This is a genomic window from Nocardia sp. A7, from assembly GCF_046549215.1.
Taxonomy (GTDB): Bacteria; Actinomycetota; Actinomycetes; order Mycobacteriales; family Mycobacteriaceae; genus Nocardia.
Window position 1 is genome coordinate 115,344 of sequence record NZ_JAJPWE010000002.1, and the last position, 230,686, is coordinate 346,029.

General features: G+C 67.9%; 211 protein-coding genes and 3 pseudogenes (2 of these 214 only partly in view). 152 read left to right on the forward strand and 62 right to left on the reverse strand.

Features of this window, described 5'->3' with window-relative positions; all coding sequences use genetic code 11:
• The 3 genes from ACLJPD_RS11970 to ACLJPD_RS11980 all read left to right on the forward strand — a co-directional run.
• On the forward strand, positions 1–635 hold the 3' portion of the coding sequence (locus tag ACLJPD_RS11970; RefSeq protein WP_410872109.1) for an alpha/beta fold hydrolase. 244 nt of this gene lie to the left of the window's left edge; the window shows 635 of its 879 coding nt (coding positions 245–879); its start codon lies beyond the left edge, outside the window; it ends in the stop codon at positions 633–635.
• 133 nt (positions 636–768) lie between these two features.
• Positions 769–2,349 carry a PfaD family polyunsaturated fatty acid/polyketide biosynthesis protein gene (locus ACLJPD_RS11975; RefSeq protein ID WP_410872110.1) on the forward strand — a complete coding sequence of 527 codons (1,581 nt, stop codon included), beginning with the start codon at positions 769–771 and terminating at the stop codon, positions 2,347–2,349.
• The gene (locus ACLJPD_RS11980; protein WP_410872111.1) at positions 2,346–4,148 is read left to right on the forward strand and encodes an AMP-dependent synthetase/ligase; all 1,803 of its coding nucleotides are present in this window, start codon (positions 2,346–2,348) and stop codon (positions 4,146–4,148) included. The genes ACLJPD_RS11975 and ACLJPD_RS11980 overlap by 4 nt, the downstream gene beginning before the upstream one ends.
• On the opposite strand, the gene ACLJPD_RS11985 is transcribed toward ACLJPD_RS11980, so the two are convergent.
• Entirely contained in the window at positions 4,136–4,675 is a 540-nt protein-coding gene (locus tag ACLJPD_RS11985; RefSeq protein WP_410872112.1) for a PaaI family thioesterase, read from the reverse strand. The two genes, ACLJPD_RS11980 and ACLJPD_RS11985, sit on opposite strands and share 13 nt — an antisense overlap.
• A 214-nt stretch (positions 4,676–4,889) precedes the next feature.
• On the opposite strand from ACLJPD_RS11985, the gene ACLJPD_RS11990 reads away from it, so the two are divergent.
• The 25 genes from ACLJPD_RS11990 to pdxS all read left to right on the forward strand — a co-directional run bounded on the left by ACLJPD_RS11990 (position 4,890) and on the right by pdxS (position 40,660).
• Positions 4,890–6,092 carry an NAD(P)/FAD-dependent oxidoreductase gene (locus ACLJPD_RS11990; protein ID WP_410872113.1) on the forward strand — a complete coding sequence of 401 codons (1,203 nt, stop codon included), beginning with the start codon at positions 4,890–4,892 and terminating at the stop codon, positions 6,090–6,092.
• The gene (locus ACLJPD_RS11995; RefSeq protein WP_410872114.1) at positions 6,079–6,690 is read left to right on the forward strand and encodes a GDSL-type esterase/lipase family protein; all 612 of its coding nucleotides are present in this window, start codon (positions 6,079–6,081) and stop codon (positions 6,688–6,690) included. The genes ACLJPD_RS11990 and ACLJPD_RS11995 overlap by 14 nt, the downstream gene beginning before the upstream one ends.
• 23 nt (positions 6,691–6,713) lie before the next feature.
• Positions 6,714–13,724: an SDR family NAD(P)-dependent oxidoreductase gene (locus ACLJPD_RS12000; protein WP_410872115.1), complete on the forward strand. Its 7,011-nt coding sequence runs from the start codon at positions 6,714–6,716 to the stop codon at positions 13,722–13,724.
• A gap of 29 nt (positions 13,725–13,753) precedes the next feature.
• Positions 13,754–16,048: a beta-ketoacyl synthase gene (locus ACLJPD_RS12005; protein WP_410872116.1), complete on the forward strand. Its 2,295-nt coding sequence runs from the start codon at positions 13,754–13,756 to the stop codon at positions 16,046–16,048.
• Positions 16,026–17,279 (forward strand): MFS transporter, encoded by a 1,254-nt coding sequence (locus ACLJPD_RS12010; protein WP_410872117.1) that lies wholly within the window; start codon positions 16,026–16,028, stop codon positions 17,277–17,279. The genes ACLJPD_RS12005 and ACLJPD_RS12010 overlap by 23 nt, the downstream gene beginning before the upstream one ends.
• A 60-nt stretch (positions 17,280–17,339) precedes the next feature.
• A complete protein-coding gene (locus ACLJPD_RS12015) occupies positions 17,340–18,257 on the forward strand; it encodes an acyl-CoA desaturase (RefSeq protein ID WP_410872118.1) in 918 nt (305 codons plus the stop codon).
• A 12-nt stretch (positions 18,258–18,269) separates the two neighbouring features.
• Positions 18,270–18,527 (forward strand): acyl carrier protein, encoded by a 258-nt coding sequence (locus tag ACLJPD_RS12020; protein WP_410872119.1) that lies wholly within the window; start codon positions 18,270–18,272, stop codon positions 18,525–18,527.
• A 2-nt stretch (positions 18,528–18,529) separates the two neighbouring features.
• Entirely contained in the window at positions 18,530–19,423 is an 894-nt protein-coding gene (locus ACLJPD_RS12025) for a class I SAM-dependent methyltransferase (protein WP_410872120.1), read from the forward strand.
• Positions 19,420–20,673, forward strand: coding sequence for a cytochrome P450 (locus ACLJPD_RS12030; RefSeq protein WP_410872121.1), 1,254 nt, complete (start codon positions 19,420–19,422; stop codon positions 20,671–20,673). Before ACLJPD_RS12025 ends, ACLJPD_RS12030 begins: the two co-directional genes overlap by 4 nt.
• A complete protein-coding gene (locus ACLJPD_RS12035) occupies positions 20,670–21,407 on the forward strand; it encodes a thioesterase II family protein (protein WP_410872122.1) in 738 nt (245 codons plus the stop codon). The genes ACLJPD_RS12030 and ACLJPD_RS12035 overlap by 4 nt, the downstream gene beginning before the upstream one ends.
• A gap of 8 nt (positions 21,408–21,415) precedes the next feature.
• Positions 21,416–23,074, forward strand: coding sequence for a fatty acyl-AMP ligase (locus tag ACLJPD_RS12040; protein ID WP_410872123.1), 1,659 nt, complete (start codon positions 21,416–21,418; stop codon positions 23,072–23,074).
• The gene (locus ACLJPD_RS12045; RefSeq protein ID WP_410872124.1) at positions 23,071–24,279 is read left to right on the forward strand and encodes a cytochrome P450; all 1,209 of its coding nucleotides are present in this window, start codon (positions 23,071–23,073) and stop codon (positions 24,277–24,279) included. Before ACLJPD_RS12040 ends, ACLJPD_RS12045 begins: the two co-directional genes overlap by 4 nt.
• Positions 24,280–24,514: 235 nt before the next feature.
• Complete coding sequence (locus tag ACLJPD_RS12050) at positions 24,515–25,288, forward strand: tyrosine-protein phosphatase (protein WP_410872125.1); 774 nt, start codon at positions 24,515–24,517, stop codon at positions 25,286–25,288.
• Between the two features lie 208 nt (positions 25,289–25,496).
• The gene (locus ACLJPD_RS12055) at positions 25,497–27,722 is read left to right on the forward strand and encodes a SulP family inorganic anion transporter (RefSeq protein ID WP_410872126.1); all 2,226 of its coding nucleotides are present in this window, start codon (positions 25,497–25,499) and stop codon (positions 27,720–27,722) included.
• Positions 27,723–27,945: 223 nt separating this feature from the next.
• On the forward strand, positions 27,946–30,168 hold the full coding sequence (locus ACLJPD_RS12060; protein ID WP_410872127.1) for a SulP family inorganic anion transporter: 2,223 nt from the start codon (positions 27,946–27,948) through the stop codon (positions 30,166–30,168).
• Complete coding sequence (locus ACLJPD_RS12065) at positions 30,165–30,656, forward strand: TIGR02611 family protein (protein WP_410872128.1); 492 nt, start codon at positions 30,165–30,167, stop codon at positions 30,654–30,656. The genes ACLJPD_RS12060 and ACLJPD_RS12065 overlap by 4 nt, the downstream gene beginning before the upstream one ends.
• Entirely contained in the window at positions 30,653–31,345 is a 693-nt protein-coding gene (locus ACLJPD_RS12070; RefSeq protein ID WP_410872129.1) for a (2Fe-2S)-binding protein, read from the forward strand. Before ACLJPD_RS12065 ends, ACLJPD_RS12070 begins: the two co-directional genes overlap by 4 nt.
• Positions 31,346–31,529: 184 nt before the next feature.
• Positions 31,530–33,593, forward strand: coding sequence for a threonine--tRNA ligase (gene thrS / locus ACLJPD_RS12075; RefSeq protein WP_410872130.1), 2,064 nt, complete (start codon positions 31,530–31,532; stop codon positions 33,591–33,593).
• Positions 33,594–33,666: 73 nt separating this feature from the next.
• Entirely contained in the window at positions 33,667–34,221 is a 555-nt protein-coding gene (locus ACLJPD_RS12080; RefSeq protein WP_410872131.1) for an HIT family protein, read from the forward strand.
• 80 nt (positions 34,222–34,301) lie between these two features.
• Positions 34,302–34,964 (forward strand): phosphatidylinositol phosphate synthase, encoded by a 663-nt coding sequence (gene pgsA / locus ACLJPD_RS12085; RefSeq protein ID WP_410872132.1) that lies wholly within the window; start codon positions 34,302–34,304, stop codon positions 34,962–34,964.
• The gene (locus tag ACLJPD_RS12090) at positions 34,961–35,884 is read left to right on the forward strand and encodes a phosphatidylinositol mannoside acyltransferase (protein ID WP_410872133.1); all 924 of its coding nucleotides are present in this window, start codon (positions 34,961–34,963) and stop codon (positions 35,882–35,884) included. Before pgsA ends, ACLJPD_RS12090 begins: the two co-directional genes overlap by 4 nt.
• Positions 35,881–37,005 carry a glycosyltransferase family 4 protein gene (locus tag ACLJPD_RS12095; protein ID WP_410872134.1) on the forward strand — a complete coding sequence of 375 codons (1,125 nt, stop codon included), beginning with the start codon at positions 35,881–35,883 and terminating at the stop codon, positions 37,003–37,005. The genes ACLJPD_RS12090 and ACLJPD_RS12095 overlap by 4 nt, the downstream gene beginning before the upstream one ends.
• Positions 37,005–38,105: an NUDIX hydrolase gene (locus ACLJPD_RS12100; RefSeq protein WP_410873389.1), complete on the forward strand. Its 1,101-nt coding sequence runs from the start codon at positions 37,005–37,007 to the stop codon at positions 38,103–38,105. Before ACLJPD_RS12095 ends, ACLJPD_RS12100 begins: the two co-directional genes overlap by 1 nt.
• Positions 38,106–38,400: 295 nt before the next feature.
• Complete coding sequence (locus ACLJPD_RS12105; protein ID WP_410872135.1) at positions 38,401–39,585, forward strand: Cmx/CmrA family chloramphenicol efflux MFS transporter; 1,185 nt, start codon at positions 38,401–38,403, stop codon at positions 39,583–39,585.
• A 154-nt stretch (positions 39,586–39,739) separates the two neighbouring features.
• Positions 39,740–40,660: a pyridoxal 5'-phosphate synthase lyase subunit PdxS gene (gene pdxS, locus ACLJPD_RS12110; protein WP_410872136.1), complete on the forward strand. Its 921-nt coding sequence runs from the start codon at positions 39,740–39,742 to the stop codon at positions 40,658–40,660.
• A gap of 91 nt (positions 40,661–40,751) precedes the next feature.
• On the opposite strand, the gene ACLJPD_RS12115 is transcribed toward pdxS, so the two are convergent.
• The gene (locus tag ACLJPD_RS12115) at positions 40,752–41,579 is read right to left on the reverse strand and encodes an SDR family NAD(P)-dependent oxidoreductase (RefSeq protein ID WP_410872137.1); all 828 of its coding nucleotides are present in this window, start codon (positions 41,577–41,579) and stop codon (positions 40,752–40,754) included.
• Between the two features lie 107 nt (positions 41,580–41,686).
• On the opposite strand from ACLJPD_RS12115, the gene ACLJPD_RS12120 reads away from it, so the two are divergent.
• On the forward strand, positions 41,687–42,259 hold the full coding sequence (locus ACLJPD_RS12120) for a TetR family transcriptional regulator (protein WP_410872138.1): 573 nt from the start codon (positions 41,687–41,689) through the stop codon (positions 42,257–42,259).
• A gap of 23 nt (positions 42,260–42,282) precedes the next feature.
• On the opposite strand, the gene ACLJPD_RS12125 is transcribed toward ACLJPD_RS12120, so the two are convergent.
• Positions 42,283–42,939 (reverse strand): response regulator, encoded by a 657-nt coding sequence (locus tag ACLJPD_RS12125; RefSeq protein WP_410872139.1) that lies wholly within the window; start codon positions 42,937–42,939, stop codon positions 42,283–42,285.
• Entirely contained in the window at positions 42,936–44,099 is a 1,164-nt protein-coding gene (locus tag ACLJPD_RS12130; protein WP_410872140.1) for a sensor histidine kinase, read from the reverse strand. Before ACLJPD_RS12130 ends, ACLJPD_RS12125 begins: the two co-directional genes overlap by 4 nt.
• A gap of 139 nt (positions 44,100–44,238) precedes the next feature.
• On the opposite strand from ACLJPD_RS12130, the gene ACLJPD_RS12135 reads away from it, so the two are divergent.
• Complete coding sequence (locus ACLJPD_RS12135; protein WP_410872141.1) at positions 44,239–44,829, forward strand: hypothetical protein; 591 nt, start codon at positions 44,239–44,241, stop codon at positions 44,827–44,829.
• Between the two features lie 19 nt (positions 44,830–44,848).
• On the opposite strand, the gene ACLJPD_RS12140 is transcribed toward ACLJPD_RS12135, so the two are convergent.
• Positions 44,849–45,643, reverse strand: coding sequence for a hypothetical protein (locus ACLJPD_RS12140; protein WP_410872142.1), 795 nt, complete (start codon positions 45,641–45,643; stop codon positions 44,849–44,851).
• 176 nt (positions 45,644–45,819) lie between these two features.
• On the opposite strand from ACLJPD_RS12140, the gene ACLJPD_RS12145 reads away from it, so the two are divergent.
• From ACLJPD_RS12145 to ACLJPD_RS12155, 3 genes are all read left to right on the forward strand, one after another.
• A complete protein-coding gene (locus ACLJPD_RS12145; RefSeq protein WP_410872143.1) occupies positions 45,820–46,554 on the forward strand; it encodes a TSUP family transporter in 735 nt (244 codons plus the stop codon).
• Between the two features lie 51 nt (positions 46,555–46,605).
• Positions 46,606–47,394: an inositol monophosphatase family protein gene (locus tag ACLJPD_RS12150; protein ID WP_410872144.1), complete on the forward strand. Its 789-nt coding sequence runs from the start codon at positions 46,606–46,608 to the stop codon at positions 47,392–47,394.
• A 176-nt stretch (positions 47,395–47,570) separates the two neighbouring features.
• Complete coding sequence (locus ACLJPD_RS12155) at positions 47,571–48,071, forward strand: hypothetical protein (RefSeq protein WP_410872145.1); 501 nt, start codon at positions 47,571–47,573, stop codon at positions 48,069–48,071.
• Between the two features lie 84 nt (positions 48,072–48,155).
• Here ACLJPD_RS12155 and ACLJPD_RS12160 read toward each other — a convergent pair.
• A pseudogene (locus tag ACLJPD_RS12160) lies at positions 48,156–48,774 on the reverse strand (hypothetical protein).
• Positions 48,775–48,856: 82 nt separating this feature from the next.
• On the opposite strand from ACLJPD_RS12160, the gene ACLJPD_RS12165 reads away from it, so the two are divergent.
• The 3 genes from ACLJPD_RS12165 to ACLJPD_RS12175 all read left to right on the forward strand — a co-directional run bounded on the left by ACLJPD_RS12165 (position 48,857) and on the right by ACLJPD_RS12175 (position 51,192).
• Complete coding sequence (locus ACLJPD_RS12165) at positions 48,857–49,678, forward strand: acyl-CoA thioesterase (RefSeq protein WP_410872146.1); 822 nt, start codon at positions 48,857–48,859, stop codon at positions 49,676–49,678.
• A gap of 44 nt (positions 49,679–49,722) precedes the next feature.
• Complete coding sequence (gene pdxT, locus ACLJPD_RS12170; RefSeq protein WP_410872147.1) at positions 49,723–50,343, forward strand: pyridoxal 5'-phosphate synthase glutaminase subunit PdxT; 621 nt, start codon at positions 49,723–49,725, stop codon at positions 50,341–50,343.
• A 93-nt stretch (positions 50,344–50,436) separates the two neighbouring features.
• On the forward strand, positions 50,437–51,192 hold the full coding sequence (locus ACLJPD_RS12175; RefSeq protein WP_410872148.1) for a YebC/PmpR family DNA-binding transcriptional regulator: 756 nt from the start codon (positions 50,437–50,439) through the stop codon (positions 51,190–51,192).
• A 58-nt stretch (positions 51,193–51,250) separates the two neighbouring features.
• Here the strand turns inward: ACLJPD_RS12175 and ACLJPD_RS12180 are convergent, their stop codons facing one another.
• On the reverse strand, positions 51,251–51,751 hold the full coding sequence (locus ACLJPD_RS12180; protein WP_410872149.1) for an SRPBCC domain-containing protein: 501 nt from the start codon (positions 51,749–51,751) through the stop codon (positions 51,251–51,253).
• A 105-nt stretch (positions 51,752–51,856) separates the two neighbouring features.
• Entirely contained in the window at positions 51,857–52,549 is a 693-nt protein-coding gene (locus ACLJPD_RS12185; RefSeq protein WP_410872150.1) for a FadR/GntR family transcriptional regulator, read from the reverse strand.
• Between the two features lie 198 nt (positions 52,550–52,747).
• Between ACLJPD_RS12185 and ACLJPD_RS12190 the strand changes: the two genes are divergently transcribed.
• The 5 genes from ACLJPD_RS12190 to ACLJPD_RS12210 are packed head-to-tail and all read left to right on the forward strand — an operon-like array spanning position 52,748 to position 57,894.
• On the forward strand, positions 52,748–53,890 hold the full coding sequence (locus tag ACLJPD_RS12190; RefSeq protein WP_410872151.1) for an acetamidase/formamidase family protein: 1,143 nt from the start codon (positions 52,748–52,750) through the stop codon (positions 53,888–53,890).
• Positions 53,887–55,176, forward strand: a complete 1,290-nt coding sequence (locus ACLJPD_RS12195; RefSeq protein WP_410872152.1) for an amidase family protein — start codon at positions 53,887–53,889, stop codon at positions 55,174–55,176. Before ACLJPD_RS12190 ends, ACLJPD_RS12195 begins: the two co-directional genes overlap by 4 nt.
• 56 nt (positions 55,177–55,232) lie before the next feature.
• Entirely contained in the window at positions 55,233–56,204 is a 972-nt protein-coding gene (locus ACLJPD_RS12200; RefSeq protein ID WP_410872153.1) for an ABC transporter substrate-binding protein, read from the forward strand.
• Positions 56,201–57,070 carry an ABC transporter permease gene (locus ACLJPD_RS12205; protein ID WP_410872154.1) on the forward strand — a complete coding sequence of 290 codons (870 nt, stop codon included), beginning with the start codon at positions 56,201–56,203 and terminating at the stop codon, positions 57,068–57,070. Before ACLJPD_RS12200 ends, ACLJPD_RS12205 begins: the two co-directional genes overlap by 4 nt.
• Before the next feature lie 17 nt (positions 57,071–57,087).
• The gene (locus ACLJPD_RS12210; protein ID WP_410872155.1) at positions 57,088–57,894 is read left to right on the forward strand and encodes an ABC transporter ATP-binding protein; all 807 of its coding nucleotides are present in this window, start codon (positions 57,088–57,090) and stop codon (positions 57,892–57,894) included.
• A 142-nt stretch (positions 57,895–58,036) separates the two neighbouring features.
• Here the strand turns inward: ACLJPD_RS12210 and ACLJPD_RS12215 are convergent, their stop codons facing one another.
• Together ACLJPD_RS12215 and ACLJPD_RS12220 are read right to left on the reverse strand one after the other, a co-directional pair.
• Positions 58,037–59,302 carry an amidohydrolase family protein gene (locus tag ACLJPD_RS12215; protein WP_410872156.1) on the reverse strand — a complete coding sequence of 422 codons (1,266 nt, stop codon included), beginning with the start codon at positions 59,300–59,302 and terminating at the stop codon, positions 58,037–58,039.
• Between the two features lie 81 nt (positions 59,303–59,383).
• Positions 59,384–60,019, reverse strand: a complete 636-nt coding sequence (locus ACLJPD_RS12220; RefSeq protein ID WP_410872157.1) for a GntR family transcriptional regulator — start codon at positions 60,017–60,019, stop codon at positions 59,384–59,386.
• A 204-nt stretch (positions 60,020–60,223) separates the two neighbouring features.
• Here ACLJPD_RS12220 and ACLJPD_RS12225 point away from each other — a divergent pair, with 204 nt between their 5' ends.
• The 10 genes from ACLJPD_RS12225 to ACLJPD_RS12270 all read left to right on the forward strand — a co-directional run bounded on the left by ACLJPD_RS12225 (position 60,224) and on the right by ACLJPD_RS12270 (position 68,534).
• Positions 60,224–60,970: a sulfite exporter TauE/SafE family protein gene (locus tag ACLJPD_RS12225; RefSeq protein WP_410872158.1), complete on the forward strand. Its 747-nt coding sequence runs from the start codon at positions 60,224–60,226 to the stop codon at positions 60,968–60,970.
• A 33-nt stretch (positions 60,971–61,003) separates the two neighbouring features.
• Positions 61,004–62,200, forward strand: coding sequence for an amidohydrolase (locus ACLJPD_RS12230; RefSeq protein ID WP_410872159.1), 1,197 nt, complete (start codon positions 61,004–61,006; stop codon positions 62,198–62,200).
• Positions 62,201–62,273: 73 nt separating this feature from the next.
• Positions 62,274–63,086, forward strand: coding sequence for an ABC transporter ATP-binding protein (locus ACLJPD_RS12235; protein WP_410872160.1), 813 nt, complete (start codon positions 62,274–62,276; stop codon positions 63,084–63,086).
• The gene (locus tag ACLJPD_RS12240) at positions 63,083–63,937 is read left to right on the forward strand and encodes an ABC transporter permease (protein ID WP_410872161.1); all 855 of its coding nucleotides are present in this window, start codon (positions 63,083–63,085) and stop codon (positions 63,935–63,937) included. The genes ACLJPD_RS12235 and ACLJPD_RS12240 overlap by 4 nt, the downstream gene beginning before the upstream one ends.
• A gap of 51 nt (positions 63,938–63,988) precedes the next feature.
• On the forward strand, positions 63,989–65,122 hold the full coding sequence (locus ACLJPD_RS12245; protein WP_410872162.1) for an ABC transporter substrate-binding protein: 1,134 nt from the start codon (positions 63,989–63,991) through the stop codon (positions 65,120–65,122).
• Positions 65,123–65,176: 54 nt separating this feature from the next.
• Complete coding sequence (locus ACLJPD_RS12250; RefSeq protein ID WP_410872163.1) at positions 65,177–65,623, forward strand: acyl-CoA thioesterase; 447 nt, start codon at positions 65,177–65,179, stop codon at positions 65,621–65,623.
• Positions 65,624–65,703: 80 nt separating this feature from the next.
• Entirely contained in the window at positions 65,704–66,273 is a 570-nt protein-coding gene (gene ruvC, locus ACLJPD_RS12255; RefSeq protein ID WP_358063405.1) for a crossover junction endodeoxyribonuclease RuvC, read from the forward strand.
• Positions 66,270–66,869 (forward strand): Holliday junction branch migration protein RuvA, encoded by a 600-nt coding sequence (gene ruvA, locus ACLJPD_RS12260; protein WP_410872164.1) that lies wholly within the window; start codon positions 66,270–66,272, stop codon positions 66,867–66,869. Before ruvC ends, ruvA begins: the two co-directional genes overlap by 4 nt.
• A 60-nt stretch (positions 66,870–66,929) precedes the next feature.
• Positions 66,930–67,967 (forward strand): Holliday junction branch migration DNA helicase RuvB, encoded by a 1,038-nt coding sequence (gene ruvB, locus ACLJPD_RS12265; RefSeq protein WP_410873390.1) that lies wholly within the window; start codon positions 66,930–66,932, stop codon positions 67,965–67,967.
• A 54-nt stretch (positions 67,968–68,021) separates the two neighbouring features.
• A complete protein-coding gene (locus ACLJPD_RS12270) occupies positions 68,022–68,534 on the forward strand; it encodes a GtrA family protein (protein WP_410872165.1) in 513 nt (170 codons plus the stop codon).
• Positions 68,535–68,577: 43 nt separating this feature from the next.
• Here ACLJPD_RS12270 and ACLJPD_RS12275 read toward each other — a convergent pair whose 3' ends face one another.
• Complete coding sequence (locus ACLJPD_RS12275; RefSeq protein ID WP_410872166.1) at positions 68,578–69,156, reverse strand: DivIVA domain-containing protein; 579 nt, start codon at positions 69,154–69,156, stop codon at positions 68,578–68,580.
• Positions 69,157–69,192: 36 nt separating this feature from the next.
• Positions 69,193–69,822, reverse strand: coding sequence for a TetR/AcrR family transcriptional regulator (locus ACLJPD_RS12280; protein WP_410872167.1), 630 nt, complete (start codon positions 69,820–69,822; stop codon positions 69,193–69,195).
• A gap of 62 nt (positions 69,823–69,884) precedes the next feature.
• Between ACLJPD_RS12280 and ACLJPD_RS12285 the strand changes: the two genes are divergently transcribed.
• From ACLJPD_RS12285 to ACLJPD_RS12310, 6 genes are all read left to right on the forward strand, one after another.
• The gene (locus tag ACLJPD_RS12285; RefSeq protein ID WP_410872168.1) at positions 69,885–71,375 is read left to right on the forward strand and encodes a flavin-containing monooxygenase; all 1,491 of its coding nucleotides are present in this window, start codon (positions 69,885–69,887) and stop codon (positions 71,373–71,375) included.
• A gap of 108 nt (positions 71,376–71,483) precedes the next feature.
• Complete coding sequence (gene yajC / locus ACLJPD_RS12290; RefSeq protein ID WP_410872169.1) at positions 71,484–71,822, forward strand: preprotein translocase subunit YajC; 339 nt, start codon at positions 71,484–71,486, stop codon at positions 71,820–71,822.
• 97 nt (positions 71,823–71,919) lie between these two features.
• Positions 71,920–73,635 (forward strand): protein translocase subunit SecD, encoded by a 1,716-nt coding sequence (gene secD / locus ACLJPD_RS12295; RefSeq protein WP_410872170.1) that lies wholly within the window; start codon positions 71,920–71,922, stop codon positions 73,633–73,635.
• Positions 73,632–74,807, forward strand: coding sequence for a protein translocase subunit SecF (gene secF / locus ACLJPD_RS12300; RefSeq protein ID WP_410872171.1), 1,176 nt, complete (start codon positions 73,632–73,634; stop codon positions 74,805–74,807). The genes secD and secF overlap by 4 nt, the downstream gene beginning before the upstream one ends.
• Before the next feature lie 22 nt (positions 74,808–74,829).
• Positions 74,830–76,542, forward strand: a complete 1,713-nt coding sequence (locus ACLJPD_RS12305; RefSeq protein WP_410872172.1) for an ABC transporter substrate-binding protein — start codon at positions 74,830–74,832, stop codon at positions 76,540–76,542.
• 23 nt (positions 76,543–76,565) lie between these two features.
• A complete protein-coding gene (locus ACLJPD_RS12310) occupies positions 76,566–77,138 on the forward strand; it encodes an adenine phosphoribosyltransferase (protein WP_410872173.1) in 573 nt (190 codons plus the stop codon).
• Position 77,139: 1 nt separating this feature from the next.
• On the opposite strand, the gene ACLJPD_RS12315 is transcribed toward ACLJPD_RS12310, so the two are convergent.
• Positions 77,140–77,748, reverse strand: a complete 609-nt coding sequence (locus ACLJPD_RS12315; RefSeq protein ID WP_410872174.1) for a GNAT family N-acetyltransferase — start codon at positions 77,746–77,748, stop codon at positions 77,140–77,142.
• Between the two features lie 234 nt (positions 77,749–77,982).
• On the opposite strand from ACLJPD_RS12315, the gene ACLJPD_RS12320 reads away from it, so the two are divergent.
• Complete coding sequence (locus ACLJPD_RS12320) at positions 77,983–79,560, forward strand: ABC-F family ATP-binding cassette domain-containing protein (protein ID WP_410872175.1); 1,578 nt, start codon at positions 77,983–77,985, stop codon at positions 79,558–79,560.
• A 12-nt stretch (positions 79,561–79,572) separates the two neighbouring features.
• On the opposite strand, the gene ACLJPD_RS12325 is transcribed toward ACLJPD_RS12320, so the two are convergent.
• Positions 79,573–80,016, reverse strand: a complete 444-nt coding sequence (locus ACLJPD_RS12325) for a nuclear transport factor 2 family protein (protein ID WP_410872176.1) — start codon at positions 80,014–80,016, stop codon at positions 79,573–79,575.
• Positions 80,017–80,108: 92 nt separating this feature from the next.
• Here ACLJPD_RS12325 and ACLJPD_RS12330 point away from each other — a divergent pair, with 92 nt between their 5' ends.
• The 22 genes from ACLJPD_RS12330 to ACLJPD_RS12435 all read left to right on the forward strand — a co-directional run bounded on the left by ACLJPD_RS12330 (position 80,109) and on the right by ACLJPD_RS12435 (position 104,410).
• Positions 80,109–80,630, forward strand: a complete 522-nt coding sequence (locus ACLJPD_RS12330) for a winged helix-turn-helix transcriptional regulator (RefSeq protein ID WP_410872177.1) — start codon at positions 80,109–80,111, stop codon at positions 80,628–80,630.
• Between the two features lie 84 nt (positions 80,631–80,714).
• The gene (locus tag ACLJPD_RS12335) at positions 80,715–81,662 is read left to right on the forward strand and encodes a hypothetical protein (RefSeq protein WP_410872178.1); all 948 of its coding nucleotides are present in this window, start codon (positions 80,715–80,717) and stop codon (positions 81,660–81,662) included.
• A gap of 25 nt (positions 81,663–81,687) precedes the next feature.
• A complete protein-coding gene (locus tag ACLJPD_RS12340; RefSeq protein ID WP_410872179.1) occupies positions 81,688–83,013 on the forward strand; it encodes an adenylosuccinate synthetase in 1,326 nt (441 codons plus the stop codon).
• A 100-nt stretch (positions 83,014–83,113) separates the two neighbouring features.
• Entirely contained in the window at positions 83,114–83,743 is a 630-nt protein-coding gene (locus ACLJPD_RS12345) for an NUDIX hydrolase (RefSeq protein WP_410872180.1), read from the forward strand.
• A 154-nt stretch (positions 83,744–83,897) separates the two neighbouring features.
• Entirely contained in the window at positions 83,898–84,914 is a 1,017-nt protein-coding gene (locus ACLJPD_RS12350; RefSeq protein WP_410872181.1) for an alkaline phosphatase family protein, read from the forward strand.
• A gap of 171 nt (positions 84,915–85,085) precedes the next feature.
• A complete protein-coding gene (locus ACLJPD_RS12355) occupies positions 85,086–87,458 on the forward strand; it encodes a RelA/SpoT family protein (protein WP_410872182.1) in 2,373 nt (790 codons plus the stop codon).
• A gap of 204 nt (positions 87,459–87,662) precedes the next feature.
• The gene (locus ACLJPD_RS12360) at positions 87,663–89,312 is read left to right on the forward strand and encodes a cutinase family protein (RefSeq protein WP_410872183.1); all 1,650 of its coding nucleotides are present in this window, start codon (positions 87,663–87,665) and stop codon (positions 89,310–89,312) included.
• 55 nt (positions 89,313–89,367) lie between these two features.
• On the forward strand, positions 89,368–90,591 hold the full coding sequence (locus ACLJPD_RS12365) for a hypothetical protein (protein ID WP_410872184.1): 1,224 nt from the start codon (positions 89,368–89,370) through the stop codon (positions 90,589–90,591).
• Positions 90,592–90,600: 9 nt separating this feature from the next.
• Complete coding sequence (locus ACLJPD_RS12370) at positions 90,601–91,455, forward strand: MinD/ParA family protein (RefSeq protein ID WP_410872185.1); 855 nt, start codon at positions 90,601–90,603, stop codon at positions 91,453–91,455.
• Positions 91,452–92,093 (forward strand): hypothetical protein, encoded by a 642-nt coding sequence (locus tag ACLJPD_RS12375; protein ID WP_410872186.1) that lies wholly within the window; start codon positions 91,452–91,454, stop codon positions 92,091–92,093. The genes ACLJPD_RS12370 and ACLJPD_RS12375 overlap by 4 nt, the downstream gene beginning before the upstream one ends.
• Positions 92,094–92,187: 94 nt before the next feature.
• A complete protein-coding gene (locus tag ACLJPD_RS12380; protein WP_056815437.1) occupies positions 92,188–92,481 on the forward strand; it encodes a hypothetical protein in 294 nt (97 codons plus the stop codon).
• A complete protein-coding gene (locus tag ACLJPD_RS12385; RefSeq protein ID WP_410872187.1) occupies positions 92,481–92,735 on the forward strand; it encodes a hypothetical protein in 255 nt (84 codons plus the stop codon). The genes ACLJPD_RS12380 and ACLJPD_RS12385 overlap by 1 nt, the downstream gene beginning before the upstream one ends.
• Positions 92,732–93,337, forward strand: a complete 606-nt coding sequence (locus ACLJPD_RS12390; protein WP_410872188.1) for a hypothetical protein — start codon at positions 92,732–92,734, stop codon at positions 93,335–93,337. The genes ACLJPD_RS12385 and ACLJPD_RS12390 overlap by 4 nt, the downstream gene beginning before the upstream one ends.
• Positions 93,334–94,149: a hypothetical protein gene (locus ACLJPD_RS12395; protein WP_410872189.1), complete on the forward strand. Its 816-nt coding sequence runs from the start codon at positions 93,334–93,336 to the stop codon at positions 94,147–94,149. Before ACLJPD_RS12390 ends, ACLJPD_RS12395 begins: the two co-directional genes overlap by 4 nt.
• A gap of 56 nt (positions 94,150–94,205) precedes the next feature.
• Entirely contained in the window at positions 94,206–95,666 is a 1,461-nt protein-coding gene (locus tag ACLJPD_RS12400) for a hypothetical protein (protein ID WP_410872190.1), read from the forward strand.
• The gene (locus ACLJPD_RS12405) at positions 95,663–97,159 is read left to right on the forward strand and encodes an SCO6880 family protein (RefSeq protein WP_410872191.1); all 1,497 of its coding nucleotides are present in this window, start codon (positions 95,663–95,665) and stop codon (positions 97,157–97,159) included. Before ACLJPD_RS12400 ends, ACLJPD_RS12405 begins: the two co-directional genes overlap by 4 nt.
• A 7-nt stretch (positions 97,160–97,166) precedes the next feature.
• Positions 97,167–99,545 carry a hypothetical protein gene (locus ACLJPD_RS12410; protein WP_410872192.1) on the forward strand — a complete coding sequence of 793 codons (2,379 nt, stop codon included), beginning with the start codon at positions 97,167–97,169 and terminating at the stop codon, positions 99,543–99,545.
• Positions 99,542–99,850 carry a transposase gene (locus ACLJPD_RS12415; RefSeq protein WP_056810706.1) on the forward strand — a complete coding sequence of 103 codons (309 nt, stop codon included), beginning with the start codon at positions 99,542–99,544 and terminating at the stop codon, positions 99,848–99,850. Before ACLJPD_RS12410 ends, ACLJPD_RS12415 begins: the two co-directional genes overlap by 4 nt.
• A gap of 61 nt (positions 99,851–99,911) precedes the next feature.
• On the forward strand, positions 99,912–101,567 hold the full coding sequence (locus ACLJPD_RS12420) for a peptidoglycan DD-metalloendopeptidase family protein (RefSeq protein WP_410872193.1): 1,656 nt from the start codon (positions 99,912–99,914) through the stop codon (positions 101,565–101,567).
• A complete protein-coding gene (locus ACLJPD_RS12425; RefSeq protein WP_410872194.1) occupies positions 101,564–102,130 on the forward strand; it encodes a hypothetical protein in 567 nt (188 codons plus the stop codon). Before ACLJPD_RS12420 ends, ACLJPD_RS12425 begins: the two co-directional genes overlap by 4 nt.
• Positions 102,131–102,161: 31 nt before the next feature.
• Positions 102,162–103,988 carry a TraM recognition domain-containing protein gene (locus ACLJPD_RS12430; RefSeq protein WP_410872195.1) on the forward strand — a complete coding sequence of 609 codons (1,827 nt, stop codon included), beginning with the start codon at positions 102,162–102,164 and terminating at the stop codon, positions 103,986–103,988.
• Positions 103,985–104,410, forward strand: coding sequence for a DUF4913 domain-containing protein (locus ACLJPD_RS12435; RefSeq protein ID WP_410872196.1), 426 nt, complete (start codon positions 103,985–103,987; stop codon positions 104,408–104,410). The genes ACLJPD_RS12430 and ACLJPD_RS12435 overlap by 4 nt, the downstream gene beginning before the upstream one ends.
• A 60-nt stretch (positions 104,411–104,470) precedes the next feature.
• Here ACLJPD_RS12435 and ACLJPD_RS12440 read toward each other — a convergent pair whose 3' ends face one another.
• Both ACLJPD_RS12440 and ACLJPD_RS12445 read right to left on the reverse strand, forming a co-directional pair.
• Positions 104,471–105,055, reverse strand: a complete 585-nt coding sequence (locus ACLJPD_RS12440) for a hypothetical protein (protein ID WP_410872197.1) — start codon at positions 105,053–105,055, stop codon at positions 104,471–104,473.
• A gap of 239 nt (positions 105,056–105,294) precedes the next feature.
• Positions 105,295–106,194 (reverse strand): peptidylprolyl isomerase, encoded by a 900-nt coding sequence (locus ACLJPD_RS12445; protein WP_410872198.1) that lies wholly within the window; start codon positions 106,192–106,194, stop codon positions 105,295–105,297.
• A gap of 85 nt (positions 106,195–106,279) precedes the next feature.
• On the opposite strand from ACLJPD_RS12445, the gene hisS reads away from it, so the two are divergent.
• On the forward strand, positions 106,280–107,554 hold the full coding sequence (gene hisS / locus ACLJPD_RS12450; RefSeq protein ID WP_410872199.1) for a histidine--tRNA ligase: 1,275 nt from the start codon (positions 106,280–106,282) through the stop codon (positions 107,552–107,554).
• 88 nt (positions 107,555–107,642) lie between these two features.
• Entirely contained in the window at positions 107,643–108,287 is a 645-nt protein-coding gene (locus tag ACLJPD_RS12455) for a hypothetical protein (protein ID WP_410872200.1), read from the forward strand.
• Positions 108,288–108,297: 10 nt separating this feature from the next.
• Here the strand turns inward: ACLJPD_RS12455 and ACLJPD_RS12460 are convergent, their stop codons facing one another.
• Together ACLJPD_RS12460 and ACLJPD_RS12465 are read right to left on the reverse strand one after the other, a co-directional pair.
• Positions 108,298–109,311, reverse strand: coding sequence for an Rv2578c family radical SAM protein (locus tag ACLJPD_RS12460; RefSeq protein ID WP_410872201.1), 1,014 nt, complete (start codon positions 109,309–109,311; stop codon positions 108,298–108,300).
• Positions 109,312–109,342: 31 nt separating this feature from the next.
• On the reverse strand, positions 109,343–110,317 hold the full coding sequence (locus ACLJPD_RS12465; RefSeq protein ID WP_410872202.1) for an NAD-dependent epimerase/dehydratase family protein: 975 nt from the start codon (positions 110,315–110,317) through the stop codon (positions 109,343–109,345).
• Between the two features lie 193 nt (positions 110,318–110,510).
• Here ACLJPD_RS12465 and ACLJPD_RS12470 point away from each other — a divergent pair, with 193 nt between their 5' ends.
• Positions 110,511–110,840 (forward strand): type VII secretion target, encoded by a 330-nt coding sequence (locus ACLJPD_RS12470; protein ID WP_410872203.1) that lies wholly within the window; start codon positions 110,511–110,513, stop codon positions 110,838–110,840.
• A complete protein-coding gene (locus ACLJPD_RS12475; protein WP_410872204.1) occupies positions 110,837–112,486 on the forward strand; it encodes a hypothetical protein in 1,650 nt (549 codons plus the stop codon). Before ACLJPD_RS12470 ends, ACLJPD_RS12475 begins: the two co-directional genes overlap by 4 nt.
• A gap of 58 nt (positions 112,487–112,544) precedes the next feature.
• Here the strand turns inward: ACLJPD_RS12475 and ACLJPD_RS12480 are convergent, their stop codons facing one another.
• On the reverse strand, positions 112,545–113,039 hold the full coding sequence (locus tag ACLJPD_RS12480) for a hypothetical protein (protein ID WP_410872205.1): 495 nt from the start codon (positions 113,037–113,039) through the stop codon (positions 112,545–112,547).
• Positions 113,040–113,087: 48 nt separating this feature from the next.
• Positions 113,088–114,011, reverse strand: coding sequence for a neutral zinc metallopeptidase (locus ACLJPD_RS12485; protein ID WP_410872206.1), 924 nt, complete (start codon positions 114,009–114,011; stop codon positions 113,088–113,090).
• Positions 114,012–114,221: 210 nt separating this feature from the next.
• Here ACLJPD_RS12485 and aspS point away from each other — a divergent pair, with 210 nt between their 5' ends.
• A complete protein-coding gene (gene aspS / locus ACLJPD_RS12490; protein ID WP_410872207.1) occupies positions 114,222–116,027 on the forward strand; it encodes an aspartate--tRNA ligase in 1,806 nt (601 codons plus the stop codon).
• Between the two features lie 75 nt (positions 116,028–116,102).
• Entirely contained in the window at positions 116,103–117,071 is a 969-nt protein-coding gene (locus tag ACLJPD_RS12495; RefSeq protein WP_410872208.1) for a DUF389 domain-containing protein, read from the forward strand.
• Positions 117,072–117,074: 3 nt separating this feature from the next.
• Here ACLJPD_RS12495 and ACLJPD_RS12500 read toward each other — a convergent pair whose 3' ends face one another.
• Entirely contained in the window at positions 117,075–118,094 is a 1,020-nt protein-coding gene (locus ACLJPD_RS12500; RefSeq protein ID WP_410872209.1) for a hypothetical protein, read from the reverse strand.
• A gap of 193 nt (positions 118,095–118,287) precedes the next feature.
• Here ACLJPD_RS12500 and ACLJPD_RS12505 point away from each other — a divergent pair, with 193 nt between their 5' ends.
• Together ACLJPD_RS12505 and ACLJPD_RS12510 are read left to right on the forward strand one after the other, a co-directional pair.
• On the forward strand, positions 118,288–119,457 hold the full coding sequence (locus tag ACLJPD_RS12505) for a phosphotransferase family protein (RefSeq protein WP_410872210.1): 1,170 nt from the start codon (positions 118,288–118,290) through the stop codon (positions 119,455–119,457).
• A 66-nt stretch (positions 119,458–119,523) separates the two neighbouring features.
• Positions 119,524–120,345 (forward strand): siderophore-interacting protein, encoded by an 822-nt coding sequence (locus ACLJPD_RS12510; protein ID WP_410872211.1) that lies wholly within the window; start codon positions 119,524–119,526, stop codon positions 120,343–120,345.
• Here ACLJPD_RS12510 and ACLJPD_RS12515 read toward each other — a convergent pair whose 3' ends face one another.
• From ACLJPD_RS12515 to ACLJPD_RS12525, 3 genes are all read right to left on the reverse strand, one after another.
• Positions 120,346–121,593, reverse strand: a complete 1,248-nt coding sequence (locus ACLJPD_RS12515) for an RNA polymerase sigma factor (RefSeq protein WP_410872213.1) — start codon at positions 121,591–121,593, stop codon at positions 120,346–120,348.
• Positions 121,590–121,943 carry a YciI family protein gene (locus ACLJPD_RS12520; RefSeq protein ID WP_410872214.1) on the reverse strand — a complete coding sequence of 118 codons (354 nt, stop codon included), beginning with the start codon at positions 121,941–121,943 and terminating at the stop codon, positions 121,590–121,592. The genes ACLJPD_RS12515 and ACLJPD_RS12520 overlap by 4 nt, the downstream gene beginning before the upstream one ends.
• A 133-nt stretch (positions 121,944–122,076) precedes the next feature.
• The gene (locus ACLJPD_RS12525) at positions 122,077–123,762 is read right to left on the reverse strand and encodes an alkaline phosphatase D family protein (RefSeq protein WP_410872215.1); all 1,686 of its coding nucleotides are present in this window, start codon (positions 123,760–123,762) and stop codon (positions 122,077–122,079) included.
• 111 nt (positions 123,763–123,873) lie between these two features.
• Here ACLJPD_RS12525 and ACLJPD_RS12530 point away from each other — a divergent pair, with 111 nt between their 5' ends.
• From ACLJPD_RS12530 to ACLJPD_RS12555, 6 genes and pseudogenes are all read left to right on the forward strand, one after another.
• A complete protein-coding gene (locus ACLJPD_RS12530; RefSeq protein ID WP_410872217.1) occupies positions 123,874–125,247 on the forward strand; it encodes a replication-associated recombination protein A in 1,374 nt (457 codons plus the stop codon).
• A 74-nt stretch (positions 125,248–125,321) separates the two neighbouring features.
• Positions 125,322–127,985 (forward strand): alanine--tRNA ligase, encoded by a 2,664-nt coding sequence (gene alaS / locus ACLJPD_RS12535; protein ID WP_410872218.1) that lies wholly within the window; start codon positions 125,322–125,324, stop codon positions 127,983–127,985.
• Positions 127,985–128,545, forward strand: coding sequence for a Holliday junction resolvase RuvX (gene ruvX / locus ACLJPD_RS12540; protein WP_410872219.1), 561 nt, complete (start codon positions 127,985–127,987; stop codon positions 128,543–128,545). Before alaS ends, ruvX begins: the two co-directional genes overlap by 1 nt.
• Positions 128,542–130,074 carry an endolytic transglycosylase MltG gene (locus ACLJPD_RS12545; RefSeq protein ID WP_410872220.1) on the forward strand — a complete coding sequence of 511 codons (1,533 nt, stop codon included), beginning with the start codon at positions 128,542–128,544 and terminating at the stop codon, positions 130,072–130,074. The genes ruvX and ACLJPD_RS12545 overlap by 4 nt, the downstream gene beginning before the upstream one ends.
• A 1-nt stretch (position 130,075) precedes the next feature.
• Positions 130,076–130,894 carry a shikimate dehydrogenase gene (locus ACLJPD_RS12550; protein ID WP_410872221.1) on the forward strand — a complete coding sequence of 273 codons (819 nt, stop codon included), beginning with the start codon at positions 130,076–130,078 and terminating at the stop codon, positions 130,892–130,894.
• A gap of 72 nt (positions 130,895–130,966) precedes the next feature.
• Positions 130,967–131,296: pseudogene (locus tag ACLJPD_RS12555) on the forward strand (hypothetical protein); the annotation flags it as partial.
• Here ACLJPD_RS12555 and ACLJPD_RS12560 read toward each other — a convergent pair.
• The 5 genes and pseudogenes from ACLJPD_RS12560 to ACLJPD_RS12580 all read right to left on the reverse strand — a co-directional run bounded on the left by ACLJPD_RS12560 (position 131,289) and on the right by ACLJPD_RS12580 (position 137,797).
• Positions 131,289–132,878, reverse strand: a complete 1,590-nt coding sequence (locus ACLJPD_RS12560) for an amidase (RefSeq protein ID WP_410872222.1) — start codon at positions 132,876–132,878, stop codon at positions 131,289–131,291. The pseudogene ACLJPD_RS12555 and the gene ACLJPD_RS12560 sit on opposite strands and share 8 nt — an antisense overlap.
• Positions 132,879–133,273: 395 nt before the next feature.
• Positions 133,274–134,392 carry a 3-dehydroquinate synthase gene (aroB, locus tag ACLJPD_RS12565; RefSeq protein ID WP_410872223.1) on the reverse strand — a complete coding sequence of 373 codons (1,119 nt, stop codon included), beginning with the start codon at positions 134,390–134,392 and terminating at the stop codon, positions 133,274–133,276.
• A 935-nt stretch (positions 134,393–135,327) separates the two neighbouring features.
• Positions 135,328–135,822: pseudogene (locus tag ACLJPD_RS12570) on the reverse strand (shikimate kinase); the annotation flags it as partial.
• A 119-nt stretch (positions 135,823–135,941) separates the two neighbouring features.
• Positions 135,942–137,150, reverse strand: coding sequence for a chorismate synthase (aroC, locus tag ACLJPD_RS12575; protein ID WP_410873391.1), 1,209 nt, complete (start codon positions 137,148–137,150; stop codon positions 135,942–135,944).
• A gap of 182 nt (positions 137,151–137,332) precedes the next feature.
• Positions 137,333–137,797 carry a prepilin peptidase gene (locus ACLJPD_RS12580; protein ID WP_410872224.1) on the reverse strand — a complete coding sequence of 155 codons (465 nt, stop codon included), beginning with the start codon at positions 137,795–137,797 and terminating at the stop codon, positions 137,333–137,335.
• Positions 137,798–137,957: 160 nt separating this feature from the next.
• Between ACLJPD_RS12580 and ACLJPD_RS12585 the strand changes: the two genes are divergently transcribed.
• From ACLJPD_RS12585 to ACLJPD_RS12605, 5 genes are all read left to right on the forward strand, one after another.
• A complete protein-coding gene (locus ACLJPD_RS12585) occupies positions 137,958–139,079 on the forward strand; it encodes a M24 family metallopeptidase (RefSeq protein WP_410872225.1) in 1,122 nt (373 codons plus the stop codon).
• A gap of 65 nt (positions 139,080–139,144) precedes the next feature.
• Complete coding sequence (gene efp / locus ACLJPD_RS12590; protein WP_056810621.1) at positions 139,145–139,708, forward strand: elongation factor P; 564 nt, start codon at positions 139,145–139,147, stop codon at positions 139,706–139,708.
• Between the two features lie 2 nt (positions 139,709–139,710).
• A complete protein-coding gene (gene nusB / locus ACLJPD_RS12595) occupies positions 139,711–140,229 on the forward strand; it encodes a transcription antitermination factor NusB (RefSeq protein ID WP_410872226.1) in 519 nt (172 codons plus the stop codon).
• A gap of 3 nt (positions 140,230–140,232) precedes the next feature.
• Positions 140,233–140,499: a YciI family protein gene (locus ACLJPD_RS12600; RefSeq protein WP_410872227.1), complete on the forward strand. Its 267-nt coding sequence runs from the start codon at positions 140,233–140,235 to the stop codon at positions 140,497–140,499.
• Between the two features lie 182 nt (positions 140,500–140,681).
• Positions 140,682–141,656 carry a hypothetical protein gene (locus ACLJPD_RS12605; protein ID WP_410872228.1) on the forward strand — a complete coding sequence of 325 codons (975 nt, stop codon included), beginning with the start codon at positions 140,682–140,684 and terminating at the stop codon, positions 141,654–141,656.
• A gap of 152 nt (positions 141,657–141,808) precedes the next feature.
• Here the strand turns inward: ACLJPD_RS12605 and ACLJPD_RS12610 are convergent, their stop codons facing one another.
• From ACLJPD_RS12610 to ACLJPD_RS12620, 3 genes are all read right to left on the reverse strand, one after another.
• Entirely contained in the window at positions 141,809–144,226 is a 2,418-nt protein-coding gene (locus ACLJPD_RS12610; protein ID WP_410872229.1) for an NERD domain-containing protein, read from the reverse strand.
• Positions 144,227–144,597: 371 nt separating this feature from the next.
• The gene (locus ACLJPD_RS12615; RefSeq protein WP_410872230.1) at positions 144,598–145,221 is read right to left on the reverse strand and encodes an alpha-ketoglutarate-dependent dioxygenase AlkB; all 624 of its coding nucleotides are present in this window, start codon (positions 145,219–145,221) and stop codon (positions 144,598–144,600) included.
• Between the two features lie 40 nt (positions 145,222–145,261).
• Positions 145,262–145,933, reverse strand: a complete 672-nt coding sequence (locus ACLJPD_RS12620) for an HD domain-containing protein (RefSeq protein WP_410872231.1) — start codon at positions 145,931–145,933, stop codon at positions 145,262–145,264.
• Positions 145,934–146,282: 349 nt separating this feature from the next.
• Here ACLJPD_RS12620 and ACLJPD_RS12625 point away from each other — a divergent pair, with 349 nt between their 5' ends.
• Both ACLJPD_RS12625 and ACLJPD_RS12630 read left to right on the forward strand, forming a co-directional pair.
• Positions 146,283–146,918, forward strand: a complete 636-nt coding sequence (locus ACLJPD_RS12625) for a LysE family translocator (RefSeq protein ID WP_410872232.1) — start codon at positions 146,283–146,285, stop codon at positions 146,916–146,918.
• A gap of 87 nt (positions 146,919–147,005) precedes the next feature.
• Entirely contained in the window at positions 147,006–147,917 is a 912-nt protein-coding gene (locus ACLJPD_RS12630) for an EamA family transporter (RefSeq protein WP_410872233.1), read from the forward strand.
• A 45-nt stretch (positions 147,918–147,962) separates the two neighbouring features.
• On the opposite strand, the gene ACLJPD_RS12635 is transcribed toward ACLJPD_RS12630, so the two are convergent.
• Positions 147,963–148,253, reverse strand: a complete 291-nt coding sequence (locus tag ACLJPD_RS12635; protein ID WP_194824574.1) for a hypothetical protein — start codon at positions 148,251–148,253, stop codon at positions 147,963–147,965.
• Positions 148,254–148,451: 198 nt separating this feature from the next.
• Positions 148,452–148,796: a GNAT family N-acetyltransferase gene (locus ACLJPD_RS12640; RefSeq protein WP_410873392.1), complete on the reverse strand. Its 345-nt coding sequence runs from the start codon at positions 148,794–148,796 to the stop codon at positions 148,452–148,454.
• A gap of 279 nt (positions 148,797–149,075) precedes the next feature.
• Between ACLJPD_RS12640 and pyrR the strand changes: the two genes are divergently transcribed.
• From pyrR to pyrF, 7 genes are read left to right on the forward strand one after another with little or no spacing between them, the layout of a single operon-like run.
• On the forward strand, positions 149,076–149,708 hold the full coding sequence (pyrR, locus tag ACLJPD_RS12645; RefSeq protein ID WP_410872234.1) for a bifunctional pyr operon transcriptional regulator/uracil phosphoribosyltransferase PyrR: 633 nt from the start codon (positions 149,076–149,078) through the stop codon (positions 149,706–149,708).
• Positions 149,705–150,658 carry an aspartate carbamoyltransferase catalytic subunit gene (locus tag ACLJPD_RS12650; protein ID WP_410872235.1) on the forward strand — a complete coding sequence of 318 codons (954 nt, stop codon included), beginning with the start codon at positions 149,705–149,707 and terminating at the stop codon, positions 150,656–150,658. The genes pyrR and ACLJPD_RS12650 overlap by 4 nt, the downstream gene beginning before the upstream one ends.
• On the forward strand, positions 150,655–151,953 hold the full coding sequence (locus ACLJPD_RS12655; protein ID WP_410872236.1) for a dihydroorotase: 1,299 nt from the start codon (positions 150,655–150,657) through the stop codon (positions 151,951–151,953). The genes ACLJPD_RS12650 and ACLJPD_RS12655 overlap by 4 nt, the downstream gene beginning before the upstream one ends.
• 12 nt (positions 151,954–151,965) lie before the next feature.
• The gene (locus ACLJPD_RS12660) at positions 151,966–152,472 is read left to right on the forward strand and encodes a transporter (protein ID WP_410872237.1); all 507 of its coding nucleotides are present in this window, start codon (positions 151,966–151,968) and stop codon (positions 152,470–152,472) included.
• Positions 152,469–153,584 (forward strand): glutamine-hydrolyzing carbamoyl-phosphate synthase small subunit, encoded by a 1,116-nt coding sequence (carA, locus tag ACLJPD_RS12665; protein ID WP_410872238.1) that lies wholly within the window; start codon positions 152,469–152,471, stop codon positions 153,582–153,584. Before ACLJPD_RS12660 ends, carA begins: the two co-directional genes overlap by 4 nt.
• Positions 153,584–156,946 carry a carbamoyl-phosphate synthase large subunit gene (carB, locus tag ACLJPD_RS12670; RefSeq protein WP_410872239.1) on the forward strand — a complete coding sequence of 1,121 codons (3,363 nt, stop codon included), beginning with the start codon at positions 153,584–153,586 and terminating at the stop codon, positions 156,944–156,946. Before carA ends, carB begins: the two co-directional genes overlap by 1 nt.
• 1 nt (position 156,947) lies before the next feature.
• A complete protein-coding gene (gene pyrF, locus ACLJPD_RS12675; protein ID WP_410872240.1) occupies positions 156,948–157,769 on the forward strand; it encodes an orotidine-5'-phosphate decarboxylase in 822 nt (273 codons plus the stop codon).
• Between the two features lie 50 nt (positions 157,770–157,819).
• Here pyrF and ACLJPD_RS12680 read toward each other — a convergent pair whose 3' ends face one another.
• Together ACLJPD_RS12680 and ACLJPD_RS12685 are read right to left on the reverse strand one after the other, a co-directional pair.
• Entirely contained in the window at positions 157,820–158,518 is a 699-nt protein-coding gene (locus ACLJPD_RS12680) for a class I SAM-dependent DNA methyltransferase (protein ID WP_410872241.1), read from the reverse strand.
• Positions 158,519–158,806: 288 nt separating this feature from the next.
• Positions 158,807–159,151: a DUF6463 family protein gene (locus ACLJPD_RS12685; RefSeq protein ID WP_410872242.1), complete on the reverse strand. Its 345-nt coding sequence runs from the start codon at positions 159,149–159,151 to the stop codon at positions 158,807–158,809.
• A gap of 30 nt (positions 159,152–159,181) precedes the next feature.
• On the opposite strand from ACLJPD_RS12685, the gene ACLJPD_RS12690 reads away from it, so the two are divergent.
• The 8 genes from ACLJPD_RS12690 (at position 159,182) to ACLJPD_RS12725 (ending at position 166,896) form a co-directional block, all read left to right on the forward strand.
• Positions 159,182–159,772: a TetR/AcrR family transcriptional regulator gene (locus tag ACLJPD_RS12690; protein ID WP_410872243.1), complete on the forward strand. Its 591-nt coding sequence runs from the start codon at positions 159,182–159,184 to the stop codon at positions 159,770–159,772.
• A gap of 348 nt (positions 159,773–160,120) precedes the next feature.
• Positions 160,121–160,441, forward strand: a complete 321-nt coding sequence (gene mihF / locus ACLJPD_RS12695; RefSeq protein ID WP_194825168.1) for an integration host factor, actinobacterial type — start codon at positions 160,121–160,123, stop codon at positions 160,439–160,441.
• A 6-nt stretch (positions 160,442–160,447) separates the two neighbouring features.
• A complete protein-coding gene (gmk, locus tag ACLJPD_RS12700; RefSeq protein ID WP_410872244.1) occupies positions 160,448–161,032 on the forward strand; it encodes a guanylate kinase in 585 nt (194 codons plus the stop codon).
• A gap of 27 nt (positions 161,033–161,059) precedes the next feature.
• The gene (gene rpoZ, locus ACLJPD_RS12705; protein WP_056810542.1) at positions 161,060–161,338 is read left to right on the forward strand and encodes a DNA-directed RNA polymerase subunit omega; all 279 of its coding nucleotides are present in this window, start codon (positions 161,060–161,062) and stop codon (positions 161,336–161,338) included.
• 27 nt (positions 161,339–161,365) lie between these two features.
• Positions 161,366–162,583 carry a bifunctional phosphopantothenoylcysteine decarboxylase/phosphopantothenate--cysteine ligase CoaBC gene (gene coaBC, locus ACLJPD_RS12710; RefSeq protein ID WP_410872245.1) on the forward strand — a complete coding sequence of 406 codons (1,218 nt, stop codon included), beginning with the start codon at positions 161,366–161,368 and terminating at the stop codon, positions 162,581–162,583.
• 215 nt (positions 162,584–162,798) lie between these two features.
• Positions 162,799–164,010, forward strand: coding sequence for a methionine adenosyltransferase (gene metK / locus ACLJPD_RS12715; protein ID WP_410872246.1), 1,212 nt, complete (start codon positions 162,799–162,801; stop codon positions 164,008–164,010).
• A gap of 14 nt (positions 164,011–164,024) precedes the next feature.
• The gene (locus ACLJPD_RS12720; RefSeq protein WP_410872247.1) at positions 164,025–166,274 is read left to right on the forward strand and encodes a primosomal protein N'; all 2,250 of its coding nucleotides are present in this window, start codon (positions 164,025–164,027) and stop codon (positions 166,272–166,274) included.
• 34 nt (positions 166,275–166,308) lie between these two features.
• On the forward strand, positions 166,309–166,896 hold the full coding sequence (locus ACLJPD_RS12725; RefSeq protein WP_410872248.1) for a TetR/AcrR family transcriptional regulator: 588 nt from the start codon (positions 166,309–166,311) through the stop codon (positions 166,894–166,896).
• Between the two features lie 18 nt (positions 166,897–166,914).
• On the opposite strand, the gene ACLJPD_RS12730 is transcribed toward ACLJPD_RS12725, so the two are convergent.
• Both ACLJPD_RS12730 and ACLJPD_RS12735 read right to left on the reverse strand, forming a co-directional pair.
• Positions 166,915–167,307, reverse strand: a complete 393-nt coding sequence (locus ACLJPD_RS12730; protein WP_410872249.1) for a nuclear transport factor 2 family protein — start codon at positions 167,305–167,307, stop codon at positions 166,915–166,917.
• 42 nt (positions 167,308–167,349) lie between these two features.
• Complete coding sequence (locus ACLJPD_RS12735; RefSeq protein WP_410872250.1) at positions 167,350–168,924, reverse strand: HD domain-containing phosphohydrolase; 1,575 nt, start codon at positions 168,922–168,924, stop codon at positions 167,350–167,352.
• Positions 168,925–169,010: 86 nt separating this feature from the next.
• On the opposite strand from ACLJPD_RS12735, the gene ACLJPD_RS12740 reads away from it, so the two are divergent.
• The 6 genes from ACLJPD_RS12740 to ACLJPD_RS12765 all read left to right on the forward strand — a co-directional run bounded on the left by ACLJPD_RS12740 (position 169,011) and on the right by ACLJPD_RS12765 (position 174,839).
• Positions 169,011–169,688 (forward strand): PadR family transcriptional regulator, encoded by a 678-nt coding sequence (locus ACLJPD_RS12740; protein WP_410872251.1) that lies wholly within the window; start codon positions 169,011–169,013, stop codon positions 169,686–169,688.
• A 62-nt stretch (positions 169,689–169,750) separates the two neighbouring features.
• Positions 169,751–170,770 carry an esterase/lipase family protein gene (locus tag ACLJPD_RS12745; protein ID WP_410872252.1) on the forward strand — a complete coding sequence of 340 codons (1,020 nt, stop codon included), beginning with the start codon at positions 169,751–169,753 and terminating at the stop codon, positions 170,768–170,770.
• A 75-nt stretch (positions 170,771–170,845) separates the two neighbouring features.
• On the forward strand, positions 170,846–171,385 hold the full coding sequence (gene def / locus ACLJPD_RS12750) for a peptide deformylase (protein ID WP_410872253.1): 540 nt from the start codon (positions 170,846–170,848) through the stop codon (positions 171,383–171,385).
• Entirely contained in the window at positions 171,385–172,308 is a 924-nt protein-coding gene (gene fmt / locus ACLJPD_RS12755; RefSeq protein WP_410872254.1) for a methionyl-tRNA formyltransferase, read from the forward strand. Before def ends, fmt begins: the two co-directional genes overlap by 1 nt.
• A gap of 766 nt (positions 172,309–173,074) precedes the next feature.
• On the forward strand, positions 173,075–174,400 hold the full coding sequence (locus ACLJPD_RS12760; protein WP_410873393.1) for an RsmB/NOP family class I SAM-dependent RNA methyltransferase: 1,326 nt from the start codon (positions 173,075–173,077) through the stop codon (positions 174,398–174,400).
• A gap of 94 nt (positions 174,401–174,494) precedes the next feature.
• The gene (locus tag ACLJPD_RS12765; RefSeq protein WP_410872255.1) at positions 174,495–174,839 is read left to right on the forward strand and encodes an MmcQ/YjbR family DNA-binding protein; all 345 of its coding nucleotides are present in this window, start codon (positions 174,495–174,497) and stop codon (positions 174,837–174,839) included.
• Between the two features lie 23 nt (positions 174,840–174,862).
• Here ACLJPD_RS12765 and ACLJPD_RS12770 read toward each other — a convergent pair whose 3' ends face one another.
• The gene (locus tag ACLJPD_RS12770) at positions 174,863–175,768 is read right to left on the reverse strand and encodes an RNA polymerase sigma factor SigF (protein ID WP_410872256.1); all 906 of its coding nucleotides are present in this window, start codon (positions 175,766–175,768) and stop codon (positions 174,863–174,865) included.
• Positions 175,768–176,190, reverse strand: a complete 423-nt coding sequence (locus ACLJPD_RS12775; protein ID WP_410872257.1) for an ATP-binding protein — start codon at positions 176,188–176,190, stop codon at positions 175,768–175,770. The genes ACLJPD_RS12770 and ACLJPD_RS12775 overlap by 1 nt, the downstream gene beginning before the upstream one ends.
• Before the next feature lie 98 nt (positions 176,191–176,288).
• Here ACLJPD_RS12775 and rpe point away from each other — a divergent pair, with 98 nt between their 5' ends.
• Entirely contained in the window at positions 176,289–176,945 is a 657-nt protein-coding gene (rpe, locus tag ACLJPD_RS12780; RefSeq protein WP_410873394.1) for a ribulose-phosphate 3-epimerase, read from the forward strand.
• A gap of 13 nt (positions 176,946–176,958) precedes the next feature.
• Here the strand turns inward: rpe and ACLJPD_RS12785 are convergent, their stop codons facing one another.
• Positions 176,959–177,429, reverse strand: coding sequence for a hypothetical protein (locus tag ACLJPD_RS12785; protein ID WP_410872258.1), 471 nt, complete (start codon positions 177,427–177,429; stop codon positions 176,959–176,961).
• A 549-nt stretch (positions 177,430–177,978) separates the two neighbouring features.
• On the opposite strand from ACLJPD_RS12785, the gene ACLJPD_RS12790 reads away from it, so the two are divergent.
• The 4 genes from ACLJPD_RS12790 (at position 177,979) to ACLJPD_RS12805 (ending at position 181,042) form a co-directional block, all read left to right on the forward strand.
• Positions 177,979–178,602, forward strand: a complete 624-nt coding sequence (locus ACLJPD_RS12790; RefSeq protein ID WP_410872259.1) for a riboflavin synthase — start codon at positions 177,979–177,981, stop codon at positions 178,600–178,602.
• 205 nt (positions 178,603–178,807) lie between these two features.
• Positions 178,808–180,052 (forward strand): bifunctional 3,4-dihydroxy-2-butanone-4-phosphate synthase/GTP cyclohydrolase II, encoded by a 1,245-nt coding sequence (locus ACLJPD_RS12795; RefSeq protein ID WP_410872260.1) that lies wholly within the window; start codon positions 178,808–178,810, stop codon positions 180,050–180,052.
• Between the two features lie 25 nt (positions 180,053–180,077).
• A complete protein-coding gene (gene ribH, locus ACLJPD_RS12800; RefSeq protein ID WP_410872261.1) occupies positions 180,078–180,554 on the forward strand; it encodes a 6,7-dimethyl-8-ribityllumazine synthase in 477 nt (158 codons plus the stop codon).
• A 2-nt stretch (positions 180,555–180,556) separates the two neighbouring features.
• Positions 180,557–181,042: a PH domain-containing protein gene (locus ACLJPD_RS12805; protein ID WP_410873395.1), complete on the forward strand. Its 486-nt coding sequence runs from the start codon at positions 180,557–180,559 to the stop codon at positions 181,040–181,042.
• Positions 181,043–181,050: 8 nt separating this feature from the next.
• On the opposite strand, the gene ACLJPD_RS12810 is transcribed toward ACLJPD_RS12805, so the two are convergent.
• A complete protein-coding gene (locus ACLJPD_RS12810) occupies positions 181,051–183,003 on the reverse strand; it encodes a gamma-glutamyltransferase family protein (protein ID WP_410872262.1) in 1,953 nt (650 codons plus the stop codon).
• 159 nt (positions 183,004–183,162) lie between these two features.
• Here ACLJPD_RS12810 and ACLJPD_RS12815 point away from each other — a divergent pair, with 159 nt between their 5' ends.
• On the forward strand, positions 183,163–183,855 hold the full coding sequence (locus tag ACLJPD_RS12815; protein ID WP_410872263.1) for an HAD family hydrolase: 693 nt from the start codon (positions 183,163–183,165) through the stop codon (positions 183,853–183,855).
• Positions 183,856–183,881: 26 nt separating this feature from the next.
• On the opposite strand, the gene ACLJPD_RS12820 is transcribed toward ACLJPD_RS12815, so the two are convergent.
• Complete coding sequence (locus tag ACLJPD_RS12820; RefSeq protein WP_410872264.1) at positions 183,882–184,295, reverse strand: hypothetical protein; 414 nt, start codon at positions 184,293–184,295, stop codon at positions 183,882–183,884.
• Between the two features lie 182 nt (positions 184,296–184,477).
• On the opposite strand from ACLJPD_RS12820, the gene uvrC reads away from it, so the two are divergent.
• The 7 genes from uvrC (at position 184,478) to tpiA (ending at position 192,807) form a co-directional block, all read left to right on the forward strand.
• The gene (gene uvrC / locus ACLJPD_RS12825; RefSeq protein ID WP_410872265.1) at positions 184,478–186,463 is read left to right on the forward strand and encodes an excinuclease ABC subunit UvrC; all 1,986 of its coding nucleotides are present in this window, start codon (positions 184,478–184,480) and stop codon (positions 186,461–186,463) included.
• Positions 186,464–186,583: 120 nt separating this feature from the next.
• Complete coding sequence (gene rapZ / locus ACLJPD_RS12830) at positions 186,584–187,540, forward strand: RNase adapter RapZ (protein ID WP_410872266.1); 957 nt, start codon at positions 186,584–186,586, stop codon at positions 187,538–187,540.
• On the forward strand, positions 187,537–188,583 hold the full coding sequence (locus ACLJPD_RS12835; protein WP_410872267.1) for a gluconeogenesis factor YvcK family protein: 1,047 nt from the start codon (positions 187,537–187,539) through the stop codon (positions 188,581–188,583). The genes rapZ and ACLJPD_RS12835 overlap by 4 nt, the downstream gene beginning before the upstream one ends.
• Positions 188,574–189,557: a DNA-binding protein WhiA gene (gene whiA, locus ACLJPD_RS12840; protein ID WP_056810477.1), complete on the forward strand. Its 984-nt coding sequence runs from the start codon at positions 188,574–188,576 to the stop codon at positions 189,555–189,557. The genes ACLJPD_RS12835 and whiA overlap by 10 nt, the downstream gene beginning before the upstream one ends.
• A 220-nt stretch (positions 189,558–189,777) precedes the next feature.
• Positions 189,778–190,794 carry a type I glyceraldehyde-3-phosphate dehydrogenase gene (gene gap / locus ACLJPD_RS12845; protein ID WP_410872268.1) on the forward strand — a complete coding sequence of 339 codons (1,017 nt, stop codon included), beginning with the start codon at positions 189,778–189,780 and terminating at the stop codon, positions 190,792–190,794.
• Positions 190,795–190,800: 6 nt separating this feature from the next.
• Complete coding sequence (locus ACLJPD_RS12850; protein WP_410872269.1) at positions 190,801–192,015, forward strand: phosphoglycerate kinase; 1,215 nt, start codon at positions 190,801–190,803, stop codon at positions 192,013–192,015.
• 3 nt (positions 192,016–192,018) lie between these two features.
• Positions 192,019–192,807, forward strand: coding sequence for a triose-phosphate isomerase (tpiA, locus tag ACLJPD_RS12855; RefSeq protein ID WP_410872270.1), 789 nt, complete (start codon positions 192,019–192,021; stop codon positions 192,805–192,807).
• A 70-nt stretch (positions 192,808–192,877) separates the two neighbouring features.
• Here tpiA and ACLJPD_RS12860 read toward each other — a convergent pair whose 3' ends face one another.
• Positions 192,878–193,660, reverse strand: a complete 783-nt coding sequence (locus ACLJPD_RS12860) for an META domain-containing protein (RefSeq protein ID WP_410872271.1) — start codon at positions 193,658–193,660, stop codon at positions 192,878–192,880.
• 76 nt (positions 193,661–193,736) lie between these two features.
• A complete protein-coding gene (locus tag ACLJPD_RS12865) occupies positions 193,737–194,252 on the reverse strand; it encodes an MmpS family transport accessory protein (RefSeq protein ID WP_410872272.1) in 516 nt (171 codons plus the stop codon).
• Positions 194,253–194,490: 238 nt separating this feature from the next.
• On the opposite strand from ACLJPD_RS12865, the gene ACLJPD_RS12870 reads away from it, so the two are divergent.
• Together ACLJPD_RS12870 and secG are read left to right on the forward strand one after the other, a co-directional pair.
• Complete coding sequence (locus tag ACLJPD_RS12870) at positions 194,491–196,086, forward strand: MFS transporter (RefSeq protein ID WP_410872273.1); 1,596 nt, start codon at positions 194,491–194,493, stop codon at positions 196,084–196,086.
• 34 nt (positions 196,087–196,120) lie between these two features.
• Entirely contained in the window at positions 196,121–196,354 is a 234-nt protein-coding gene (gene secG / locus ACLJPD_RS12875; RefSeq protein WP_101468684.1) for a preprotein translocase subunit SecG, read from the forward strand.
• Between the two features lie 5 nt (positions 196,355–196,359).
• On the opposite strand, the gene ACLJPD_RS12880 is transcribed toward secG, so the two are convergent.
• Positions 196,360–198,486, reverse strand: coding sequence for a thiamine pyrophosphate-dependent enzyme (locus ACLJPD_RS12880; protein ID WP_410873396.1), 2,127 nt, complete (start codon positions 198,484–198,486; stop codon positions 196,360–196,362).
• A 311-nt stretch (positions 198,487–198,797) separates the two neighbouring features.
• Between ACLJPD_RS12880 and ACLJPD_RS12885 the strand changes: the two genes are divergently transcribed.
• From ACLJPD_RS12885 to ACLJPD_RS12895, 3 genes are read left to right on the forward strand one after another with little or no spacing between them, the layout of a single operon-like run.
• Positions 198,798–199,730: an alpha/beta hydrolase gene (locus ACLJPD_RS12885; protein WP_410872274.1), complete on the forward strand. Its 933-nt coding sequence runs from the start codon at positions 198,798–198,800 to the stop codon at positions 199,728–199,730.
• Positions 199,727–201,493 carry an ABC transporter ATP-binding protein gene (locus ACLJPD_RS12890; protein WP_410872275.1) on the forward strand — a complete coding sequence of 589 codons (1,767 nt, stop codon included), beginning with the start codon at positions 199,727–199,729 and terminating at the stop codon, positions 201,491–201,493. Before ACLJPD_RS12885 ends, ACLJPD_RS12890 begins: the two co-directional genes overlap by 4 nt.
• Entirely contained in the window at positions 201,490–203,199 is a 1,710-nt protein-coding gene (locus ACLJPD_RS12895) for an ABC transporter ATP-binding protein (RefSeq protein ID WP_410872276.1), read from the forward strand. The genes ACLJPD_RS12890 and ACLJPD_RS12895 overlap by 4 nt, the downstream gene beginning before the upstream one ends.
• Positions 203,200–203,248: 49 nt before the next feature.
• On the opposite strand, the gene pgl is transcribed toward ACLJPD_RS12895, so the two are convergent.
• From pgl to tkt, 5 genes are read right to left on the reverse strand one after another with little or no spacing between them, the layout of a single operon-like run.
• Positions 203,249–204,031 carry a 6-phosphogluconolactonase gene (gene pgl, locus ACLJPD_RS12900; protein ID WP_410872277.1) on the reverse strand — a complete coding sequence of 261 codons (783 nt, stop codon included), beginning with the start codon at positions 204,029–204,031 and terminating at the stop codon, positions 203,249–203,251.
• Positions 204,024–204,932, reverse strand: a complete 909-nt coding sequence (opcA, locus tag ACLJPD_RS12905; protein ID WP_410873397.1) for a glucose-6-phosphate dehydrogenase assembly protein OpcA — start codon at positions 204,930–204,932, stop codon at positions 204,024–204,026. Before opcA ends, pgl begins: the two co-directional genes overlap by 8 nt.
• The gene (gene zwf, locus ACLJPD_RS12910; protein ID WP_410872278.1) at positions 204,929–206,500 is read right to left on the reverse strand and encodes a glucose-6-phosphate dehydrogenase; all 1,572 of its coding nucleotides are present in this window, start codon (positions 206,498–206,500) and stop codon (positions 204,929–204,931) included. Before zwf ends, opcA begins: the two co-directional genes overlap by 4 nt.
• A 4-nt stretch (positions 206,501–206,504) precedes the next feature.
• Entirely contained in the window at positions 206,505–207,638 is a 1,134-nt protein-coding gene (tal, locus tag ACLJPD_RS12915) for a transaldolase (RefSeq protein WP_410872279.1), read from the reverse strand.
• 4 nt (positions 207,639–207,642) lie between these two features.
• Positions 207,643–209,784 (reverse strand): transketolase, encoded by a 2,142-nt coding sequence (tkt, locus tag ACLJPD_RS12920; protein WP_410872280.1) that lies wholly within the window; start codon positions 209,782–209,784, stop codon positions 207,643–207,645.
• Positions 209,785–210,206: 422 nt separating this feature from the next.
• On the opposite strand from tkt, the gene ACLJPD_RS12925 reads away from it, so the two are divergent.
• Entirely contained in the window at positions 210,207–211,199 is a 993-nt protein-coding gene (locus ACLJPD_RS12925; protein WP_410872281.1) for a heme o synthase, read from the forward strand.
• 80 nt (positions 211,200–211,279) lie between these two features.
• Here ACLJPD_RS12925 and ACLJPD_RS12930 read toward each other — a convergent pair whose 3' ends face one another.
• Positions 211,280–212,245 (reverse strand): quinone oxidoreductase family protein, encoded by a 966-nt coding sequence (locus ACLJPD_RS12930; protein ID WP_410872282.1) that lies wholly within the window; start codon positions 212,243–212,245, stop codon positions 211,280–211,282.
• A gap of 76 nt (positions 212,246–212,321) precedes the next feature.
• Between ACLJPD_RS12930 and ACLJPD_RS12935 the strand changes: the two genes are divergently transcribed.
• A complete protein-coding gene (locus ACLJPD_RS12935; protein WP_410872283.1) occupies positions 212,322–212,687 on the forward strand; it encodes a hypothetical protein in 366 nt (121 codons plus the stop codon).
• A gap of 100 nt (positions 212,688–212,787) precedes the next feature.
• On the opposite strand, the gene ACLJPD_RS12940 is transcribed toward ACLJPD_RS12935, so the two are convergent.
• From ACLJPD_RS12940 to ACLJPD_RS12980, 9 genes are all read right to left on the reverse strand, one after another.
• Positions 212,788–213,759: a COX15/CtaA family protein gene (locus ACLJPD_RS12940; RefSeq protein WP_410872284.1), complete on the reverse strand. Its 972-nt coding sequence runs from the start codon at positions 213,757–213,759 to the stop codon at positions 212,788–212,790.
• Between the two features lie 68 nt (positions 213,760–213,827).
• On the reverse strand, positions 213,828–214,610 hold the full coding sequence (locus tag ACLJPD_RS12945) for an ABC transporter permease (RefSeq protein ID WP_410872285.1): 783 nt from the start codon (positions 214,608–214,610) through the stop codon (positions 213,828–213,830).
• Positions 214,607–215,539: an ABC transporter ATP-binding protein gene (locus ACLJPD_RS12950; RefSeq protein WP_410872286.1), complete on the reverse strand. Its 933-nt coding sequence runs from the start codon at positions 215,537–215,539 to the stop codon at positions 214,607–214,609. The genes ACLJPD_RS12945 and ACLJPD_RS12950 overlap by 4 nt, the downstream gene beginning before the upstream one ends.
• Complete coding sequence (mptB, locus tag ACLJPD_RS12955) at positions 215,536–217,254, reverse strand: polyprenol phosphomannose-dependent alpha 1,6 mannosyltransferase MptB (RefSeq protein ID WP_410872287.1); 1,719 nt, start codon at positions 217,252–217,254, stop codon at positions 215,536–215,538. The genes ACLJPD_RS12950 and mptB overlap by 4 nt, the downstream gene beginning before the upstream one ends.
• A gap of 126 nt (positions 217,255–217,380) precedes the next feature.
• Positions 217,381–217,881 carry a hypothetical protein gene (locus tag ACLJPD_RS12960; protein ID WP_410872288.1) on the reverse strand — a complete coding sequence of 167 codons (501 nt, stop codon included), beginning with the start codon at positions 217,879–217,881 and terminating at the stop codon, positions 217,381–217,383.
• 100 nt (positions 217,882–217,981) lie between these two features.
• Complete coding sequence (locus tag ACLJPD_RS12965) at positions 217,982–218,473, reverse strand: hypothetical protein (protein WP_410872289.1); 492 nt, start codon at positions 218,471–218,473, stop codon at positions 217,982–217,984.
• Positions 218,470–219,726 (reverse strand): hypothetical protein, encoded by a 1,257-nt coding sequence (locus tag ACLJPD_RS12970; protein ID WP_410872290.1) that lies wholly within the window; start codon positions 219,724–219,726, stop codon positions 218,470–218,472. The genes ACLJPD_RS12965 and ACLJPD_RS12970 overlap by 4 nt, the downstream gene beginning before the upstream one ends.
• 130 nt (positions 219,727–219,856) lie before the next feature.
• Entirely contained in the window at positions 219,857–220,471 is a 615-nt protein-coding gene (locus tag ACLJPD_RS12975; protein WP_410872291.1) for a DUF3558 domain-containing protein, read from the reverse strand.
• Between the two features lie 86 nt (positions 220,472–220,557).
• A complete protein-coding gene (locus ACLJPD_RS12980) occupies positions 220,558–221,487 on the reverse strand; it encodes a rhomboid family intramembrane serine protease (protein ID WP_410872292.1) in 930 nt (309 codons plus the stop codon).
• Between the two features lie 322 nt (positions 221,488–221,809).
• On the opposite strand from ACLJPD_RS12980, the gene ACLJPD_RS12985 reads away from it, so the two are divergent.
• From ACLJPD_RS12985 to ACLJPD_RS13025, 9 genes are all read left to right on the forward strand, one after another.
• Positions 221,810–222,604, forward strand: a complete 795-nt coding sequence (locus tag ACLJPD_RS12985) for a helix-turn-helix transcriptional regulator (protein ID WP_410872293.1) — start codon at positions 221,810–221,812, stop codon at positions 222,602–222,604.
• The gene (sufB, locus tag ACLJPD_RS12990) at positions 222,601–224,037 is read left to right on the forward strand and encodes a Fe-S cluster assembly protein SufB (protein ID WP_410872295.1); all 1,437 of its coding nucleotides are present in this window, start codon (positions 222,601–222,603) and stop codon (positions 224,035–224,037) included. Before ACLJPD_RS12985 ends, sufB begins: the two co-directional genes overlap by 4 nt.
• Positions 224,037–225,215: a Fe-S cluster assembly protein SufD gene (gene sufD / locus ACLJPD_RS12995; RefSeq protein ID WP_410872296.1), complete on the forward strand. Its 1,179-nt coding sequence runs from the start codon at positions 224,037–224,039 to the stop codon at positions 225,213–225,215. Before sufB ends, sufD begins: the two co-directional genes overlap by 1 nt.
• A 46-nt stretch (positions 225,216–225,261) precedes the next feature.
• Entirely contained in the window at positions 225,262–226,029 is a 768-nt protein-coding gene (sufC, locus tag ACLJPD_RS13000; protein WP_410872297.1) for a Fe-S cluster assembly ATPase SufC, read from the forward strand.
• Position 226,030: 1 nt separating this feature from the next.
• Positions 226,031–227,284: a cysteine desulfurase gene (locus tag ACLJPD_RS13005; RefSeq protein WP_410872298.1), complete on the forward strand. Its 1,254-nt coding sequence runs from the start codon at positions 226,031–226,033 to the stop codon at positions 227,282–227,284.
• 3 nt (positions 227,285–227,287) lie between these two features.
• Positions 227,288–227,770, forward strand: a complete 483-nt coding sequence (gene sufU, locus ACLJPD_RS13010) for a Fe-S cluster assembly sulfur transfer protein SufU (RefSeq protein WP_410872299.1) — start codon at positions 227,288–227,290, stop codon at positions 227,768–227,770.
• Positions 227,767–228,168 carry a metal-sulfur cluster assembly factor gene (locus ACLJPD_RS13015; RefSeq protein ID WP_410872300.1) on the forward strand — a complete coding sequence of 134 codons (402 nt, stop codon included), beginning with the start codon at positions 227,767–227,769 and terminating at the stop codon, positions 228,166–228,168. Before sufU ends, ACLJPD_RS13015 begins: the two co-directional genes overlap by 4 nt.
• A 141-nt stretch (positions 228,169–228,309) precedes the next feature.
• Positions 228,310–228,738, forward strand: a complete 429-nt coding sequence (locus ACLJPD_RS13020; RefSeq protein ID WP_410872301.1) for a DUF4189 domain-containing protein — start codon at positions 228,310–228,312, stop codon at positions 228,736–228,738.
• A gap of 180 nt (positions 228,739–228,918) precedes the next feature.
• Positions 228,919–229,347: a DUF4189 domain-containing protein gene (locus ACLJPD_RS13025; RefSeq protein WP_410872302.1), complete on the forward strand. Its 429-nt coding sequence runs from the start codon at positions 228,919–228,921 to the stop codon at positions 229,345–229,347.
• Between the two features lie 60 nt (positions 229,348–229,407).
• Here ACLJPD_RS13025 and ACLJPD_RS13030 read toward each other — a convergent pair whose 3' ends face one another.
• Positions 229,408–230,031 (reverse strand): TetR/AcrR family transcriptional regulator, encoded by a 624-nt coding sequence (locus ACLJPD_RS13030; protein WP_410872303.1) that lies wholly within the window; start codon positions 230,029–230,031, stop codon positions 229,408–229,410.
• 157 nt (positions 230,032–230,188) lie between these two features.
• Between ACLJPD_RS13030 and ACLJPD_RS13035 the strand changes: the two genes are divergently transcribed.
• Positions 230,189–230,686: the start of a PucR family transcriptional regulator gene (locus ACLJPD_RS13035; protein WP_410872304.1), read on the forward strand. The gene runs 780 nt beyond the window's last position; only the first 498 of its 1,278 coding nucleotides appear in the window; it begins with the start codon at positions 230,189–230,191; its stop codon lies off the right edge, out of view.

Here is a 230,686-nt window from a genome sequence, read left to right on the forward strand (position 1 = left end):
GGGAGGGGCCCGGGTTCGGCTATCGCGAGCTGATCGAGGTCGATCTGCCCGCCGTGGCGGACGCGCTGCGCGAACGGTTTCCGCAGGCGCCGCTGCACCTGTTCGGGCACAGCCTGGGTGGGCAGCTCGCGCTGCTGTTCGCGGCGGCCGAGCCGGAGCGGGTCGCGAGCATCACGACGATCGGCACCGGCTCGGTGTACTGGTGGTCGTTCGAACCGCGCAGGCGCCTCGAGGTGCTGGCGCGCGGACTGTCGGTCGGGGCGGTGACCCGGCTGCGCGGACGCTGGACCGGCGGTGGCGGGATCGGGCCGATGACCGCGGGTGTCATGATCGACTGGGCGCGGCACCTGCGGACCGGAAACTACCGGCCCAGTGGCAGCCGCCGCGACTACGACCGGTTGCTGCGTGAACTCACGCTGCCGGTGCTGCTCATCTCGCTCGACGGTGACCCGCTGGGTCCCGAGTCCACGGTGCGGTTCCTGAGCAAGCGGATGGGCGCGGCCCAGCAGCACCGCTGGCACATCGACCGGACGTCGGGTTTCACCCACATCGGCCACGCTTCGTGGGTGAAGGACAGCGACCTGGTTGCCCCGACCGTCGCGGCGTGGGTCGCCGAAGGCCGGCCGCCCCGGTAACGAAGGCGACTCCTCGGTAGGACGGCCGACGGCCCCGGTGGCGACGGCAGACAGCTGACTGTGGCGACGGCCGTCGGTCGTGGCACCTCTCGATAACGACCTCTGTATTCGGGCTCACCAAAGGATTGGCACAGTGACGACTTCCCTTGCACCCTCGGCGCTCGCCAGGGATGACAACTCCATCTACCGTGCGCTGTCGGAATTGGACAAGCCGGTCTTCGTGGTCCGTGACGATCGCGGTATGGCGGTGACCACCGATGCCGGTGCCGCCCGTAGCGCGCAGGTGTTGGCAGCCGCACCGGCATTGCGGCCGGAAGCGCTGGGCAACAACGAGTTCCGCAAGACCCATGGTGTGGCCTATGCCTACCACGCCGGTGCGATGGCGAACGGGATCGCCTCGGCGGCGATGGTGGTCGCGATGGCGCGCGCGGGCTTGCTGGCCTCGTTCGGTGCCGCGGGCGTGCTGCCCGCCCGGATCGACGAGGCCCTGGCCACCATCGGCCGCGAAGCTCCGGGAAAACCGTTCGCCTGCAACCTGATCCACAGTCCCAGCGAGAACGCACTGGAGCGGGCGATCGTCGATGCCTGCCTGCGGCACGAGGTGCGCTGTGTCGAGGCGTCGGCCTTCCTCGATCTGACCCCGCAGGTGGTGCGCTACCGGCTGGCCGGACTGCACCGCGACCCGAACGGTCAGGTTGTCGCCCGAAACCGGGTGATAGCCAAGGTATCTCGCGCCGAGGTGGCCGAACTGTTCTTGCGACCGGCACCCGAGCACCTGGTGCGCGGACTGCTCGACGCGGGGGAGATCACTGCCGAGCAGGCGGCGTTGGCGCCGTCGATGCCGATGGCCGACGACATCACCGGCGAGGCGGACTCCGGCGGACACACCGACCGTCGTCCGCTGGTGGTGCTGCTGCCCTCGCTGCTGGCGGTGCGCGAACGGATCCAGCGCGAATACGATTTCGCCCAGCGGGTTCGGGTCGGCGCGGCCGGTGGCATCGGAACGCCGGCGGCCGCCGCGGCCGCCTTCGCGATGGGTGCCTCCTACGTGGTCACCGGGTCGGTCAATCAGGCCACTGTCGAAGCGGCACAGTCGGAGACAGCGAAGCGGCTGCTGGCCGCGGCGGGCGTGGCCGACACCACCATGGCGCCCTCGTCGGACATGTTCGAGCTCGGCGTCGACGTGCAGGTGCTCCAACGCGGCACGATGTTCGCGAGCCGGGCCCGGCGCCTCTACGACACCTATCGACGCTACGACGGCGTCGAGGCGATCCCCGCCGCCGAGCGCGCCGAGATCGAGCAGCGGATCCTGGCCCGTTCGTTCGACGAGGTGTGGAACGACTGCCTCGGCTACTTCCGTGAGCGCGACCCCGAGCAGATCGCGCGCGCCGAGGGGAACCCGAAACGCCGGATGGCACTGATCTTCCGGTGGTATCTGGGCCGTTCGTCGGGGTGGAGCACGGCTGCGACGCCCGAGCGGACCCTCGACTATCAGATCTGGTGTGGACCGGCGATGGGCGCGTTCAACGATTGGGTCGCGGGCACCTACCTGGCGGCACCGGCGCACCGCCACGTCGCCGAGGTCGGGCTCCAGATCATGCAGGGCGCAGCGTTCACCACCCGCGTGAGTCAGTTGCGCGCGGCGGGCGTGCGCCTGCCGGGTCGCTGCGCGACCTACGTTCCGGCGCCGCTCACCACCATCGAGTCGCGATGAGTAGCGCCGTGCAGGGGGACAGCGCCGTGCAGGGGCACCGGGGAGTGCAGGAATACAGTGTCGCGCCGCTGGTCACTATGGCTGATGACGACAACTTGGCCAACGTGGTGTTCCGCAAGGCGGCGGCCGAGCCGTCGGCCGTGGTGTTCAGCCGTAAGACGCCAGAGGGCTGGCTCGACGTCAGCTTCGACGAGTTCGCGCGAGTCGTCCTCGGACTCTCGAAAGGCCTGTTGGCCAACGGGATCGGCGTGGGCGATCGAGTGCTGATTCTCGGTGGGACGAGTTTCGAATGGTCGGCGGCGGACTTCGCCGTGCTGAGCGTTGGCGCGGTGGCCGTGCCGGTGTATCCGACGTCGTCGGCCGAGCAGATCCAGCACATCGTGGCCGACGCTCGCCCGAGCGCGTGTTTCGTGGAGACGGTCGAACAGCGCGAGCTGATCGGTGCGGCCGCGGGAGAGGCGCTGCGTGGGCGGGCTTGGCTGCTCGGCTCGGCGCTGCCCGCGCTGACCGAGCAGGGTGAGGCGGTCACCGATGCCGAGCCCACCGCACGTCGGCTGGCGGTGCGCGCCGATGATGTCGCGACGATCGTCTACACCAGCGGCACGACCGGTGTTCCCAAGGGTTGCCTACTGACTCACCGCAACATCTTCGCCGCCGCGGCCAACGTGGTCGAACTCCTCGACACCGTATTCCGGCGTACCCCAACAGATCCCGCGTCCACCCTGCTGTTCCTTCCACTCGCGCACGTGTACGGGCGGGTGGTGCAGTTCGGCTGTGTGTTGGCCGGGGTCCGCACCGGTCTGGTCGCCACCCCCGCGCAGCTGCCCGCCGAACTGCCCAACTTCCGGCCGACGTTCCTGATCGGCGTCCCGTACGTCCTGGAGAAGATCCGCAAGGCGGCACGTCAAGCGCTGGGCAGCGCCGCGTACGACGCCGCGGAGGCGGCGGCGATCGCTGTCGGCCACGCACGCCGACGCGGTCAGCAACCCCCGTCGGGCGCGGTGATCGACGCGGAGATCGGCAAGCAATGGCGCGGCATGTTCGGCGGACGACTCGAGCACATGGTCGCGGGCGGCGCCTCGCTGGAACCGTCCACGGCGGACTTCTTCACCGGAATCGGCGTGGAGATCATCGGCGCGTACGGACTCACCGAGGCGTCGTCGACGGTGAGTATGAGCGCGCCACATGCCAATCGGGCCGGCGCGGTAGGGCGACCGGTGCCGGGCACGACGGTCGCGATCGCCGACGACGGCGAGATCCTGGTCCGTGGCCCGCAGGTCTTCCCCGGATACTGGCCCGATGGCGGCCACGATCCCGAAAGCTGGCTGGCCACCGGTGATCTCGGCCATCTCGACGAGGACGGGTTCCTGTTCATCACCGGCCGGCGCAAGGAGATCATCGTCACCAGCGGTGGCAAGAACGTGGCACCCGCGCCGCTCGAAGACCGAGTTCGCCTGCACGCCTTGGTGAGCAACTGCATGCTCGTCGGTGAAGGCCGACCGTATGTGACCGCCCTGATCACCGTCGATCCGGTGGTGCTGGCGCGCTGGGCCGCGCAGCACGGCGTCGACCTGTCCGGCGGTGTTCCCACCGACGACCCCCGGTTGCTCGCGGAGATCGACGCCGGCGTCGAGGCGGCGAACCAGCTCGTCTCGCGGGCCGAGTCGATTCGCCGGTTCGCCGTTCTCGCGGAGGACTTCTCGATGGAGAAGGGTCAGCTGACGGCGTCGTTGCGGCTACGCCGCGCGGCGATCGAAGCCGACTACGACGCCGTCATCGCCGAGCTCTACCCCGGCTGACCGGCGGCCAGCCAGCAGAAGTACTCGAGGTCCACCTTCGCGAGCAAGGCGCCACTGTCGTCGTGCAGCAGGGCCTTTCCGGTGATGTCGAACTGCTCCTCGGTCCTGCGCGCGACCACGTCGGCCAGGATCGGGGAGCTCACCGTGCCGCTGGCCCGAATCCGCCCGCGGGCAGGCCGGAAGAAGGTGGACTTGGTGCTGCGGAGCACGAAGGTCCGCACATGCAGGATGCGCGGCGCGATGATGCCGGAAAACGCACCGGCGCAGGCGACTTCGGCGGCGAGGAACAACGCGCCCGCGTGCACAGTGCCCAGATGATTGCTCATCTGCGGTGCCTCGGGAATCTCGGCCACCGCCGATCCGGGGCCCAACTCGGTCATGCGCACTCCCACCAGATTCACGAACGGGACGAGCGTGTCGACGGTCTTGCGGATCTGTTCGTAGTCCGGCGTAGTGGCACCGGTCATATTCGTCAGCCGAGCCTGCGCTGCGGCGATTCCGGGGGCCGGTTCATTTCCAGTTGGCATGCCCCAATTAGCCCATATCGAACCGTTTTTCGTGATGAACGGAAGTTGAATTCAACTATTCCGCCGAGCTGCCGGATCACTAATAGTGAGATCCATTGTTCGAGAACGCCTATTCATGTAATCCGATTGGAAATCGGTCCACGATTCCTGTGGTTCGACTCCGTAAAATCACAACCGGGGCCATAAGCGTTTCATTTACTGAGGAGTCACCCTGATGTATGACGCGATTGTTGTCGGCGCGCGGTGCGCGGGTTCACCGATGGGCATGTTGCTGGCGAGGCAGGGGCATCGAGTCCTGGTGGTCGACCGTGCCACCTTCCCCAGCGACACCATCTCGACGCACTACATTCAGCAGCGCGGGCTGGCCCGGCTGGCCGAGTGGGGTCTGCTCGACAAGCTGATCGCCACCGGTGTGCCGGCGATCAAGCGCATGACGGTGTCCTACCTCGACATCGTCATCGCCGGGTTCGCCGATCCCATCCAGGGCATCGATGCCACCTACGCGCCGCGGCGCACCGAACTCGACGCGATCCTGGTCGAGGGCGCCAAGGAAGCCGGCGCCGAAGTTCGCACCGGTTACACCGTCAGCGAACTGATCATCGAAGACGGCGTGGTCGTCGGTATTCGCGGCTCGGTAGCCGGTGGTGAGATCGCCGAGGAGCGGGCCCGCATCGTGATCGGCGCGGACGGCACCAACTCGTTCGTCGCCAATGCTGTGGGCGCCGAGACCTACACGAAGGTCGCGGCCGAGTGCTTCATCTACTACTCCTACTTCAGTGGCCTGTCGCAGACCGAGTTCCACAGCCGCATCGGCGACAAGCAGCAGATCGGCATCTGGCCGACCCACAACGACCAGACCCTCGTCGCGGTCATGCGCAAGATCGACACGTACGCCGATTTCCGCGCCGATGTCGAGGCCAACTTCGTGAAGGTCGCGCGCGAGATCCTGCCCGAGTTCGCCGAGGAACTGGTCACCAAGGGCAAGCGTGAGGATCGTTTCTACCCGATGCGGTATCCGGACAACTACCGCCGCCAGTCGCACGGCGAAGGCTGGGCACTGGTCGGGGACGCGGGTTACCACAAGGATCCGTTCACCGGGCTCGGGATCTCCGACGCGTTCGACTACGCGGCACTGCTCGCCGAGCGGGTGCACGAGGGTCTGACCGGGCAGCGGCCGATGGCCGAGGCGCTCGCCGATTACCAGCGCGAGCGTGACGAGAAATCGAAGTCGGGTTTCGAATTCACCTGCACAATTTCCACACTCGAGCTGACCCCGCAATTGCTCGCTGTTTTCCGAGCGCTGGAAAACAACGAGGAATATGCCAAGGACTTCTTCGCGATGGTCGGCGGCGGAATGACCGGCGAGGAATTCTTCGCGCCGGAACGCATCGCGAAGTTACTCGGTGCCAACGTATGAGCTGATGGTGCTCGGCGACAGTTTCGCGGAGGGGCGCGGCGGTTCGGTCACCGCCGACGGCTCCTTCGCGGGATTCGTCGCGCACGTCGAGCACCTGCTCGGAATTTCCGGCGCGACACTGAACCTCGGTTCCTACGGGGCCACCACGCAGGATGTTCTCGACCGTCAGTTGCCGGTCGTGCTCGCCGCCGACGCGCCGCTGATCGGCGTGATCGTGGGCGGAAACGACCTGGTCACCGACTACGACCCGGATCGCTTCCGTCGCAACCTGCGTCAGATCTATGCCGGGTTGGCGCGCCCGGATCGGCTGGTGTTCACCACGAACTGGCCGAATATCCCGGACCGCCTGCCCGGCCTGCCCGAATCCGTGCGCACGGTGTTGCGGTCGCGGTTCGCGCAAGCCAACGACTATCTCGACGACCTCGTCCACGAGTTCGATCTCGTGCGACTCGATTTGGTGAACGCACCCATCACCGCGGACCCGGTCATGTGGTCCCCGGACGGCATGCATCCGAGTCCGGCGGGCCATCAGCTCATCGGCACGGCGATGGCCGACCTCATCGACGAGGTCCGGACTGTGCGAGTTACGCAACTCTGAGCAGAAGACAAGGGATAGCAACCATGAACGACCACCTTCGGCACTCCGAAGACCGGGCCATGACGCGGCGACTTGCCGACAACCCGATCGCGATCGTCGGACTGAGCGGACTGTTCCCGATGGCCGCCAATTTCCGTGACTTCTGGCAGAACGTCGTCGACGCCGCGGACTGCATGTCCGACGTCCCGGCCACGCACTGGAACCTCGACGACTATTACGACGCCGACCCGACGGCACCCGACAAGACCTACTGCCGCCGTGGCGGTTTCGTACCCGAGATGCCGTTCAGTGTCACCGAGTTCGGGTTGCCGCCCAATCAGCTCGAGGTCACCACGGTCGTGCAGTTGCTGAGCCTGCTCGTCGCCCGTGACGTGCTCGCCGACGCGGGCGCGGTCGGGTCGGACTGGTACCGGCCCGAGCGCACCGGTGTGGTGCTCGGCGTCGCCGGGCCGACGACGTTGTCACATCCCCTGGCTGCCCGGTTGTCGACGCCGGTGCTGAAGGAGGTCATCCGCAGCTGCGGGCTGACCCAGGCCGACGCCGAACAGATCGCGCAGAAGTACGCGGACGCCTTCCCGTCGTGGGAGGAGAACTCGTTCCCCGGTCTGCTCGGCAATGTGATCGCGGGCCGGGTCGCCAACCGCCTCGACCTCGGCGGCATGAACTGCACCGTCGACGCGGCGTGCGCGAGTTCGCTCTCGGCCGTGCACGTCGCGATCAGCGAACTGGTGTCCGGTCGCGCCGACATGATGATCACCGGTGGCTGCGACACCGAGAACTCGATCTTCGGTTACCTGTGCTTCAGCAAGGTCGGGGCGCTGTCGCGCACCGGTGTCATCAAGCCGCTCGACGACACCGCCGACGGCACCCTGGTCGGCGAGGGCATCGGCATGATCGCGCTCAAGCGCCTCGCCGACGCCGAGCGCGACGGTGACCGGGTGTACGCGGTGATCAAGGGCATCGGATCCTCGAGCGACGGGCGTTTCAAGAGCATCTACGCCCCGCGCGCCGAGGGGCAGCAGGCAGCGCTGCACCGCGCCTACGAGGACGCGGACTGCTCGCCCGCCACGATCGGGCTGTTCGAGGCGCATGCCACCGGCACCCGCGTCGGCGATCAGACCGAACTGGCCGCACTCAACGCGGTGCTGCGCGAGGCGACCGACGAGACCGGCTACGCCGCGATCGGCAGCGTGAAATCCCAGATCGGACACACCAAGGGCGCCGCCGGTGCGGCCAGCCTGATCAAGCTCGCGCTGGCGCTGCATCACAAGGTGCTGCCGCCGACGATCAATGTCACCACGCCGAACAAGGCACTCGACGACTCGTCGCCGCTCTACATCAACACCAGGACCCGGCCGTGGATCCACGACCCGCACCGGCCGCAGCGTCGTGCGGCCGCTTCGGCGATGGGCTTCGGCGGCACCAACTTTCACGCGGTGCTCGAGGAGGCCACCGGCGATCGGGTGCGCACGATGCATCGCACCGCGCGGGTGTGGTTGTGGCACGCCGAGTCCACCGCCGCGCTGGCGAGCCTGCTGAGTTCGGGCGCTGCCCCGAACGGTGACGCCGGGATCCCGGACGAGCACGCCCGCGTCGGATTCGTGGCACGCGACGAGGAAGAAGCGTCGGCGCTGCGCGCGCTTGCGGTGACCGAACTGGCCGGTGACGCCGACGAGTGGGCCCATCCGCGCGGCATCGTCTTCCGCGCGAGCGCCATGCCCGACCTGAAGATCGGCGCGCTGTTCGCCGGTCAGGGCAGCCAGTACGTGGACATGGGGCTGGCCGCGGTGCTGAACAACCCGACCGTCGGCACTGCCTTCGACGAGGCGAACGCGGTGTTCGCCGACGCCGCCCGCCCGCCTGCCGCGGTGGTGTTCCCGGCGCCGGTCTTCGACCCCGAGCTGCGCAACGCCCAGGAGGCGATGCTGCGGCGCACCGAGTTCGCGCAGCCCGCGATCGCGGCGCTGTCGGTGGGCCAGTACCGGTTCCTGTCCGAGCGTGGTCTGACCTGCGAGGGATTCATGGGCCACAGCTTCGGTGAGCTGACCGCGCTGTGGGCGGTGGGTTCGCTCGACACCGCCGACTACTTCACCCTCGCCAGGGCACGCGGTGCGGCGATGGCCATCGACACCGACGCCGATGCGGGCACGATGGCGGCGGTGCAGGCCGATCGCGAGCAGGTCAGCGCGATCCTCGCCGATCATCCCGATGTGAGCGTGTGCAATCACAACGCCCCCGACCAGGTGGTGGTCGGTGGCGGCACCGCGGCCGTCGCGGAGTTCGTGGCGGCGGGCCGGGCGCGCGGGCTGACCGTACGCGAGCTGCCGGTGGCAGGCGCGTTCCACACCCGCTACGTCGCCCACGCGGTCGAACCGTTCAAGGCGGCGGTGAAGAGCGTCGGCATTCGCGCGCCGAAGGCCAAGATCTACGCGAATTCCCGGGACGCCGAATATGGTTCGCGGGTCGCGACCAACCGTCGGGTGCTCACCGATCAGCTGCTCGAAACCGTCGAGTTCGTAGCGGGTCTGGAGGCCATGCGGGCCGACGGGTGCAATGTGTTCGTCGAGTTCGGGCCGAAGGCCACGCTCACCTCGCTCGTGCGCCGAACCCTGGGCGCCGAGGTGATCGCCCTCTCGACCGATCAGGGACCGACCGGCGACAGCGATGTGGCACTCAAGAAGGCAGCGCTGCAGCTGGCCGTGCTCGGTGCGCCGATCGTCGACATCCACCGCCACGACGCCGCGCCGTTCGCCGTCCCCGAAGCGCCCGGCATGGTCGTGCGCCTCAACGGTCGCGACTTCGTGCCGGACTCCCGTAAGGAGCTCTACCGCAAGGGAATCGAGGAGCAGGTCGTGTTGGAAGCTGTTACGCAGGCAGCGGCACAGGCGCGTGCGGCCGCCGAAGCGGAGGCCGCGGCACAGTCCGACGAAGCCGCCGCCGCTCGTCGAGACCACGTATTCGCCGGCGCAGGCGCTGCCGAACAGGTGGCGGTCGACGCGCAGGCCGTACAGGTCCGGCCGCAGGCCCAGATGCGGTCGACTGTCGGCGAAAGCACTGTGGCAGTGGCTGTTCCCGAGATCGCCGCGGTTGCCGCGGGTCCCACTCCGGTGCGGGAGCTTTCCACGGCGGGCACGGACTCCTCGTACGCGGGAACGGGTCTGGACGCCGTCACTCAGCAACACCTCGACATCCACAGCCGATACGCCGAGGGACAACTCGAGGTCGCCGAAGGGCTTGTCTCGGTACTGCGCGACGCGCAGCGGACGGGTGGTGCCGACGATCACCTCCAGGCGACCGTGCACGCCATCAAGGAGCAGAGCCTGGCGATCGGCCGAACCCACATCCGCGTCAACGAAATCCTCGCCTCCCTGTCCGGGCTCGGACACGAATCCCCGGCGCCCATCGCCGAAGCCCCCCGTCGGTCCGGAACGAACGGCTTCCACGCCGAACTCCCCACCGGCAACGGAAACGGCACCCACGCGGCGGCGCTGCTCGACCCCGAGCCTGCCGCTCGGCCCACTGCGCCCGACTTTCACCCGCAAACACCGTCCCCACAACGGAACTCGACCCCCGACTCGGTGACGGCGCAGCCGGCCCGAGAAGCCGGCGGTGTCGCGGCACGTCAAACGCTCGACACCGAGACCCAGGGCACGCTGCCCGGTGCTGTCGCGGCAAGCGACGGCCCGGCGCTCGATGCCGACGCGGTGTGGTCGGTGTTGTCGCAGGTCGTTTCGGAGAAGACCGGTTATCCGCCGGAGATGCTGGCGTTGTCGCTGGATCTGGAAGCGGATCTGGGTGTGGATTCGATCAAGCGGGTTCAGATCATGGGTGCGGTGGGTGAGCGCATCGACGGTGTGCCCGCTGTCGGCCCGGAGCAGGTCGCGGAACTGCGCACCTTGAGCGACATCGTGGATTTCGTTGCCGCATCCGTGGTTTCGGCACCGAGCGCTGCCGCGCCTACCTCGCCGGCGCTCGATGCCGATGCGGTGTGGTCGGTGTTGTCGCAGGTGGTGTCGGAGAAGACCGGTTATCCGCCGGAGATGCTGGCGTTGTCGCTGGATCTGGAAGCAGACCTCGGTGTGGATTCGATCAAGCGGGTTCAGATCATGGGTGCGGTCGGTGAGCGCATCGACGGTGTGCCCGCTGTCGGTCCCGAGCAGGTCGCGGAGTTGCGGACGCTGAGCGACATCGTTGATTTCGTCGCCGCCTCGTCGGCCTCCGCACCGAGCGGGGAGCCGGTGAACGGATCGGTGGTCGATGCCGATGCGGTGTGGTCGGTGTTGTCGCAGGTGGTGTCGGAGAAGACCGGTTATCCGCCGGAGATGCTGGCGTTGTCGCTGGATCTGGAAGCAGACCTCGGTGTGGATTCGATCAAACGGGTCCAGATCATGGGTGCCGTCGGTGAGCGCTTGGAGGGTGTGCCCGCTGTCGGTCCTGAGCAGGTCGCGGAGTTGCGGACGCTGAGTGACATCGTTGATTTCGTGGCAGGCTCCGCAGCCGCCACCGCTACTCCCGACGCGTCGGCCGCCGACACATCGACGGCTGCTGTGGAAGTCGCGCCGACCGCCTCCTCGGGGTCGGACACCCACGGCGCCATCGAGGACGATCCGGTGCTGTTGCGGATCGCGCCGGTCGAACTTCCCGACATCGACCGGGTCGCCGATCCCTACTCGCCCGACCGGACAGCTCTCATCGTCGACCACGGTGACAACACCGCGGCGGCTCTGGCGAGTGGCCTCGAGCAGCACGGATGGACCGTTCACACGGCCTCCGTCGCGGCCCGCGACAACGCCGGAGTAGCCGCCTGGGACGGCGCGACTGTGCAGGAGGCGATCGAGTCCAAGCTGAAAGATGTTGTGCGACTGGATTTGTGCCTGACCGTCCTGCCCGCGGACAGCCAGTGGTTGGTGGGTGGTCATCGGCTCGCCGACACGATCCACACCGCGACGCTGGTCCACGACCGTCTGGTGGCGACCGCCGCGGCCGGTACGCGGGCGGCGTTCGTCACCCTCACCCGCATCGACGGTGTGCTCGGCCACCGAGGTGATCGGGCGGCGGCCGCCGCTGTGGTCGGCGGGGTCAGCGGTCTGGTCAAAACTCTCGCGCAGGAGGCGCCCGGACTGTTCTGCCGGGCACTGGACCTCTCGCCGCGACTGACCGACGAAGTGCTGGTCGAATCCGTCCTCGCCGAACTCGACGACGCCGCGATCGACGCTCGCGAGGTCGGGGTCGACGCCGACCACACCCGCTGGACACTGCGCCCGCAGGCCGTCGAAAATTCGCCCTCGGCAACCGAACTCACCCTCACCACCGACGATGTTCTCGTCGTCACCGGTGGTGCGAGGGGAGTGACCGCGCGGTGTGTCCGTGACCTGGCCGCTCGCAGGCCCTGCGAGTTCATCCTGCTCGGCCGCACCGAACTCGACGACGAACCGGAGTGGGCGGCGGGTGTCGCCGACGACGCCCTCAAGGCCGCCGCCATCGGCGCCGTGCGCGCCGCGGGTGAGCAGCCGACACCCAAACAGATCGACAAGCTCACCCGAAACCTGCTGGCACAGCGTGAGATCCGCGCGACTGTCGAAGCGGTGGCAGCGACCGGTGCTCGGGTGCGCTACCTCGCGGTCGACATCACCGACGCCGAAGCCACCGAGCGGGCACTCGCTCAGGACGCGGGCCGGGTCACCGGCATCGTGCACGGGGCAGGCGCACTCGCCGATTCCCTGCTGCCGGCCAAAACGGCCGACGACATCCGGCTCGTCCTCGCGACCAAGCTGGACGGGCTGTACAACGTGGTCACCGCCCTGCGTGAGGCCACGCTCGGACATCTCATCCTGTTCGGTTCGGTGGCAGGGGTGTACGGCAATCCCGGTCAGGCCGACTACGCGGTCGCCAACGAGGCCCTCAACCGGGCGGCGGTGAGCTGGCGGCGCCAGGGTCTGGCCGGGCATGTCACCACCGTCAACTGGGGTGCGTGGGACGGCGGCATGGTGACCCCGCAACTGCGCGAGGTCTTCCTGGCCCGCGGTGTCGCCCTGCTCGGGATGGACGCCGGTGCCCGGATGTTCGCCGAGCAGTTCGCCCCCGGTCGCGCCGACGACGTGTCGGTGCTGGTCGGTCCGGCGGCTCCGCTGGCCACGGCCGTGACCCTCGCCGCGACGAGCCCTTTCATCAGCTACCGCGATCTCGCACCGCTGGCCGCGGACCCGGTGATCGGCGACCATCGAGTCGGCCAATTCCCGGTGTTCCCGGCAGCGGCCGGACTCGGCTGGGCGATCAATGTCGTCGAGCGCGCCAACCCGGGCCTTCGGGTCGTGGAATGCACCGGCTTCGAGGTGCTTCGCGGCATCGTGTACGACGGGAAGGATGAGCGCTCCTACCGGCTCGAAGTGCAGGCCGGGGAGGTCACCGGCGACCGTCTCGGCGTCACCGTCTGGATTCGCAGCGACGAGCCCGGCAAGGCCCTGGCCCCGTCGCACTTCACCGCGACGTTCGTCCTGGCTGCTGAAACACTGCCTGCACCAGCGCTTTCCGGCTGGTCAGGCTACGCGATCGGCGAAGGGCCGGAGAACGGGCTCGAGGTCTACCGTGCCGCGGATCTGTTCCACGGGCCGCTGCTGCAGGGAGTCCGTCGCATTCTGGAGCGCGCGCAGCGGCGCCTGGTCGTCGAATGCCGACTCGCGGACACGCGGATCGGCACCGGCAATTACGCGGGGGCACTGCACAGTCCGGTGCTGGCCGACGTCGCCATCCAGTCCGGTGCGCTACTCGGCGTGTGGTTCATGAACTCGGCCTGCCTGCCGCTGTCCATCGGCCGCATCGAGTACTTCGCCCCACTGCCCGACGACAGCCCGTTCGTGGTGGTGGTCGACGACCTGCGCGCCAACGCCAACGGCACGGAGGTCACCGTCACGGTCACCGCGTGCGATCCGAACGGCACTGTCCTGCAGCGCTATTGCGATCTCGCGGTGATCGCCACGCCGGAGATGACCGAGAAGTTCGCCGAGGCCGTGCGCTTACGCGAGCAGCGCGCGTGAGCACCATCGATGTCAGGAACGGAGACCCGATGACCACCACACCACTGGACACCCTCGACTTCGACGGTGAACCCTTCGACGTTCTCGCCTGGTCGCTGGCACTGGAGCCGACCACCAGCCCCACCCCAGCACCGGCACCCTCGCCCGGTGGACCGGCATCAACAGCGCACCCGCACACACCGCCGCTGCCGGCGGCGTCCGCGCCGGACTCGCACGGATCGGTGTCCCACCAGCCCACCGCTCAGGTACCTGCGGTGCAGCAGCCCCCCGTGCCGGTCCACGCGCCCCAACAGTTCACCGCGCCGATTCCCGCAGGCGACCCCATTGCCGCTCTGCTGCACGAGGTTCGGTCCGAGCTGGTCGCCGCGCACCTGTCGGCGATGGACGTACAGACCGCATTGCAGCTGCGAGCACTCGACACCCTCGGCCAGCACGAGCAGGACGCCGGGCCCATCCCGGAGTCCGCACCCGCGCCGACCACCTGGTCCGAACAGTCCTTCGCGGTCATGGTGGATTACGCACCCACCACCGGCCTCACCGTCTCCGCCGCACCGGGCCACCCGGTGGTCTTCGAGCTCCCGCCACCGGCAACCACCATGAACGCCTTCAAGTTCCTCGCCCGCACACCGATCACGGCCCTGGACGGCACCGCCCTCGCCGCCCTGGGCCGGGGCGACGTGGCAGCCGTCTTCGGCCCGGCCTACGACCAGGAAGGCGTCAACCCCGACATCCGACTGACCGACGGCGCGCACGGAAACCTCACCGAGGTGCTCGAGATCGCCGGCCGCGCAGGACCATGGGCCAGAGGACAACTGCGGGCGAGCTGCCGACTCGACGGCCCTGACCTGCTCACCGCGGCGACGGAGGTCGCCTGGCAGGCGGCCCAGGTCTTCGCCCTGCGCGCGGGCATGCACCTGTGCCTGGCAGGTGCCCGATTCCAGGCGGGTGAGCCCATGGAAGTGAGCATGTCCGCGCCGCTGACAGGTCACGCGGAACTGATCGCCGACGTGGTCCAGATCGACCTGCTCCCGCGCCCCTGGCTGCGGATCAATGCCGAAATCCGGTGCGCGGGAACAGTCGTGGCACGCGTCCACGGCCTCACCCTGGAGATCAGGGAGGAGCAGGGACTGCCGATCGGCCCCGATGCGGGCGGCGAGATTCCCCGATTCCTCGGCCGTCGCAACGCCTTCGGGCAGCGTGCCCTGCTCGGTGAGTTCCATATGACCCACAGCGCCCGCGGCGATCTGGGCATCGCACTCGGCCCGGAATTCTCGGCCTACGCGGGCCGGCGGGCCACGCGCATGCCCAACCACGGACTGCAGCTCTGTGACCGGGTCATGGCCGTGGACGGACGGCGAGGCCAGCTCGACAAGGCCAGCTCGCGCACCGAGTACGACTCACCCGCCGACTCCTGGTACTACGCCGAGTCGGCCGATGCCTCCATGCCCAACATCGTCTACATGGAGACCTCCCTGCAGTCGGCGCTGCTGCTCGGCTACTTCCTCGGCGCCACCCTCACCTCGCCCCGGGAGGATTTCAGCCTGCGCAATCTCGACGGCTCCGCGACCGTCCTGCGCGAGGTGGATCTGCGGGACAAGACGATTCAGCAGACCAGCACACTGGTCGACACCACCGTTCTGATCGGCGTTGTGCTGCAGGCCTTCACCTACGAACTCTCGGTGGACGGCGAACCGTTCTACCGGGGAGAGTCCCTGTTCGGGTTCTTCAACGCCCCGGCGCTGGCGAACCAGAACGGCCTCGACAACGGTGAATTCGTGCCAACCTGGCTCGACAGCCAGCAGCAACGCCCGGCCGTTCGCGTGATCGACGTGGCCGCGCGACGAGCGTCGGGCACCGGCCTCCCGGCCGCGACCGGGCATCTGGCGATGCTCGACCGCATCGAAACCGTCGACAACGCAGGAGCGTTCGGACTCGGCTACCTGCGCGCCACCCGAGCGGTCAGTGCCGACGACTGGTTCTTCGATTATCACTTCTACCTCGACCCCGTGATGCCGGGATCGCTCGGCGTCGAGGCGGTGATCCAGGCGATGCAGGAGTGGGCGATCGACACCGGCCTCGCCGCCGAGCTGGTCGCGCCGGAGTTCGTGCTCCCGGTCGGGGTGGCACTGGCGTGGCGCTATCGCGGGCAGATCCTGGCCGCCGACGAGCTGATGACACTCGAGGTGCACATCAAGAGCGTCGAACGGCGGCGCGGCCGGATCCGGGTGATCGCCGACGCGAGCGTCTGGAAACCGCACATGCGGATCTACGAACTCACCGATGTCGCCGTGGAGTTGCGCGATGCCGACGCCCAACCCTGGTGACGGGCAGGGGCATCTGGCTACCGCCACGGATGCCACGCCCTCGTCGATCAGGTGGCTGCCGGTCCTGATGCTGGCGCTCGGCGCGTTCTGCGCCGGCACCGACAACTATCTCGTCGCCGGGGTACTCGGCCCGATGGCGGCCGACCTGCACGTGTCGGTCGCGGCCGCCGGGCTCTTCGTCACGGGATACTCCCTGGCCTACGCCCTCGCCGCGCCTGTCGTGGTCACGGTGCTGCGGGTGCGCTCGCCACGGCACCTGCTGCTCGCGGCGATCGGGCTGTTCGTGGCCGTCAATCTGCTTGCCGCAGTGGCGTGGTCGCCCTGGGTGATGGCCGTGGCCCGCATCGCGGCCGGGTGCCTCGCGGGGATCTATGTCCCCCTCGCGGCCGCGGCGGCAGCGGGGATGGCCACGGCGGACCGGCGCGGACGAGCGCTGGCGGTCATCCTCGGTGGCATCTCCATCGCCACCGTGGCCGGTGTGCCGCTCGGGGTGTGGGTCGCGGGGCTGTCGTCGTGGCGGATGGCGTTCGTCGCCGTCGCCGTGGTGGCGCTGATCACGACGGTCGGTGTCGCACTGACTGTTCCGGCCGGTGACAGCACGCCGGTGGTGTCGCTGCGGCAGCGACTCGCGCCCTTGCGCCACCCACCGGTGTGGCTGGGACTCGCCGTGACCATCGCGGGCATGACCGCGGGATTGATGATCTTCACCTACGTCGGCCCGATCTATGCCGAGGTCCCGGCCGTGGGCGCCGACTATGTCGGCGCGCTGATCATGGCGCACGGAGTCGGGGCGATCTTCGGGCTGTGGGGTGGCAGCGTGCTGGTCGACCGATTCGGCGCGCGGCCGGTACTTCTCGGCGCGTTGACGATCTTCACCGCGAACCTGGCCTGGCAGCCGATCGCCGCGCACACCCTGGCGACCACCCTCGTGTTCGTCACGGTGTGGGGTGTGGTCGGCTGGGCCTTCCTGCCTGCCCAGCAGCACAGCATGATCGCCGACTCGTCCCCCGAACAGGCACCGATGCTGTTGTCGCTCAACGGTTCGGCGATGTATCTCGGGGCGGCATTCGGCTCGGCGATCGGCGGAGCCGTCATCACGGTCTTCGGTGCCGATCGAATCTGGATGTTCGCCACCGGCTTCGGCGCGATCAGTGTCGCGCTGTCGCTGGTCCGTCATAAACAATTCCGATCCGTCGATCAGCAAATGTCACACACCGTCGCCGACCGTTGAAAACACGGTTACGGTAATAATGTTCAGCCCGGTTTCTCTACCGCTGAGGTGAATTCAACAATGAATCCCGATCCGCGCAGAAAAACGATCAGCAGTCCCTACATTCACCGACTGCAACGACGTCACTTCCTGCTGTTCGATATTCTTCCGATCATCGGCACGGTCGTCGCTTTTGCCTTCCTTTTGGTCCGGCCCTTCGGTTGGCTGGAATTCGCCCTGCTCTTCACGATGTGGCTGCTCACCGGTCTCGGTGTGACGGTCGGCTACCACCGGTTGTTCACCCACCGCACGTTCAAGGCGGCGCCGTGGGTGTCGGGGGTACTCGCGATCCTCGGTTCGATGGCAGGCCAGGGCCCGGTCATCTCCTGGGTCGCCCTGCACCGGCGCCACCACGAATACAGCGATCGCGAAGGCGACCCGCACTCGCCCAACCTCGCCGGTGGTGGCCTGCGTGGAGCCCTGATCGGCCTGGCCCACTCACATTTCCTGTGGATGCGCCGCCACGAATACCCGAATGTGGTGCACTACGCGCCCGACCTGATCAAGGACCGTGGCCTGGTCCGCATCGCCCGCCTCTACTACTACTGGGTGGCGCTCGGGCTGCTGATCCCGACCGTGATCGGCGGCCTGGTCTCGATGAGCTGGACCGGCGCGGTAGCCGGCCTGCTGTGGGGCGGCCTGGTGCGCATCTTCGTCCTCGAACACATTGTCTGGGCGATCAATTCGTTCCTGCACATGTTCGGCACCCGCAACTACGAATCCCGCGAGAACAGCCACAACGGTGGCGTATTCGCCCTGGCGACGCTGGGGGAGTCGTGGCACAACAATCACCACGCCTTTCCCGAGTCACCCTCGTTCGGGTTGGACTGGTATCGGCTCGACCCCGGTTTCTGGCTCATCCGAACACTGGCATTCTGCGGTCTCGCCTGGGACCTGAAAATGCCGTCCGAGCAACGCATGGCAGCCAAGCGAATCTAAGGAATTCTCACCGTGGATACGAGTAAAGAAGCCATTGTCACCTGGTGCCAGGAATACCTCGCGGGTCTGCTCGAGGTACCGGCCGCCACCATCGACCCGGCCACCGATTTCGACCGCCTCGGCATCGACTCGGCGCTTGCCGTCGCGCTGCTGATCGAGGTCGAGGACCGCTACGGTGTCGACCTGGCGCCCGAGGACCTGTTCGACAACCCGAACCTCAACGCCGTCGCCGCCTACCTGCACGAGCAGAGCCGGCGGAGTGTGGGGTAGCGATGTCGGTCCATACCGAGCGGTCCTCCGCGGCCGCCGCAGCGATCCGTCACCACTACGACGCGGGTAACGACTTCTATCGCCTCTGGCTCGACGAGTCGTTGACCTACTCCTGCGCCTTGCGGGAAAAGCCCGACGACACACTGGAACTCGCCCAGGATCACAAGCTGCGATTCCACCTGGACGCGATCGACGCCGAGCACGCCGCGACCGTCCTCGACATCGGTTGCGGGTGGGGCGCGATCCTCGAGCGGCTGGCCCGCGCCGGGGTGTCCAGGTCGGTCGGGCTGACGCTCAGTCCCGAGCAGGCCGAGTTCGTCCGATCGCGCGCGTACCCCGGCGTCGAAGTGCGAACCGAGAACTGGCTGCACTACGAGCCGGACACCCGCTTCGACGGCATCATCTCGATCGGTGCCTTCGAACACTTCGCCACCCCCTACGATTCACCGGACCAGAAGATCGGGGTGTACCGGGAGTTCTTCACGCGGTGCCGCGACTGGCTCGAGCCCGACGGCACGCTGTCGCTGCAGACCATCGCCTACGCGAACATGTCCCGCGAACAGGCCAGCGCCTTCATGCAGCAGGAGATCTTCCCCGACGCCGACCTGCCGACCCTGGCCGAGATCACCGCCGCGGCCGAGGGCCTGTTCGAGGTGCGCTCGATCAGCAACGGGCGCCTCGACTATGCCTGGACGTGTGAGCAGTGGGCGCGCAGGCTGCGGGCCCACCGTGCCGAAGCCACCGAGATCGTCGGCGCCGACGTGGTCGCCCGCTACGAGCGTTATCTGAAACTGTCGGCGCTCGGCTTCCGGATGGGCAAGATCGGCCTGCTGCGGCTCGTGCTGGTGCCCTACCGCACCGGGTTCTTCACTGACCGCCGTGTGCGGTCGGCATGACCACGCCCGATTCCGCCGCGCCGACCAGGACGCGGGTCCGGTTCAACCCGTTCAGTGCCGAATTCCGGCACGACCCGTATCCGCTCTACCAGCAGTTGCGCGAGGCCGAACCGGTGCACCGGACTCTCGGGATGTGGGTGCTCACCCGGCATGCCGAGGTCCGTGGGGTGCTGCACGACCGCTCGTTCAGCGCAGGCCTGATCCCCAGTCTGGTGACGAGGCAGGCCGAACGGCTCGGCCACTGTAGCGTCGCCCAGATCGAACGCCTCGGACGCAAGTCGTTGGTGTTCACCGACAATCCCGATCACGCCCGGCTGCGCGGACTGGTGAACCGGGTGTTCACCGCCCGGTCGGTGGCGTCGCTGCGACCGCTGGTGACCAGGGTCGCCGGCGACCTGATGGAGCGGGCCTGGCGCGACGGTGGTCTCGATGTCATCGCCGACCTGGCCGCGCCGCTACCGGTGGCCGTGCTGTGCGAGTGGATGGATCTGCCCGAGGAGTTGCGCGCGCGAGTCGGGCCGTGGACCCACGACATCCGCTTCCTGCTCGAACCCGGGATGATGAAGTCCGGGGATTTCGCGCGGGTCTGCGCGGTGGTCGAGGAGTTCGCCGCGGCCATCGATGCCGTGTTGCCCGAGCGGCGAGCCCGGCCCGGCACCGATCTGGTCAGCCAGTTGCTCGCCGCCCGAACCGCGGGCGGCGATGTGCTCACCGACGAGGAAGTGGTCTTCGTCTGCATCATGTGCTTCGTCGCGGGCAACGAGACCACCAAATCGCTGATCGGCAACGGGACGCTCGCCCTGCTGCGCCACCCCGAGCAGGCCGCGCTGCTGCGTCGCGGACCCGAATCGGTCGAGGCGGCGGTCACCGAGGCGCTGCGCTACGACCCGCCCCTGCAGTTGACCAAACGCCTTGCCACCCGCGACATCCGGCTCGACGGTGCCCCGATCTCGGCAGGCGAGCAGATCCTGGTGTGTCTCGGCGCGGCCAACCGCGACCCCGCAGTCTTCGCCAGGCCCGACGAATTCGACCTCACCCGCACCGGCGGCGGACATCTCGGCTTCGGCCACGGCATGCACGGCTGCCTCGGCGGACTGCTCGCCGAACTGCAGGCCCAGGTCGCCTTCGAGTACCTGTTCGTCCGGTCGGAAAGCCTGGAACCACGGCCGACGGAACTCGAGTGGCAGGACCACAGTTTCATCGTGCGCGGCTTGAAAAGCCTTCCCGTCGATGTGCGGCGGGCACGATGACGGGCACCGGACTGGTCAAATCGTGGTTGCGCAGCGACGCCGAACCGGCGGCGGTGCGGCTGGTGTGTATCCCGCACGCGGGCGCCGGGGCATCGTCGTTCAACCGCTGGCCGGACCTGTTCGGACCCGGGATCGGGGTCGTTCGGGTCCAGCTCCCCGGTCGCGAGGACGTCGCCCAACACCCGCCGCTACACCGGGTCGGCGAAGCGGTCGACGAATTGGCCTGCCAGATAACACAATCGGGCGATACGCCGGTAGCGCTCTACGGTCACAGCATGGGCGCGCTGATCGCCTATGAGCTGGCTCGCGCGCTGACCGTAGCGGGCCGGCCACCGGTTCACCTGTTCGCGTCCGGTCGCAGGTCACCACACCTGGCGGCCAGCCGCGCGGTCCTGCATCGCCTGCCCGACAACGACTTCGCCGCCGCACTGGCCGCGATGGATGCCTGGGGTGCGGCGGGCCGCAACGCGAGTTTCCTGCGGTACGCGCTGCCGCTGACCCGGGCGGACCTGGAGTTGTCGGAGGAGTACACCCACCGGCCCCAACCCCGGCTCAGCTGCCCGATCACGACGTTCTACGGCACCGAGGACCCGATCGCCGATCCGGACGAGGTGTGGGCGTGGGGTTCGCTGACCGACGGCCCGTTCGCCACACACGAGTTCAGCGGTGATCACCTGTTCCACCATCGACATCGCGCGGCTGTCGCGGCGATCATGACCGCCGCCCTGACCTGAGGACCGACGTGCAGCTACTTCCCGACATTCTCGCGCGTCGCGCCGTCGACGAGCCCGACCGCATCGCCTACATCTTCCTCGACGACAACGGCGCCGAGCACACCACCACGACCTATCGCGAACTCCACGAACAGGCGATGGCGGTAGCGGGACTGCTGCGCTCGCGATGCGAACCGGGCGACCGTGCGCTGCTGGTCTTTCCACAGTGCGTCGAATTCATCACCGCCTACTTCGGTTGCCTCTACGCGAACATCGTCGCGGTGCCGGTGAATCCGCCGCGGCGTGGCAAGGTTCAGGACGCGACCCGCGCCATCGTCGGCGACTGCTCACCCACGGCCGTGCTGACGATCGAGGGACTGCTCGAGACACTGCGACCGGTGCTCGAGCCGCTCTGCACCGCACGGCAGTGGCTGGCCGTCGACGAGTTGCCCACCGGGGATACCGCTTTCACCCGAACGAATACCGACCCCGACTCCGTGGCGTTCCTGCAGTACACCTCCGGCTCGACCTCCGCGCCCAAGGGTGTCATGGTGACGCATCGAAACCTCGTCGCCAACGAGGAGATGATCCGGCACAGTTTCGGCCACGACCGGGACTCGACCGTCGTCGGCTGGGCGCCCTTCTTCCACGATCAGGGCCTGATCGGCAATGTGCTGCAACCGGTGTACGTCGGCGCGACCTGCATCCAGATGTCGCCGACCACCTTCATTCGGCGGCCGCTGAGGTGGCTCGAGGCCATCTCGCACTATCGCGCGCACACCAGCGGCGGCCCGAACTTCGCCTTCGACGCCTGCGTCGCGCGCGCCGCGGCCGGGGAACTGCCCGACCTCGACCTGAGTTCCTGGAAGGTCGCTTTCAACGGTGCCGAGCCGATCCGGGCCGAGACCTTGGACAGGTTCGCGAAAACCTTTGCCCCACTGGGGTTCAGCGCCCAGACGGTGTTCCCGTGCTACGGCCTCGCGGAGGCGACCCTGTTGGTGTCGGCGAGCGGAAAAGGGCGCGGCCCGCGAGTGCTCGATGCCGATATCGACGCGCTCGCCGATCGACGCTACATCCCGGCCGCGGCGGATCAGGGTCGCACACTAGTCGGCTCGGGGTCGGTACTTCCGGGCGAGGAACTGCGCATCGTCGACCCGGACACCGCAACCCTCTGCCCACCGGATCGGGCAGGTGAGATCTGGGTAGCGGGCGACCATGTCGCCCAAGGCTATTGGCAACTGCCCGCAGCGACGGCCGAAACCTTCCACGCCCGCTGCGCCGACGATCCCGAGCGCACCTACCTGCGCACCGGCGACCTGGGCCTGCTCATCGACGGTGAACTGTATGTGGTGGGCCGTCTCAAGGACATCATCATCCTGCGTGGTCGCAACTACTACCCGCACGACATCGAACACACCGTGCAGCGTGCGCATCCGGCACTGCGCCCCGGCAGCGGCGCGGCCTTCGCGGTGCCGGGACGCGACGGCGAGAAGCTCGTCGTCGTCCAGGAGATCAAGCGCGATGCCGAAGCCGACGCCGACGACATCACCGGCGCCATCCGCGCGGCGGTGTTGCAGGAACACGAACTCGCCGTCGCGGACGTGGTGCTGGCCGCGCCGGACACGGTGCAGAAGACGAGCAGCGGAAAAATCATGCGATCAGCGGCAAGAAAGCGGTACCTGCAATGAGCACCGAGACCTTCGTCTTCGACCCCACCGCACCGGGATTCGCCGACGACCCCTATCCCCACTACGCCCAGCTCCGCGCCGCGGGACCCGCGCAGGAACACCCGCTCGGATTCTGGATCATCTCCCGGCACGCCGACGTGGCCGCCCTGCAGCGCTCGTCGCACTCCGTCGACGAACAGCACCTGCGGCACCTGCCCGCGTGGAAGAGCGGCAGCACCGAGGTCCGCAAAGAGAGCCGGGTGATGGGTGGGCTGTCGATGCTGGATCAGGACCCGCCCGACCACACCCGGCTCCGGCGGCTGGTCTCGAAGGCCTTCACGCCCCGGTCCATCGAATCGCTGCAGCCGCGCGTCGAGGAGCTGGTCGAGCAGGCGCTGGCCCGCATCGCCGAGCGGGGCACCGCGGATGTCATTGCCGAGCTGGCCTTTCCGCTGCCCTTCACCATCATCTCGGAAATGCTCGGCATCCCGGTGGGTGAGCACACCCGGCTGCGCGAACTCACCGAAATCGTCGTGCTGGTGTTCGAGCCCTTCGCGAGCCCCGAGACCCAGGCCCGGATCCGGGAAGCCAACCAGGAACTGTTCGCGATGGTCCGCGAACTGATCCGCTGGAAGCGCGCCACTCCCGGCGACGACCTGCTCACCGCGCTGATCGGTGCCGAGGACAACGGCGACATGCTCGGCGAAGACGAGCTGATCTCGCAGGTGATGTTCCTCTACATCGCGGGCCACGAGACCACGGTGACCCACCTCGGCAGCGGAATCCTGTCGCTGCTGCGCCATCCCGACCAGGCGCGACGCTTGCGGACCGAGCCCGATCTGGCAGCCGGTGCCGTCGACGAGCTGATGCGTTTCGACACCCCCGTGCACCTGATGCGCCGGATCACCATCGCGCCCTTGCGCGTCGGCGAACACGAGATCCCGGCGGGCAGCTGGGTGATCGGCGCACTGGCCGCCGCCAACCGGGATCCGGAATTCTGGGGCGCCGACGCCGACGAACTGCGCCTCGACCGACCGAACGCGCACCAGAACGTCTCGCTGGGCGCGGGCATCCACCACTGCCTCGGCGCCGCCCTCGTCCGGATGGAGGCCCGGATCGTGTTCCCGCGCTTCGTGACCCGCTTTCCCGAGGCCACGGTGGTCGATCAGACCTGGAACGGCCGGATCAACCTGCGCGGCCTCGCGACGCTGACAATCTCGGTGTAGCGCTCAGCGCGGCTCTCGGCGGGCACCAGAACCGTAGGCCGGTGCGAACCTGACCGCGCCGATTCGCATCGCATATTCCGATCTGTCCATCGCATTTCCCGATCGAATCGACCTCATCAGCGCCCTGACCTGCGCAAACAGTCGCAATCATGTTCGGCGAGAACGGATTTCGGGATGGGCGGTGTCCGGCACCGAATACCGTGGAACAACGTTTGCGGGTAGGTGCTGCGAAAAGATGAGAACGGGGATTGTGATGACACACGGTGCGACTTCGTCGATGGGCCGGGAACTGCCGTTGCGCGGTGCGGTGAACGCGCGGGATCTGGGTGGGTTGACAACGGTGGACGGGCGGCAGGTGCGCCGCCTGCGGGTATTCCGGTCGGACATGTTGACCGGGCTGGACGCCGCCGATGTGTCGTTCCTGCTGAGCGAGTGCGGTCTGCGCACCATCGTCGACCTGCGTGCGCCGGGCGAGATCGTCACGGACGGAACAGGTTCGATGGCCGACGCCGTCGCCGATTACCGCAACCTGCACGTCTACGGCGCCGACCGGGTGCGGCTCGACCTCACCGAGGTCTCGCCCGACGGGAGCATGTTCGACCGGTACTGCGAATACCTCGAGCACAGCAGCGAGACCATCGCCGCCGTGCTCAGCCTGCTCGCCACCCCTGGCCAGTTGCCCGCGCTGATCCACTGCGCCGCGGGCAAGGATCGCACCGGGGTGGTGATCGCTCTGCTGCTCGCCGTCGCCGGGGTGCGTGCGGACGACATCATCGCCGACTACGCCGCCACCACCCCGAACATCGCGGCGCTGCGGGCTCGCGGCGGACGGACGACGGACGCGGGCGACCGGCTCCCCGCCTGGGTCTTCGCCGCCGACGCGATCACCATGCGCCACTTCCTGACCCACCTGGACACCGAGCACGGCGGGCCCGCCGCCTGGGCGGCCCGCGCCGGCCTCGACCACGCGACGCAACGACAGCTGACCGACAACCTGCTCTGTGACTGAGGTCACAGAACGACGGCGATTCCGTTCCATTTTTCCCGGAACGTTTTCTAATGCTTGGGAAGTTCTTTACTATTAACCCGACTCTGTGTCTGGGGTCCGATCTCTTCGATCAGTGCTGCAGATCCGCCTGTTCGCTCGCAGCTCAGCATCAATTGCCAGTGCATGTTCGACCGATGAACCGGGAGCTCACCCGCCCCGGCGAAGGAGAATGATGACCGACAATGATCCGGGCACCACTACCACCGCGACAGCACGCCCGCTGTCGTGCGCGCCACTGAAATCGGTTCTCCAGCAAGATCTTCCAGCGTCACTCGTGGTCTTCCTCGTCGCCCTGCCGCTATCGCTCGGCGTAGCGCTCGCCTCCGGCGCGCCGGTCGTCGCCGGGCTCATCGCCGCCGCCGTCGGCGGGGTGGTCGCCGGGTTACTCGGTGGCTCGAAGGTTCAGGTCAGTGGGCCGACCGCGAGTCTCGCCGTCGTCGTGGCCGGGGCCGTCCAGCAATTCGGTTGGGCCGCTATGTGTTTCATCACCGTCGGCGCGGGTGTGCTACAGATCCTGTTCGGGCTCAGTCGCATCGCGCGAGCCGCGCTGGGTATCGCACCGGTCGTTGTGCACGCGATGCTCGCGGGCATCGGCGTGGTGATCGCGCTGCAGCAGGTGCACGTCCTGCTCGGCGGGACGACGGTCAGCTCGCCGTGGGCGAGCATCGTCGAGCTTCCGCGTCAGGTGATGTCGGTGCAGAAGGGCGATCTGTTCATCGGGCTGCTCGTGATCACCGTGCTGATCGGATGGCAGTACCTACCGCGCCGGGTACGGGTGGTGCCCGGGCCGCTGGTCGCGGTGGTGGGGGCGACGGTGGTCTCGCTGGTGCTGCCGGTGACGGTGGAACGGGTGCGCCTGGACGGCTCGCTGCTCGACGGCATCGGGTTGCCCGCGTTGCCGCACGGCGGGTGGCTGCCGCTCGCGCTCACCATGCTCACCGTCGCCCTCATCGCCAGCGTCGAGACGCTGCTCTCCGCTGTCGCGGTCGACAAACTGCGTCCGGACCAGCGCACCGACTTCGATCGGGAACTGCTCGGTCAAGGCGCGGCGAACATGGTCTCGGGTGTGCTGGGCGGCCTGCCGATCGCGGGGGTCATCGTGCGCAGCATCACCAACGCCAACGCGGGCGCACGCAGCAGGGCGGCCACCGTGCTGCACGGTGGCTGGATCCTGCTGTTCGCGATCGCGCTGGTCGGCCTGGTCCGCCAGATTCCGACGGCGGCGCTGGCCGCGCTGCTGGTGCTGATCGGGGTGCAGCTGGTGAAGCTGGCCCACATCAAACGTGCCCGCCGCACCGGCGACCTCTACGTCTACCTGGTCACCGTGGTCGCCGTCGTCGCGCTGAACCTGTTGCAGGGCATGGTGATCGGATTGGTCGCCTCGTTCGCGCTGCTGCTGTGGCGGGTCGTGAAGTTCACCATCGCCGCGGCGCCGCGCGCCGACGGCACCTGGCTGGTGCGCATCGCGGGCACCTGCACCTTCCTGGCCGCGCCCCGGCTCACGACCGAACTGGCGAAGGTACCGGCGGGTGTGGACGTGACCGTCGAACTGAGCGTGGACTTCCTCGACCACGCGGCGTGCGAGTTGCTCTCGGACTGGGCCGACGCCCGTGAATCCGGGGGCGGCACAGTCGACTTCGTCGAACTCGGTAGCGCGCGGATGGCCCGCACCAACGACGGACCGCCCGAGCACGGCCACGCGCGCAAGGCGGCCGACGAAGCGGTCCGGCCGTGGCGGCGCAGCGGCGGCGTCGACCCGATCGCCGCGGGCATCGACGCCTACCACAGCAGGCACGCGCACCTGATGCGCCCGCACCTGGACGGGTTGCGGCACCGGCCCGACGCCGACACCTTCTTCCTGGCCTGCGCCGACGCCCGCATCATGCCCAACGTCATCACCAACAGTGGCCCCGGCGATCTGTTCACGGTGCGCAATGTCGGCAATCTGGTGCCGGTCGGCGGGTCCGACGTCTCGGTGGAAGCGGCGCTGATCTACGCGCTCGACAAGCTCGACGTGCGCTCGGTGGTGGTGTGCGGGCACAGTGGCTGCGGGGCGATGGAAGCGCTGTACCGGCAGGTGCAGGCCGGGCCGGGGCTCGACGACTGGCTGGCCAACGCCCAACCCACGTTGACGGCGTTCCATGCCGGTCACCCCGTCGCCGAGGCCGCCAGGCTGGCGGGCTTCGGTCCGATCGACCAACTCGGCATGGTGAACGTGGCCAGGCAGGTGCAGACCCTGATCGATTATCCGGCGGTGCGCAGTGGCATCAAGGAGCGCGGGGTCGCGGTGTCGGGGTTGTTCTTCGACCTGGCGACCGCGCGGGTCATCGAGATCACCGCCGACGGGATCGTCGAGTTCGACGAGGCCCGTCGCGCCGCCACCGAACCGGTGTAAAGGGGGGTGGTTGTGGGTCACACCACAGACTGCCTGCGGTTATGGCGAGACCCACTGTTTCTGCGGCACACTGGCTTTGCCAATTCTTTACCAAAAGGTTGACCAAACATCGTGATCCGGTTCGCCGTCGCACCGGCACCTCTCATCGCTCCCGCCCTTTGCTTCACCACCGCCTCGTGATGATCGGCCTCGGCCCAGTGCCGGGAGCCGGCGAAGGAGAGTCATGTCTGTCGAAAACGATCTTGCTCCGCCGCCCGCGAACAGCCCGTCGAACGAGCCGTCGCGCCCCGCGTGGCAGCAGACGCTGCTGCGCCACGATCTACCCGCCTCCATCGTGGTTTTCCTGGTGGCACTGCCCCTTTCGCTCGGCATCGCGGTCGCCTCCGGCGCGCCGATCGCCGCCGGTCTCGTCGCCGCCGTGATCGGTGGCGTGGTCGTCGGCCTGCTCGGTGGCTCGGTCCTGCAGGTCAGCGGTCCCGCCGCGGGTCTCACCGTGGTCGTCGCCGAATCCATCGCGCAATTCGGTTGGCGTGTCACGTGTTTCATTGTGGTCGCCGCCGGCGTGCTGCAGATCCTGTTCGGGCTCAGCCGAATCGCGCGTGCCGCGCTCGCCGTCGCCCCCGTGGTGGTGCACGCCATGCTGGCCGGTATCGGCGTCACCATCGCCCTGCAGCAGATCCACGTGCTGCTCGGCGGCTCCTCGCACAGCACCGCGCTGCGCAATCTGATCGAACTCCCCGGACAGCTGCTCTCGCTGCACGGTAGTGACGCGCTCGTCGGCGCCGTGGTGATCGCGGTGATGCTCGGCTGGAAGTACGTCCCACCGAAGCTGCGCGCGGTACCGGGCCCGCTGGTCGCGGTGCTGGTGGGCACCGTACTCTCGCTCGGCCTGCCCGAGGTCGAGCGGATCGCCCTGAGCGGGTCGGTCTTCGACGCGCTCGGCCTGCCGGAGCTGCCGTCGGGCAATTGGTCCGCCGTCGCCATGATGGTGCTGACCATCGCGCTGATCGCCAGCGTGGAGAGCCTGCTCTCGGCCGTCGCGGTCGACAAGATGCACACCGGTCCGCGCACCGGTTTCGATCGGGAACTCATCGGCCAGGGCACGGCCAATGTCGTCTCGGGTCTGGTCGGTGGCCTGCCGATCACCGGCGTGATCGTGCGCAGTGCCACGAATGTGCAGGCGGGCGCGCGCACCAGGGCCTCGACCATCATGCACGGACTCTGGATTCTGTTGTTCTCGGTGGCGCTGGTCGGCCTGGTGGAACAGATCCCCAAGGCCGCGCTGGCGGGGCTGCTCATCGTGATCGGTATGCAGCTGCTGAAACTTGCTCACATCCGGTTGGCCCGGCGCACCGGCGACCTGCTGGTCTATGTGGTGACCGTGCTCGCCGTGGTGTTCACCAACCTGCTCGAAGGTGTGGTCATCGGCCTGGCCCTGGCGTTCGGGCTGCTGCTGTGGCGGGTCGTGCGCGTGCAGGTGGCGGCGTCCCCGCTGCCCGACGGGCGTTGGCAGGTCCACATCGACGGCTCGTGCACCTTCCTCGCCCTGCCGAAGCTGTCGGGGGAGCTGGCGAAGGTACCCGCGGGCGTCGATGTGACGGTCGAGATGATCGTCGACTTCCTCGACCACGCCGCGTTCGATGCGATCGAGGACTGGCAGCGTCAGCACGAAAGTACCGGTGGGAGTGTCGATTTCGTCGAAATCGGGCACGCCCGGATGGCCGACACCCCGGCCGCGCCGCCGACCCGTGGCTTCGGTCGCGCCGCCATCGACGACATGCTCCGCCCGTGGCGGCACCAGAAGTCCGGCGGCGACGCGATGACGGCGGGTATCGCGGCCTTCCATCGCGGCTCCGCGCATGTGGTGCGCCCGCATCTGGACGGAATGCACCAGGACCCTGATTCGTTCTTCCTCACCTGCTCGGACTCGCGGATCGTGCCCAATGTGATCACCAACAGTGGCCCGGGTGACCTGTTCACGGTGCGCAATGTCGGCAACCTGGTCCCGATCAGCGGCGACGATTCGGTCGAAGCGGCGCTGACTTTCGCCTTGGACTCGCTCGCGGTCCGCACGGTGGTGGTGTGCGGACATTCCTCGTGCGGTGCGATGAAGGCGGTCCACTCCGCCGCCGACACCGACGGTGGGCTCGGTTCCTGGCTGCGCCACGCCGAACCGGCGCTGCAGCGGTTCCGCGCCGGTCATCCCGTCGCCGTGGCCGCCGCGGCGGCCGGGTACAGCGAGGTGGATCAGCTGAGCCTGGTCAATGTCGCCGTGCAGCTCGAGACGCTGGGGCGCAATCCCGCGGTGCGACGCGCGGTGACCGAGCGCGGGTTGGTGCTGTCGGGGCTGTTCTTCGACATCGCGGGTGCCCGGGTGCTCGAGGTGACGGTCGACGGCGTCAGCGCGATCGACGATCACGCCGGACTCGTAGTCTGGAGATCATGACCAGCGATTCGACCGCCGCCGAGCGCGTCACCGACGGCCCCGACTCCGCGCACGAGCATGCCGTCGCCGAGCCGGGGCGGTGGGACGGGGTCAAGGAGCGCGGGCGCGCCTTCCGGGAACACATCGCGCAGCGCCCTACCCTCAACCTCGGCTACCGCATCGTCGTCGGCGTGGTCGGTGGTTTGGTACTGATCATCGGGATCATCACGATTCCCTACCCCGGACCCGGCTGGGCGCTGGTGTTCGCGGGATTCGGCATCTTGGCCACCGAGTTCGTCTGGGCCCATCACACCTTGACCTGGGTGCGCGGGAAGTACCGGATCGTCATGGACTGGTACACCTCGCGCGGCTGGTTTCTCAAGGTGCTCGGCGCGGTGGCCACCTTCGCCCTCGTCCTGGTGACGTTGTGGCTGCTCGGTACGTTTTCGATGGTCGCTGGGTGGATCGGAGTCGATTGGCCATGGTTACACAGTCCCCTGATGTCGTGAGCACTGCTCCCGGCCACCTACTCACCGACCCGGCCTGGGTCGCCGCCAAGATCGACGCGATGAGTCACACCTGGGGCACCGATGTGCCCCGGGTCGCGGGCACCCTGTGGTGGTGCATGGTCGCCTCGACGCTGGTCGAGCAGATCGCCGTCGCCTACGCGGCGGGCACACCGGCTCCGGTGGCCGCGCTCGGCGAATTCGACTGTGTGGTCCGCCCGGACGGCGGTGTCGAGCACGCGGAGTTCCGCCGGGTGCCGGTCGATGCAGCCGGTCGCTCCGTGCGCTCGGATGTGGGCGGCGAGACCGGCGCGGCAGCGGCCGACGAGGTCGCGGCCGCCCTACGCGACACATTGACCGCGGTGATCTCCCAGGTCGCGGCCGTTTCCGGCGCCGGGATCCCGTCGCTGTGGGCGGTCGTCGCCGACGCTATCGGCAACCGGGCACTGGACGCGGGCTCCCCGGACGCGGCGACCAGGCTGGCGGCGGACGTGGGCCCACGCCTGCCCACACCGCGGTTCGTCACCGTGGCAGGCCGCACCTTTGTCCGCCGCGCCTCGTGTTGCCTGGTCTACGAGGCGCCCGGCCGACAGATGTGCACGAGCTGCCCGAAACGTTCGCCCGCCGATCGAGCCGAACGGCTGGCCGCTGTCCGCCTCCCCGCGAATCCGAGCCGGACTCAGGCGCGGTGAGACTTCATCACGCGGCCGACGTCAACTCGAGGGTCCGATCAGCCCGTACCCGGTGAGTTACGCATGTGCTCGAGAGATCAGACGGCAGGGTAGGCGCGGATCTCAGGGCGGCGTAACAGCTAGGATCGTGCCTGCAACCGGGTGGGACAGTCCTGCCGGGTACGACGTCGAGGAGAACATTCCCGTGACCACCTCTGCACCCATCAGTCCCGTCGCTCTCGTTCGGGTGCCGGCCGGGACTACCGCGGGCGCAGCGGTGCGGGAAGCGGGCCTGCCCACGAAGGGGCCGGAGACGGTCGTCGTCGTGCGTGATGTCGACGGTGCGCTCAAGGATCTGTCCTGGATCCCGGACGAAGATGCCGACGTCGAGCCGGTTCCCGCGAACAGCGAGGACGGGCGAAGCGTGATCCGGCACTCGGCCGCGCACGTGCTGGCGCAGGCGGTGCAGCAGGAGTTCCCCGACGCGAAACTCGGCATCGGCCCGCCGATCAAGGACGGCTTCTACTACGACTTCCAGGTCGACAAGCCCTTCACCCCCGAGGATCTGGCCAAGCTGGAATCGCGGATGAAGAAGATCGTCAAAGGCGCGCAACGCTTTTCGCGTCGCGTCGTCGAGGTCGATGACGCCCGCGTCGAGCTGGCAGGCGAGCCGTTCAAGCTGGAGCTGATCAGCGACAAGTCCGGTATCGACGATCCCGAGATCATGGAGGTCGGCGGCAACGAGCTGACGATCTATGACAACCTCGACCCGCGCACCGGCGACAAGCTGTGGGGCGACCTGTGCCGCGGCCCGCACATCCCCACCACCAAGTTCATCCCCGCCTTCAAGCTCACCCGCTCCTCGGCCGCCTACTGGCGTGGCGACCAGGACCGCGAGGATCTGCAGCGGGTGTACGGCACCGCGTGGGAATCCACCGAGGCGATGGACGCCTACCTGGAGCTCCTCGCCGAGGCCGAGCGCCGCGACCACCGCAAACTGGGCCTCGAGCTCGACCTGTTCTCCTTCCCCGACGAGCTCGGTTCGGGTCTGCCGGTGTTCCACCCCAAGGGCGGCATCATCCGCAAGGAGATGGAGGAGTACTCGCGTCAGCGCCACGTCGACGCGGGCTACGAGTTCGTCAATACCCCGCACATCACCAAGGGCGCGCTGTTCGAGACCTCCGGCCACCTGGACTGGTACCGCGACGGCATGTTCCCCGCGATGCACCTCGACGCCGAGCTCAACGAAGACGGCAGCGTACGCAAGCCCGGCCAGGACTACTACGTCAAGCCGATGAACTGCCCGATGCACAACCTGATCTTCCGCGCGCGTGGCCGCTCCTACCGTGAGCTGCCGCTGCGGATGTTCGAATTCGGCTCGGTCTACCGCTACGAGAAGTCCGGTGTGGTCCACGGCCTTACCCGGGTCCGCGGCATGACCCAGGACGACGCGCACATCTACTGCACCAAAGAGCAGATGCACGCCGAGCTCACCACGACCCTGAACTTCGTGCTGTCGCTGCTCAAGGACTACGGCCTCGACGACTTCTACCTCGAACTGTCCACCAAGGACCCGAAGAAGTTCGTCGGCTCCGACCAGCTGTGGGAAGAAGCCACCGAGACCCTGTCGAAGGTGGCCTCGGCCTCGGGCCTCGACCTCGTGCCCGATCCGGGCGGCGCCGCGTTCTACGGCCCGAAGATCTCCGTGCAGGCCAAGGACGCGCTCAGCCGCACCTGGCAGATGTCGACCATCCAGCTCGACTTCAACCTGCCCGACCGTTTCGACCTCGAATACACCTCCTCCGACGGCACCAAGCAGCGCCCGGTGATGATCCACCGCGCGCTGTTCGGCTCGATCGAACGCTTTTTCGGCGTGCTCACCGAGCATTACGCCGGCGCGTTCCCCGCCTGGCTCTCGCCGGTGCAGGTCGTCGGCATCCCGGTGGCGGAAAACTTTGCCCCGCACCTGGATTCGGTGATCGAGCGGCTGCGCGACGCAGGCGTGCGGGCCCAGGTGGACCGCAGCGACGACCGGATGCAGAAGAAGATCTTCAACCAGACCGCGCAGAAGGTGCCGTTCATGCTGCTGGCGGGCGCACGCGACGTGGAAGCGGACGCGGTGAGCTTCCGGTTCCGCGACGGCACCCAGGTCAACGGTGTGCCCGTCGCCGACGCGGTCGCGACCATCACCACCTGGGTCGCCAACCGCGAGAACGCCTCACCCACCGCCGAGGGGTTCGAGGTCGTCTCCGCGGCGGGTCGGGCATGAGCGGTCAGCGCCCGGAGGCGGTAGCTCACGTAACCACGCAGGGCGCCCGCGCATGCCGAGAGGATGCAGCATCATGAGCGAGAACCTCGCCCCCGACGCCGGTTCGATCGCCGACGCCGGAGCGGGCCAGCCCGACCGCCTCCAGCGGCTCTGGACGCCCTACCGGATGTCCTACATCACCGGTGAGGTGAAGCCAAAGGACGCGACCGGGCATCCGTTCACCGATATCCCCAAGATGTCGGACGAAGACGGCCTGATCATCGCCCGCGGCGAGAATGTTTACGCCGTGCTCAACTTGTACCCGTACAACCCAGGGCACATGATGGTGGTGCCTTACCGCCGGGTAGCCGACCTGGAGGACCTCACGACCGCCGAGAGCGCGGAACTGATGGCCTTCACGCAGCGGGCCATTCGTGTGATGAAGCAGGTCTCGCGACCCGCCGGATTCAACGTGGGCCTCAACCTCGGCGGCGTGGCCGGTGGTTCGCTCGCCGACCACCTGCACCAGCACATCGTGCCGCGCTGGGGCGGGGACGCGAACTTCATCACCGTGGTCGGCGGGGTGAAAGTGATGCCTCAGTTGTTGCGCGAAACGCGGCAGCTGCTGGCGGAGGCATGGGAGGCGTAGATGTGTGATCATCGCGCAGCCCCACACATCGCAGCCGATCGGGTGCGGGTGTCCCGCAGGTCGCAGGAGGAATAAAGACCGTGCTCAGCTTCTTCGGCCGCCAGACGTTTGCGAAAGCGACTGCGCCGCTGGGCAAAGCGCTCGTCGGGACGGGGCTCACCCCGGACGCGATGACACTGATCGGCACCGCGGCCACGATCGCCGCCGCGGTGACCCTGTACCCCTCCGGGCACCTGTTCTGGGGAACGATCGTCATCTGGCTGTTCGTCATGTTCGACATGCTCGACGGGGCGATGGCGCGCGCCCGCGGCGGCGGCACGAAGTACGGCGCGGTCCTCGACGCCACCTGTGACCGGGTGGCCGACGGCGCGATCTTCGGCGGACTCGCCTGGTGGGCGGTCTATCACGAGCAGAGCAGGGAACTGTTCGCGGTGACGTTGGTCGTGCTGGTCACCTCGCAGGTGATCTCCTACGCCAAGGCGCGGGCCGAGGCGAGTGGCCTGTCCGCCGACGGCGGTCTCATCGAACGCCCGGACCGCCTGGTCATCGCGCTGGCAGGCGCCGGTCTCACCGGCATCGGCGGGCACTGGGGGATCGACTGGTTGACCTGGGCCATCTATGTGGCCATGTGGGTGCTCGCGGTGCTGAGCATCGTGACGGTGTTCCAGCGGGTGCTCGCGGTGCGCAATTCGCCGGGTGCGCGGGTTGTCATTCCGCCCGCACCGCAGCAGGAGGCATCATGAGTCTCAAAGTTCAGCTGAGCGACTGGGGATATGCTGCGGGCTGGCGTCTGGTGCGTTCGGCACCGGAAGGGTTGGTGCGCAAGGTTTTCAACCTCGGCGCCGATCGTGTCGCGAAAGACGGCGGACCGGAACAGTTGCGCCGCAACCTTTCTCGCGTCCTCGGCGTGCCCGCCGATCAGGTACCCGACGAACTGATGCGGGCGAGCATGCGCTCCTATGCCCGGTACTGGCGTGAAGCGTTCCGGCTGCCGTCGATGGACCACACCGAGATCGACTACTACGTCGGCGGTCTGGAGAATGTCGATGCCGCGCTGGAAGCAGGTCGCGGACTCATTCTGGTGCTTCCGCATTCGGGCAACTGGGACATGGCCGGTGTCTGGCTCGTGCAGCACTACGACAACTTCACCACCGTTCAGGAACGGCTGAAACCCGAATCGCTGTTCGAGCGGTTCGTCGCCTATCGCGAGAGCCTCGGTTTCGAGGTCTTCCCGCTGACCGGTGGTGAGGAGCCGCCGTTCGCCGCGCTCACCGACCGCCTGCGACAGAACCGGATCGTGTGCCTGTTGGGCGAACGCGACCTCACCGGAAAAGGTGTCCCCGTCGACTTCCTCGGTGAACGCACGTGGATGCCGGGCGGTCCCGCCAAATTGGCGATCGAGACCGGTGCGGCGCTGGTGCCGGTGCACGGCTGGTTCACCGTCGATGACGACGGCACCGAAGGCTGGGGGCTGAAAGCGGAACCGGCACTGGATGTTTCCGGTGGGGTCGCGGCGGCCACGCAGTTGCTGGCCGACCGTTTCGCCGCCAATATCACCGAGCACCCGGCCGATTGGCACATGCTGCAGCCGATGTGGGAAGGCGACCTGTCGCCCGAACGACTGGCGCGGATCACCGCGCACCGGACGGGCGGCCAACGGTGAAGATCGGCATGATCTGCCCGTATTCGTTCGATGTCCCAGGCGGCGTGCAGGCGCATGTGGTCGAGCTCGCCCGGGTGTTCATCGAACGCGGGCACAAGGTGAGCGTGCTCGCCCCCGCCTCCGACGACACCCCGCTGCCCGATTTCGTCGTCTCGGCCGGTCGCGCGGTCGCGATTCCCTACAACGGGTCCGTGGCGCGGTTGTCGTTCGGCCCCATGGCCTACACCAGGATCCGGCGCTGGATCGACAGCAACGACTTCGACGTGCTGCACATCCACGAACCCAACGCCCCGAGCCTGTCGATGCTGGCGCTCAAGATCGCCGAGGGACCGATCGTGGCGACCTTCCACACCTCGACCACGAAGTCGTTGGTGCTCAGCACTTTTCAGGGTGTGCTCCGCCCGTATCACGAGAAGATCAGCGGGCGGATCGCCGTGTCCGAACTGGCCAGGCGCTGGCAGGTCGAAGCGCTCGGCTCCGACGCGGTGGAGATCCCCAACGGCGTCGATGTGTCGGCGTTCGCGCGCGGTGAGCCACTCGCCGGGTATCCGCGCACAGGCCGCACGGTGCTGTTCCTCGGACGCTACGACGAACCGCGCAAGGGCATGGACGTGCTGCTCGGCGCGCTGCCCGCGCTCATCGAACACCATCCCGACGTGCAGATCCTCATCGTCGGGCGCGGTGACGAGGAACGGCTGCGGCGCGAAGCCGGCGAGCACGCGGGGCATCTGCGCTTCCTCGGACAGGTCTCCGACGAGGAGAAGGCCGCCGCGCTGCGCAGTGCCGATGTGTACGTCGCGCCGAATCTGGGCGGTGAGAGCTTCGGCATCATCCTGATCGAGGCGATGGCGGCCGGGACCCCGGTGGTCGCGAGCGAGCTCGACGCCTTCCGGCGCGTGCTGCGTGACGGGACAGCGGGCATGCTCACCCCGATCGGCGATTCCGCCGCGCTGGCCACCGCGATCGACACGCTGCTGACCGACGACGAGACCCGCGAACGCCTCGTGCGCACCGCGACCCAGGTGGTCGCGGGCTACGACTGGCCGGTCGTGGCCGAACAGATCCTGCGGGTGTACGAGACCGTCACCGTCGGCGACAACCGGGTGCGGGCCGCCGGATGATCACCTTCTCCGCCACCACCGTCCTCGTTCTCGGGCTGATCGCCCTGCTCGTTCTCGCGCTCGGCGTGTGGGCCTATTCCACCGCCAACCGCCTCGACCGGCTGCACGTGCGCTCCGATCAGTCCTGGCAGGCACTCGATGCCGCACTCGCCCGACGCGCTGTAGTGGCGCGCGCGGTCGCGATGGCCCTAGCCGACCACCAACGGCAGCAACAGACCGACCTCGGCGTACACCGTGTCGGGGAGGCCGGTCCAGCGAGCACCGATCCGCGCCGGGCCGAGCGGGCCGCGCAGCTCGCGTCGCTGGCCGACCGGGCCGAACGTGTCGACCGCGGTGACCGGGAGACGGTCGAAAACCAGCTCTCCGCCGCGCTGTCACTGGTCGACATCGAACACCTGCGACCCCAGTTGGTGGCCGAACTCGCCGACGCCGAAGCGCGCGTGCTGATCGCGCGCCGCTTCCACAACGACGCCGTGCGCGACACCCTCGCCCTGCGCACCCGCAGACCCGTGCGGATCCTGCACCTCGGCGGCACCGCACCGCTGCCGCACTATTTCGAGATCACCGAACGCGCGACGCCCGCCGCCGCCACCGGCCTCGTCGTGCACACCACCCGCACCTCGGCCCGGGTGGTCCTGCTCGACGAACAGAACCGCGTGCTGCTGCTGCGTGGCCACGACCCGATGTTCCCCGAGGTCGCCTTCTGGTTCACCGTCGGCGGCGGAGTCGAACCGGGGGAGAACCTGCGTGACGCCGCGGTCCGCGAGGTCTACGAGGAAACCGGCCAGCGCGTGGACCCCGCCTCGCTACGCGGTCCGCTGTGGCGCCGGGTCGCGGTGTTCCCGTTCAACGGCGAACTCATCCGCTCCGAAGAACTGTTCTTCACGCTACGGTCGCCCGGCTTCGAATGGCGCCCCGCCGACCTCACCGCCCTGGAACGCCGCACCATCACCGACCACCGCTGGTGCACGGCCGACGACATCCGCAGCCTCGACGCCGCGGGCGAGGCCGTCTACCCGTATCACCTCGACGAGCTGCTCGCCGAGGCCGTGACCGCGGCCGAAGACGACGCCCAGCACGTTGTCCGCTCCATCCGCTGACGGCGTAGACCCGCACGTCCCCTGTCCCGAAAACCAGTTGACTTTCTCGGTACACCCCCGCATATGGTGAGCGGGTGAATTCTCCGGAGGCGTCAAGAAGGTAGCCGTCCGGCCTGCGGGCCGGGCGGCGTTGTGGTCCACCATCCATCGGTCCGCGGACCGGTGCGAGGTGTTGTTCGCAACGCCGGATGATCGTCGATTCCTCGCGGCCGAGCCATGATTCGCTCGATGCCGCCTCATCTCGGACACCGCGCACGACGCGCGGGTGTCCCGGTATCCGGAGAGTTGATCAATCATGCCCATCGGGGTTTTCGTGCTGGCTGCCGCGGTTTTCGCGCAGGGCACATCGGAATTCATGATGTCGGGGTTGCTGGCGCGGACCGCCGCCGACTTCGGCCTCTCGCTCGGCACAGTGGGGTTGCTGACCTCGGTGTACGCGGTCGGCATGGTGCTGGGGGCGCCGACGATGGCGGCCACCGCGGGCCGGTGGCCGCTACGGCGTTCTGCGACAACGTTTCTCGCGCTCTTCTGCCTCACCCATATGGTCGGCGCGGTCACCACCGATTTCACGGTGCTGGTAGCGACACGGGTGGTGGCGGCGGCCGCCAATGCAGGCTTCCTGTCGATCGTGCTGGCCGCCCTGCCGCGGCTGGTCGGGCCCGCGCTGGTCGGGCGGGCGACCTCGATCATCGTGTCCGGGGTGACGGTGGCCTGCATCGCGGGCGTGCCCGCGGGGACTCTGCTCGGGCAGCTGTGGGGTTGGCGAGCGGCCTTCTGGGCCGTCGCGGTGGTGAGCGCGGTGGTGCTCGTCCCGGTGGCGGTGAAGGTCCCGCGTGACGGCGCGGAGGAGGGGGCATCGGATCGGTCGATGCGGTCGGAGTGGGCGGTGCTCGGGGTGCGCGCGGTGCGGTCGGCCGTGGTCGTCGGGATCCTGGTCAATGCCGCGACGTTCGCCGCGTTCACCTACCTCGGCACCATCGCCGCCGAGATCGCGGGCACAACCGGGGTCTGGGTTCCGCTGGTGCTGGCGTTGTTCGGTCTCGGCTCTTTCGTCGGTGTGACGCTCACCGGTCGGTACAGCGACCGCCATGGTCGCTCCATCATCACCGCGGGGACGGTCGGACTGGTCGGTGTGTGGGCGCTGGCCGCGCTGGCCGCGTACACGATGGCGGGGGTCGCGGTCATGACGTTGCTCACAGGCGCGGCCGCGTTCGGCGTCGGATCCGCGTTGATCGCGACGATCGTGCAGACCGCCGCACCTACCGCACCTCGGCTCGCCGGCGCGTTGGCCACCACCGCGCTCAATCTCGGTGCGGTGCTCGGTCCGGTCGTCGCGGGCGTGGCCGTTGACCGCGCGCAAACCCCGGTCGCGGCGTTGTGGTGCGCTGCCGGTGCGGCGGCCGTCGCGGCGGTGATCGTGCTGTTCGACCGAACGCGACGAGGCCCGGTGGTGGACGCCGTCGGGGCCGGTGCGCGGTGAGTGGCAGGCCATCGGAGCAGGCCAGCGGTGGTCGGAGACCACATCTCCCCAGGTCGCGGCAAGGCCAGTGGTGCTCAACTGGCTATGAAGGCCGAATTCGGGCAGCTCTAGAATCGACGGTGAACCTCAATCCCGAGCGACTTGATTGGCGCCCATGACACAGGAGACATTCGTGACTACGCCTGAGAACACCAACACCGTCGGCACCGCCCGCGTCAAGCGCGGCATGGCCGAGATGCTCAAGGGTGGCGTGATCATGGATGTGGTCAACGCCGAGCAGGCCAAGATCGCCGAAGACGCGGGCGCCGTGGCCGTGATGGCGCTCGAGCGGGTGCCCGCCGACATCCGCGCCCAGGGCGGCGTGTCCCGGATGAGCGACCCGGACATGATCGACGGCATCATCGCCGCGGTCTCCATCCCGGTCATGGCCAAGGCCCGCATCGGCCACTTCGTCGAGGCGCAGATCCTGCAGAGCCTGGGTGTCGACTACATCGACGAGTCCGAGGTCCTCACCCCCGCCGACTACGCCAACCACGTCGACAAGTGGAACTTCACCGTCCCCTTCGTCTGTGGCGCCACCAACCTCGGTGAGGCTCTGCGCCGCATCACCGAAGGCGCGGCCATGATCCGCTCCAAGGGCGAGGCAGGCACCGGCGACGTCTCCAACGCCACCACCCACATGCGCACCATCCGCGGCGAGATCCGCCGCCTGACCTCGCTGTCCGAGGACGAGCTCTTCGTGGCCGCGAAGGAACTGCAGGCCCCGTACGAGCTGGTCCGTGAGGTCGCCCAGACCGGCAAGCTCCCGGTCGTGATGTTCACCGCCGGCGGCATCGCCACCCCCGCCGACGCCGCCATGATGATGCAGCTCGGCGCCGAAGGCGTGTTCGTCGGCTCGGGCATCTTCAAGTCCGGCAACCCCGAACAGCGCGCCGCCGCCATCGTCAAGGCCACCACCTTCTACGACGACCCGGACGTGCTGGCCAAGGTCTCGCGCGGCTTGGGTGAGGCCATGGTCGGCATCAACGTCGAAGAGATCCCGCAGCCGCACCGTCTGGCCGAGCGCGGCTGGTAATCATGGGCCCGATACCGTTCGGGCACTGAGGAATTCGCCTCGGTGGGCGTCGTGATCGCGGCGCCCACCGAGGCTTTTTTGGGGCAAGGACTCAGCGCCGCAGGAGTTCGGTGGTGAGGGTGTCGAGGCGGATCGCGTTGTCCGGGTCGAAGTCCTTGCGCGTCAAGGGGAGTCGGGTCCGGCGCCGGAAGGCGGTCACCGGATCCGCGGGTGGTTCGTCGAGCAGCCGGGCGATCGGCGGTACGGCTTGGTCGACCGATCGGCCGACGACGTATCCGGCGGCCTTGGTCAGGATTCGCTGAGATGTGGGCAGCGGGTCGGCCATCGCGGTGCGCACCATCATCGGGTTGTAGAGCACGTAGCGGGTGCGTGCGTCCGGGTAGCGCTGGGGAAAGGCGATGCCGAGCAGGTCGTTGGCGCGCGAGGCCTGCATGGCGGCGCGGACGCCGGTGTAGCCCCGGCTCAGGGTCAGATCGTCCCAATGGATTCGGCCGGGGAAGCCGCCGGGGCCGCAGATGTTCATGATCACCGGGGCGCTGGTGCGTTCCAGCGCTGCGACCAAGCCGTGTCCGAGGACGAATCGGCTCAGGTAGTGCAGCGCGAAGGTGAACTCGATGCCGTCCTCGGTTTCGGTCCGCCGCGGCTGGAACCGTTGCGCACCGAAGATCAGGCCGTCGACCACCTCGGTGCGCGCGGTGATCCCGTCGAGCGCTGTCCGCATTCCGGCCAGGGTGCTCAGGTCGGCGCACAAGAACACCGCGCGCTCGCCCGCGCCGATCGCGGCGGCCTCCCGAACGAACGCCTCGCCTTTGGTGGTACCGCTGGCGAGCGCGATGACCCGGTCACCGCGTCGCAGAAAATGTAGGCCGAGCCCCTTGCCCATGCCGTCGGTGCCGCCGGTGATGACATATGTGCGCATCGAATTCCGTTCTCCTCGAATCACTCTGGACTGGGTCATCGGCCGATAGTTCGAGGCTAGAAACCGGGACGCCACCAAGTCAACATCTGATGACTTACCATGACTTCATGGCACCGAAGCTCGAACCACGTCGCCGCGATCGTGCGGCCACCCGTGCGGCACTGCTCGACGCCGCGCGAATCCGTTTCGCCGCACAGGGTTTCGACGGCACCGGCCTGCGCGAGATCGCCGCCGAGGTCGGCGTCGACCCTGCTTTGGTGTCGCGCTACTTCGGCTCCAAGAAGGCGCTCTACGCCGAGGCGATGCGCATGGAGATCCCCACCGGAGTGGCCGCCGACCCGCACCGGCCGGTGGTCAGCATCGCCGACGCCCTGCTCCACGACGTCGTGTACCAGGACTGGTCGCAGTACGGCGGCGAACACCCGCTGCTGGCCATGCTCCGCTCGGCAGGCCACGACGACGTGCGCGATCAGTTACGGGCTCAACTCTGCGACGGCTACCTGCAAGAGTTCGCCGACCGGCTCGACGGTCCCGACGCGCAACTACGTGCGGAGCTGATCGGAGCTCTGCTGATCGGCCTCGGCGTTCTGCGTTCGGTGATCGGCACGCCCGCCGTGAGCGCGGCTCCGTTCGACCGAACCCGGGTGCTCGCGGCCCGTATGGTGAACGCCCTGACCTGATCACGACTGATAAGGCAGGTGTCTCAAAGGATTCCCTGTTCGTGCGCGTAGATCGCGGCCTGGGTGCGGTCGCGGACGCCGAGGCGATGGAGGATGCTCGAGACGTGGTTCTTGACGGTGCCCTCGCTGAGATAGAGGGACCGGGCGATTTCGCGGTTGGCGGCGCCGGTGGCGAGCAGGCGAAGGACCTCGGTTTCGCGGCCGCTGAGGTCGATGGTGGGGCGTGGGATACGGGAGCGCACCATGGCGGCGAGGCGGGTGGTGACGGCGGCGGAATACTGGTCGACACCCGCGTGCGCGAGGCGGATCGCCTGGGCGAGTTCGGCGGCGGGAAGGTCTTTGAGCAGGTAGCCGGACGCGCCCGCGTGCAGGGCGGCGACGATGTAGCCGTCGTCGTCGAAGGTGGTGAGCATCAACACGGTGACCCCCCCGCGCAGCCTGGTGGCCGCCTCCACGCCGCCCATTCCGGGCATGCGGACATCCATCAGTACCACGTCCGGCTGCAGCGTGGTCGCGAGTTCGACTGCCTCGGAACCACTTTCGACCGCACCGAGGACCTCGATGCCTGGTTGCAGGGCGAGCAACGCGGCGATCCCTTCGCGAACCAAACGCTCATCATCGGCGATCAGCACGCGGACCTTCGGGGCAGTGCCCGACATCTCGGGATCGCGTCCGGTCATCGCCCCACCGCGGGGACCGTGGCGAGCAGACGAGTTCCGTCGGTACTAGATGTGATTCGCACATCGCCGCCGACCAGGTCCAGGCGTTCACGCATTCCGGACAGCCCTTGGCCTTCTGTCGTGCCGGGCGCGAAACCTGTTCCGTTGTCGGCGATATCGAGGACGCCGGTGCTCGCGGTGAGGTCGACGCGGACCGCGACGGCGGTGGCGCCGGAGTGGCGGCGTGCGTTGGTGAGTGCTTCCTGTGCGGCGAGGTACAGGGCGAGGCGGACGGGTTCGCCGACGGTGTCCTCGGTGCCGGTGAGGTCGAGGGTCACGGCGAATCCGGTGTCGTCGAGCCGGGTCACGAGTGCTCGCAACGCGGTGGCGAGGGTGAACTGCGTGTCATCGGCACGCAGGGTGCCGACCGCGCGCCGCACCTCGTCGAGGGCCAGGCGCGTGGAATGACGCCCTTCGGCGAGTGCCCGGTCGGCGATATCGGTATCCAACGGCCGGTAGGCGGCCGATTTCTCCAGTTGGATCGCGGTGACCACGAGGTGATGGCCGACGCTGTCATGGATATCGCGCGCTACCCGGGTTCGTTCGGCGACGGTGGCGAGGGAGACCGCCTGGTCGGCGTATTCCCGGAGCCGGGCGTGCGCGTCGGCCAGTTCGGTGAGCAGTGTTTCGGCGCGGCGCCGCCCGGTTTCCTCGCGTTCGGCGATCACCGCGATCGCGAGGGCGAAAACGACGCCGATCGTGAGCATCAGCAGATCCGAGAGCGCCTCGGGATTCGCTCGCAGCGCCGGTCGCCCGATGACGAGGATCCCGGCGAGGAGCAGACCGCTACCGGCGAGTGCGTAGGCGACACGATGCCCGACGGTGAAATAGGCAGTGAGCGGAAGCAAGACGAACAGGACCTTCGCATTGCCACTGCTGTCGAGCGCGGTGATCGCCGCGTACAGGACGCCGCGGACGACCAGCCCGGTGATCGCGAGGGTCCTCGACCGGGTGAACCACCCTGCGGCGATCTCCAGCCCTCCCGCGAGCACGAGGGCCCCGGTGAACGCGATCGACCGGGCAGGGTCGACAGGAGCGGTCGAGGCGACAGCGAGCCCGGCTATGAGCACCGAGACATACAGGAAGCACGCGACCCAGGTCAGTGCGCGTGGTCGATGCATTCGCTGAGCGTATGGGTAGATCCGACACCCTGCCACGGTTGCGCGACGAATCTGGCCGAAGGTCATGGGTCGCCCGGCACTGACGGTCGTGACCACCGGATTCCTACCGTCGACCTCGACATCGAGAAGGGATTTCGACATGGACACACGAGCACTACTGCGACTGGGCGGCGTCTCCGGCCTCATCTGCGGCGGAGCTATCGCCGCGGCGGGCGCGATCGAACTGGTCGCCGCGGGCAAGACACCACTCACCCAGGTTCTCAACGGGGCCGCTGTCCCCTTCGGGATCGGCCTGCTGGTGGCGTTGTACGCGCTGCTGCATCAGCGTCTCGGCCGCTTCGGAGCACTCGCCTTCGTTGTGCAGTTCCTCGGCTTCGGCTATTTCGCGGGTATCGCCTTCGCCAGGAATTTCGTGCTGGTGTACTTGGACAAGCCGGTCGTCGACGAATTGCTCACCAGCCCAGCCAAATCCGCGTTCCTCGGCACCGCGGTTCTCGCACTGAGCGGAACACTGCTGTTCGGCACAGCGCTGCTGCGTAGCGCGGCGGTCCCGCGCGGCGCAGTGATCCTCTACACCGCGGGCCTGTCCGTGCTCTGCCTGACCTTCCTGCTCCCGGCACCGCTGGTCCGTGTCGGACACATCGCGGCCGGATTCGGCATGGTGTGGCTGGCCTGGACCGTGTGGTCGAGCGTGCGAGTGGACCCGTCGATACCCGACCCGGCGCGCTAGCGATACCGGAGGCCGCGGCCTACGGCTGGCCCGCCGCGCCTTCGGTATCGGTGGTGAGGGCGTCGGCGAAGTTCTCGGCGTAGCCGAGGATGAGCTGGCGCTGGGTGGGCAGGAGAACGGCCAGCTCGTGCCAGGCGATGGCGGTGGGCGAGCCGTACAGATGGGTCAGGTCGGTGACCAGGGCCGCGGCCTGTTCGGGAGTGGGGGCGGTGGGGCGCGCGAAGGCGAGCAGGGAGGCGCCGATGGCGATGTGGCGGTAGCCGTGGACGGCCATGCGGCGGATGACCGTGTGGTTGTCGTAGGTACTCCAGTCGTCGGCGAAGTACCCGTTGGGAATGCCGGCGATGGCGAGGTCGTCGCGGTCCACCGGGACGCGCTGGATCAGGACGACGTCGTCGACCACGCGGTCGGGGGAGCGGTTGGCGGCGACGAGCGCGGCGAGCTCGTCCTCGGACGCGTTGCGGGTGTCGCGCAAGGATTCCCAGGGGACGCGCGCGGACGGTTTGTCGAGCAGCGCGGCGATCCGGGAGACCGTGGCGTTCTCGGCGTGGTGGGTGGCGGCGGGATCGTCCGGGTCGTCGTGGTCCCCGCCGTCGCCTTCCACGAGCCCGAGGGTGGCGTGCATGCTCGTGTACGCGCACTGGCCGAGATCGTCGAGCGTGCACAGGATCCGCGCGTCGGGATGGTCCATGCGGACGAGCTCCAACGCGTCGAGCAGTTGGGCGAAGGTGGTGACGTCGTCGAGGCGGGCAACGGTGTTGGAGTCCAGCCGGTTACGTCGAACGGGTGGTTCGCCCGGCTCGAAAGTCGTCATCTGCACCCCGTCATCCTGGCACGGCCTTCGGCGCGTCGGAGTGATCCCGGCGCCGGTGGGCGATGTGGGCTTCGTCTGCGCCGTGCGCTGTGCCCTCGCGGGCGCCGTCGTTGCGCGATGCCTGCGTCGGTTGGCCCATGATTTGCTGCCAACTGGGCGTACCGTACAGTCGGTCCGTGACCGCGCTCGACTTCTCCTTGCTGGTCGTCGCGGGATTCTTCACCGGCTTGATCGGTTTCGTCACCGGGATGGCCTCGATCGTCTCCTATCCGGCGCTGCTGGCCGCCGGTCTGCCGCCCGTCGCGGCCAATGTCACCAACACCGTCGCCATGGTCGCTGTCGGCGTCGGGGCGACCGCGAATTCCGGCCGCGAACTCATCGGCCGCGGACCCACGCTGGTGCGCTGGGCGGTGCTGGCGGCCGTGGGCGGACTTCTCGGCGCGCTCGCGCTGCTGGTCGCCCCGGACGGCGCGTTCGAGGTGGTCGTGCCGTTCCTGGTGGCCATGGCGTCGATCGCGCTGCTGGTGCAACCGCTGGTGCGCCGTCATATCGGCGAGCTCAGCGCGCCGTGGATCGTGCCGGTCGGCATCCTGCTCACGTCCGTGTACGGCGGCTACTTCGGCGCGGGCGCCGGCGTGATCTATCTGTCGATGATGATGCTGTTCACCGCCGAATCCGTCTGGAGCGCCTCGATTCTCAAGAGCTTCCTGCTCGGCATCGCGAACCTGGTCGCCGCGATCGGATTCGCGGCCTTCGGTCCGGTGCACTGGGGCGCGGCACTGGCCCTCGGCGCGGGTGCGCTGGCCGGTGGCTGGTGCGGTCCGCCGGTGGTGAAAGTGATCCCGCCGAGCGTGTTGCGCGTGACGGTCGGCATCGGCGGCCTCGGCCTGGCCGTGTACTTGGCTGTCTAGAGCCCCGGATTTCCCCTGCCGGGGTGCTGCGCGGTCCGTAGCCTGGAGACGGTGCACCACTCAGATAGTGAAATCGCAATCCACGCAACAGAAGTCGCTTCGGAAGTGATCCGGTCGGCATTTCACGCACCGCTCACTCGCTACGCCAAACAGGGCGATGATTTCGCCACGCAGGCCGATATCGCCGCCGAAAATGCCATCCTCGATGTCCTCGCGACCGCATGCCCGGGCGACCGGTTCGTCGCCGAGGAATCGGGAGTCACCGGATCCGACCGTAGCGACCGCACGTGGTTCATCGATCCACTGTGTGGCACAAGGAATTTCGCAGTCGACACCGCGTTCGTCGCGGTGAATGTCGCCCTACGCGACGGCGATACCGTGCAGGTGGCGGCAACCGCCGACCCGTTCGCAGGCGAGATCTTCTGGACAGCGGGGCAGGGCGCGTTCCTCCGCGCCGACGGCCGCGACGAGCCACTGCGGCCGCACGCGGGCAGCCACCTCGTCGACGTCGACCTCGACCACCCGTTCCCCTGGTCGACCCCGGCACAACTCTTCGACGCCGAAGGCTTTGCGGGCGCATTCCATCCGCGGGTGTTGTCGACCTCGCTGGCCCTGGTGTGGGTCGCGGCCGGTCGCCGAGCCGCCTACATCACCGGCGGCGACCTGCGCGAGAGCGTGCACTTCAGCAGTGCGATCGCGGTGTGCCAGGCGGCGGGCTGCGTGGTGACCGGCCTCGCCGGACAACCGCTACACACCGCGCCACACGGACTGATCGCCGCGGCGGACGCGCACACCCACGCCCGACTGGTAGCCGCGGTCACCGGCCTGCGCCCCGGGTAGCACTGGGGTACACCACAATCCGACGCGTCTCATAGACCCACGTTGTCTGTGTCTTAGGGTTTCCTCAAATTCACTGGGTAGCGTCCGGGCCGTGGCATCGAGGCCTGCGCTGTGTGGCGCCGATCCTCCGCCGTCGCCCAGTGGGCGAGAGACCGACCCGACGTAAGGACGAGTGGATGAAGTTTCGTAGGACCGGACGAGTAGCGATCGCGGGACTGGCTGTGGTTGCCGCCCTCGGCCTGAGCGCGTGCAGTGACGACAAGGGCGAAGCCGCGCCCAAGACCACTACCAGCGCCAAGGCTTCGGCGGCAGGCACGCCCACCGCGGAACTTCCTGCCGTGCCTACCGTCGAGCAGCTCAACACCCAGCTCACCACCGCACTGGATCCGGCGGTCCCCAACGACCAGAAGCTGGACTTCGTCCAGGGCATCGAGGCCGACCCCGAGCTGCCGAACCGCCTGGCGCAGGCCGTTGAGACCAACAACGTCCAGGTGCAGGTCACCGAGGTGACCTCCTTCGGTGACAGTGTCAACGCCAAGGCCAACTTCACGGTCAACGGGCAGACCAATGTCGTCGACGTGCCGTTCGTGGCCGAAAACGGCAAGTGGAAGGTCCAGAAGTCGTGGGCCTGCACCATGCTGACCAACCTGGGGCAGACCTCGGTCGCCTGCGCCTGATCTCTGCTCGCGCGAGCCCCGTTCGGAAATCCGGACGGGGCTCTCGCGTATGCGGAGTATGCCGGGCCCGCAACGGGTTCCGTGTCAGCCGCGCAGTGCCGCCCGATCGGGATGATCCCAGCGCACGGTCCAGGTCGCGTTCTCGGGATTCTCGGCTGTGTGATCGCGCACAGCGGGCAGTGTCCACTGCTGATCGGCCGGCGTCAGTCGCAGCGCCGCTTGCTCACTCAGCTCCAAGCGGATCGTGAGATCGAAGTCGAGCCCGCGCCCCAGCAGCATCGGTCCCGCGAGCACCAACACCAAGTCGGCCTGCGCGGGGCGAATCGCCGCCCGCGCCGACCGATCTCGCTCCTCGTCCCACAACGCGGGCAACCACCGCCCCCTCGGTGCGCATCGCGTCCAGAATCTCGCGCCGCAGCGCGTCGTAATCGAACCATGCTGTGCGATAAGACCATTCGTCATCACGACCGTATTCCATGCGCAACGACGCGGGTCGCACGAAGTCGTGCGTCGACACCACTGCCGCCGATCGACCTCGGTCAGTGAGCGTCGCCACGATCCGGCGGCCGAGGTCGACGGGCACGGCGGCATCGGCACCGTCGACCGCGAGCACCCGTCGCCCCGGCAGCTCGACGAGCCGGTCGGCGACGAGTCGGGCCAGGGCGGTGGGCGAGGTGGGCGTGAACGTCGGCACACCGACCATCACAGCAAATTCCGGGCCGTCGCGCAGAGCCTGACAAGAGCCGGACAAACCGCCCGGTCGGCGAGGCGATAATCTCGAGCACATGGCGACAATCGAAGAGGCGCTCGCGATCGAGCGGCTGGAGCGCGACATCTTCCGCGGCGCGTCCACGAAGTCTCAGCTACCGCGGACCTTCGGCGGTCAGGTAGCAGGGCAGGCGCTGGTCTCGGCGGTCCGCACCGTCGACCCCGCCTTCCAGGTGCATTCCCTGCACGGCTACTTCCTGCGACCGGGCAACCCGGAGGAACCCACTGTCTTCCAGGTGGAGCGCATCCGCGACGGCCGGTCCTTCTGCACCCGCCGCGTCACCGGCGTGCAGGACGGGCAGGCGATATTCACGATGTCGGCCTCGTTCCATCACGGTGACGAAGGGCCGGAGCACCAGGACGTGATGCCCGCGGTCGAAGCTCCCGACGACATGCCCGACGCCAGCGTGACCATGACTCCCGAACGGCTGTGGGAGATGCGGGAATGGGAGCACTGGGACATCCGCACCGTCCCGCAGGACCAGGTCGTCGCACGCGACGGTGCCGTGTCCCCGCAGCAGGTGTGGTTCCGGTACCGCCATCCACTGCCCGACGACCCGATGTTCCACGTCTGCACGCTGGCCTACATGAGCGATATGACGCTGCTCGGCTCGTCGAAGGTGATCCACCCCGACGAACCGACCCAGAACGCCTCGCTCGACCACGCCATGTGGTTCCTTCGCCCGTTCCGCGCCGACGAATGGCTGCTCTACGACCAGTCCTCGCCCTCGGCCGGCTTCGGTCGCGCGCTGACCGGCGGCAAGATCTGGGACCGCGCGGGCAACCTGGTCGCCGCCGTCGTCCAGGAAGGCCTGACCCGCACGCCGCGCCACCGGTGAGCGTGAGCGGGCACACATCGGACCCGCTCGTAAGCTCAACGGCTGTGAACGCAACCTCGACCGCCACCCGGCCGACCATCGGTGTCCTCGCGCTGCAGGGTGACGTGCGCGAGCACGTTGCCGCGCTGGAACACTGCGGCGCCGATCCGGTGCTGGTGCGGCGCGAGTCGGAACTGGCCTCGGTCGACGGGCTCGTGCTGCCCGGTGGTGAGTCGACCGCGATCTCCAAGCTGCTGCAGGCGTTCGACCTGCTGGAACCGTTGCGGGCTCGGCTGCGCGACGGGCTGCCCGCCTTCGGTTCCTGCGCGGGCATGATCCTGCTCGCCTCGGAGGTCCTCGACACCAGGGCCGACGCCCAGCACCTGTCCGGGATCGATATGACGGTGCGGCGCAACGCGTTCGGCCGTCAGGTCGACTCCTTCGAGACCGATCTGGACTTCACCGGCCTCGACACGCCCGTGCGCGCGGTGTTCATCCGCGCGCCGTGGGTGGAACGCGTCGGTGACGGTGTCGAGGTGCTGGCACGGGTGCCGCACGGGCCCGCCGAGGGGCGCATCGTGGCTGTCAGGCAGGGCAAGGTGGTGGCGACCTCGTTCCACCCCGAGGTGACCGGTGATCTCCGGGTGCACGAACTGTTCGTCGACCTGGTCCGCAGCGCGCGGTAAACCCCGCGTCGGCGGGCGTGGCGGGACAGTGAGTAGGCTGGATCGAGCTTGTCCGCCCGGGCAGACGCGCCACCGACTTGAAGGAAGTAGGGCATGAGCGGCCACTCCAAATGGGCCACCACCAAGCACAAGAAGGCGGGGATCGACGCCAAGCGCGGCAAACTCTTCGCCAAGCTGATCAAGAACATCGAGGTGGCGGCCCGCACTGGTGGTAGTGACCCTGCGGGCAATCCGACGCTGTTCGACGCCATCCAGAAGGCGAAGAAGACTTCGGTCCCCAATGACAACATCGAGCGTGCCCGCAAGCGCGGCGGTGGTGAAGAGGCCGGCGGCGCCGACTGGCAGACGATCATGTACGAGGGCTACGGGCCCAACGGTGTCGCTGTGCTGATCGAATGCCTCACCGACAACCGCAATCGCGCCGCGGGCGAGGTCCGGCTCGCGATGACCCGCAACGGCGGCAACATGGCCGATCCGGGTTCGGTGTCGTACCTGTTCGCCCGCAAGGGCGTGGTGACGCTGGAGAAGAACGGCCTGTCCGAGGACGACGTCCTCGAAACGGTCCTCGACGCGGGTGCCGAAGATGTCAACGACCACGGCGACGTCTTCGAGATCATCTCCGAGCCCGGCGATCTGATCGCGGTGCGTTCGGCACTGCAGGCCGCCGATATCGACTACGACTCCGCCGAGTCCGGTTTCCAGGCGTCGGTGTCGGTCGCGGTCGACGCCGACGGTGCTCGCAAGGTGTTCAAGCTGGTCGACGCGCTCGAAGACAGCGACGATGTGCAGAACGTGTACACCAATGTCGACATCTCCGACGAAGTCGCCGCGGAACTCGACGACGAGTAGTCAGCATCGCGTTCGACCGCCCCAGCTGTGAATTCAGCTGGGGCGGTTCACGTTTCGGCTACGAAGCCCGCTGCTCGTAGTAGCCCGACATCGACGGGTAGTAGTCGGCGAAATCCGGTCGTTCGGTGTGCGTGCACGCGGCGACGAACATGTCCGCGTAGTACTCCCAGCCCGGACCGATCTGCGGGATCTCCGCGAGCTGATACTCCGACGTCAGGTGGTGGACCAGGCGCAGCACGGTGGCCGGGCCGGTGTCGAGCAGGGTCACCTCGAGGCGCCACAGGCCGATCTGATCGGTCGAGGAGATGCCGAGGTGGATCGGTGGGGTGCAGTCGTCGATGTGCATCGCCGTCCACGGCTCACCCTCCTCGAACCGCATCTGCACTTGGATGGTATTGCCGGTACCCGCGTCCCCCTCCCAGGTGCCGTACCAGCCCGAGGTGAGGTGCGGATCGGTCAACCGCGCCCACACCTCCTCGATCGGCAACCCCAACGACCGGGTGATCACCAGATCTCGCCCCTCTGGCGTCGCCACGATGTCACCGGTGGGTATGGCCATGTGCGGGTTCTCCTCGCCTCGGACGGACCGACCACCTCGACCGTACCCGCGGGCGAAGTCCCCGCCCGGCACAATGACGACATGACACGAATCGAGGTGGAGTTGCTAGCGGGTGCTGATTTCGCGGACCTCGCGTAGGTGTTGTTCCATGGCGGATGCGGCGGTGGGGCCGTCTCGGTTGTCGATCGCTTGCAGGATCTGGGTGTGGCCGTGGAGGGAGACTCGGCGGCCGAGGGGGGTGCGGTGGGAGAGGACTCGGGTGTGGCGGGTCCACTCCGTGGTCATCGTGCAGAGGGTGACCAGGAGTGGGTTCTGGGCGGAATGTGCCAGTAGCGTGTGGAATTCGATGTCGAGGGCCATCGATTCGTCCGGGCTGAGGGTTTCGTCGGAGCGGTCGATGACGGCGTGCAGTGACAGCAGATTCGATTCCACGGCGCGCAGGGCGGCGAGCTGGGCGATGCGGGGTTCGACCAGGTCGCGCAGTTCGGTCGCGTAGGCGAGTTCGGTGTCGAGGTCGGCGAGGGTGCCGTGCAGTTCGGCGGCGCCGCGGGGGAGGTCGGTGACGGTGCTGCCGCGACCCTGTCTGCGGTCGACCAGGTTCTTGGATTCCAGCTCGAACATGGCTTCGCGCAGCGAGGAGCGCGAGACATTCAGCTGCGCCGCGAGTTCGCGTTCCGGCGGTAGTCGGTCGCCCGCGCGCAGGGCGCCATCGATGATCAGCCGTTCCAGGTGAGCGGCCACTTCGGCGCTGACGCTGCCGGTGCGGCGGCGCAGCGGGGGGATCGGTGCGACGGTCACCTGGCTCCTCGCGAATCGTGATGATTGGTCCGGCCAATTGTAATCGAGGTCGGACCTCTGACCGATATTGCCGGGGTGTAAAGCCTCGGTTACGCACGTTTCGCCCGGTCGCAAGGCTGCATTTAGTGGAATACCGTTACTGCATGAGATGGTCGGACCAATGTTCGGCTGAACGTCGCGGAGACCGGAGGAACCACTGTGACCTCGTTGGCTGAGGACCAGATCGCCCCCGCATTCCCGGTGCTGCAGCAGGGCAGCGGCATCGCGCCGGGGATCACCTATGTCCCCGCCGATCCCGATCGGGTGCTGTGGGGCAGGCTGCCGCGACGCGGTGACACCCCGGTGACGACCGTCGCGCCGGGTACGAGCGTGGTGATCGACACGATCAGTCACGAGGGCATCCTCGCCGATCAGGGCTCGGACCCGGTCGCCTACTTTCGCGGGCACGGCGTAGCTCGCGATCAGATACTCGACGACACCGTCGAGGTGGTCGCCCGGCGCGTGCGCGAGGACGGGGCGGGACCGCACATCGTGACCGGCCCGATCGCCGTCGACGGCGCAGCGCCCGGCGATCTGCTCGCCGTGCGGATCGAGCACCTCGCGATGCGCGCGCCCTACGGTGTCATCTCGACCAGGCACGGTCGCGGCATGCTGGCCGGCACGCCGCACGACGGCTCGTACGGGCAGTTCTGCACGGTGATCGGGCGAGATGACAAGTGGTTCGGCAGCATGCCGATCGGCCCCGGCAGCCCGCACCGGGCGCGCTTTCCGCTCGATCCGTTCCTCGGCATCATGGGCGTGGCCACCGACACCGAGGACCGTGCGCATTCTGTGCCACCGGGTGCGCACGGCGGCAACATCGACGTCAAACTGCTCACGCCAGGCGCCACCGTGTTCCTGCCGGTGCAGGTGCCCGACGCGTTGTTCTATGTGGGTGACCCGCATTTCGCGCAGGGTGACGGGGAGGTGGCGCTCACCGCACTGGAGGCGCCGCTGCGGGCGAGGGTGACCCTGGACCTGATCCCGGCGGAGCAGGTCGCCGACATCGGTTCGTGCACAGGGCCGTTCGCGGCCGGGCACGGCCTCGTGATCCCGACCGGGCTCGATCCCGATCTGGACACGGCACTGTCGCTGTGTGTGGGCAATGCCGTCGACCTGCTCGGCGCGCTGTTCGACACCGATCCGCACAGTGCCTACCTCTACCTCAGTGCCGCAGCCGATTTCACCATCTCGCAGGCTGTCGATCTGACCCGCGGGGTGCACGGCAAGATCCGGGTTGCCGACTTCGCGCACACCACGGGCACCGATCTGGCCCGCTTCATCCTGGAGCGGGCGCGGTGACCGCGACAGCGCGCGACGTCGAGGTGGACACCACTGTGTGGCGCGAGCGCGGTGACCCGCTGGTGAGGGCGACGTCAACAGGCCCGCTCGCCGGGCACACAGTCGCCGTGAAAGACCTGTTCGCGGTGGCCGGATACCCGATCGGCGCAGGTGTCGAGGATTTTCTCGCCGAGCGCACCCCCGAACCACGCCACGCCGCGGTCGTCGCCGACCTGCTCGCGGCAGGCGCCACCATCACCGGCATCGCGAGGACGGACGAATTCGCCTACAGCATCACCGGTGGCAACGGACGCACCGGCATGCCGGTCAATCCAGCTGCGCCACAATGTGTTCCAGGTGGTTCAACGAGCGGGCCCGCTGTCGCGGTCGCTCGCGGCGAGGCGACGATCGGCCTCGGTACAGACACCGCGGGTTCGATCCGCGTTCCCGGCTCCTACCAGGGACTCTGGGGCATCAGAACCACGCACGCCAGCCTCGACACCACCGGTCTACTACCCTTGGCCCCGTCGTTCGACACCATCGGGTGGCTCACCCGTGATCCCGCCACCCTCTTTGCGGTCGCCGATGTGCTGATCACGAATACCGTTGTGCCGCAGAACAAGAACGCCGTAGCGCGCATCGACATCGGACGCAGCCCGGTGGGAAGAGATCCCGAGGTCGGGCAGGGTGCCGCGGCAACGGATTCCGAGCACACCGGGCTCAGGGCAGGGGAGCTCGTCGTCGACCCGGCACTCTGCGGGGCTGCCGAACCGGGTGTCGCCGAGCGGTCACTGCTGGCCGCCGAAGAACTCGGGGCTCGACCGATCACCCTGCGGGCCGACCTCGATCGCTGGTTCTCCGCGTTTCGCGCCGTGCAGGCGTTCGAAGCGTGGGCCGGGCACGGTGAATGGCTGACCGCGCATCCCGGCGCGCTCGAACCCGAGGTCGGCGAGCGTTTCGCCTGGGCCGCAACGGTGACCGCCGAGCAGGCAACGGCCGCGCGGACAGTCGTTGTCGAGGCTGCTGTGCGGATCCGCGGGACCATCGGCGACCGCGTGCTGGTCCTGCCGACGACGGCCGGACCGCCGCCGTTGCGCGAGGCCGACCAGCGCACCCGCGATGCCGTCCGCGGCGCGACGCTGCGGCTGACCTGCCTGGCGTCGATCGCCGGCCTGCCCGCCGTCACCCTGCCGCTGCCGGACCGCCACGGCCTACCCGTCGGCCTGTGCCTGGTCGGTGCCGCGAACACCGACCGTGCCCTCATCCACCTCGCGACCCGCTGCGCCGCGCGACTGGCGAACCTATGAGAAATGGACCCGCAATGCCTACCTCCGACACGACGTGGACCGCAACCACCCCAGCGATGACTCGCACACTGCGCCGGGTTCTCTCGGCCGTGTTCGCGGCGCTGCTCATCGTCACGGGCCTGACCGCCTGCGTATCGACCCCGGGCGGCACCAGTGACCCGGCATCGGTGCGGATCGGCACGCTGCGTGGGCAGCCGCACCTGTACGCGCCGTACTTCATGCAGCGTTTCGCCCCCGCGGGCACGACCTATGAGATCGTGCTGTTCGAGAACTCACCCGACATCAAGAACGCGATCGCCTCGGGCGCTGTCGATTTCGGGGTGCTCGGTGCGCCGTCGATGCTGGCGGGCAGTGCCGCGGGTCAGGATGTGAAGATCGTCGCCTCCGCCGCCGACGGTGGGTCGGCGTTCGTCGGCAAGCCGGAGATCACCACGGTGAACGACCTGCGCGGCAAGAAGATCGGCTTCCCGCAGGGCTCGTCACAGGAGATCCTGCTGCGGCTCACCCTGACAGCGCACGGTCTCGACCCGGTCACCGACGTGCAATTGGTCAACCTGTCCTACTCGGACATGGCCAACGCCTACAAGTACGGTCAGATCGACGCGTTTCTCAGCGCCGAGACCGCGCCGTCGATCGTCATGCAGGTCGGCGCGCATCCGATCGTCTCGCCGTATGACACCGCGATCGGCGGGGTGAACATCGTCTTCGGTACCAGGGGCGCGCTGATCGACCAGGATCGCGACCGGGTGCAGCAGACCGTGCGCAGCTTCGTTCAGGCCATCGAGTTCATGAAGGGCGATCGCACCGCCTGGGTCGACGGGCTGGTCGACACCTTCGGCCTCGACCGCACGATCGTCGACACCGCGACGAACAACGTCTGGTTGCGGTGGGAACTCGACGACGGGTACCGCGGCCGGGTGGTCGCCCTCGCCGAGCAGATGCGGGCCTTCGACCAGCTGTCCAAGGCGCCGGATATGGCGAAGGTGTTCGACACCGGGTTCCTGACCCCCGCGGGGATCGGGCGATGACAGCCCTCGACGCACCACCGGTCGGCCACACCACCGCCGTGCCGCCCGAGAGTCGACGGCGGCTGCCGAGCCGGGTGCTCACAGTGCTGTGGGCACTGCCGGTCCCGCTACTGCTCGGGCTGCTGTGGGACCGCGGCGTCGAGGGCGCGCGGACGCTGCCATTCGGTATCCAGATGCAGTTCCTGCCGAAACCGTACGAGGTGGCGCGGCGCCTGGCCGACCTCGCGTTCGGCGGCATCATCGGCGATACCTACAGTGGCACCCTGTGGTTGCACCTGTACGCCAGCACGCTGCGGGTGCTGCAGGGGTTCCTGTTCGCGGCCGCCGTCGCGATCCCGCTCGGCATCGTGATGGGTCGCTCCCGGCTCGTCTACCGCATGCTCGAACCGACGATCAACCTGGTCCGCCCGATTCCGGTGACCGCGTGGGCCCCGCTGTCGCTGCTGATCATCGGCTTCGGCGACCGCTCGACGATCTTCCTGGTGTTCCTCGCCGCGGTGTTCTCGATCCTGCTGAACACGATCGCCGGCGTGCGGGCGGTGCCGGAGCGCCTGCTGGAAGCCGCCGCGATGCTGGGCACCCGGCCCGCACACACCCTGTACAAGGTGGTGTTGCCCGCCGCCGTGCCGAGCATCGTCGCCGGTCTGCGGATCGCGCTCGGCCTGTCGTGGGTGATCCTCGTGGTCGGCGAGACGGTGGGCATCCGAATCGGGTTGGGGGCGTTGATCACTCAGGCCAGGGAACAATCGCGCACCGACCTGATCATCGCGGTGATGATCGTGATCGGCCTGGCCGGATTCGTCGCCGATCGGCTGCTGATGCTGCTGGTCGAGCTTGCAGCGGGCCGTCGGCCGCTGCTGCCGTGACCGCAGACAGGACACTCATGAAGATCTACTCCACCCGCCGCCGCCCGCATCGCCCCGCGCGCATCGTTGTCGACGGGCTCGGTAAGCGCTATTCCGGTGCACCCGGGTTCGCCGTCGACGGCGTCGAACTCGACATCGCCGCAGGCGAATTCGTCTGTGTGGTCGGTGCCAGCGGTTGCGGGAAATCCACGCTGCTCCGGATTCTCGCCGGTTTGGAGGCTGCCACCACCGGTACTGTCACCGTCGCCGACGAACCGGTCAGCGGACCTGGCCCCGAGCGCGGTGTCGTCTTCCAGGATTATGGGCTGTTTCCGTGGCTCACCGTCGCCGAGAACATCGCCTACGGACCGAAGCAGGCCAGGATGACCCGGCCCGATATCCGCGAGATCACCGACCGCTGGCTCGACACCGTCGGCCTGACCCGCGTGCGAAAGTCGTTCCCGCACCAGCTGTCCGGTGGTATGCAGCAGCGCGTCGCGATCGCCAGGGTGCTGGCCAACAGCCCCGCTGTCCTGCTGATGGACGAACCGTTCGGTGCCCTCGACGCGCTCACCCGCACCGACATGCAGGCCGAGCTCAAACGCATCCACCGCGAGACCGCCGTGACCGTCGTCTTCGTCACCCACGGTATCGACGAGGCCGTCTATCTGGCCGACCGTGTCGTGGTGATGGCCGGTGGCGCGGCCCACGGCAACGCGGGTCACGTCCGCGAGATCGTCGAGATCGACCTGCCCGGTGAACGGGACTCCACCACACCGGAATTCAACGCCTACAAACGCCGCATCGATGCCTTGGTCCACCGGGGCAACCACAGCGCCGCCTGATCTGTCGCGGTGACCGGGTCGTCGGCGGCTGTAGGACCGTCGAGGTCGGCTCGGCGAATGCGCCATCGAAGGGGGGGGTGTTCGGGGCGCCACCTCGACGGGATCATGCCGATCGCATGCGAGGAATCGGGAGTGTGCCGGATCAGTGCGCGTGGACCGCGGGGGCGAGGATTTCGGTGACTCGTGTGGTGCGCGCGACGATTCGGCCCGCCTTGATGACGTAGCAGCGGTCGGGGCGGTCGAGTAGGGCGTCGGCGAGGCGATGTGTGCCGAGGACGACGAGGTCGGCTCGGGCGCCGACACGCAGGCCGTGGCGGTCGGCGATGCCGAGCACCCTGGCCGCGTCGGTGGTGGCCATCGCGAGGACTCGGCGCAGGTCGGCATCGCCGGAGAGGTGGCCGGTCTGGGCGAGGAACAGGCCGATGTCGAGGAGGTCGGTGTTGCCGTACGGGGTGAAGGCATTGCGAATGTTGTTGGAGGAGTACGCGGTTGTCACCCCGGCGGCCCACAGTTCGCGCACCGGTGCCACGCCGCGGCGTACCGCTGCCCGGTCGCCTCGACCGCCGAGGTGCATGTCGGTGGCTGGCAGCGGAACCACGGCGACGCCGACCTGGGCGAGGCGGGCCATGGTCGCCTGTCGCTCGCGCGGGGGGCGGGCGGCGAGGGAGGTGACGTGGCCGATGGCGACCCGGCCACCCAGTCCGGCGCGCTGGGCGGCATCGGCGATGTAGTCGGCCATGGCGAAGCGTGGGTCGGTGGCGTCGTCGGCGAAATCGGCGTGGATATCGACGGGGACACCGAATTCGGCGGCCAGCTCGAAGACCAGGTCGACGTGGCGTCGGCAGTCGGCGACGTCGGCTTCGTTGTAGGAGCACCCGCCGATCACGTCGGCGCCGAGGTGCAACGCCTCCCGCAACAGTTCCAGAGTGCCCGGTGCACGCAGGATTCCTTCCTGCGGGAACGCCACGATCTGCAGATCGATCAGGTCGCGGTACTCCTCGCGCAGGCCGAGCAGCACCTCGATACCGAGCAGCCCGACGATCGGGTCGACATCGGGATGCGCGCGAAGTGCGGTGGTGCCGTGGGTGATCGCCTGATCGAGGACGCGGCGAGCCCGGTCGCGGACCCCGTCAGCGGTGAACCCGCGCTTGAGTTCGCCGGTCACCTCGATCGCGCCCGCGAGGGTGCCGTCCGCCGCGCTCCGCTGGCGATCGAGCAGCGCCTTGTCCAGGTGCACATGAGATTCGATCAGCCCGGGGATGACGACTCTTGTCGCGCAATCGATCTCGGTCGTTGCGACACCCGGCAGCGCTGGCCCTATCGCGGTGATGACGCCGTCGGTGACAGCGATATCGACCGGATCGGCATCATCGGCGATACACGCGCGACGCAGCAGCAGATCTACCATGACAACCTCCAGTCACAACGGGGACCCCGTTTGTATACGACGCTGAGGTTTCTGGCGATGACGGTGATTGCTGCGTCCGTGTTACGCCTCGGCGGCGGCGCGTGGTCGCAGGCGGTAGGCCGAGGTGGCGTGGGCGATGTGGTCGGTGACCACCGCGATCGCCCGGTCGGCGTCCTGTGCCTCCAGTGCCGCGCAGATCTGCTCGTGTTCGTGCCAGGAATCCTCGGCGCGGCGGGGCAGTTCGACCGCGTAGACCCAGGCGATCTTCCAGCTCAGCTGGGTGATCAGCTGGCGAAGGAGCGCGCTGCCGGAGGCCTCGGCCAGCACCTCGTGGAAGCGGCTGTTGAGCCGGGCGAGTTCACCGAGTCTGCCGTCACGCACCGCTTCCTGACCCAGCGAGGTGAGTTCTTTGAGCCGTCCGAGCTGTTCAGGGGTGCGGCGCACGGCGGCGCGGCCCGCGCACATCGGTTCCAGCAGCGCCCGGATCTCGAGCAGGTCGGCCGCTTCCGCCTCGGTGAGTTCGGCGACGAAGGTTCCCGCATAGGGGCGTGACCAGGCGAAGCCCTCGGCTTCGAGTGTTCGCAGTGCCTCGCGGACCGGGACACGGGAGACGCCGTACCGCTCGGCCAGGGTGTCCTCGGTGAGGCGCTGGCCGGGCCGGAACTCGCCACGGATGATGTCGTCGCGGATCGCGCGGCACACCTGCTGCGGTGTCATGCGTCTGACGGTGCTGCTCACGTCGCCCCCAACGGTCGAATGGCGGAAACCGCGCGCCGGTCGTCTACGAATCGGCGCCCGCTCTCGCGAAGGATTGCTCCAAACCTACGGCATTCGGGCCGGTGCTCGGCCCGGGTATTCACTCGCCGCGACCATTCCTTTACGGTCGTATACGATCTCACGACGCTCTGTCGGAAGGACTTCATGGACCCCGTGCATCTAGCGCTGCTGCTGGCCGCAGGTCTCGGCGCAGGCTTCTGCAACGCCATCGCGGGTGGCGGCAGTCTGCTCTCGTTCCCCGCGCTGCTCGCGCTCGGTCTGCCCCCGGTGACCGCGACGGTCACCAACTCGGTCGCGGTCTGGCCGGGTTATCTCGGCGGCGCCGCGGCGCTGCGCAAGCGCGCCGACGACTATCGCGCGCTGCTGCCACGACTCGTCGTGACCAGCGTTACCGGTGCCGGTCTCGGTGTGCTCGCGCTGCTCGCGGCACCGGCCGAAGTCTTCGCCACGCTGGTGCCGTTTCTCGTCCTCGGGGCGACCGCGGTGTTCGCCGCGCAACCTTGGCTCTCGCGCACTCTCGGTGCCCGCCACCCGGATTCGCGCACGACCCTCTACCTCGGGGTCTTCGCAGGCAGCATTTATGGCGCCTACTTCAACGGCGGCATGGGCATCGTGTTGTTGACCGCCCTCGCGCTCGGTCTCGATGCCTCCGCTCAACTGCTCAACGGCCTGAAAAGCCTTCTCACGCTCACTGTGTCGACTACTGCCGTGGTGGCGGTCGCACTGTTCGGACCGGTCGACTGGCTGGTCGTCGCGATCCTCGCACCGGCCTGTCTGCTCGGCGGCGTCCTGGGCGCGAAGTTCGCGGACCGGTTGCGCCCGGTTGTGTTCCGGGCCGTGGTGATCGTCTTCGGCGTCGGCGCCGGGTCCGCCATGTTGATCACCGGCTGAAATCTGTTCCCCTTCGATCGTAAAGGACCTCTGATGACCGATTTGCTGCTGCGCGGTGGGCGCCCCTGGATACCCGGAGCCACGCCGGAACTCGCCGACATCCATGTCGCTGACGGCCGGATCGCCGCAATCGGCACCGGGCTCACCGCACCGGACGCCGAGATCGTCGACCTCGACGGTGCGCTGGTACTGCCAGGCCTGGTGGAAACCCACTGCCATCTGGACAAAACCCTGTACAGCGCGCCCTGGGTGCCCAACTCCGGTGGGCGCACCCTGGGCGGGCGCATCGCCAACGGTGAGCGTCGCCGCGCCGAACTCGGCATCCCGAACGCCGACTACGCCGCGAACCTGTTGGGTGCCATGGTCGGATACGGCACGTCGTTCGTGCGCAGCCACGTCGACATCGATCCCGACATCGGGTTGAGGGGTGTCGAGCAGGTGCGGGCCGCCGCCGAACGTCACGTGGGGCGGGTCGATGTGGAACTGGTCGCCTTCCCGCAGGGCGGGCTGGTCACGCGCCCCGGCACCGCCGAATTGATGGCGGCGGCGCTGGCCGACGGGGTCGAGGTCGTCGGCGGGCTGGATCCAGCGGGCTATGACAACGATCCGGTCGGGCAGCTCGATGTGATCTTCGATCTCGCCGACAAGTTCGGTGCCAAGGTCGACATCCACCTGCACGACGGCGGTGCCATGGGCGCGTGGGAGTTCGGCCTGATCATCGAGCGCACGAGGGCGACCGGGCTGTCGGGCCGGGTCACCATCAGCCACGCCTATGCGATGGGCCAGCTGTCCGACGACGAACAGCGCCGTGTCGCCGACGCGCTCGCCGAGGCAGGCGTCGCCATGGTGACCTGTGCGGTCGGCGAGGCGGCGGTCGTCCCGGTCCGGGTGATGCACGAGGCGGGCGCCACCCTGGCGCTGGGCAACGACGGCATCCGCGACCTGTGGACGCCCTACGGTGACGGCGACATGCTGCGCCGCATCAACACCGTCGCCTACCGCGACCGCCTCGTCGCCGACACGGAGATCGAACTCGCGCTGGCCGCGGGAACCTACGGCGGCGCGAGCGTTCTCGGGCTCGGCACCTACGGTCTCGCGGTCGGCGCACCGGCTGATCTGTTCGTGGTGGACGCCGAAACACCGGCCGCCGCCGTGGTGCGACTGCCCACCCGGCAACTCGTGATGAAACGCGGCCGGATCGTGGCGCGTGCCGGCGTTCTACAAGAGTGAATTGATCGTATACGAAACAGGGACGTAATCGCGCCGAACGATGGCGGCAATGGTATGCCATTAGAAATAGACCATGAGCGCAACGGTTTCCACCGCCCCCGCAATACCGGGCCTGGACTCGTATACGACTGCTGAACGCGACGAGCCCGCCCCCGCACTGTCCTTCGACAACGTGACGCTGACCTTCGACAACGGCACCACCGCCGTCGCCGACATCGACATCACCGTGCGCAGTGGCGAATTCGTCTCGCTGGTCGGCCCGTCCGGCTGCGGCAAATCGACCCTGCTCCGGCTGGCCGCCGGGTTCGAGAAACCCACCTCGGGCACGGTCGACGTCAGAACCCGCCGCCTCGGTTACGTCTTCCAGGAATCCACGCTGCTGCCGTGGCGATCGGTGCGGCAGAACGTGGAACTGCCCGGCGAACTCGAAGGCGTCGACAAGGCCACCCGCCGCGCCGCCGCCGCGGACGCGATCGAACGCGTCGGCCTGGCCGGCTTCGAGAAGCACAAACCCGCCCAACTGTCCGGCGGCATGCGCATGCGCGCGTCCATCGCCCGCGCCCTCACCCTGCAACCCGAATTGTTCCTGTTCGACGAACCCTTCGGCGCGCTGGACGAGATCACCCGGCAGCGGTTGAACGAGGAAGTCGGCACGCTCTTCCGTCGCGACGGCTTCGCGGGGGTATTCGTCACCCACTCGGTGGGGGAGGCGGTGTTCCTGTCCACCAGGGTGGTGGTGCTCACCGGGCAGCCGGGGCGGGTGGCCGCCGATATTGCGGTCCCGTTCGACTTCCCGCGCACACCAGAGCTGCGCTATACCCCCGAATTCGCCCGCTTCTGCGCCGAGGTGTCGGCCGCGCTGCGTGGACAGGAGGCTGCCGCATGACCGCCATCGCCGTTACCAGGGGAGCGGTCGCCGAGTCCGCGGCGACACCGAAGTACCGCTGGCCGTTTCGGGTCGCCCCGGTGCGCGTCATCGCCCCGATCCTGGTGTTCGTCGCAGTTCTCGGGTTCTGGTCGCTGGTCAGCCACCAACTACTGGCAGAGGAATCCCGATTCCTGCTGCCGGCGCCGGAACAGGTGATCGGCAAGGGGCTGCTCGATCCACTGGCGCGTTCGACGATTCTGACCGCGCTGTGGTCGACGGTGCAGGTGGCACTCGTGGGGCTGGTGATCGCGATCGCGCTCGGCGTCGGTTTCGCGGTGGTCATGAGCCAGGCCCGCTGGGCCGAGTACTCGCTGTATCCGTATGCCGTTGTCCTGCAGACGATCCCGATCCTGGCGGTGGTTCCGCTGTTCGGGTTCTGGTTCGGTTACGAGTTCTCCAGCCGGGTGATCGTCTGCGTGATGGTGGCGCTGTTCCCGGTGATCACCAACACGCTGTTCGGCCTCAAATCGGTGGCGCCCGCCGAGCACGACCTGTTCACCCTGCACGGCGCCTCGCGGTGGCAGCGATTGGTGAAACTGCAACTGCCCACCGCGCTTCCGGCGATGATCTCCGGATTCAAGATCTCCGGCGGCATGGCAATCATCGGCTCCATCGTCGCCGACTTCTTCTTCCGCCAAGGCGAACCCGGCATCGGCCGGATGATCGACGTCTACCGCCAGCAACTCGCGACCGAGGAACTGCTCACCGCACTGCTGATGTCCTCGCTGGTCGGGCTGATCCTGTTCTGGTTCTTCGACTTCCTGGCCGGGCGCGTCGACCGCGCACACGGACTGCGTCGCGGCAAGTAACCCAATTCTTCTGTCCCACCCTCACATTCGCTCGACCCGAAGGACATTCTGGTGCGCAAACCTCTCCTCGCCACGGCCGTGCTGGCCGGCGCCACAGTACTGACCGCCTGCAACAGTGCGACCTCGGTGCCCGGTCCCACCGGTCAGGGCGTCCTCGCGGGCGTCTGCCCGTCGACCGTCGTCATCCAGACGGACTGGTTCGCGACCCCCGAGCGAGCGGCGGCCTTTCAGTTGGTCGGCCCCAACGGCACGGTCGATGTGAAGAAGGGCGCCTACTCCGGTCCGCTCGGTGACACCGGCGTGAATGTCGAAGTGCGCCTCGGTGGTCCGTTCCTGGGCGGTCAACCGGTGCCCGCGCAGATGTATCAGGACAAGAGCATCACCCTCGGTCTCGTGCCGACCGACGATCAGGTACGGGCACAGGCCAAATTCCCGGTGACGGGAGTGTTCGCCTCGCTCGACGTCAACCCGCAGATCGTCCTGTTCGATCCGGCCACCTACCCGCAGATCGCGTCGTGGAAGGACGTCCCCGCTTCCGGCGCCCCGGTGGTCTACAGCGAGGGCAAGCTGTTCATGGACTACCTGATCGCGCACGGAGACGTGAAGCCGGAGCAGGCGGATGCGTCCTTCGACGGCACCCCGAGCCGGTTCGTCGCCGAGCGCGGCCGGGTGATGCAGCAGGGCTACGTCTCCAACGAGCCCTACCGCTGGGAACACGATGTGAAAGGCTGGCTCAAGCCGGTGAAATCGCTGCTCGTGCACGAATCCGGCTACGAGATCTACCCGCACGCCTGGTCGGTGCGCACCGGCGAACTCGACACGCTCAGCCCCTGCCTGACCAAGCTGGTGCCGATGCTGCAGCAGGCCCAGATCGACTACATCACCGACCCCGAGCCGGTGAACGCGGCGCTGCTGCGGATCGCCCAGACGATTCCCGACGGCCCACCGATGACCGAGGGCGGCAATACCGACTCGGTGAAAGTCCAGCTCGCCCAGAAGATCGTCGGCAACGGCCCCGACAGCAGCCTCGGTGATTTCGACACCGCCCGCGTCGACCGGGTGATCGCCGCCGTCACCCCGATCCTGCGCAAACGCGGTGTCGAGGTGCCCGACGGCCTCGCCGCCGCCGCGATCGTGACCAACAAGTTCATCGACCAGACGATCGGGTTGAAGAGCACGCCGTAGTCGTCGGTCCAGCGGCCGACGGAATGTGTCGGACCCCGATGGCACACTGGCGCCATGACGGAAACCAGTGTGCCGTTTCGGGTTCGGATTCCGATTCGGGTGTCCGATCTCGACCCGCAACTGCACGTCACCGGTTCGGCGTATCAGCAGTTCGCCGATCACGCGCGGTTCGCGTGTGTGACCGAGGCGGGGGTCTCGGTGCCGGACTTGCTGGCGGCGGGGGTGGGGCCGGTCAATCTCGAGCTGAACGTCCGCTATCTGCGCGAGTTACGCGCGAACGACACGGTCGAGGTCGACTGCCGCTGGGAGTGGGGGCATGGCAAGACCTATCGGGTGGAGCACACGCTCACCAGGGACGACGGTGAAGTGGCCGCGACGGTGACCTACGTGAGCGGCCTGCTCGACCTGCACGCGCGCAAGTTGATCCCGGATCCCGCGCGGGTCTGGGCTGAGCACGCCAGCGATCCCGCGTTGCTCGGGCTGCCGTCGCGCCCGGCGTGAGGGTCGTGTCGTTGGTCGGCCGGAACCCGGGGATGCTCTAGACTTTCGAACAACTGTTCGTGTCTTCGAAGGGGTGGCCGGTGCGGGTGATGGGCGTCGATCCCGGGCTCACCCGGTGCGGGCTCAGCATGGTCGACAGCGGGCCGGGCCGAAAGGTCGTCGCCCTCGACGTCGGCGTGGTGCGGACACCGCCGGACGCCGAGTTGGCCTTGCGACTGATGGCTGTCGCCGATGCAGCCGAGGAGTGGATGGACACCCATCGGCCCGAAGCCGTCGCGATCGAGCGGGTGTTCGCGCAGCACAATGTGCGAACCGCGATGGGGACGGCGCAGGCCGGTGGGGTGATCGCGCTGGCCGCGGCGCGGCGTGGGATTCGGGTGGCGTTTCATACACCCAGTGAGGTGAAAGCGGCCGTCACCGGAAACGGTGCGGCCGACAAAGCGCAGGTCACCGCCATGGTGACGCGGATTCTCGGTTTGCAGGTCGCGCCGAAACCGGCTGATGCCGCCGACGCGCTCGCGCTGGCGATCTGTCATTGTTGGCGGGCGCCGCTGATGGACCGGATGGCGGCAGCGCAGGCACAGGCGGACGAGGTCCGCCGCCGCTACGAACAACGGCTCGCCGAACAACGGAAGGTGGTGCGCGGGTGATCGCGTCGGTACGCGGTGAGGTACTCGAGATCGCGCTCGATCACGTGGTGATCGAGGCCGCGGGCGTCGGCTACCGACTCAATGCCACCCCGGCCACCCTGGCCGGACTCACCCGTGGCGAGCAGACCCGCCTCTACACCGCGATGATCGTGCGCGAGGACTCGATGACCCTGTTCGGGTTCGCCGACACCGAAGCGCGCGAACTGTTCGGGCTGCTGCAGACCGTGTCGGGCGTCGGCCCGCGCCTGGCGATGGCGGTGCTCGCCGTGCTCGAACCCGAAGCATTGCGAAAAGCGTTGGCCGAGAGCAATGTCGCCGCGCTGACAAGGGTGCCCGGCATCGGTAAGCGGGGCGCCGAGCGAATGGTCGTCGAACTGCGCGACAAGGTGAACCAGTTGGCCGTCCCCACCGGTCCGCCCGGTGCCCAGACGCCGAGTACCCCTGTGCGCGAACAGGTTTCCGAAGCGCTCATCGGTCTCGGGTTCCCCGCGAAGCAGGCCGAACAGGCCGTTGACACCGTCCTCGCCGATCAGCCGACCGCCACCACCTCGGTGGCCCTGCGCGCCGCACTCGGCTTGCTCGGCAAGAACAGGTAGGCCGTGGACTCCGACTTCGACAGCTTCGACGAAACCGACGAATCCGACCTCACCGCCCGGTTGCTGAGCACCGACGGCGAAGCCGAGACCGGCCTGCGTCCGACCTCACTCGACACCTTCATCGGCCAGCCCCGCGTGCGCGAACAACTCGCATTGGTCCTGCGCGGCGCCCGCCAACGCGGCGCCACCCCCGACCACGTCCTGCTGTCCGGTCCGCCCGGCCTCGGCAAGACCAGCATGGCGATGATCATCGCGGGCGAACTCGGCACCGCCTTGCGCATCACCTCGGGTCCGGCACTGGAACGCGCGGGCGACCTCGCCGCCATGCTGTCCAACCTGGTCGAGGGCGATGTCCTGTTCATCGACGAGATCCACCGCATGGCCCGCCCCGCCGAGGAAATGCTCTACCTGGCGATGGAGGACTTCCGCGTCGATGTGGTGGTCGGCAAGGGACCCGGCGCGACCTCGATCCCGCTCGACATCGCCCCGTTCACACTGGTCGGCGCCACCACGCGTTCGGGGGCGCTCACCGGCCCGCTGCGCGACCGCTTCGGCTTCACCGGGCACATGGACTTCTACGACCCCGCCGAGCTACTGCAGATCCTCACCCGCTCGGCCCGCATCCTCGGCGTGCAGATCGACCACGACGCCGCCGCCGAAGTGGCAGGACGCTCGCGCGGCACCCCGCGTATCGCCAACCGCCTGCTGCGCCGCGTCCGCGACTACGCCGAGGTCAGGGCGGACGGCATCATCACCCACCCCATCACGATGGCGGCGCTCGAGGTCTACGACGTCGACGCGCTCGGCCTCGACCGGCTCGACCGTGCGGTTCTCGGCGCGCTCGTGCGTGGATTCGGTGGGGGACCGGTGGGCGTATCGACCCTGGCCGTCGCCGTCGGCGAGGAAGCGGCCACCGTGGAAGAGGTCTGCGAACCGTTCCTGGTGCGCGCCGGACTCGTCGCCCGTACCCCGCGCGGCCGGGTCGCGACCGCGGGCGCCTGGGAACACCTCGGCCTGGTGCCACCGCCCGATCTGGTCATCGGCGCCATCGAAGTGCGTGGGCGCGAACCGCAGCCGAGCGCCGACAGCTACGAGTGAGATAGCCCCGCTCCAGGCGGGCGCGGCACCGAAACGTCGTCTACTGTCGATTCAGTGGCAGTCCTAGAGGTGGTGCAACGACTCCCCGAGCCGTTGCGTTCCCTGCTCCTGAAGCACCGGGAACTTCTGAAATTCGCCGTCGTCGGCGCGATCACCTGGTTCATCGACACCGGCGTGGTGTACGCGGTGAAGCTGACCGTGCTCGGCGACAAGCCGCTCACCGCGCGCCTGCTCGGCGCGCTGATCGCGACCATCGCCTCCTACATCCTCAACCGCGAATGGTCGTTCAACGCCCGCGGCGGCAGGCAGCGCAGCCACGAGGCCGCCCTGTTCTTCGCGGTCAGCGCACTGGGCATCGCGGTCACGATGATCCCGCAGGCGATCTCGCTCTACGCGCTGAATCTGCGTGTGCCGCACGTGGATCCGACGGTGCAGATGGTCGCCAACTTCATCTCGGGACAGATTCTCGGCGTGCTGCTCGCCATGGCGTTCCGCTTCTGGGCCTTCCGCCGCTACGTCTTCCCCGACGACCTCCGCGAAGCCGAACTCCACAGCATTCAGGGCTGAATTATTGGCGGCTGGCGCCGCGGTCAGGTGATCGGCAGCCCCATCAGTGTCGGCGTTCGGCGTTTTCCAATGCCGTGATTACGAGGTCTATGAAGGCGTCTACTTCTTCGCGGGCGTAGCCACGGGTGCCGAGGCGGGTGTCGGTGAAGCGGACGCCGCGCACGTCAGAGGTGGTGAGGCTGCCGGGGCCGTTGTGGGCCAGGGTGGCCGCGACCAGGTCGAGGAAGGCGTCGACCTCTTCCTCGTGGTAGCCGCGCCTGCCGACGGCGGACTGGGTGAAACGCATGCGGTGCACATCGTCGGGGGTGAGCATCTCGGCGACATCGTCGCCCGCCCGCGCAGCCGGAACCGGAGCGCCGCCCTTCTGGCGGTACTCGAGCTCGGTCCGCACCCGGTCGAGGAAGTCGTCGACCTGGTCGGCCTGGTACCCGCGACCGCCGAAACGCGGTGCGCCGAAGTGCACGTGGCGGATGTCGTCGGCGGTGAGAGCGCCCTGCCCGTCGAGGGTGGCGGATACCCGTTCCAGGAAGGCGTCGACCTCGTCCGCGTGGTAACCGCGATGCCCCAGGGTCGGCATGGCGAAGTGGGTGCGGCTCACATCGTCGGGCGTCACAGCGGTCATTGTCTCAGGATTGCCCTTCTATCCCACGGCTTTTCGCTATCGGGCAGCGGCGCGCACGCCATCGATGAACAGCCGCCGCACGGCGTGACTGTACACCGACATCGTTGCCGGATCGGGGGTTCGCATCCCCGCGACCAGCCCGGCGACGATCATGCCGAGCGCCGCCTTGGCGGTATTGGCGGTGTCGATATCGGCGCGCAGGTAGCCGACGCGCACACCGTGGTCGAGATAGCGCGTCATGAGGATCTCGGTGGCGTCGACCAGGCCGTACACGCGTTCGGTGAGTTCGTCGTCGATCCCGGTTGCGTGGAACAGCAACAGGTGCGCCGTGCGCGGATCGTCGAGCAGCACGCGGTTGAGCGAATCGCTGATCCGATCGATCAGCGTCGCGTATTCCTCGATGGTCGAGGCGCTTTCGGGCTCCATGTCATCGGCGAGTGCGCCGAAGATACGGCCGCTCACTTCGTCGATGACGTGGTCGATGATGTCGCGCTTGTTGGCGAAATAGCGGTAGAAGGTGCCGTGCCCGATGCGCAGGCGCGTGGCGATATCGGCGATTCCGGTGGCGTGATAGCCCTTCTCGGCGAAGCAGTCGAACGCGGTATCGATGATCTCCTTGCGCAATTCGGCTTTGCGCTGGTCGATTCGCGAGGGTGGCTTCGTCACATTGACGATGTTACAGTCGATGTAACCAGAATGACATGTCATTCTCACGATGGAGGTTCGGCGTGGTACCTCAGTTCGACGCGATTGTGGTCGGGGCGGGTTTCGGCGGCATCGGCGCGGGTATCGAGCTCGACCGGCTCGGGTTGCGCGATTTCGTCATCCTCGAACGGGAGGACGACCTCGGCGGTACCTGGCATGTGAACCGGTATCCGGGGCTGGCGGTCGACATCGCCTCGGTGACCTATTCCTACTCGTTCGAGCCGAATCCGTTTTGGACCAGGCTGTTCGCACCCGGCGCCGAGCTGAAGAAATACGCCGGGCACGTGGCCGACAAATACGATCTGCGCAGGCGGATGCGGTTCGGCACCGTTGTCGACGGTGCGCGCTGGGACGCGGAGAACCAGCACTGGGTGGTCACGATCGCCGGCGGCGAGACACTGACCGCGCGCTATCTGCTCGCCGCGACAGGGTTCCTGTCCCAGCCCTACACTCCGCCGTTCCCCGGCATCGAGTCCTTCGCGGGCAAGATCATCCACACCACCGACTGGGACGCCGAGTACGACCTCACCGGTCGTAAGGCCGCCGTCATCGGCACCGGCGCCACCGCGGTGCAGCTGGTGCCGGAGGTCGCCAAGAAGGTCGACGAACTGACCGTGTTCCAGCGGACCCCGATCTGGGTGGTCCCCAAGGTCGATACCCCGATTCCTGGCGCCGTGCAGGGCCTGTTCGACAGGATTCCACTCACGCAGAAGGCGGCACGGCTGGTCAACACCGGCATGCTCGAGGCGCTGATGGTCGTGGGCGTGCTGCATTACAAGCAGGCGAAACCGTTGAATCAGGCGGCCGCGCTGCTGGCCAAGGCGCACCTGTTCGCGCAGGTTCGTGATCCCGAGACCAGGGCGAAACTCACCCCGCACTACGACTTCGGCTGCAAGCGCCCGACGTTCTCCAACGACTACTTCAAGACCTTCAACCAACCGCACGTACGGCTGGAAACGAACTCGATCGACCATGTCGAACCCGATGGCATCGTCACCGCCGACGGCCACAAAACCGAGATCGATACCCTGTTGCTCGCCACCGGCTTCAACCTGTGGGACGCGAACTTCCCGGCCATCGAGATCGTCGGCCGCGACGGGGTGAATCTCGGAAAGTTCTGGCGCGACAACCGCTTTCAGGCCTACGAGGGCATCACGGTGCCCAAGTTCCCCAACTTCCTCAGCCTCAACAGTCCCTACTCCTACAGCGGGCTGTCGTACTTCACCACCATCGAAGCCCAGATGAAGCACATGGGCCGGTTGTTCGCGGAGTTGTTCCAGCGCGGCGAGCACACCTTCGAGGTGTCCGAGGCGGCCAACGCGGAGTTCCTCGACCGGATGACCGACAAGTTGGGTTCCTCGGTGTTCTACGGCGGCGATTGCGCCTCCGCGCGCAGTTACTACTTCAACCAGCACGGTGAAGCGGCGCTGCTGCGCCCGACCAGCACCGCCGCCGCGCACCGTGAGGCCGTGTCCTTCCCGCTCGACGACTACACCTACGGTCGCGCCGTCTGAGTCCCATTTCACGCGCGCGTCGGTGTCCGGTGTGTCGCCGCGGCGGGGAACTGGCAGACTGTCAGGCGTACTTGCACGTCCACCACTGACTAGGGACTGACTTCGACGATGGACTTCCTGTTTCCGCTGCTGATCCTGGCCCTGCTCGTGCCGATGTTCTTCGGTATCCGCAAACAGAAGCGGGAGGCCGAGAAGGTCTCGACGATGCAGGAGGCCTTGAAGGTCGGTGACGCTGTCGTCACCACCTCGGGTCTGTACGGCACCATCGTCGACCTCGACGAGAACACCATCGACCTGGAGATCGCCGAGGATGTGGTCACCACGTGGCTGCGTCAGGCGATCCGCGAGGTGCGCGCCGAGGAGCCGACGGTCGAGCAGACCGTGGTCGCCGACGCCCCCGCCGAGGAAGCCGTGGAACAGACCGATATCCGGCTGACCAAGGACTGACCAGTCCCTTTTCCCGCCCGGGCGCGTCTGGCGTTCCGGGCCGGGCACGGTTGTGCCCACCGATCCACCTCGACTTCCGCCTAGGAGATGACCTGCTGTGCCACCTTCCCAAGGATCGGCGCATCCGTTCCGGTTGCTCGGCGTCTACGCCGCGCTACTGGCCGTGATCTACGCGCTGGTGTTCTTCACCGGTGACCATTCCCCGTCAGCCAAGCTCGGCATCGACCTGCAAGGTGGTACCCGCGTCACGTTGACCGCGCGGACCCCCGACGGCAACAAGCCGAGCCAGGACAGCCTGAAGAAGGCGCAGGAGATCATCGAGAGCCGTGTCAACGGTCTCGGCGTCTCCGGCTCCGAGGTGGTCATCGACGGTGACAACCTGGTCATCACGGTGCCCGGCGAGGACAGCCAGCAGGCACGCGCGCTGGCCACCACCGCCAAGCTCTACATCCGCCCGGTGCTCTTCGCCACCGAGCCACAGACAGGTGCGGCGGCCCCGCCCGCGACCGGTACCGCGCCACCGGGTGGTACCGCGCCCTCGGCTACGGGCGCCCCGGTGCCCGCGCCGGGCGAATCGACTCAGCCCACCGGCGAGGCGACCCCACCCGCCGCGGATCCGGTCACCCCGACACCGCAGTCGCGAGTCTTCCCCGCACAGGCACCCCCGACGCCGACGCCCCCGCCCGGTGGTCTCACCACCCAGCAGCAGCAGGCCAAGGAGATCGCCGACGCCAAGGCGCTGCGGCAGAGCACCGACCAGCAGGTGCAGCAGGTCGCCGTCGCGGCCATGGACTGCACCAAGCCCGACCCGCTGACCGGTAACGACGATCCGGCCCTGCCGCTGGTCACCTGCTCGCAGGACGGCACCGAGGTGTATCTGCTCGGTCCGAGCCGCATCGACGGCCAGGAGATCGCCGACGCGACCTCGCAACTGAACTCGGCGCAGGCCCGGCACGAGGTGAACCTCGAGTTCAAGTCCGCGGGCTCCGATGCCTGGTCGACGCTGACCGGTGAGTACGTCAACAAGCGGGTCGCGTTCGTGCTCGACACGAAGGTCGTCAGCGCGCCCCAGGTGCAGGAGGGCCCGCAGCTGGGTGGCCGCACCTCGATCTCGGGTAGCTTCACCGCCGACAGCGCGTCCGAGCTGGCCAACACCCTGAAGTACGGTTCGCTGCCGCTGTCGTTCCAGACCTCGGAAGCGGAGACGGTCTCGGCCACCCTCGGCCTGTCCTCGTTGAAGGCGGGTCTGCTGGCCGGTGCCATCGGCCTGATCGCGGTGCTGCTGTACTGCCTGCTCGTGTACCGGATGCTCGGCCTGCTGGCCGGGTTCTCGCTGATCGCCGCCGGTGTCGCCGTGTACGGCATCATCGTGCTGCTCGGGCGTTGGATCGGCTTCACCCTCGACCTCGCGGGGATCGCCGGTCTGATCATCGGTATCGGTCTGACCGCCGACTCGTTCGTGGTGTTCTTCGAACGCATCAAGGACGAAATGCGTGAAGGCCGTAGCTTCCGCTCGGCGGTGCCGCGCGGTTGGCAGCGCGCGCAGCGCACCAACCTGTCCGGTAAGACGGTCAGCTTGATCGCCTCGGTCGTGCTGTATCTGCTCGCCGCCGGTCAGGTGAAGGGCTTCGCCTTCACCCTCGGTGTCACCACCGTGCTCGACGTGATCGTGCTCTACCTGGTCACCGCCCCGCTGATGATGCTCGCCGCGCGCTCGCCGTTCTGGGCGAAGCCGTCGGTGAACGGTCTCGGCTCGGTTCAGCAGATCGCCAGGGAACGCGGCCAGGCCAGGTCGAAGGAGATGTCACGATGAGCAACGACAACCCCACCGAGGAATCGGTGAACCTGGACAAGTACGAGCCCACACAGGGCCCGGAGCACGGGTTCTTCGAGCGCCTCTACACCGGCACCGGCGGCTTCCCCATTGTCAGCAGGCGCAAGCTCTTCTACACGCTGTCGGCGGTGCTGCTGCTGATCTCGCTGCTCAGCATCGCGGTGCGTGGTTTCACCCTCGGTATCGACTTCGAGGGCGGTTCGCGCATCCAGATCCCCGCCGCCGAGGGCGTCACCACCCAGCAGGTGGAAGACGTCTACGCCGAGGCACTCGGTCACGGACCGGTCGCGGTACAGAAGGTCGGCTCGGGCGCGTCGGCCACCATCCAGGTGCGCTCGGAAACCCTCGACCTGGCTCAGACCGAACAGGTCCAGTCCGCGCTCTTCGACGAATTCCAGCCCAGGGACTCGTCCGGGCAGGTGAGCCGCAACGCCATCAGCATCGCCGAGATCAGCGAGACCTGGGGCGGGCAGATCACGCAGAAGGCGCTGATCGCGCTGGCGGTGTTCGTCCTGCTGACGATGGTGTACATCGCCATTCGCTTCGAGCGGGACATGTCCGTCGCGGCGATCGTGTCGCTGTTCTTCAACCTGTTCGTGACGGCGGGTATCTACTCGCTGGTCGGGTTCGAGGTGACACCGGCCGCGGTGATCGGTCTGCTCACGATCCTGGGTTACGTGCTCTACGACAACGTGGTGGTCTTCGACAAGGTCGAGGAGAACACCCGCGGTGTGCTGCACCTGAACAAACGCACCTATGCCGAACAGGCCAACCTGGCCGCCAACCAGACCCTGATGCGCTCGATCAGCACCACGATCATCGGCATCCTGCCGATCATCGGCATGCTGGTGATCGCGGTGTGGCTGCTCGGTGTCGGCACGCTCAAGGACCTCGCGCTGGTGCAGTTGGTCGGCATGATCGTCGGCGCCTATTCCTCGATCTTCCTCGCCGTGCCGGTGCTGGTCTCGATCAAGGAACGCTGGGGTCCGGTGGCCGCGCACACCAGGAAGGTCCTGGACAAGCGTGCCGGGGTCGGCGCGAGCGCGCGGGTTCCGGTGGGTGCCGGTACGCGTGGTGCGCGTCCGATCGGTACCGGCGCACCCCGACCGGGTTCGCGTCCGACCGGAAAGCGTCAACAGAGAAGGCACTGACGACCGAGGAGGGGGTCCCATCATGCGACGCAGCACGATTCGACTGATCACTGTGCTCGCCACGGCGGCTGTGACCACCTCCGTGGTGGCCGGGTGCTCGACGAAGAATCAGGTGCCTTCCATCGGATTCGCGGTCGACGCCGCGGTGGCCAGCTACAACGGCGCCAGCACGCTCGGCGCCGGTAGCGGTGCCGCCGCGGTGTTCGGCCGCGTGCTGACCGGGTTCTTCTACACCGGACCCGACGGTCAGCAGGTGGCCGACACCGACGTCGGCACGGCCAAGGAGGTACCGGGCGAGACCCAGACGGTGCAGTACCGGCTCCACCCGGACGGGGTGTACTCCGACGGAGTGAAGACCTCCTGCGACGACCTGGTGTTGGCATGGTCGGCGCGTTCGGGCAAGTTCACCCGCCCCGGTGACCGCGGGCCCGTCTCGTTGTTCGACGCGGCGAGCACCGTGGGCTATGACGAGATCGAACGGATCGACTGCCAGCCCGGATCCAAGGACGCCACGGTGGTGTTCCGGCCGGGCAAGCACTACCTGCCGTGGCGGACGCTGTTCACCGCGGCCGAGGTGATGCCCGCGCACGTGGTGGCGCAGGCGGTCGGGGTGCCGAATGTGGTGAACGCCCTGCAAACCGGTGACGGTGCGGTGATCGGCCGGATCGCCGATTTCTGGAACAGCGGCTGGACCGTGCAGGCCGGGGCGCTGGATCTGACGAAGTTCCCGTCGTCGGGGCCGTATCGGATCGAATCCTTCGGTGCGAAGGACGGTTTGGTGCTGGTTGCCAACGAGAAGTGGTGGGGCGACCCGCCCGAGACGAAGCGGATCGTGGTGTGGCCCAAGGGCACCGACTTCGCTGCCAAGGCGAAGGAGAACGCGCTCGGGGTCGTCGATCTCGGGGCCGGGTCGGTCGCGGATCTGAAGCTCGACGGTTTCGACGAACAGACGATTCCGAGTCGCAGTGCCGAACAGCTCGTGCTGGCCACCGGCGGGGTGTTCTCGCGGCTGGAGGTGCGCCGGGCGTTCGCGCAATGCGTGCCGAGGCAGGCGCTGTTCGACACCCTGGGCAAGGCGGGGGAGCCCGCGAAGCACGGGGTCGGTGCGGGTGTGCTGAATGCCCATGTGGTGCAGCAGGATTCGTTGTATTACCCGGCAGTGGTCGGGGGCGCCGATCGGTATCGTGGCGCCGATATCCCCGCGGCCACCGCGACCTTGGCCTCCTCCGGTACCGCGCAGCCGACGGTGCGGATCGGTTATCAGGGCCCCGATGCGCGCCGTGCGCAGACCGTGGCGATGATCGCCGACTCCTGCCGTGGGGCGGGCATCGCTGTGGTCGATGCGGGCGCGCCCGACTTCACGCCGGTGAAGCTCCCGGCAGGCGCGGTCGACGCGGTTCTCGGCGGTACCGGCGCGGTGCCGGGGCCCGCGGGGTCGAGCGCGGGTGTCGTCGCGTTCGCCGCGTTGCGGGCCGGTAGCGGCCTCGATTTCGGTGGCTTTGCTAACGGTCGCTACGATGCGATCACCGATCAGCTTGCGGGCGAGACGAATTCGACCGCGACGCTGAACCTGCTGACCGAGGCCGAGAACCTGCTGTGGGCGCAGCTACCGAGCATTCCGTTGTTCGCGACGCCGCGCACCATCGCTTTCGGCAACGGGATGCAGAACGGGATCGCCGGGCCGACACAGGCCGGTACCGGGTGGAACATGGATCGCTGGGTGTTGCAGCGATGAGTGGACGTGATGAAAGAGGGTTGATGAGCAAGCACGCGGTGGTCGAGTCCGACGATCAGGTCCGGGAGCGGACCGCCGAGGCGGCCGAGGCGGTTGCCCGGCTGACCCGTTGGCACGACGACTTTCCCACGCCGGGTGTGCGTTTCGCCGATCTCACCCCGGTCTTCGCCGACGCCGTCGGGTTCCGGGCGGTCGTCGACTGCTTCGCCGCCATCGCCCCCGACGCCGACCTCGTGGCCGGGGTCGACGCGCGTGGCTTCCTGCTCGGCGCCGGCGTCGCGGCGACGCTGGGCACCGGCGTGCTCGCCATCCGTAAGGGCGGCAAGCTCCCACCGCCGGTCGTCTCACGCGAATACAAGCTCGAATACGGTTCCGCGGCACTGGAAATCCCCGCCGACGGTGTCGACCTCGAGGGCAAGCGGATTCTGCTGCTCGACGATGTCCTCGCCACCGGCGGCACCCTCGCCGCCGCGGCCGCCCTGTTCAAGGAGGTGGGCGCCGAGGTGGTCGCCGCCGCCGTGGTGATGGAACTGGCATTCCTGAAGGGCCGCGAGCACCAGGGTGACTACCCGGTGACCTCTATCGTCAAGCTCTGATTCAGCGCGCCGCCCGCCACATCGGCCACAGTGTCGGTCCGCCCGGGATCTGTAGTTCGCCGGTCACGACGAAGCCGAAGCGTTCGTAGTACCCGATGTTGACCGGGTTGCTGGATTCCAGATAGGCGGCAGCGTGGTCGGCGTCGACGCGGTCGAGTCGGCTGTGGAGCAGGGCGTGCCCGAAGCCTGCACCGCGGACATCGGGGGCGGAGCCGAGCATCGCCAGATACCAGTGCGGTTCGGTCGGATGGTTCTTCTTCAGCAGGTCACCGACCTGTTTGCCGGCCAGGGTGCGCCGGCCGAACGCACGCCAGATACCGGGCAGCGTGCGAAGTTCGGTCAGCGGCGACGGGTCGGGATGGTTCGGTGGGGTCCACAGGGCCGCACCGCCCACCGTGCCGTCCGGGCGCAGTGCGAGGTCGGACACGTCCGCCGGTAAGAAGACGTGGCGCGCCATCGTGGCGAAGAACCGGGGTAGGCCGACGGTTCGCCGATCCGGTTCCGGCAGGATCCAGCTCATCACCGGGTCGTCCTGGAACGCCGCGGCCAGCGTCTCGGCCGCCGCATCGACGTCGTGCCGGGTGGCCTTGCGCACCACGATCGTCGCCATCGCACTCCTTCGATCCGGGATCGCCCGCGAGAGGGCGACTCGTGTCCCAGGCTAGCGTTTTCATGACAGGGGTCACAGGAGGAACAAAGGGGTGGCGCGCCGGGGTGGGTCGGTGTTATCAATGAATGGTCTTGTTCCCGGCGATCGGAGTCACGCGTTGATTTCTTGAGGTAGCGCTCTCGGACGGTCCGCATTCTGCGCACCGTGTATCCGTCGCACCTCGAGGTGATCCGCATGACCTCTCTTTCTTTTTCCGATCTCACCTTTCACTGGCCGGATGGCACCGCTGTCTTCGACGGGCTCGATGCTGTCGTCGGGCCCGGTCAGATCGGTCTCGTCGGCAGCAACGGCGCCGGGAAATCGACGCTGTTGCGGCTGGTCGCCGGTGAACTGAAGCCGGTGCGTGGGTCGATCTCCGTGCCGGGCAGCCTCGGCTACCTGCGCCAGGACCTGGGCTTGCGGGCCGGTCAGCGGGTGGATGCGGTGCTCGGTATCGCCGAGGTACGCAGCGCGCTGCACCGGATCGAAAGCGGCACCGGTGAGCCCGTGGACTTCGACACGGTCGGCATGTCCTGGCAGGTCGAGGACGAAGCGGTCGCGCTGCTCGGCAAGCTCGGGCTCGACTATGTCGCGGGCTCGGTCGACGACCTGGACCGCACGCTGGACACCCTCTCCGGCGGCGAAACCGTGCTGCTCGGTCTGGTCGCCGAACTGCTCCGTGAACCCGATGTGCTGCTGCTCGACGAACCGACCAACAACCTCGACGCCTTCGCTCGCGGACGGCTCTACGAGGTGATCCGGCAGTTCGCCGGCACCGTGATCGTGGTCAGCCACGATCGGGAACTGCTCGACCGGATGGACGGCATCGCCGAACTGCGCGCGGGTGAAATTCGTTCCTTCGGTGGTGGTTTCAGCGATTACGAGCGGATCATCGAGGCGGAGCAGGAGGCGGCGCGTGCCGCGGTGCGTGACGCGCGCAGCGATGTGCGCAAGCAGGCACGCGAACTCGTCGACGCGCGAACGAAACTGGACCGGCGGGCGCGCTTCGCGCAGAAGATGCAGGACAACAAGCGGGTGCCGAAAATCATCGCGGGACTGCGTAAGAACGCCGCCGAGGTGTCGGCGGGCAAACTGCGCAACTCCCATATCGACAAACTCGACTCGGCCCGCGAAACCCTCGACCACGCGGCGGAATCGGTGCGCGCGGACCGGGAGATCCGGGTCGAGCTCCCGGGGACGCGGTTGTATCCGGGCCAGGACGTGATCGACCTACAGCAGGTCGAGCTGGCCAACGGTCCGGTTGTCGACCTGCGGGTGAGTGGACCGGAACGGATCGCGCTGACCGGGCGCAACGGGGCTGGGAAGACGACCCTGCTGCGCCGGATCGTGGCCGAGGAGCCGAAGGTGGCGTGGCGATTGCTGCCCCAGCGCCTCGACGTCTTCGACGAAACACGCACGGTAGCCGAGAACGTCGCCGCCGCCGCACCCCATGCTTCGGCCGAGCAGATCCGAGGACAGTTGGCGCGCTTCCTGTTCCGCGGGACCGACGCCGACATCGCGGCCTCGGCCCTCTCCGGCGGCGAACGCTTGCGAGCCGCCCTCGCCACCCTGCTGCTCGCCGAACCAGCACCGAAACTCCTGCTGCTCGACGAGCCGACCAACAACCTCGACCTCCCCAGCCTCGCCCACCTCACCCAGGCGCTGGCCGGTTTCGAAGGCGCGTTGATCGTGGTGAGCCACGACGACCGCTTTCTGGCCGACATCGGTGTCACACGCAGGCTCGAGCTGACCCCCGATGGGCTGGTCGAGTAGCGCCCTCGGCGGTTACCGCGCAGACGCTGCTGCCCGGCGAATCGCTCCTGGGTAGCGGAGCAGGTTCGGGCCGAGGTATATCGCCACCGCGGTGAGGGCGAGCCAGGGGCGAAGGTGGGGGCTGAGGCGGCGGATTCGGCCGTCGGGGGCGAGATCGAGAACCAGTGCCTCGGTCATGTGGAAGGGGCCGGCTTTGGCTTCGCCCAGCAGGACTCGGGTGTTGCCGGTGCCGAGGGTGTCGGTCCAGCGCAGTTCGCTGCCGGGGCGGTAGATGAGGGTGAGCAGGGGGGTGAGGTCGGTGTGGCCGCGGAACACGAGGCGCCCGGACAGCGGAGAGACGAGTTCGGCGTCCTCGGTCAAGGTGTCGAGGAGGGCGGGGATGTCGTGGTCGGTGGTGGCGCGGCGGAACCGGGCGACAGTGTCGGTGGAGACCGGATCAGCGAGTGTGTCGGACATGAGCCGTACACCTTCCTTCGTGACTAATCGTTCACGGATTTTCCGACCGTAACCAGCTGGCTTGCAAAAAGCAATGGACTACACTCGGCGCTATGGCCAAAACGGACCTCGCGGATATCGCGTGCTCGATCGCTCGTACCGTTGGCATCGTGGGGGAGCGGTGGACGCCGCTGATCCTGCGCGACCTGTTCCTCGGCATCACCCGCTTCGAGGATCTGCGTCGCGACCTCGGCATCGCCTCCAACGTGCTGACGGACCGGCTTCGCGCGCTGCGCGACCACGAGATCGTGGAAACCCGTGTGTACCAGGAGAATCCGACGCGCACCGAGTATGTCCTCACCGAGCGTGGTCGTGATCTGTACCCGGTGCTGACGATGCTGCTGGCCTGGGGTGACCGTTGGCTGGCCGGCGACGACGGGCCGCCGCTGTCGGTGGTTCACCACGACTGCGGTCGGGTGACCGAGGGCGTCGTCGTCTGTGGGGAGTGCGCCGCCCCGGTCACCGCCGACAATGTCACCTGGCACCCCGGCCCGGGCGGCAAGGGGGGTCCTGGTGTCGCGCTCGTCGGCACCCGCCTTGCGCCGCTGCCGGACGGCCTACCTTCCGCTGAGTGACCGTCGGCGAATGAACCGCTGCCTCTTGACGATCATTGTTTTGGTTGAATAGACTAAAACAATGATCGAGAGGGAGTGGTCCAGATGGGATACGGCAATTGGGATGACACCGCCTACCGGGCAGGGAAGACGTATCGGGCCCGGCAGGGGGTCGATGACTTCGGGTACACCGCCGAGATGCGGGCGAAGCCGTACGACACCTGGTGCGCGCATCCGTTGCTCGATCCGTTCGGGGTCGGCAAGCGCGAGTGCCGGGATTCGGCCGAGCACGGGAATTCGCTGCCGGTGGCCGTGCTGTTCGATGTGACCGGGTCGATGGGCCGGGTGCCCCGGATCATGCAGGACAAGCTCGGAAAACTGCACGGGCTGTTGCGGAACAAGGGATACGCGCAGGACCCGCAGATGCTGTTCGGCGCGATCGGCGACGCCGACACCGATCGGGTGCCGTTGCAGGTCGGGCAGTTCGAATCCGACAACCGGATGGACGAACAGCTGCGGGCGATTCTACTCGAAGGCGGCGGTGGTGGGCAGAAGTCCGAAAGTTATGAACTGGCTGCCTATTTCATGGCCGAGCATGTGGCGACGGATGCGTGGGACAAGCGCGGTAAGAAGGGGTACCTGTTCCTGATCGGCGACGAGTTGAACAAGCCTCGCCTGGCCGCTCGGCATATTCGGGCGGTTGTCGGTGATCATGTGCGACGCGATGTGTCCGTCGAGTCGATCTATCGCGAACTAGAGCAGCGGTGGCACGTGTACTACATCCTGCCGAATCAGTCCTCGTACTACCGGGATCCGGAGATCGCCGAACACTGGCGGGGGTTGCTCGGGCAGAACTTCCTGAAACTCGATGACCCCGGTGCGGTCTGCGAACTGATCGCGCTGACCATCGGATTGGGTGAGGAAAGAGTGGACCTCGATACCGGGCTGGCCGATCTGCGCGATGTCGGATCGGCGGACGAGGCCGACGCGGTGGGGCGGGCGCTCGGCTCGAAACCGGGGCGAATCATGCGCGCACTTCCGCCGGGACGTTGAGGCCGAAAGAGGAAGGAGCACCGCGATGTTCGGTGCGGATCACCTCGTCGTCATCGATCTGGGATTCGGTGACGCGGGAAAAGGCGCGACGGTCGACTGGTTGTGCTCGCCCGAGGCGGCTCTCGGGGTGGCGGCCGTCGTGCGGTTCAACGGCGGCGCGCAGGCCGCGCACAACGTGGTGGCCGACGGCCGCCACCACACTTTCGCGCAGTTCGGGTCGGGGACCTTCGCCGGGGTCTCGACCCTGCTGTCGCGGCACATGCTGGTCGAGCCGATCGCGCTCGCCGCCGAATCCGAACAGCTGGCCACGCTCGGTGTTCGGGACCCGCTCGGGCTGCTCGCGGTCGACGAACGCGCCCTGCTGACCACCCCGATCCACATCGCCGCGAACCGTGCCCGCGAGGACGCGAGGGGTTCCTCGCGGCACGGTTCCTGCGGGCGAGGTATCGGCGAAACAGCGTGGTACGCACTGGAACACGACGCCCCCACCGTGGCGGACTGTCTGGCGCCGACCGTGTTGCGCGCCAAGCTGGATCGGCTCGCCGCGCACTACGACGGCCTCGTCGGACCCAGCGCGCACGGCTACGAGTCGATCGACGCCCTGGTGACCATGTACCGCGACTTCGCGCGCGCCGTTCGCATCACCGGTACGGCGGAACTCGCCAGGTCAGCGGGCGAGGGGCGATTGGTCTTCGAAGGCGCGCAGGGTGTGCTGCTCGACGAGTGGCGTGGCCTGCACCCGCACACCACCTGGTCGACGGTCGAGCCGCGCAACGCGCGCGCCATGATCCGCGAAATCGGGGGTACCGCCGCGGTTCTGGGCGTCACCCGCACCTATATGACCCGGCACGGCGCGGGTCCGCTCCCGACCGAGGCGCCACTGCGAGTTCCCGAGCCGCACAACGGCACCGGGCACTACCAAGGCGCATTCCGGCAGGGGCACCTCGATCCGATCCTGTTGCGCTACGCCGTCGACGTGTGTGGCGGGATCGACGGGTTGGTCGTCAACCACCTCGACGTGCCCGGAACCCTCTGTGCCGCAGCGGCATACGACACAGCCGAGGGAAGACTCACCGAACTCGTCCCCGGCCGGTGGCGTGATCTCGATCACCAGCAGCGGCTCACCGACCAACTCACCGACGCCACACCGGTTCTCACGCCGATCGACGGCGACCCGGCATCGTGGCTGGCCCAACGGTTGCGGGTGCCGGTGGTGCTGACCGGCCACGGTCCGGATCGGCGCGATCGCAGACCCGGGCCGAGTCGCGATGCGCCCACTGAGCCTCCCGAACGGACGCGGCGGCCCGATGAACTCTTCGAGAAGGGAACAATCGGGGCGTACGTATCGTGAACCGCGGTATCGGTCAGTGACAGCGCACTGCGCTCGAGCGTTGCGCTCTGAACAGCGCAGTGTGCTCGAGACAGCGGCCCTCGAACCAGGATGGGATGACGTGGAGCAATCCGTTGTGTCGATCGATGTGGTGACGTTGCGGTGCTGGGACGCCGACAGCGGTGTACGCCTCGGCATCGCCGCCCGTGAATTCGAGCCGTTCACCGGCGAACTCGCGCTACCCGGCGTGCTACTCGGCCGCGGCGAACGTCTCGTCGACGCCGCCCGGCGGGCCGTCCACACCAAACTCGGGGTGCCGACCGAGGCGATCGGCGCGGTCGGCCAACTCGTCACCTTCGACGAACCCCATCGTGACCCGCGCGGCCCGACCCTGGCCATCGCGATGTGGGCGGTGGTCGCCGAACACGAAGGACCCGCCGAGTGGGTGGACTTCGACGACGTCCCACCACTGGCTTTCGACCACAACCTCATCGTCGATACGAGCCGTGCGCTGCTCGCCGGACTGCTCTGGAAGGACGCGACCCTCACCCGGGCCCTGGCGGGCACCGAATTTCCCGCCACCCGCGCGGTCGACCTCAGCACCTCCCTCAACGGCGCCCGCCCCGACCCGGCCAACCTCAACCGCACGCTCGCCGCGATTCCGGGCCTGGCGCGCACCGGCGAACGGCGGCGGGTCAAGGCGACGGGGAGGCCGGCGGTCGTGTGGGCCTTCGACGCCGACGACAACTGACCCGGGGCAGCGCACAGCGGTGGCGCGAACACCGGCAAGGTGTGATTCGCGCGGTGTTCAGCGGGGCGTCCGGTGTGTGCGCAGTCGATGAAACGTCGATGAATACCGTGGTGGCGGACTCGCCGAGCGCAACGGCGTCCCTCATCGTGAGGGTATGCGCGAGATGTCGGCTCCGGCGAAAGTGCTCGCTGCGCTGGTGACCGCGTTGGTGACGATTCCGCTGGTGGGATCGGCGGCCGGGTCGGTGGCGGCGTTCGACGATGTGGGGGCGACAGTCGACGCGGCTGCCGCGTTCGGGGCTCCACGACGAGGGGTCGGCGAGGTGGTGCACAAGGTCGTCGTCATCGGGATCGATGGGCTGATGTTCGACAAGGCCGATTCGGCGCAGGCGCCGCGATTGCGGCATCTCGCCGCACAGGGACTGTTGTCGCAGGGGAGCATCGCCGGGCACATCACGATTTCCGGGCCGTCGTGGGCGAGCGCGCTGACCGGGGTGTGGGACACCGAGCACGGGATCACCGACAACGAATTCGACGCGAGCCCGTTCCTGGCACACCCGAGCGTGTTCACCCGGATCGAACGAGCCGACCCCGCCCGGCACACGGTGTCCATCGGGACCTGGCACCAGATCGCGACGATCGCCGCGACCGGTGACCGGCGCGCCGACCTCGCCCTCACCACCGCACCGGTCGCCGACGATCCCGACGAGTCGGCCACCGATGCCGCGACCGCGACCGAAGTGGTGTCGTCGATCGAGCGTTCCGGCCCCGACCTGGTGTTCACCCACCTCGACCAGGTCGACCTCGCGGGCCACCAGCACGGCGGCGCATCCCGCGCCTACCTTTCCGCGATCCGCCGGGTGGACGCACTGGTCGGCCAGATCGTCGCCGCTGTCGACCGCCGCGCGCAAGCCAATCCCCGCGAACAGTGGACGGTCCTGGTCACCACCGACCACGGCCACCTCCCGACCGGCGGCCACGGTGGCCAGACCTCCGCCGAAACCGCCAACTTCGTCATCGCCCGCGGCCCCGACTTCACCCCGGGTACCACCACCAGCGCCCACACCCTGGTCGATGTCACCCCGACCGTCCTCGACCTGCTCGCCGCGCCACCAGGGCGCCTCGACGGCCACAGCATCCGCACCCGCCCCACCCCGGCCGACGAACGCTGATCGGTCTGTCGATCTACCGCGAAAGAGTGCCGCGTTGTTGTCGAGGCACTACCGTCGCAGGCCTGTGACCCCGGTGATTCGAACACCGGGTCGGTCCGGGGACTAAAGTAATGGTCCGGGCGGTTGCAGCACTCGGCCGACAGGCCCGAATGCAGCGTGAGAGGTGGTGGCATGACTCGACATCTGGGCGAGGCGAAGGTCGGGCAGGATTCCACCGGCGCCACGCCGAGCAAAGATGCCACGGAGAAGACCCCCGAACCCGTCAAGCAGTCCCCGACAGCCGCGGTGCCGAGTTCGGCCTCGCGGCGGGTCCGTGCGCGGCTGGCTCGGCGGATGACCGGTCAACGCGGGATCGCGGCGGTCAAGCCGGTCCTCGAACCCTTGGCCACCGTCCACCGTGAGCTGTACCCGAAGGCCAATCTGGCCTTGCTCCAGCGCGCCTTCGACGTCGCCGACGAACGCCACGCCAAGCAGTTCCGCAAGTCCGGCGACCCCTACATCACCCACCCCCTCGCGGTCGCCAACATCCTCGCCGAACTCGGCATGGACACCACGACCCTGGTCGCGGCGCTGCTGCACGACACCGTCGAGGACACCGGCTATACGCTCGAGCAGCTCAAGGAAGAGTTCGGGCAGGAAGTCGCGCACCTCGTCGACGGTGTCACCAAACTCGACAAGGTCAACCTGGGCGCGGCCGCCGAGGCCGAGACCATCCGCAAGATGATCATCGCCATGGCGCGCGACCCGCGCGTGCTGGTGATCAAGGTCGCCGACCGGTTGCACAACATGCGCACCATGCGTTTCCTGCCGCCGGAGAAGCAGGCCAAGAAGGCCAAGGAAACCCTGGAGGTGATCGCGCCGCTGGCGCATCGCCTCGGCATGGCCACCGTCAAATGGGAGCTCGAGGACCTCGCCTTCGCGATCCTGCACCCCAAGAAGTACGACGAGATCGTGCGCTTGGTCGCCGACCGCGCACCCTCGCGCGACACCTACCTGGCGAAGGTGCGCGCCGAGATCACCAACACCCTGGCCGCGTCGCGGATCAACGCGATCGTCGAGGGCAGGCCCAAGCACTACTGGTCGATCTATCAGAAGATGATCGTCAAGGGCAAAGACTTCGACGACATCCATGACCTGGTCGGCATGCGCATCCTGTGCGAGGAAGTGCGCGACTGCTACGCCGCGGTCGGCGTCGTGCACTCGCTGTGGCAGCCGATGGCGGGCCGGTTCAAGGACTACATCGCGCAGCCGCGCTACGGCGTCTACCAGTCGCTGCACACCACCGTGGTCGGCCCCGACGGCAAACCACTCGAGGTGCAGATCCGCACCCAGGACATGCACCGGACCGCCGAGTTCGGCATCGCCGCGCACTGGCGGTACAAGGAGACCAAGGGCAAGCACTCCGGTGACGCCACCGAAGTCGACGACATGGCGTGGATGCGTCAGCTGCTCGACTGGCAGCGAGAAGCCGCCGACCCCGCGGAGTTCCTGGAATCACTGCGCTTCGACCTGAAGTCGCCGGAGATCTTCGTGTTCACGCCCAAGGGTGACGTGATCACGCTGCCGCAGAAGTCCACCCCGGTCGACTTCGCGTACGCGGTGCACACCGAGGTCGGGCACAAGTGCATCGGCGCCAGGGTGAACGGGCGGCTCGTCGCGCTGGAACGGCAGCTGGAGAACGGCGAAGTCATCGAGGTGTTCACCTCCAAGGCGCAGAACGCCGGACCCAGCCGTGACTGGCAGAAGTTCGTGGTCTCCCCGCGCGCCAAAGCCAAGATTCGCCAATGGTTTGCCAAGGAGCGGCGCGAGGAAGCTCTCGAAAGCGGCAAGGAGCAGATCTCCAAGGAGGTCAAGCGAGTCGGGCTGCCGTTGCAGCGGTTGATGAGCGTCGAGGCGATGAACGCGGTCGCGCACGAACTGCACTACAGCGACATCACCACCCTCTACACCGCGGTCGGCGAACACCAGGTGTCGGCGCATCACGTGGTGCAGCGGCTCATGGCCCAGCTCGGTGGCATCGGCGATGTCGAGAACGAACTGGCCGAGCGATCGACACCGTCGACCACGCCCGCCCGCCAGCGCGTCACCGGTGATGCCGGCGTGCTCATCCCGGGCGCGCCGGGCACGGTCGCGAAGCTGGCCAAGTGCTGCACCCCGGTGCCGGGTGACGAGATCCTGGGCTTCGTGACCCGCGGTGGCGCGGTGAGCGTGCACCGCACCGACTGCACCAATGCCGATTCCCTGCAGGAACAGTCGGAACGGATCATCGAGGTCGAATGGGCGCCCTCGCCCTCGTCGGTGTTCCTGGTCGCCATCCAGATCGAGGCACTCGACCGCACCCGACTGCTCTCGGATGTGACCAAGGTGCTGGCCGATGAGAAGGTCAACATCCTGTCCGCCTCGGTGACCACCCATGGCGACCGCGTCGCGATCAGCAAGTTCACCTTCGAGATGGGCGACCCCAAGCACCTGGGCCACCTGCTCAATGTGGTGCGCAATGTCGAAGGTGTCTACGACGTGTACCGGGTGACCTCCGCCGCCTGACCCCGACCACGGCCCGGGCATGCTCGCCTCGCGAGGGTGTCCGGGCCGTGGTCCGTCCGGACGGAGGATCGCCGAAAGGTTGCCGACCGCATCGGGTTTGCCGGGGGCAGTGAAAGGGCCGATTAGGGCAGCGGTTGAGATACCCGGAATCTGTTACGGTTTAGTACGTTTCAACGCTCCATTGGTCAGCGGAAACGGACTGTGATGCGGATCGATCTTGCTCGGTGCACGACACGACTCACGGGGGCGCTCATCGCGTTCACCGTTGCTTCGCTGTCGGTTACGGCGGGGGTGGCCGGCGCGGAAGACGGTACACCCACTACGCCGTCGACCCAGGTAACTATCGCGGCGTGTCCGGCACTGTACGCCTTGGGGATTCAGGGCACGGGCGAGTCGTCACCCGACGCGGCGCCGAGCACCGACACCGGGATGCTGTCGACGGTGTTCCGCCCGATGCTGGCCGGTGCCGCCGACGCGGGCCTCGTAGATCGTGCGTACGTGCCCTACGAGGCGGGTTTCGGCGGTGCGGTGCAAGGCGGTGCGGTGCCGTACACGGAATCGGTCGCCGGCGGTCTGGAACGACTCCGCTCGATGGCGACGCAGGTGGCGCAGCGCTGCCCGGATACCCGGATCGCGGTCGTCGGGTATTCCCAAGGCGCCCATGTCGCCTCGCTGTTCGCACAGGAGGTGGGCGCGGGCACCGGCGTCTTGTCCGCGGACAAGGTCGCCGCGGTGGCGTTGTTCGCCGACCCGACCCGCGGCGAGAACGCACCCCTGTTCCCCGGCGCGCCCGACCGGACCGCGCCACTCGCGGCACCGGGCACCGTCGGCGCGGCACTGGCCGGCATCGGCGACGTCCGCCAAGGCGTCGCGCCCGGCGGTGGTCTCGGACCGCAAAGTGATCAGACCGGCGACTTCGGCAAACTCACCGGCCGTGTCGCAAGCTTCTGCGCCACAGGCGATCTCGCGTGCGACGCCCCGCAGGGCGCGCCGATCGTGCGGGCCGTCACCAATCTCATGAGCCAGTCGAAGCTCTCCGGCGGCGACCCGATCGGTTCGCTCACCTCGATCGCGCAGGCGCTGGCCTTCACGTCGATCAGAACCGCCACCGCGGTCGTCGAGGAGGATCTCTCCGGCAGCGCGCTCGCCGAGGTGTCGGTCTCGCCGAAGAAGTCGATCTCGCAGCGCCTGTCCGACGCCTCCGACCCGAGCAGCACGCTCGATGTGAACGCCGCCTATCGAGCGCTGCTGAAGGTGGGCATGATCGGTCTCAACGCCGTCGCCACCGTGGTGAAGACGGTGATCAACCCGGCGAGCATCAGCGAATTGGCCACGGCCACATTGTCGAATCCGCTGGCCGGGCTGACGCTGCTCGGCACGAAACTGGCAGGCGCGGTTCCACAACTGGTGCCACCGACCACCGGGGTGCGGCTGGTCAACGAGGCGTTCACCGCGATCCAGCAGAACGTGACCGACAACGCCGAACTCCTCGACATCACCACCTGGGTGCGCTACTGGAACACGCTGCAACGCCATGACGCCTACTCGCGCATGGGCGTCGGCGCGAACGGCGCCTCACCCACCCAGTACGTCGGGGCGTGGTTCGCCGCTCTCGCCCGCGATGTGGCCGGTGTTTCCGGGAAGGGAACGGTACCGGTCGGCGGGTCCGACTCGCGTGGTATGGGAATTTTCCCGAGCCCGACCGGCGCGTCTAAGACCACCGCACCCTCCGGTGGGGGACAATTTCCCTTCGGGACAGGAGCCGATGGCGCCTCATCCGGCGGCGCGACGACTCCGCCTGCCGCGACACCCGTAACCACCGCACCCACCACCCGTCCGTTCTCTGTGAACTGATCACCGAGAGGTCTTCGATGCGAACTGTGCCCGGCGCCGTGGAAAGGGGGGAATGTTGAAGTCGTACAACGAATTGTCGCGCTGGTACTCGGCGCTGGAGCCCGAGACCGATGCCGGTGCCCCCGCACGCCCGGGCACCACCGAACCGGTGGCGGGCGACGACGACAGCGTCGACCGACATCCGAAGAGTTCCGAGCCCGCCCCGACCGCCGAGCCGACACCGGTTCAAGCCGTGGCAGGGGATCGTCAGCCGGACGACGCCGTCAAGCCGTTCAGCCTGAATCTCGACCACCAGCCGAAGGTTGTCGGCGACACACACGGCCGGAATGTCGAGCCTCGGTCGAACGTCGTCGAGGAACCGGACAGTGGTGTTGTCGAACCTCGGCCGGACGCCGTCGACGACTACGGCCGGCACATCGAGCACCCGTCGAATGCGAAGGTCGACTCGTCCGCCCGGTCCACCGAGTTCGATGACGCGACAACCGAATCCGCGGATCGGGATGCGGCCGAGTACGGGAAGCGGTCCCACCCGGTCGAACCCGATCCGGTGCCACCGCCCGCGCAACTGGCCGGACGCCGCAGTGACTTCACCGGTGGCTGGTCGGACTGGGTCGCCGACTCGGCCCCCGGCCCCGACGACGACTACGACGCCGAACTCGTCCAGTTCCCCTGGCGCGACGCCGCCGCCGACGAATACGACGACGCCCGGGTGCTGGAACCCTCCGGTGCTCTGCGCGCGAACCGGAAACGGCAGCGCACCTGGATGGTCCTCGCGATCGCGGTCCTCGTGCTCGTGATCGCCGCGACCGGTGTGTTCTTCCTGCTGTTCGGACGCGGCGGCGCCGACACCGCCCGCCACGCCGCCCCACCGCTGCATTTCACCGCGGGCAACCTGACCGCCGACACCGCGGGCTCCTGTCCGACCGAACGCACTGACATCGTGGTGCGCAGCGCGGAAGCGGGTGGCACCGACTCGGGCCCGGACGCCGTGCTCGCCTTCCAGTACGCCTACTACGTGACCCGATCGGGGGCGCAGGCCAGGGCGGTGGTCGCCCCCGACGCCGATGTCTCGCCGGCCGCCGTGATCCAGCGCGGTATCGACACGATCCCGGTGGGGACCACCCACTGCGTGCGGATCACCACGATCGCGGCCGACCGGTTCACGGTGGAGGTCACCGAGTTCCGGCCCGCGGGCGCACCGGCCACCTACACCAAGCAATCGGTGCGGACCGCGCTGGTCGGCGATCGCACGCTCATCACGGGCATCGCGGCAGGGTAAGGAGAGGCGATGACAGACGACTGGAGCCGTTGGCTCGACGAGGCCCCCGAGGGGGACCCGTCCGATGACCTGGCGCGCGATCCGGCTCCGGTGGTGCGGTTGCGGCGGCGCAACGGCGAGCGCCGCGACGGCACCCGAAGGCCGATCCTGGTGGTCGGCGGCTGCGGCGGCGCCGGCACGACAACGACCGTGCTCGGGCTGGCCGCCCAACTGGTCATCGCGGGTGCGACGACCGTGGCGGTCGACGCGACCGCCGCGGGCAGCGATATCGCCCTGCGCGGTGCCGACAAACACCTGCACCCGGTGAACCTGCAGTCCTGGGTCTACGGCCGCGGCGACGACGAGCCCGCGCCGCTGGAGGACTGCCTTTCCCGCTCCACCTCCGGTTTCGGACTGCTCTGGCGTGACGCGACCCCGCTGCGCAGACGGGCGACATTCCTCACTGTCGCGCGCGCGCTCGACAGCGGTGGGTACACAGCGGTGTACGACGGCGGTAACCCGATTGCCGGACGGCAACTGCGTCCCCTGCTAGACGACGCCGATATCGCCCTCGTCCTTGCCATTCCGGCCCGCGTCGACGCCGCCAACCGGCTGCGCGTCACCCTGGAATGGCTCGACGACCACTACGGCGACGACGGCGCCGGTGTGGTCGCCGACACCACCATTGTTGTCTCGCACCAGTATTCGCACGACGACTCGCGCGTAGCGGAGCATTTGCGCGAACACCTGTCGGGCTGGGTGCGCGAGGTCGTCGAGATCCCCTACGATCCGCATCTCGCGCGCGGGGAACTCGTCCGCCACGCCGAGCTGGCCGAGGCGACGCGTTCGGCGTATGCGAGCTTGCTAGCCGGGGTGGCATCATGACGGCAGCCATGAATCTTCGTCGTCGTCGTGAACCGGACGCCCCCGCCGGTGTAGTTGCGCCGCCAGAATCGCTGCGCGCCAAGATCTGGGAGCGTCCGGTGCCGGGAGTCGGCCGGGCGCCGCTGGTGTGGTTGCTCGGCGTGCACGGTGGCGCGGGCGCGACCACGCTGTCGCACGTGCTCGCTCCCGCCGCCGACGCGCGCGGGCGCTGGCCCGGTGTGTTCGACCGCGAATCCCCCTTTGTCGTCCTGGTCGCCAGGGAAACGATCTCCGGGCTCACCCGCGCGCACGACCTGCTGCGCCAGCACCACGCCGGGCTCGCGGGTCCGGCACTGGTACTCGGCCTGATCACCGTCGCCGCGCGCCCCGGCCGGATGCCACCGGAGATCCGGCGCTACCGCGAGGTGGTCGGCTCACTGGCCGGGCACGTCTGGCAGGTGCCGTGGATCGAGGAATGGACTCTGGTGGAGTCCGATGTGCTTCCGGTGTGGTCGCCGGGCGACGAGGTGACGGTCAAGAAACGCCGTCCCGACCCGCTCGACGAAGTGCCGGTCGAAATCGGTGACCTCGGTACCGAGGTGGTCGCCGCGATCCGGACGAGTCTGGGCGCAGCCGCGCCGGACGAGGGTCGATCGTGAACGCCGAGCGGGTCGCCGGTCGGTGGTGTACAAACGTGTGTCGTCGTCGGAGTGTTTGTGGCACAACACCTTTACAGTGGGAGAAAGGCACCTGATGAGCATGCTCCTCCTCGCCGTGCAGGACACGTACGGCACCGTGCTGGCCCAGGTCGGTAATCCGACCCCGGAGGCTCCTCCCGGCTCGGAGAAGATCCTGCAGCTCGTGCGGTACCTCACCTGGTTCGTGCTGCTGTCGGGCATCTGCGGCATCACCTACGCGGGCGGCAAGTTCGCGTGGGAGCGCTGGACCGGTGGTGGTCTCGAGTCGCCGAAGATGGTGGCCGGCGCCATGATCGGTGGCGTCGTGGCGACCAGCGCGGGCACGATCATGAGTGCGGTCATCGGTTAGTGATCACTGTGCTCGCCTACAAACAGATCCCGGCCGAAGTGTTGGCGCCGATGATGCAGTTGCTCAACTGGCTGCTCTGGTTCGTCCTGCTGTCGTGCCTGGCCTGGATGATCCTGGCGGCGGGTCGATTGTGGATCGCGTTCCGCAGCGACCTTGCGGTCAACGACGCCACACACGGCGTCCTGATGAGCTTGATCGGTGCCTCGGTCGCCAGTACGGCGTCCGCGATCGCGCTGGCCTTCCTGCCCGCATGAATTCCACAGTGACACGACCGGTCGCGGTCGGTATCGCGTTGCTCGCGGCAGCCGTCGGCTGCGGTGGCGGCGATACCGGCCCCGCGCTGGCAGCCGCACCGACCGGGGTGGGCTGGCAGGACTATCAGGGCATTTCCCTGCCGCACACCGACCAGGGGCCGACAACGGTGAGCCAGGGCGCCGCGACGGGGTTCGAGCATTCCCCGCGTGGGGCCGGGCTGGCGGCGCTGACCCACACCATCCGGCTGTCGGTGGCACCGGACAGTCAGTGGGCCCAGGTGGTGAACGCCGAACTCGTCCCTGGACCGGCGCGTGACGAGTGGGCGATCAACCGGGTTCAGCTGTCGATCACCGGACCCGCCACTGCGGAGTACGCGCCGAAATTGTTGGGTTACAAAATTACCGAATATCGTGACGAGGTAACGACAGTCGACGTCTACACCGAATACTCCGACCGGTCACGGGCGGTGAACCACACCACGGTCAGCTGGTACGGCGGAGACTGGCGACTGCAGTTACCCGATCCGCGCTCGCTCGACCGACCGGTCGACCCGATCGACGAATTACCGCAGGACATCGTGACATTGGAGGCACCGCAGTGAGCGAGAAGGAGGCTGGCACGCGCGACCGCGCGTCCTTCGGCGTGATCGCCTCCGGTGCCCTGCTCGCCCTGATCATGGTCGTCGGCGCGGTCGTGTACTTCACCCGCGACGGCGACAGTGCGGTCGACAACGCGCCACCGCCCGCTCAGGCCGCGGGCGGAACGGGTTTCGCCGAACCCGATGTCGACCTGCTCGGCAGGCGGGTCGACATTCCGAACAACCCGGCGGGCCAGCCGCTGGCCCAGGAACCGGGTACGCAACGTACCCCCGCGGACCCGGATTGGCTGACCGGCGCGCCGGAGGGCACCAAGAAGCCGCACGGCTGGCAGCGTGTCTACGGCGCGTCGGTGCCGTTCTCCACCTCCGACGGGCCGTCGCGGATCGAGGACGGACTCGCCGTCGGCTACGCGCGCACACCGCAGGGCGCCGCGTTGGCCGCCGCGCAGATCACCTATCGGCTCAACGCCCGGCCTGCCGACCGCGACCTGTACGTGACGCAATTGCGGGTCAGCACCGCACAATTGGCCGCCTACGACTCCGCGCTGTCGGGAGACCGGCTGCCCGCACAGCAGCCGGAGCGGGTGACCAGATACTTCGTGGCCTCCGACGCGTTCAAGATCGACGACTTCGCCGACGACCTGGCCATCGTGCGACTGGCCTCGCGCGGCCCGGTGATCGACGGCAAGCAGTTGTATGCCGCCATGCGGATGATCGTGGTGTGGGACGCCGGTGACTGGCGGCTCAAACCGTCGACGACAGCAAATGCCCAGACCGAATACGTGGAATCGCTGGCGGGGTGGACGACATGGTGATCGAGGTACAGCACAGCCCGGATCGACTCCGCGCGGACCATCGAGGGGTGCCAACAATGCTGAGACGGATCGTCACCATTTTCGCGGTGATCTTCACCGTCATGCTCGCGACACCGACGGTGGCGATGGGCCAGACCTACGGCTTCGACGAGGCGTGCAATGAACTGCACGACACCCTCGACGGCGTCGCGATCCCCGGCGTCTCGCTCGGCGACGCGGCCTCGGCGGTCTGCAAGGCGGGCAATGCCGCCTCCCATCCCGACCAAGCGGCCACCGCGGTCAAGGACAAGGCGTGGGACTCCACCTTCGGCAAGGTGGTCGACTCGCTGATGAAGGGCCTCGGCGAGGCGCTGATCCTGGCGTTGACCTTCTGGATGAAGGTGCCCAACGAGGCGGTGAGCGACTCGGGGGCACTGTTCACCAAGATCAACGACTACACCTATCAGATCCAGATATTGCTGTTGATCGCCTCGGTGATCATCACCGGCGGCCGATTGGCCGAGGCCAGACGCGGGGCGGCCGTGAGCGAGGCCGCCGAATCGTTCCGCCTGTTCGCCAGGGTGGTGTTCAGCTCGTGGATGCTGGGGGCGGTGATCGTGGCAGGCACGCGGGCCTCGGACGCGTTCTCCGAGTGGATCATCACCGACGCCACCGGCGGCAATGCCAAGAACATGGCCGAGTTGATGGTGAAAACCAGCAAGTTGCAGGCTTTTTCGCCGGGTTTGGTCCTGATCATCGCGATCGTCGGCCTGCTCGGCGCGCTCGCCCAGATCGTGCTGGCCATCGTCCGGCAAGGCCTGCTGGTGGTCGCCGCCGGCGTGCTGCCGCTGGCCGCTGCCGCCTCGGCGACCGGGACCGGTAAACAGTCGTATCAGAAACTGGTCGGCTGGATCATCGCGTTCATGTTGTTCAAACCGGTAGCCGCGATCGTGTACATGATCGCGTTCACCACCGCGGGCCACGTCGACGAGACCACCGAGTCCGGCGGGTTGCCCAGCGGCGAGGACGCGCAGCGGATGCTGGTCGCACTGGTGCTGCTGTGCAGTGTGGCGTTCGTGTTGCCCGCGTTGATGCGCCTGGTGGCGCCCGCGGTCGCCACGGTCGGCACCGGCGGTTCGGGTCTGATGATGGCCGGTGGTGTGGCGGTCGGCGCGATGGGCCTCGGTGCGATCGGCACCAAGGCCGTCGCCTCCCGGCCGGTGGCGGCGCCCGGCTCGGCAGGCTACTTCGGTAGTGGCGGTGCGGGTCCGCGGCAGGGCGGGCCCGCCGGCGGGGGCCCTCGTGGCGGTGCGCCGCGACCGGTACCACCGCCGCGCGGTGGCGGCGGGGGCGGTGGTGGTGCCGCGCCCGCGACGACCAGTTCGGGTTCGGTGCCCCCCGGGGCGGCCCGCAATGTGGTCGCCGCGCGGGCCGCGGCGGGCAGCGCTACGCGCGCGGACCAATCGATGGGCGACGTCGCCGGTGACCGCTGGTCGAATCGTTCACCCGACCTCGGCAGGAGCACGATTCCGCGATGACGACCTCGGTGACCGACACCTACGAGCGCCGCTCCTACGGGCTGTGGCAGAAACCGCGCAGCGCGGGCCTTTTCGGCCTGCGGTGGGAAGAGACCGTGATCGGTTTCGTCGTGGTGATCACGGCACTGATCTGCGCGATGGTCGGTGGATTCAAATGGGGCTTCATCGTCGGCGGGCTCGGCGCGCTGGTGATGGTGCCCCTGGTGTGGCGGACGGGGGGCCGTTCGGGCTATGAGACGGGACTGATGATGTTCAACTGGAGGCGCTCGCGCAACAACGGCGAGCACGTGTATCGCGGTGGCCGGTTCTCCCGGATCCCCGGCGGTGTCACGAAACTGCCGGGACTGCTCGCCCCGTCGAAGCTCTACGAAGGCATCGACGCCGGTGGCTATCACTTCGGGATGATCCATCTGCCCGCGTTCGCGCAGTACACGGTGGTGTTGCGGGCCTGGCCGCAGGGGCACGAGGCGGTGGACCAGCCGGTGATCGATCGCTGGGTCGCGGCCTGGGGCACCTTCCTCGCCTCGGTCGGGCAGACCAGCGACATCGTCGCGGTGGTGCCGGTGATCGACACGGTGCCCGAGACCGGAAACCGGTTGCTCAACGAGGTGTCGACGATCACCCGCCCCGAAGCCCCCGAACTGGCTCAGCAGGTGATGTACGAGCTGGCGACCGAATTGCCGCAGGAGCGTGTGCAATTGCTGCCGCGGGTGGCGATCACGTTCAAGGCGACCACCGCCGAACGACGCAAGAACCCGGCCGAGGAAGCGGTGGAGATCGGGCGCAGGCTGCCGGGAATCTGCGCGGCGCTGGCCGAGGCGGGCGTGCGGGCGCAGCCGATGTCGGCCGAGGAGGTCATCTCCTTCATCCGCCGCAGCTACGACCCGGCCTCGCAGGCCGATCTCGAGGTGGCCGCGGCCGATCCCGGCGGGCACGGACTGGGCTGGGACGACGCGGGCCCGGTGTCCTACGACGAGAAGTGGGATCACCTGATCCACGACGGTGGACGCTCGGTGACCTGGGAGATGGACGCGGCGCCCGAGGGCGCGGTGGACGAGCGGGTGCTGCAGCGACTGCTCGCGCCCAATCCCGAAGTGCCACGCAAGCGCATCGCGATCGTCTACCGGCCGCACTCGGCCGCCGACGCCGCCGAAATCGTCGACGACGACTTCAAGAACGCGCTCGTCGCGCAGCAGAGCGAACGCGGTGTGGTCTCGGCGGCGGCGACGCTGCGAGTCGGCGCCACCCAGCAGGCACGCGAGGAACAGGCGCGCGGACACGGTGTGACCCGGTTCGGCGCGCTGGTCACCATCACCGAGCCGCTGCGCGGTGACCTGCCCCGCATCGAGGCCATCACCCGCGATCTCTCGACGCAAGCCCGGCTCAAGATCCGGCGCTGCTACCGCTACCAGTCCGCGGCGTTCGCGGCATCTCTCGGTTGCGGCGTGATCCTGCCCGAGCACGCAACCATTCCGAAGGCATTGGCGGGGTGAGGCGATCATGGGACGCGACTACGAACCCCCGGTGCGCGACCGCGACGACGTCGCGTTGCGCCCGGTACACCGGCCGCCGCGCATCCGCGGCGAACGCGAGCCACGGCCCGCGGGGAGCGCGCCGCGCGTGAGCGAGGACGTGCTCGGCCTCGACGAGCGCACCGAACGCGACGAGCGGGACTCGCCGCGGGGATCACGCACGACCGAGGAACGTCCGCCGGGCGAGCGCAGGTCAGCTGAGCAACCGCGGGCCGACCGAGGCCGCCCGACGCGTCCGCGCGGGGAGGAACCGCGCAGACCGCGGGAGGAGGAACCGCGCAGGCCGCGGGAGGACGATGCCGGTCGCGGTCGTTCCCGTGGCGAAGAAGCGCGCGGTCGCGGTGACGGGTCGCGAGCAGCCGGGCGCGACGGTGCGGGGGAGCGGCGTGTTCGGCGCCCGCATGCCGAGGCCGAACGGACCGCCAGGGCGCGTGCCGAACGCGGGCTGCGCGACGAGGACCACGGCCCACGCCTGGAACACCAACGACCGCAGGGTGATCCGCGTCGACGCCCGAAGCAGGCCGAACCCAAGCTGACGAAGAAGAAGCCGAGGCCCGCGAAGGCTGTTCGCCCGATCCGGCCCGACGAGGCTGCCGACCGTGCGATGGGTTCGGGTCGGTCCGTGAAAACGACCAAGCCGGACCGGCGTTCGCAGTCCGGCCCCTCGCTGCTCGACGACGCCGCCCGCGCCCGCTACGAGATGATCGCCCGCGAGCAGTCGGGCCTGCGTGCGGCCTGGGCGACCTTCCGCATCCACACCGACGACATGCGCCGCAACAACGCCCAGGCCCGCTCCGAGGCCGTCGTGAAGGACGGATTCGACCGCACGACCGCCGAATTGACCGACCGCGGGTATTCGGGCGCGGGCGGCGGCAAGATGAACGTGGTCGGCCGCCCGGTCGAGTACCGGGCCACCACCGCACAGGTCGCGGGTCTGTGGCCGTGGTCGGTCGGTGCGGGCGCACCGCTGATCGGCACCCCGCTCGGTTCGCATCTGCACACCGGCGCCCCGGTCTGCTTCGATCCGATGAACTGGTTCATGCGCGGCAGCTTCATCACCGCGCCCAGCCTGTTCGTGCTCGGCCTCAACGGTTTCGGCAAGTCCTCGCTGGTGCGCCGGATCGTGCTCGGCGGCATCGCCCAGGGCATCACCCCGCTGATCCTGGCCGACGTGAAACCCGACTACCGCAAGATGGTCGAACTCGTCGGCGGCCAGGTGATCGACCTCGGCTACGGGCACGGCAAATTGAATCCGCTGGCGGCGGGCGTGCTCGGTTCGGTCGTGCCGCGGCTGCAGGACAATCCGGCACTGCAACGTCAGGTGCTGCAGGACCTGCGGGCCCGGCAGGTGACGCTGATCGCGGGCTTGGTGGAACTGGTTCGTGGCGCTCGCGTGGCCGACTACGAGGAAACGCTGATCGCCACCGCGCTGCGCCTCCTCTACCAGCCGGGTGGATTCACCCCCGACAAACCGCCGATCATGGAAAACCTGCTCGAGGTGATCGTCGGCGGCGGCGCCGAGATGATGCTCGACGCGGGCGCCGACAACATCGACGAATACCAGAACGCGATCAAGGGTCTGCGCCGGTCACTGCGCGCGCTCACCCAGGGCCCGTTCGGCGCGATCTTCAACGGCCAGACCAGCGTTCCCATCGACACCAGCGCCGTTGCGGTGTGCATCGACGTCTCGCACATCCCCAGCGGCGACAAGAAGCTCAAGGCGGCGGTCATGCTCGCCTGCTGGGCAGACGGTTTCGCCTCCGTCGAAGCCGCGCACGTGCTCGCCGACGCCGACCTCGGTCCCCAGCGCTACTTCCAGGTGGTGATGGACGAGCTGTGGCAGGTGCTCGGCCTCGGCGACTTCATGGTCGACCGCGTCGACGAACTGACCCGACTGCAGCGCGGTCTGGCCACCGCCCTGATCATGATCAGCCACACCATCAAGGACCTGCAGGCGCTGGGTTCGGACGCCGCGATCGCCAAGGCTATCGGGTTCCTGGAACGCGCACGCGCCAAGATCTTCGGCGCGCTACCCGCCGAGGAGATCAGCAGGCTCGACTCCACGGTGCCGTTCACCTCGGCCGAGCAGGAGATGGTGACCAGTTGGTCGGCGCCACAGGCACTCACCGGTGAGGCGCTCAAGCCCGGTCAGCAGCGGCCGTCACCGCCCGGTACCGGCAAGTTCCTGTTGAAGGTCGGCGAGGATCGCAGGCCCGGTATTCCTTTCCACATGGAGTTCACGGTGACGGAACGAGAAAGCGGAATCCACGACACGAATCAGCGCTTCAGCGAGTTCGGCGACAATCCTCGTGGCACGCCGGACTATTCGAACGGGAGTGAGCAATGATGCCGCACCGGTCCTACCGCCGGGTTTCGCCGGAGGTCCGCAACGCCGCCGTCGCCCAGGTGGTGGCGCTGACCGACAAACTGCGCAGCGAATCGGAGGCGTGCCGGATGGTCGCCGAACAGATCGGCGTGCACGCCAATTCGGTGCGCAACTGGGTCCGCGCGACCCAGGACCCGAGCCTGGACCGGATGGACGCCACCGCGCTCCGCCGCAAAGTGGCGCTGCTGCAACAACAGTTGGCCGCCGCCGCGGAGATGAACCGCACGCTCGCCGACACGCTCAACGAGTCCCGGCGCCGCACATGAACTCTGCCGCGGCGGACGTTGCGCGAGTCGGCGCCCGGCGCGGAACGCGGGGAGGCGGCCGGTGAACGTCCGCACGATCATGATGGCGGCGCTCGGCTCGGTCATCGGGCTGGTGGCGCTGGTGCTGGTGATCGTGCTGCCGTCCTCGGATGAGACCTGCGAGACCGGCGACGTCCTCGACGGGTCGGCGGTGCCGACGCTGCCCGAACTGGGTGGTGACCATCGCGCGGGCGCGACCAGTTCTGCCGCGCCGACCTCGAATCCGACAGTCACCGGCACGCCGTCGCTGGCCGCGGGCGTCGGACCGCTGCGCCGCACACTGCCGCTGGAGACCGGAACTTTCACCATCTCCGATGTGTACGGTTCGCGCGGTGGCGACCACAAGGGCATCGACATGGCCGCCACCGACGGGACCACGATCTACTCGGTCTCCGACGGCCGGGTCGTCGCCGCCGGTCCCGCTTCGGGTTTCGGCAACTGGATCGTCGTCGATTCCGTCGACACCAACGGCCGCGCATACTCCGCGGTCTACGGCCACATGTGGGACGCGGGCGTCAAGGTGCGTACCGGCCAGACGGTGACCGCGGGCCAGCCGATCGGGATGGTCGGCTCGGCGGGCGAATCCAGTGGCCCGCACCTGCATTTCGAGATCGTGCCCGGCGGCCGGTTCACCGGTGGCCGTCAGATCGACCCGATGCCGTGGCTCGACGGCGCCCCCACCCCGGATGTCGGTGGCGCGCGGGCATTCTCGAGCGACCCGAACTGTGTGCGTGGGTTCGGCAGCGCCGGTGGGGCATTGGCCGACGGGAAGGTGCCCGCCGAACTCGAGATCTGGTACCGCCGCGCGGGGACCGTGTGCCCGGAGATCTCGTCGTCGCTGCTGGCCGCGCAGGCCAAGCAGGAGTCGGGGTTCCGGCGCGGACTCACCTCGCCCGCGGGCGCCCAGGGCCTGGCCCAGTTCCTGCCGGGCACGGCCGCGAGTATCAACCCCGACGACGGTCAGCCCTACATCATCGATGCCGACGGCAACGGCTCCGCCAGCGTGTGGGACGACGGTGACGCGATCATCGGCCAGGCCCGCTACATGTGCTCGATCGCCCACAAGATCGCGGGCTGGCTGGCCGCAGGGCGCGTCTCGGGCGATCTGACCGCGCTCACCCTGGCCGGATACAACGCCGGTGAGGGCGCGGTGCTGACATCGGGGGGCATGCCCAATCAGTACGCGGCGCACTTCTCCGAGACCCGGCCCTATGTCACCAACATCTTGTCGATGGAGCCGCAGTACCGGGCGCCCGGCGCGCAGGGACGGTTCACGCCGGGGGAAGGTGGCGACGGTGAACAGATCGTCGAGGCCGCCCACGACTGGCTCGGCACCCCGTACGTATGGGGTGGCGGCGGCGCGCAGGGACCGAGCAACGGTGGATTCGACGGTCCGGGATTGACCGCGGCGGTGCTGTTCGCCGCGTCGTCGGGCGCGGTGACGTTGCCGCGCACCGCCGAACAGCAATGGGAAGCCGGGGTGGAGGTCCCGATCGCCAAGGTGGCGGCCGGTGATCTGGTGTTCAGCGGCTTCGGCCGGCGCGGGCCCACCGAGGTGGGGATCTACGCGGGCAACGGCCAGATGATCCAGGCGGTACCACCGACGAGCAACCGCGGTGGCGGGGGTGTCGCCGAGGTGGCGGTGCCCGGCGACGCACGGGCGAGGAGGGTGTTGTGAACGCACGACCAGCGATAACCTGGTGGGAGAGAACACGAATCCGCACAACCCCGGCGGTGATGCTCGTGGTAGTCCTGCTCTCGGTCCCTGCCTGCGGTGGCGACGCCGAGCCGACGCGTCCCGAGACCACCTCCACCACACGACTACTCGAAGCCGCGGTCGACCCGACCACGCCCGACGGGGTCGCGGTGGTCGCCCTGCGCGAGGTCTACACCTGGAACCCTGTGACCGAACAACCGGGATCTTCGCTGCAGCGTGCGCGAAAATGGCTGGGGCCCAGCATGATACGTATGCTGGACAGTTCGATCGGGGTCACCGATACCCCGAAGCCGTCGCTGCAGTGGGCCGACTGGGCGAAGGCGAAAGCACACGTCGAAGCGTTCACGTTCGCTTCGGGTGAGCCCGCGCCGGCCGGCGCGGATCCCGCTGTCGCGCAGTACAAGATCGGTATCGAACAAACGGTCGTCTACCCGAACGGACGCACCGAAGCGCTACCGCCGAGCACGGTCATCGCGACCGTGGTGCAGACCCCGCTCGGCTGGCGTCTCGACGCGTTCCGCTGACCATCCACCACGTCCACACAAGGAGGCACCCGTGGCGAAGAAGAAGGTGACGGATCCGGCCGCGGTCGGACCCGACACGACACTGATCATGATCGTGTTCGGCTTCGCGGCGCTGTTCACCCTCGCGGGTGCCCTGCACCTGGGCAACGCGATGGCGGTGGTGCCGCAGAATATTCCGGTCAACCCGATCGCGGTAGTCGCTGATCTGGCGCGAGGGAAGTTGCAGTGGCCGCGTGCGTCGACGGTGATCGTGCTGTTGGTGATCGCGGCGGCTATCGCCTATGTGGTGATCCGTAAGCGGCTGCGCAAGCGTGCGGGTGCGGGGCGGTTGGCGGTGGACGACAAGGCCGATCACATGGGCAGTGGCAGTGCGATCGCGTCGATCACCGAGGCCGGGGTCAGGGAGAAGGCGGCTGATCTCGGCATGAAGCTGGGCACCAACGACTCGCCCGGCGTGCCGATCGGTATCGCCGTCGCCGACGGCACCCCGCTCTTCGGCTCCTACGAAGACCTGCACCTCGACATCTGGGGCCCCCGGCAGGGCAAATCCACCTCACGGGTCATTCCGGCGATCCTGTCCGCGATCGGGCCGGTGCTGGCGACGTCGAACAAACGTGACGTGGTCGACGCCACTCGCGACGTGCAGGAATCAAAGGGCAGCCGCACGTTCGTGTTCGACCCACAGGGCGTCGCCGGTGAACGACCGACCTGGTTCTGGGATCCGCTGGCCTGGGTCAACTACCGCACCGAAGGGTGCGAGATGCGGGCGGCGCGGTTGGCCGGTCACTTCGCCGACGCCGAGACCGGCAGCAGTGCGGGCGACGGCGACAACTTCTTCGATCCCGAGGCCGAGGACCTGCTCGCGGCGTTCTTCCTCGCGGCCGCGATCGCGGGCAGACCGATCACGCAGGTGTGGGAATGGGTGACCAATCCGCAGAACACCGAGGCGATCGAATACCTGCGAGGCGCCGAACACCACTTCACCGCGTCCGGCCTCGCGATGCAGTACAACGCTGACGAGCGCACCAGGAGCGGCATTTTCGGTACGGCGAAGAAGATGATCCGCTGCCTGCAGTTGTCGAACGTGCATCCGTGGATCACCCCGGCCGAGGGTGGGCGTCCCCAGTTCGACGAATTGGAGTTCATCGAACGCAACGGCACGCTGTACTGCCTGTCGCTCGAGGGACGCGGTTCGGCGGCACCGCTGGTCAGCGCGCTCACCGAGGCGGTGGTCGACGTGGCGATGCGCAAGGCCTCACAGTCCTCGGGTGGGCGATTGCCGATCCCGCTGCTCGCGGTGCTCGACGAGGCGGCCAACGTGGTGCGCTGGAAGGATCTGCCCAAGCAGTACAGCCACTTCGGTTCGCGCGGCATCGTCGTGATGACCGTGCTGCAGTCGTGGGCGCAGGGTGCGCGCTGTTGGGGTGAGGCCGGGATGAGCGCGCTGTGGTCGGCGGCCAATATCAAGGTGCTCGGCAGCGGCGTCGACGACATGGCCTTCCTGCGCGACCGATCCGAGGCGATCGGCGAGTACGACTCGATTTCGGCGTCGATGTCGCAGTCGGGCACCAGCAAGAGCTACTCGCGTTCGCTCAGTTCCTCGGTCACGTTCACCGCGCAAGGCCTGGCGACACTACCCCGTGGCCGCGCCGTCGTGTTCACCTCCGGTCAGCCCGCCGTGCTGGTGCGGACGGTGCCGTGGTGGGAATCTCCCTACGCCGACGCGGTCAAGCGATCGATCGAGCAGAACGATCCGACGCGCAAGACCCGCATGGACGATCTGGTCGGATCGCCATCGATGGCGAAATCCGTTCCGCCGGAAGAGATCGGTGACATCGAGGAGGTCAAGCCGCTGTGAGCCAGAACAACGTTGCCAATGGTGAGATCACGAACGGCTACGAGGGGGTGTACGAGTTCGTCACCGAGTACCTGAGCCAGGTCTATCGCCGCCAGGTCACCGATATCAGCGACACGGTGTGGTGTCCGGAATGGTGGCACCACAGTGAGGCCGTGATCCGGTTGAGTGCGCTGTGGCAGGCCTGGGAACACCACCGCCTGCAGGGCGGAACCGGTATCAGCGTGTGGTTCCTCGATCACGCGGACCCGCACATGACCAAGCTGTTCGACCCGAAGGGGCCGTTCAAGTACTGCAGTGTGCGCAATGGGCACAAGGCGATGCTCGAACCGCTGCCGTTCAAGGAGCCGGAAGGCGCCGACGCGCAGATGTTCGGCAATCCGGATATCGACCGGCTCTGGCAGAAGGGCCGCGTGCCGGACTGAGCGAGTGGATGCTCGGATCGCCTTGCCGGGCAAGGGGATCCGAGCATCTCGCGCGTCGAGTCAGCGCCCGCGTTCGATCCCGCGTTCGATTCCGCGTTCCCCGCGCTGGCGCGCGAGGGTCGCGCGCATCACGGTCTCCCTGGACCTGATCGCTTCCTCCGGTGAGATGCCCTGACCCATTTCGACCAGCATCCGAACCTGGGTGAGCTCCGGTGCGACGCCTGCACGCTGCAGATGTGCCGCGAGCGCCGAGCGCCGCTCGGCCGAGTCGTAGCCCACACTCGGCGTCGCCGCGGCACTCGATGCGAAGGCGGAGCCCGCCGGCTTGTTGAGGCTGATGCCGCGCTTTTCCGCACCGCGCGATTCCATGCCGCGCGATTCCACACCGCGTGATTCCACCGAGCGCGAGCCCACGGACATCATCTGCACGAGTTCGACATTGCGGGGGTCCTTGGCCTTGAGGTCGCGCGCCTCGCGGATCTGGAGCTCGCGCGCTTCCTTCATCTTGGCCTCGATCGCCTTGGCGCGAGATTCGGCCTCTTTCTGGCCGTGTTCACGCGACTTCACAGCCACCAGAATGGCCATCTGCAGCATGGTCCGCATCATGGACGCCGTTTCGCTGCCGATGTCGTCGAGTTCCGCCATGACTGCTCCCCGATGCTGCTGTGGAAGTGGACATCTGAGCCTACCGCGCGAAGGACACAGCGCGATGACCGGCGGGGCGGGTCGGGGGCGGAGAAAATGCGGGTGAGCGGGTGGTCGGCCGGACAACCCGTAGGGTTGCCTAGCCTCTGATGATCTTCTTCGCACGTCGCAGCCCGTAAACCGGAAACGGACCGAACACCCGAGGGTGTCCGGTCCGTGTCGTTGCCGAGAAAGCGGTGTCAGCCCACCTTGACGGAGTTGAACGAGATCGGGATGGCGGGCCCACCGTCTTCCGCGCCACCCTTGACGCCGCCGCCGGCGACCTTGTCCAAGGTGGCAAGGCCCGCTTCGTCGATCGTGCCGAAGATGGTGTAGTTCGGCGGCAACTGGGTGTCACCGAAGACCAGGAAGAACTGGCTTCCGTTGGTGCCCTTGCCCTCCGGTGAGGTGCCCGCGTTGGCCATGGCGATCAGGCCGCGCTTGTAGTTCACCGGCTGCGACTGCAACGCCGGATCGTCGGGGGCGAACAGGTCGGTCGGGTATTCGTTGTCGAAGCTGTAGCCGGGGCCACCCTTGCCGGTGGCCGTCGGGTCACCGCACTGCAGGATGCCGAAGCCGGGCGTCGCCACGATGCGGTGGCAGCTGGTCTTGTCGAAGTAGCCCTGCTGGGCCAGGCTCACCATCGAGTTGACCGTGCACGGCGCCTGTGCGCTGTTGAGCGACAACCCGATCGGCCCCTGGGTGGAATCGATCGCCACCTTGACTTCGGGGCCATCGGTGGCGACCGAGGTCGTGGTCGGCGCTGTGACGGGCTTCGCGGGGGGCTCCTGGCCCACCGGGTAGCTGCAGTCGACGGTCGCGGGCTTGGCCGCGGGTGGCGGCGGGCCGGGAATGTCCAGGGGCGTGTTGACGAACTGGGTCGTCGGCACCGCCGAGGACGTCTCGGCGTTGTTCGACGCGCTGTCCTCGCCCTTGGTGAGGAAATACACGCCCGCCGCGGCGGCCGCGACGACTATCACACCCAGTACCGAGCCCGCGATCGTCAAGCGCTTGCGCTTCTTCTCTTGCTCGGCCCGTCGTGCCAGCTGGCGCTCCAGCTTGCGCTTGGCCGCCGCCCGTCGCTGTTCGTTACTCGGCACTACCGCGTTCCTCCCGTGTCGTCAGGTTCGTCTAGAGGGTAACCGGTTGGACGCGGAGGCCGCCCGTGGGGAAAACTGGACCATCGTGACCAAGACCAGCAGCTTCACCGCCCCGAAGGGGGTCCCGGATTACCTGCCGCCCGGTTCGGCCGAGTTCGTCGCCGTGCGCGACGGCTTGATCCACGCCGCCCGACTCGCGGGGTACGGGCATGTCGAGCTGCCGATATTCGAGCAGACGGCCCTGTTCGCACGGGGTGTCGGCGAGTCGACCGATGTGGTCAGCAAGGAGATGTGGACCTTCGCCGACCGCAACGGCGAAAGCTTCACCCTGCGCCCCGAAGGCACCGCGGGCGTGATGCGCGCGGTGATCCAGCACGGTCTGGACAAGAGCGGTCAGCTGCCGGTGAAGCTCTGCTATGCCGGTCCGTTCTTCCGCTACGAGCGCCCGCAGGCCGGCCGGTACCGTCAGCTGCAGCAGGTGGGCATCGAGGCGATCGGCATCGACGATCCCGCCCTGGACGCCGAGGTCATCGCGATCGCCGACGCCGGGTTCCGCGCGCTTGGCCTGGACGGGTTCCGGCTCGAGGTCACCTCCCTCGGCGACGAGACGTGCCGTCCGCAGTACCGCGAGCTGCTCCAGGAATTCCTGCGTGGGCTGCCGCTGGACGAGGAAACGCAGCGTCGCGCCGAGATCAACCCGCTGCGCGTGCTCGACGACAAACGTCCCGAAGTGCGTGAGCTCACCGCGAACGCACCGTTGATGATCGACCACCTCTCGGAGTCGGCGAAAGCCCACTTCGAGCAGGTGCTCGCCCACCTCGACGCGCTCGGCGTGCCGTACGTGGTGAACCCGCGCATGGTGCGCGGCCTTGACTACTACACCAAGACCACGTTCGAATTCGTGCACGACCAGCTCGGTGCGCAGTCGGGCATCGGCGGCGGGGGCCGCTACGACGGATTGATGTCCGAACTCGGCGGGCAGCCGTTGTCGGGCATCGGTTTCGGCATCGGTGTCGACCGGACCGTGCTCGCCCTCGCGGCCGAGGGCAAGTCGGCGGCCGATCCCGCGCGCTGTCAGGTGTACGGCGTCGCGCTCGGTGACGAGGCCAAGGCGAAACTGGTCGCACTGGCCGGTGATCTGCGCGCCGCCGACATCAGCGTCGACCTGGCCTACGGCGGACGCGGGATGAAGGGTGCGATGAAGGGCGCCGACCGGTCGGGGGCGAAATACACGCTCGTGCTCGGCGATCGCGATCTCGCCGAGAACACGATCGGTGTCAAGGAGATGGCGACCGGCGAGCAGCGGTCCGTACCGCTCGACGGGGTTGTCGCGGTGCTGCGCGAGGAGCTCGGTCGCTGAGCTCGCTGCTCGGCTGCCGAGGTCGGTGGGGCGCGGTAATCTGACCGCGCCTCGCTCCGGGCGCGCCGGTGGGGGTGGAGAGGACATCGTGGACGGGCAGTCCGGGCAGTCGGCGGCGGAAGCGGTCGGTATCGACCTGGTGGCGCCCGAGGTGTTCGCGCCGATGTTGCGCAGGCTCGCCCTTGCCGCGATCGGCGTCGGCGTCGGGGCGACATTGCTGTCGGCGGTGTGGCTGAGCTGGCCGTACGCGCTCCTGATCGGCTCGATCGTCGCGGTCCCGACCATCGGCTACGTGTTCGCCTTCCAGCGCCGCCGAATGTGGTTGAGCGGCACCGTGATCCGCGCACACCGGCTGTTCGGCGAACGTACTCTCGACCTCGCCGCCGCCACGGGCGTGCACCTGCTGGTGTACCCCGCGCGACTCAGCCGCATCGCCCTGCGTGTGACCGCGGGCGGCGACACCCAACTGGTACCCCTCGCGATGTACACCGACGTGGGCAGCGGCCGCGAACTGCACCTACTCGGCTTGCGCAAACTCGCCGACGCCCTCGCCGCCAGCGAACTCGCCGCCGCGATCGCGATCTCGGAAGTGCTCGTCCAGCAGTTGCGTGCCGAGGCCCGTGACGCAGGTCTCGACGAACGACCCCTCTACCGCGCGGTGCAGTCGGTGCGCGACAAAGACAGCGTCTCGCCGGTGGTCCTGACCGATTCCGAGGTCGTCGCACTGAGCTGACGCGGTGGGATCAGCCGAAGAGGGCGAGTTGGGTGTCCTGCGGTGTGGGCGGGGGAGCAGGGGGAGTGGTGGGGTCCTGGATTCGGCGGAGGCCGTGGTGATCGAGGAGGGGGTTCACCCGGTCGCGTAGCCAGTCGCGATAGAGGGGAGTGACGTTGCTGCCGCGCGCGTAGAGCTGGCGGTAACGGCGGATGAGGGCGGGATGTTCGGTGCCGAGCCAGGTGAGGAACCAGTCGCGGGTGGGACCGCGCAGGTGCATCGGGAAGGCCATGGCGCTGGCCGCGCCCGCGTCGGCGATGGCGGCGAACAGGGCCTCGAGGTGTGCTCGGCTGTCGGTGAGGCAGGGGATGATCGGGGCGGCCATCACGTGGACGGTGAAACCGGCGTCGGCCAGGGCGCGGACCAGGTCGAGGCGGGCGCGGGGTTCGGGGGTCCCTGGTTCGAGGCTGTGGTGCAGGTCGGGATCGAGGATGGCGATCGACACCGCGACGCTCACTTCGACTCGCTGGGCCGCCTCGACGAGGAGCGGGAGATCGCGGCGCAGCAGCGGGCCCTTGGTGAGGATGGAGAAGGGGGTGCCCGAGTCGGAGAGGGCGCGAATGATGCCGGGCATCAAGCGGTATCGGCCCTCGGCACGTTGATACGGATCGGTGTTGGTGCCGAGTGCCACCGCCTCGCGCTGCCAGGACCGACGCATGAGTTCGCGGCGCAGCACGGCGGCGATATTGGTTTTCACCACGATCTCGGAATCGAAATCGTTGCCCGCGTCGAGTCCGAGATATTCGTGGCTGCCGCGAGCGAAGCAGTAGCGACAGGCATGCGAGCAGCCGCGCATCGGGTTGATCGTCCAGCGGAAGGGGAGCGCGGAGCTCTCCGGCATCTTGTTCAGCGCGCTCTTGCACAGCACCTCGTGGAAGGTGATGCCGTCGAACTCGGGGGTGCGGACGGAGCGAACCAGCCCGGCCCTGGTCAGGCCGGGTAGCGCGCCGTCATCGGCGTCCAGGGTCTGGGCTTGCCACCGCACCCCACGAGTCGAACATTTGTTCGAAGAAGTGTCAAGCCTGGCGCGACGCCCGCAGGAAGTCGACGAGGTCGTTGACGGACTCGGCGGTCGGGCGTGGGCGGTAGCCGAGTTCGCGTTCGGCCTTGCCGTGGTCGACGACCGGCGCCGAGATCACCGCGCCCAGTGCGGCTTTGGACAGGATGTCGGAGCCGAAACGCTTGCCGATCGGCTCGATCACCGGTAGCAACGCGCCGAGCGCCTTCGCGGGGATGGCGAAGCGTGGACCTTTGGCGCCGGTGCGGGCCGCGGCCATCCGGCAGAAGTCGATCATCGTGGTCATCTCGCCGCCGAGCAGGTAGTTCTCGCCGGTGCGGCCCTTGTCGCCGGCCAGGATCAAGCCCTGGGCGACATCACGCACGTCGACGAGGTCGAACCCGCCGCCGATCATCACCGGAAGCCGGCCACGCATCGCCTGGACGACGGTGCTGTTGAGCCGAGACAGACGCTCGGGATTGTCGAGGGGGCCGAACACGCCGGTCGGGTTCACGATCACCGCGTCGAGTCCGCGCTCGATCACCGGGCGCAGGGCCAGCTCGCCGGACCATTTCGATCGGTCGTACACCGGCAGGCCGGGATCGTCGGAGCGGCTGGAGGTCTCGTCGATGTGGCCGCCCGAGCGGTACTGGTCGAACGCGTGGATGGAACTGGTGTGCACGAACCGGCGCACGCCCGATTCCAGCGCCGCCTCGGCGGTGACGCGCACGCCTTCGGTGTTCACCCGCCAGGCCAGATCGTTGCGGTCGGCCAGAGTGATCAACGCGACGAGGTGGTAGACCACCTCGGTGCCCGCCAGTGCCGCGCGCATCGACACCGGGTCGAGCACATCGCCGTCGACCCAGGTCACCGCCGGGTCGGAGGTGGTGGGGGCCACGCGGTCGATCGCGACGACCTCGTGGCCGCGCTCGAGGAGCAGGGGGATCAAGTTGGAACCGAGGTAGCCGGCTGCGCCGGTCACTGCGACCTTCATCTGCCCGACGATATAGAACATGTTCTAGTTTTGAAAGCGGATCGTGTGGATCGAACGTGGCACGACTCGAAAACCGTCGGTGTATTCGGCTATATTTGGCGCCAATCGCAGTTGGGTGGTCGCGTCGGGAGTTTCGCGTCCGCCGCTCGCTTCTGTAGTGCAGACTTTTCACGACGAGTTGGGGGGATTTCGCATGACCGATCTCTCGGTGCAAACCGGAGAGGTCGCCGCGTTCGCGGCGACCAATGGCGGTGTGGCGGCGCAGGTCGCCGCGGCGGGCAATATCGACCTGGTTGCCAGTGTGTCGGCGGCGACGCCGGTGTTCGGCCTCATCGGCGCCGATTACCTGGCGATGTTCGCGGCCGCACAAGCGTTGCAGGCCAAGGACATCAACGACCTGTCGGCCAAGTTCAGCTCGCTCTCGGACGCGGCCTTCAAATCGTCGGTGACGTTCGAGACGACCGATATCGACAATGCCGCCGAGCTGGCGCGCCAGGCCGCAGGCCTCGGGGGCGGGGTATGAAGCCGCTGAGCGCCGACGGGGGCGTCATCGCACCCGAGGCTGTCATGGCCGCCGCCGACGCCGCGACCGCATCGGCGATGGGCGCGGTACCACTCGAGTCCCAGGCCATCCTGGATGTGCCGCTGATGCAGGTGCCCGAGGATGCGGCCGAGGCCGAAGAAGCGGTCTTCACCCTCGCGCAGAAGATCACCGACGAAGCCCAGAACGGCGCCGTGTCGCCGGCCGGGTTGGGTGGGCTCGGCGGCCTCGGCACCGGCATGCAGCCGCAGGACATCCTGGCCGGCGTCTCCGACGACGCCTCCTCGGCGTTGAGCGGTCTGCATGGCACGGTGGCCCAGGTCGCGGCGCCCGCGTCGACCGTGTTCGACCAGGCCGCGTCCGCGCTCACCGGCACGTCAGCGGGCGGTGCTTCGAGTACCGCCGGCGCAGGTACGTCCGGCGCGGGCACGTCCGCCGCCGCGACCACGCTCACCGAGGATCCGGTCGCCGCTCTGATGAGCGGACTGTCCCTACCCGCGCTGCCCGGCATCGACACCCTGTTCCAGCCGTTCCTCGACCTGCTCAGCAGCTTCGGCACCGGCATTTTCAACTCGCTGGACCCCACCGCGATCCTGAGCAACTCCTCGGCGGTCATCGAACAGGCGATGACCCTGGCCCAAGGCGGCGTCAAGACCGTCCAGCAGGTATGGGAAGGTCAGGCCGCCGACGCGGCGACCACCGCCAGTCAACAGGCCCAGACCCAGGGGCAGGACACCAGCCAGCGGGGTATCGACATCTCGTCGCTCACCCAGCAGGCGGCCTCGGTCGTCCAGACCGGCAACGCGCAGCTCACCACGATCGCCACCACTTTCGCCGCCCAGGCCACCGCGCTCGCGCCGACGATCATGCTGCCGCCCACCCAGGCCACCCTGATCGGTTTGGCCACCACGCATCTCGGGGAAGCGGTGTCGGTCGTCAACGTCACCCGCGGGCAGTTGATGGGCTACACCGGCGAACTCAGCGGCGTCGTCGGGCAGCTCGCCAACCAGAGCGGTCTGCCCTCGCCCGAGGAAGTCCTCTCCGCCGCATCGGAGAACATCGGCGAACCGCTGCTCACCCAGGCGGAGGAAGCCTTGTCCGGCGGCGGCGGCGACTCCACCGCTGCGGCGAGTACCGGGGCCGCCACCGCCACTCCCGGCACGACGACCCCGTCGAGTGCCGGTGGTACCGGCGGCAGCGGCGGCGGTTCCAGCGCCGCGCTCGGTGCGCTCGGCACCGCACGCGGCGGTGGCTCCGGCTCGGGTGGTGGCTCCGGCTCGGGTGGCAGCACCGGCGGCGGCATCCCGAGTGCGGGCACCCCGAAGACCACCGCGGCCGTGCCGGGTGCGGCGGTTCCCGCGGGTCGTGCGATGCCCGCGGGCACACTGGGATCGGGCACCACCACGGCCGCGGGCACCGGCGGTACCTCCGGCATGATGGGCGGCGGCGCGGGAGCGGGCGCGGGCCGTGGCAACAACGAGGAAGAACACGGCCGTACCGTGCAGCCCTACCAGAGCCGCACCGGCAACGACGACCTCACCGGTCCGCTGGGCGAATCCACGCCCGACGTCATCGGTGCCGTCCACGAGGACGAACGCGAAGCCGACGCGACCGCGGACCGGTTCTGAGGCGACAAGGGGCTCGCCGGTGGAAACCGGCGAGCCCCTGCGGGTCAGCGTCGAACGATCAGCTCTTGAACGCGTCGACCAGCTTCTTATAGAGGTCGGTGAAGCGCTTGCGGGCGGCCTGTTGCTCCGGGTTGAGGCCATCGGAGGCCTCCGGGGAGTAGATGACCAGGTGGGCTTCGTCGGCAGGGTCTTCGGGCATCAGGTCGATGATCCGGGTGCCCTTGCCCTCACCCGCCGGGATCCCGAAATCGGTGTCCTTCAGTGCGTTGATCTCGTCACGCGCGGCCGAGATCACATCGGCGGCAACCTTTCCGGTCACCTTCTTGGGCGCGGTCTCGGGCTTGCGGTCCTTGCTCACCGCGTCGGGCATGTGCACGGCCTCGCCGTCGGCGAAGATCTGCAGCACCGGGCGCAGGTCGGTGCGCTGTGACCAGCCCTCGGGGATCGTGGTGAGGCTCACCAGCGGTAGCGGCGCCGGGTCCGCGTGGGCGACGGCGCTCGCGCCGGTCAGGGCAAGAGCGCAGACGAGCAGTCCGGTGATGGTCGGGCGCATGGGTTCCCCTCGATCGAAAGACAGTGCGCGGGTTTCGCGTTCGGGGAGTCAGCGTATCCCGGGCGGGTTGTCGAGGTCACGCGCGGAATAGGTATCGCAGGACTGCACCGACCCGGTCCGGTAGCCGACGAGGAACCAGTTCTGCCGCTGTTGCGATGATCCGTGGGTCCACGACTCGGGGTTGACCCCGCGGCCCGCGCTGCGCTGGATCCGGTCGTCGCCGACGGCATTGGCGGCCGACAGCGCGTCGCGAATGTCGTTGTCGGACAGGGGATTCAGGAAGGGCGCTCCGCCACCCGGCGAAGGCTGCTTGTCGGCGAAGTGCGCCCAGATGCCCGCGTAGCAGTCGGCCTGCAGTTCGGTGCGCACGGCGCCGGAGGTCGCACCCTGCGGATCGCGCTGGGCCTTGCCGATATCGCCGAGCTGGTTCTGGATGTGATGGCCGACCTCGTGGGCGACGACGTACTCCTGCGCCAGCGGACCAGCGCTCGCGCCGAAGCGGTCGGTCAGCTCCTGGAAGAAGGCGGTGTCGAAGTAGGCGGTTTGGTCGGCGGGGCAGTAGAACGGGCCGACATCGCTGGTGGCGTTGCCGCACCCGGTGTTCACGCCACCGGTGAACAGCACCAGTTTCGGCTCCACGTACTGCGTGCCGGTCTGCTTCGGCAGCTGCACCGACCACACCGCGTCCAGGCTCTGCGCGGTCGCCACGACCCGGCAGTCGACGTATTTGTTCGCGTCGGCGCCGGTCTTGCAATGTGCCGGTGTGCCCGCGGTACCCGGCTGCGTCTGCTCGCCCTGCGCGCCGGTGAACTCGCCGAGTACCGACCCCGGATCGCCACCGAGCAGCAACGTGATCACCAACAGGATCAGACCGCCCGCACCGCCGCCGAGCGCGATCTTGCCGCCCATGCCGGGTCCGCCGCCAGAGGACGCCCGGCCGGGATCGATCTGCATACCTTCGTTGAAGGTCATCGCGGTACTCGCCTTCGCTCGTTGTCCAGCTGCCCCACAGCGCGATTCACCGTCGGCGGGTGCGACGACGGTGGGGCAGGTGCCACAAGCTTGACACGGTAGCGAAGATATCGGTTTTCATCCGGGCACCGTGTCTCACTACGATGGCAGTGCACCGGGTCTTTCCTCGCCGGTGCGACGAGTCCGCGAAATTCTGTCGAAAGGAATACCGTGCTGCGCACCCACTTGGCTGGTTCGCTGCGAGGCGAGCACGCCGGTCAGACCGTCACCCTCACCGGTTGGGTGGCGAGGCGTCGTGACCACGGTGGTGTGACCTTCATCGATCTGCGCGATGCCTCGGGCGTCTCGCAGGTGGTTTTCCGCGAGGGCGAGGCGGCCGAACAGGCACACAAGCTCCGCGCGGAATTCTGTGTGCAGGTCACCGGTGTGGTGGAACGGCGTCCCGACGGCAACGAGAACCCGGAGCTGCCGACCGGGCAGATCGAGGTCGACGCCAAGGAACTGGTCGTGCTCAACGAGAGCGCGCCGCTGCCGTTCCAGCTCGATGAGACTCCCGGCGACGAGGCTCGCCTCAAGTACCGCTACCTCGACCTGCGCCGCGAAGGCCCCGGCCACGCCATCCGGCTGCGCTCCAAGGTCAACGCCGCTGCCCGCGAGGTGCTGGCCGGCCACGACTTCGTCGAGGTGGAGACCCCCACGCTCACCCGCTCGACCCCCGAGGGTGCCCGCGACTTCCTGGTCCCCGCACGCCTGCAGCCGGGCAGCTTCTACGCGCTGCCGCAGAGCCCGCAGCTGTTCAAGCAGCTGCTCATGGTCGGTGGCATCGAGCGCTACTACCAGATCGCGCGCTGCTACCGCGACGAGGACTTCCGCGCCGACCGTCAGCCCGAGTTCACCCAGCTCGACATCGAGATGAGCTTCGTACGCCAGGACGATGTGATCCTGCTGGCCGAGGACATCCTGAGCGCGCTGTGGAAGCTGGTCGGCCACGAGATCGTCACCCCGATTCCGCACATGACCTACGCGGAGTCGATGCGCCGCTACGGCTCCGACAAGCCCGACCTGCGCTTCGGCATCGAGATCACCGAGCTCACCGACTACTTCAAGGACACCACCTTCCGGGTGTTCCAGTCGGAGTACGTCGGCGCGGTCGTGATGCCCGGCGGCGCGAGCCAGCCACGACGTCAGCTCGACGCCTGGCAGGACTGGGCCAAGCAGCGCGGTGCCAAGGGCCTGGCCTACATCCTGATCAACGAAGACGGCACCCTCGGCGGCCCGGTCGCCAAGAACCTGACCGACGCCGAGCGCGACGGCCTGGCCAAGCAGGTCGGCGCCGAGCCGGGTGACTGCGTGTTCTTCGCCGCCGGTGCCGTGAAGTCGAGCCGTGCCCTGCTCGGTGCCGCGCGCGGCGAGATCGCCCGCAAGTGCGACCTCATCGACCCGAATGCCTGGGCCTTCGTCTGGATCGTCGACGCCCCGATGTTCGAGCCCGCCGCCGAGGCCACCGCCAGCGGTGACGTGGCGCTGGGCCACTCGGCCTGGACCGCGGTGCACCACGCGTTCACCTCGCCCAAGCCGGAGTCCATGGACACCTTCGACACCGACCCCGGTTCCGCGCTGGCCTACGCCTACGACATCGTCTGCAACGGCAACGAGATCGGTGGCGGTTCCATCCGTATCCACCGTCGCGACGTGCAGGAACGCGTGTTCTCGGTGATGGGCATCGACAACGCAGAAGCCCAGGACAAGTTCGGCTTCCTGCTCGACGCGTTCGCCTACGGCGCCCCACCGCACGGCGGCATCGCCTTCGGCTGGGACCGCATCACCGCGCTGCTGGCGGGCGAGGACTCGATCCGCGAGGTGATCGCGTTCCCGAAGACCGGTGGCGGCGTCGACCCGCTCACCGACGCGCCAGCGCAGATCACCGCGCAGCAGCGCAAGGAGGCGGGCATCGACGCCAAACCGGAGGTCAAGGCCGCCGTCGGGGCGCCGAAAGTTGCTGCGCCCGAGAAATAGCGGTCATCGGGGGTAGCCCGGTACCTTCTGGTCAGCTGCCGTATCGCCACGGCGATACCGACCAGGAGGACACCGGTGCTACATCTTCGAGTGATCAGCCCGCCCGACCGGACCGATGAACTGGTGCGGATCCTCGAAGCCGACGCCGGCGTCACCCACCTCACGGTGATGCGCGGGGTCGCGCTCGACCCCGCGGGCGATCTCGTCCAGGCGGATGTGGCGCGGGAGGCGGGCAACACGGTGCTCGCCGACGTGAAGTCGCTCGGTATCGTCGAGCACGGCGGGATCACCCTCGGCCCGGTCGACACGGTGCTCTCCGACGCTGCCGACCGCGCGGTCCGAGCGGCGCCCGGTGATCCGAGCGACGCGGTGATCTGGGAGCAACTGCTCAAGGAGACCCGCGAGGAATCCTCGGTCAACGCCACCTTCGTCGCGTTCCTGACCATCGCCTGCCTGCTGGCCTCGATCGGGGTGGCCACCGACTCGCCGGTGACCATCGTCGGCGCGATGGTGGTGGGCCCGGAGTTCGGTCCCCTGGCCGCGCTGTCGGTGGCGCTGGTGCGCCGCAACTGGCGGCTGGCGCGGCGCTCCATGATCGCCTTGGCGGTGGCATTCCCGATCGCCATGGTGGTCACGCTCGGCGCGACGATCGTGTGGGAGCAGCTCGGCTGGCTCACCACCGAGGGGGTGATCGACGCGCACAACGTCGATTTCATCTACCAGGTCGGTCCGTTCTCGTTGGTCGTGGCGTTGCTCGCCGGAGCGGCGGGCATGTTGTCGCTGGTCACCGCGAAATCAGCGGCCCTGATCGGTGTCTTCATCTCGGTGACGACCGTGCCCGCCGCCGGGTACGCGGTGGTGGCGGCGACGCTCGGACAGTGGCACCGCGCGTTCGAGTCGGTCGGTCAGCTGGCGGTGAACCTGGTCGGCATCGTGATCGCCGGAGTGGTGGTGCTCGAACTGCGGCCGAAGGCGGGCGACGAGCGGGGCCCGATCGGCCGGTTCAAACGGGCCATCGGCATGCGGACCACCCTCGAACACTGACCTCTAGACGCGAGCGACCGGGCCCGCGGTCAGCATTCGGTAGGCGTAGGTCACCGCGATGACGCACACCGGCCCCGCGACGAACAGGCCGAGCCCGCACAGTGCCGCGCCGACGAGGGTGACCAGCATGACGGTCAGCGCCAGCAACAGCGAGGCCCACAGGTTCGCCAACACCAGCTGCGCGCTCGCCTTGATCGCTTCCACCGGGCCGTAGTCCTGATCGATCACGAAGTGCAACGAGAACATGCACAGGAACCCGGCGATCAACCCCGGCGCCAGGCACAGGGCCGACAGGAGCAGGGTGACGGTGAACGCCAGCAGCGAGGTCAGCAGCACATTGCCCGCGTTCACGAACCGGAAGAACGACCCGAAAGCCGGTGGGTACCCGTCGGTTTCGTAGAGCGCGCCGCGCACCATCGCCGCCTGCAGCAGCCACAGCGCGACGATCACCATCAAGAACAGCAACAGCACGCTGAACGGTGACGTCGGATCGACGATCTGCACCACCGCGACGAAGCCGAGATAGATCAACACCCCTACCGCGGTGACGCCGAGCCACGGGCCCGGATTGGCCCGGAATCGCTCCCAGCCGTAGCTCAGCGAACGCCCGATATCGAGGGCCTGTGCTCCCGAATGGTAGTAACCGGGAGTCTGCCCACCACCACCCGGCGACACGCCGGTTGCGGGGGCGGCGGCGTAGGTCGGATTCTCTGGCTTCACCTGGGGGACCGCGTAACCGGGGCCCGTGCCCGCGGGTCCGTACTGCGGCGTGTGCCCGCTTCGGTCGGCAACCGGCGGCGGCGGTTCGACCGGTTCCTGTCCGTACTGGGCGGCGCCGGGGCCTTCGAACTGCGGATAGCCTGCGCCACCGGCCATTCCGTGCTTACTCGGTCCCGTGCCGGGAGCGGACGGTTGCCCGGGCCCCTCGTGTCGGCCCGCGGGTCCGGCGAACTGTCCGCCACCGCCCGGAACAGGCGACCTGCCCGGCGAATCGCTCGATGCGGCGTACGGAGTGTCGGTCATTGTGATAGACCTTTCGACTCAACCGGTTTGCGGTGTGGCGCACAGCAGTTCACGATGAGAAAACCCGACGACCGGCTGATGTGTCAAGCGAACAGGCACACACGCGCAACCGCCGCGCCAACACGCCGAACGACGCGGAAAGGTTGTTCAACCGCTCGCTAGAAGTGACCAGGTACGAGTAGCTTGAAAGGCGATGACCGCACTATTGGCCGAACGCGCCGCCGACGTCGTGTCCGCAGCACAACAGTTGCTCACAAAGCGAATGGGTGCTCCGGTAAAGCTGAGTGATCCGATGGAACTCAGCGGCAGTGGTAGGACGACAGTCCTACGCGTGCGTGTTGCGGAAAACGCATTTTCGTTGCCGCGCACGCTGATCGTCAAGCAGGTGCGCGGTTCCAGTCCTGACCGCCGCACCGGTGGGATGGCGCCCGGTGTCGCCAGCATCGACGCCGCCTTCTTGCGTGAGGCGGTGTCCTATCAGTTCACCACCGCGCTGAGTCGCGAGCACCGCCCCGGCGCGTTCCTGATCGCGCACAGTGTCCCCGACCGGCTTCTCGTGCTGTCCGACCTCGGCGAAAACGCTTTGCTCACCTCGGTGCTGCGAGCCCGGGTCGAGCCGGGCACCCGTAACTCGCTGATGGCGTTCGCGCAGGCGCTGGGCCGGATGCACGCCGCGACCGTCGGCCGCGAACCCGACTTCGTCGCCTTGATGCGCCGGGTCGATTCGATGCATCGCGTCGACGGGATCGCCCAGCAGGCGCATGCCGCCATCGCCGAGGTCCCCGGACTGCTGCAGGCGGAGTTCGGCATCGAGGTGCCGGGTGAGATCGCCGAACGCATCGTGCACGGCAACCGGCTGTTCACCGGTGGTCGCTACCGCGCGTTCAGCCCGTCGGATCTGTGCCCCGACAACGTGATCATGAACGAGGAAGGCGCGCGGTTCCTCGACTACGAGTGGGGCGGTTTCCGCGACGCCACCCTCGATATCGCCTACGCGCTGGTCTCGTTCCCCGGCTGCCTGTGCGATTTCGAACTCTCGCGCAGCCGCGCCAAGGAAATGGTCGAGGCCTGGCGCTCGGCCGTGGTCGGCGTCTGGCCGTCGCTCGCCGACGACACAGTGCTGGCCGAACGGATCCTCGAAGCCCGGCTGATCTGGGTCTGGCTGTCCACCTACTGGTTCCTGCCCGCCGACCACACCCGCATCGCCACGGCTCGCGAACACGGCCTGTCGGTGCCGCGTTCGGAAGCCCTGATCAACCGCTGGTCGGCGTTGGCCGAGGACGCCAGGATGACCGGCGACGACGCGGTCGGCGACTTCGCCGAACAGGTGTCGGCGATGCTCGAAGAGCGCTGGTCGGAATAGCGGGCGCCCCACTTCCGCGCGCGACGCGGGTACCGTCGGCAGGGACCTGAGGAGTTGGGAGCTGCCGTGCCGAAACCGGTTACCGTCACAGTCGTCCACAAGCAGTGGTTGAACCCGCATCTGGTGCGGGTGGTCGGCACCGTCTCGGACGAATTCACGCCGAACGGTTTCACCGATGCCTATGTGAAGCTGATCTTTCCGGTGCCCGGTGTCGAATATCCGGAGCCGTTCGATCTCGACACGGTGCGCGCGACGCTCGGCCCGGCGAGCCAGCCCGTGCTGCGCACCTACACCGTGCGGTCCTTCGATCCCGAACTCCGCGAGATCAGCATCGACTTCGTGGTGCACGGCGACGAGGGCATCGCCGGTCCGTGGGCGCGCTCGGTGGAGCCCGGCGCGCGGTTCTGGTTGAACGGACCTGGCGGTGCGTTCGCCCCCGATCCGGCGGCCGACTGGTACCTGCTCGCCGGTGACGAATCGGCGCTGCCCGCCATCGCCGCCGCGCTCGAGGCGCTGCCCGCCGGCGCACCCGCTCTCGTGTTCGTCGAGGTCGGCGACACCGAGGACGAGATCGCGCTCGACTCGCCTGCCGACCTGCGCCTGCACTGGGTGCATCGCGGGGTGTCCTCGGATCGGATCACCGACGACCTCGCCGGGGCGCACTCGCCACTGGTGGCCGCGGTGCGTGCGGCCGAGTGGCTGCCGGGACAGATCCAGGCGTTCGTGCACGGCGAGGCCGAGTCCGTGATGCGGCAACTGCGTCCCTACCTGCGCAAGGAACGTGGTGTCGCGCCGAAGTGGCTGTCGATCTCGGGGTACTGGCGGCGCGGGCGCACCGAGGAGGGCTTCCGCGAATGGAAGCGGGAACTGGCTGCCGAAGGCGCGTGATCAGCTGGTCAGCGCGCGCAGTTTGCTGCGCAGAAAGGCACGTTCGACCGCATTGTCGGTGAGTAGCAGCGCCGATTCGTAGGCGACGATCGCGTCGTCGGTGCGTCCGAGGTCGGCGAGGAAGGCGGCGCGGGCGGCGTCGAGATAGCCATAGGTCGCCAGCGCCGGTTCCGCGCCGAGTGGATCGAGCAGTGCCAGCGCCTGTGCCGGATTGCCGCCGAGGCCGACCGCGATGGCGTGATTGAGCCGCGCGACCGGCGACGGTGAATCCCGCAGCAACAGCCGGTACAGGCCGATGATCTCGCGCCAGTCGGTGTCGGCCCAGGTGGGAGCCTCGTCGTGGACAGCGGCGATCGCGGCCTGCAACGTATACCGATCCGTATGGGGCAGAGCGCGTTTCACCAGTGCGATGCCCTCGACGATGGCCGCTCGATCCCAGCGGGCGCGATCCTGGTGTTCGAGCGTGCACAGATTGCCATCGTCGTCGACGCGCGCGGCTCGGCGGGCATCGGTGAGCAGGATCAGCGCCAGCAGCCCGGTCACCGTCGGATCGTCGGGGACCAGCGCGTGCATCATCCTGGCCAGCTGCACCGACCGGTCGACGAGATCGGCACGGACCAGCGCATCGCCCGCGGGCGCGGTGTGACCGGTGGTGAACAGCAGGTGGATCACCGCGCAGATGGAATCGAGCCGCTGCGGCAACTCCCGCACTGACGGCACCCGATAGGGGATGGCCGCCACCGCGATCTTCTTCTTGGCGCGGGTGATGCGCGCGGCCATGGTCGACTCGCTCACCAGGAACGCGCGCGCCACCTCGGCGGTGGTGACACCGCAGACCAGCCGCAGTGTCAGCGCGACCTGCGCCTGCGGTGCGAGCGCGGGATGACAGCAGGTGCTGATCAGGCGCAGCCGGTCGTCGGGGATCGCCGGGTCGTCCAGGGCGGCCAGTGCCAGGTCGGCGGCGTCGGCGACCGGCTCGTCGACGACGAGCCGGGGCAGGGTGCGGCGGAAGGTGCTGTCGCGGCGCAGCAGATCGAGGCCGCGTCGCCGTGCCACCGTCGTCAGCCAGGCGCCGGGTCTGGCCGGGATACCGTCGTTCGCCCAGGCGGTCAGCGCCGTCGCGTAGGCGTCCTGCACGCATTCCTCGGCGAGGTCGAAATCGCGGACCAGCCGCACCGTCGCGGCGAGCACGAAGGCCCACTCCCGACGGTGCGCCTGCTCGACGGCCGCGGCCGCCGCCGTGGTCACGACTGGGGGTACACCTGGATCGGGCGCACTTCGACGCCACCGGTGGGGGCGGGCACCTGTGCGGCGAGCGCGATCGCGGCGTCCAGGTCGGGCGCCTCGAGCAGGTAGTAGCCGCCGAGCGCTTCCTTCGCCTCGGCGAACGGACCGTCGGTGATGACGACCGCGCCGTCGGTGTCGTGGCGGATGGTGGTGGCGGTCGGGGTGGGCTGCAAGGCGTGCCCGCCGAGGTTGGCGTCACCGGCGAGCTGCTGGAAGGTGCGATGGGCGGCGAGCATCTCGGCGATTTCGGCGGGGGAGTACGCGGCGTAGGTGGCTTCGTCGCCGTAGATCAGGACCAGGTACTGGCTCATGACGGTCTCCTTCGGGTCTTGGCCTGCCCGCTCGTCGGGTGGCCGTACTCACCCGACGAGCGACCGAGGGCGCGATCGACACCCTGTCCGAAGAATTCTGCGCCGCTTTTCGCGGTGCCGCGGCGAACCGTGGTCAGAGCGACGGAGTCGGCCGCGATTCGAGCCGTCCGCCCACCGGAACGGCGAAGGACGCGCCGTGGCGTATGCCCGTAGCAGGATCGGTGACATCGCCGACGTAGAACCAGTCCATCTGCGTCTGCGTCGCGGTCACCTCGAGCACACCGAAGCCGTGCGAGTCGAGCTCGACGTAGCGCAGGTGGTGGTTGGCCGCTTTGATCGTCTCCTCCGCCGGGACCGATGCGGTGCGCGGGGGCATCTTCAGCAGGTCGCCGACGCTGGAGGAGGTGACCGACGGGATGACGAACTCGGCGCCGACGGTCGGCCCGGCCGGGTAGTTCGCGGCGTTCAACGGCAGGTCGGCGGCCCACGAGGTGTGGATGTCGCCGGTGAGGAACACGACCTCGCCCACCTTGTTGTCGGCGATCGCCCGGAACAGGGTGTTGCGGTCGGCGGTGTAGCCGTCCCACTGATCGCCGTTGACGGTGATGCCGCCCTGCGGGATGCCGAGCGCCTCGGTGATCGCCTGGGTCGTCGCCGCTTCCAGCGGTGGGAACACCAGCGGCGTGATCATCACCGAGTTGCCGATCAGTTTCCAGCGGGTGGGCGAGGAGGTGAGTCCCGCGGTGAGCCAATCCATTTGGGCGCGGCCGGTGATCGTGCGGGACGGGTCGTCGGCGTGGCGCCAGCCCGCGACGGGCCCCGCCTCCTCGTCGCGGTAGCTGCGCAGATCCAGCATCGACAATTCGGCCAGCGTGCCGAAACGCAAGCGGCGGTAGATCTGCACCTGGCCGTCGGTGCGGGTCGCGCGCACCGGCATCCACTCCAGGTAGGCGCGGGCCGAGGCGGCCTTGCGGTCGACCCAGGGGCCTTCGGTGGCCGGGTCGTGGTTCTCCGCGCCGTCGCGCCAGGAGTTGTCGGCCGACTCGTGGTCGTCCCAGGTGCAGATGAACGGCACCGCGGCGTGCAGGGCCATCAGATCGGGGTCGGTCTTGTACTGGCCGTGGCGGGTGCGGTAGTCGGTGAGGGTGATGATCTCGTTGGCCGGGTTGTGGGCACGGACCGCGCCGGTGCGGCCGGTGTACTTCCCGCGCCCGTATTCGTAGAGGTAGTCGCCGAGGTGCACGATCGCGTCGAGATCGGTCCGCGCGGCCAGGTGGCGGTAGGCGCCGAACCAGCCCGCTTCCCAGTTGGAACAGGAGACCAGGCCCAGGCGCAGCCGGTCGATGTCGCTGTCCGGGGCGGGCGCGGTCCTGGTGCGGCCGACGGGGGAGGTCTCGCCCTGTGCGGTGAAGCGGTAGAAGTAGTCCTGACCGGGGGTGAGGCCGGTCGCGTCGACCTTGACGGTGTGGTCGGTCTCGGTCGTGGCCGTGGCGGTGCCGGATGCGGCGAGCGTGCCGAAACCGGCGTCGGTGGCGATCTCCCAGCGCACCGCGGTCGCGTCGCCGATGCCGGAACCCGGCGTGGCGTCCTCGGCGACGGTCACCCTGGTCCAGAGGATGACGGCGGTCGGCAGTGGGTCGCCCGAGGCGACGCCGTGCCGGAACACCCCGACGGCCGCGACGGCGGGTGCGGTGGTCGCGACGGTGGTCAGCGCTGCCACCGCGACGACACCGCTGCCCTTGAGCAGGGTCCGCCGCGCGAAGGCGGACTCGACAACGGCGGGGACTTCGGCGATGGGGGCCACGATCAGCGATCTCATCGCACCGATCACTCGAGCGCAAGTCCTCACGACAAGTGTTGGTCAATTGTCCACTTTGCCGGAGTTGCGGGTCGATTGCGACGTCGGCGACCGGGCTGGTCCTCGCGGAACATGTCCGAGGGTCTCGGTACCCTGCACAGCGTGAGCGACAGCCTTTTCGACGTGCCCGGCGAACACGCGTCCGCCGAACCCGGCGACGCGGTGTTCCGTCGCGACTCGGGCGCGCCGCTCGCGGTGCGCATGCGCCCCGCGAACCTGGACGAGGTGATCGGTCAGGGGCATCTGCTCGGCCCCGGCTCGCCGCTGCGCCGACTCGTCGAAGGTTCCGGTGCGGCATCGGTACTGCTCTACGGCCCGCCCGGCACCGGCAAGACCACCCTCGCCTCGCTGCTGTCGCAGGCCACCGGTCGACGGTTCGAAGCGCTCTCGGCACTGTCGGCCGGGGTCAAAGAGGTGCGCGCGGTGATCGACCTGGCCCGGCGCCGGCTCACCGCGGGCGAGCAGACCGTCCTGTTCATCGACGAGATCCACCGGTTCTCCAAGACCCAGCAGGACGCGCTGCTGGCCGCCGTCGAGAATCGCGTCGTGCTGCTGGTCGGCGCGACCACCGAGAACCCGTCGTTCTCGGTGGTGTCGCCGCTGCTGTCGCGTTCGCTGGTCCTGCAACTGCAGCCGCTCACCCCCGACGACATCCGCGCCGTCCTCGCTCGCGCGATCAGCGACCCGCGCGGACTCGCCGACGCCTACACCGTCAGCGACGAGGCGATCGAACACATCGTCCGCATCGCCGGTGGCGACGCCCGTCGCGCGCTCACCGCGTTGGAGGCCTCGGCCGAATCCGCGACCGGGGGCGCCGTCGAACTGGAAACGGTCGAGGCGACCGTCGACAAGGCCGCCGTCCGCTACGACCGTGCGGGCGACCAGCACTACGACGTGATCAGCGCCTTCATCAAGTCCATTCGCGGTTCCGATGTCGACGCCGCGGTACACTATCTGGCGCGCATGCTCGCCGCGGGCGAAGACCCCCGATTCATCGCACGCCGCTTGATGATCCACGCGAGCGAAGACATCGGCATGGCCGACCCGATGGCCCTGCAGACCGCGACCGCCGCCGCGCAGGTCGTTCAACTGGTCGGCCTGCCCGAGTGCAAACTGGCACTGGCCCAGGCCACCATCCACCTGGCCACCGCCCCCAAGTCCGGCGCGGTGACCAGCGCCATCGGCACCGCCATGGCCGACATCTCCGGTGGCAAAGCAGGTGCCGTCCCGCCCTACCTGCGCGACGGCCACTACGCGGGCGCCGCGCTGCTCGGCAACGCCAAGGGCTACAAGTTCCCGCACAAATACCGCGAGGGCGTCGTCACCCAGCAGTACCCGCCCGACGAACTGGTCGGCACCGACTACTACCTGCCCACCGACCACGGCAACGAACGCACGATCGCTCCGCGACTCGAGAAGCTGCGCCGCATCATCCGCGGAAAGTAGCCGGTCAGCGGCGTGGCGCGAACCACCCCGGTCGATGGAAAACCTCGTGCACCGGCCCGGTAGGCTGGGTATTTGTGCAGACCCACGAGATTCGACGACGGTTCCTGGACCATTTCGTCCGTGCCGGACACACCGAGGTCGGAAGTGCTTCGCTGATCCTGGCCGACCCCAACCTGTTGTTCGTCAACGCGGGCATGGTCCAGTTCGTACCGTATTTCCTGGGTCAGCAGACCCCGCCGTGGGCTACCGCGACGAGCGTGCAGAAGTGCGTGCGCACCCTCGACATCGAGAACGTCGGCATCACCACCCGCCACAACACGTTCTTCCAGATGGCGGGCAATTTCAGCTTCGGCGACTACTTCAAGCGCGAGGCCATCACGCTGGCCTGGACGCTGCTCACCGACAGCGTCGACGGCGGCGGCTACGGCTTCGATCCCGAGCGCCTATGGGTCACCGTCTATCTCGACGATGACGAGGCCGAGCGGATGTGGCTCGAACTCGGCGTGCCCGCCGATCGCATCCAGCGCCGCGGGATGGCCGACAACTACTGGTCGATGGGCATCCCCGGCCCGTGTGGCCCGTGCTCGGAGATCTACTACGACCGCGGCCCCGAGTACGGCGTCGAGGGCGGCCCCGAGGCCGACGAGGACCGCTACATCGAGATCTGGAATCTCGTGTTCATGCAGAACGAGCGTGGCGCGGGCATCTCCAAGGACAACTTCGAGATCCTCGGCCCGCTGCCCAAGCAGAACATCGACACCGGCATGGGTGTCGAGCGTGTCGCGTTCCTGCTCCAGGGCGTGGACAACGTCTACGAGACCGACCTGATGCGCCCGATCATCGACAAGGCCGAGGAACTCACCGGCCGCTCCTACGGCGTCGAACACACTGATGATGTGCGCTTCCGCGTCATCGCCGACCATGCCCGCACCGCCGCGATGCTCATCGCCGACGGCGTGAACCCCGGCAACGACGGCCGCGGCTACGTGCTGCGCCGCCTGCTGCGCCGCATCGTGCGCTCGGCGCGCCTGCTCGGTGCCGAGAAGCCGGTGATGGCCGAGCTGATCAAGGTCGTCACCGACCTGATGGCACCGTCCTACCCCGAACTGGCCACCGATTTCTCGCGCATCGAGACCGTGTCGGTCGGCGAGGAGATGGCGTTCCTCAAGACCCTCAACACCGGCGAGACGCTGTTCGACAACGCCGCCACCGCGGTGAAGTCCAAGGGCGGCAAGCAGATCACCGGGTCCGACGCGTTCGCCCTGCACGACACCTACGGCTTCCCGATCGACCTCACCCTCGAAATGGCCGCCGAGGCAGGCCTTTCCGTCGACGAGGACGGCTTCCGCTCGCTCATGGCCGAGCAGCGCAAGCGCGCCAAGGACGACGCCCAGTCCCGCAAGCACGCGCACGCCGACCTCACCGTCTACAAGGAACTGGTCGACCGCGGTCCCACCGAGTTCACCGGCTTCGACGAGCTGACCTCCGAGGCCAACGTGCTGGCCCTGATCGCCGACGGCGTTCGCGTCCCGGTGGCCACGGCGGGCCAGGACATCGAGGTCATCCTCGATCGCAGCCCGCTCTACGCCGAGTCCGGCGGCCAGATCGCCGACCGCGGCACCATCACGGCGAGCGGGGTGAAACTGCAGGTCAACGACGTGCAGAAGATCGCCAAGAAGGTCTGGGTCCACAAGGCCACCGTCGAGCAGGGCCAGATCACCGAGGGCGATGTCGTTCTCGCGCAAGCCGATCCCGCCTGGCGTCGCGGCGCGACCCAGGGCCACTCCGGCACGCACATGGTGCACGCCGCGCTGCGCCAGATCCTCGGCCCCAACGCCGTGCAGGCGGGCTCGCTGAACAAGCCCGGCTACCTGCGGTTCGACTTCAACTGGCAGGGCGCGCTCTCGGAGCAGCAGAAGGCCGAGATCGAGGTCGTCTCCAATGACGCTGTCGGTGCGGACTTCCCGGTGAACACCTTCGTCACCGATCTGCCGAAGGCCAAGGAAATGGGCGCGATGGCGCTGTTCGGCGAGAACTACGGCGACGAGGTGCGCGTCGTGGAGATCGGCGGCCCGTTCTCGATGGAGCTGTGCGGTGGTACCCATGTGCAGCACTCCTCGCAGATCGGCCCGATCACTCTGCTCGGTGAGGCCTCGGTCGGTTCCGGCGTGCGTCGCGTCGAGGCCTTCGTCGGCCTCGACTCCTACAAGTACCTGGCCAAGGAGCGTGCGCTGCTGGCCGGTGTCGCGTCCTCGCTGAAGGTGCCCTCGGACGAGGTGCCCGCGCGCGTCGAGCAGCTCGTGGAGCGACTCAAGGTGGCCGAGAAGGAACTCGAGCGCACCAAGATCGCCGCGGTGCTGTCCTCGGCGGGCACGTTCGCCGAGCAGGCCGAGCGGGTCGGTGCGGTGCGCCTGGTGGCCGCCGCGGCGCCCGAGGGCGTGTCGGCCGGTGACCTGCGGACCCTGGCCACCGATATCCGTGGCCGCCTCGGCAGCGAGGCCGCTGTCGTCGTGCTGCTCGGCAATGTCGAGGGCAAGGCGCCGTTCGTGGTAACGGTGAACAAGGCCGCCCAGGATCTCGGCGTCAAGTCCGGCGATCTGGTCGCGGCCTTCGGACCCAGTATCGCCGGGCGTGGCGGCGGCAAGCCGGAGATGGCGCAGGGCGCGGGTTCGGACCCGTCGGGCATCCCGGCCGGTTTGACCGCGGTCCGTGCCCGGGTGGCCGAACTCGCCGGCTGATGACGACCCCAGGTTCGTCCGACTCCGAAGCCGACCGGCCACACCCCGACACCGACCCCGGACGGGGCCGCCGGATCGCGGTCGATGTCGGTAGCGTGCGTATCGGAGTGGCCTCGAGCGACCCCGACGGCATCCTCGCCACCCCCGTCGAGACTGTCCCGCGCGCCAAGTCCGGTGGGCGCACGGGTGGTCCACCCGCCGACATCGCAAGAATTGCCGACATTGTGCGGGAGTACGAAGCGGTCGAGGTTGTCGTCGGCCTGCCACGCACCCTGCGCGGCGAAAACGGCACCGCCGCTACGATTGCCCGCAAGTTTGCCGAGCAGTTGCGCCGGGTGATCGACCCGATTCCGATACGCCTATCCGACGAACGTTTGACTACGGTGTCTGCTGCACGTGCGCTGCGCGACAGTGGAGTTCGCGCACGTGGCCAGCGGCAGATGATCGACCAGGCGGCAGCCGTGTCGATTCTGCAAGGATGGTTGGACGAGCGGAGTTCGATGTTGAACGACTACTTGAAGGACTCGGCAGACACGGCGAGGGTCGGAGACGATGCATGACCGACCGATGGACCAGGGCCGAAGAACGCTACCGGGCACGGGAAGCTGATCGGCGCTATCCCCGCCGCGACGACTGGGGCATCGATGCCCGCACGGTGCGCGGTGACGAGCGCGAGGCGCCCGACCGCGGCGCGTGGGACGAGGACGGCACCGACGTCATCCCTCGCTACGAGGACGAGGTCTACGACGACCAGGTCGTAGCGGAAGCGCTCGAGCCGGAACCCGAACCGGAACCGGTCGTCCCACCGCGTCGCATCGGGCAGCGCGCCGCGGGAGCCGAGTCCGGCCGCCCTCGCGCGGCATCGGCGCGGACCAAGCAATCGGGACGGACCAAGTCGTCTGGACGCACGAAATCGCGGATCGCCTCGCGCAAGGCCGCCGAGCGTAAGAAGCGGCGCCGCAATATGTGGGTGATCGCGGCGGTGTTCGTGGTGCTCGTCGTCTCGGCCGCCGGTTTCGCCGGCTACAAACTGATGGGCAGCCTCGCCCCCGCCGAGGATTTCGCGGGCCCGCCCGGCGAGATCGTGGTGGTCCAGGTGCATTCCGGTGATACCGCCACCCAGATCGCCGACACCATGAAAGACAAGGGTGTCGTCGCCAGCTCGGAGGCGTTCTACGAAGCGGCCGTGCGCAATTCGAACATGAACAACGTCCAGCCCGGTTTCTACGCGGTCCAGAAGACCAGTCCCGCGGCACACGCGGTGACCGCGTTGGTGTCGAAGTCCTCGCGCGTCGGCAATGTCGTGATTTCCGAGGGTCGTCAGCTGCACAACCGGACCGATGTCCACACCGGTGCACCCACCGAAGGTATCTACACCAAGATCGCGGCCGCCAGTTGCGTCGGCACCGCTCCCACCGCCAAGTGCGTCACCTACGAGCAGCTCGATGCGGCGGGCGCGAGTACCGACCTGGCCGCGCTCGGCGTGCCCGACTGGGCCAAGGCGTCGGTCGCGGCCGCACCCGACCGGCGCAGGCAGCTCGACGGGTTGATCTCCGCGGGCACCCTGGATTTCGATCCCAGTGGTGGTCCGGTGCAGATTCTGCGTCAGCTGATCACCGCGAGCGCGGCGCTGTACGAGTCGACCGGGCTGTTGCGTTCGGGTGCCGAAACCCAGCTCAACCCGTACCAGACGTTGATCGCGGCGTCGTTGGTCGAACGCGAAGCGCTGGCGCCGGACATGCCGAAGGTCGCGCGGGTCATCGTCAACCGGTTGCGGATCGACCAGCCATTGCAGTTCGACTCGACGGTGAACTATTCGCTCGAGGAGACCGAGGTCGCCACCACCGACGCCGACCGCGGCACCGTGACCCCGTGGAACACCTACGCGATGTCGGGGCTGCCCGCCAACCCGATCTCCGCGCCGTCGCTCAAAGCACTGCAGGCGATGGAGAATCCGGAGCCGGGGAAGTGGCTGTACTTCGTCACGATCGACAAGAAGGGCACCACGCTGTTCACCGAGAGCTACTCCGAGCACCTGCGCAATATCGTGAAGGCCGAGCAGAGCGGCATTCTCGACAGTGGGCGCTGAGATGGTCCGCAAGGCCGCTGTGCTCGGTCAGCCGATCGCGCATTCGCGCTCACCCCAACTGCACCTGGCCGCCTACCGGGCGCTCGGTCTGCCGTGGAGCTACGAACGCATCGAGTGCTCGGCGGAGCAGTTGCCCGGCCTGGTCGGCGGGCTGGGGCCGGAATGGGTCGGGTTGTCGGTGACGATGCCGGGCAAGGAAGCGGCGTTGGCGGTGGCCGTGGAACGCACCGAACGCGCGGTGCTGGTCGGCTCCGCCAACACGCTCGTGCGCGCCGCGGGCGGCTGGCGGGCGGACTGCACCGATGTCGACGGCGTCCTCGGTGCGCTGCGCGGTGGTGGCGTCTCGACGATCGACGAGGCTGTCGTGCTGGGGGCCGGTGGAACCGCCAGGCCCGCGTTGCTGGCGCTGTCGGAACTCGGTGCGAAGACGGTCACCGTGATCGCCCGTGATGCCGGACGGGCGCGTAGCGCGCTGGAATTGGCCGATCGACTCGGGATGCGAGCGAAGGTCGTCGCGCTCGACGCGGACCAGGTGCGCGCGGCGTGTGCGTCGGCGGGTGCGGTGGTGAGCACCGTGCCCGCGTCGGCAGCCGCGGCCATCGCGTCGGCGGTAGCTGTGGCACCGGTCGTGCTCGACGCCATCTACAACCCGTGGCCGACTCCGCTGGCGACCGCGGTCGAGGCGGCCGGGAACACGGTGGTCAGCGGGCTGCAGATGCTGCTGAATCAGGCATACGGGCAGGTCGAACTGTTCACCGGGCAGTCGGCGCCGCGTGCGGCGATGACCGCTGCTCTGGACGAGGCGCTTCCACGGTCGTAGACCACGGCTCCAGTTCCGACAGATCCACAGAATTGATACCGGTTCTAGTTTTGTCCGGCTAAGATGTTGTCCATGACCGCTTGGGTGTTACGAGCCACCGTCCTCGGCGCGCTGGTCGTCGCCTTGCGCGTCGTCCTCGGCCTCGTCATGGCCTCCTGGCCCACCGGCGGCACCTTTTGGCGCGCAGTCTGTCTCCTTGCGATCATCGCGGTAGTCGTCACCTGGGGAGTGCGCGACGGACGCTCGGGCACCGACGGTCTCACCGTCCGCTGGTTGGCCGCCGGGTTCGGCGCGGGTCTGGCCAGCTCGGCCGTGTGCTGGGTACTCGATCAGGTTCCCGGCATCGAACTCGGCGACGCCGGGCTCCTCTACGAAGTGACGTCGGCGGCGTCGTTCATTTTGTTGCTGGTCTTCTTGCCCGCGATGGTGGGTGTCGCGTTCGGTCATTCCCGGGCTCGGCGTTCGAGTGAATCTCCGGCTCCCGCAACGCAACCGGAGTTCGCCTCCGCCAGCTGAGCAGATCTCGCTCGCCCTGTTTCGGTGCCCGGAAGCCGCCGATCTTCTGCTCGAGCAGTTCGGCCAACCGCAGCGGGGTGCGATCCTCGAACATCGGACCGATGAGCTGCACGCCCACCGGCAGACCCTCGGCGGACCGGCCCGCCGGTACGGCGGTGGCGGGCAGGCCGGGCATGGTGGCCATACCGGCCAAGACGAGCTGGTCGAAGTACGGGTACTCGACGCCGTCGATGTCGATGTGCCGGTTCTCCAGACCGCCGCTGTGGTCGTGCGGGAAAGCGGGAGTGGGCGTTATAGGGCACACCACGGCATCGAATTCGGCGAAGAACTGCCGCCAGCCATGGCGGTGTAATTCGCGACGGTTGTTCGCCTCGACCCAGTCGCGATGGCTGAGCACCATGCCGCGCAGCCGCGCCGCATCGAGGCTCCGGTCGTCCGCGCTCAGGGCGGCGGCGGCGGTCCGCAGCTGTTCGTACACGTCGACGGGAAGACCCGCTGCGGCGTTCGACAGCATCAGCAGCATGTAGAGCGTCGCCGCTTCGATCGGATCGGGCAGCAGGGGACTGTGCCGTTCGACGCGGGCGCCCGCGTCGACGAGCGCCTCGGCGACCCGGTTCACCCCCGCCCGCACCGCCGATCCGGTCGGAATCAGCGGGTGGTCCTCGATGATCAGGACACGGAAGTCCGACAGCCGCTCGTGGCGCGCGGGCGGCAGCGTGACGTCGTAGGCGACGCCGTGGGTCAGCGGGTCCGGTCCGGTCATCACGTCGAGCAGCAGCGTGAGATCGCGGGCGGTGCGCGCCATCGGGCCGACGACGGCGAGGTCGAGGTCGATCGGCAAGGCCGGCGCGGGCGGCGCGACCATGCCGCGGGTCGGCGCCAGACCGAGTGTCGGCTTGTGCGCGTAGACACCGCAGAAATGCGCGGGGGTGCGCAGCGAACCGGCGAGGTCGGAGCCGATGGACAGCGCGCCGAATCCGGCCGCCAGGGCCGCAGCCGATCCGCCGGAGGATCCACCCGACGTGCGGCTGTGATCCCACGGATTGTTGGTGGTGCCGTAGATCTCGTTGAAGCTCTGGATATCTCGCAGTGTCAACGGCACATTGGTCTTACCGAGCACCACCGCGCCGGCCGTGATCAACCGGGACACCTGTACCGCGTCCTCGGTCGGCACATAATTCGCGTGCTGCGGCATGCCCCAGGTCGTGGGCAGCCCGGCCATGTTGTAGGACTCCTTGACCGTCACCGGAATACCGAGCAGCGGCCGGTCCTCGCCGCGGGTGCGCGCCTGGTCGGCACGGCTGGCGGCGGCCCGCGCACCGTCGAAATCCGGCACACAGATCGCGTTGATCACCTTGTCGTCGCGCTCGATACGAGCGATCGCCTCCTCGGTCAGTTCCACCGAGGTCACCTCGCCGGCATGCAAAGCAGCCGAAAGCTCTTCCGCCGAACCGAAACTCCATTCCATGAATTCGACGCTATCGGCCCGCTAGAGAGGACATGAAATGCTACTTCGCGCAACGGGAAAGTCGAGCGAACCACCTGGTCACGCACTGGTCTGTCATGGAATCGGCACACCCCAGGTCACAGTGCAGGCAGCGGCTTGTTCACCTGGCCGAGGACATGAAATGCCTTTGCGCACAACGGGACGGATGTCTCAATGCTGATCGTGTTCCGCTCCGGCCGCAGAGTGTTCGCCCATCCGCCGGACACGGCGACGCGCGGGCGAGATCGATGTCGGCCTGGAAGTTCAGCAGACCTTCATCGGACGCCCGCGCGTATTTCGCGTGGTCCAACAGGTGGGCCGACATGTACAACCCCCGGCTGGTGCTTGGGGAGCGTACAGGCGAGAGACCCGGTACCTCAGAGCATGATCGGGGTGGTGCCCGGCTTGGCGTCGCGGGCGATGGCCGAGTAGGCGGCGGCCAAGAGGGAAGGGTCGGGGCCCTCGAGGCGGCCGGGCTTGGCGAGGCCGTCCAGGATGACGAAACGCAGGACCCCGGAGCGGGTCTTCTTGTCGGTTTGCATGGCGTCCATCAGGTGCGGGAGGGCATCGCCGTCGTAGGTGACGGGCAGGCCGACGCTCTCCAGGATGGTGCGGTGGCGGTCGGCGGTGGCGTCGTCGAGGCGGCCTGCCAGGCGGCCGAGTTCGGCGGCGAAGACCAGGCCGACGGAGACCGCGGCGCCATGACGCCAGCGGTAACGCTCACGGCGCTCCACAGCGTGGCCGAGGGTGTGGCCGTAGTTCAGGATCTCGCGCAGGCTCGATTCCTTGAGGTCGGCGGCGACCACATCGGCCTTGACCTGGATGGCGCGGCGGATCAGTTCGGGCAGCACGTCACCGGTGGGGTCGAGGGCGACCTCCGGATCGGCTTCGATGAGGTCGAGGATCACCGGGTCGGCGATGAAACCGGCCTTGATGATCTCGGCCATGCCCGCCACGATCTCGTTGCGCGGCACCGTTTCCAGGGTCGCGAGGTCGACCAGCACGGCGCTGGGTTCGTGGAAGCTGCCGACGAGGTTCTTGCCCGCCTCGGTGTTGATGCCGGTCTTGCCACCGACCGCCGCGTCGACCATCGCCAGCAGCGTGGTCGGCACGTGCACGATGCGCACCCCGCGCATCCAGGTGGCGGCCACGAAGCCGGCCAGGTCGGTGGCCGCGCCACCGCCGAGACTCACGATGGCGTCGTTGCGGGTGAGCCCGATCCGGCCGAGCACCTCCCAGCAGAATCCGGCCACGGCCAGTTCCTTGCCGTCCTCGGCATCGGGGATCTCGATGCGGTGCGCGTCGATCCCGGTGTCGGCCAGTGCTTTACGCACCGCCTCGGCGGTCTCCGCCAGCGGCGGCTGATGGAAGATCGCCACGGTCCGCACAGCATTGCCCGCGTTGACCGCTTCGACGAGATCGCCGAGCAGCCCGCGTCCGATGATCACCGGGTACGGGTCGGCGGTGCGAACCTGGATGATGTTCGGCTCTGTCACGTGCGCTGCTCCGATTCTTTCTGGTCATTGTTATTACGTCGCCCGCTCCGCCGACGCGGCTGCCCGCGTCGCCTGCGTTCGTTGGTATTCGCCCCGCGATCCGCGTCACCGGGTGGCCCGGCCCGCTGAACCTGTTGCGGCGCATCGGTCCGGGTTTCCGTCGAATGATCCGAGGTCACCGCACCCGTGGGTCCGGCAGGCGCGCCACCACGACGACCAGCCTGTCCAGGGGCGCCTGCCTCGCGGCTGGCCGACCGCCTGCCGCGACCGGCACCGCGACCACTCGCCTGGCCTCCCGCGACCGCGGTGCGCCCGCTCGCTCGACTACCAGGGGCGCTGCGGTTCCCCGTTCGACCCCCGGCTCCGGCATTGCGAATGCCAGCCTGGCCGACGTCGGTATCGCGGGTGCTCGGCGCACTGTCGGCGGCTACGCGGTTGCCCGGCTGGTTCTCGGCGTTGCCCGCGCTGCTTGCCGTCCGCGAGGCTGTGCGGCCTTCCGGCTTGTCCGACATCGCACTTGACGAGCCGTCCGCATCGCGGGTGGTGGCGCTGGTCGCTGACCGGATCCGTGCGCCGCCCCGGCGCGATCTGGTACGCCGCGACCGTCGACTCCCTGCCGTGCGCGCCTCGCCCTGCGCCGCACCGGCGGTGCGAGCGGTACCGGTGGTTTCGTCGACCGTGGCACTGTCGTTCGCGGATTGTGTTGTCGCAGAGCGGGTCCGGTCATCGGCGCTGCCACGACGGTCGATCGCCGCCACGCCCAACTGCTCCGCCCCACCACGGCGCGCGGCGGCGGCGCGAGCCCTGGCACGGCGCCGGTTCTTGGACCGGTTGCCGCCCGTTCCAGATCGTGCGGTGACCGAACCCGAAGCGGGAGAGGTGTTTCCGGTGGTGGCGCGGGCGGGCTGGAGATCGGTGCGCACCGATTCCAGGCCGAGCTTGGCCAGGATCATCCGTACCACCCGACCCGGACTTCGCCCGTCGGTCCGGACGCGCACCGAGGCGATCTCGCGATAGAGCGGGCGACGCTCGCGCATCAGATCCCGGTACTTGGCCGCGGGGTCGACACCGCTGAGCAGCGGACGAGTGCTACTCGCGCCCGTGCGCCGAACCCCTTCGGACACACTGATTTCCAGGTAGACCACCGTCGCACCACGCAGCAGCTCCCGGGTCCGTGCGGACAGCACCGATCCACCGCCGAGGGAGATCACACCGTCGTGGGAGAGCACAGCTCGGCGCACCACGTCTTCTTCGATCCGGCGGAACTCGGCCTCGCCGTCGGTAGCGAAGATGTCGGGAATGGTGCGCCCGGTGTCGGCCTCGATCCCCGCGTCGGTGTCGTAGAGCGCCACCCCGAGTTCTCTGGCCAGCTTGCGCCCGATCGTCGACTTCCCCGAGCCGGGCAGTCCGACCAGCACCACCCGCGCCAATGGTGCGGTCGGGCCGTCGGCGTCGGCGCCAGGAGCTGTCGTCGGAGCGCCTGGCTCGACGGTCGCCGGTGAGGGGTCCGCGTCGCTCTCCGGCGCGGACCCCTGCTGCCCCTGCTCGGTCACGGGGTACGGCTGTCCGCGGGCACGTGTGGGCGGCTGCCGATCCGCTTGACGTAACTGGTGATGTTGTCGACGGTCTCGACCAGCGAGTCGCCGCCGAACTTCTCCAGCGCGGCCTGCGCCAGCACCAGCGCGACCATCGATTCCGCGACAACGGCCGCCGCGGGCACCGCGCACACATCAGAGCGCTGGTGAATGGCGACGGCTTCCTCGCCGCTGGACATGTCGACCGTCGACAGCGCGCGCGGCACGGTCGAGATCGGCTTCATCGCCGCACGCACCCGCAGCGCTTCGCCGTTGGTCATGCCGCCTTCGAGGCCACCCGCGCGATTGGTCGAACGCAGCACACCGTCGGGTCCGGGCCGCATCTCGTCGTGGGCCAAGCTGCCGCGCCTGCGCGCGGTCTCGAATCCGTCGCCCACCTCGACACCCTTGATCGCCTGGATGCCCATGAGGGCGGCGGCCAGGCGTGAATCCAGGCGCTGCTCGCCGCTGACGAAGGAGCCGAGCCCGACGGGCAGGCCGTCCACGATGACCTCGACGACACCGCCGAGGGTGTCGCCGTCCTTCTTCGCCGCTTCGATCTCGGCGATCATGGCCGTCTCGGCATCGGCGTCGAACGCCCGTACCGGGCTGGCATCGATCGCGTCGAGATCGGTCGGGCCCGGCGTGACACCGGTGGTGTTGGCCGCGGCGCCGATCGACACCACATGCGAGATCACCTCGACACCGAACGCTTGACGCAGGAAGTTGCGCGCGAAGGTGCCCGCGGCGACCCGAGCCGCGGTCTCGCGGGCGCTGGCCCGCTCCAGCACCGGGCGGGCATCGTCGAAGCCGTACTTGAGCATCCCGGAGTAATCAGCGTGGCCCGGGCGCGGGCGCGTCAGCGGCGCATTGCGCGCCATGCCCGCGAGCTCGGTCTCATCGATCGGGTCGGCCGACATCACTTCGGTCCACTTGGGCCACTCGGAGTTGGCGATCTCGATCGCGACCGGACCGCCCATGGTGCGGCCGTGGCGCACGCCACCGACCAGGGTGACCTTGTCGGCCTCGAACTTCATCCGGGCGCCGCGCCCGTAACCGAGCCTGCGGCGGGCGAGCTGTGCGGAGACATCGTCGGATGTCACCTCGACTCCGGCGACCATCCCTTCCAGGAGGGCGACGAGAGCGGGACCATGGGATTCTCCGGCAGTTATCCAGCGCAACACGCCGACCATCTTCCCATGTCGACACGCGTAGCCGGGAATGCGGGCCGCCGTGACGAGCGGCACGTCGGTCCCACGCCGGGCCGCGCGGTGGCGGCCACCGCCCTGATCCGGCCGAACCGACCTGCCGCGGGCCGCCGACGCGACCGCGTCACCACAATCTTCTCGGCGCGTCGCACCGTCGATCATGCCAACGCCATCGCGGTCACCGTGGCCAGGCACATGGCCGGACCGTGCGGGACCAGCCGAGCAGACGGTTTCGCACGTGCCCGCGACAGACCACGCCCACGCAGCCGATCCCGGCCGAGCAACACTGCCGCACCGGCCGCGGTGAGCACCGGTGCGGCAATCGCCGCCCACACCCAGGCAGGCGGCCCGGCGATCGCCGCGGCGGCCCCGAGCGCCACCGCGAGCTTCACATCACCGGCTCCGAGCGCGGCGGGGGAGAGCAGGTGGGTAACCAGATACGGCATCGTCAACAGCGCGGCGCCGATCACCGCGGTCCCCAATTCCCCTGTCGAGAGGGCGAACAGGAACACCGCGGCCGCCCCGGCGCCGGTCAACGCGTTGGGAAGTCGTCGTGCATGGATATCGATGACGCCGAGCAACAGACACCAGGCGATGAGGCAACAGAACGCGGCAGTGGTCATGGGATCGATCGTGCTGCGCCGCGACCACCAAAAGTGGGCCTCACCACAGAATGTGGATAACTTCCGCGCATGTGAACAAGGGCGTATCCAGTTGCCCGCCGACACGAAATCAACAGCATCGCGTGCCGACGTGTCGCCCGTTCAGCGGTAGCGTTGACCCATGTGTGCTGAATACGCGGCCCCCGATTACGCGGCCCGGCGCGGTGCCCTGCGGAGCCTGCTGGTGGAAAACAGTGTCGACGCGTTGCTGGTGACCGATCTGGTCAACATCCGCTACCTGACCGGCTTCACCGGATCCAATGCTGTTGTGCTGGTGCACTCGTGGGATATGCGCGGCGCCGAGGACCGCACCGTGATCGGCACCGACGGCCGCTACTCCGCGCAGGTCGCCGAACAGGTCCCCGACCTGCAGGCCGAGATCTGCCGGGCCACCGCGCGCCGTGTCCTCGAACTGACCGGGGAATGGCAACTGGGCCGCGTCGGCTTCGAAGGCCATGTGGTGACCGTCGATCAGCACACCTCGTTCCAGGAACTGCGCACCGGGCTGCAACTCGTCCCCATCTCGGGCCTGGTCGAACAGCTGCGCATGGTCAAGGACCCCTACGAGGTCGACCAGTTGAGCGCGGCGTGCACGGCAGCCGATCAGGCGCTGGCCACCCTGCTCGAACGCGGCCTGGTGCGTCCGGGCCGCACCGAGAAACAGGTGGCTCGCGACCTCGAATGGGCGATGTTCGAGCACGGCGCCGACGCGATCTCCTTCGAGACGATCGTCGCCGCTGGCGTCAACTCGGCCGTCCCGCACCACCGGCCGACCGGCGCCGTGCTGGCCACCGGTGACTTCGTGAAGTTCGATTTCGGTGCGGTGGTCAACGGCTACCACTCCGACATGACCCGCACCCTGGTCCTCGGTCCCCCCGCCGGCTGGCAGCGCGAGATCTACGAACTGGTCGCCCGCTCGCAACGCGCGGGCACCGCGGCGCTCACGCCCGGCGCGAAGACCAGCGAGGTCGACGCCGCGGCCCGGACGGTCATCGAAGAAGCGGGGTACGGCCCGCAGTTCGTGCACGGTCTCGGACACGGGGTCGGGCTGCGGATCCATGAAGCACCCGGAGTGGCGAAAACGAGTACCGGTACACTTCTGGCTGGTGTGGCGGTGACCGTCGAACCTGGTGTATACCTTCCCGGCCGTGGCGGGGTCCGGATCGAGGACACGCTCGTGGTGCGCGAAGCGGGCCCGGAACTGCTCACCCGCACCAGCAAGGATTTGATCGTCGTCGAGTGACATCGGCGCCCAGAACGCAGTAAACCCCCAGTACGCAGTAAAACGAACGAGGAGATCCGAGGACAGTGGCGGACACCAGCGACTTCAAGAACGGCCTTGTGCTGAAAATCGACGGTCAGCTCCAGCAGATCATCGAATTCCAGCACGTGAAGCCGGGCAAAGGCCCCGCGTTCGTGCGGACCAAGCTGAAGAACGTCGTGTCCGGCAAGGTCGTCGACAAGACCTTCAACGCGGGTGTCAAGGTCGAGACCGCGACCGTCGACCGTCGCGACATGACCTACCTGTACCACGACGGCACCGACTACATCTTCATGGACGGTGACACCTACGACCAGATCTCCATCCCGGAGGCCACCATCGGTGACGGTGCCCGCTTCCTGCTGGAGAACATGGGCGTGCAGGTCGCCGTGCACGAGGAGGCGCCGCTGTTCGTGGAGCTCCCCGTCACCATCGAGCTGGTCGTGCAGCACACCGATATCGGTCTGCAGGGCGACCGCTCCACCGGCGGCACCAAGCCCGCCACCCTGGAAACCGGCGCCGAGGTGGCTGTCCCGCTGTTCATCAACACCGGTGACAAGCTGAAAATCGACTCGCGCGACGGCAGCTACCTCGGCCGCGTCAACGGCTGATCGTGACCGACTCCCCGGCAGACAAGAAGGGCTCGTTCAAGAAGCTCGGCGCGCGCCACAAGGCGCGCCGCCGGGCGGTGGACCTGCTGTTCGAGGCGGAGGCGCGCGATGTCGACGTCTCCGTACTGCTCTCGGATCGCGCTGACCTGGCGACCCGCGACCAGAGCGTTGCTCCCGTGCACGCCTACACCAGCACCCTCGTCGAGGGCGTCGCCGACGACCTCGACCGGGTCGACGGCACCATCGAGGGCTATCTCCAGGACTGGACCCTGCAGCGGCTGCCCGCCGTCGACCGGGCCATTCTGCGGATCGCGGTGTGGGAACTGTTCCACGCCACCGACGTGCCCCCGGTCGTCGCGGTCGACGAGGCTGTCGAGCTGGCCAAGGAACTGTCCACCGACGACTCCCCGTCGTTCGTGAACGGGGTGCTCGGTCAGGTCGTGCAGGTGGCACCGCAGGTCCGCGCGGCCGCGGCCGCAACGGCCGCGACGAAGGCCGCGCGCGGCGAGACGGAGTCCTGAGGCATGGCGCGCAAGTACCTCGTGATGGCCGAGCGCACCCCGAAGTTCGACAACTCGGTGATCGAACCGCACCGCGCCTTCCTGCGGGAACTGCTCGCCGATGGCCGCCTGCAGGAGAGCGGTGGCTTCACCGACGGGACGGGTGGCGCCTACGTCATCCTGGCCGAAAGCCTCACCGCCGCAACGAAAATCGCCCACTCCGACCCGCTCCACACCGCCGGAGCTTCGGAACTGACGATCTACGAATGGGAAATCACCGTCTCGGCGTGAATCCCGTTGTCACAGCCGCACGTTCATTCTGAACGTGCGGCTGTTGTCGTCCGAAGGGCGAGATGGGTCGGCGGATGGATGCGCGACAGTTTCGCGATCGGGGGTGCGAATCACGTTGGTGTACAGGATGATGCGTAGGAGATAGTCGCGGTCGCCGCTCGACCGCAGCAGCGGGGGAGAAGATGAGCGACAATCTGACGCTGAGCAGCTGGCACATGACTCGGGCGCAGTATCTGTGGGCTGTACTGGGATTGTTGGTAGCAGGCGGTTCCCTCATCATGGCACGGGGGAATATTCGTGACGTCTTCACCGCGGAACCGGATTTCGTACTCGGACTATCTTTGTCGATCAGTACGATCTTCTTCACCAAGGCGTTCTCCCGGTCGGGGATCGCTTCGGCAGTGCACCATATCCACGAACCGCGCGACCCGAATGTCGCTGCAGCACTCGATGCCGCCGTCGATCAGCGACTGCACGCGATGGGACTACACGAGAATGTCGCGCTGCTCAGCCGGGATATCGCGGTGGCGGGCAGGCGAATCAACGAGTTCTACGATCTGCAGGCCATGGAGCCACGGTTTCACGCGACCGCGCCGCTGCTCCGCGTCGCACTCACCGATCTCGACGACGCCCTGGCGATTGTGAGCCGGGTGGCCGAGCGGATCGGCACGACCGAGATCAATCAGGTCTACCACATTCCGGATGCGATGAAATCGCACCTCAACGACGCCCTACGCGATGTGCGAGAAGCCTCGGCGCGCCGTCACGAATCCTACGAGTCGCTGCGCGCTCAGATCGCCGGCGCGGCAGTGGACGACCTCTGGGGCGTTTTCGCGGTGCTCACCTCCGACACCCTCAAGGCGCAACGCGATCTGGAATCGTTGGCGAGCAGGACGATTCAAACAGTGCCCGCCGATCGGATCGCCGTCTTGCAGGGCTATCTGGCGGCCTCGTTGCTGCGTTTGGAAACCGTGACCGAATTGATCCGTGAGCGGGGCCTCGCGGAGCCGCACACCCTGCAGATCGTGGGCCAAGACCTACTGCGAGCTCAGGTGAAACTCACTCGCGCACTGCAACTCGGAACCGGTGGGGAGCCGGCCGGTGAGCAGCCTGCCGGTGGAGAGCCGACCGCAGAACAGGGCTCTCCGGAGCCGTAGTCGGCGGGACCACGGTCTGCGCCGGATGGTCCCGACGGCCTCCGCTGGTGGGTGTACGAGGAACCAGCGGAGGCGCGACCGGCGCTGGGTGGGCGCGGTGTCGGGTGTGCTCGGGGCACGAAGTGATCCTGCTACCTCGAGTGGGCTCGAGGTCAAGGGTTGGTGCGGGCGGCGTTGACCAGCGGGGCGAGAAAGCCGGTGAGCTGGGCCGACGAGGGTTGGCCGAGTCGTCGGCCAAGGAAATCGTCGGCGTCGGCGGCGGCTCGGCAGCGGTCCGGGTCGGTGTTGGACGGATCGGCCGAATAGCGTTCGCCGAGCATGGTCGCCTTGGCGACTTCGCGTCCGGTGTGGAGTTCGTAGACGGCGATCTCGTAGGTGGCGCGGAAGAGGTTGACGGTGCGCCCTATCGGCGTACCGGGGGAAGGTTCGTATTGGCAGGTCTGGACGAGGTCGCGCAGTTCCAGCTGCTTCATGCAGGCAATGAGCTGAACGGTCGACGGGTCGTGCGGATTCCATGCGGCCGGGTCGACTGGGTCGACCATGGCCGTGAGCTCCCCCGACAGGTAGATCGGGCGTGCGCCCTCGCGTTGATAAGGCGCGGCATCAGGGAACGGCTTCTTGTCCTCGCCGCACATCCGGTCGTAGTCCGACATCTCGAATCGGCTCGCCTGCACCGCGGTGATCGCGAAGAACCCGGCCCCGAACAGTGCGATGAACAGCAGCAACGCGACCCCGGGCCCCACACTCAGTCCACGCCGCGGCGCAGTCCGCTCGCGCACCGGCCGGTTGTGCCATCGCTCGCGCAGCGATGGACCGTTGCCTCGTCGTCGCCATGCTCGCCACCTGGCCGACAGTGTCGGCCGACGAGGCGTCCGGTCACGTTCGACCCAATCCGACCAGTGCTCCGAGTTCTCCGGTGGTGCTTCGGGTTCCGCGGGACGGTGTGGGCGTGCGACGGCGGGGATGCTGCTCGCTGTCGATGGGGTACTCCACGATCCGGTCTCGCCGGATCCTGCCGCAGTAGTGGAACCATCGGCGACTGCAGAACCAGCAGGGGTGGCAGAGCCGGCGACGGCAGAGCCAGCAGGGGTGGCAGAGCCAGCGGCGGCGGCAGATCTGGTGGGAGGAGCGGAACGAGCGGAACTGGAGGCGGCAGCCGCACCGAGTGCCGCGGCGGTACCGAGTGCCGCGGCGGCGCCGAGTGCGGTACCTGCACCAACAGTCGGACCTCCGACACCCGCAGCAGCTGGGGTACCGGCAGCGGAGTCGTCGTTCTCCGTCGCAGGTCCCTGGCGGAGCTTCGAACTGCCTGCGCTCGTCGCGGGTCCGTCGGCCGGCGGATCACCGATCGAGTCCGCTTCGGTTCCCGCAGGCGATTTGCTCAGCGAGACAACACTTTCAGACGCCCGGTGCGGCGGCTCGGCCACCTCGCCATCAGCAGGCGCACCGGCGGCTACGGCACTCGGTGACCGATCCGTGGTCTCGGAAGGCTTCTGATCACCGGCGACGCGGGCACCGGCACCCGGCTCGTGGTGCGCGACGGCATCGCTCGCTATCGGGTTGGGGGAAGGATCATGCGGTGGGACACTCTCGGCGACAGCAGGGTTCGACGTTTCGGGATCGGCCGCAGATTCGCCGCGGGATCCGACTTCGGTGGCCGATTTCGCTGGGACATCTGGATCGTCGGCAGGTATGTCAGTGAATGCTGCACTCGCAGTAGGTGATTCCACCACTTCTTCAGCGACGATCGGTGTCGTTGGTTCCTCGGGACGAGCCGGGCGGGATCGATGGGCGAGTCGATCGATCGCGGCGAGGAAGGCGGGCGTGGCTGTCTGGGACGAACCGGTCGGCCCCGCGGGTGTGGCGGAAACTTCTGTGCCCGCAGGTGTGCCGAGCTCGACGGCGGTAGGGGCAGCGGGACGAGAGGTGGTCGCTGGGTCGAGTGCGGCCGGAAACCCCTGTGACTTCAGCTCATCGGAGCTCGGCAGCAGATGGCCCAGGTTCAGTGCGGCGAACACCCGGGTGACATCATCGATGCTGAGCCGGACGGTACGCCCGCTCTCCGCTTGGAAATAGTCGTGCAGGGCACCGGCGTCGTCGCGATCGACCAGCACCGCGCGGTACCCGTCGGCGATCCTGGTTTCCTCGATGGTGATCTCGGTGCCGGGCTGGGCGACCAGCGCGATCACTGCGTTCACCCAGCCGAAGATCCCCGCCTGCTGCAACAAGCTCTTCGCCGCGAACACCTGTCGGCGCACCTGGACGAACGGGTTCGGCACCCGCACGGCGTGATAGAGCGCGGCCGGTTCGCCGTCGATGGTCCATGGCCCGTTCGGCGGGGTGGCGAGGGTTCCTTCCTGGCGGGCGGTGAACCCCTTCACCTCCACGATGGTCACGCTCTGCGGCGTGCATACCAACGAGTCGACCTCGACCGACCCGCCCCGACTCTCCGGCACATGACAGCGGAACACGGCGATACCGCCCGCCCGAAACGCCTGGTCACGCAGGGCCGCGCCGATGATCTGTTCCGCGCCTTCGAGTTCGGTCTCGTCCGCGACAACGACGATCACCACGACCCCCTGAGCACACGACTGCGGACTGCTATCAGGATACGGCCTCCACTAGCCGTATCGAAACCGAATCCTGTTGCTGAGCAACGGCTTCGGCAAGGTCGATTACCGAACTCACCACGGCGGAACCGGGTTTCGGCCTGCCGCCGGGTGGTTGCCGACCGGCCGAACCCGTTCCACCGGCGGCTTCGTGATCTGACCCGCTACCAAGACCGGCCCCCTCAACGCATTCGATGCCCGCACATGCGGCAGAAGTGAACTCCCCATCCCCGGATCCTACGACCAGCCACCGACAATCCGCCACGGCGGCGAAATCCGTAAGTATTGCTCACCGCCGCCGACGAACCCCGCCCGCGGCGCCGTCGCAGATCTCAGCGAACACCGCGCGGACGGAACTGGATGCTGATGCGGGGCCCGACCGGCCGCGCGGTCTTGGGAACCGCGTGCTCCCAGGCTCGCTGACACGCTCCACCCATCACCAACAGGTCACCGTGCCCCGCCGTGAACCGCACGCTCGGACCCCCACCGCGCGGCCGCAGCAGCAGCGAGCGCGGCGCCCCTACCGAAACGATCGCGACCATTGTGTCGTGGGTGGCGCCGCGGCCGATCGTGTCGCCGTGCCAGGCGACGCTGTCGCGGCCGTCGCGGTAGAAGCACAGCCCGGCCGTCCGGAACGGTTCACCGAGCTCGGCCGCGTAATGCGTGGTGAGCGCCGCCCGCGCGTCGACCAGAATGTGATCGGGCAGCGGATCGTTCTCCCCGAAGAACGACACGAGCCGCGGCACGTCGACCACCCGGTCGTACATCGGCCTGCGTTCGGCATGCCATGGCACCCGTTCGGCCAGTCGATCGAACAGCTGACTCGCGCCGCTCAGCCAGCCGGGTATCACATCGACCCAGCTCGTCGCGTCGAGTGGGGTGCGTCGGATCGCCTCGATGGAACCCAGGGCAATCGCGTCACCGTCGAACAGTGAACCTTGCAGGGGCAGCGACATGAGCGTCAGTCTACAACGCATTCGAATGTATGTTCGATAGTCAGTCCTGCCAGCCACTCGCGTCGAGAATCATGTCCCATGTGTACGGCACCAACTCCGGATGACGCAGCCGGAGGATCTCGCCCGGCAGTGAGCCCGGTGGTGCCTTGCGCGGGTCGGTGACCGCCTGGCGCTCGATGATGGCGGTGAGGGCCCGCGTGCCGCCGAGGCGCGGATAGGCGGCGTGGACCAGGTCCGCGAAGCCGGGAGGTAGGTCGCCGGGGCCGCCGCCGACATCGAGACCGATGCCGGCGACCGCGATCCAGATGGCGGCGGGTCGTCGTCGGCGGTACACGGGTGAGTCGCTGAGGCCGGTCGTGTGTGCGGCGATGGCATCCCAGATGATGTCGACGCGCTCATCGCGCACACCCTGGGCTTCGAGGAACTCGGCCGCGAAATCCGCACCGTCGATCTCGAATCGTTGTGTGCCATTGGCGCGTTCGGACAGGCCGATATCGTGCAGCGCGCAGATGAGATACATGAGCTCCTCGTCGTAGTCCGTGCCAGGCTGCAAGCCCTGGTCGGCGGCGAGGGTGCGCCCGAACAGGAACCCGCGAACGCTGTGATGGCGCACAGGCGCGTCGAGTGCCTCGGCGATCAGCCGGTGGGTTTCGTTCGCGAGTGGCGTGGCGGGTAGCGCCAGTGAGTCGATTTCAGAAGTTTTCCGTGGCATGGGGATTGCTCCTATCGGTGCCCGGTTTGAGCGACGTTCCAACCTTCAGGGTGGTTGAAGCATACCTTGACTTTCAATTAGCCTGAAGGTTGTGGAAACGTCATTTGATCGAGACGATCGCTCGACGGCGCCACACCGCGAAATATCCTCGGACACAAGGTGAGACGGCTCGAACGCGCACTGGCCCAGCTGTTGCAGCAATACGGCGACCTGAGTCCGGCCTCGTGCCGTGGCGCAGCTCCTAGAACCTCTTCTCCTTGCGCGGCCGCGGATTCCACTGAGTGCGGGACTACGCGTACTTCCGGTAATGGGCGCGGAGGCGCGGTCGACAGCAGCTACGCTCCGACAGATGGTTCCGCTGTCACATGCCGTGGCCTTCGCGTTCGCCTCCCTGGTCATCATTGTGATTCCAGGCCCGAACGTGCTGTTCGCGATCGGGCGAGCATTGACGCTGGGGCGCCGGTCCGCTGTTCTGTCGGTCGCGGGCGCTGTCGCCGGATCGTTCGTACCGTTGGTCGCGGTGTCGTTGGGCCTCGGGGCGGTCTTGATGGCCTCGGCGACGTTGTTCCTGATCGTGAAGGTTGTCGGAGCCGGGTACCTGATCTATCTGGGCATCGCGACGATCCGGCAGCGCAAGGAGCTGGCGGCGGCTTTGCAATCCGATGCTCCGGGTGTCGGTGGAAGCCGGGTGCTCGGGCAGGGATTCATCGTCGGTGCCACCAACCCCAAGACGATCGTCTTCTTCGCCGCGGTCCTTCCGCAGTTCGCGGTTCCGGCCGACGGTGCGCTGCCCGCACAATTGCTCATCCTGGGCGCGATCTTCCTGACGATCCAAGCGCTGTCGGATGGTTGTTGGGCGTTGCTTGCGGCGACGGCGCGGTCGTGGTTCGCGCGTTCTCCGCGTCGGCTCGAAACCGTCGGCAGCACAGGCGGGCTGATGATCATCGGAGTCGGGGCGGGTATGGCGCTGACCGGTACCAACTGACTGATATCGGGCGATGCCGACTCAGGATCATTGGATCTCGGGCCGGTGCGCGTTGAAATCCGTGCCCGGCTGTGGATTACTCCTGGGATGAATTCGATCTCGACGGTCGAACGGTCGGCGACGCGCGCGCTACCCGGTTGGTCGGTGCCGATGGTGTTCATAGTCGCGGCGACCTCGCAATATGTGGGCGCGGCACTGGGTGTATTCCTGTTCGACACCACCGAACCGGCCACCGTCGCCTGGTTGCGCGCCGCTGCGGCGGGAGTGGCGTTGCTGGCGTGGCGGCGTCCGTGGCGGACCCGCTGGACGCGGCGAGGCATCGCGACGGCCGCGGGTTTCGGGATCGTCACCGTGTCGATGAATATCGTGTTCTACGAGGCCATCGCGCGTATCCCGCTCGGCACCGCTGTCGCCATCGAATTCCTCGGTCCGGTCGCCGTCGCCACGATGGGCTCACGACGGGCGCGCGACCTGATCGCCGTGGCACTGGTGTCGGTCGGGGTGGTGTTGCTGGCCGGTGTGCAACTCGATGTCGAGCCGGTCGGTGTGGGTTTCGCGCTCGCCTCGGCCGTCCTGTGGGCGGCTTACATCCTGGTCGGCAAGCGCGTCGCCGACACCGGTGACGGCCAGGATTCCCTCGCTGTCGGGATGGCTGCCGCGGCAGTATTGCTGGCGCCGTTCGTGCTGATTCCGCAGTTGGCGATCGACGCCGCGGTGTTCGCCGACCCGCGCACCTGGCTGCTCGGTCTCGGTGTCGGCGTGCTGTCGAGCGCGGTGCCGTACGCGTTGGATCAGGTGGTGCTGACCGCGGTGGGTCGTGCGCGTTTCGCCCTGCTGCTCGCTCTGCTCCCGGCGACCGCGGCCGTCGTCGGCGCGATCGCCCTCGCGCAACGGCCGACGGCACTCGAACTCGCAGGCATCGCACTGGTCATGCTGGCATTGACGATCAGCGCGCTCCCCACCCGTCAGGCCGCGCCGGAACCGCCCGCGCCACTGTGACCGGTCGACCCGGTCACGTTCGAGGTGGTTGGGCGGTGGAGCGAGTCAGTTGCCCTGGGCAAGGTAGTTGTAGATTTCGTGGACTTCGATGGTGGGCTGGTTGGGCATGCCCACTTCCATGCCAACGGGGCCGAGGGTGGATTCGGCGAAGCTCTGGAATTGCTCGGCGGACTCCCAGACGTCGGTGACGTGGAATCCGGTGTCGGTCTTCCTGGCCAGATGGAACAGGAGTCCGGGACCGCCGGAGCCGCCGTGCTTGAAGCCCATCTTCGCGAGGGCCTGGTCGTACTGTTCGAGAGTCGAGCCGGTGAATTCGAGTTCGACGGCAACCGTCATGGCGGTCATCTCCTTGCGCGGTCGAGCGGAGTTGGAGTGACTTCCGGCCCGGCCCGACGAGCGGGGGGTCGCGATCGAACACGTGACCCGGCGCTCCGATCGGATCACGATTGCTCCGGGCGGCGGTGCGAATCCGCCGTCGTCATGTGGCGCGCGTCACAGTCTAGTTCGTGGGTCATCGAGCGACAAGCAACCGCCTCAGCCGGTTCGCAGTGGCGACGGGCGGCCGACGGTCGTCGCCCAGACCATGCCGATCCCGGAGTCGGCGGGCGCGGTGCGCGGGCGTGCGGCAGTGCTGACCAGTACGTAACCGAGCCGCCGGGGAACTGCCGCACTGCGGACATTGGCTGCGTCGCAATGGATTTCGACGCGACCGAGGTGGGGAAGGGCGAACGCGGCGGCGGTCAGCGCATGGGCGGCGCGCGTGATGATTCCCCGCCCGGTATGCGCGATATGGCACCAGTACCCGATCTCCATGGCGGCGGGTCCGATCCTGTCGTGGAGTCCGATACCGCCCGCCACCTCGCCTCCGGTGATGAAGATTCCGCAGTTGTCGAGGTCGTTCCGGCGACGTGAATGCGATCACGGACCCGCTCACATCGGGCGGTCGCCGGGGGGCTCAGTGGCGGTGAAACATCTGCGCTCGCTGCACTTTCGGCGTGGGTGTGAGCACCGACACGGCGGCGGTCGTTCGCTGGTGGTTCGTGGTCGCGCTCACAGGTGGGCCTACCTGGTCAAAGGGGGGTTGGGGCGCTGATAGGCTGACGGGCGAGTTAGGCATCCTTTAACGGACCGTCCGGTGAGGCGGGGAAGGAGGTCGGCATGGCTGTGCCCGAACGGGCGGCCAGAACCGGCGCGAGTGAAACATCGCAGCGGCACACCCCGGAGTGGGTGGCAGCCGGACGCGAGCTGTTGTCGCCATCGGATGTGACAAGGACCGTAGCGCGGATCGCGCACCAGATCATCGAGAAGACCGCCCTGGATTCCGGCGACGCCGACGCACCGCGGGTGGTTCTCATGGGAATCCCGACTCGCGGCACCACCCTGGCGAATCGGCTGGCGGACAAGATCGAGGAATTCTCCGGTGTGCGTCCCGCGCTCGGCTCGCTCGACATCACGCTCTACCGCGACGACCTGCGCAGTCGCCCGCACCGCCCGCTCGAGCGCACCTCGGTACCCGACGGCGGCATCGAGAACTCCCTGGTCGTGCTCGTCGACGACGTGCTGTTCTCCGGCCGCACGGTCCGCTCCGCCCTCGACGGCCTGCGCGACCTCGGCCGCCCCCGCGCCGTGCAACTGGCGGTGCTCATCGACCGCGGCCACCGTGAGCTGCCGATCCGCGCCGACTACGTGGGCAAGAACGTGCCGACCTCGCGCGCCGAGGACATCTCGGTGCTGATGGTCGAGCACGACGGTCGTGACGGCGTGTATCTGCATCAGGAGGGGCAAGAGTGAAGCATTTGCTGACGGTCGCCGACCTGGATCGCGGCACCGCCACCGAACTCCTCGACGAAGCCGAACGCTTCGAACAGGCCCTGCTCGGCCGCGAGGTGAAGAAGCTGCCGACCCTGCGAGGTCGCACCGTGATGACGGTGTTCTACGAGAACTCCACGCGCACCCGCGTCTCCTTCGAGGTCGCGGGCAAGTGGATGAGCGCCGATGTGATCAACGTGAGCGCGTCGAGTTCCTCTGTCTCCAAAGGTGAATCGCTGCGCGACACCGCGCTCACCCTGCACGCGGCAGGTGCCGACGCGCTGATCGTGCGCCATCCGGCTTCGGGTGCCGCGCATCAGATCGCGCGCTGGATGGAGCAGTGGGCCCGCGAGGAGAACCGCGTCGCCCCCTCGATCATCAACGCGGGCGACGGCACCCACCAGCACCCCACCCAGGCCCTGCTCGACGCACTCACCCTGCGTCAGCGCCTCGGCGACATCGAGGGCAAGCGGATCGTGCTGGTCGGCGACATCCTGCACAGCCGGGTCGCCCGCTCCAATGTCTCCCTGCTCAACACGCTCGGTGCCGAAGTGGTGCTGGTCGCGCCGCGCACCCTGCTGCCGGTCGGTGTGGAGGCCTGGCCCTGCCGGGTCTCGAGCTCGCTCGATGCCGAACTGCCCGGTGCCGACGCGGTGATGATGCTGCGCGTGCAGGCGGAGCGGATGAACGGCGGGTTCTTCCCGTCGGCCCGCGAGTACTCGATCAGCTACGGACTGTCCGAGCGCAGGCTCGCGCTGCTCGGCGACGACGCGGTGGTCCTGCACCCCGGACCGATGCTGCGCGGCATGGAAATCGCCTCCGCGGTCGCCGATTCACCGAAATCGGCTGTGCTGCAGCAGGTCTCGAACGGAGTGCACATGCGGATGGCCGTGTTGTTCCGGCTGCTCGTGGGTCAGGAGGAAACGGTATGAGTGAGCTGCTGATCAAGAACGTCAAACCCTACGGCGAAGGCGACCCCGTCGACGTCCTGGTGCGCGGCACCATCATCGCCGACATCGGCACGGACCTCACGGCTTCCGACGACGCCGAGGTGATCGAGGGCAACGGCCAGATCCTGCTGCCCGGCTTCGTCGACCTGCACACGCACCTGCGCGAGCCCGGCCGCGAAGATACCGAGACCATCGAAACCGGTTCCGCCGCAGCGGCACTGGGCGGTTACACCGCGGTGTTCGCGATGGCCAACACCAGCCCGGTCGCGGACTCGGTGGTCATCACCGACCACGTGTGGCGCCGCGGCCAGGAAGTCGGCCTCGTCGACGTGTTCCCGGTCGGTGCCGTCACCGTCGGACTGCAGGGCAAGCAGCTCGCCGAGATGGGCACCATGGCCGCGGGTGTCGGCCAGGTCAGGATGTTCTCCGACGACGGGTTCTGCGTCGACGACCCGCTGATCATGCGTCGCGCCCTCGAATACGCGAACTCCCTCGGCGTGCTCATCGCCCAGCACGCCGAAGAGCCGCGCCTGACCAAGGGCGCCATCGCACACGAGGGCCCCAATGCCGCGCGCCTCGGCCTGCACGGCTGGCCCCGCGCCGCCGAGGAGTCGATCGTCGCGCGGGACGCACTGCTGGCTCGCGACGCGAACGCCCGCGTGCACATCTGCCACGCCTCGACCGCCGGCACCGTCGAACTCGTGAAATGGGCCAAGTCCCAGGGGATTTCGATCACCGCCGAGGTCACCCCGCATCACCTGCTCCTCGACGACTCGCGCCTGGAGACCTACGACGCGATCAACAAGGTGAACCCGCCGCTGCGCGAGTCCACCGACGTGACCGCCCTGCGCCAGGCACTGGCCGACGGTGTCATCGACTGTGTCGCCACCGACCACGCCCCGCACGCCGAACAGGACAAGTGCTGCGAATTCGCCGCCGCCCGTCCCGGCATGCTCGGCCTGGAGACGGCGCTGTCGATCATCGTGCAGACGATGGTCCAGCCCGGCCTGCTCGACTGGCGTGGCGTCGCGAAGGTGATGAGCGAGAAGCCCGCCGCGATCGTCGGACTCGACGACCACGGCCGCCCGATCGCGGTCGGCGAGCCCGCCAACCTCACGCTGATCGACCCCGACGCCGAGTGGACGGTGCGCGGCGCCGAACTGGCGAGCATCTCGAACAACACACCGTTCGAGGACATGACGTTCCCGGCCGAGGTCACAGCCACCGTGCTGCGTGGCCGGGTAACTGCCCGCGAGGGCAAGGCGGTCGGGATCTAGGGAGGCCAGGAAGTGGAAAGAACGCTGTGGATTGTCGGGCTGCTGGCTTTTTTCGTTCTGTGCCTGTGGTTGATGTACCGGGCTTGGCAGAAGAAGGCCACGCGGCAGCAGGCACGCATCGGTGAACTGCCGACGGTGCCGACCGAACTGGGCGCACAACTACTGGAACCGACCACCGGTATGTACCTGGGCAGCACCATCGCGCCCAGCTGGCAGGACCGGATCGCGGTCGGTGACCTGGGATTTCGGGCGACCGCCGAACTGACGCGGTTCGAACGCGGAATTCTGCTCGAACGCGACGGCGCCACGGTGATCTGGATTCCGCAGGAATCGGTGACGGCCGTGCGCACCGAGCGCGGACACGCGGGCAAAGTGATGACAGAAGGCGGTGTGCTGGTGATTCGCTGGACACTGCCGACCGGAACCGAGATCGATACCGGTTTCCGGGGCGACGACAAAACGGTGTACCCGGCATGGATTGCGGATGCGACCAGGGTGACGACGGGAGACGATGAATGACGAAGGCACAAGCAGCCTTGGTGTTCGAGGACGGCCGCGTATTCCGCGGAACCGCCTTCGGCGCGCAGGGCCAGACACTCGGTGAGGCCGTGTTCTGCACGGCGATGACCGGGTACCAGGAAACCCTGACCGACCCCAGTTACGCCCGCCAGATCGTGGTGGCCACGGCCCCGCAGATCGGCAACACCGGCTGGAACGACGAGGACGACGAATCCGGGAAGATCTGGGTCGCCGGGTACGCCGTGCGCGACCCCTCGCGGGTCTCCTCCAACTGGCGTGCCACCGGCACGCTGACCGACGAGCTCGAGCGCCAGGACGTGGTCGGCATCGCCGGCATCGACACCCGCGCGGTCGTCCGCCACCTGCGCAGCCGGGGTTCGATGAAGGCGGGCATCTTCTCCGGTGCCGCGCTGGCCACCGACGAGGAACTCCTCGCGCGGGTCAACGGCCAGGCCTCGATGCTCGGCGCCGATCTCGCCGAAGAGGTCAGCACCGACGCGATGTACACGATCGAACCGGTGGGCGACCACAAGTTCACCGTGGTCGCGGTCGACCTGGGCATCAAGACCAACACCCCGCGCATGTTCGCCGAGCGTGGCGTGCGCACGCATGTGGTGCCGTCGAAGACCTCCCTCGACGACATCCTCGCGCTGAACCCCAACGGCGTGTTCCTATCGAACGGCCCCGGCGACCCGGCCACTCAGACCGGAGCGATCGCGCTCACCCAGGGTGTGCTCGAGCGTGGGATCCCGCTGTTCGGCATCTGCTTCGGCAACCAGATCCTGGGCCGGGCACTGGGCCGCAGCACCTACAAGATGAAGTTCGGCCACCGCGGCATCAACATCCCGGTGATCGAAGAGGGCACGGGTCGCGTGTCCATCACCGCCCAGAACCACGGCTTCGCCCTCGAGGGCGAGCGCGGTGAGGTGTTCGACACCCCGTTCGGCAAGGCCGAGGTCTCCCATATCTGCGCCAACGACGGCACCGTCGAAGGGGTCCGGCTGATCGACGGCCGCGCCTTCTCGGTGCAGTACCACCCCGAGGCCGCCGCTGGCCCGCACGACGCCGCATACCTGTTCGACCGTTTCGCCGGTCTCATGGAAGGAGCCTGATGCCTCGCCGCGAGGATCTGAAGCACATCCTGGTGATCGGCTCTGGCCCGATCGTGATCGGCCAGGCGTGCGAATTCGACTACTCCGGTACCCAGGCGTGCCGGGTGCTGCGGTCCGAGGGACTGCGCGTGTCGCTGGTGAACTCCAACCCGGCGACCATCATGACCGACCCGGAGTTCGCCGACGCCACCTACGTCGAGCCGATCACCCCGGAGTTCGTCGAGAAGGTCATCGAGAAGGAACGCCCCGACGCGATCCTGGCCACCCTCGGTGGGCAGACCGCGCTCAACACCGCGGTCGCGCTGCACGAGAACGGTGTACTGCAGAAGTACAACGTGGAGCTGATCGGCGCCGACTTCGACGCCATCCAGCGCGGTGAGGACCGGCAGAAGTTCAAGGACATCGTCGCCAAGGTCGGTGGCGAGAGTGCCCGCAGCGCGGTCTGTTACACCATGGACGAGGTCCGCGAGACCGTGGCCGACCTCGGTTACCCGGTGGTCGTGCGTCCCTCGTTCACCATGGGCGGGCTCGGCTCGGGCATGGCCTACAACGAGGCAGACCTCGACCGCATCGCCGGTGGCGGCCTGTCCGCCTCGCCGACCGCGAACGTCCTGATCGAGGAGTCCATCCTCGGCTGGAAGGAGTTCGAACTCGAGCTCATGCGCGACCGCAACGACAATGTGGTCATCGTCTGCTCGATCGAGAACGTCGACCCGATGGGTGTGCACACCGGTGACTCGGTGACCGTCGCCCCCGCGATGACCCTCACCGACCGCGAGTACCAGAAGATGCGCGATCTCGGCATCGCGATCCTGCGCGAGGTGGGCGTCGACACTGGCGGCTGCAACATCCAGTTCGCGGTCGATCCCAAGGACGGTCGCCTGATCGTCATCGAGATGAACCCGCGCGTCTCGCGTTCCTCGGCGCTGGCGTCGAAGGCGACGGGGTTCCCGATCGCCAAGATCGCCGCCAAGCTGGCCATCGGCTACACCCTCGACGAGATCGTCAACGACATCACCGGCGAGACCCCGGCATCGTTCGAGCCCACCCTCGACTACGTCGTCGTGAAGGCCCCGCGGTTCGCGTTCGAGAAGTTCCCCGGCGCCGACGCCACGCTGACCACCACCATGAAGTCGGTGGGTGAGGCGATGTCGATGGGCCGCAACTTCTCCGAGGCCCTCGGCAAGGTGCTGCGCTCGCTCGAGACCAAGGCCACCAGCTTCTGGACCACCGACGACGGCCAGTGGGCGCCGGCGGATGCGAACGACCCGGCGTCGGCGCGCGAAGCGATCGAGGCGGTCCTCGCCGATCTGCGCGTGCCGACCGAAGGTCGCATCTACCAGGTCGAACGGGCACTGCGCTACGGCGCGAGCATCGAAGAGGTGGCCCTGGCCTCGGGTGTCGACCCCTGGTTCGTCGCCGAGGTACTCGGCTTGGTCGAGCTGCGTACCGAAGTCCTCGACGCGCCCGTGCTCGACGAGGAGTTGCTGCGTCGCGCCAAGCACTACGGCCTGTCGGACCGTCAGCTGGCGGCGCTGCGCCCCGAGCTCGCGGGCGAGGCAGGCGTGCGCACGCTGCGTCACCGTCTCGCGGTGCGTCCGGTCTACAAGACCGTCGACACCTGCGCCGCCGAGTTCGAGGCCAAGACCCCGTACCACTACAGCACCTACGAGCTCGACCCCGGTGCGGAGTCCGAGGTCGCGCCGCAGCGTGAGCGCGAGAAGGTCATCATCCTGGGTTCGGGCCCGAACCGCATCGGTCAGGGCATCGAGTTCGACTACTCGTGTGTGCACGCGGCACAGACCCTGTCGGCCGCCGGGTACGAGACGGTGATGGTCAACTGCAACCCCGAGACCGTCTCCACCGACTACGACACCGCCGATCGCCTCTACTTCGAGCCGCTCACCTTCGAGGACGTCCTCGAGGTGTACAACGCAGAAGCCGAGTCGGGCACCGTGGCCGGTGTGATCGTGCAGCTCGGCGGACAGACTCCGCTGGGTCTGGCGCAGCGGCTCACCGACGCGGGCGTGCCGGTGGTCGGTACCTCCGCGGCCGCGATCGACCTGGCCGAGGACCGTGGCGAATTCGGTGACGTGCTCATCGCCGCCGGACTGCCCGCGCCCAAGTACGGCACCGCCACCACGGTGGCTCAGGCGAAGAAGATCGCGAACGAGATCGGTTACCCGGTGCTGGTCCGCCCGTCCTACGTGCTGGGCGGGCGCGGCATGGAGATCGTCTACGACGAACAGTCGCTCGAGGGCTACATCTCCCGTGCCACCGAACTGAACCCGGATCACCCGGTGCTGGTGGACCGCTTCCTGGAAGACGCCATCGAGATCGACGTCGACGCCCTGTGCGACGGCGAGGAGGTCTACCTCGGCGGCGTGATGGAGCACATCGAGGAAGCCGGTATCCACTCCGGTGACTCCGCGTGCGCGCTGCCCCCGATCACGTTGGGCCGCAGCGACATCGAGGCCGTGCGTCGCTCCACCATCGCGCTGGCCAAGGGTATCGGCGTCAAGGGTCTGCTCAATGTGCAGTACGCCCTCAAGGACGACGTGCTCTACGTCCTGGAAGCCAATCCCCGGGCGAGCCGGACGGTTCCGTTCGTCTCCAAGGCGACCGCCGTGCCGCTGGCGAAGGCCTGCGCGCGGGTGATGCTCGGCGCCACCATCGCCGACCTGCGCAAGGAAGGCATGCTGCCGCCCGAGGGCGACGGCGGCCACGTGCCACTGGACGCGCCGGTCGCGGTGAAGGAAGCCGTGCTGCCCTTCCACCGGTTCCGTCGCGCCGACGGTTCCGGCATCGACTCGTTGCTCTCCCCGGAGATGAAGTCCACCGGCGAGGTCATGGGCATCGACGCCGACTTCGGCACCGCGTTCGCCAAGAGCCAGGCCGCCGCCTACGGCTCCCTGCCGACCGAGGGCACCGTGTTCGTCTCGATCGCCAACCGCGACAAGCGCGCCATGGTGTTCCCGATCAAGCGCCTGCACGACCTGGGCTTCCGGATCCTCGCCACCGAGGGCACCGCGGAAACCTTGCGCCGCAACGGCATTCCGTGCGAGCAGGCGCGCAAGCACTCCGATCCGGAAGCCACCGATCCGGTCACCGGGATGCCGGAGGCCTCGATCGTGGAGCAGATCCGCGACGGCGAGATCGACATCGTGTTCAACACCCCCTACGGCAACTCGGGCCCCCGCGTGGACGGCTACGAGATCCGCACCGCCGCGGTGGGCGCGAACATCCCGTGCATCACCACGGTGCAGGGTGCTGCCGCGGCGGTACAGGGCATCGAGGCAGGCATCAACGGTGGCATCGGGGTGCGCTCGCTGCAGGAACTGCACTCGAAACTGCGTGGCTGACATGACATTCGGTCATCGGTTGCAGGACGCCATGCGCCAGTTCGGACCCGTGTGCGTCGGCATCGACCCCCACCCCGCCCTGTTGCGGGCGTGGGGGCTCACCGAAGACGTCGACGGGCTCGAGGCTTTCGCCGAGATCTGTGTCGAGGCCTTCGACGGTCGCGTCGCCCTGGTGAAGCCGCAGGTCGCGTTCTTCGAGACCTACGGTTCCGGCGGCATCGCGGTGCTCGAGCGCACCATCTCGGTGCTGCGGGCCTCGGGCACGATGGTGCTGGCCGATGCCAAGCGCGGCGACATCGGCTCCACGATGGATGCCTACGCGCACGCCTGGCTCGGCGACGGGCCTCTGGGTTCGGACGCTGTGACGGTTTCGCCCTACCTCGGTTTCGGATCGCTCGATCCGGCTCTGGGCTTGGCCGAGACCAACCACCGCGGTGTGTTCGTGCTCGCGGCGACCTCGAATCCCGAAGGGGCGCAGCTGCAACGGATCACCGCAGCCGATGGGCGCACGATCGCGCAGACGATGGTCGACGAGGCCGCGGCCCGCAACGCCGGACCCGGTTTCGGTTCGGTCGGCGTGGTCGTCGGCGCGACACTCACCGAGGCGCCGGATCTCTCGGCCCTCAACGGCCCGATCCTGATGCCGGGTGTTGGTGCCCAAGGCGGGGGAGCGGACTCCATCCGCGCCCTGGTTCCCGAGGCGAGCCTGGCCGGTGTCGTGCCCGCGGCGTCCCGCGAGGTTCTCAACGTGGGCCCGTCGGTAACCGCGCTCTGCGACAAGACGGCGCAGCTGCAGGAAGCATTCGCGTTCCTGCAGGCATGAGCTTGTCGTGACGGAGCCGCAGTGGCATGCCACTGCGGCTCCGTTGCCGTTCAGCCGTCCTTGCGCCACACATACGCGGCCGAGATCGGGTGATGGCGGAAACGCTCCCACTTCGGCTTCAGCGCAACCCATTCGTCATCGATGACGCGCTCGTGCAACTCGACCAGCCGCCAACCGGTGTCCAGTGCCGCTGTGACGTGGTCGCTGATGAGGTGGACGTTGGTGGTGATGGCCACCGATTCACCGGCGTCGTCGGTGTAGTGCGTCGGCATGCCCGAGGTCATGATGAAGTGCGGGTGGAAGGTGACCAGGGCGAAGACGGCGTCGGGCGTGGCCAGCCGCCACGCCTCCCGGTACAGCGGTCGCAGATCGTCGAGGTGCTCGTCGACCAGCGAGGAGATGACGAGGTCGTAGGCCGAATCGGGGAGACCGGTGGCCGCGACATCGGCCTCGACGAGTCGGTCGTGGGCGCCACGGCGCTGCGCGACGGCGAGCATCTCCGGCGTCAGATCGACCCCGTCGATGGTCGCGACTCCCTTGCCCCGCAACCACTGTCCGGTCCGGCCCGTGCCACAACCGAGGTCGACGGCCCGGGTCACCCCATCCCACAACGGCACCCGGAGACGTTCCAGCAGCGCGATGTCCATCGCGTCCTCGACGGTCTGCTCGTAATCGGCGACCCACGCGCCGTAGCCGGTGCGCACATCCACGGTGCGGTATCCGCGTGTGTCGAAATCGCTGAACTCCATTGCGCCGAGTATTCCGGCGGCCCGCGGGATGCGAAACCTGTTTTCGCCGGTCGACAGTGACGACAGCGGCGCGGTCCCTGATCGTGAGCTGGTGACGGACTGAGGCGAGACTACGGGCCCATGTGTTGTCACCTGCCAGTCCGCGCCGTCACGAGGACCATAGCGGCCACCACCGTGGCCGTCAGTGCGGTGCCCGCCACGACTGCGGTGGCCCGAAACAGTTTCTGGCGCATACCTTTCGACGCCAGGAAGCATTCGGTCTTCTTCGGCGGATGACTCGAGGTGCTCTCAAGTCGTGACCCGCTCGTTCCTGGCCCGCCACCAGCCGAGCGCGCCGATTCCGAGGGGCAGCAGCACCGTCAGGAACCCCGACAGTGGCATGAACGCCAGTCCGAACACCGTGGCCGCGCCGAGTGCGAGCAGCACCGAGCCGGGCAGGTGTCCCAGTGCGCGCTCCAGCGCGATCATCGCGATACCGAAACCGACAGCGAGCACACCGAACTCGGTGAACCAGAACGAGAGCTGCACGTCTTGATCATCGGCGATGAACAGGGCGACGCCGAGTGCGGTGTGCACGGTCCCGATGACGATCAGCAGCGCGCCCGCGAGCGGAAATCTTGTTTTTGAATCCATATTCATAAACTGTGCCACTAGGCTGAGTCGGTGGCAAGACCCCGCCTTTTCACCGACGATCAGGTGCTCGACGCGGCCCGCGACCTGCTGGTCGACCCGGCGATCACCCGCCCGGCCATCACGGCGATCGGCACGGCCGCCGGTGTCCACTCCGGGTCGATCTATGTGCGTTTCGCCTCACGTGACGAACTACTCGCCCGTCTGTGGTTGCGGTCGATCCAGCGCTTCCACGAGGGCTTCATCGCGGCATTGACAGGTCCCGCGCCACTGCTGGCCGCCGCCACGTTTCTGCCGCGCTACTGCCGCGCGCACCCGACCGAGGCGCGGGCGATGAAGATGTTCCACCGCGACGAACTGCTCGAGGTCGGCTCCGCGGATCTGCGGGCCGCGATCGCCTGCGTCAACGATGAGATGAACGCTGCGCTGCTGACTGCCGTCCTGGCCGAATTCGGGTCCGCCGAGGATCGGTCGCTGGCCATCGCCGGCGCCGCGGTGAAGGCGATTCCGTACGGTCTGGTCCGCGATTACATCGCTCGCGCGGCCCCGATTCCGGACTGGATCGACGAGGTCGTGGCGACCGCCTCGGGTGCGGTTCTCGACGAGTTTCGGACGCGATCGTGACGACACGCTGTGCGAAATCGGACGACACGCGGGCATTTTCAGGAAATCCGCTGGTCGCGCACCACCGGGTTTGCCAGGGTGGCACCGGGCCCTCACGCTACCCGGTGGCTATCATCGCCCATATCGGTATAACCGCAGGTGGGGATGCATTTTAGGAATTCGGCGGTACGATCGTGGGGGAAGAATCAGCCGTCACCGCATCGTGTCCGCGCGCGCCATACGGCATCCGTAATCCTGCCCTGACCTGGGGGTCGGGTTCGCAATCGGCGCGCACCGTGGGTACGGTCGCACAGACCGTCCGGGTAACCGGCGGTAGATCTGGCAATGAACGATGAGACGGAGGAACCCGTGGCCCTTCCCCAGCTGACCGATGAGCAGCGCGCCGCTGCTCTGGAGAAGGCGGCTGCCGCTCGCCGCGCTCGGGCAGAGCTCAAGTCGCGCCTGAAGAGTGGTGGAACGAACTTGAAGCAGGTCCTCACCGACGCCGAGTCCGATGAGATTCTCGGCAAGATGAAGGTTTCTGCGCTGCTCGAGGCTCTGCCGAAGGTGGGCAAGGTCAAGGCGGCGGAGATCATGACCGAGCTGGAGATCGCGCCTACGCGTCGTCTCCGTGGTCTCGGTGCCCGGCAGCGCGCCGCGCTGCTCACCCGCTTCGACTTCGACGCCTAAATTCTGGTGGACAAAAACACGCGGAAGGGCCGGCTGGTAGTACTGGTCGGCCCCTCGGCCGTGGGTAAATCCACGGTCGTGCGGTGCGTGCGGGAACGCCTGCCCGAACTGGTTTTCAGTGTGTCGGCCACCACCCGGGACCCCCGTCCCGGCGAGGTCGACGGTCGCGACTACCGGTTTGTTTCCCGAGCAGACTTCGACGCGATGATCGCGGCGGACGAACTACTCGAATGGGCAGACATCCATGGGGGGTTGCAGCGATCGGGCACCCCCGCCGCCCCGGTGCGAACGGCATTGGCGAGTGGACTTTCAGTACTGATCGAAGTCGACCTGGCCGGTGCACGGTCGGTCCGGCAGGCGATGCCGGAGGCACTTCTGGTGTTTCTCGCGCCGCCGAGCTGGGAAGAACTGGTCTCGCGGTTGCGCTCGCGCGGCACCGAGACACCCGAGGTGATCGAGCGCAGGCTCCAGACCGCCCGGGTCGAATTGGCGGCCCGTGACGAGTTCGACACGGTCATCGTGAACAGCGAGGTGACTACTGCTTGTGAGCAGTTGGTATCGTTGTTCGTTAGCACAAATTCGAGTTCTTGACCCACTAACCCGCAGGAGCCACTCCTAGTGAGTACAGACATCACCGCAGTACCCGCGTACGACACCCCGATCGGCCTCACCAACCCCCCGATCGACGAGCTGCTCGAGCGCACGTCCTCCAAGTACGCCCTGGTGATCTACGCGGCCAAGCGCGCCCGCCAGATCAACGATTACTACAACCAGCTCGGTGACGGCATCCTCGAGTACGTCGGCCCGCTCGTCGAGCCGGGTCTGCAGGAGAAGCCGCTGTCGGTCGCCATGCGCGAAATTCACTCCGACCTGCTCGAACACACCGAGGGCGAGTGACAATCTCTACTCCGGAGGCGTAAGACCATGCGGATCGTCGTCGGGGTCGGCGGGGGCATCGCCGCTTACAAGGCGTGTGCCCTCGTTCGCCGTTTCACCGAGACCGGACATCAGGTGCGGGTGATTCCCACCGAGTCGGCTCTACAGTTCGTCGGTAAGGCGACCTTCGAGGCGCTGTCCGGGCAGCCGGTGCACACCACGGTGTTCGCCGACGTGCCCGAGGTGCCGCATGTCCGGATCGGCCAGGAGGCCGATCTCGTCGTCATCGCCCCCGCCACCGCGGATCTGATGGCGCGCGCCGCACAGGGGCGCGCCGACGATCTGCTCACCGCCACTTTGCTGACGGCCCGATGTCCGGTGCTGTTCGCGCCCGCGATGCACACCGAGATGTGGGAGCATCCGGCGACGGTGGCCAATGTCGCGACGCTGCGCGCGCACGGCGCCAACGTGATGTCGCCCGCGTCGGGTCGGCTCACCGGCACCGATACGGGTCCGGGACGGTTGCCCGAACCGGAGGAGATCTTCGGTCTGGCCTCGTTGCTGCTCGAACGGGCCGACGCGCTGCCCCGCGACCTGACCGGTCGCCGCGTGGTGATCACCGCCGGTGGCACGAGGGAACCTCTCGACCCGGTGCGCTTCCTCGGCAACCGCAGCTCCGGTAAGCAGGGTTACGCCCTGGCCAGGGTCGCCGCCCAGCGTGGTGCCCAGGTGACGCTGATCGCGGGCAACACCATCGAGCTCGCGCCGCCCGCCGCGGTCGAACTGGTCCACATCACCACCGCCGATCAGCTGAAAACCGCGGTCGACAAGCACGCGCTCGGCGCCGATGCGGTGATCATGGCGGCCGCGGTCGCTGATTTCCGTCCGACCCATGTGGCCGCGGCGAAGATCAAGAAGGGTGCCGACGAACCCGACGTGATCCCGCTGACCAAGAACGAGGACATCCTCGCCGGCTTGGTCGACGCGCGCACCGAGGGACGGCTCGCCGGTACCGCGATCGTCGGTTTCGCCGCCGAGACCGGTGACGACAACGGCGACGTGCTCACCCACGCGCGCTCGAAACTGGCACGCAAGGGCTGCGATCTACTCGTGGTCAACGCGGTCGGAGAGGGCAAGGCGTTCGAGGTAGACACCAACGACGGCTGGCTGCTCGGCGCCGACGGCACCGAGCAGGCCCTCGATCACGGTTCGAAGGCGCTGCTGGCCAGCCGGGTGCTCGATGCCTTGGTCCCGTTGCTGCGCTGACCGGGTAATTCGCGCCGATTTCATGCGAAAACTGTTGCGCGACAACGGTGGTCGCGCAGTGTACCGTCCGTGCGGGTGTTCGCGGGGTGGCTTGGTCCGTACTCGCCACCATGTCGGTGGTTTGGAATAGTCTTGATGAGAAGGGTTGCGCGGTAGCACCGAGAAGTTACCGTCACAAGCCGAACGAGTAACCCGTTGAGGGAGAGGGAATAACTGTGCGTACGACAGGTAGTCGGCTTTTCACCAGTGAGTCCGTGACCGAGGGGCATCCGGACAAGATCTGTGACGCGATCAGCGATTCCATCCTCGACGCATTGCTCGCGGAGGACCCGAGCAGCCGGGTCGCGGTGGAAACCATGGTCACCACGGGGCAGGTCCACGTCGCGGGCGAGGTCACCACCTCCGCCTACGCCGACATCCCGCGGATCGTGCGCGAGAAGGTCCTCGAGATCGGATACGACTCCTCCGCAAAGGGATTCGACGGCAACTCCTGCGGTGTCAACATCGCGATCGGTGCTCAGTCGCCCGATATCGCCCAGGGTGTCGACACCTCGCACGAGGCGCGCGTCGGCGGTTCCGACGACGCGATCGAGCGCCAGGGCGCCGGCGACCAGGGCCTGATGTTCGGCTATGCCACCATCGACACGCCCGAGCTGATGCCGCTGCCGATCGCGCTCGCGCACCGCCTCTCGCGCAAGCTCACCGAGGTCCGCAAGTCGGGCGTGCTGCCCTACCTGCGTCCCGACGGCAAGACCCAGGTCACCATCGAATACGACGGTGACCGCCCGGTCCGCCTGGACACGGTCGTCATCTCCACCCAGCACGCCGCCGATATCGACCTGGACAACCTCCTTGCTCCCGATATCCGCGAAAAGGTCGTCGACGCCGTCATCGGCGATCTGAACCTGCCCAGCCTCGACACCTCCGATATCCGGCTGCTGGTCAACCCCACCGGCAAGTTCGTCCTCGGTGGTCCGATGGGCGATGCGGGCCTGACCGGCCGCAAGATCATCGTCGACACCTACGGCGGCATGGCCCGCCACGGTGGCGGCGCGTTCTCCGGCAAGGATCCGTCGAAGGTCGACCGCTCGGCCGCCTACGCCATGCGCTGGGTCGCCAAGAACGTCGTGGCCGCGGGCCTGGCGGATCGCGTCGAGGTGCAGGTCGCGTACGCGATCGGCAAGTCGGCCCCGGTCGGTCTGTTCGTCGAGACCTTCGGCACCGAGAAGGTCGACCCGGCCCGCATCTCCACCGCCATCTCCGAGGTCTTCGACCTGCGCCCGGGCGCGATCATCCGCGATCTCGACCTGCTGCGCCCGATCTACGCGCCGACCGCGGCCTACGGTCACTTCGGCCGCACCGATGTCGACCTGCCCTGGGAGCACACGGACCGCGCCGACAAGCTGCGCGCGGCCGTCGGCCTGTAATACCCACGGACCGCGTGGCAGCGGACGAAACATCGACAGCAGCGGGACACCCCATAGCGAGGGTGCTCCCGCTGTTGTCGCCTGCCCACCTCGACCGCGACTTCGACTACCTCGTGCCCGCTGAGCTGGACGAGATCGCGCAACCGGGAGTGCGGGTGCGCGTCCGGTTCGCCGGTCGGCTCGTCGACGGATACCTGCTGGAACGTCTCCCGCACAGCGACCACAACGGCAAGATGATGCCGCTCGAGCGGGTAGTCTCCGCGGAACGCGTTCTCACGCCGGAAGTGCTGCGCCTGGCGACTGCTGTGGCCGCCCGTTACGCGGGCACGCGCGCCGATGTTCTTCGCCTGGCGATTCCGCCGCGCCACGCCCGTACCGAAACCGGCGGCGCGAAGAAGCCCGCTGTCGTGAAGAAGCCGGCGCGTTCGGCGGCTGGAGTTGTTGATACCGCCGATGATTCGACGTCCCCGCCGACCGAGTCGGACGCTGCCGATGCGCACGGTGTGGGCGGCTCCATCGACGCGAACGACTCGGCCGCGGGGGGTTCGGGTGGCGTCGGCGACTCGGTCGCGGAGTTCAGCGGGGTGGCGGGGGGCACGACGGAGACGACGGCCGCGGAGATCCGGGTCGAGCAGATATCGAACGTTGCAGCGGAATCGCGCATCGAGGTCGACGCGTCGGCCTGGGGTCGGTATGCGCACGGGATGGGGTTCGTCGATGCGCTGGCACAGGGTAGGGGTGTGCGGGCGGCATGGCAGGCGTTGCCGGGGGAGGACTGGGCGGCGCGGTTGGCGGAGTTGGCGGCGACGGTGGTGGTCGCTGGTCGCAGTGCGGTCCTGATGGTGCCGGATCAGCGGGATCTCGATCGGTTGCTCGCCGAATGTGTTGCGCTGGTGGGTGATTCGGCTGTCGGGTTGTCGGCGGGCTTGGGGCCGGCGGCTCGGTACCGGCGATGGTTGGCGGTGCTGCGGGGGCAGGCGCGGATCGTGGTGGGGACGCGGGCGGCGGTGTTCGCGCCCGCCCGGGATCTCGGGCTCATCGCGATGTGGGATGACGGTGACGACACCTACGCCGAGCCGCGGTCGCCGTATCCGCATGCCCGTGAGGTGGCGATGTTGCGCGCGCACGAGACGGGGGCCGCGTTCGTCGCCGCCGGTTTCGCGCGGACGGCCGAGATCCAGGCGGTGGTCGAATCAGGTTGGGCGCGTGACCTTCTCGCGCAACGTCAGGTGCTGCGTGAGGTTACGCCCAGAATCAGCGCGCCGGGTGACAGTGACTACGCGCTGGAGCGGGATGCGCTGGCACGGTCGGTGCGGATGCCCGGTGTGGCGTTCGCGGCTGCCCGCTCGGCGATCAAGGAGAACGTGGCTGTGCTGGTGCAGGTACCGCGGCGTGGGTATGTTCCCTCGCTGGCCTGTGCGAAGTGCCGGACGCCTGCGCGCTGTCGGCACTGCAACGGTCCGTTGGCATTGCCGCACTCCACCCATGGCGAAGCGGCCAGTCCGCAATGCAAGTGGTGTGGGATCACCGAGGCGGCGTTTCGTTGTCAGGCTTGTGGTGGGCGAGCCCTGCGGGCGACGGTGATCGGGGCGGCTCGGACGGCCGAGGAACTCGGTCGTGCGTTCTCCGGGGTTCCCATTCGCGCTTCGGGGGGTGGGGAAATGCTCGACACCGTCGAACCCGGCGCCCAGGTTGTCGTCGCGACGGTCGGCGCCGAACCTCTCGTTCCCGGCGGCTACGGGGTGGCGCTGTTGCTCGACGGATGGGCCCTGCTCGGTCGCGCCGACCTGCGCGCGAGCGAGGACACCCTGCGTCGCTGGATGGGTGCGGCGGCCTTGGTCCGCCCCCGTGGCCAGGTCATCGTCATGGCCGAACCCGCTCTGTCGACCGTGCAGGCGTTGGTCCGTTGGGACCCGGTCAATCACGCCGCCGCCGAGCTCGAGGCTCGAACCGAAGTGGGTTTCCCGCCGGCGGTGCGGCTGGCGGCGGTGGACGGGACTCCCACTTCGATCGCCGAATTGCTCGACGCCGCGACGCTGCCCGAGGGCACCGAGATCCTGGGACCTGTTCCGTTGCCACCTACGGCTCGTAAGCCGTTCTCCGGCAACGACTCTCCAGCTGAAGTCGAGCGGATGCTGTTGCGGGTGGCTCGGTCCGATGGTGCCCCGCTTGCCCGTGCGTTGACCGCGGCGCAGGCGATTCGGAGTACGCACAGGTCGGATGCGCCGTTGCGGGTGCAGATCGATCCCGTCGATATCGGGTGATCGGCGTGCGCGCCCACTGTCTATAGTCAGTTGTATGACTGAATCGGACGCGCAGGTCAGGCCCAAGATCGGGAAGCGGGAACGCCTGGTCGCGGCGGCGATGCGCGTGTTCTATCAGCAGGGCATCGAGAAGACGACGATCGCCGACATCGCTCGCGAGGCCGACGTGCCGGTCGGCAATGTCTACTACTACTTCAAGACCAAGGACCAGTTCATCGCCGCGGTCATCGAACTGCACGCACAGGTGCTGGCGGGCGCTGTCACCGAGCTCGCGGAGCTGCCGGGTCCAGCCGAGAAATTGAAGGCGATGGTGCGCAGCTGGGTCGAACAGCGGGAGATGGCCGCGCGATTCGGTTGCCCGACCGGCTCACTCGCCGCCGAACTCGACAAGCGGGAGGACGCCTTCGGTGGGGAGCCGGCCCGGGTGATCGGGCTGCTCGTGGAGTGGGCGCGTGAGCAGTTCGCCGAGCTGGGCCGCACCGACGCCGACGAACTGGCCATCGCGTTCGTCGCCGCCTACCAGGGCATCTCCCTGCTCACCAATACCTTCCGCGACCCGGAACTGATGGTCACCGAGGGCGCACGGTTGGAGCGGTGGATCGACAGCTTGGCCCAGGAGTGACGCGGTAGCCAGGCGTGCTCAGTCGGCAGGCTGCCAGCCCGAGCACAAGAGATCGATGCCGGTGATGGCGTCGTTGTCGGTGGTCAGAAAGACCCGCTGGTCGGCCAGGCGTGGGCTGCCGTTTGCGGGGCGCATGCGGACCAGCCAGTGCATCGCGAGCTTGTCGCCGATACGTTCACGGCCGGAATCGACGACAGTGAAGTCGTCGGGCCCGCCGAACCAGCCGCGGAAGCGCGCGATCGCCGGGTCGGGGCCGACTTCGGTGAACGGGCCGGGTGGGATCAGGCCGCGCAGCGTGACGCCGGGGGCGAGGTAGGACGCCATGGCGGCGAAGTCGCGCCGGATCAGCGCGGCGAGGAACAGGTCGGCGACCGGAGTGGTCGTCCGCGGGGTGGGGGTCGAAGTAGTCATGGGAAAAGTTTGCGACCTGCCCGAATCCCGGACATCGGGTGATCACCCGATCTTTGCCGCCTGATCCTCGTCGGGTAACAGGCCGTGGCGCATCGCGAACACCGCGGCCGAACCACGGCTGTGCACACCGATCTTGGTGTAGATGTGCTCGACATGGCTGCCCGCCGTACGCGGGCTGATGCCGAGAGTCCGGGCGATTTCGCGGGTCGACCGGCCGCGCACCAGCAGGCCGAGAACGTCCAGTTCGCGGGCGGTGAGGCCGGCGATCTGCGCGCGCTTGCGTGGTCGTCGGCCCTGGGCCGCGGCCAACACTGCCGCGACGGCGTCGCCGTCGAGTCTTCCCGCGGTCACTTCGGCGCGCAGGACCACGGCCCGCTCGTCGGGATCGATGGCTGGTCGGTGCGGGCGGTCCTCGCCGAGCGCGCGAAACATCTGCGCGGCAGCGAGAATTCGCGCGGCGGGCGGCAGCATCGACCCGGTGAGCCCGCGCGGATACCCGGACCCGTCCATCCGTTCGTAGACCATCGAGGCCGGTCCGGCGAGCACGGCCAGGTGTGGGCTGCGTGCCAGCACCCGCTCGGTCAGATACGGGACCATCCGCACCCGTTCGCGCTCGGACGCGGTCAGTGGTCCCGGCTTGTTCCAGATCCCCGTCGAGACGCCGATGGTGCCGAGGCGGCACACCAGGGCCGCGCGCCGCACGGTCACCGCCTGATCGGCGGGCAGGCCGTACTCGCGGGCCGCGGCGGCGGCCAGGTCGGCGACACCACGCGAATGTCCGAGGAACCAGGTCGCTTTCGCGTCGGAGTAGTCGGCGAAGACGGTGAGAACGTCGGTGAGTTCGTCGTCGGGAATCGGCCTGTCGAGTGCCGCGCAGCCGTTGATCACCTCCTGCCAGGCATCGACGCGGTCCAGCCCGTCGAGCAGGGCCCCGTCGCGGCGGGTGCACAGTTCGACCAGTGCCGGGTCGAACTCGGTTCCGCTGCGCGACAACAACATTCGCACCGCCACGTCCACGCCGCCCACCCGCGCGTGGACTTCGGCGTCGTCGGCGATGTGCACGACGCGCATCACCGGAATGATCGCGTCACCCCGCAGCCCACCGGGAACGCCGTGGCCGTCCCAGCGTTCGAAAGCTTGCGGCAGCGCGGCTTTGACGGCATCGGGCAGGTCGAGGCGTTCGGCGATATCGGCCGCGGTGCGGCAGTGGGTGAGGAAAGAGTCCATCGTGTCGCGCACCCCGCCCGCGAGGAATCGGCCGGTCACCGAGATCCGTCGGAGCGGCGAAGCGCCTTCGGCGAGGTGTCCGAGCAGAAACGCCATCATCGGCAGCCCGGTCTTGTCGATGTCGTAGCTGTCGGCACGGATCCGTAGATCGTCACCGAACCAGCGCGCCATCTCGGGGGAGTCGGCGACGCAGCCGACCCAGGCCAGCAGCGAGACGTAATAGGCGGCGGCGCGATCGGCCTGCGACAGTCCCGCGGCTTTCGCGAGCCGGACGGCGAGAACGGTCTGGCGCAGGACATGTTCCTGCGGCTGGCCGAGCCCGAGGTCGGTGGCCAGTGACAGCGAGGCGACGAGTTCGGCGAGCCGAAGGGGTCGGGGCGGGTCCGTCACGAATTCAGATTACTCCTTGCGCTCGATGCATTGCCGATATATCGTCGATAGTGTCAAGAACAACGAGAGAGCCACAGGAGGCTGTCATGCAGAACCAAGAACAACGAGAATTCGGACACTTCCGGCGCGGTCGCGGACCGGGCCCCAGGGAATTCGGTCCCGATCGCCAGCAGTTCCGCCACGGCGGGCGACACGGGCACGGCCCCGAGTTCGGACCCGGCTTCGGCCCGGGTTTCGGACCGGGATTCGGTCCCGGTTTCGGTCGTGGACGCGGCCGCGGCGGTCGTGGCAGGCGCGGTGACGTGCGCGCCGCGGTGCTGCTGCTGCTCGTCGAACGACCCATGCACGGTTACGAGCTGATCCAGCAGATCCGCGACCGCAGCGACGACATCTGGCGTCCGAGCCCGGGGTCCATCTACCCGGCATTGGCCCAGCTGGAGGACGAGGGCCTGGTGCTCATCGAGAAGGTCGCCGGTCGCAAGACCGCCCAGCTCACCGACGAGGGCAAGACCTATGTCGAGACCCATCGGGAGGATCTCGGTGACCCGTGGGCCGAGGTCAAGCAGGATGTCGGCGCCCAGGCGCTGGACTTGCGCGGTCTGGTCGGACAGGTGATGGGCGCGGTCGGTCAGGTCGCCCAGGTCGGCACGGCGCAGCAGGCGGCGAAGGCGGCCGAGGTGCTCGCCGAGACCCGTCGGGCGCTCTATCGCATCCTCGCCGAGGACGATGTCGCTGCCGAGGATGACGCAACCCCCGAGAAGTGAGGGCATCGTGAACGGCCTTCTCGGCGTGCGGTTGTCGGACCCATGCAGTAAATGTTTGGGATATGGAACAACTGGGAACGTTGTGGGGTTGGGGAATTTCACGATTGCGAGGCGCGGTGTCGGTCACGGCATTCGCCTGCACGGCGGTGATCGGTGTGTCTTTCGCGCCGATCGCCGCCGCTGAACCGGTGGGCTATCGGCCCGCTGTCATTCCGATGGAGGCGGGTCCGGCGCAGTTCGATCACCTGGATGCCGCCCATTACATCACTGCCCATCCGAACTCGGTTCCGGTGGGCCTCAACAACTTCGGGTGTATTCCGAGCGCCGAGCATCCGCGGCCGATCGTCTTGGTGCACGGCACCGACTCGAGCGCGTACTCCGACTGGGCGGGAATCGGCCCGCAGCTGGTGTCGGCCGGCTACTGCGTCTTCGCGCTGAACTACGGCGGGGCGCCGGGCGCCGACACCTACGGCACCGAGGACATGCGGATCAGTTTCGCCCAGCTCGCCCAGTTCGTCGACGATGTGCTCGTCGCGACGAAGGCGACCAAGGTCGATCTGGTCGGGTTCTCGCAGGGGGCCAATGTCAGCCGGTTCTACGTCAACAAGCTCGGCGGGGCGCCGAAGGTCGGGACCTGGGTCGGCCTGGCCTCACCCAGCTACGGCGGGGTGATGTACGGACTGGTGCCGGTCGGGCAGGCCATTCCCGGAATGATGGCTGTCTTCGCGAAGGTCACCTCCACGGCCGCGGTCCAGCAGGCGCAGGGCGAGCCACTCATGGTCGAGCTCAACGCGGGCGGCGACACCGTGCCCGGTGTCCGTTACGTCACCGTCGGCACCCGGGTCGACGAGATGATCCAGCCGTTCTCGAACGTGGCATTGCGCGGCGCGGGTGCGGAGAACATCGTGCTGCAGGACGAGTGCGCGCAGGACATGACCGGCCACTTCCACCTGGTCTACGACCCGTTCGTGCAGCAGCTGCTCCAGCGCATCCTCGACCCGGTCCGGGCACCCGCCCCGATCTGCACGCCGGTCCCGCTGGGCACCGGCATCCCCGAGGTGATCATCGCGGGCAACTCCTGACGGGCGGGCCGGACGGGAGCGCCTCGCGGGGTCACTAGACTGGGACGACCGCATTCGTCCTTCCCGGGAGCCGCCGTGACCATTCAGCCCGTTCGCCTGTTCGGCGACCCGATCCTGCGCTCGCGTGCCGACGCGGTCACCGAGTTCGGATCCGACCTCGCCACGTTGGTCGCCGACCTCACCGAGACCATGCACGACGACGGTGGGGTCGGGATGGCCGCGCCGCAGATCGGGGTCGGGCTGCGGGTGTTCGTCTACGACACCGGCGATGCCGCGGGTCACGTGGTGAATCCGGAATGGTCGGCGATCGGTGCCGACGAACAGGTCGGTCCCGAGGGCTGCCTGTCGATTCCCGGTGTGCGTTACGACGTGCGCCGGGCATCGCGCGTTCGGGTCACCGGGGTCGACGTCACCGGTGCGCCGGTGGAATTCGAGGCCGACGGTCTGCTCGCCCGCTGTGTGCAGCACGAACACGATCACCTCGACGGCGTGCTGTTCATCAACCGGCTCGAGCAGGCCGACCGCAAGGACGCGATGCGCACCATCCGCGAATCCGACTGGTTCCGCGGCGGGATCACCGTGCGCGAATCCAGCGGTGTGGGCGGTGGTCGCTGATGCGCGTAGTTTTCGCAGGCACGCCGGAACCCGCGGTGCCGTCGCTGCGCCGGTTGATCGAGAGCGAAGGCCACGAGGTCGTCGCGGTCGTCACCCGGCCCGACGCGGTCGCGGGCCGTGGCCGCAAGATCACGCGCTCGCCCGTGGGGCAGCTCGCCGATGAACACGGTATCGCGGTGTTCACGCCGAGCAAGCCGTCCGATCCCGAATTCGTCGCCGCGCTCACCGAGCTCGCGCCGGACTGCTGCCCGGTCGTCGCCTATGGTGCGCTGCTGCCGCAGCACGTGCTCGACATCCCCGCGCACGGCTGGATCAATCTGCACTTCTCGCTGCTGCCCGCCTGGCGTGGGGCGGCCCCGGTGCAGGCTGCCATCGACGCCGGTGACGACATGACCGGCGCGTCGACCTTCCTGATCGAAGCGGGCCTGGACACCGGACCGGTGTACGGGGTGATGACCGAGAAGATCGGGCTCACCGACACCGCGGGCGAACTGCTCGCCCGGCTCGCCGAGGCGGGCGCCGTGCTGCTCGAGAAGACGCTGGACGGCGTGGAAGACGGTTCGCTGCAAGCGATTCCGCAATCTCACGACGGCGTGACCTACGCACCGAAGGTGACCGTGGAAGCGGGTCGGATCGGTTTCGACGAACCCGCACTCGCTATCCACCGCCACATCCGCGCTGTCACCCCGGCACCCGGCGCGTGGACCGAGGTGAACGGGCTGCGCCTCAAACTCGGCCCGGTGGAAATGGTGGAGGAAACCTTGCCCGAACGCGAGATCGAGGTGCGCAAATCCGGCGTCTTCGTCGGAACATCGACCACGGCCGTCCGCTTGGGGCAGGTCCAACCGCCCGGCAAGAAAATGATGAACGCCCTGGACTGGGCCCGCGGCGCCCGTCTCGCCCCCGGCACGGTGATCGGATGAGCGAGCGCAGCGAGCGGATGGACACAGCCGCCATGGCGGTCATGCCGGAGCCGAGCGAGGTGCAGGCATGAGCGCCTCCGATCGTCGCCGTCGTCGGGAAGCCGACGCCGCGAAGGGCGTGAGCCCCCGCGAGGACCGCAAGCCCACCGGGAAGACCGGCGATCCGCGCGGCGGCAGCCCCCGCGACGACCGCAAGATCACCGGCAAGAACGTCGACGGCGGTTGGGCCGCCCGCGCCGCGAAGGGCACCACCACCCCCCGCGCGGACGGCGACCGGTGGACCGGCCGCGACGACCGGGGTGGCTCCGATCGCCCTCGTCGCGACGACCGCGACGGCGGCACCCGACCCGGCAGCCCACGCCGCGCGGATGACCGCCCTGGTTTCGCTCGCGGCGCGCAGAGCCGTGACGCGGGCAATCAACGCGGTGACGCGCCGCGATCCAGCGCGCCGCGATCCAGCGCGCCGCGCCGCGAAGACGACCGTCCCGGGTTCGGTGGGAACGACCGGGCGCAGGGACGTGACTCGGCTGACCAGCGCGGTGATCGTGGGTCGACACCACGCGCGGGCGCGGCACGTTCCGGTGCGGGACGATCCGACCGTGGCGCGTCGCGTTCCGATCATGGTGCGCGAGAGGGAGATTCGCGCGGTCGTGGCCCGGATGGCCGCGATGCCGGTGCGGGACCTGCGGGCAAGGGCGCCACTGCGCGTCGACCCGAGCGTCCCGATCCCACGGTGCCCAGTCCGCGCAAGCGGCGCGGGGAGCCCGTGGATCCGGCACGCGAGGTTGCCCTCGATGTGCTGCGGGCCGTGCGTGAACGCGACGCCTATGCCAACCTCGCGCTGCCGAAACTGTTGCGCGAGCGCAAGATCAGTGGGCGCGACGCGGCCTTCGCGACCGAGCTCACCTACGGCGCCAGCCGTTCGCAGGGGCAGCTCGACGCGGTGATCTCGGCGTGCGCGGGCCGTCCGGTCGATGAGATCGACGGACCCATCCTCGATATCCTGCGCCTCGGCGTCTACCAGCTGCTGCGGACCCGCACCAGCGCGCACGCTGCCGTCGACACCTCCGTCGACCTGGCCAGCGCCGAATTCGGCCAGGGCCGTGCAGGTTTCGTCAACGCGGTGCTGCGACGGGCAGGGGAGAAGACCCACGAACAGTGGATCGCCGAGCTGGCACCCACCGACCCGGTCGGCAAGCTCGCCTTCGAACATGCGCACCCGAAGTGGATCGCCCAGTCCTTCGCTGACGCGCTCGGCGCCGAGGCGGGCGAGCTGGACGCACTCCTGAGAGCCGACGACGAGCGTCCGGTCGTGCACTTGGTCGCCCGGCCCGGCGAGATCACCTCCGAAGAACTGGCGCTGGTCACCGGCGGCGAAGAAGGCCGCTGGTCGCCGTACGCGGTGTATCTCGACGGCGGCGACCCCGGTCGGCTCGAACCGGTCCGCGACGGCATCGCCGCCGTCCAGGACGAGGGCAGCCAGCTGGTCGCGCTCGCCCTCACCCGCGCCCCGCTGGAGGGCGAGGACACGGGTCGCTGGCTCGATCTCTGCGCAGGTCCCGGCGGTAAGGCTGCCTTGCTCGGCGCCCTCGCCGCGATCGACCTGTTCACCGTCGACGCCGTCGAACCGGCCGAACACCGCGCTGAGCTGGTCCGCAAATCCACCCGCAACCTGCCCGTCACCGTGCACGTCGCGGACGGTCGCGACAGCGGTCTGACCCCCGGCTACGACCGCGTCCTCGTCGACGCGCCGTGCACCGGCCTCGGTGCCCTGCGCCGCCGCCCCGAGGCGCGCTGGCGTCGCACTCCGGCCGACGTGGCGGAACTGGTCACCCTGCAGCGCGAACTCCTCACCGCCGCATGGGATCTGGTGCGTCCGGGCGGTGTCGTCGTCTACTCGACCTGCTCACCGCACCTGGCCGAAACAGTGTCGGTGGTCGCCGATTTCGTCCGCCGCACCGGCGCCGAGGAACTCGACAGCCGCGAACTCCTGCCCGGCGTCACAGATCTCGGCGACGGCCCGTCCGCGCAGCTCTGGCCGCACCGCCACGGCACCGATGCCATGTTCCTGGCGACCTTGCGCAAGAAGTAGCCGCGACGAAACGACGGCGCCGTTCCCCGCACGGGGGACGGCGCCGTTCCATTTGTCCAAGCGGCAGGCGTGCGCCGAGGCGGAGAATCGACGCATGGCGATGACGTGGGATCAAGTGGTGGCGATGGCGACAGCGCTGCCGGGTGTGGAGGAAGGCACCTGGTGGCGTAGCCCGGGCCTGAAGGTCGGCGGAAAGGGTTTCGCCCGATTACGGGACGAAGCCGAAGGCGGCCTCGCGCTGCTCTGTGAGCCCGCGGAGAAGGAGGCGCTGCTGACCTGTGGCGACCCGACCTTCTACACGACCCCGCACTACGACGGGCACCCGTACATCCTCATCGACCTCGACGCGGTCGACCCGCAACAGCTCGCCGAGCTGATCGACAGTGCCTGGTGGCTGCGCGCACCCGCGAAGCTGCGGCGCGCACGGCAAGGCGCCTAGGACTCCGTTGTCCCAGTCGCGCGTCAGTCCCGTTCGGACAATTCGCGCAGGCGCGCAAGGGTTTTCGCGAGAATTCGGGACACGTGCATCTGCGAGATCCCCAGCTGTGACGCGATCTGCGTCTGCGTCATCGACTCGAAGAACCGCATGGTCAGAATGCGGCGTTCGCGCTCGGGCAGGCCCGCCAGCAGCGGCCGCACCGCGATGTACTCCTCGACCCGGTCGAACTGCGATTCTTCCTCGCCCAGGGTGTCGAGCAGCGATGCGTCGCTGTCGCGCCCGATGGACGCCGCGTCGATCGACGTCGGTTGATAGGCGTTGCCCGCGATGACGGCCTGGGTGACCTCGTCGGGGTCGACGTCGAGTTCGGCGGCGATCTCCTTGGCGGTGGGGGAGCGCCCCAACCGCTGCGACAGCTGATCCACCGCCGCACCGATGCGCAGGTGAGTTTCCTTGACGCGCCGCGGAACCCGCATCGCCCAGGTGTTGTCGCGGAAATACCGCCGGACCTCGCCCATGATCGTCGGCACCGCGAAGGACAGGAAATTCGAGCCGCGGCTCAGATCGAACCGATCCACCGCGTGCACCAGACCGACGCGCGCCACCTGCGACAGATCGTCGAACGGTTCACCGCGCCCGCTGAACTTGCGCGCGATGTGGTCGGCCAGCGGAATGCAGCGGTTGATCAGCGCGTCGCGCGCCACCGCGTGCGCCACACTGCCCGGCTCGGTCGCCGCGAGACGCTCGAACAGCGCACTGACGTCGTCGTAGCCGGACACCGGTTCCGGGATTTCGGTGTCCTCCTCGAGGGTTTCCTGCTCGAGGGCTTGCTTGTCCGGTTCAGCCTTCTCCGATTCCGGCGCAGTGATGTCGGTTTTGTCGGGTTCGCTGAGGTTGTGCTGGTCGGGCCGGGTGTCCTCGCCGTGCACTACGCCTTCCCCCGGACCCGACGGAATCGGACCGTCGTCGGATACCCGGACGCGGTCGCGTCGAAGTCCTGCTGCTCGGCGGTCACGTCGTCGGCGAGCGTGCGCAGCACATGCCACCCGAAGCTGCGTTGATCCGGCATGCCCTGCGACGCCGCGACGCCGTCGACGCGCACCTGCAATTCGCTGTCGCCGACGAGGAATTCGCAGGTGAGCAGCGTATCCGGGCCGGCGATCGCGATGATCGTCGAGCACACTTCGTCCACGGCCAGGCGCACATCGGCCACCTCGTCGAGGGTGAAATCACTGAGTAGTACCAGTGTTTCGGCCAGTCCGCGCACGATGGGCAGTTGCGTCAGCTGTGCCGCCACACGAATCTCCACCGGGGCGCCGAAGGGCCCATGTTCCGCCGAAAAATTGGTCACCCTGAGAAGGCTACCCATAACCCGGCAGGGCAATCACCATTCGGTCGCTACACTGACGCGCTGTGTCCACTCCGACGTTCTCTCGTCCGTCCCAGCCGATGATCGCCCCGTCAATCCTGTCCGCGGACTTCGCGAATCTGGCCGCCGAGGCCGCCGCGGTACAGGGATGCGACTGGCTCCACGTCGATGTCATGGACGGCCACTTCGTGCCGAACCTCACACTGGGTCTGCCGATCGTGCAAAGCCTGCTGAAGGCCACCGACATCCCGTTCGACTGCCATCTGATGATCGACGATCCCGGCCGCTGGGCGCCGGGCTACGCCGAGGCGGGCGCCTACAACGTCACCATCCATGCCGAGGCGACCGATGATCCCATCGCGGTGGCGCGCGACATCCGCGCCGCGGGTGCGCGAGCCGGGCTGTCGGTGAAGCCGAACACCCCGATCGAGCCGTACCTGGAAATCCTGCGCGAATTCGACACCCTGCTGGTGATGAGCGTGGAACCCGGTTTCGGCGGGCAGTCGTTCATTCCCGGTGTGCTGGACAAGGCGCGGATCGTGCGCAACCTGGTCGACTCGGGTGAACTGCGTCTGGTCGTCGAGATCGATGGCGGCATCAACGAAGACACCATCGAGCAGGCCGCCGCGGCCGGGATCGATTGCTTCGTGGCCGGGTCGGCCGTCTACAACACCGCCGATCCCGGTGCCGCCGTGCAGACGCTGCGCAACCTGGCCACGTCGGCCTGGTTGCTCTAGTTACCGGCGCGAATTACAGGGAGCGCAATTTGCGGGTGCCCAGCGCCCGCGCCGCGTCGATGACTGCCTGCACCGGCGGCCGCTGGTCGCCGGATTCGGGTGCCTGCACCCAGGTGCGGTAGCCGGTGCGCTCGTCGTCGGGGGAGGGCAGCACGATCTGGCTGCCCGCGCAGGCGACGGTCGCGTAGAGGCGGAACAGCTCGGCGGAGGCGGTCGCGGTGACGGAATCGGGTCGGCACGGGCCGGTGAGGAACGTCCAGCGCCGGGCGCGGGGGTGATCGACGACCGGACCCGCGATCGCGGCCTCGCGCAGCCGAGCGAGCACCCGCTCGCCCAGATCACCGGGCATCGTCACCGCGCCGTAGTGCGCGCCGATCTGGAGCAGAATGCGGCGGGAATCGACATCGATCTTGGCCGGTAGGTGCAGCTCGCGCCGATAACGCACGCAGCGCATTTCCAGCGTCGAATCGATCAATGTGCTCACGCGGCACCCCCACATATAGCGAACCTGTTGTAACCCACAGTGTTGTCTTCCTGGAGTGGTGGACTATCCCTGGGGCGAACTCCCGGCAGCCGCAGTGCTCCGGGCGATGATGTCGGGAGAACCCGCAGTTCCAGGGCCCGACATCTGATTGAACAGCAGGAATCGTTGACGTAACAATGTTGCGTCAATGGCGCGACGGGCGCAAGCATTCCACTCACCGTGTTTCCAGTTCGTGATGGCGGGTATTACCAGGTTAAGGCAGCCGGATGAATGCGGGGAAGCGGTTCGCCGAAAATTGGATCGAACGTCAACCGCCGTATTGATTAACGGCGGTGTTGCGTCATGTCGATGCCCCTTCGCGGCCGAATCGATGCCTCCTGATCGCTGTCGACGGCCGCGTGCGGTGCGGCGGTCGGGTTCGGCCCCCGCCCCGGGCTCACCGGTCGCGCTACTAGGCTGTGCGACGAGCTGGGCGGCCGCGCGGGAATAGCGGCCACCTACCTGCTGTTGGGCCCAACGGGTACGGATGACGCGACAAGGGAGTCAGGCATGTTCACAGGGATCGTCGAGGAGCTCGGCGAGGTCGTGGCCACCGAAGCGCTGACCGACGCCGCCCGGTTGACGATCCGCGGCAAGCTGGTGACTTCCGATGCCGGACACGGCGATTCAATCGCCGTCAACGGCGTCTGCCTCACCGTCGTCGACGTGGTCGACGGCGACAGCTTCACCGTCGATGTCATGGACGAGACGTTGCGGCGTTCGAGCATCGGCGGCTTGGTCGCCGGATCGCCGGTCAACCTCGAGCGCGCGGCCGCACTGAACAGCCGCCTCGGCGGCCACCTCGTGCAGGGCCATGTAGACGGCACCGGCACCGTTGTGCGCCGCACCCCCTCGGAGAACTGGGAGGTCGTGCGGATCTCGCTGCCCGATTCCATCGCGCGCTATGTGGTGGAGAAGGGTTCGATCACCGTCGACGGCGTCTCCCTCACCGTCTCCGCGTTGGGCATCGACGACGAACCGCATGCCGACGGAACCCGCGACTGGTTCGAGGTCTCCCTGATCCCGACCACCCTCGCCCTGACCGTCCTCGGCACCGCCCCCGTCGGCGCCACCGTGAACCTCGAGGTGGACGTCATCGCGAAGTACGTAGAACGCCTCGCCCAACGAGGCTGAAACCGATCGGCGCCGGGCCTCACGAAACACCCGGGGACCACGCCGTAATGTAGGAAGTCATTGCCGTCCCCAAGGAGTTTCTCGGCCGCCTCGATCTGGATTGACCAGAGGGTGCGACGAAGGAGTGCCCGCCGGGAGGGAAGATTGAGGCCCACCGGGCCGAGAACCCGCGGCGCCAGCCGCCGAAATTACGGAGCAAGCAGACGTGACCAGGTTGGACAGCATCGAGCGCGCGGTCGCCGATATCGCGGCGGGCAAGGCTGTTGTCGTCATCGACGACGAGGACCGGGAGAACGAAGGCGATCTCATCTTCGCGGCCGAGAAGGCCACCCCGGAGCTGGTCGCGTTCATGATCCGCTACACCTCCGGCTACATCTGCGTGCCGTTGACCGCCGATGACTGCGACCGTCTCGGCCTGCCGCCCGCCTACGCGATGAATCAGGACAAGCACGGCACCGCCTACACCGTCTCGGTGGACGCGCGCGAGGGCATCACCACCGGTATCTCCGGTGCCGATCGGGCCGTCACCATGCGACTGCTGGCCAGTGCGCAGGCCAAGGCCGACGAGTTCACCCGCCCCGGCCACGTGGTGCCGTTGCGCGCCAAGGACGGCGGCGTGCTGCGCAGGCCCGGCCACACCGAGGCCGCGGTCGATTTGGCCAGGATGGCCGGTCTGCGGCCCGCCGGCGTGATCTGCGAGATCGTCAGCCAGAAGGAAGACGGGCACATGGCCCGCACCGACGAGCTGCGCGTGTTCGCCGACGAGCACAACCTGGCGATGATCTCGATCGCCGACATGATCGCCTGGCGGCGCAAGCACGAGAAGCATGTCGTGCGAGTGGCCGAGGCCAGGATTCCGACCGCGCACGGCGACTTCAAGGCCGTGGGTTACCAGAGCATCTTCGACGACGCCGAGCACGTCGCGCTGGTGCGCGGCGACATCGGCGACGGCGAGGACGTGCTGGTGCGCGTGCACTCCGAATGCCTGACCGGTGATGTCTTCGGTTCGCTGCGCTGCGATTGCGGCCCGCAGCTGGACGCGGCGCTCGAGATGGTCGATCAGGAGGGTCGCGGCGTTGTCCTCTACATGCGCGGGCACGAGGGTCGTGGCATCGGCCTGATGCACAAGCTGCAGGCCTACCAGTTACAGGACACCGGCCGCGACACCGTCGACGCCAATCTCGATCTCGGCCTGCCCGCCGACGCCCGCGACTACGGCACCGGCGCGCAGATACTGGTCGATCTCGGTATCCGCTCGATGCGCCTGCTCACCAACAATCCGGCCAAGCGGGTCGGCCTCGACGGCTACGGCCTCACGATCACCGATCGCGTCCCGATGCCGTTGCGCGCCAATGCCGAGAACCTGCACTACCTGCGCACCAAGCGGGATCGGATGGGCCACGTTCTGGTCGGCCTCGACGATCTCGACCTGGGCGAGACCGCGCAGTGATCACCACGTCCGAAAGGCGGCAACGATGAGCGGCACGGGTGTTCCGACCTTCGCCTTGGCCCAGGCCAAAGACATCAAACTCGGTATCGTCGCCTCGCGCTGGCACACCGAGATCTGTGACACCCTCGTGGCGAATGCCGAACGGGTGGCCAAGGCCGCCGGCGTCGAACACGTGACAGTGGTGCGCTGCGCCGGTGCGATGGAGCTGCCGGTCGTCGCGCAGGAGCTGGCGCGCACCCATGACGCCGTCGTGGCTCTGGGCGTCGTGATCCGTGGTGGCACACCGCATTTCGAGTATGTCTGTGATGCGGTGACGGCCGGGTTGACCCGGGTGTCGCTGGATGCGGCTACCCCCGTCACCAATGGTGTGCTCACCACGAACGACGAGGAGCAGGCACGCGATCGGGCCGGGCTACCCGGTTCGGCGGAGGACAAGGGCGAGCAGGCCTGTGCCGCCGCCCTCGACGCCGCGCTCACCTTGCGCGCGCTGCGATCGGCGTGACCGTGCCGGTGGTGCGGACGTGGCGACGTAGTGCTCCCGAGCCCGACGCGGGCTGGGAGTTCGAGGTGCGTCCGCGCCGGGCGATCCGCACCGCCATCGTGGTCGCCGTCGTCATCGTCGTCGCCTTCACCGCGGGTGGGCTGCTGCTGCGGACCGGGTCGACCGGGGTCAACTTTCGCGTCGCCGATCAGGTCGCGATGATTCTGATCGGGGTGATCGGTGCGGGCGCGGTACTGATGCTGACCCGTCCGCGAGTGCGCGCGGGTAGTCAGGGCATCGGGGTGCGCAACGTCCTCGGCGAGCAGGTGTACCCGTGGGCCTACATCCGCGGCGTGTCCTTCCCCGACCGCAAATCGTGGGCACGGCTCGAGCTCGCCGACGACGATTACGTCCCGATGCTGGCGATCCGCTCCAACGACAAGGCGCACGCCGCCGACGCCATCGAGCGCGTGCGCGAACTCGGCGCCCGCTACGCCCCGCAGGACTGAGCGCCCGCTCAGCGGGTGTCGCCGAGTACCGCTCCCTCGCGACGCGGATCCGCACCGCCGATCCAGCCGTCCTTGCCGTTGTGTTGTAGCGCGCTGAGCCCGCTGGACTGTGGTGCCACGGAGACCTGATGGCCCATCGCCCGGAGCTTTTGGACCAGCGGGTCGTGGTCACCGTTGTCGGTGGCGTTGATGTCGGGATGCTCTCCGCCGACTCCGGTGGCGGGCGTATTGCCCGCGCCGAACGACACTCCCGAGACGGCCTGCTGCGGGTCGAGGCCCCAATCCAGCACGTTGACAAGCGTTTTCACGACGAACTGGATGATCACCGAACCGCCGGGTGAGCCCGTGACGAGCTTCAGTTCGCCACGGTCGCCCTTGTCGTCACGGTCGAAGACCAGGGTCGGGGCCATCGAACTGCGCGGGCGCTTGTTGGGCTGGAGGCGGTTGGCCACCGGGGTGCCGTCGGGGTCGAGGGGGTCGGCGGCGAAGTCGGTGAGCTGATTGTTCAGCACGAAGCCGTCGACGAGATGGAACGACCCGAACGCCGATTCGACCGTGGTGGTCATCGCGGCGGCATTGCCGTACTTGTCGACGACGGAGATGTGGCTGGTGCCGTGCTCGGGTGGCTGCGGGCCGTTGCCCAGCGGTACGGGGCCGAGGTTGCCCGGCTGCGCGGTGCCCATGCTGCGCTGCGGGTCGATCAGCGCCGACCGTTCCTTCAGATACTGCGGGTGGACCAGCGACAGAGCCGAATTGCCCGGCAGCGGAACGAAATCCGGGTCGGCGACGTACTTGTTGCGGTCGGCGTAGGCCAGCCGCTCCGCCTCGGAGATCAGGTGCACGGCCTGCGCGTCGGGGCGCCCACCGTTGGCGTCGAGCTCTTGGGGACGCAGCGCGGGGATATCGAAACTGGCGAGAATGCCCAGCGTCGCGGCGACGGTGCTGCCACCCGAGGACGGCGCGGGCATGCCGCACAGTTCGTACTTGCGATACCCGGTGCACAGGGCGGTGCGCTTCTTGGCCTGGTAGTTCGCCAGGTCGGCGGTGGTCAGCGAGCTCGGGGTGCGTCCACCCGCGGTGCTGGCTGCCGCCTCGACGATGTCCTGGGCGATGGCGCCGCTGTAGAGGGCTTTCGCACCGTCGGTCGCGACTGCCGAGAGCGTTTTCGCCAGTGCCGGATTGGTGAGGACGGTGCCTGCCTTCTTGGGTGAACCGTCGGGTTCGAGGAAGTAGCCACGCGCGGCCTCGTCGGCAGCCAGGTCCTTCGCGGATTCGGCGATCTGACCGGCCAGGCGAGGGCTGATCTCGAACCCGGTGTCGGACAGGCTGATCGCGGGATCGAACAGTTCCTTCCAGGCACTCATCCCGTGCTCGGAATGGGCGAGTTCGAGCATCCGCAGCACGCCGGGGACGCCGATCGAGCGGCCGCTGGCACGGGTGTTCGGCTTCGGTTCGGTGCGGTCGGCATCGCTGACCCAGCGCAGATAGTTCTCGGTCGCGGCGGCAGGCGCGGTCTCGCGGCCGTCATAGGTGTCGACCGTGCGCGACTTCGCGTCGTAATGCACCAGGAACGCACCGCCGCCGATTCCGGAAGCCTGCGGTTCGACCAGCCCGAGCACCGCCTGCGCGGTGACCAGCGCGTCGGCCGCGGTGCCACCCGCCCGCAGCACCCGGCACGCGGCCTCGGTCGCGATCGGATTCGCGGTCGACACCGCGTAGGTGCTGGTACGCACAGCGGTCATGCCCGAGCGATACCCCGACGCGATCTCAGGGTTGGTGCTGAGATTCTGCGAGGTCGGCGCACCCCCACCGGTCGTGGGCGCCGCGGACACCGGAGTGCCGTTGGGCGTGCTCGTACACTCGGCAGCCGTCTTCTCATCTGTCGAACAACCGGCCAGCACCCCCACCGCGAGCACTGCGGCCGTCGTGGCCCCGATCCACGTCCGTCGCCTTGGCGTCATGTAGGCAGCGTAACTCGCCGGTACGACACGATCCGATCTTTTTCGCTCGTGGTACCGGCAACGGACGCTGTCGACACCCGGATGACGTGCACGCGAATATTGTTTTCCCCGGCCGATTTCCGCCGGGCGCGCACGCCTGGCCTGGTTACCCTGGCTGACATGGACATCGACGCGGTGCTGTTCGACTTCTCCGGCACGGTCTTCCGTTTGGAGGACGACCGGACCTGGGCTCACGAACTCGTCGGGGACGACGGGACACCGTTCGACGTGGCGGCCAAAGCCGAAGTGATGCGGCGGATGACGGCGCCGGTCGAGCAGTTCATGACCTTCGACGCCGCGGGCCAACACGCCTGGGACAACCGCGATCTCGACCCGGCCCTGCACCGGCACGCCTACCTCGAGGTGCTGCGCGGCTCCGACGTCCCCGAGGCCCAGGCGATCCGACTCTACGGACGCCTCACCGACCCGCTGTCCTGGACGCCCTACCCCGACACCGGAATTGTTCTGGAATCCCTTGCCGCCCAAAGAATCCCGGTCGGCATCGTCAGCAATATCGCCTACGACATCCGCCCGGCCTTCGCGAAACATGGCTGGACCGACCTCATCGGCTCGATGACGCTGTCGTTCGAAGTAGGCGCCATCAAACCGAACCCACGGATCTTCCTCGACGCCACCGACCGGCTCGGTGTCGACCCAGAACGCGTCCTCATGATCGGCGACAGCGCCGAGGCGGACGGGGGCGCCACCGCCCTCGGCGCCCGCTTCGCCCTCGTCGACCCGATCCCCACCGTCGATCGCCCCCGCGCCCTCATCGACGCACTCGCCGAACACGGGATCCGGACGGCCAACTGACTCGCATCAGTGGATGAATGAGCCGCTCAACGTTCGCGTGTGAACCAGGCGCGCGCGGAGGGGCGCAGCAGTAGACCGGCGACGGCTCCATCGGCGACGATGCCGACCGCACCCGGCGGCAGCCCGGTGAGAATGCCCGTCGACGACACCAGCAGTGCCAGCACCGCGACCCCGATCGCCGCCTTGCGCACCAGGTCGCCGCCCTGCCGGAACAACAGCACCAGCGGGACCAGCGCGAAGGACGGCAGATACCCGGCGAGCAGCGCGCCGAGCGATCCACCGAGTGCCACCGTGATCGCGATCAGCACGACGCCGACGGCGGCGGCGACCGCCGCGATCAGCCGCGCCCCGCGCACAGTGCCGGGCATGACGCCGTGCGGGGTCGCCTCGTCGTCGTACAGGTCGTCGCCGGTTCGTGGCAGGGCAGCAGCGTTGCTCATCGGACGTCCTTTCGGGCACAGAATCCGAGCACCCACGCTACACAGGTGCGCGCCGGTCACACTCCGGCGAGTCCGGCGCCGCCGTGGTCACGGCAACCCATCGCGCCGAACGCCGCCCGCGCCAGTCGATGCCGTGGCCTCGGGCGTGCGGACCTGTCGGAGCGCCTCGCTAGGCTGGATGGGTGGCAGATCCCGCAACCTACCGGCCGGCGCCGGGCACGATTCCCGTCGCACCCGGTGTGTACAAGTTCCGGGACGTGCACGGGCGGGTCATCTATGTCGGTAAGGCGAAGAGCCTGCGGAGTCGGTTGAATTCCTACTTCGCCGATGTGTACTCGCTACATCCGCGCACCAAGCAGATGGTCACCACGGCCTGCTCGGTCGAGTGGACCGTGGTCTCCACCGAGGTGGAGGCGCTGCAGCTCGAGTACAACTGGATCAAGGAATTCGATCCGCGGTTCAATGTGCGTTACCGCGACGACAAGACCTACCCGGTGCTCGCGGTGACTCTCAACGAGGAATATCCGCGCCTGTTCGTCTATCGCGGCGCCCGCAAGAAGGGTGTGCGCTACTTCGGCCCGTACGCCCATGCCTGGGCGATCCGCGAGACCCTCGACCTGTTGCTGCGGGTGTTCCCGGCGCGGACCTGTTCCACCGGAGTCTTCAAGCGGCACAGCCAGATCGGGCGCCCCTGCCTGCTCGGCTACATCGACAAGTGCTCCGCGCCGTGCGTGGGCCGGGTCAGTGCCGACGAGCACCGCCAGATCGTCGAGGATTTCTGCGACTTCCTCTCCGGCAAGACCGACAAGATGGTGCGCGCACTCGAACGCCGCATGCACGAGGCCGCCGAGGACCTGGACTTCGAGAACGCCGCCCGCCTGCGCGACGACGTACAGGCACTACGTCGCGCTCTCGAAAAGCAGGCCGTCGTGCTCGGCACCGGCACCGACGCCGACGTGATCGCCTTCGCCACCGACGACCTCGAAGCCGCCGTCCAGATCTTCCACGTCCGCGACGGACGCGTGCGCGGCCAGCGTGGCTGGGTCGTGGACAAATCCGGTGACGCACTCGATGTCGCGGAATCGGGCACCGAACTGGCCGCCCTGGTCGAACAGTTCCTCACCCAGTTCTACGGCGAACAAGCCGCCTTGGCCGACCAGAACGGTGACGCGGCCATCGTCGTCCCCCGCGAGGTACTTGTGCCCGAACTGCCCGCCGACGCCGAGGAGATCGGGCAGTGGCTCACCGAGATCCGCGGTGCCGCAGTCTCCCTGCGCATCCCGCAGCGCGGAGACAAGAAGGCACTCGCCGAAACGGTGCAGCGCAACGCCGCCGAGGCACTGGCCCAGCACAAGCTCCGCCGCGCCGGTGACCTCACTTCGAGATCGCAAGCGCTGCAAGACATTCAGGACGCACTCGAACTCGACAGCGCTCCGCTGCGGATCGAATGCGTCGACATCAGTCACGTACAGGGCACCGACGTGGTCGCCTCGCTGGTGGTCTTCGAAGACGGCCTGGCCCGCAAGTCCGACTACCGCCACTACGCGATCAAGGAGGCCGCGGGCGACGGCCGCTCCGACGACGTCGCCAGCATCGCCGAGGTGACCCGCCGCCGCTTCGCCCGCCTGGCCCGCGACCGCGAACAACCCGTCGAGATCGAACCCGACGAGGTCGACGAACCCGCCTCACGCCCCGGCATCGACCCCACCACCGGTCGCCCACGCCGCTTCGCCTACCCGCCCAACCTCTACGTCGTCGACGGTGGTGCGCCCCAGGTCGCCGCCGCCGCCGAGGTCCTCGACGACCTCGGTATCACCGATGTCGCGGTGATCGGCCTGGCCAAACGCCTCGAAGAGGTGTGGGTACCCGGCGAAGCCGACCCGGTGATCATGCCGCGCAACAGCGAGGCACTGTTCCTGCTGCAACGCGTGCGCGACGAGGCACACCGCTTCGCCATCACCTTCCACCGCAGCAAACGCTCACGCCGGATGACGGCATCGGCCCTTGACTCGGTGCCCGGCCTCGGTGAGACGAGGCGTACCGCCTTGGTCACCCATTTCGGCTCGGTCGCCAGGATCAAGGACGCGACTGTCGAAGAAATCACTTCGGTGCCCGGAATCGGGGTCTCGACGGCGAAAGCAGTGCTCGCGGCACTCAACAGCGGATAACCGCCGACGGCCGGTATCGCAGGACGCAACATTGCGTGTGCCGTACGTTGTGTGTCTGCGCCCGATACCCGAACCGGTGCGGGATGATCGAAAGGCACCCAGAAACGGATCCGGTAGGACATGACACGCGTCGAATCGAATAACAATGCGGGGGCGGCACCCGGTAATTCCGGGGCGGTCACCGACACACAGCAACCAGTAGAAGTGGTCATCGTGACCGGCTTGTCCGGCGCGGGCCGCGGCACTGCCGCGCGCGTGCTCGAGGACCTTGGCTGGTACGTCACCGACAACCTACCGCCCGAACTGATCGGGCGGATGATCGAACTAGGCGCCGCGGCCGACCCGCCGATCCGGCAGTTGGCGCTGGTCATGGATGTGCGCAGCCGATTCTTCACCGGTGAGCTCTCCGGTGTCACCGAGCACTTGCGCGGTGCGGGCATCCGAACCAGAGTGCTGTTCCTCGAAGCCTCCGACGATGTGCTGATCCGGCGGTTCGGCTTCGCCCGGCGCCGTCATCCGCTGCAGAGTGACAGCGCCGACGGGACACTGTTGTCCGGTCTGACCGCGGAACGAGCCAGGCTGGCCCCGGTCAAGGGCGCCGCCGACCTCGTCATCGACACCACCGAGCTGTCCATCCACCAGCTGCACCGCAAGCTGGAAGAGGCATACGGTGCGGGCGCGCCAGCCGCACTGCAACTGACCCTGCAATCGTTCGGCTTCAAGTACGGTGTTCCCCTCGACGCCGACATGGTGTTGGACGTGCGATTCCTGCCCAACCCGCATTGGATTCCGGAATTGCGGGAACATACCGGACAGGAGTCAGTGGTCAGCGACTACGTGTTGTCCAGGCCGGGTGCGCGGGACTACCTGCAGACCGGCAAACACCTGGTCGACTTGACGACGACCGGATACCGCCAAGAGGGGAAGCGATACATGACCGTGGCAGTGGGGTGCACCGGCGGTAGACATCGCAGTGTCGCTATCGCCGAGGCACTGGGTGAGCGCATCGGCGCCGATACCGGGCACGCGGCGGTGGACGTCGTTCGCGTCGTGCACCGGGATCTGGGGCGCGAATGAGTGGAACCGAAGCCGACCCAGCCATCGTCGCGCTGGGCGGCGGACACGGGCTGTACGCGACCCTGACGGCAGTACGCAGGCTGACCAGGCGGATCACCGCCGTGGTCACCGTCGCCGACGACGGCGGGTCGTCCGGGCGGCTGCGCGCCGAACTGGGCATGCTGCCGCCCGGCGATCTGCGGATGGCCCTGGCGGCGCTGTCCGACGACGCCGACGGGGTATGGACCACCACGGTGCAGCACCGCTTCGGCGGTACCGGCGCGCTCGCCGGACACTCGGTGGGCAACCTGATCCTGGCCGGACTGACCGATGTCCTCGGTGATCCGGTGGCCGCGCTCGACGCGGTGGGCAGGCTGCTGCGGATCACCGGCCGCGTGCTGCCGATGTCGCCGATCCCCCTCGACATCGAGGCCGAAGTGTCGGGACTGGAATCGGATCCACGCGTCGGACGCTGTGTGCGCGGTCAGGTTGCGGTGGCGACCACGCCGGGTAAGGTCCGGCGGGTGCGGCTGATTCCGTCCGATCCGCCTGCCAGCTCCGAGGCGACATCGGCCATAGAGGACGCGGATGTTGTTGTGCTGGGACCGGGTTCGTGGTTCACCAGCGTCATTCCGCACGTCCTCGTCCCGCAACTACACGACGCTCTCGTGCGCACCGGGGCACGTAAAGTACTCGTTCTGAATCTGGCCGCGGAGCCGGGCGAGACAGCCGGCTTTTCCGCGGAGCGTCATCTGCATGTATTGTCCCAGCACGCACCGGATTTCGCGGTCGACGAGGTGCTCGTCGACTCGGCGTCGGTGCCCGAGGGGCGGCAACGGGAACATGTGGCAAGAGCCGCCGAACAGTTGCGTGCACGGGTAACGTTCTGCGATGTCGCCGAGCCGGGAACGGATCGGCATCATCCCGGAAAACTTGCCGCCGCACTGGATCAACTGATCCGGTCGCCGCGGTCGCAACTGGCAGGGCTTCGAGTCGAGGGACGGCACAGTGTGGCAGATGTGCGTTCCGGGTCGGTGGGAAAGGAGCGCGTCTCGTGGCAATGACAGCCGAGGTGAAGGACGAGCTGAGCAGGCTCGTGGTATCGCAGGTCAGCTCGCGCAAAGCGGAACTGTCGGCGTTGCTGCGGTTTGCGGGCGGTCTGCACATCGTGGGGGGCAGGGTGATCGTGGAAGCCGAGGTGGACATGGGGTCCATCGCCCGGCGACTGCGCAGAGAGATTTTCGAGCTGTACGGATACGGCTCCGACGTCCATGTGCTCGGCGCGGGCGGGTTGCGCAAGACCTCCCGCTACGTCGTGCGGGTGTCGAAGGAAGGCGAGGCGCTGGCGCGCCAGACCGGTTTGCTCGATGTGCGCGGCCGCCCGGTGCGCGGGCTGCCCGCGCAGGTGGTCGGCGGCAGCATCGGTGACGCCGAAGCGGCATGGCGTGGTGCGTTTCTCGCGCACGGCTCGCTCACCGAGCCGGGGCGTTCCTCGGCGCTCGAGGTGAGCTGCCCCGGTCCGGAGGCGGCACTGGCACTGGTCGGCGCGGCGCGGCGGCTCGGCATCACCGCGAAGGCGCGGGAGGTGCGCGGCACGGATCGGGTCGTGGTGCGTGACGGCGAGGCGATCGGTGCCCTGCTCACCCGGATGGGTGCGCAGGACACCAGGCTCACCTGGGAAGAACGGCGGATGCGCCGCGAGGTGCGGGCCACCGCCAACCGGCTCGCCAATTTCGACGACGCGAACCTGCGTCGATCGGCGCGGGCGGCGGTCGCGGCGGCGGCGCGTGTGGAGCGGGCGCTCGAGATTCTCGCCGACGACGTTCCAGAGCATCTCGCCGCGGCGGGCAGGTTGCGGGTACAGCACCGGCAGGCCTCGCTCGAGGAACTCGGTCAGCTGGCCGAGCCGCCGATGACCAAAGACGCTGTCGCGGGCCGGATCCGGCGCTTGCTGTCGATGGCCGACCGGCGTGCCAAGGATCTCGGCATCCCCGATACCGAGTCCGCGGTGACAGCGGAACTCCTCGACGACGCCTAGTCCGGGGAGTCGAGCCGGATATTCGCGCCGAAATATGTGGCGCATCCGACGATTGGGGCAGAGCGGTCTTGTGTGACCGCTCTGCCCTTTATTGTGGGAGTTCCTGGAGGCGGTGGGGCCCGGGACGTAATAAACCGCAGGTGGCTGTCGGTGGGGTGATGGCGACTACTACTGTGGTCGAGGTCGGAATGAATCCGCTGGAAAGCTGAGGAGCGATAACGTGACTGTCCGGGTAGGTATCAACGGCTTCGGTCGTATCGGACGTAATTTCTTCCGTGCGGTGGAGGCGCTGAAGGCCGTCGGCGAGACCGATATCGAGATCGTCGCGGTCAACGACCTCACCGACATCAACACCCTCGCCACCCTGCTGAAGTACGACTCGATCCTGGGTCGTCTGCCGCAGGACGTCTCCGTCGAGGGCGACACCATCGTGGTCGGCGAGCAGCGCATCAAGGCGCTCGCGATCAAGGAAGGCCCCTCGGCGCTGCCGTGGGCCGATCTGAACGTCGACGTCGTCGTCGAGTCGACCGGTATCTTCACCGCCGCCGAAAAGGCCAAGGGCCACCTGTCCGCCGGCGCCAAGAAGGTCATCATCTCCGCGCCTGCCACCGGCGACGACATCACCATCGTGATGGGCGTCAACGACGACAAGTACGACGGCAGCCAGAACATCATCTCCAACGCGTCGTGCACCACCAACTGCCTCGGCCCGATCGCCAAGGTGCTCAACGACTCGTTCGGCATCGTGAACGGTCTGATGACCACCATTCACGCCTACACCCAGGACCAGAACCTGCAGGACGCGCCGCACAAGGATCTGCGTCGCGCCCGCGCCGCGGCCCTGAACATCGTGCCCACCGGCACCGGTGCCGCCAAGGCCATCGGCCTGGTGCTGCCCGAGCTGCAGGGCAAGCTCGACGGCTACGCGCTGCGCGTTCCGGTCCCGACCGGCTCGGTCACCGACCTGACCGCGACCCTGGCCAGGCCCGCCACCATCGAAGAGATCAACGCCGCGATGAAGGCCGCCGCCGAGGGTCCGATGAAGGGCATCCTCAAGTACAACGACGACCCGATCGTGTCGAGCGACATCGTCACCGACCCGCACTCGTCGATCTACGACGCGCCGCTGACCAAGGTCATCGACAACCAGGTGAAGGTCGTCTCCTGGTACGACAACGAGTGGGGCTACTCGAACCGGCTGGCCAACCTGGTCGATCTCGTCGGCAAGTCGCTGTAGACCACGATGACAGTTCAGACACTGCAGGATCTGCTGGCCGAGGGTGTCGAAGGTCGGGGCGTGCTCGTGCGCTCCGACCTGAACGTTCCCCTCGACGACAACGGCCAGATCACCGATCCGGGCCGCATCATCGCCTCGGTGCCGACCATCCAGGCGCTGGTCGAGGCCGGTGCCAAGGTGGTCGTGATGGCACACCTTGGCCGCCCCAAGGGCGAGCCCGACGCCAAGTTCTCCCTCGCGCCGGTGGCGACGAAGCTGGCCGAGCTGCTCGGCCGCAATGTCCAGCTGGCCGGTGACGTGGTGGGCTACGACGCGCTCTCGCGCTCGGAAGGCCTCACCGACGGCGACGTGCTGCTGCTCGAGAACGTGCGCTTCGATCCGCGCGAGACCAGCAAGGACGAGTCGGAGCGGGCCAAGCTGGCCGCGGCCTTCGTCGAGTTGGTCGGCGACGACGGCGCGTTCGTCTCCGACGGTTTCGGCGTGGTGCACCGCGAGCAGGCGTCGGTCTACGACGTCGCCCAGCAGCTCCCGCACTACGCGGGCACGCTGGTCGCCGCCGAGGTCGAGGTGCTGCGCAAGCTCACCAAGGACCCGGCCCGCCCGTACGCGGTGGTGCTCGGTGGCTCCAAGGTCTCGGACAAGCTCGCGGTGATCGAGGCGCTGGCCCCCAAGGTCGACACCCTGGTGATCGGCGGCGGCATGTGCTTCACCTTCCTTGCCGCGCAAGGACTTCCGGTCGGTGGCTCGCTGCTGCAGGCCGAGATGATCGATACCTGCAAGGACCTGCTCGAGCGCTTCGGCGACGTGCTGCACCTGCCGGTCGACATCGTGGTGGCCGACAAGTTCGCGGCCGACGCGGACACGAAGACCGTCGCCTCGACCGAGATCCCTGACGGCTGGTCGGGACTGGACATCGGCCCCAAGTCGGTGTCGCGGTTCTCCGTGCTGCTGACCGAGGCCAAGACGGTGTTCTGGAACGGCCCGATGGGCGTGTTCGAGTTCGAGAAGTTCGCCGCGGGCACCCGCGGTGTCGCCGAAGCCATCGTGACCGCTACCTCCAAGGGTGCGTTCACCGTGGTCGGCGGTGGCGACTCGGCGGCCGCCGTGCGCGCTCTCGGCCTGCCCGACGACGGCTTCTCACACATCTCCACCGGTGGTGGCGCTTCCCTGGAATACCTGGAAGGCAAAGAGCTGCCCGGTATTTCGGTGCTGGAGGGCTGAGCGATGGCAGCACGCAAACCGCTCATCGCGGGCAACTGGAAGATGAACCTCAATCACCTCGAGGCCATCTCGCTGGTACAGAAGGTGGCGTTCGCGCTGCCCGAGAAGTACTTCGCGAAGGTCGACGTGACGGTGATCCCGCCGTTCACCGATCTGCGCAGTGTGCAGTCGATCGTCGACGGCGACAAGCTGCTGCTCACCTACGGTGCGCAGGACGTCTCGGCACACGACTCCGGTGCCTACACCGGCGAGATCAGCGCGCCGATGCTGGCGAAGCTCGGCTGCACCTTCGTGGTGGTCGGGCACTCGGAGCGTCGTCAGTACCACCACGAGGACGACGCGACCGTGCTGGCCAAGACCAAGCAGGCGCTGAAGAACGAGATCACCCCGATCGTCTGCATCGGCGAGGGTCTCGGCGTTCGTGAGGCGGGTACGCACGTCGAGTACAACCTCGAGCAGCTGCGTGGTTCGCTGAAAGGCCTGACGGCGGAACAGGTTTCGCAGGTCGTCATCGCCTACGAGCCGGTCTGGGCCATCGGCACCGGCAAGGTCGCCTCGGCGGCCGACGCGCAGGAAGTGTGCGGCGCGATCCGCGGCGAGCTGGAGAAGCTGGCCTCCCCGGCGGTCGCCGCCGGTGTGCGGGTGCTCTACGGCGGCTCGGTGAACGCCAAGAACATCGGCGAGCTGATCCGGCAGTCCGATATCGACGGCGCGCTGGTCGGTGGCGCTTCGCTCAAGGGTGACGAGTTCGCCACCCTGTCGGCGATCGCCGCGGGCGGTCCGCTGCCCTGATCGGATACAGCCATGGCGAAGGGTCGGAAGCCGAACGGTTTCCGGCCCTTCGCTTTTCGTGCGAGGAAGGCTACCGCGCGCGCAGGATCAGGCCGTAGCCGTTGTCGTTGCGCAGGGTGAGTGTGTCGGCGTCGACGGTGGCGGTGGTCTTCCCGTCCAGGGCTCGCAGCACGTTCTGCTCGACCTCCATCACCTCCGGCGGACACATCATCTCGGTGGTGGCGACGGCGAAGGTCACCGTCTCGCCCGGACCGACGCCCGCGGTTCCGGTCATCCGATTGCAGCCCGTGGTGCCGTTGACGGTGCCGCCCTCGCCGATGGTGAGGGTCGGGCTCGCCTCGTCGAGCGCGGTCGAGCGGATCTGCGCGTCCGGGGTGAGCATGGTGGTGACCACCCACGCGGTGCCGGTCAGCGGCTTGTCGGGACTCACGATCTTCTTGTCGGTGAGATGGACGGTGACGGACCTGCCTGTCAGCGTCAGCCGATCACCGTCGAGACGCCAGGTGGGCTCGGAGTCCAGGAAATCGTGCTGCCAGGCGTCGGCGCGTCCGCGCTCGCCCGGGCACGCCATCAGGGTGCCCGCCAGCGACGAGGTGCGCAGGACGTGGTTGCTCAGATCGACGGTGCCGCCCGCGGAGTTGCAGCCGGAGTTCGCCGAGATCCGGCCGTCGGTGAACGTGAGTGTCATCGGACCGCCGCCCGGGATCGTGTCCCCGACGACCTCGGTGGAGATGTAGGTGTGGCCCATCGGCGTGGCAGTGTTGTCCACGGGATCCTTCTCGGTTGATCCGCACCCGGCTGCCGCGGTGCCGAGTATCGCGAGGGCGGCGAGTCGTCGAACGATTATCCGCATGAAGCCGATGGTACGGCCCGCCCCGGACACCATCGGGTGGTGTTCGGGGCGGGCGAACTTCGACCGAGAGGTCGAACTACTTGCCCGCGTCGCCTGCGCAGGTGGCGGTGGCGAGTGAGCCGCTGGCCTCGTCCTGGGCGATCACCTTGCCGTCGACGACGATCTTGCAGGAGACCGTTCCGCCGTCGAAGCTCGACATGACGCTCAGCGCGGACTGCTTCACCAGACCGGTGATCGTCACATCCTTTGACCACGGCAGTGGCACGTCGGCTTCGGTCTGAACATCCAGGGTCCCGTCGGAGTAGATGACGGTGCCGGTGCCCGAGCCCGTGGCCTGATAGGAGACGGCCACTTCGCGACTGGCCTCGTTGCCGATCTCATTGGCGACGGTACCGACGAACGCGACACACCCACCGACGATCAGCAGCAGCACGACGAGAATGCCGCCGAGTACCCACGGCCACACCTTCTTCTTGCGCGGCGGCTGCGGGTAGCCGCCCTGCTGCGGATAGCCACCGCCGGGCGTTTGCTGACCGTACGGCGGTTGCTGGCCATAGGGTTGCTGGCCATACGGCTGCTGCGGGGCATTCATGCGTTTTCCTCCGTGTCGTACGAGCTCCCCCCGAACGAAACGGGAGCTGTAGTTCTGATCGCTCGAAAGCGCTCAGAAGATAACACCGTACCGGTCGAGCCCCGTTCTATTGTCGTGTGCCACAAGGTATCTGACGGTTCGCGGGGATCATTCGCAGCCGCAGCGCGCCGACGGTGGGCCACGATGTCAGCAGGGGCGCATCGCGCGCGACGGCAGTGGCCGGGGATAAGCTCGGCGAGTGGGCAACGTCGCGACGGACCGGATCTCGACCTGGGCGCCGTTGCGGTCGCCGCTGTTCCGGGCGCTGTGGATCGCTCAGCTGGTCTCGAATCTGGGCACCTGGATGCAGACGGTCGGCGCGCAGTGGTTGGTGGTCGACCAGCCGAACGCGGCGGCGCTGGTGGCCTTCGTGCAAACCGCGCTCACGTTGCCGGTGATGTTGCTGTCGATCCCGTCCGGGGTGCTGGCGGACCTGGTGGATCGACGCAGGCTCCTGCTCGGCGCGCAGGCGGGCATGGCGCTGGTCTCGCTCACCCTCACGGTCACCACCGCCACCGGCCACACCACTCCCGCGGTTCTGCTCGGCCTGTTGTTCCTGCTCGGCTGCGGTCAGGCGCTCACCGCCCCCGCCTGGCAAGCGGTCCAGCCGGAACTGGTGCCGCGCGACCAGATCACCTCGGTGGCGGCGCTGGGCAGCATGAGCATCAATATCGGTCGCGCCGTCGGGCCCGCGGTGGCGGGTGTGATCGTCTCGGTGGCCGGACCGACCGTGGTGTTCGGGTTCAACACGGTGTCGTTCGTCGGCATCGTCGCGGTGCTGCTGGTGTCGAAGTGGCCGACGCGAACGAGCCCGTTGCCCAGCGAACGACCCCTGGCCGCCCTGCAGGCAGGCACCAGGTTCATTCGCGCGGCGCCCGCGATCAGGCGGGTGCTGTTGCGCGCGATCCTGTTCATCGCGCCCGCCAGCGCGGTGTGGTCGCTGCTGCCGGTGATCGCGCACGACCGGCTCGGGCTGTCGTCCTCCGGCTACGGTCTGCTGCTCGGTGCGCTCGGGGTCGGGGCGGTCTGCGGCGCGCTCGGATTGTCGCGGCTGCGGGTCCTGTTCACCCCCACCCAGCGGCTCGCCCTCGCCGCGGTGCTGTTCGGTTTCGGTGCGGTCGCCGCCGCGCTGGTCCACCACGTGGTGGTGGTGCTCGTGTTGCTGGTGGGGGCCGGGCTGGCGTGGTTGCTGGCCATGTCGACGCTGAACTCGACCATGCAGTTGCTGCTGCCCGCGTGGGTTCGCGCCCGTGGGCTGTCGGTGTACATGCTGGTGTTCATGGGCGGTCAGGCGATCGGTTCCCTGCTCTGGGGCCTGGTCGCCGGCGCCTACGGTGCCGTGGCGGCGCTGCTCATCGCGGCGGTGATGCTGGCATGCTGTGCGGTGAGCACCGTGTGGTGGCCGATCCGGCACAACGTCGAGGAGATCGATCTGTCCCCGGCGGCCTACTGGCCCGAACCCCAACTCGTCGTCGAGCCCGAACCCGCGGACGGCCCCGTCCTGGTGATGCGCGGTTACGACGTGCCGCCCGCCGACGTGGCCGCCTTCACCGAATCGATGGCGCTGGTAGGCCGATCGCGGCAGCGCACCGGTGCGATGGAATGGCGGCTCTACCGCGACGTCGGCACCGTCGACCGCTTCGTCGAAGCCTTCGTCGTGCGCTCCTGGGCCGAGCACATGCACCAGCACCAAGTACGCCAGACCGCCCGCGACCGCGAGATAGAACAGGCTGTCGCCCACTACTCCGCGGGCCCCCGCACCGTCTCACACCTGGTCGCCGTAGAGCCTGGTTAGACCAGTCCGCCCTCCACCACCTAGGATGAATCCCATGTCGCTGTTCCTCGATATCCTCCTTGTGATCACCAGCTTGCTGTTGGTGCTGCTGGTGCTGTTGCACCGCGCCAAGGGTGGCGGCTTGTCCAGCCTCTTCGGTGGCGGCGTGCAGTCGAGCCTGTCCGGCTCCACCGTCGTCGAGAAGAACCTCGACCGCATCACGATCTTCGTCGGCATCGTCTGGTTCATCGCGATCCTCGGCATCGGCCTCGAGATCAAGTTCGCCTGAGTCGGCTAGCTCGACGACACGATTCGTCGGGCGGCGGCCGCTATCGCTGATTCACCTAGCAGGACGGTGTCCGCGGCCGGTCCCAGCGGGATGAAGCTGTCCGCACTGGTGACCCGGGCGAGTGCGCCGCGATAATCGGCGTCGATGAGTGCGGCGAACACCGACTCGGCCACGCCACCGCTGCGACGGGTCTCGTCGGCGACCAGTACACGTCCGGTGGCTTCGGCATGGTGGATCACGTCGGCGACCGGTAGGGGATTGAGCCAGCGCAGGTCGAGTACTCGCGCGTTGATCCCTTGGGCGGCAAGGTGGTTCGCTGTGCGCAGGCTCATCGGGACGCCGTTGCCGAAAGTGACGATGGTGAGATCGGTGCCGTCGCCATAGACGCGTGCGCTACCGATCGGGACGTGGTCGGTGGTGGGGGAGGCCGGCCAGGCTTCGTCGCCTGGATGTAGGTCTTTCGTGTGGTACAGCGCGATCGGTTCGACGAACACACATACTCGGCCGTCGACGCGGGCTGCTGATACGCAGGTCCGCAGCATCGCCGCCGCGTCGTCGGCGCGTGCGGGCACCGCGACGATGACGCCGGGGATATCGCGGAGCGCGGCCAGGGAATCGTCGTTGTGGAAGTGGCCGCCGAAACCCTTCTGGTAGGCGAGTCCGGCGATGCGCACCACCATCGGATTGCGGTAGCGGCCGTTCGAGAAGAACTGCAGGGTAGCCGCTTCGCCGCGGATCTGGTCGGCCGCATTGTGGACGTAGGCGAGGTATTGGATCTCGGGGATCGGGATGAAGCCGGCCAATCCGGTGCCGAGCGCGGTACCGAGGACGGATTGTTCGTCGAGGAGAGTGTCGAAGACACGACGTGCGCCGAAGCGTTTTCTGAGCCCCTTCGTGACACCGTATACGCCGCCCTTGCGGCCGACATCCTCACCGAATACCAGCACATCGTTGTCCCTGGCGAGGAGCTCACCGAGCGTGTGATTGATCGCCTGTGCCAGCGTCATCCTGGGGGCGGCCTGCGCCGGTGGAGCGGGAACCGGCGGGCCGGGGCGGGTGACGTCGTCACCGATCGCGGTGGGGTGCGACGGCGCGAGCGGCGCGATCACGGCCGCGGCGGAATCGAGTCGAGCCTCGTGAACCACCTCGTCGGCGGTGTCGCGCACGCGCGCACCGATCCGGTCGTAGCGCGCGAGCAGGTCGCTCGCGTCCGAGACTCCCGCCGAGATCAGGTAGCGGGCGGTGCCGAGGAGGGGGTCGCGGGCGAGGTCGGCGGCGATATCGGCGGGGCCTCGGTAGGCGGACTCGACATCGGACCCGGCGTGTCCGCCGAGCCGGACTGTGCGCAGGTGCAGGAAGACCGGCGCCCGCCAGGTCCGTGCCAGATGCACCGCGTCCTGGGCGGCGCCGAGCGCGTCGGGCAGATCGCAGCCGTCGGCGGCGATATAGGTGAGCCCCGGCCGTGGACCGTAGGCGCGTTCGATCCAGTCCGGTGCGGTGGGGACACTGATGCCGATCCCATTGTCCTCGCAGACGAACACCAGCGGCATCGGCACCCCTTGGTGGGCGGCGTGCAGCGCGGCATTGACGGCGCCGACCGCCGTCGAATGGTTGGCCGACGCATCCCCGAAACTGCACACGACCACCGCATCGGCGGGCCACGGACACGAAACCCCTTGCTTCGCAGCACGATCCAACGCGAAGGCCAGTCCCACCGCCCGTGGCAGGTGCGAAGCGATGGTCGAGGTCTGCGGAATGATCGACGCCGCCGCACTCCCGAACACCTTGTGCCGCCCACCCGAAATCGGATCAGCCGCCGCCGCGACCACTCCCAGCAGCACATCCCGAATCGGATCCGTGCCCCGAATCTGCTTGCACCTCTGCACAAAGAATGCCCCCGACCGGTAGTGCAGCAACGCCGGATCATCCACCCGCAACGCGGCCGCCACCGCCGCGTTCCCCTCGTGCCCCGACGACCCGATGCTGTAGAACCCCTGCCGAGCAGCCCCTAACCGACGAGCCACCAGATCGAGATGCCGACTGGCGGCCTGAGATTCGAACAACTCCACCCCGAACGCGGCATCGATGCTCCCCACGGTGTCGATCCGGTCAGGCACGACGAGACCGTCCATCGCGCGCCGGAACGCCCCATCCAGGTCAACCGAACCCAGCGCCACCGCAACAACTCCTCGCCCGCAGTCGAGTCGACGTCAATTCCGCCGCTATGCCAAGAAAGTTACTGCGATTCCCGATGAACGACGTGCAATTTCCGCCAGATGCGTGCGACTGTGTCGGCCGCCGTTGGAGTTATGACCGCATGTTTCCGAAAGCGCAGCGGTGGTCGCGGCTGTCAGGGTAGCTCTACGCCGCCGGCAGGACGGGGCGGTGAGCGAGCGCCAGGAGGCAGATCATGCGAGGCAGAGTTCCATTCAGGATGCGGGTGTTGGCCGCACTCCACGGTGGGCCGGATTGGGATTCGATCACCCCGGCGGAGGTTGTCGAGGGGCGTGAGGCGCAGGAGAAGTTGCGTCGCTCCCCGCTCGGGACGTTCATCACCGGTCGGTCGCATCGCGGTGCGTTCAGTGCCGACCACACGCTCGAACTACCCGGTCGGACGCTGAGAGTTCGGGTGTCTCGGCCGGTGCGCAACGGGTCGGGGCTGCCGTTGATCGTGGCGTTTCACTGTGGCGGGTTCATCAGCGGGGTGCCTGAGCAGGACGAGTGGCTGCTGAGTCACCTGGCTGCAGAGTGTCCGGCGGTGGTGGCATCGGTGGACTACCGGCTCGCGCCGGAGCATCCGATTCCGGCGGCTGTCGAGGATGCCAGGGAGGCGGTGCCGGTACTCGTCGCGCGGGCGGGGGCGTGGGGTGCGGACGGGACTCGACTTGCCCTGCTCGGTAGTAGCGCGGGCGCTACGCTCGCCGCGTTGACCGCCTTCGAGACTCGTGCGCTGCGCACGCAGGTACTGATCAACCCCCAACTCGACTGGACCGAAGGGGTATTCGAGTACCCCTCCTTCACCGAGAACGCGGACAGCCCCACCGCCACACCCGCCAACTGCCGTGCGGTGCAACGCATCGCACTGCCCGTAGGTTTCGACGCGCGAACGATATCGCCGATGGTGCGCGACGACCTCGCCGGTTCCACCCCCACTCTCATCCAATCCGCGGGACTGGATCCGCTGGAGGATCAATCGCCCGCTTACGCCGCTCGTTTACGGCAGGCAGGCGCCGAGGTGACGCTGACTCGCTATCCCGAAGCGACACATGGCTTTCTGAGCATGTCGGGCCTGATCCCCGCCGCCGAGCCGGCCCGTGCGGAGATTCTCGATCACCTGCGCAGCCACCTGTCTGTGGGTTCGGGAGCGCGTCGATGACCGTTATCGAACAGGCCCCGCCAACGAGCATCGCCAAGCTGCTCCGTCCGTATCTCGGCGGTTTCAGCGCGGTGGTGATCTTGCAGGTCATCGGCGCCGTGGCGGGGCTGGCGCCCTTGCTGGCAGTAGTCGAGCTGGGTCGTTCCGTGTTGTCGCCCGGCGAGATCGACCGCGCTCACGTGTGGCTCGTCGTGCTGGCCGGAGCGCTCGGTCTGCTGGTCCGATTGCTGTGTACCGCAGCATCGTCGGCGATCGGACACCTGCTCGACGATCGAGTCCAGCTGTCGTTGCGGCGCCAACTCGCCGATCAGCTGGGGCGGGTGCCGATCAGCTGGTTCGCGCGGCGCCGCACCGGCGAACTGGCGAAGATCGTCGGTGACGACGTGAGCGCCGTACACCCGTTCATCGCCCACGCGCCCGGCGAACTGGTATCGGCGTTCGTGGTGCCGCTGGTCTCGCTGATCTACCTGTTCACCGTCGACTGGCGGCTCACGCTCGTCACCCTGATTCCGGTGGTGCTTGCCATCGCGCTCGTCCCGTTGATGATGACCCCCACCCGGCTGCGCGAACAGCAGGATTTCGACACCGCCATGGGTGGCATCGCCAGCTCGGTCATCGAGTTCGTGCAGGGCATCGCAGTGGTGAAGGCGTTCGGCGGTGCCGAGCGCGCACATCGCCGATTCCGCACGGCCACTGACGATTTCGCGGACATCTTCCTGCGGATGGTGCGGGGTCTGGCGGGACCCGCGGCGGGGATGCAGGTGGCGCTGTCGCCGCCGTTCGTGCTGCTGGTCGTGCTGATCGGCGGTGCGGTGCTGATCACGAACGGTGCGATGGCCCCGGCCGATCTGCTGCCGTTCGTGCTGCTCGGCATCGGACTGACCGCGCCCGTGGCGGCACTCGGGCACGGTTTCGACGATCTCCAGGCCGCCGGCCGGGCGGCAGGCCGGATTCGCGATGTTCTCGACGAGGCGCCGCTGCCCGAGCCGACCCGGCCGAGAGCGCCACAGGGGCATCGGGTGGAGTTGCGCGGAGTCCGGTTCGGCTACGACACCGACCACGAAGTGCTGCGCGGGATCGACCTGGTGCTCGAGCCAGGTACCGTCACTGCACTCGTCGGGCCGTCGGGCAGCGGCAAATCCACCCTGGTCCAGCTGCTGCCGCGGTTCTTCGACCCGACCCACGGCACGGTGACCCTCGGTGGGGTGGACCTGCGCGAACTCGGCAGCCGCGACCTCTACCGGACCGTCTCGTTCGTCTTCCAGGATGTGCGGTTGCTGCGCGCGTCGGTCGCGGACAATATCGCCCTGGCCGTCCCACACGCGGACCGAGACACCGTGATTCGCGCCGCTCGCCTGGCGAATATTCACGACCGCATACTCGAACTGCCGCGCGGCTACGACACGGTGATCGGCGACGACGCGGTGCTGTCCGGCGGTGAGGCGCAACGGATTTCGCTGGCGCGTGCACTGCTCGCCGACGCGCCCGTGCTGGTCCTCGACGAGGCGACTGCCTTCGCCGACCCGCACACCGAGAGGGCAGTGCGACAAGCACTGGCCTCGCTCGGTGGCGACCGGACCCTTTTCGTCATCGCCCACCGTTTGGAAACGATCGCCGACGCCGACAACGTCGTGATGCTCGACAACGGCACGATCATCGAACAGGGCAGACCCGCGGAACTGCTGGCCCGACAGGGAGAATTCGCCGACTTCTGGCATGCGCACCGAACGGTGACCGCGCAACTGCAGGGAGACCCACGATGATTCGCATGCTGTTGCGCGTGCTCGGACCCGAGTACGCGACACCGGTTCGGCGCACCGTCGCCCTGATGACCGTGACCGCGGTCGCCGAGGGATTGTCCTATGCGCTACTGGTTCCCGTGTTGCGGGCACTGTTCGGTGCCGATCCCGCCGCCGCCCAACCCTGGCTGATCGCCTTCGGCGGTGCCGTCGCCCTCTACGCCGCACTCCGGTACCGCAGCGACCTGTCCGGATTCCGCGTCGGAACCACACTGTTGCGCGGCGTCTATTACCGACTCGGCGATCACCTGGCCCGGCTGCCCATCGGCTGGTACACGGCGGGTCGTGTCGGTGAGGTGTCGGTACTCGCCAGTCGCGGTGTGCTGCAAGCGTTGAGCGTGCTCGCGCACCTGATGGCGCCGCTCATCTCCGCGGCCGTGACACCGCTGACGATCATCGTCGTGATGGTCGCGTTCAACTGGCAAATGGGGCTGGCCGCGGCCGCCGCCGTGCCGATCGTGGCGGCGATCCAGGTGTGGTCGGGGCGTGCGATGGCCCTCGGCGATGCCGAGCGGCACGAACGTGACCACGACGCCGCGCAACGTGTCATCGAATATCTGCAGGCCCAGCCGGTCCTGCGGGCCGGAGGGCGCACCGCCGAAAGGTTCGACCTACTCGACGATTCGCTCCAGGAAGTCGCGCGGGCGTCACGCCGCCGAGCCTTCACCGCGCTGCCCGGAATCCTCGGACTCTCGCTCGCGGTGCAATCGATGTTCACCGTGCTGCTGGCCCTCGGCACCTACCTCGCTCTCGGCGGAAACATCAGCGCGGCAGAGCTTTTGGCCATCCTGATCCTCGCTGCCCGCTGCGCGGACCCGCTGCTGTCGCTCGCCGATATCGGTGGCCAACTGCGCAGCGCGCGATCGGAACTGGTGCGCCTCGAGGCCCTCCTGCGCACCGAAACCTTGCCCGAACCCACCACACCGCTCCAGCCGAGAGCACACGACCTCACCTTCGACGCCGTCACCTTCCGGCACGGCACCCGCACGGTCCTCGAAGGGGTATCACTGACGGTTCCCCCAGGGCAACGGCTAGCCGTCGTCGGCCCGTCCGGAGCGGGCAAAACCACTCTCCTGCAACTGATCGCCCGTTTCTACGACGTAGACGCAGGCGCCGTGCGTATCGGCGGGGTCGATGTGCGCGACATCGGCACCGAAGCACTGATGGCCCAATTCGCCATCGTCTTCCAGAACGTCTACCTCTTCGACGGCACCATCGAAGACAACATCCGACTCGGCCGCCCCGACGCCACCGACGAAGAGGTCAGAACGGCCGCCACCGCGGCCCGCCTCGACGAGGTGATCGACCGACTCCCCGGCGGTTGGACAACGAACGTCGGCGAAGGTGGCACCGCACTGTCCGGCGGTGAGCGCCAACGAGTTTCGATCGCCCGAGCCCTGCTGAAGAACGCCCCGATCGTCCTGCTCGACGAGGTCACCTCCGCCCTCGACCCACGCAACGAGGCCGCCGTCCACGAGGGGATCGAACGCCTGATGGCTGGCCGAACAGTAGTCATGGTGGCCCATCGCCTGCGCACCGTCCGCCGCGCCGACCGGATCGTCTTCCTCGACAACGCTCACATCGCGGAAGACGGCACCCACGACGAACTCCTCCACCGCGCAAGCCGCTACGCCGACTTCTGGACGATCTCCCTGACCCCGGCCACCTGACACAGCGAAGCCGGGCCCGATCACGGGCCCGGCTTCTATAACGTGTGCGCTATTCCTCGTCGAGCAGTAAGCCCGTCGCGGCGGGCTCATCGATCACCCAGGTGGTCGACTCGATGCCGACCGCGCCTGCCGACGGGACATCGTCGGGGGAGGCGCCGTTCACGGCGGCGGCCACCGCCGCGGCTTTGCCCTCCCCGCTGACCACGAGCATCACGTGCCGGGAACGGTGGATCGCGGGCAGGGTCATGGTGACCCTGGTCGGTGGGGGTTTCGGGCAATTATGAACGGCGACGACGTAATCCGTTGTCTCCTGCACCGCGGGGGAGTGCGGGAACAGGGAGTCGATATGGCCTTCGGGGCCCATGCCGAGAACCGTGAGGTCGAACTCGCCGCGTTCGTCGAGTTCGGTGTGTACCAGCTGGGCGTAGGCGGCTGCGGCTTCCTCGGGTGAGCCGTAAGCGCCGTCGGAGGGGGCGATCGGGAAGACGTGGGCCGGGTTCAGGGGCACGAAGTCCAGCAGCGCCTCGCGGGCCTGGAGTTCGTTGCGGTCCTTGTCGCCCGCTGGGACGAACCGCTCGTCGCCCCAGTAGACGTAGAGGGTGGACCAGTCGATGTCACCGGGGGTCTGGCGAACTCGTTCGAGCAGGCGGATGCCGTCGCTGCCGCCGGTGAGCGAGACCGAGGCATGGCCGCGTTCTGCCTGGGCGGAGACGATCACGTCGACGAAGCGTTCGGCCGCCCCGTCGGCGAGCAGGTCGGCGTCGTCGTGGATCTCGATCGTATTGGCGGGGAATTCGGCACCGAGGTCGTCATGGCTGTCGAGCTCACTCATAGGTCACCTTCTCGATTCCGGCGAGCGCCTCGGCGTAGATCTCGTCGGCGTCGAGCCGGCGTAGTTCCTCGGCGAGGCAATCGCGAGTTTCCCGGCGTGCCAGCGCGATCCGCTGGTCGGGTTCGCCGGTGCGGGTCAGCGTGGCCGTCCTTCCTAGTTGCGGGCGTTCGATGGCGATCGAATCGGTCGCGCGGTTGATCTGAACCTTCAACTCCCCGGTCTTGCGGATCACCGGGCAGTTCAGACGCGAGGCCAGCCAACCGGCCAGGGTGTCGAGCGCGGGTTCGGATGCCAGGCCCGACACGGTCACCGAGGTGACCGGTTCGAACGGCGGCTCGTCCAGCGCCGCGGCCAGCAGCGCCCGCCAGTAGGTGATGCGGCTCCACGCCAGATCGGTGTCACCGGTCGCGTAGGAGTAACGGCGCTTCCTGATCGCGGCCTGCGGATCGGGGGCGAAGGTGGCGTCGGTGATGCGGCGTTTGGCCAGCCTGCCCACCGAATCCAACGACGGGTGCTCCGGTGCGCCACGCGGCCACCACGCCACCACCGGGGTATCGGGCAGCAGGAACGGGGTCACGACGCTGCTCTCGTGGTTCACCAGCGCACCTTGCAGGCGCAGCACGATCACCTCGGCCGCACCGGCGTCACCGCCGACGCGGATCTGGGCGTCGAGCCGGGTGTCGGCATCGCGGTCACCGCGGGCCAGCACGATGACCCGGCAGGGGTGTTCGCGGCTGGCATCGTTGGCGGCGTCGATCGCGTCCTCGGCTTCGGACGAGTCCAGGGTGCACACCACCAGGGTGAGCACCCGGCCCTGGGTGATCACGCCGTTGGTCTCGCGCAACTGCACCATCCGCTTACCGACATCGACGGTGTTGGTGTCGGGCATGTCGACGATCACGGACGCCGCCATTCCCGCCCGCTGCGCGCGAGCATCTCATCGGCCGAGGTGGGACCCCAGGTCCCGGCCTCGTAGGGTTCGGGTTTGCCGCCCGCGGCCCAGTGCGCGAGCACGGGATCGAGGATGCGCCAGGACAATTCGACCTCCGCGTTGACCGGGAACAGCGACGGCACGCCGAGCAGCACGTCGAGGATCAGCCGTTCGTACGCTTCGGGGGAGGACTCGGTGAACGCCTCGCCGTAGCTGAAGTCCATGTTCACATCGCGCACTTCCATACCCGAGCCAGGGACCTTGGAGCCGAAGCGCAAGGTGATGCCCTCGTCCGGCTGTACGCGGATGACGAGGGCGTTCTGGCCGAGTTCCTCGGTCATGGTCTGGTCGAAGGGCAGGTGCGGCGCGCGTTTGAACACGACCGCGATCTCGGTCACCCTGCGGCCCAAGCGTTTTCCGGTGCGCAGATAGAACGGCACGCCCGCCCAGCGCCGGTTCTCCACATGCAGGGTGAGCGCGGCGTAGGTCTCGGTCCGCGACTGCGGATCGAACCCCTCCTCCTGATGCAGGCCGACCACGTGTTCGCTGCCCTGCCAGCCCTCGGTGTACTGCCCGCGCGCGGTCGTCTCGTCCAGCGGCGCAACGAGTTTGGTGGCCGACAGAGCCTTGATCTTCTCCGTGATGAGCTGCATCGGCTCGAAGGACGTCGGTTCTTCCATCGCGGTCAGCGCGAGCAACTGCAACAGATGGTTCTGGATGACGTCGCGCGCCGCGCCGATTCCGTCGTAATAGCCCGCACGACCACCCAATCCGATGTCCTCGGCCATGGTGATCTGCACGCTGTCGACATAGTTGGCGTTCCAGATCGGCTCGAACAACTCGTTGGCGAAACGCAGCGCCAGAATGTTCTGGACCGTCTCCTTGCCGAGGTAGTGGTCGATGCGAAAGACCTGCTCTTCGGGGAAGACCCGGTTGACCAGAGCGTTGAGCTCCTTCGCGCTGGTCAGGTCGTGGCCGAACGGCTTCTCGATCACCACGCGCCGCCAGGGGGTGTACCCGTCGGGCGCGGGTGTGGCCTGGGCCAGATCGTGCTCGCTGAGCTGATCGAGCACCACGGGGAACATGTTCGGCGGAATCGACAGGTAGAAGGCGTAATTGCCGCCGGTGCCGCGGGTTTCGTCGAGAGTGCGCAACGTATCGGCGAGCGTCGCGAAGGCCTCGTCGTCGTCGAAACTGCCCTGCACGAACCGCAGCCCCTCGGCCAGGTGGTCCCAGACCTCCTGGCGGAAGGGAGTGCGCGCGTGCTTCTTCACGGCCTCGAGTACCACCGAGGCGAAGTCCTCGTCGGCGTAGTTGCGCCGAGCGAAGCCGACCAGGGCGAAACCAGGGGGCAACAGCCCCTGGTTCGCCAGGTCATAGATGGCCGGCATCAGCTTCTTGCGGGACAGATCTCCGGTGACACCGAAGATCACCATGGAGCACGGGCCCGCGATGAAGGGGACCCGTTTGTCGCGTTCGTCGCGCAGCGGGTTGTGCCACAGCCCCGCCGCCTGATCCGTCGATGCTGTGCCGGCCATCGTGCTAGTTGCCCTCCGCCGCGATATCCAGCTGACCGGTGGTGGCCTCGATCAGTTCGCCCCACGCGCCCTCGAACTTGTCGACGCCCTCGCGCTCGAGCAGCGCGAACACATCGTCGAGATCGATACCGACCGCGGCCAGGTCGGCGAAGACCTGTGCGCCCTCGGCGCCACGGCCGCTGAGCGTGTCGCCCTGCAGCTCACCGTGATCGGCGAAGGCCTGCAGCGTCTTCTCGGGCAGGGTGTTGACCGTGTTCGGGCCGACCAGTTCGGTGACGTAGAGGGTGTCGGGGTAATCCGGGTTCTTCACCCCGGTCGACGCCCACAGCGGCCGCTGCCGGTTGCCGCCCTGCGCGGCCAGGTGGTTGTAGGTGGAGGTGTGCGCCCCACCGTCGAACACGTCCTGGTACTCGGCATATGCCAGCCGGGCATTGGCCACACCGGCCTTGCCACGCAGGGCGAGCGCCTCCGGGGTGCCGATCGCCTCGAGCCGCTTGTCGATCTCGGTATCCACCCGGGAGACGAAGAACGATGCGACCGAGTGGATCTTGGCCAGGTCGTGGCCGCCGATCTTGGCGTTGCGCAGACCGTCGAGGTAGGCGCCCATCACCGCGCGGTAGCGCGGCACCGAGAAGATCAGCGTCACGTTCACACTGATGCCCTCGGCGATCACCGAGGTGATGGCGGGCAGCCCCTCCTCGGTGGCCGGGATCTTGATGAACAGGTTCTTGCGGTCGACGATCTTCCACAGCTCGATCGCCTGGGCGATGGTCTTGCCGGCGTCGAAGGCGAAGCGCGGGTCGACCTCGATCGACACCCGTCCGTCCACGCCACCGGTCGCCTCGAACACCGGCGCGAGCACGTCGCAGGCGGCGCGCACGTCGTCGGTGGTCATCGTGCGGATCGCCGCGTCGGCGTCGGCCCCTTGGGACGCAAGGTCTTTGAGCTGGGCGTCGTAGGCGTGGCCCACGCTCATCGCGGCCTGGAAGATGCTCGGATTGGTGGTGACACCGACGACGCTGCGCGTCGCGACCAGGTCGGCGAGATTGCCGGACTGGATGCGATCACGCGAGAGATCGTCGAGCCACACCGAGACGCCCGCGGCCGAGAGCGCGGCGAGATTCTCGTTCTGTGCCATGGTTCTACCCCTTCACCTTGTCGGTGGAACGCAGTGCCGCGCGGACGACGGCATCGGCGGTGATACCGAATTCGCGGTACAGAGTCTTGAAGTCGGCCGAGGCACCGAAGTGGTCGATCGAGACGACCTCGCCCGCGTCACCGACGAACCGGTGCCACGGCATCGCGATACCGGCTTCGACAGCGACCCGAGCGCGCACCGCGGGCGGCAGCACCTCGTCGCGGTAGCCCTGCTCCTGCGCGTCGAACCATTCCACGCACGGCATGGAGACCACACGGGTCGGAATGCCCTGTTCCTCCAGGGTAAGCCGCGCGGCGACGGCGAGCTGGAGCTCGGACCCGGTGCCGATCAGGATCACCCGGGGGGTGCCGGTGGACGCCTCGGCCAGCACGTAGCCGCCCTTCTTGACACCGTCGTAGCTGGTGCCCTCCAGGGTCGGCAGGTCCTGGCGGGTCAGTGCCAGCGCGGACGGGCCGTCCTGGTGCGGGGCCTCGTACGTCGCGAAGTGCGAGGAGTGTTCGTCGGAGTCGCGCTCGAGGATGGTGCGCCAGGCGTGCACGGTCTCGTTGGCGTCGCCGGGGCGCACGACATTGAGGCCTGGGATCGCGCGCAGCGCGGCCAGGTGCTCGATCGGCTGGTGGGTCGGGCCGTCCTCGCCGAGACCGATGGAGTCGTGGGTCCAGACGTAGATGGCGGGTACCCGCATCAGCGCCGCCAGGCGAACGGCCGGGCGCATGTAGTCGGAGAACACCAGGAAGGTGCCGCCGTACGGGCGGGTCGGGCCGTGCAGCGCGATGCCGTTGAGGATCGAGCCCATCGCGTGCTCACGGATGCCGAAGTGCAGGGTGCGGCCGTACGGGTTGGCCTTCCACGCGCCGGTGGAGATCGACTCGGGACCGAAGCTGGGCTGGCCGGGCATCGTGGTGTTGTTGGACTCGGCCAGGTCGGCCGAACCGCCCCACAGCTCGGGCAGCGCGTCGGCGACCGAGGCGAGGAACTTGCCCGACGCCTTGCGGGTGGCCACGCCCTTCGGGTCGATGTCGAAGGTCGGCAGGTCCTCGGCCCAGCCCTTGGGCAGCGAGCGGGTCTGCAGGCGGTCGAACAGCGCCTTGTTCGAGGGGTTCGCCTCGGCCCACTTGTCGAAGTCCTGCTGCCACTGCGCCTTCGCCTCGGCACCGCGCGCGAGCGCCTTGCGGGTGTGCGCGATGACGGCCGGGTCGACGTCGAAGGACTTCTCGGGATCGAAGCCGAGCGCCTTCTTCACCGCGGCGACCTCGTCGGGACCCAGCGCCGCGCCGTGCACGCCACCGGAGTTCATCTTGTTCGGGGCCGGGAAGCCGATGATGGTGCGCAGGATGATGATCGAGGGCTTGGACGTCTCGGCCTTGGCCGCGGCGAGTGCCTTCTCGATGGCCACCACGTCTTCGCCACCCTCGACGATCTGCACCTGCCAGCCGTAGGCCTCGTAGCGCTTGGCCACGTCTTCGGTGAAGGCGATGTCGGTGTCGTCCTCGATGGAGATCTCGTTGTCGTCGTAGATCACCACGAGGTTGCCCAGCTGCTGGGTGCCCGCGATCGAGGAGGCCTCGGCGGTGACGCCCTCCTGCATGTCGCCGTCGGAGGCGATCGCGTAGATGAAGTGGTCGAACGGGCTGGTGCCCTCGGGGGCGTTCGGATCGAACAGCCCGCGCTCACGGCGCGCGGCCATCGCCATGCCGACCGCGGAGGCCAGACCCTGGCCCAGCGGGCCGGTGGTGATCTCGACGCCGTCGGTGTGGCGGAACTCGGGGTGACCCGGGGTGAGCGAGCCCCACTGGCGCAGCTGCTCGAGGTCGGTCAGCTCCAGGCCGTAACCGGCCAGGTAGAGCTCGATGTAGAGGGTGAGGCTGGAATGCCCACAGGACAGCACGAAGCGGTCGCGCCCGACCCAGCTCGGGTCCGCCGGGTTCTGGCGCATCGTGCGCTGGAACAGGGTGTAGGCGACCGGCGCGAGGCTCATCGCGGTGCCGGGGTGCCCGTTACCCGCCTTCTGCACGGCGTCGGCAGCGAGGACCCTGGCGGTGTCGACAGCCAAGGTGTCGAGGTCCGTCCAGTCGCTGGGATAGTTCCGCTGAGTGAGGGCGCGAATGTCGTCTGTGACTGGCACGACCGTGGTTCTCCTGACCTAGGTTTCGTCGACGGCGATAACTTGGCAGCGGCGATGATGATCGAAGCGGGTCGCACGCGGCCGGGATGCGTACCGATATACAGGAATACCCTAGTGGTGCTGCTACACCGGGTTGGCGCGAACCCTGGCAGTGAGTCTAGTGCGGATCGCGGCGAGGCGGCGGTGTGCGGTGTCAACCATCCGCGCGAGCTCTCGCGACGCCGTTCACCTGCGCGTCGATGCGGGTTCACCGGCGTAGTGCCCCGCCGACAGCGTAGTGACCGCGCCCACGATGGCGGGGTCTGGCGTGGAGCGGCAGGTGAGTGGGTCTACCATCCTCTGTAGTAGTGGCCGCGCCGCAGCCGCGCGCTGCTCGTTCCATTACCGGATGCGAAGCGAAGCACAGCGTGCGAGGAGAAACAGTGCGGATCGGTCACGAGCCGGGTAACAGCGGTGCGCACGGTACTTCGTCGACGGCGCTGGCCGACCGCCTCGCGGGCGACAGTCTCGGCGCGCGGATCGTGCGCAAGCCACTGGCCTATATCGCGCTCACCAAACCCCGTGTCATCGAGTTGCTGCTCGTTGCCACCATCCCGACGATGCTGTTGGCCGACCGCGGCAATGTCGATATCCGGCTGATCCTGGTCACCCTGTTCGGTGGCTGGATGGGCGCGGCCAGCGCCAACACCCTCAACTGTGTGGCCGACGCCGACATCGACAAGGTGATGAAGCGGACCGCACGGCGGCCACTGGCCCGCGATGCGGTGCCCACCTCACACGCGCTCGTGTTCGGCGTCGTGCTCGGCGCGATCTCCTTCGCCTGGCTGTGGTGGCAGGCCAACCTGCTCAGCGGCGCGCTCGTTGTCGCGACGATCCTGTTCTACGTTTTCGTCTATACGAAGGGCCTCAAGCGCCGGACCTCCCAGAATGTGGTGTGGGGCGGCGCGGCCGGGTGCATGCCCGCACTGGTCGGCTGGTCCGCGGTGACCGGCGACATCGGCTGGCCCGCGCTGGTGCTGTTCGCGGTGATCTTCTTCTGGACGCCGCCGCACACCTGGGCTCTGGCCATGCGCTACAAGGAGGATTACCGCGCGGCCGGTGTACCGATGCTGCCTGTGGTCGCCACCGAGCAGGTCGTGACGAAGCAGATCGTCATCTACACCTGGTTGACGGTGCTCGCGACGATGGCGTTGGTGCCCGCGACGGGCGTCATCTACGCCGCTGTCGCCCTCGTGGCAGGCGCCTGGTTCCTGCTGATGGCACACCAGCTCTACGCCGGGGTTCGCCGCGGCGAGTCGGTGAAGCCGCTGAAGTTGTTCCTGCAGTCGAACAACTACCTCGCGGTGGTGTTCTGTGGGCTGGCCGTCGACTCGGTGCTCGGGTGGGAAACCGTCGGCAGCTTCATCGGGCTGTAAGACACTCCTGAAACAGTGGCCGGGCAGCGATGCCCGGCCACTGCTGTGTTCCGACTTGCTCGGCTGACCTGCCGCGTCGGCTAGGGCAGCAGGACGATCGAACCGGTGGTCTTGCGGGCGGCCAGGTCGCGCTGCGCTTGCGCGGCCTCGGCCAGCGGGTAGGTGGCGCCGATCCGCAGGTTCAGGGTGCCCGCGGCGATCCAGTCGAAGACATCCGTTGCACGCCAAAGGAATTCGGTGCGGTCGCGGGTGTAGGCGCCGAGGGACGGGCGGGTGAGCCAGAGCGAACCGGCGGGGTTCAGTCGTTGCGGGTCGAACGGCGGTACCGCGCCGCTGGCCGCGCCGAAGAGAGCGAGGGTGCCGCGGACACGCAGGGACGCCAGGCTGGCTTCGAAGGTGCTGGCGCCGACGCCGTCGTAGACCGCGGCCACGCCGATGCCATCGGTGAGGTCGCGGACGCGGGCGGCGAGGTCCTCGCCGTAGTGCAGGACCTCGGTGGCGCCTGCTTCGCGGGAGAGTTTCTCCTTGGCGTCGGTGGAGACCGTGGTGATGACTCGGGCGCCCTTGGCGACGGCCATCTGGGTGAGCAGCAGGCCGACTCCGCCCGCACCGGCGTGAACGAGGACGGGGTCGCCGGGCTCGGGGGAGAACACCGATTCGGTGAGGTAATGGGCGGTCATGCCCTGGAGGAGCGCGGCGGCTGCGACCGCCGGGTCGACATCGTCGGGCACCTGCACCGCGCCGGCCTCGTCGACCGCGACCTTTTCCGCGTAGCTACCGGGCGCCGATGCCCAGGCGACTCGGTCGCCGATCGCGAATTCGGTGACGTCGGAGCCGATCGCCACCACGGTGCCCGTCCCCTCGGAGCCGGGGATGTAGGGCGTCGCCTGCGGATAGAGGCCGGTGCGGAAGTAGATGTCGATGAAGTTGACGCCCACACCCTGGGTCTCGACCAGCAGCTGACCGGGGCCGGCCTGGGGGTCGGCCACCTCCACGTACCGCAGAACCTCGGGACCGCCGTGCTCGGAAACCTGAATCGCGCGCATGAGTCACCTTTCTACACCTCGTGTTCCGGACCACTCGGGGCTGGACTGGAAACTACCGGCCGGTAAACTGCGGCGTATGAGTACAACCGCCGCCCCCGAGGCCGTGAAGGTGCCGGCCGAGGTCGAGAAGTCCATCGTGAAGTTCCTCGCCCAGCACGGTGGTACGGGTACGGCCGTACTGCAGTACATCGGTAAGCAGGGTGTACGGATCACCCTGGTCGGTGCCGACGGCATCCTCGGCGACCGGGTGGTCGGCGATCTGGCGACCGCGAAGGCGCTCGTCGAGCGGGTCGACGGGCTCGTCGAGACCGACGAGTGGAGCCGGGAGCTGGGCTCGGTCGTCACCCCGGCCGCGACGCACTGGGAACGGATGGCAGGCTGGGTCGCCCGCCAGACCAAGTTCCCGAAGGCGCGCAACGCGAAGTTGTTCGAAGGCGCCTGATTCCGCGGCGCGGACCGAGTCGACAAGCACCGAACAGCCCGCGATCGGATACCGATCGCGGGCTGTTGCGTTGTGTCGCGGGGTGTTTCGCAGTGCGAGGTCAGCGCACGGAAGCCTGCGCCACCGCGGGGACCTCGACCGTTTCGCGCGTCCGCAGCGACGCCCACAGCGCGGCGGTCGCGGCGGTGCAGGCCGCCGCACCGCCGACGTGGACGGCCACGAGCGCGGCGGGCACATCGGTGAAGTACTGGACGACACCGACGAGCGCCTGCGCCAGCACCAGCCCGAGCAGGACGAACAACCGCTTGCGGATCGCGGGCGTGATCCCGACGGCGAAGAGCCCGAACGCGAGCCCGACGAGCAGTGCCAGATAGCCGACCAGGAACTGCGAATGCAGGTGAACCAGCGTGACGATCTCCACCTGCAGGCGTTCGACCGGCCGTTCGATGCTCTTGTCCCCGGCATGCGGACCCGCGGCGGTCACCAACGTGCCTGCGATCAGCACACCCCCCAGTGCCACCCCGCTGAGCGCGGTCAGCCAGCGCAGGGGAGCGGGCACCTGAACGGTCTCGATACCGTCGTCGGGTTCGCAGATCTTCGCGTACAGCACCACCGCGAGCCACACCATCGCCATCGAGGCGAGCAGGTGCACCGCCACGGTCCACCACAGCAGCCCGGTGCGCACGGTGATCCCGCCGATGATCGCCTGCACGACCGTGCCGCCCGGCATCAACCAGGCGTAGACCAGGACTTCCTTGCGCCTGCGCGCCCGGACGACGGCCAGCACGATCAACGCGGCGCACAGCGTCACCGCGAAGGTGAGCAGCCGGTTGCCGAACTCCACGGTCTGGTGCAGGACGGGCACTTCCGACACCCCGATGGGGGTGAAGCTGCCCGGGAAGCATTGCGGCCAGGTCGGGCAGCCGAGGCCGGAGGCGGTGACGCGCACGATCGCGCCGGTCACCGAGATTCCCGCCTGGCTCAGGATCACCGCGATGGCGATGAGCCGCTGCACCCGCAGCGAGGGGAGCGGCAGCCGGTCGACGAGGCCAACGAAGGCGCGATACAGCACGTCAGGAATGGTACCGGCCGACAATTCGACGCTGATACCAGGGCTACTACAGTGCGTCGTTGGTCACGTCAGTGGAAACGGAACAGCCGGGTCGCCAGCCATCCGCACACCACGCCCCACACCGCGAGCACGGCCACCCCGAACCAGTCGATCGACGCCGTCAGGGCCGTGTCGAGTGCGAAGGCCAGCGCACCGGACGGGATCAGCCGCGCGAGCACCGTCAGCGCGGTGGGTAGATCGTCGCCGACGAGGACCAGGCTGGCGATGCCGAGCATGATGAACCACAGGATATTGGCCAGCGCCAGCACGACTTCGGCCTTGAGCGTCCCGCCGAGCAGCAGTCCCATCGCCGCGAAGGTGGCGGTGCCGAGGGCGATCACCAGTGCGCCGAGGGCGAGTCCGCCGATCCCGGGCCGCCATCCCAGCGCGACGCCGATCGCACCGAGCAGCATCGCCTGCAGCACTACCACGATGAGCACGGCCGCGCACTTGCCCGCGATCACGCCCCAGCGGGGCAGCGGTGTGGCGCCGAGTCGTTTGAGGGCACCGTAGCGGCGGTCGAAACCGACGGCGATGGCCTGGCCGGTGAACGCGGTCGACATCACCGCGGTCATCATCACCATCGGCACGATGCGCTCGACCCGATCTTCGCCCAGATCGCCGAACGGCAGCAGGGTGAGCCCGATGAGCAGGGTGATCGGGATGAACATGGTGAGCAGCAGCTGTTCGCCGTTGCGCAACAACAGTTTCAGCTCGAGCCCGGTCTGCGCCGTGAGCATCGCCACCCGCGAGGCGGGCCGGGGATCGGGGGTGAAGGTGCCGGGCAGGAAACGGCTGGTGGTCTCGCTCATCCGCGCAGGTCCCGTCCGGTCAGTTCGAGGAAAACGTCTTCGAGGCGACGCTGGTCGATGCGGATGTCGGTGGCGAGCACGTCCATCCTGGCGCACCAGGCGGTGACCGTCGCCAATACCTGCGGGGTGATCTCGCCCTCGACCAGGTACATGCCCGGTGTGGTCTCGTGCGGCGAAAAACCTTCCGGCAGAGCCGATTTCAGCAAGGCGACATCGAGTTTCGGTGGGGCGCAGAACCTCAGCTGGCCCGCCGCGCCGTGGGCGGTGACCTCCGCGGGGGTGCCCTGGGCGACGATCTGCCCGTGATCGATGATGACGAGCTGATCGGCGAGCTGTTCGGCCTCGTCCATCATGTGTGTGGTGAGCACGACGCTCACGCCGTCGCGGCGAAGGGCGTCGATGAGTTCCCAGACGATCAGCCGCGCCTGGGCGTCGAGTCCGGCGGTGGGTTCGTCGAGGAACACGATCTCGGGTCTGCCGACCAGCGCGCAAGCGAGTGCGAGCCGCTGTTGCTGGCCGCCCGACAGGCGTCGATAGGGCGTGCGGCGATTGTCCTGCAGGCCCAGTGTCGACAGCAGCCAGTCGGGGTCGATGGGATCGGCGGAATAGGCCGCGACCAGGTCGAGCATCTCGCCCGCGCGGGCGCCGGGGTAGGCGCCGCCGCCCTGGAGCATCACGCCGATGCGCGGACGCAACTGCTCGGAGTCGGCGATCGGGTCGAGGCCGAGGACACGGACCGACCCCGCGTCCGGGCGCACGAAGCCCTCGCACATCTCGACAGTGGTGGTCTTGCCCGCGCCGTTGGGGCCGAGTAGAGCGAACACCTGGGCGGGCTCTACGTCGAACCGCAGACCGTCGACCGCGGTGGTCTCGCCGTAGCGCTTGACCACACCGTCGACGCTAACGGCGGGTCCAGGGCGTGTTGTCACGAGTTCACACGGTAAGCCGTGCCCTCCTGTGACGGAGCCGACACCCCCGGCTGCGCCCGCCATGGCAGCGTGTGCCGGGTGAGCGCGAAGAACAGCGCGAAGCACACGACGGCCGCGAGCGCGGCCCCGATGATCTGGAACACCTGGAATTCCGCACCGCGCGGCATCACCAGCATGGAGACCACCGCCGAGAACGCGACGGCGGGCACGCGGAACACCGGCTGGGTGGCCCAAGCGGCCAGCGGCACGATGGCCCAGAGCAGGTACCAGGGCTGGACCACGGGGAACAGCAGCACGATCGCCGCGAGCGAGACGCCCATCGCGCCGACGGGATGCAGCCTGCCCATGCTGGTGGCGACGAGCATGCGGACGGTCACGAAAACCGCGACCAGTCCCGCGATCGGGCGGGTGATCGAGAGCAGCGCGGTGGTGTGATCGCCGAGACCGAGCAGGACGCCGCCGAAGCCGGTGGCGATCCCGATGATGGTCGGCAGCGACATCCAGCTCCGCACGGCGTTGGCGACGCTGAGCGTGTGGACCCAGCCGAAGCCGAGTCCACTGGCGAAGCCGATGAAAAGTGTTGTCGCCCCGGCGATGACACCCAGCAGAGCCGCGGCTTTGACGACGGCGGTGAACGAGCCGCCCCAGCGTCTGGCCAGCGCCATGCCGACGAACCCGAGCGCGATGATCGACGTGAGTTTGATCGAGGACGACAGGGTGATCACCACCGCCCCGCTGATCAGCAGGCCGTAGGCGCGGGCATCGAAAGGGGGCAGATTGGTGGCTGTCAGCAGATCGGGTCTGCCTCCCTCGCCGTAGACCGCGCGCAGCATGAGCTCGACCCCGGCCAGCATCAGGCCGAGCATCAGCGCATCGTTGTGGACACCGCCGACCAGGTGGAACAGCACCAGGGGATTGGCCGCGCCGAGCCACAACGCACTCACCGGCGCCACCCCGCAGCGCACCGACAAGCGCGGCAGCGCCCACACGATCAGCGCCACTCCGGCCAGCGCCAGCAACCGGTGCACCCACACCCCGGCGATGATGTTGTCCCCGGTCAGCTCCGCGATACCGCGGCCAATCCACAGGAACAGCGGACCGTACGGCGCGGGCGTATCGCGCCAGATCGTCGGCACATTGTTGGTGAGCACATTGTCGATTCCGAGTCCGGCGACGGGGCCTTCGGAATAGGGGTCGATGCCGCGGGCGGCGATCTCGCTCTGGGCGAGATAGGAATAGACGTCATTGCTGAACATCGGCGGCGCCACCGACAACGGGATGATCCACAGCAGCAGGGTGCGGTCCAGCTGGGAGCGGCTCAGCCGGTGCAGCGGCGATCCGGCGAGCCCGCCGATCGCGAAGCGCCCCAACAGCAACCACGCCCCGATCACCAGCGCGGTGCCGAACATGCACATCGCCAGTGACCCGGTGTGCGCTCGCGCGAAGATACCGAGCACGCGCACACCCGAGACCGGATTCTGATGCACCGGTTGGGCGCCGATGCCCAGCGCCGCGATCGCCATCAGGACCGTACCGGTCGCCCCCATCAGCCGGATGCGGTCCAGTTGCGCGCGTTCGCGCTTGTCGAGCCCGGGGACCTCGGTCTCGTCGCGATGCAGCACCGCGACGGTGTGATCGGGCGCCGACACGTCGAGCCCGAGAGCCCGACGCCCGAACGCCAGTGTTTTGCGCGCCGCGCCCTCCAGTACCACCACGAAGTCAAAGCCTAGTGTGCGCGGACGCGCAAGGGTTCGTCAGTGGGCACAGCAGCCACCGAGCCGATGCGGCAGCGACCAGGGCGCCCATTTACCTGGGCGCTTCGACGGGAACCGATCCGTACATCACCAGATATCGATCCACATAGGCCGTTTCGGAATTTCGATCAAGGCCGACTTCTTATGAACACGGACGGGAACCGGGGCCCCGATGCTCAGCTGTTCACCCATTGCTCGCGCTGTGGCCACACGAAACTCATGGTACAAGAACTGCTTCCGTACCTGGACCTCTGCGCCGGAATCCGGATGCGGGAACTGAACCTCGATCTGTAGCCGCCACAAATCGAAGTTGAACAGCCTTCTACCGCGTTTGCATTCCAGATCCGACTCGACCACAACTGCGGACACCTCGCTACCGACCCGCCGCAGATAAGCCCGCCGAATCCGCCAAGCGCCGGCCAGGACGACCATCCATCCACAGACTCCCAGTAGCAGGCTCGCTGGAAAGAACAGCGCCATGGCGACATCGGAACCGGTCCATCGGGCAAGCGTGATACCGAGATTCAATGCGCCCCCGACGAAGGCAACCGACCCCACCACGACAACCAATATCCACACCAGCGTCATCGGGTTGACCAGTCTCCCTGACCGCCCCATAAAAACTCCTCGAGCAAACGGAAATTTAGGGCGCCGACCGTAGCGGCACCTCGGACCACGAAGTCGCGTCTCAGCGCCAAGGCCGATCGTCGGGGTAGTCCTCGAATTCATCCGGCCAGTCGCTGGGCCCGACCGCGCCGTCCGCTGGGCGGAATCGACCGGTGGAAGTCTGGGTGGGTGGCCACGTGGGCGGCGGTGGTGCCTGCGGGGGTTCCGGTGCCCATTTCCACGTGAACTCCTGCGGCAGGCTTTTCATCTCGGCGACCTCAGGGGGAACCGGGCGGGCGAGTGTTTCGATGTCGCACCATCGGCATTCACCGGCAGCTACCCTATCGGCGTAGGCCTTCAAAGCTGGCGACGCCGTGTCCATCCCGGCGACCATCGAGATGAACTCCTCGGTCACCTCGGTGGCACTATTGAAGAGTTCGTCAACGTCTATGCTGGTCAGGCGGATAGTGGCCGTTCGGAGATTGTCTGCCGCGTCCATGACCTTCCGGGCGAAAGCCTCCACCTCGGCGTCGAGGTCGGGCTCACGCATGCTGCCCCACTGCGGCCGGGTCATTTCGCGTTCTCCCACGGCGCGGCACCGGTGTCGTAGCCCTCGGTCGGCCGGTTCGTGGAGTCGCCGTAGTTGGCGATGCGCGTGAGATCCTGTCCGATGGCGGCGGCTCGGGTCGCTTGGTCGACCCTCTTGGTGACGGGTGCGACGGCCTCCTCCAGCTTTTGTTTCGCGTTGTCCGTCAACTTGCCCACTGGATCCTTGATGTACTCGAGTAGCTTCTGGAAAGCCTCGACGAGCTCTTTGATCTTGAGAACCGTGTTGATGGCGTTGGTGACTATGGTGGCGATGTCAACGACGAGTTTGGCGATCCGGGCAGCTCCCATCCCAGGGACGGCCGCGGACAAGATGTTGGCGACCGATTTGAGAGCACCTTTGATGTCGTCGAAATCGACATACTTGTTGAGCATCCCCCACAGGCCTTCGATGATCGCTTTGATCCCATCCCTGATCAAATCGGCGACCACGCCCGCACAGTCGCTCACAACACGACCGACAGGGCCTTCCCACTTCATCGCGGCGATCTGCTTTGTAGCCCAGTCCGAGAATGTTACCGAGGCTTGACCGTCCCAGTTCGGGCTGTTGCCAGTGTTCCCGTCGATTCGCTTGACACCGGATTCGAGATTCTCACCGCATGCTTCGAGTCCGTTGCCTGCCGACTTGTAGACGTCACCGAGCCTGCGGATCTCGGACCAGTTGCCGGGAATCGGCGACAAACATTTGCCCAGTGGATCTTGTTCGTTACCAGCGGCCCGAGTCATGCTCTTGATCGATTCGTTCACGCTGCCGAGCGTTGGGAAAATATCCGCGATGAGACCGATGACGTCATCTTTGTTCGCCGATGGTGGTTCGAGTTTGACTTCCTTCGGCTTCGGGTACGTAGCGGCACCCTCGTAGGCGGCCGTGGCGCCGGTCTCTTCGACGTTGTCGCCTACTGCGACACCGGATTCGGTGTGTGCGTTCAGCGCTGCGTAGGTTCTCTGATCCTGGCTGTGATACATCCAGGCGGCCTTGTTGAGTTCGGTACCGGTGCTCGCGGTGGTAGTCGCCAGTACGCCGTGGCGCTTGGACATCCAATCGGCGGCGTCATTGATGGGGGTGACCAGCGTGTCGATGATCGGTCCGTGGAGCCAATCAGCAGCCCTGCCCTCCTTCGCTACGAAGGCTGACACCGACTGGGCGTCTTCAGCTATCGAGGTGATGAGTTTGCCGAGACCAGCAATCTCGCTGGGATTCGCCGCGAATGTTTCAGCCATCCGTATTACGCCCTCACTCTGCACTACTCAACCAGGCGGAGCCGAAAGTCGTTTTCCCCCACCGCCGGACTCCCGCTCCGGTCGTGGTCGGACTGTATGGGCACGGCTATAGGCTGTCAACACCGACGAACTAGTTGCCGCCGAGGGCTTCGCTGAAGATTTCGGCAAGCTGGCGGATCTGGTCACACGGCGCTGGCACGGCGACCGGACCGGGAGGCACGGTAAGGCGCACAGTGAAGGTGCCATCGGGGGCTTTGATGGACGCCGTGCATGAAATGGGGACCTGCGGCGTCCGGTACAGTACGGCCTCGCGCCCGCCGATCAGGTCGGAGTTGAAAATGCTGTGGCCCGGGTTGCGCTTGATTTCGTCCAGCGTCATGTCGCTCGACGTCACCCCCAACCCGCCGGTCGGATACTTCTCACCATCGACGAGTTCCTCACGCCAGAATTGGCAACCGATTGTCGTCAAGAGGCTGGAAGTGCTTTCGTCCGCGGCTCTTTCGCGAGTAGCCGGGTCGAAGCCGGCCCGGGCCACCAGATCGTCGCCCACGCTGACACAGGGGTCGAACCGAACCTGGGTGGGGCCGGTCTGCGCCGGTGCCGGCGGGACCTGCACCTTCGCGGAAGCGGTCGTCGTCGTCGGATCCACTGTATTCGTGCGGTCCTCGGTGGAATTGCCCCCACAGGAAACCAGTGCTGTCGTACTTACCGCTAGGCAACCAACGGCGAAACTTCTCTTTATCATCGGAACCCGATCTTTGTGGTCACCGCGCCCATCGGCAGCACCGTACGGTCACAAGTCGTTCGTGATCATCGCAGAAGGCGACCGAACTACCTCGGTACTTCTATCGGGGTCGGTGCGGAGACGGCCGGTGGGCCGACGAACATCGGGTCCGAGCGCAGTGAGAGCACGGCGGCGATGATCACGGCCACGCAGATCAGCGCGACCGCGCCGAGCGCCGCCCAGCCGATGCGCTGCGCGGAACGTTGATCGCGGGCCGAGAGCCAGCCGGGCACGAACAGGATGCCGAGCGCGCTCAACGTGCCCGCGGCCAGACCGCCGAGGTGGCCCCACAGCGAGATCCCCGGGATCGAGAAGCTGATCACCACGTTCACGCCGATGACCACGAGCATCGGAGTCGGGCTCTGCCGCAGGCGAATCAGTGTCACCGTGACAGCGCCGAACAGGCCGTATACCGCACCCGAGGCGCCTGCCGTCGCGGTGATCGAGTCGGACAGCATCATCACCGCCGCCGATCCGCCGAGCAGGGAGACCAGGTAAACGCACCCGAATCTGACCCGGCCCAGCACCTGCTCGAGGTCGCGCCCCACGACGTACAGCGCGAACATATTGACCAGCAGATGGATCGCGCCGTAGTGCAGGAATCCTGACCCGAGCAGTCGCCACCACTCGCCGTCCGCCACCAGTAGCGGCACCAGTACGAACTCGCGGAACACCGACGACCCGCGATAGTTGTCCATCGGACTTCCGGCCTGCGCCGCGTTGATCACGTAGACCAGCACGTTGATCGCGATCAAGCCGTAGGTCACGTAGGGAATCGGCCCGCCCTGACGCGCTCCGCTGACGGTGCGCACCGACCGCACATCTTGCTGCCCCTGCCGCACACAGTCGACACAGTGCTGCCCGACCGAGGCAGGTCGCAGACATTCAGGGCAGGCGGGCCGCCCGCATCGCGTACACGCGAGTCCGGTAGGCCGATCGGGATGACGGACACACGTGGGGGTGAGCGGGTTCGACACCCTGCCATCGTGCCAGACCCCGGCCCCCGAACGTCTCGTTTGCCACGGCGACCTGGACGGCCGATCGCTGCGTTGTGGTGCGAATATCGCCGCCGAGCAACGCCGTGAGAGCGTGGTAAAGGACTGTCCGGCACTGGGTGGTCTCGGTAGCCGGTCTGTGCGATGGGTCACCCGGCTGGGCGTCGGCGATCGTCCCGCAGGGGCCGCACCTGGGGTTTTGCGGCGCTCGGGAGGGTCCCGATGATCTTCATCGCAGGTCAGGGCACCCTTTGTCAGGTGACCCTTATTAGATTTAGGGAAGCAATTCCGCCACACTGGTGTTGTGAAAACCGTGGGTTTGCGGACAGACGTGGAAAGTGGCGGTCGTAAGACGACCGGCGCTCGGTCGTCTGCTGTACCCGCGGCGACCGCGCACGAAGGGCAGACCAGGGCGGCCATCGTCCAGTTGCTGCTCGAGCAGGGGCCGATCACCGCGACGGCGATCGGCACCGAACTCGGTCTCGCGCCCGCCGGGGTGCGCAGGCACCTCGACGCGCTCATCGACGCAGGCCAGGCTCGGGCGAGCCGCTCGGCGCCGTGGCAGCAGAAGGGGCGCGGCAGGCCGGCCAAGCAGTACCAGCTCACCGCGGCGGGCCGGGGCAACCTCGGTCACGCCTATGACGATCTGGCCGGGGCGGCGATTCGCCAGCTCGGTGAGATCGGTGGCGATGCCGCGATCGCCGAATTCGCCCGCAAGCGGGTTCGCGTGATCGTCGAGGGCATCGAGCCCGTCGCCGACCACACCGCACCGGTGATCGAAGCCAAGGTCGAGGAGATCGCGGAAGCGTTCGCCGAGGCCGGTTTCGCCGCCACCACCCGTCAGGTCGGCACCGGTGTGCAGATCTGTCAGCACCACTGCCCGGTGGCGCACGTCGCCGAGGAGTTCCCGCAGTTGTGCGCGGCCGAATTGGACGCTTTCCGCGACCTGCTCGGTACCCACGTGCAGCGTCTTGCGACCATCGCCAACGGCGATTGCGCCTGCACCACCCACGTACCGCTGGTCGCGGTGCCGAAAACCCCATCCGCCGCACAGCCCGCGGCGGGACGAACGAACGACTCCGGAAGGAGTGCCGAATGACGACCCCTACCGACCAGGTGCAACCGCTCACCCAGGACGAAACCATCGCCTCGCTGGGCACCTACGGTTATGGCTGGTCCGACTCCGATGTGGCCGGTGCCAGTGCGCAACGTGGCCTGTCGGAAGCCGTCGTCCGCGATATCTCGGCCAAGAAGAGCGAACCCGAGTGGATGCTCGACGTGCGCCTCAAGGCGCTGCGCATCTTCGATCGCAAGCCCATGCCGAACTGGGGTTCCAACCTCGACGGCATCGACTTCGACAATATCAAGTACTTCGTTCGTTCGTCGGAGAAGCAGGCCGAGAGCTGGGAAGACCTGCCCGAGGACATCAAGAACACCTACGACAAGCTGGGCATCCCCGAGGCGGAGAAGCAGCGTCTGGTCTCCGGTGTCGCGGCGCAGTACGAGTCCGAGGTCGTCTACCACTCCATCCGTGAGGATCTGGAGCAGCAGGGCGTCATCTTCCTCGACACCGACACCGCGCTCAAGACGCACCCGGAGATCTTCCAGAAGTACTTCGGTTCGGTGATTCCCGCCGGTGACAACAAGTTCTCCGCGCTCAACACAGCCGTCTGGTCGGGTGGCTCGTTCATCTACGTGCCGCCGGGCGTGCACGTCGACATCCCGCTGCAGGCCTACTTCCGGATCAACACCGAGAACATGGGCCAGTTCGAGCGGACGCTGATCATCGTCGACGAGGACGCCTACGTCCACTACGTCGAGGGTTGTACAGCGCCGATCTACAAGTCCGACTCGCTGCACTCCGCGGTTGTCGAGATCATCGTGAAGAAGGGCGGCCGCTGCCGCTACACGACCATCCAGAACTGGTCGAACAACGTGTACAACCTGGTCACCAAGCGGGCCAAGGCCGAGGCGGGCGCCACCATGGAGTGGGTCGACGGCAACATCGGCTCCAAGGTCACCATGAAGTACCCGGCGGTCTGGATGACCGGTGAGCACGCGCACGGCGAGGTCCTCTCGGTCGCGTTCGCGGGCCCCGGCCAGCACCAGGACACCGGCGCCAAGATGCTGCACCTGGCCCCGCATACCTCCTCGACCATCGTGTCGAAGTCGGTGGCGCGTGGTGGCGGTCGCGCGTCGTACCGCGGTCTGGTCCAGATCAACAAGGGCGCCAACGGTTCCAAGTCGACCGTGAAGTGTGACGCGCTGCTGGTCGACACCATCAGCCGCTCCGACACCTACCCATACGTCGACATCCGCGAGGACGACGTGACGATGGGTCACGAGGCCACTGTCTCCAAGGTCTCCGAGGAGCAGCTGTTCTATCTGATGAGCCGCGGCCTCTCCGAGGACGAGGCGATGGCGATGATCGTGCGTGGCTTCGTGGAGCCGATCGCCAAGGAATTGCCGATGGAATACGCATTGGAACTGAACCGGCTCATCGAGCTGCAGATGGAAGGGGCCGTGGGCTGATGTCGACGCTCGAGACGCCGATCCAGAATCCTGGCGCGGGCGCCGCGGTCAACAAGGGCGAGGTCTTCACCTCGTTCGATGTCGATCAGTTCGAGATCCCGTCGGGTCGCGACGAGGCGTGGCGGTTCACCCCGCTGCGTCGGCTGCGCGGTCTGCACGACGGCACCGCTGTGCGTGACGGTCAGGCCACCATCGAGGTGAGTGAAGTCGCCGGTGTCACCGTGGAAACGGTGGGCCGCACCGACTCTCGTCTCGGCCAGGCCGGTACCCCCGCTGATCGTGTTGCCGCGCAGGCTTATTCGGGCTTCTCCGAGGCGACCGTGATCACCGTCGGCCCGGAGACCGAGGTGTCGGACCCGGTGACGGTCACCATCACCGGTCCCGGCGAGGGCAAGACCGCCTACGGTCACCTGCAGATCCGCCTGGACAACTTCGCCGTCGCCACCGTGGTCATCGACCAGCGTGGCAGCGGAACCTACGCCGAGAACGTCGAATTCGTGCTCGGTGACAGCGCCAAGCTCACCGTCGTCGCGGTCCAGGAATGGAACGAAGACGCCGTGCACGTCACCGCGCATCACCTGAGGCTGGGCCGTGACGCGAACCTGCGCCACGTGTCGGCCACCCTGGGCGGCGATCTGGTTCGCCTGTCCGGCACCGTGCGCTACGCCGGTCCCGGTGGCGAGGCGGAGCTGTTCGGCCTGTACTTCGCCGACGCGGGTCAGCACTTCGAGCAGCGTCTGCTGATCGATCACGCAGAGCCCAACTGCAAGTCCAATGTGCTGTACAAGGGTGCGCTGCAAGGCGATCCGTCCTCGCCCAAGGGTGATGCTCGCACGGTCTGGATCGGCGACGTGCTGATCCGCGCGGCCGCCGAGGGCACCGACACCTACGAGGCCAACCGCAACCTGGTCCTCACCGACGGCGCGCGCGCCGACTCGGTGCCGAACCTGGAGATCGAGACCGGCGAGATCGCCGGTGCCGGACACGCGAGTGCCACCGGCCGTTTCGACGATGAGCAGCTGTTCTACCTGCGCGCTCGTGGCATTCCCGAAGACGTCGCCCGCCGCCTGGTCGTGCGTGGCTTCTTCTTCGAGATCATCCAGAAGGTCACGGTCCCCGAGGTCCGGGAGCGGCTCGAGGCGGCCATCGAGGCCGAACTCGCCACTGTTGGGATCTAAGACCGTTATCTGACTCCTAAACCTCCCTACGAAGGATTCGAATTCGATGACCACCTTGGAAATCAAGGACCTGCACGCGGAGATCACCACCCCCGAGGGTGAGTCCAAGCAGATCCTCAACGGTGTGAACCTCACCGTCCGCTCCGGCGAGACGCACGCCATCATGGGCCCCAACGGCTCGGGCAAGTCCACGCTGTCCTACGTGATCGCGGGCCACCCGAAGTACACCGTCACCCAGGGCACCATCACCCTCGACGGCGAGAACGTCCTCGACATGTCGGTCGACGAGCGCGCCCGCGCCGGCCTGTTCCTGGCCATGCAGTACCCGGTCGAGGTCCCCGGCGTCTCGATGTCGAACTTCCTGCGCACCGCCGCCACCGCCATCCGCGGCGAGGCCCCGAAGCTGCGCACCTGGGTCAAGGAGGTGAAGGAGTCGATGAAGGAGCTCGATATCGACTCGGCCTTCGCCGACCGCTCGGTGAACGAGGGCTTCTCCGGTGGCGAGAAGAAGCGTCACGAGGTCCTGCAGCTGGGTCTGCTCAAGCCGAAGATCGCGATCCTCGACGAGACCGACTCCGGCCTCGACGTCGACGCGCTGCGCATCGTCTCCGAGGGCGTCAACCGCTACAAGGAGCGCGAAGAGGGCGGCGTGCTGCTGATCACGCACTACACCCGCATCCTGCGCTACATCAAGCCCGACTTCGTGCACGTGTTCGTCAACGGCAAGATCGTCGCCGAAGGCGGCTCCGAGCTGGCTGACGAACTCGACGCGAACGGGTACGAGCGCTTCACGTCCGCGACCGCTGGAGCCTGACATGACCGCGACGGTGCCCGCCCTCGACGTGGCCCGGATCCGGGCCGACTTCCCCATCCTGCACCGCACGGTGCGGGACGGGAAACCGTTGGTGTACCTGGACTCCGGTGCCACCTCGCAGCGTCCGCTGCAGGTGCTGGACGCCGAGCGCGAGTTCTTGCTCACCCGCAACTCCGCCGTGCACCGCGGTGCGCATCAGCTGGCGGAGGAAGCGACCGACTCCTACGAGCAGGCGCGCGCCGATATCGCCCGCTTCGTCGGCGCCGATCCCGGCGAGATCGTGTTCACCAAGAACGCGACCGAGTCGCTGAACCTGGTGGCCAACGCTTTCGGTGACGACCGGTTCCCCTACAAGGTGGGCCCCGGCGACGAGATCGTCATCACCGAGCTCGAACACCACGCGAATCTCGTTCCGTGGCAGGAGCTCGCGCGGCGCACCGGCGCGACCTTGAAGTGGTACGGCATCACCGATGACGGCCGCATCGACCTGGACTCGCTCGAACTGTCGCCCGCGACAAAGGTTCTCGCGTTCAGCCACCAGTCGAATGTGACCGGCGCGGTCGCGCCGGTGGAGGAATTGATCCGCCGAGCGAAGGCTGTCGGTGCGCTCGTCGTGCTCGACGCCTGCCAGTCGGTGCCGCACATGTCGGTGGACTTCCACGCGCTCGGTGTCGACTTCGCCGCGTTTTCCGGCCACAAGATGCTCGGCCCGATGGGTGTGGGCGGACTGTACGGCCGACGCGCGCTGCTCGAACAGACTCCGCCGTTCATCACCGGTGGGTCGATGATCGAGACCGTCACCATGGAGAAGACCACCTACGCGCCGCCGCCGCAGCGCTTCGAGGCAGGTACTCCGATGACCTCGCAGGTCGTCGGGCTGGCCGCCGCGGTGCGCTATCTCGAGGAACTCGGCATGGACGCGATCGCGGCCCACGAGCACGCGCTCACCGGTGCCGCGCTAGAGGGTCTGTCCGGTATCGACGGTGTACGGATCGTCGGGCCCGCCGAGAACGTCGATCGCGGTGGCGCGGTGTCGTTCGTGGTCGACGGGATCCACGCCCACGACGTGGGCCAGATCCTCGACGACCAGGGTGTCGCCATCCGGGTCGGACACCACTGCGCCTGGCCGCTGCACCGCAAGTTCGGTGTCGCCGCTACCGCGCGTGCCTCGTTCGCCGTCTACAACACCCTCGATGAGGTCGACGCACTGGTTGCCGCCGTGCGGAAGGCCAAGACCTTCTTCGGAGTTGCATAGATCATGCGTATGGAGCAGATGTACCAGGAAGTGATCCTGGATCACTACAAGCACCCGCACCACCGCGGGCTGCGGGAACCGTTCGGCGCGCAGGTGCACCACGTGAACCCGACCTGCGGTGACGAAGTGACGATGCGGGTGCAGATCGACGACGCCGGCGAGATCGCCGATGTCTCCTATGACGGTCAGGGCTGCTCGATCAGCCAGGCCGCCACCTCGATCCTCACCGATCAGGTGATCGGGCTGCCGGTGCAGCAGGCGCTGAAGGTGGTCGACTCGTTCAGCGAGATGATCTCCAGCCGCGGCACCGTCGAAGGCGACGAGGACATGATCGGCGACGGCATCGCCCTCGCCGGTGTGAGCAAGTACCCGGCGCGGGTCAAGTGCGCGCTGCTCGGGTGGATGGCGTTCAAAGACGCTGTCGTGCAGATCAGTTCGGCCGAGGAAACCACGGCACCGATGGGAAATGGGGAGTCTGCCACATGAGTGAGAGCACCGATATCGCACAGACCGCGGACGCCACCGCGGCAGTCGAGGTCGCCGAAACCGTGGAGTTGACGGCCGAACAGATCCAGCACGTCGAGGACCTCGAGGAAGCGATGCGCGACGTCGTCGACCCCGAGCTCGGGATCAACGTTGTCGACCTCGGCCTGGTCTACGGGCTGTCGGTCGATGCGGAGAACATCTGCACCCTCGACATGACGCTCACCTCGGCGGCCTGTCCGCTGACCGACGTGATCGAAGACCAGTCCCGCAACGCGCTGGTCCGCAGCGGTCTGGTCGAGGACCTCAAGATCAACTGGGTCTGGATTCCCCCGTGGGGCCCGGACAAGATCACCGACGACGGCCGCGAACAGTTGCGCGCCCTCGGCTTCACGGTGTAGCACTGCCCGACCTGCGTGTTCGGTTATGCGCTCACCGGGTGCACTGTGATCTTCGTCGGTCCGGTTGGCCATCACCGGCTACTCGATGATGCTCTTGAAGGTTCCGGACTTTCGGAACTGTTTCAAGAGGAGATCTTTCGAATGAGTTTCATGGGTAAGGCCGGCTTCGCCGTTGCGGCGTTCGGCCTTGCGGCCGGATCGGTCCTGGGTGCCGGTTCGGCGAATGCGCAGAGCCTGCACGGCGCGATCGCCTTCAGTCCCGGGCAACGCACCTACGAGTCGAGCTTCGACTGGCCGACCTACGAGGCGGCCCAGGAGCGGGCGCTGGATCGGTGCTTCTATGACGACTGCGTGGTGGCGGTGTCGTGGGCCAACGGCTGCGGGGCACTGGTGTGGAACAACCAGGGGTGGGCCGCCGCGGCGTCGGGGCCCAACCGCAGCGATGCCGTGCGCAACGCCATCAACAAGCTGTCCGAAGGTGCCCCGATTGCGCAATTGGCGAACTTCGGGTCGTCCGATCTGAGCGGTACCAAGGTCGTCGACGTGATCTGCACGTCGAACGCCCGCTGACTTACACCTGATTGCCCTCGGGCCCGGATCCGGATGGATCCGGGCCCTTGGTGTTCGGTGCGGTCATGCGCTGACGGCGGTGGTGTGATCTTTCACCGTTCGGTTGGCTATCACCGGGCGATCAGTGATGATCTTGAAGGTTCCGGACTTTCGGAACTGTTTCAAGAGGAGAACTTTCGAATGAGTTTCATGGGTAAGGCCGGCTTGGCCGTCGCGGCGTTCGGCCTTGCGGCCGGGTCGGTGCTCGGTGCCGGTTCGGCGAGCGCGGCAGGCGACCAGTGGGCGTCGATCGCGTTGAGCGACGGACAGGCGATCTACGGCATCAGCGTCAACGAGGCCAGCCCCGAGGCGGCCGAGGCCGCCGCGATCGCGGACTGCCACCTGGCGGACTGCAACGTGGTGACGACCTGGGCCAACGGCTGCGCCGTGCTGGTCGAGAGCGACAACGGCATCGCCTGGTCGACAGGCGCGACACGGGCAGACGCCGAGCGTGCGGCCTACGAGAACCTGTCCGAGCTGACGCCGACCGCGGTGCTGGCCAACACGGGCTCGGCGAACCTGAGCGGCGCCGAGGTCATCGACGCGATCTGCACGGCGAACGCGCGCTGATCACCGCGTAGCACACCGGCCCGGATCCGCACGTAGGATCCGGGCCTTTGTCGTTGTGCGCTAAGCGTTTTCCGCTGCGGCGACCGTGTCGATCCAGGCGCTGATCATGTCGGCGGTGCCCGCGACGATGGCGTCGAGCTCGGCATCGTCCAATTCGACCGAACGCAACGCGGTGGCGAAGCCCGCGTTGAGTACGACGAAGGCCATCACGTCGATGTCGGCGTGCTTGATCGGGCCGATGATCTGCAGGATGTAGAGCTTGACGAGCATCCGCAGTCGGGGTTCGAATTCAGGGATGCCGCTGCCGTGGAACTGCAGATCGGCGACCAGGGCCCGCACGAGCGGGCCGTTCGCGACGAGGATGTCCACGGCCGAACGGATCAGGCCGACCACGGATTCGTGGGGGGATTGGTTCGCGCTGGAGGTCAGCAGCTGGCTGTAACGCTCTTCCACCTGCAGAAACAGGCTGTCGGTGAGTTCTTTGACGATCTCGTCGCGGTCGTTGAAATACCGGTACAGCGTGCCGATGCTCATGCCCGCTTCGGTGGCGATCCGGTTGGTCGAGGTATTGCCGATGCCTCGGGTGCCGAAAAGGTGAGCGGCGACGGTGAGAATGCGTGTTCTCGTCTCCTTCGCCCGGTCCTGCTTGGGGCGTTTGCGCTGCTTATCGGCTTGCTGGGGCATCTATCGACCTCGGCAGAAAGAAGAGTAGAAGGTGAGCGGTTGCTCACCCTACAGTCATGATCACAGAGAAACCGCAGTGTAGGCCATCACATCGGCCGAAATCGCGGCAAGCACAACCACTACCGGCGGCGCCGGGGTGTAGAAGGAGGAGTCGACGATGCCGATCCCACTGGACGAGACGGCCCTGTGGCAGCCCCTGCGCGACGTGCGGACGATGACCAGCCGATTGGTGGGCCATTTTCTCGACAACGTCGCGACCTGCCGGACGCTACCCGGTGATGTCATCGCCGGCGACGTCACCTCGGTCACTCGGATGTGTCTGGAAATCGTCGGCGGCCTGCTGGACGGGCGCGACGAAGAGGTGAAACTGAACCGGCTCGCGGTGGCGGCGGCGGGCTGGGCGCGCGAAGGCGTGCCGATCGACACGATCCTGCACGCCTTCCACGAAGGTTTCCGGCTTTCCTTCGACGCGGTCTACGACGAGGTAGCCGACGTCGACCGCGCGAGCCTGATCCACGGTTTCCGCCGGGTCGTCGAGATCTCGGATCTGTTGTGTACCACCGTGACTCGCTCCTATATTCGCGAGCATCGCGAGGCCGTCGGCGAGCATCACACCGCGGTGCACACCCTCACCTCGGCGCTGCTGGCCGGTCAG

What these genes read in the sequence shown, in the direction of transcription:
- ACLJPD_RS12585 (WP_410872225.1), top strand. Translation starts at nt 137,958, where the DNA reads ATGTGTGCTGAATACGCGGCCCCCGATTACGCGGCCCGGCGCGGTGCC.
- rpe (WP_410873394.1), top strand. Translation starts at nt 176,289, where the DNA reads ATGATCGCCCCGTCAATCCTGTCCGCGGACTTCGCGAATCTGGCCGCC.
- ACLJPD_RS12025 (WP_410872120.1), top strand. Translation starts at nt 18,530, where the DNA reads ATGTCGGTCCATACCGAGCGGTCCTCCGCGGCCGCCGCAGCGATCCGT.
- ACLJPD_RS12140 (WP_410872142.1), bottom strand. Translation starts at nt 45,643, where the DNA reads ATGACGACTTTCGAGCCGGGCGAACCACCCGTTCGACGTAACCGGCTG.
- ACLJPD_RS12415 (WP_056810706.1), top strand. Translation starts at nt 99,542, where the DNA reads ATGATGCCGCACCGGTCCTACCGCCGGGTTTCGCCGGAGGTCCGCAAC.
- ACLJPD_RS12055 (WP_410872126.1), top strand. Translation starts at nt 25,497, where the DNA reads ATGATGACCGACAATGATCCGGGCACCACTACCACCGCGACAGCACGC.
- ACLJPD_RS12405 (WP_410872191.1), top strand. Translation starts at nt 95,663, where the DNA reads ATGACGACCTCGGTGACCGACACCTACGAGCGCCGCTCCTACGGGCTG.
- ACLJPD_RS12360 (WP_410872183.1), top strand. Translation starts at nt 87,663, where the DNA reads ATGCGGATCGATCTTGCTCGGTGCACGACACGACTCACGGGGGCGCTC.
- ACLJPD_RS12615 (WP_410872230.1), bottom strand. Translation starts at nt 145,221, where the DNA reads ATGTCGCTGCCCCTGCAAGGTTCACTGTTCGACGGTGACGCGATTGCC.
- ACLJPD_RS12965 (WP_410872289.1), bottom strand. Translation starts at nt 218,473, where the DNA reads ATGACCCGGCCGCAGTGGGGCAGCATGCGTGAGCCCGACCTCGACGCC.
- ACLJPD_RS12215 (WP_410872156.1), bottom strand. Translation starts at nt 59,302, where the DNA reads ATGGTAGATCTGCTGCTGCGTCGCGCGTGTATCGCCGATGATGCCGAT.
- ACLJPD_RS12865 (WP_410872272.1), bottom strand. Translation starts at nt 194,252, where the DNA reads ATGAATGCCCCGCAGCAGCCGTATGGCCAGCAACCCTATGGCCAGCAA.
- ACLJPD_RS12685 (WP_410872242.1), bottom strand. Translation starts at nt 159,151, where the DNA reads ATGGATTCAAAAACAAGATTTCCGCTCGCGGGCGCGCTGCTGATCGTC.
- ACLJPD_RS12205 (WP_410872154.1), top strand. Translation starts at nt 56,201, where the DNA reads ATGACAGCCCTCGACGCACCACCGGTCGGCCACACCACCGCCGTGCCG.
- ACLJPD_RS12030 (WP_410872121.1), top strand. Translation starts at nt 19,420, where the DNA reads ATGACCACGCCCGATTCCGCCGCGCCGACCAGGACGCGGGTCCGGTTC.
- ACLJPD_RS12340 (WP_410872179.1), top strand. Translation starts at nt 81,688, where the DNA reads ATGTTCGGTGCGGATCACCTCGTCGTCATCGATCTGGGATTCGGTGAC.
- ACLJPD_RS12730 (WP_410872249.1), bottom strand. Translation starts at nt 167,307, where the DNA reads ATGACTACTTCGACCCCCACCCCGCGGACGACCACTCCGGTCGCCGAC.
- ACLJPD_RS12235 (WP_410872160.1), top strand. Translation starts at nt 62,274, where the DNA reads ATGAGCGCAACGGTTTCCACCGCCCCCGCAATACCGGGCCTGGACTCG.
- pyrR (WP_410872234.1), top strand. Translation starts at nt 149,076, where the DNA reads ATGGCTGTGCCCGAACGGGCGGCCAGAACCGGCGCGAGTGAAACATCG.
- ACLJPD_RS12485 (WP_410872206.1), bottom strand. Translation starts at nt 114,011, where the DNA reads ATGACCTTCAACGAAGGTATGCAGATCGATCCCGGCCGGGCGTCCTCT.
- ACLJPD_RS12220 (WP_410872157.1), bottom strand. Translation starts at nt 60,019, where the DNA reads ATGACACCGCAGCAGGTGTGCCGCGCGATCCGCGACGACATCATCCGT.
- ACLJPD_RS12500 (WP_410872209.1), bottom strand. Translation starts at nt 118,094, where the DNA reads ATGACCGACACTCCGTACGCCGCATCGAGCGATTCGCCGGGCAGGTCG.
- ACLJPD_RS12060 (WP_410872127.1), top strand. Translation starts at nt 27,946, where the DNA reads ATGTCTGTCGAAAACGATCTTGCTCCGCCGCCCGCGAACAGCCCGTCG.
- ACLJPD_RS12015 (WP_410872118.1), top strand. Translation starts at nt 17,340, where the DNA reads ATGAATCCCGATCCGCGCAGAAAAACGATCAGCAGTCCCTACATTCAC.
- ACLJPD_RS12580 (WP_410872224.1), bottom strand. Translation starts at nt 137,797, where the DNA reads ATGACCACTGCCGCGTTCTGTTGCCTCATCGCCTGGTGTCTGTTGCTC.
- ACLJPD_RS13020 (WP_410872301.1), top strand. Translation starts at nt 228,310, where the DNA reads ATGAGTTTCATGGGTAAGGCCGGCTTCGCCGTTGCGGCGTTCGGCCTT.
- ACLJPD_RS12355 (WP_410872182.1), top strand. Translation starts at nt 85,086, where the DNA reads ATGACTCGACATCTGGGCGAGGCGAAGGTCGGGCAGGATTCCACCGGC.
- ACLJPD_RS12175 (WP_410872148.1), top strand. Translation starts at nt 50,437, where the DNA reads ATGAGCGGCCACTCCAAATGGGCCACCACCAAGCACAAGAAGGCGGGG.
- ACLJPD_RS12440 (WP_410872197.1), bottom strand. Translation starts at nt 105,055, where the DNA reads ATGGCGGAACTCGACGACATCGGCAGCGAAACGGCGTCCATGATGCGG.
- ACLJPD_RS12380 (WP_056815437.1), top strand. Translation starts at nt 92,188, where the DNA reads ATGAGCATGCTCCTCCTCGCCGTGCAGGACACGTACGGCACCGTGCTG.
- ACLJPD_RS12860 (WP_410872271.1), bottom strand. Translation starts at nt 193,660, where the DNA reads ATGCGGATAATCGTTCGACGACTCGCCGCCCTCGCGATACTCGGCACC.
- ACLJPD_RS12080 (WP_410872131.1), top strand. Translation starts at nt 33,667, where the DNA reads ATGAGCGAGAACCTCGCCCCCGACGCCGGTTCGATCGCCGACGCCGGA.
- ACLJPD_RS12315 (WP_410872174.1), bottom strand. Translation starts at nt 77,748, where the DNA reads ATGGCGACGATCGTGGTGCGCAAGGCCACCCGGCACGACGTCGATGCG.
- ACLJPD_RS12975 (WP_410872291.1), bottom strand. Translation starts at nt 220,471, where the DNA reads ATGATAAAGAGAAGTTTCGCCGTTGGTTGCCTAGCGGTAAGTACGACA.
- sufC (WP_410872297.1), top strand. Translation starts at nt 225,262, where the DNA reads ATGACCACCTTGGAAATCAAGGACCTGCACGCGGAGATCACCACCCCC.
- ACLJPD_RS12850 (WP_410872269.1), top strand. Translation starts at nt 190,801, where the DNA reads ATGACAGTTCAGACACTGCAGGATCTGCTGGCCGAGGGTGTCGAAGGT.
- ACLJPD_RS12240 (WP_410872161.1), top strand. Translation starts at nt 63,083, where the DNA reads ATGACCGCCATCGCCGTTACCAGGGGAGCGGTCGCCGAGTCCGCGGCG.
- ACLJPD_RS12550 (WP_410872221.1), top strand. Translation starts at nt 130,076, where the DNA reads ATGGTCCGCAAGGCCGCTGTGCTCGGTCAGCCGATCGCGCATTCGCGC.
- ACLJPD_RS12725 (WP_410872248.1), top strand. Translation starts at nt 166,309, where the DNA reads ATGACTGAATCGGACGCGCAGGTCAGGCCCAAGATCGGGAAGCGGGAA.
- ACLJPD_RS12250 (WP_410872163.1), top strand. Translation starts at nt 65,177, where the DNA reads ATGACGGAAACCAGTGTGCCGTTTCGGGTTCGGATTCCGATTCGGGTG.
- ACLJPD_RS12155 (WP_410872145.1), top strand. Translation starts at nt 47,571, where the DNA reads ATGAAGTTTCGTAGGACCGGACGAGTAGCGATCGCGGGACTGGCTGTG.
- sufB (WP_410872295.1), top strand. Translation starts at nt 222,601, where the DNA reads ATGACGACCCCTACCGACCAGGTGCAACCGCTCACCCAGGACGAAACC.
- ACLJPD_RS12880 (WP_410873396.1), bottom strand. Translation starts at nt 198,486, where the DNA reads ATGGACGGTCTCGTCGTGCCTGACCGGATCGACACCGTGGGGAGCATC.
- ACLJPD_RS12525 (WP_410872215.1), bottom strand. Translation starts at nt 123,762, where the DNA reads ATGAGATCGCTGATCGTGGCCCCCATCGCCGAAGTCCCCGCCGTTGTC.
- ACLJPD_RS12105 (WP_410872135.1), top strand. Translation starts at nt 38,401, where the DNA reads ATGCCCATCGGGGTTTTCGTGCTGGCTGCCGCGGTTTTCGCGCAGGGC.
- ACLJPD_RS12225 (WP_410872158.1), top strand. Translation starts at nt 60,224, where the DNA reads ATGGACCCCGTGCATCTAGCGCTGCTGCTGGCCGCAGGTCTCGGCGCA.
- ACLJPD_RS12310 (WP_410872173.1), top strand. Translation starts at nt 76,566, where the DNA reads ATGAGCAAGCACGCGGTGGTCGAGTCCGACGATCAGGTCCGGGAGCGG.
- tpiA (WP_410872270.1), top strand. Translation starts at nt 192,019, where the DNA reads ATGGCAGCACGCAAACCGCTCATCGCGGGCAACTGGAAGATGAACCTC.
- ACLJPD_RS12065 (WP_410872128.1), top strand. Translation starts at nt 30,165, where the DNA reads ATGACCAGCGATTCGACCGCCGCCGAGCGCGTCACCGACGGCCCCGAC.
- ACLJPD_RS12600 (WP_410872227.1), top strand. Translation starts at nt 140,233, where the DNA reads ATGGCGCGCAAGTACCTCGTGATGGCCGAGCGCACCCCGAAGTTCGAC.
- ACLJPD_RS12820 (WP_410872264.1), bottom strand. Translation starts at nt 184,295, where the DNA reads ATGAGCAACGCTGCTGCCCTGCCACGAACCGGCGACGACCTGTACGAC.
- ACLJPD_RS12330 (WP_410872177.1), top strand. Translation starts at nt 80,109, where the DNA reads ATGGCCAAAACGGACCTCGCGGATATCGCGTGCTCGATCGCTCGTACC.
- ACLJPD_RS12375 (WP_410872186.1), top strand. Translation starts at nt 91,452, where the DNA reads ATGACGGCAGCCATGAATCTTCGTCGTCGTCGTGAACCGGACGCCCCC.
- ACLJPD_RS12400 (WP_410872190.1), top strand. Translation starts at nt 94,206, where the DNA reads ATGCTGAGACGGATCGTCACCATTTTCGCGGTGATCTTCACCGTCATG.
- ACLJPD_RS12410 (WP_410872192.1), top strand. Translation starts at nt 97,167, where the DNA reads ATGGGACGCGACTACGAACCCCCGGTGCGCGACCGCGACGACGTCGCG.
- fmt (WP_410872254.1), top strand. Translation starts at nt 171,385, where the DNA reads ATGCGCGTAGTTTTCGCAGGCACGCCGGAACCCGCGGTGCCGTCGCTG.
- ACLJPD_RS12130 (WP_410872140.1), bottom strand. Translation starts at nt 44,099, where the DNA reads ATGCATCGACCACGCGCACTGACCTGGGTCGCGTGCTTCCTGTATGTC.
- ACLJPD_RS13030 (WP_410872303.1), bottom strand. Translation starts at nt 230,031, where the DNA reads ATGCCCCAGCAAGCCGATAAGCAGCGCAAACGCCCCAAGCAGGACCGG.
- ACLJPD_RS12545 (WP_410872220.1), top strand. Translation starts at nt 128,542, where the DNA reads ATGACCGACCGATGGACCAGGGCCGAAGAACGCTACCGGGCACGGGAA.
- ACLJPD_RS12935 (WP_410872283.1), top strand. Translation starts at nt 212,322, where the DNA reads ATGAGTACAACCGCCGCCCCCGAGGCCGTGAAGGTGCCGGCCGAGGTC.
- ACLJPD_RS12895 (WP_410872276.1), top strand. Translation starts at nt 201,490, where the DNA reads ATGATTCGCATGCTGTTGCGCGTGCTCGGACCCGAGTACGCGACACCG.
- ACLJPD_RS12815 (WP_410872263.1), top strand. Translation starts at nt 183,163, where the DNA reads ATGGACATCGACGCGGTGCTGTTCGACTTCTCCGGCACGGTCTTCCGT.
- ACLJPD_RS11980 (WP_410872111.1), top strand. Translation starts at nt 2,346, where the DNA reads ATGAGTAGCGCCGTGCAGGGGGACAGCGCCGTGCAGGGGCACCGGGGA.
- ACLJPD_RS12135 (WP_410872141.1), top strand. Translation starts at nt 44,239, where the DNA reads ATGGACACACGAGCACTACTGCGACTGGGCGGCGTCTCCGGCCTCATC.
- ACLJPD_RS12125 (WP_410872139.1), bottom strand. Translation starts at nt 42,939, where the DNA reads ATGACCGGACGCGATCCCGAGATGTCGGGCACTGCCCCGAAGGTCCGC.
- ACLJPD_RS12050 (WP_410872125.1), top strand. Translation starts at nt 24,515, where the DNA reads ATGAGAACGGGGATTGTGATGACACACGGTGCGACTTCGTCGATGGGC.
- sufU (WP_410872299.1), top strand. Translation starts at nt 227,288, where the DNA reads ATGCGTATGGAGCAGATGTACCAGGAAGTGATCCTGGATCACTACAAG.
- ACLJPD_RS11990 (WP_410872113.1), top strand. Translation starts at nt 4,890, where the DNA reads ATGTATGACGCGATTGTTGTCGGCGCGCGGTGCGCGGGTTCACCGATG.
- ribH (WP_410872261.1), top strand. Translation starts at nt 180,078, where the DNA reads ATGAGCGGCACGGGTGTTCCGACCTTCGCCTTGGCCCAGGCCAAAGAC.
- ACLJPD_RS12010 (WP_410872117.1), top strand. Translation starts at nt 16,026, where the DNA reads ATGCCGACGCCCAACCCTGGTGACGGGCAGGGGCATCTGGCTACCGCC.
- ACLJPD_RS12745 (WP_410872252.1), top strand. Translation starts at nt 169,751, where the DNA reads ATGGAACAACTGGGAACGTTGTGGGGTTGGGGAATTTCACGATTGCGA.
- ACLJPD_RS12325 (WP_410872176.1), bottom strand. Translation starts at nt 80,016, where the DNA reads ATGTCCGACACACTCGCTGATCCGGTCTCCACCGACACTGTCGCCCGG.
- secF (WP_410872171.1), top strand. Translation starts at nt 73,632, where the DNA reads ATGAGCAACGACAACCCCACCGAGGAATCGGTGAACCTGGACAAGTAC.
- ACLJPD_RS12210 (WP_410872155.1), top strand. Translation starts at nt 57,088, where the DNA reads ATGAAGATCTACTCCACCCGCCGCCGCCCGCATCGCCCCGCGCGCATC.
- pyrF (WP_410872240.1), top strand. Translation starts at nt 156,948, where the DNA reads ATGACATTCGGTCATCGGTTGCAGGACGCCATGCGCCAGTTCGGACCC.
- ACLJPD_RS12305 (WP_410872172.1), top strand. Translation starts at nt 74,830, where the DNA reads ATGCGACGCAGCACGATTCGACTGATCACTGTGCTCGCCACGGCGGCT.
- ACLJPD_RS12790 (WP_410872259.1), top strand. Translation starts at nt 177,979, where the DNA reads ATGTTCACAGGGATCGTCGAGGAGCTCGGCGAGGTCGTGGCCACCGAA.
- ACLJPD_RS13005 (WP_410872298.1), top strand. Translation starts at nt 226,031, where the DNA reads ATGACCGCGACGGTGCCCGCCCTCGACGTGGCCCGGATCCGGGCCGAC.
- ACLJPD_RS12530 (WP_410872217.1), top strand. Translation starts at nt 123,874, where the DNA reads ATGTCCGAGGGTCTCGGTACCCTGCACAGCGTGAGCGACAGCCTTTTC.
- ACLJPD_RS12740 (WP_410872251.1), top strand. Translation starts at nt 169,011, where the DNA reads ATGCAGAACCAAGAACAACGAGAATTCGGACACTTCCGGCGCGGTCGC.
- pdxS (WP_410872136.1), top strand. Translation starts at nt 39,740, where the DNA reads ATGACACAGGAGACATTCGTGACTACGCCTGAGAACACCAACACCGTC.
- rapZ (WP_410872266.1), top strand. Translation starts at nt 186,584, where the DNA reads ATGACACGCGTCGAATCGAATAACAATGCGGGGGCGGCACCCGGTAAT.
- ACLJPD_RS12470 (WP_410872203.1), top strand. Translation starts at nt 110,511, where the DNA reads ATGACCGATCTCTCGGTGCAAACCGGAGAGGTCGCCGCGTTCGCGGCG.
- ACLJPD_RS12560 (WP_410872222.1), bottom strand. Translation starts at nt 132,878, where the DNA reads ATGGAATGGAGTTTCGGTTCGGCGGAAGAGCTTTCGGCTGCTTTGCAT.
- ACLJPD_RS12335 (WP_410872178.1), top strand. Translation starts at nt 80,715, where the DNA reads ATGGGATACGGCAATTGGGATGACACCGCCTACCGGGCAGGGAAGACG.
- carA (WP_410872238.1), top strand. Translation starts at nt 152,469, where the DNA reads ATGACGAAGGCACAAGCAGCCTTGGTGTTCGAGGACGGCCGCGTATTC.
- ACLJPD_RS12475 (WP_410872204.1), top strand. Translation starts at nt 110,837, where the DNA reads ATGAAGCCGCTGAGCGCCGACGGGGGCGTCATCGCACCCGAGGCTGTC.
- coaBC (WP_410872245.1), top strand. Translation starts at nt 161,366, where the DNA reads ATGCGGATCGTCGTCGGGGTCGGCGGGGGCATCGCCGCTTACAAGGCG.
- ACLJPD_RS12320 (WP_410872175.1), top strand. Translation starts at nt 77,983, where the DNA reads ATGACCTCTCTTTCTTTTTCCGATCTCACCTTTCACTGGCCGGATGGC.
- ACLJPD_RS12835 (WP_410872267.1), top strand. Translation starts at nt 187,537, where the DNA reads ATGAGTGGAACCGAAGCCGACCCAGCCATCGTCGCGCTGGGCGGCGGA.
- ACLJPD_RS12005 (WP_410872116.1), top strand. Translation starts at nt 13,754, where the DNA reads ATGACCACCACACCACTGGACACCCTCGACTTCGACGGTGAACCCTTC.
- ACLJPD_RS12890 (WP_410872275.1), top strand. Translation starts at nt 199,727, where the DNA reads ATGACCGTTATCGAACAGGCCCCGCCAACGAGCATCGCCAAGCTGCTC.
- ACLJPD_RS13015 (WP_410872300.1), top strand. Translation starts at nt 227,767, where the DNA reads ATGAGTGAGAGCACCGATATCGCACAGACCGCGGACGCCACCGCGGCA.
- ACLJPD_RS12120 (WP_410872138.1), top strand. Translation starts at nt 41,687, where the DNA reads ATGGCACCGAAGCTCGAACCACGTCGCCGCGATCGTGCGGCCACCCGT.
- ACLJPD_RS12655 (WP_410872236.1), top strand. Translation starts at nt 150,655, where the DNA reads ATGAGTGAGCTGCTGATCAAGAACGTCAAACCCTACGGCGAAGGCGAC.
- secG (WP_101468684.1), top strand. Translation starts at nt 196,121, where the DNA reads ATGTCGCTGTTCCTCGATATCCTCCTTGTGATCACCAGCTTGCTGTTG.
- ACLJPD_RS12000 (WP_410872115.1), top strand. Translation starts at nt 6,714, where the DNA reads ATGAACGACCACCTTCGGCACTCCGAAGACCGGGCCATGACGCGGCGA.
- ACLJPD_RS12505 (WP_410872210.1), top strand. Translation starts at nt 118,288, where the DNA reads ATGACCGCACTATTGGCCGAACGCGCCGCCGACGTCGTGTCCGCAGCA.
- ACLJPD_RS12680 (WP_410872241.1), bottom strand. Translation starts at nt 158,518, where the DNA reads ATGGAGTTCAGCGATTTCGACACACGCGGATACCGCACCGTGGATGTG.
- ACLJPD_RS12620 (WP_410872231.1), bottom strand. Translation starts at nt 145,933, where the DNA reads ATGCCACGGAAAACTTCTGAAATCGACTCACTGGCGCTACCCGCCACG.
- ACLJPD_RS12370 (WP_410872185.1), top strand. Translation starts at nt 90,601, where the DNA reads ATGACAGACGACTGGAGCCGTTGGCTCGACGAGGCCCCCGAGGGGGAC.
- ACLJPD_RS12765 (WP_410872255.1), top strand. Translation starts at nt 174,495, where the DNA reads ATGGCGATGACGTGGGATCAAGTGGTGGCGATGGCGACAGCGCTGCCG.
- ruvX (WP_410872219.1), top strand. Translation starts at nt 127,985, where the DNA reads ATGACGACCCCAGGTTCGTCCGACTCCGAAGCCGACCGGCCACACCCC.
- ACLJPD_RS13025 (WP_410872302.1), top strand. Translation starts at nt 228,919, where the DNA reads ATGAGTTTCATGGGTAAGGCCGGCTTGGCCGTCGCGGCGTTCGGCCTT.
- sufD (WP_410872296.1), top strand. Translation starts at nt 224,037, where the DNA reads ATGTCGACGCTCGAGACGCCGATCCAGAATCCTGGCGCGGGCGCCGCG.
- zwf (WP_410872278.1), bottom strand. Translation starts at nt 206,500, where the DNA reads ATGGCCGGCACAGCATCGACGGATCAGGCGGCGGGGCTGTGGCACAAC.
- ACLJPD_RS12480 (WP_410872205.1), bottom strand. Translation starts at nt 113,039, where the DNA reads ATGCGCCCGACCATCACCGGACTGCTCGTCTGCGCTCTTGCCCTGACC.
- ACLJPD_RS12465 (WP_410872202.1), bottom strand. Translation starts at nt 110,317, where the DNA reads ATGAAGGTCGCAGTGACCGGCGCAGCCGGCTACCTCGGTTCCAACTTG.
- ACLJPD_RS12045 (WP_410872124.1), top strand. Translation starts at nt 23,071, where the DNA reads ATGAGCACCGAGACCTTCGTCTTCGACCCCACCGCACCGGGATTCGCC.
- ACLJPD_RS12520 (WP_410872214.1), bottom strand. Translation starts at nt 121,943, where the DNA reads ATGAGCCAGTACCTGGTCCTGATCTACGGCGACGAAGCCACCTACGCC.
- carB (WP_410872239.1), top strand. Translation starts at nt 153,584, where the DNA reads ATGCCTCGCCGCGAGGATCTGAAGCACATCCTGGTGATCGGCTCTGGC.
- ACLJPD_RS12970 (WP_410872290.1), bottom strand. Translation starts at nt 219,726, where the DNA reads ATGGCTGAAACATTCGCGGCGAATCCCAGCGAGATTGCTGGTCTCGGC.
- ACLJPD_RS12115 (WP_410872137.1), bottom strand. Translation starts at nt 41,579, where the DNA reads ATGCGCACATATGTCATCACCGGCGGCACCGACGGCATGGGCAAGGGG.
- ACLJPD_RS12930 (WP_410872282.1), bottom strand. Translation starts at nt 212,245, where the DNA reads ATGCGCGCGATTCAGGTTTCCGAGCACGGCGGTCCCGAGGTTCTGCGG.
- yajC (WP_410872169.1), top strand. Translation starts at nt 71,484, where the DNA reads ATGGACTTCCTGTTTCCGCTGCTGATCCTGGCCCTGCTCGTGCCGATG.
- ACLJPD_RS12960 (WP_410872288.1), bottom strand. Translation starts at nt 217,881, where the DNA reads ATGACGCTGGTGTGGATATTGGTTGTCGTGGTGGGGTCGGTTGCCTTC.
- ACLJPD_RS12090 (WP_410872133.1), top strand. Translation starts at nt 34,961, where the DNA reads ATGAGTCTCAAAGTTCAGCTGAGCGACTGGGGATATGCTGCGGGCTGG.
- ACLJPD_RS12200 (WP_410872153.1), top strand. Translation starts at nt 55,233, where the DNA reads ATGACTCGCACACTGCGCCGGGTTCTCTCGGCCGTGTTCGCGGCGCTG.
- ACLJPD_RS12390 (WP_410872188.1), top strand. Translation starts at nt 92,732, where the DNA reads ATGAATTCCACAGTGACACGACCGGTCGCGGTCGGTATCGCGTTGCTC.
- ACLJPD_RS12180 (WP_410872149.1), bottom strand. Translation starts at nt 51,751, where the DNA reads ATGGCCATACCCACCGGTGACATCGTGGCGACGCCAGAGGGGCGAGAT.
- ACLJPD_RS12605 (WP_410872228.1), top strand. Translation starts at nt 140,682, where the DNA reads ATGAGCGACAATCTGACGCTGAGCAGCTGGCACATGACTCGGGCGCAG.
- tal (WP_410872279.1), bottom strand. Translation starts at nt 207,638, where the DNA reads ATGGCACAGAACGAGAATCTCGCCGCGCTCTCGGCCGCGGGCGTCTCG.
- ACLJPD_RS12035 (WP_410872122.1), top strand. Translation starts at nt 20,670, where the DNA reads ATGACGGGCACCGGACTGGTCAAATCGTGGTTGCGCAGCGACGCCGAA.
- ACLJPD_RS12230 (WP_410872159.1), top strand. Translation starts at nt 61,004, where the DNA reads ATGACCGATTTGCTGCTGCGCGGTGGGCGCCCCTGGATACCCGGAGCC.
- ACLJPD_RS12165 (WP_410872146.1), top strand. Translation starts at nt 48,857, where the DNA reads ATGGCGACAATCGAAGAGGCGCTCGCGATCGAGCGGCTGGAGCGCGAC.
- ACLJPD_RS12810 (WP_410872262.1), bottom strand. Translation starts at nt 183,003, where the DNA reads ATGACGCCAAGGCGACGGACGTGGATCGGGGCCACGACGGCCGCAGTG.
- ACLJPD_RS12350 (WP_410872181.1), top strand. Translation starts at nt 83,898, where the DNA reads ATGCGCGAGATGTCGGCTCCGGCGAAAGTGCTCGCTGCGCTGGTGACC.
- ACLJPD_RS12630 (WP_410872233.1), top strand. Translation starts at nt 147,006, where the DNA reads ATGAATTCGATCTCGACGGTCGAACGGTCGGCGACGCGCGCGCTACCC.
- ACLJPD_RS11985 (WP_410872112.1), bottom strand. Translation starts at nt 4,675, where the DNA reads ATGCCAACTGGAAATGAACCGGCCCCCGGAATCGCCGCAGCGCAGGCT.
- ACLJPD_RS12275 (WP_410872166.1), bottom strand. Translation starts at nt 69,156, where the DNA reads ATGACCGCTGTGACGCCCGACGATGTGAGCCGCACCCACTTCGCCATG.
- ACLJPD_RS12625 (WP_410872232.1), top strand. Translation starts at nt 146,283, where the DNA reads ATGGTTCCGCTGTCACATGCCGTGGCCTTCGCGTTCGCCTCCCTGGTC.
- ACLJPD_RS12635 (WP_194824574.1), bottom strand. Translation starts at nt 148,253, where the DNA reads ATGACGGTTGCCGTCGAACTCGAATTCACCGGCTCGACTCTCGAACAG.
- ACLJPD_RS12945 (WP_410872285.1), bottom strand. Translation starts at nt 214,610, where the DNA reads ATGAGCGAGACCACCAGCCGTTTCCTGCCCGGCACCTTCACCCCCGAT.
- pgl (WP_410872277.1), bottom strand. Translation starts at nt 204,031, where the DNA reads ATGAGTGAGCTCGACAGCCATGACGACCTCGGTGCCGAATTCCCCGCC.